Origin of the sequence: Pelagimonas phthalicica (assembly GCF_004364805.1) — a bacterium.
Lineage (GTDB): Bacteria > Pseudomonadota > Alphaproteobacteria > Rhodobacterales > Rhodobacteraceae > Pelagimonas > Pelagimonas phthalicica.
Genome location: NZ_SOAP01000002.1, coordinates 1,023,703 through 1,249,061, shown reverse-complemented (window position 1 = coordinate 1,249,061; position 225,359 = coordinate 1,023,703). Strand labels below are relative to the sequence as shown.

Sequence of the window (225,359 nt, the reverse complement as noted above, 5' to 3'; positions counted from 1 at the left end):
CGCGCGCGCGTTTGGCGACAAGATGGCCCGGAACGTAGAGCGCGCAGGACGCCCCGGAAACCCGGTGGAAATCGCAAACGTTGCTGCTTTTCTACTGTCGCCAGAGGCAAACTGGATCAAGGGCAGCGATATTTCTATCGATGGTGGAATGAGCGCTTTCGCAGCGACCGAAATGCTTGATCTCGAAAGTCTGCAAGTTTGTTCTTAGCCAAGAATAGGTTCGGTTTCGACGCAGATTGCATGTGCAGTTTGCAAGCCACAGCAAGCGTCGCGGATGAGAACCGCTCAAACTGGCCTTGTCTGACCTGGCAATGGGTTAAACGGCTGCTTTGTGGCCTGGACTGCGATGTGAAAAAAGTAACGCAAAGGCAACGTGATGTTGCGTTTGAGAAGGGAATAACAAAAGTCTGTTTTGTCCGCAGACTGAACCGGCTCTTGTTTGCCGGAGATCCAGAAGTAAGGATACTGGGCCATCGGAAAGACGAAGAACGGAACACGTTATCCAGAGAAACCCGCGCCCGCGCGGAGCGGATGGTATTGGATCACAAGAGCGAAGACGCCTGGCAGGTCGCCTTCGGCATCGCAGTGACCAAACATAAAGAAATCTCAATGAAGTTTCAGATTAAGGCCGAGATGCTCTTCGCCCCCAAAAGACCGCTTCCGAGGCCTCCGGAGGCTTTGGCGACATGCGTCATGTGGCGTAAACGATGACCTCCATATCGCGGCCGCTAACACAGTGACACGGAAGCCCTGGTACTCACATAGCCGCCAACGTATGTTCCAACCCGTTGCGAATATGGTCTTCGAGCAATTGTTTGGCTTTGCTTGCGTCCCTGGACAGCGCTGCGTCAAACATGGCTTTGTGTTCGACCACAGCTTCTTCGCCGCGATAGGTCAGGACCAGCATCTGATAGCGCAGGTATTTGTCGTAAAGTGTCGAGTGGAGCGAAAGCAGGTTCTTGGAGTTGCAGGCTTCGATCATGGCCAGATGAAACTCCCAATCATAGCGTTTCCACATCTCTTTCTCAGTGTGATCGCCTGCAAGCATCCGCTGTTCCATCAGGTGCAACTTGTGATGGGCGGCGACCAGATTGCCTTCCCAATCGGTATCTCCGTTCTTGATCGATTGTTCCAGCGCGTGACATTCCAGAAGGACCCGCAATTCGGTGATCTCGATCAGGTCTTCTCGAGACACCGGCGTGACAAAGAAGCCGCGTTGTTCTGGCGCTTCAACGAACCCTTCGCTGGCGAGACGGTTTAGAGTTTCGCGTAACGTCGATGAACTGGCCGAATAGCGCTGCTTCAGCGCCTCGAGCTTCAGTTTCGCGCCCGGGTTCAACTCACCAAAGATGATGTCGTGCTTGATGCGCTGATAGGTGCTCGATCCGACGGTCGCGATCGGTTTGTTCATCTTTTTGTCCGGTTTTTGCTGCTTTTCCATATTTAGTACCATTTTGAGAATATGGTCACAATAACTCAATAAATCAGGTAAAACAAAAAATATCTGATAATATTGCAAATCACGTCGACGCCCCCTAGGGTGATGTAACGGCACCGGCGACTCTGTCCGGTCAATGAAATTCAGGCGCGGCTGCGCCTTTAGGGGGGACTGTCCCGGTGGAGACTGTTCAAATTGCAATCGCTGGAGTGGGCCTTGTCGGGCGACGCCATGCGGATGCCATCAATCAACTGAAGCACGTGAGCCTGTCTGGGATCGTAGATCCCAGTGACGATGGGCGCGCCTTTGCGCATGACAGAGGTGTGCCGTGTTTTGACACGCTGGAAGAACTGTTCGCAGCACAAAGGCCAGATGGGCTGGTTTTGGCAACGCCCACACCGCTGCATGTGTCGCAGGGGATTGAAGCAGTGCGCCAGGGGTGCCCGGTTCTGATAGAGAAACCTTTGGCGACCTCTGCCAACGAAGCACGGACACTTGTTGAGCGGGCAGAAGAAAAGGGCGTGCCCATTCTTGTTGGCCACCATCGCCGCCACAACCCGCTGATCCGCAAGGCACACGAGGTCGTCTCGGCGGGTGGTATCGGCGAAGTGCGGGCAGTGCATGTCAATTGTTGGTTCTACAAGCCGGATCATTACTTTGACGAGGCACCGTGGCGAAAGAAAGCCGGCGCGGGGCCGATCTCGGTCAATCTGGCGCATGATGTGGATCTGATCCGTCACCTGTGCGGGGAAGTCCAAAGCGTTCAAGCGCAGTCTGCACCGTCAATGCGCGGGTTCGAGAATGAAGACGTGGCCGCCGCAGTCCTACGTTTCGAAAATGGCGCGATTGGCACCATAACTGTGTCAGACAGCATTGTCGCACCTTGGAGTTGGGAGCTGACCTCGAACGAATACCCGATTTACCCACCGACACCCGAGAGCTGCTACATGATTGGCGGAGCGCATGGGTCGCTTTCGGTCCCTGACTTGCGTCTCTGGCAACATCAGAATGGCAAGCGTGATTGGTGGACCCCGATGGCGGCGACGACGCTGATCCGCGAAGCTTCGGATCCGCTGGTCAACCAAATGCATCATTTTGCAGATGTCATTGCCGAACAGGCCAAGCCGCTGGTGTCGGGACGCGAAGGTTTGCGCACCCTGAAAGTGCTGGAAGCCATACAAGCGGCCTGTAAAACAGGCAAATCTGTTGAAGTCCACACCGGTCAAGACATTGAAACTAATAAGGAATACTCTGTATTAGCGTAAAATATCAGATATTTTGCAAAAAATATTGCAAAATATCCAAAATCGGGCAAAAATCACGTCGAGATGATCTATGCGATATTCAGGGAGGAAAATCATGATCACCAAGTTTACACGCCGCGCGGCGATTTCAGCTGTCGTAGCGGCTGGCGTCATTGCTGGCTCGTCGACGGCCAGTTTTGCAACTGACAAAATCCAACTGCGTCTGGCAACTTCGGGGTCGGAAACGGACCAGCGTTCGGTCGCGATGGCCGAAGTTTTTGCGCCTATGGTTGACGATTTCGTAGACTATCAACCCAGCTATAACGGTACAATTTTTGCACAGGGCACCGAGCTTGACGCGATTTCGCGTGGGAACCTGGAAATGTCGATCGCCTCGGCACAGGAGTTGGCGCAGTTCTTCCCCGAATTCTCGATCTTTGCGACCGGTTATGTGCATCAGGATGCGGCTCACCAAGTGGCTGTGTTCAATGACCCACTGATGGACCCGTTCAAGGCGACCGTCGAAGACGAGTTGGGGGTCAAGCTGCTGTCGGTCATGTATCTGGGGCTTCGTCAGGTGAACCTGCGCTAGTCGAAAGACGAGCTGAACGTCATGACCCCGGCGGATCTTGCGGGCGTTAATCTGCGTATGCCGGGCACGGATGCATGGCAATTCCTGGGCGCAGCACTGGGGGCCGCGCCGACCCCGATGGCCTTCTCCGAAGTCTATACAGGCCTGTCGACAGGTGCGGTGGATGGCCAAGATAACCCGCTGCCGACCGTGGTGGACAAGAAACTGTACGAAGTGACGAAGCAGATCATTCTGACCTCGCATCTGGTCGATTTGAACTACATCGCGATGTCCAAGGCCGTTTGGGATGGCATGACGCCGGAGCAGCAAGCGACGGTTCAGAAAGCAGCAGACGCAGCCGCCGAAAGTGGTCGCCAGAAGCAGTTGGAGCTTGAAGAAAGCCTTGTTTCATTCCTGCAAGAGCAGGGGCTTGATATTTATGAGCCGGATGTGGACGCTTTCCGCACGCATGTTCAGGCTCAGTATGTCGGTTCGGAATTTGCTCAAGCTTGGCCCGAGGGCGTGTTTGAGAAGATCAACGCGCTGGGCAACTAAGCCAATCTGACAAGAGGGAGAACGACAATGGAGAAAGCCTTCAAGTGGTTCTCCCGTCTCGCAGAAGCGATTGCCGGCGGCTTGCTGGCGGCAATCTTCCTAACCTTTCTTCTACAAATCGTGCTCAGATACCTGTTCACACCCGCTGGCTGGACGTTGGAGCTTATCGGTATTCTGTGGGTCTGGGTGATCTTCTTTAGCTGCGCATTTGTGGTGCGCGAACAAGATCAAGTGAAGTTCGACATCATCTATCTGTCGGTCAGCAGACCGGTTCGTCGGATCTTTGCGCTGATGTCTGCCGTCGCTCTGGTCGTTGGGATGCTCTACACCCTGCTTCCAACGCTGGACTACATTGACTGGATGAAGATCCGCAAAACCGCAACGGTGCGCAACCCGTTTACCGGAAACAAGATTCCGCTGCGCGATGTCTTTTCAATTTATGGCGTCTTTATCGTTGTGATTGCCGCCCGATACGCATGGCAGTTCGTCAATACCCTGCGGAACGGACCGCCCAAAACCGAGCTGGAGCTGGCTGTTGAGGCCCTTCACGAAGCTGAAACCGCTGAGAATTCCAAAGAGGATGCAACTAAATGAGCTTTGAGCTGATTTCTCTTCTTGTCACCCTCTTCTTTCTTGCGGGGATAGGCACGCCGATCGGATATTCGATCTTGCTGGCCTCGGTCGTTTATTTGGGTGTTGCCGGTCTGGATGTTGCCCTAGCTGGCGAGAAAATCCTGCAAGGGTTTTACCGCAGCACCATCCTTTTGGCTGTTCCTCTGTTTATCGTTGCTGCCAACATCATGAATGCCGGGTCGATCACGGACCGCCTGCTGAATTTCTGTGTTGCCGCTGTTGGCCGTTTCAAAGGCGGCCTTGGGCATGTGAACGTCGTTGCGTCGCTGATCTTTTCCGGCATGTCTGGCTCGGCTGTCGCGGATGCTGCCGGCATTGGCAAGATCATCATTGAGATGATGACCAAGGGCGACCGCTATCCGCGCGGATACGCCGCCGGGATCACCGCTGCGACGGCCACAATTGGTCCGATTATTCCGCCGTCGATCCCCATGGTGCTCTACGCACTTGTGTCCAAAGCCTCCATCGGATCGCTGTTCCTGGCAGGCATCTTGCCTGGCCTGATCATGGGCGCGGTGCTGATGGGCATTAATGGGTACTTGGCACGCAAGCGAAATTTCGCACTAGAAGAGCCCATTCCGCTGCGCGAACTGCCAAAGAAAACGGCAAATGCCTTCCCGGCGCTTCTGATGCCTGCAATTCTGCTTTACGGCATCTACGGGGGCGTCACCACGCCAACAGAAGCCGCCGCTGTTGCCGCATTCTATGCGCTGATGCTGGCCTTTATGTTCTATCGCGCCATTTCTCTGGGCAAGCTTTACCAAGTGTTCGTGGATAGCGCCCGCTCCTCGGCTTCGGTCGGGATTGTGATCGGCGGCGCGTTCATTCTGAACTTCATCGTGATCCAGGAACAAATCCCTCAGGCTATCTCTTCCATGCTGGAAGGGTCAGATATTAGCCCGATCATGTTCTTGATCATGGTGAATGTCCTGATCTTGGCCTTGGGCTGTGTTTTGGATGCAACCACGATCATCTTGGTGATTGTCCCGCTGTTCATCCCCACCTGCGAAGCTTTGGGCATCGACCTTGTCCACTTTGGTGTGCTGGTGGTTGTGAACTCGATGATCGGTTTGATCACACCTCCCTATGGAATCCTGCTCTTTGTGATCAACGCGGTCACCGACATCCCGTTGCGCGAAATCATCTCTGAAATCTGGGCCTTCCTGATTGTGTTGGTTCTGGCGCTTGTCGCGATGATGTTGCTGCCTGACATGATCCTGTGGTTGCCGAGGCTCTTTGGATACCAAGGCTAATGTCACTCGCAATTTCGACAACGTCCATCCCCGGTGATCTCGAAGAAAAACTCTCGGTCATCGCCGAAGCGGGCTTTGCCGCTGTGGAACTACACGAGCCGGATTTCACCGGGTTTCACGGCTCTGCCGAGGACGTGGCGCAGATGGCGCAGGGGTTTGGACTTTCGATCAACCTCCTGAAACCTTTCAACGATCTTGAAGGATGGGAGGCCGCGGAACGCACCCGCGCCTTCGATAGGCTTGAGCGCAAGTTTGACCTGATGGGCGCATTGGGCACAGAGATGCTGCTGATTGGTGCGTCCAGTCGCAAGATGTCTATCGAGCAGACCGCCACTGACCTTGCGGATGCAGCTGACCGGGCGAAAGCTCGGGGGATGCGGCTGGCCTATCTTGCGCTGCCCTGGGCGGGATTGGTGCAGACCGACGCGCAGGCGCTGGACCTGATTCAGAAAATCGACAGCCCCAATCTGGGTCTTGCGCTTAACAGCTATTTCTCGCTCGCAGATGGGGGGAAACCAGCCCAGCTGCGCGATATGCCGGGTGCGCGCGTATTTCATGTACAACTGTCCGACGCACCGCGCACACCAGGCACGATCCGCAGTCTGAAGCGGCATTTCGGTATGCTGCCGGGCCTCGGCTCTTTGAACCTTGCCGGCTTTGTGAAAGTTTTGTCACGTGCCGGGTATAAAGGTGCCTGGTCGGTTGCGCGTGTGAACGAACACAGCCCAAGTCCCGGTGGGCGCACCTTGGCGCAAGATGGCTACCGGGCATTGGTGAACTTGCTGGACGAAGTGTCCCGCAGCGATCCAGACCTGCATTTCGACATCCCCGACCTTCCGCCGCGCGTTTACTCGTCGGGAATTGAGTTTATCGAGTTCGCGGCGGATGCCACCAGTGGCAAAGAACTGACCGACATGCTGTCGGCCATGTGTTTTCGGATGGAACGCAAACATGTCTCGAAATCGGTTGAGCTGTGGCGGCAGGGCGCAATCAATATCGTCGTGAACACGGAAGAAGAGGGCTTTGCCCACTCTGCGTTCATCGGTCATGGCCCGTCAGTCTGCGATATGGGGTTGCGAGTAAAGGACGCCGACCAGACCGTTGCGCGCGCAACCGCGCTGGGCACTCCGCAGTTCTCACAACCCGTAGGCGCAGGCGAATTGGACATCCCAGCCATTCGCGGTGTTGGCGGCAATGTGGTGCACTTCATTGACGAGAAATCCGACCTGCACCGTGTCTGGGATATCGAGTTCGAACCTGTCGCCAAGACCGAAGCCACGCAACCGGCCGGCCTGCGCCGCGTTGATCACGTGGCCCAGACCATGCGCTACGAAGAAATGCAGAGCTGGCTTTTGTATTACACCTCAACTTTCGAGATGGCGAAATCGGTGATCGTTGATGTGGCTGACCCGGCGGGAGTGGTGCATAGCCAAGCCATCGAAAGCCCGGAAGGCGAAGTGCGCCTGAATCTGAACGGTGCCGAAGGTCATCGCACATTCGCGGCCTCGTTTCTTGCGGATAGATTTGGGGCAGGGGTCCAGCATATCGCTTTTCTGAGCGACGACATCTTTGAAACTTCCGCGCAACTCGCCGCGCAGGGCTTTGCGCGTTTGGAAATCTCGCCCAACTACTACGATGATCTTCAGGCGCAATTTGGGTTGGATGACGACCTTGTTGCCAGATTGCGCGCAGGCAACATCCTTTTCGATCAGCAAGGCAACACCGCCTATTACCAGATTTATAGCCAGCCGATCTTCCAGGGTTTCTTCTTTGAGATCGTCCAGCGCAGTCGCAGCTACACAGGTTACGGCGCGCGCAATGCGTCCGCCCGTCTGGCTGCGCAAATGAAACACCAACGACCAGCAGGGATACCGCGCACATGAAAGCCGCGCTGATTGGACAGAACATTGCGGGGTCTCTGACCCCGGACATGCATATGGCCGAGGCAGAAATCCAGGGTTTTGCCTATGATTATCAAAGATTTGATACCGCGACGCATCCTTTCAAAGGGATGAGCCTTAAGAGCCTCCTTCAACAGGCTGAGGCCGAAAACATGGTTGGCGTGAACGTGACGCACCCGTTCAAGGGGGAAGCCGCCGGGCTGATGCATGACCTTTCTGAGACCGCACAGGCACTTGGGGCGGTGAACACGGTCCTCTTTCAGAACGAGCGCTGGGTTGGCCACAACACCGACTATGTCGGATTCCGCTCGGCATTGCGCAGCGAGATGCCGATGGCGTCAATCTCAAAGGTGCTGCTGGTTGGGGCAGGGGGAGCGGGAGGGGCTGTTGGCCTTGCCTTGATCGATCAAGGATGTGGTGCGCTGCATGTGACGGACATATCCAATGACCGCGCAGAGGCTCTGGTCGCACGATTGAAAGCCGCGCGCCCTCGGGCACACATTCAGGTCGCGGACAGTTTTGAGGGCGCTGATCCATCCAGCCTGAGCGGCGTGGTTAATGCGACCCCTGTCGGGATGGATGGTCATCCGGGCATGGCGTTTGACCCGGCGCGTCTCTCTCCTGCCTGTTGGGTCGCCGACATCATCTATTTCCCGCGCGAAACCGAGCTGCTTCAGCGGGCCGCGTCGTGTCGCCTGCGTGGGATGGGCGGGTCCGGCATGGCGATTTTTCAGGCTGCCGCCGCTTTTCACCTCATGACCGGCAAGACGGCCTCGCCGCAACGTTTGTCCGAGAAATTCAAGCAACTTGTGTCTCATGAGCGGGAGGTCATGGCATGACAATCCAAATGTCAGATGCAGACGCCATTCGGCATTGGTGGCGTACGTCGATTATCGACATGGAACCGGGCAGGATCGCGTTCCGAGGTCACCCCATTCAGGACCTGATTGGCAATGTTTCCTTTCCGCAGATGATCTGGCTGATGGTGCGGGGCGATATGCCAAGCGCTGACGAAGCTACCTTGTTCGAGGCTGCTTTGGTCGCCGGGGTGGATCACGGGCCGCAAGCGCCCTCGATAGCTGCTGCACGTATGGCGGCGACCTGCGGGGTTGGGCTGAACAATGCGATGGCGACCGCCGTGAACATGCTGGGCGATGTGCATGGTGGCGCGGGGGAACAATGCGCCGAGCTTTACTATGGTATCTCGGACCGGCTGACCCATGACGTTGGGCTGAACGAAGCTGTCACAAGCGGGCTGGATGAGTGGCGCGCACAGTATGGCAAGATCGTCTCGGGCTTTGGACACAGGTTCCACAAACCCGTCGATCCACGTGCGCCACGGTTAATGCAGTTGGTGCGCGAGGCCGCCGCCAAGGGGACCGTGTCGGGGCGCTTTGCCGATATCGGTGAAGAGGTCCAGGCCGAGCTAGGCCGCCAGCGCGGAGGGCGCGCCATCGCGATGAATATCGATGGCGCAACCGCGGTGATCTTCTGCGAACTTGGCTTTCCAGCGCCCCTCTCACGCGGGCTGTTTTGCCTGTCCAGATCCGTCGGCGTGCTGTCGCATGCCTGGGAACAAATGAACCAGGGTGGTCGGAACAAAGGGCCGATGCCACCCAGCTATTTACCACTTTATGAAGCGAAAGAAGATGACCGGTGATTCACCGAAAACCTTCCGGGTCGGCCTTGTTGGATGTGGCCGTATTAGTGACATCTATCTAACAACACTTGCGAAATTCTCGGACCTCGAGGTCGTGGCCTGTGCCAGCCTTGATCTAGAGGAAAGCCGGGCCAAGGCCGCGCAGCACGGGATTGCGCGCGCCTGTTCGGTGGACGAAGTGATCGCTGATCCTCAGATCGACTGCATCCTCAACCTGACCATTCCGGCGGCTCATGCCGACATCACGCGGGCTGAGGCTGGGCAATGCCCCCGACACGTTTCTGGGCGGGCGTTGGCAAACCGTGCGCCGTTTGATCGACGAGGGCGCGATTGGTCGTCCGACCGGAGTCTTTGCTCATGTGGGCACACACGGTACGGAACGCCATCACCCGAACCCGGATTTCTACTATCAGGCCGGAGGCGGGCCGCTTTTGGACTTGGGCCCTTACTACTTAACCGCCATGGTATTCTGCCTTGGCCCCATCGCGCGGGTGGCGGGCATGGCAAACCGGGCCTTTGATCGTCGCCAGATCGAAAACGGGCCCCGCAATGGTGAGTGGATGGATGTGCAGGTTGATACCCATTCGCTCAGCCTGATCGAGTTTGAAACCGGGGCTGTTGGGTCCATGACCATGAGTTTTGACATCTGGGACAGCGAAACCCCACGGTTTGAGATTTATGGCGAAGATGGTGTGATCTCGATCCCGGATCCCGATCCGGTTCATGGCGCGAATGATTTTCACGGCCCGGTCTGGCTGCGCACGCGCGAGACCTCGCGCTGGTCACACCAGCCTCGACCCACCGGGCGTGACGATTGGCAAGTGGTCAAGAACCACCATGGCTTCAACGAAAACAGCCGGGGTTTGGGCTTGCTTGATCTGGCGTTGGCTGTGCGCGAAGACCGCCAGGTGCGGGCAAGCGGTGAACTGTCTTTCCATGTGTTTGAGGTGATGGATGCCATCGCTCGAGCCCCCCACGAAGGGCTTTACCAGAGTATTGCCAGCACGTGCCCTGTGCCCGAACCGCTGCCCGAAAACTTCCCGGCCAGTGAAGCAACCCAGACAAAAGAGCCTGCCAATGCCCATTGAAACCGTCACCATCGCTGAGCCATTTTTCGGCATGCGGCACGTCGTGGATGAGAACAAATATGACGTCACAGACCGTGCGATTGTTCTGAACGTTGCAGAGCGCCCCATTCGTATCGAGGACCAAACCCTCGCGCCTCTGCAATCGGCGATCTTCGCCAATGTCACCTTGCGTGACGTTGATCGCGCCGTGGTGGTGGACCGCTTCGATGATCATGCGGATGACGCATCCCTTTGCGCGGAGGTGCGCATGGCTTGGCCCTCGGCCTATGAATTGCGTGGAGAAGAGCGGCTGCGCGGTGTCGAGCACTACATGTCGCCCAAGGTCTTTGTCGGCAATATCGGCCTGACCATGTATCACTCGGCCTCAGTGCCGCTAAATGTCGGCCTGCATAAGGATCACCCTTTCTGTCCGGTTCCGGGCTTCCGCGAGGTGCACACCCAGATCGTCGGGTTCGGCAAGATGCAGCAATGCCGAGAACGCGATCCGGCCACGCTTTACCTAGAAGAGCCGATGGCTCCAGGCATGACCCATCGCCCGATGTATGACGCCCAGGGCAACTATCCTTGGCACCAATATGAAACGACCACGCCCAGCATTTTTTTGGCGCTGGAAATTCTGCCCGAGGGGGCAGAGATCCCGAATTTGGGAGGATAAGATGACCGAGAGACTTCTGCCAGAAAACTTGGATTTCAATGGGCCGTTTCCGCCTCTTTCACGCCGCTTGCGCCTTGGTGTCGTTGGCGGGGGGCGTATTTCAGACACTCAGGCGACCGCCGCACGCATGACCGACCGGTGGGAGGTTGTTGCGGGTGCTCTGTCCTCTGATCCTACGCGGGCAAAGGCGCGCGGGGCGGAGTGGTTTTTGGATACTGATCGCTGCTATGCCTCGTTCCAAGACATGGCACAGGCCGAGGCCGCGCGCGCGGATGGGGTGGACGCGGTGATGATCACCACGCCCAACCACCTGCATTTCCCCGCCGCCAAAGCGTTTTTGAACGCCGGCATCGATGTCATCTGCGACAAGCCACTGACCAACGAGGTGGACGAGGCCACAGCGTTGATCGACCTGACGGAACAATCCGGGCAGGTGTTCGGCGTGGGCTATGCCATGTCCTGCTTTCCGATGATACGTCAGGCGCGCGAGATCGTGGCCGAAGGGCGCATTGGCAAGATCAACCAGATCCATGTGGAGTTCCTGCAGGACTGGATGACACCCGACGACGTGGCCGACGCGCCGCATGTGAAATGGCGGCTTGATCCGAAGATCTCGGGGCCGACGAGCTGTGTGGGTGACATCGGCACCCATGCCGCGCATCTGGCAAGTTTTGTCTCAGGGCTGGAGATGAGCGATCTGCGTGCCGAATTCCACGTCTGTGGAGCACCTAAATCTCTCGAGGATACAGCGTTTATGTTCACGCGTTTTCAGGGAGACGTGCCCGGGACGCTGATGGCCACCCGCCTTGCGCCGGGTAATCGTGGTGGGTTGCGGCTTCGGATCTATGGGTCCGAGGGCGGTCTCGAATGGGATCTTGAGAACTCCGAGCAACTTCAATTCTATCGCTTTGGCGAGGCAGATCGGGTGATCAGCCGGGGGCAGGGCCATGGGGTCAGTGCGGCCACCGAACGTCTGATCCGCACCGCGCGCGGATTCCCCGAAGGGATTATCGAAGCCTGGTCCAATCTCTACACCGAGTTCGCCATGGCTGTGGCGGCACGACGTGATGGGGTGGTCCTTCCCGATGGTTGGGTGAGCTTTCCCAAAGTGGGCGAAGGTGCTGCCGGGGTGCATTTCATCGCAGCATCAGTGCGGTCAAATGAAAAAGGCGGGGCATGGGTCGCGATTTAACCCATATCGACAGTCAGATCGGATTGAAATCATTAATTGATATTTTGATAAATATCAGATATTTTGAATCACGTAGGGTAAACCTGCGACTCGCTGATTTCGTCCGGAGCCCCTTACATGCCCGACACTGCCCAACTGGCTGATGAGACACCGCTGTATTCGTTGGCCCATTTGACCTTAATTGGGGCATCGCCGCCCGAGCTGGTCTATATCGCCGCCCGCGCGGGCTATGACGCTGTCAGCCCGCGTTTCATCCCGATGAAAGTCCCGGGGGAGTTTACGGAAACCCCCGTGGACAAGGCGCAAGTGCAGGCCACGAAAACGGCGCTGGCCTCAACCGGGTTGAAAGTACTGGATGTCGAACTGGCCCGTATCACCGAAGATGTGGACCCGCGCAGTTTCGAACGCGCCTTGGAGTTGGGCGGAGAGCTGAGTGCCAAGCGGATGATCATGTCGGCATGGACGCCGACCCGTGACGATCGTAACTTTCTGGTCGATGTCTACGCCGAAACCTGCGATTTGGCCGCGCCTTACGGCATCACCGTTGATCTTGAATTTCCGTCTTTTTCGCGGCTGCGCACCTTGGACGAAGCGTTGGATATCGTGCGCGCTGCGGACCGCCCCAATGGTGGCATTCTGGTGGACACGCTCTATCTGCACCTGAGCCGTGTTGATCTGGGCGAGCTTTTGCACGTCCCGTCCGAGCTGTTCCACTTCCTGCACATCTCGGATTGCTTGCCCGGCATCGCCGACACGCGCGAAGGGATGATCCAACTGGCCCGCGACGCGCGGCTTTATCCAGGCGAGGGCTGGATTGATTTTGCGGGCATCATCGAACGAATGCCCCCGGTGGATTATTCGATCGAACTGCCCAACCAAAGCCGTGTCGTCGAACTTGGATATGAAGAACACGCGCGCCGTTGCCTGCAACACGCGAAACGAACTTTCGGCGAGGCGCGCTCTCAGCGCCGGATGCCGGATGCAGTTACTCTCCAACATAAAGAGGATCATCATGAGCAAAGAGCTCACTGACGCGGATCGCCAACTGGCGGCCGACATGCTAGCGCGTGCGCGTGCCGCCATGGCTGAAATCGAAGACTGGTCGCAAGAGCAACTGGACCGCCTGAGCCAAGCCATTGCCTGGTATGCGGGCAATGAAAAAACCTTCACCCGCCTTGCTGAGCAGGGCGTTGATGAAAGCGGTATTGGCGACCGCGCCGGACGTCCCGCCAAACGTTTCAAAATCCAGATGGTGCTGCGCGATGTGCTGCGCACCCCGTCGACCGGTATTGTCGAAGTGGATGAAGAGAAGGGGCTGGTGAAATACGCCAAACCCGCCGGTGTGATCGCCTCGCTTATTCCGATGACCAACCCAGCAATGACGCCACCGGTCACCGGCGTATCGTCAGCCAATGCGCGTAATGCGGTGATCTTCTCACCGCACCCACGCACAGCCCAGACCACATGGGAAATGACCGAAGTGATGCGCGCGGCCTGTCGTGCCGTTGGCGCGCCCGAGGAACTGTTCCAAGCGATCCGCAAACCGTCCATCCCATTGACCCAGCACCTAATGGAGATCTGCGACCTGACGCTGGCCACCGGTGGCAAGCCGATGGTCAAAGCGGCCTATAGCTCGGGCCGTCCGGCCTATGGCGTGGGGGCTGGCAATAGCTCGATTGTCATCGACGAGACTGCTGATCTAGACATCGCTGCGATGAACACCCGCATCTCGAAAACCTCGGATTTCGGCTCGGGCTGTTCGGCTGATGGCAACATTATCATCCAGAAGTCGATCTATGACGACATGGTCAAGGCGCTTGAAGCCGAAGGGGGCTATCTGTGCTCGACCGAGGAAAAAACGATGCTTGAGGCCGCGATGTGGGACGAGAAAGGCAATCGTACTTTCCCGACCATCGCCTGCCGTCCACAGCAAACTGCCGAGGTCGCTGGATTTTCGATCCCTGAGGATCGCAAGTTCCTGATGGTGGAAAATCAGGGCCAAATTGGGCCAGAACACAAGTTCTCGAAGGAGAAGCTGACCACGCTGATGGCGCTCTATCACTTTGAGACCTTTGATGATGCGCTCGACACTGTCAGCCAAATCTATGCCACCGGCGGCAGGGGGCATTCCTGCGGGATCTACTCGCATAATGACGAGAATATTGACCGTCTGGCCCGTCTGGCCCCGGTCAGCCGCATGATGGTGCGCCAGCCGCAATCCAAGGCCAATGCCGGCGCTTGGACCAACGGCATGCCGATGACCAGCTCGCTGGGTTGCGGCATCTGGGGCGGCAATATCACCAACGAGAACGTCACCATGAAACACATGATGAACTACACATGGGTCTCGCGCCCCATCGCCGAAGACCGCCCTTCGGAAGAAGAGCTGTTTGGCGAATTCTTTGGTCAGGAGGTCGCGTGATGGATGGATCGAAAGTAGACGGCAAAACGGTTGCCGAACATATCGTCGACTTTCTGGAACGGCGCGAGGTCGAGCATGTGTTTGGCCTGTGTGGTCACACCAACATTGCGGTTCTGGCGGCGCTGGCCGAAAGCCCCATCGACTTTATCACCGTGCGTCATGAACAGATCGCCAGCCACGCGGCGGATGCTTATGCACGCGTGACGGGTAAGGCCTCTGTGGTTTTGTCACACCTCTCTCCCGGTTTGACGAACTGTGCCACTGGGGTCGCGAATGCGGCACTCGACTGTATCCCGATGGTGGTGATCGCGGGCGACATTCCGACCCACTACTACGGCAAGCACCCGCACCAAGAGGTGAACCTGCATGCGGACGCGGCGCAATGGGAAATCTATCGCCCTTTCGTGAAGCGCGCCTGGCGTGTGGACCGGGCGGACCTGATGGCCGAGATTCTGGAAAAGGCGTTCCATTTGGCAGAAAGCGGTCAGCCCGGTCCGGTTCTGGTCAATGTGCCTATGGACATCTTCTCGGAAGTGATCCCGTCGGAATCGTTTGATCGTATTCTCGACAACACCCGCGCGCTGAAGAAGCCGTCGATCGACGACGAAACGGCACGCGAGATTATTGAGAAACTGGCCCAAGCAGACAACCCGGTGGCCTATGTGGGCGGTGGTATTCTGTTGGCTCAGGCCAGCGAAGAATTGCGCGAATTTGTCGAACATATGGGCCTGCCGGTTGCGCATTCCCTGATGGGGAAGGGCGCATTGCGTGACGATCATCCACTGGTCATGGGCATGACGGGCTTCTGGGGCACTGAGTTGGTGAACCAATCCTGTCTGAATGCGGATTACGTCTTTGCCGTGGGGACGCGCTTTAAAGAGGCTGATTGTTCGAGCTGGTATCCCGGATACACTTTCAACATTGGTGGCAAGGACGACACCACCAAAGTCATCCATATCGATATCGAGCCGCAGGAAATTGGCCGCAACTACCCGACCGAAATCGGTGTGGTGGCGGATGCCAAGGCAGCGTTGCGCGTGCTGACACGTGTGGCGAAAGAGATGTATCCCGACGGTTTCCCGCGCGTTGAAAAGAAGGCCGAGATTGCCGGTTTCCGCACCAAGTTCAAAGCCTCGAACACCGAGATGCAGACCTCGTCAGCCTTCCCGATGATGCCGGAACGCATTTTGGCGGATGCTCGCAAGGCGCTGCCTGAGGACGCAATCATCACCACGGATGTGGGCTGGAACAAAAACGGGGTCGGGCAGCAGTTCGACATTCTGACCCCCGGCTCAATCCTCACCCCTGGTGGTTTTGCCACGATGGGCTTTGGGCCTCCGGCAACGATTGGGGCCAAGCTGGCCGCGCCGGATCGCGTGGTGATCAGCCTTGTGGGTGATGGCGGGTTTGGGCAGAATCCGTCCATGTTGGCAACGGCAGTCGAACTGAATCTGGGTATCATTTGGCTGGTGATGAACAACAACGCGTTTGGTACCATCGCGGGCCTGCAAAAGGCCCATTACGGGCTGACCTATGGCACGACTTTCCCAGGAACCGCCGCGGCACCCACGAACGGGCCGGGCTATGCCGAGATCGCGCAGGCCTATGGGGCAGTCGGGGTCCGGATTACGTCTGCGGAGGAATTGCTTCCGGCGCTAGAGGCGGCGATTGCCAGCGGTAAGCCCACGGTTTTGGACGTGCCGATGATCAACAATCCGACACCGACGACGGGGCATTGGAACATCCTCGATATCTACTCGCCGGACAAGGACGTGTCACACGTCTCAACCTAAGATCAACGGCCGGGGCCCGGTGCTCCGGCCTTCAATTGAGGAACCTCCATGTTCAATACCTTCCTCGTTCCGGTCGCTCTGGATCACACCGAGACGCTCGCGCGAAAGCTGGACGTCGCTCGTCAATTGTGCGGGCCAGAAGGCCGCATCATAGCGGTTTCGGTGTTCGAAGATATTCCGACCTATGTCGCTGAATATGCCCTTGTTCGGCCAGACAGAAAAAGATGGTCGCAGAAATAAAAAAGGCGCTTGATGAAGCGTTGGCTGGCCGCGACGAAATTGAACGCGTCACACTGGCAGGCAAGCCTGGTGTGGTGATCGTTAACTACGCCGATGAGATCGGCGCGGACCTGATCATATCCGGTGCCAGCCGTCCTGGAAGCGACGGTTATGCATTAGGAGCAACTTCGTCACGATTGGCGCGCCGCGCGCCGTGTTCAGTGCTTGTCATTAGATGACATGAAAGTGTGATCGCTGGTCGGTACGATCTGACAGGAGTAGTTTAAAATTTGGATTAGGGAGCAGGCTTCTCAGAGCTTTCATTGGAAGTCTCACCGTTGTTTAAGGTGAAGGTCGCCGACTCATTTTCGCAGCCAGAGCACCAGCGGAGTTTGTAGGCAACCCAGATAGGACCCATTCGCAAAGATCGAATTCCGAAATGCTCGCGCGGCCGAAAACAAACGGAACTTCGTCCCTTTACAAAAGTTTCTGGTGCCCGGGGGCTGATTTGCGAAACACATTCCCACGGCTGCTTTCTATTCGATAGATCGTTGTATTTCAACAAAAACCACTGCGATTCCGGCTTCAAAGGCATCGCGTTTCGACCAGTTTTTGTCCAGAAACAACGGAGATATTGGTCTCTCGTGATCTTCGATGGCAATCGCAAGATATCGCTTCTTAAATGCGGCTCCCAGATGTATGGCAACATTGCGGTTCAAGCCAAACGCCTTGCTCGATGGATTTTTTGACCAGCGGCGCTGATCGAGGCACCGGATGTTGGCCCCATACATTGGTTAGAACTCGCCAACCTCAATGTACTTGGCCCACGCCTCAAAAATGGCCTCCGGGAAAGTGTTCTTTCGAAGATGAGGTTCCGAAATGCCAAACAGTTCTCGAACTCCGATCGGAACCTTTTTGTCAGTTCGTAAGATTGCCTGCAGGTATCCTGAGACATCAACAACGAAGTTGCGTGCGCAGAGACTCAGTACGATGCCGAACGCAGCCGGCGAAAGACGGCAGCCTCCGGCTGCGTGGCCGACAGAGCCCGTCGTCCACGGAAAATCGACAAAAAGTCGATGGGCCCCACCAGGGTCTTCAGCCTCCAATGAAGCATTTTCGTCAAAGACGAAGTGGGCGTCGACTGACGCCGTTCTTGAAGTAATTACACGCTCTTTGTTCGAAGGATCTAGTGTTTGGTTGAAGACGTCTATTCCAATGCCGGAAAATGTCTCTCTGAAAACAACACGAGGTTCCCCGTCACTTCCAGTTGGTATCTCCGTTTCCTGTGTCTCTTTTGTCGGGAAAACTTCGAGACTAACGCTATCTTCTGCTATGCTCGTGCTGAGGAGGGCCGTGATCTGAGCTCTCGAGTAGTCCCAGTAACTCTTTGCCGTTTCCTCGTTAATTCGATTCAGGCCGCTTCCTGAAGCTAGGTAGTTGAACTGCCGCGATATTTCTTGAAAACTCTCGTCGATAAACTCGCGCACCTGTCGGGTGGTAGCTAATATCTGTTTTTGGTTCAGTCCAGAGCTTTCATCTAAGCTGCCTAGCGCTATAGATGCCGTGGTATTCTGGCCGGAGAGTAAGCTGTGTGCTGCAACTCTATTTAAGGGAGGACGCTCCCTCTTGTTTTTGAAGAGCAACGGGATTGCTTTTTCCGAGCATCCAAATCTTGCCCGATGCACAAACCGGACCGCATCGAAGGTTGAGCTAGGTGGTAGAATTAATTCCCCTGAAGTGCGGATAAGTGAAATCAGAAACAGAATCTTCCACGTTAGGTTGTCTGCGAATGCCTCAAAATTGAACACAGATGACTCAGTTTTTGTGGGGGCTGTTCCGTAAAGTCGCTGCACTTCACCAATCACTTCGCCCAAGGAGGCCCCAGATATCCAGTGCAGAAAGGCAAGATAGAGCCTCAAGCAAGCGTCATGCGCAGCCTCCTCATACCTACCTTGTTCACTTACAATTGGTTGGTTCGCAACAGTCCATTCTAGGAAAGCATTGGAGACGTGTACTAGTCGATTAGCATCTTCTTCGCTTATCGCTCCCATGGCACTGAGCGCTTCAGAGGTCCTAATCAATAGATCATTTCGGTTTTCGACCGGGTTCCAGTCCATCGCGTGGCTGAACTCGGGTAGCCGCAACAGATACTGTCGGTGAACTTCGGGTTGAAAGAACACGGGAAAAACCGCCAGTTCGAAAGGCAAAGAACGCTCAAACCTCCCTGCCCAAAAATCTCTAAGCTCAATGACTGCCCGTCTTAGCTGACTAACCGTCGCAATCTCTGTTCCGGTGTCGATCGTTGAACTTCCCAAAGCCGTTATCTGGTAGCCACCTGTTCTTGGTTCGCGCACTAAACCATATCGGTCAGATTTTGCGCTCTGCAGAATTTGACGTGCGGACGTAGCCAGATGCGTTGCACGTTGTATTAGTACCTGCTGCGAACTATCGCTGCTTTCTCCCTCGTGCGGCTCACATTTTTCCCGGTAGTAAAAGGTTTTGCTCAGAAACTCTTGGTTCAGTTCATCATCTGTACAACCCACTTTCTCAAGAAACCCGGTTTCGCTTTCTGAACCTCCTAAAAATCTTAAGCCGTCAAGTACCGTACGCACAAAGGGATAGCTGAACCGTTCCACTGCATTGGAAGAAGACTCCGCTCCAGTCTCGCTTTGTGTTGAACTTGCCGTAGGAACCAAAGACTTTGCCATCTTTTGATAGTCCAGTGCAATCCTCGTGTCAGCGCGGTGAAAAAGTTGGCTACTTATTGATGGCTGTCGTACGTAAAACTGCTCGAGAACAGCCTCAAATGACTTTTCGTCTTCTGGATCAAGATACCAATAGACCCGTGCAGACCCGTCCCGAGTTGCCTGTCCAAGACGTCCCGCCCTACCTGACATATTCACAAAGTCGCATCTCGAGAGCAAAATAGGCTTTGGTCTGCGTGTTTGAATTCTCTCTCCCTCAGGAAACAGAACATTAAACAGTGCAACATCGGATACCCGAAGATTAACACCGTAGCTTAGTGTTTCTGTCGCAACTATGATCTCCGACCGGCTTGTCTCATCTAGCGCTTTTCCAAGGTAGGTTTCAAACGACTCTCTAACAGATTGTGGTACGTCTGCGTCGTGAATAAAGACGCCCTCGATCAAACACCTTCGCAAGTCCTTAACAAATTCCGTCTCCTCAACTTCATCTAGCGAAAGTGCCACCTCGGCGAGGCCGTCTTCGTTGGGCGAAAGCGCCAGAACTCCGCTGTCGAGCGTCTGAAAGGTCTTCTTCGAGATCTTATTCTTCAAGAACTTTGCGACCTCCACGACTTCATACTTTGAGTTCATGAATATAAGCAGCCGCCGACCGGTTGGGTTTTGCGCATACCAATGATCTATGAAGTCATGATATTGATCCCACCTCTGCTGTCGTCTATCGATTTTTGCGGCTTCGCCTATCCTTACAACGCCTTTCTGGAAAATCGCGTGTTGACCGGACAAATCGTCGGCAGCTTCTTGCGTCAACGACAATTGTTCATCCGTTTCAAAAGACTTGACTGCGAACAACGGTAATGACTGTGCGTCGGTTCGTCCCGGAAAGAATGCTGAATGTTCCACGCGCATCGCGCGACTAGTATCAGAAATCACGAGCGGGTAGACTGTATCTAGCGTTTCATAGTCTGTGTACGAAAGGTAATCTCTGAGCTTCGAACTAGCTCCTTCCGTCGTAATAACCACTAAGCGCAGGTGGTTGCCTTCGTCGACGCTTTCTAACCGTCTTTCTTTCTCGCGTTTTATCTTCGCGAGCAGAGCTTCCAGTATCGACCCACGATGTAAATCCTCTATCATATGGAATTCATCGATGATCACCAAATTAATCTTCTCGAACAATTCTTGGCTGGCGCTAAGTATGACATTTGCTTTTTCATAAACAGTGCACGCAATGTTAAATTCTCCACGGATTAACGCTCCGTCGGAGGCGTTGTCATCTCCAGTGGAGACGATCACTGGATCGAAACTATCTCTGCCTAGAGAGGCCGAAGGGTACTTTTTCCGCCAGCTCCTCGCCTTTTCTTGCGCTAGAGCCTTTGTTGGCGCCACGTACAATACGCGGGTGCGTGCAAACTCATTTGGTCTAGCCAGTCCAAATAGCGTTTCTGCCAGGGTTGTCTTTCCGGACGAAGTTCCTCCAGACAGGACAACGTCTTTGAAACCACTTTGCAGCAAGCTCTGGCGCTCGTCCCAGAATTTTTTTTGCAGCGGTGTGAGAAAAAAGCCTGAGTTCTGCCGGAACTGAGGAAGCCCTTTCAAGTTGCTGTAGTGAAGAACATTTTTCGACCAAGTCCAATCCATGAGGTCTTCCAAGGTTTCCCGCCAAGGATAACTGTGCGCGATTTCAATCGTATCATTCTCTTCATGGCTGACACTTCCCGAACTGGAAACGGTGGGTGAACTCTCGACCGCGTCGACGATGGATTTGACTGCGTCGGACCAGTTCGGCCACTTTTCTCGGAGCAAGTCGCTCAGTCTTTGGGCATTTGCAAACGTACGCTCGTAGTTGGCGGAAGCAGCGATTAAAGTCTTTTCCAATTCTGCGATTAGTTCGCTCCTGGATGCTCCATCAGTGTCGACGCTCAAAATGTAGTCCTTGGCCTCTTCTCCAAGCAATTCAATTGCATCAACAAAAAATCCGGAACTCCGCGATACCACGGTAGGCACGCCAAATGTGCAGGTTTCAAGAAATGTAAGGCCAAAGTTTTCATACCACGAGTTCAAAAGAACAAACGCGCACCGATCTAGGGTATCCTTTAGTCGGGATTGGTCAAAGTCGCTAATCTCTTCAAATGGCAGTTCACGCAAGTTCGCCTTCCAAGTGCCTTCCAATTTTGACTTAACATCATCTAGAACTGGCTCTGCTCCACGTGAACCAATAGCAGTGAAAGTTACGTCGTCTGTTGCCAGTTCTGAGATGTGCCCGCTGGAGCGAGCGGAAGCCCAAGCCTCTGCGGAGATGCTGATTTGCTTAATTGTATCACTTTTCCGATCTAGCCTGCCGAAGGATGCTGCGCTGAAGCGCGTCGATTTTGTGGCTCGGCTTTTGATGTTCGGCAGGCCCGGATAAAGAAAGTTGATTTTCTCTGCGGATTTTGGCGAAAGGTATTTGAGGTACTCAACAGAAAAAGAACCGACTGAGAAGATCAAGTCAGATTGTTCGATAAGTTCTCTTTGATAGTTTTCTTTACGCTCAATATCGGTATCAAGAACGCCTTTGCGGGCCTCACTTCGACCATACGCACTGTGAAAGAGTGTCGCGATCTTTGCTTCAGAGAAGTACTCTCGAAGCACCGGAATAAGTTCGCGCCCAAATATATCATTTACGATCACCAAGTCAGGCTTGAACCGCTTGCTCAAGAGCTGAGGTATGGCGGCGCGTGCCTCTATTCTAGTCCAATGTCCCAATTGGCTCGCGTCAACGTCATCAACCACTCTGTCGTCTGGCGTTATAACCGTAAACCCGTACTTCTCGCCGTCACTCACAAGCTGCTGTGTGCGAACTTTGTAGAACGCGCACACTTCGTGATCTCCGGATTGTGCTAAAGAATGCACCAGTTCTTTGGAGCAGACATCGATCCCACCGGTGGATGACCCCCAAAGCGTCGAGAATATCGCAATCTTCAATTTCCCCTCCCTAAAAAGCTACTAACGATTGTTCCATCAATGAACCCCAAGGTCCACAACTCATACTATTGCGGCGGGGCGGATCCTTCTTTCCGGCGACTCGCAGTCGCTTAGTTGGGCACATGGACCTGATTACAAGCGCCATTTTCCTTAGATTTAGGGCGGACTGCGGCTTCTTGGTCAAGGCGGGTTCAGACAATCCATGGCTTCTGATGGCCTCACCCTCTCTCCCAAAAGTAGGGCTGGCCCATGACAAAATGGCCTTATAACAGTGGCTTAAGATTCTTTGTCTCGCTCAGTTGGTGTTCATCGATTATTGAGAAGTGAGCAAAAATAGACATTCGTTGCAAGCTGACGCCGATGCAAACTGGGTCTCAACCGCCAGTCTCTGCGGAGCGCCAGAACGGCTGGTTTTGAGAGACATCGTGAGACGAGATTCGAGTCCCGAAAGCGGAACCAATTTGGCTGGAGTTTCTGGACACAAGGCCAGAGGTCGTCCATCTCTCGGGTGATTGGTACTTTGACGTGTTTCCGTCCGGGGACGGCAATGCGTCGTTTGTGTAGTTAATTGGGCAGGAAAGCAAAGGATACCACCATGCTAGACATCCCCGAAATCGCCCCCCGCATCACGCCCAAGAAAATCCTGGATGACCCGAGTGTTGGCCTCGCCGAACAACTCCGCCAAAAACTCCGGTTCCTGATTGTCATTGGTATCTTCGGTCGGGGCGCGACGCTGCACACGATCTGCCGGCGCATGTATGTCACCAGCACGTTCGATGAACCACAGAGGAACAAGACGACTGGCGAGATGGAACTTGTCGAAGTAATCAACGACGTATCTGCCTATGATCGGATCGACAACATCTGTCGGAGCGCCAACAAGCCGCTGATCCAGGCCGAACTCGATTTCCTGCGACAATGCTTCGAACGGGTATTTGGCAACAACGCGATGGCCGCGATTTCCGATGAAATGCTGCTGAAAGGTTCGATGTTTCAGATCTTGAGTTCGCTGCCTGGGACGTTGACCGAATTCAACTGGAGTGACATCGACCCGATTCTGGCGCTGCGGGGATTGCCGAAACCGACAACAAGGAACCGTGGTTCGAGATTGAACGCTGCGAGGGGCGACGCTGGACCGAACAGGATGGCGGTGTCAAACCTATCCTGCCTGACAGTGGTGCGGAGATCCTTCCGACCGGGTCGGGATACCGTTTGTATCTGGATGCTGAGGTAGCACGGGAACGGCCGTTCGTGTTCGAGTTCTTGGATGCCGGGGAGGGCAATACAGATGATGGTCGGCCAGTTCGGGCGCAGTTGCTGCCTTTGCCCAAACGCGCTGACGATGGCGAAGGCCCTTGGCGCATTGCCAAGCATCTGAATCGTCCGCTGGAAATGGGAAAGACCGAAGGCCGTTTCGGATTCTGTGCAGTTTCAGGGCTTGGGTTGGCTATCGAAGAAATGTTCCCCGAGGGTTTCAATCCGAAGTGCATTTCTGACGCTGATCTGCGTGTACTGGTCGGTTGTATCCTGGACTAGGCAACGAGGGCCAGTTCACCTCTGATCGGTATCTATCGTTATATTCTGGTCACGCCCGATGCAAAACAAACCCGGCCCAGAAATAGGCGTGGCTGAACGGAGGCAGGTCCGGGTTCTGCCAATTGCCATCGAACGATGAAAAACGCATGGCGCCGGTGCTCGCATCCTCCAGCGAGGCGTCATCGGCGTTACGCAGCCATAGCTGGGCTCGTCGCAATGACTCGGCGGTAGAACAACCGGATTTCAGTTCTAGATAGAACCGGGTGATAAGCAAGCGCGTGGCCACATCATCTACAGGCCATTGCGTGCCTATAACGGCGCTCGCTCCAGCCGCGAGGAAAGCCATAGGCAATCCGAAGGTTTCGTGCGGGAGGTTTGCGAAGTCAGACAATCCGGTTTGACATGCCGCCAGACAGACCAGTGGGCCACCTTTCAGTTTGGCGTTTTCAAAAAACCAGCGAGCCGTAAGCAACTCGTCGTCCGCGCACCGAATGCCCACACCCTCAAGGTGGTCAAAATCGTGCTCGCCATGGGTTGTAAAATGGATACAGTCAAAGGCCTGACCTTCTCCGAGCACAGCCTGAACATCACGGCGAACGGTACAGGTCACGACTTCCTTGGCGAAAGATTGGAGCATTTTGGTTTCTGCTTTGGCCTCGGTTAGTCGCGCATCTACAACGTGCAAAACCCTGTCCAGTCGCGGTTCGTGTGCGACGAACTGATCAGGGCCATGCGCAATCGCCGCCTGTTCGATCAAAGCAGACCCTTGCGGACCAGGGAGTTGCAAGGCAGACACTGGAACGGTGCACCAACCGCCAAAAGCAAAGACGACGATTTCTTTGTAGTCTGCATCATGAAGGTCGGTGAGCACAGGCCCAAGCGCACCTGAAGCTGCAAGAACCCATTCTTCCAGCAAATCAGCAAATTGGCCCGTGCCGCCGGGTTGGCGCAGAGCCGACATGCCGGAGAAGAACCCGGGGCGCAATTCGTCGATGGCTTCGTTCCAAAAATCCTTGCCAACGCTCTCAAGTTCATAGAACGTGCAAGACTCGCCGGCCGAAACCAAGACCCCGCACCAGTCCGGGGTCACGGGATTTAGCAGGTATAGTTCTGCCACCCCTTCCGGGGTTTGGAAAACCGCAGTTTCACTGCCAATGAGGCGGGCAAAGACACGTCGGGCAAAACGCAGTCCCGCAGGCGGGCCAGCCTCGCTCAGGTATCCCAGAATCCCCAGGTCCGCAATGAAGCTCAAACGGGACAAATACTCAGCTTTCTCTGCGAAAGATTCAGCCTGTTCCAGAACATTTGTGACATGTTTCAGCGAGGATTCGGCAGTACTGATCATACGCTGAGTATCACCTGTTACCGCCCCGAGCAGGCCGGAAAGCTCCTGCCACCGCAGCCACCAGGTGAGCGTTTCCAAAGGATCAAGGTTGCTTTGACTAGCCTCCAAATCGGCTTCCACATCGACCGAGCGATTGTGGTCTGCGTATTGGCACAGATCCAATACCAGTTGCGCTCTTGCCAATCGCAACGCCTGCTCGACTGGCAAGTTGCCAGCTGTAACTGCCAGTGCAATACTTTTGTCCAGCAGAGCTTCGGCCTTGGTGTAATTTGACACTCATCGTCGACCTCCCCGGTTCTGTAGAGCTTTGGCGTAGGTGACGAGGATCGTGGTCTTCAGCTCCAGATGGATATCGGTATCGACGAAAGCCGTGGCCTTTCTGGCGCAATAGATCGCGTTGCGGCTGGCTTTCGGATCCCCCAAAGTGCGCAAGCGATTGAACGTCACAGCTAAATCGAGATTTCCCTGTGCGCATCCAACCTTACTGCCCATACGTCGGTGCACCTTCAATGCCGCACGAAAGGCGGTTTTTGCCTGCGTGTGGTTTTCCCTTGGATCGCCCTCGGCTCGATCAAGATAAGCATTGCCAAGCAGGGAATGAATGTTGGCAAACAAGACTGGGTTAGCGCGCGGATTCACCAAACCACGCAAGTCCTCCAGTTCAACAATCGCATTCTCGCCGGCGGCAAATCGGGAGATTCCCACCAATTCGGAGTTGGCATAGGCCCGGAAATAGCGAGCTTCCAGTTCCGCCTCGCGGTCGGGGATTGCCGCAAACAGCAGTATCGCCTCCGACAGGCAGGTGATGGCTTCTTCCAGCACCGGGTCGCGGTAGCCGCTGCCCTCCTCAGTCAGGGCGGCACCATAGCCAAGCAAGGCATCAGCACGAAATGGATCGTGCACGCCCGGCGGGAGCAGATCCAGAGCTGTGCGAAAACAAGTCTTGGCCGTCAACCCCGACCACAGATCCAGATCGTTGTCGGCGATAAACTCGCCGACATGAACCCAGGCTGCCGCGGCCTGAGGCCCGAGGTTCGAGCGCGCAATCTGTAACTGCTCATGCGCTTCCTTTTCGTCTCCGGGCTCCAATACCGCGCTCCTCTCGCCACTCAGTTACTGCCGATGTTTAATTCATGATCGGCCAGTCGTAGTTGAATGGGCTCCGCAATGGTCGGCATGTCAACCCAAGCCTCCTTCAACTGATACCATTGTCCTTTCTGCAGGATCAGAGTCGGGTTGCGTCCGACGTGTCGCAGCAACGGTTTGCCTTGCGACGGCAGGATCTCGAGATGCCGACCCGATACGACCGGTGAAAGGCCGGGCATGTTGTTGCGACCAAGGACGATCGGGACACGATCCTTGAGTTCGACACCATAGCGCGGTCCGGCGGGCAGAAACTGGATCTTCAATTGGCTGACCGTCTGGAGAATGAAGATGGCCGCACCGCAACCCGGGCAATTAACGGTGGTCTTGTCCGCTACGAAAGCCTGCCCGCAGTCATGCACCCAGCAGTTGTGTAGAGCCCGGATCAGAGCGCGACGCCACTCGTCCGGCCCCGGTCGGGCCAAGGGATCAAGGCTGAACCCGCGATCGAACAGATCGATCAGCTCCTGCCCCAGTGCCGCTGCTTTCACAACTAGGGAGCTTTCAGGGCGTGCGCTATGTGGTCGAAGGGTTGGATGTGACCGTGCAAAAGGCGACGCCAGGCGGGCGCATTACCCGTCTAGAAGCGACCCTTTCCCTGATTGAAGCCCCGGTTGGCAGTCTCATAGGCCACTTTGAGCGGCTGGCCCAGGCGATTGCGCCTGGCGTGAGCCTTGGCGCGGTGAACAATCCGCTGATCCGTGGGGGCTGATATGGCAGATGGCGGCTATTTGGAACACAAAACCGTTGCCGGTGATCGCTGGGACATGTTGGCTTGGAAATACTATGGTGATGCGTCCAAACAGACGATTTTGCTTGAGGCCAACCGGGAGCTGTATTTGGAGCCGATCCGGGTTCCTGATCTGATCTTAGCGCCGGGCATAACGTTGAAAGTGCCGGTGCTCGAGGCCGAACAGGTGGCGCTGGAAAGCGATTTGCCACCTTGGAAGCGCGGCGGGGGAGGTGAGCCATGAGTGGCGTTCCGGCCCCATTTTTTGAGCTGATCTATGAGGGCACCGACATTTCCGCCGATATCAGCTCTATGGTGACAGAGGTCAGCTACACCGATCATCTACATGGCAAAGAGTCAGAAATGACGGTCACAGTGCATGACAAGGATGGGCGGTGGAAGTCTAGCTGGTATCCAGAGATTGGCAGCAAAATGCAGTTGACGATCTTTGATGCTGAGCAGCGAAAACTGCCCTGTGGCTTGTTTGAGTTGGACCAGCCCAATGCCTCGGGTGGGCGTGACGGCGACTTGATGACAATCAGCGGGTTGGCCGCGCCGGTGACAAAGCCGCTAAGAACGCAAAAGACGAAAGCCTATGAGCGCATCAATCTGGCTGATGTGGTTCATGAAGTGGCGGGCCGGGTTGGTCTTGGCGTCATGGGTGAAATCAACGACTTGTTTTTTGAGCGCATCACTCAGCGCCGCGAGCGCGATCTGGAATTTCTAAAGCTCTTAGCTAATGAGACCGGGCATTATTTCAACCTGCGTGGCGACTTTGTGGTGTTCACCAGTTTCAAATCTGTTGACGGTCGAAAGGCCTCACTTGAGATCGCGAAGGCTGACGTAATCAGCTATGATTTCTTCTTTGAAAGTACCGGCACCTATTCCAAGGGCGAAGCAAAATACCTTGACCAAAACAAGGGCAAGCTGACCCGGTATGAAGAGGTAGACCCGAATATCACCACCGGCGATGTGCTCAAGATTTCCGGCGAGCGGTTGGAGGGCCTGGCTCAAGCCGAAGCGCGGGTGAAATCGGAGCTGCATCGCGCCAATCGTGGCAAGTTTTCCGGCTCTTGTGACCTGGTCGGAAACGCTCTGGCGGTTGCGGGCAATACGGTCAATCTGACTGGCTTTGGGCGCTATGACGGCAAGCGGCTGATTGACAGCTCAACCCACACTCTGTCGCGTGACGGTCATGAAGTTTCTTTGGAGCTGGTCGATGCGCGCGCGTGAATATGAGGCCAATAACACAAATAAGCGCGGCATTGTGGTGCAGCGAGACCCGGTTAAAAAGCGGGTGCGGGTTCAATTCGAAGATGAGGACGAGGTGGTCTCTCATTGGATTGATGTTCTGGCCAGATCGGGCGGAGAAACCGCGACATTCATGATGCCCAATAAGGGTGATGAGGTGTGGTGCGCCCTGGACGCCAGGGGCGAGGCTGGGTGTTTGATCGGGTCTCGATACAATGACCAGAGAAAACCGCCTTTTGGCTCAAATGACGATATTGGGCTGGTTTGGGACGGCGGGGCTGTCCATGTCAATAAGGCCACCGGCGCAGTGACGGTTGAGACCAATGGGCCGGTTTCGGTCAAGACGTCCGGGGCGCTGGTTTTGGACGCTGAGACAATCACGCTGAAAGCGGATGCCGTCAAAATTGATGCGGATGTGCTGACAAACAAAGACGTCAATATCGGTCATGATCACAAGCACGAAGATGTCATGTCAGGAAGCTCATTGACTGGTGAGCCGACATGAGTGAGCAATGTGTGAATTTCTGCATATAGTAGTTGGTCATCATTAGGAACTAGGCTTTCGCGCAGAATCAGTTCAAGTTCGCTTTGACCGGTTTACGCCGCTGTTTCAATTAACTAAAATCTTGAAAAAAAATGAGGTGTGTATTGAGGCGGCCACTTTTTTCGAACCAGAAATTTCCATTTCGTCGGTTCATTCTCACTTTGTCAAAACGTCCGTTTTTGTACTTCTTGTGCGCTGAAGTTCTAATTTTAGGCCACTGGGCAGAATGTGTGTTTGGAAACGACTATTTTAGCCGATCTGGTGCGGTGATTGCATTGCTTGCGTTAGCCCTGTTGTGGTTGTGGCTTCACTATGGGAAAGCTCTCGAAGTCACCGAGGTTTATGTCAAAAACATGCAGAAGCAATCTTCCATAGGCAAAGACGGAGACTGGAGCACCAGACTTAATCGCTTGGCTCGCCAAAATCCTAATATGCCGCAGAGACATTTACTCAGCATTGTAGCGAGTGAGTACATCGCAGTCACTGAAGGTCCTAAATTAACTGCCGATCTCAGAGAAGTCACACACTCGTTGGGGATTTCTCAAATTGAGGTCGCAGCAGTTGGTACAATCATTTGGGCATTTGGCGACCTATTTGTGTAAAAACATGGGGCCACGCCGTCTCGAATACCAATAACTGTAAACAAAGTTTCTTTTGTGGAAACCCTTGGTGACGCTGCAACTAGGATCTTCGCCTGTAACAAACCAACCCTTAGCCGTCGGCTGATTTTTCAGCGATCTAGCGCGGACATGTGTCCGCCTTTTTTGTTGGGCCTGCCTGCCTATCACCTTTGTATGCAGGACAAATACGACATTCCTTTTAAGCACTGGTCGCTCAAAGTTGGGCGCGCTGATCCGCAAACGGGTGAGCGGCCAGTGTTTTGGGGAGAAATTGTCGCTGGGTTGGGTGATCTGACCCAAAGCATCACAAACCTTATTTTGACCCCGCTCGGATCGGTGCCAACCGAGCCGCTCAAAGGGTGCGATTTGCAGCCCTATATTGACCGTCACCCGAATATTGCCATCCCGCAAATTCAGCGGGCGATTTGGGATGCAATTGCCATGTGGGAGCCGCGCGTCACGGTTTCTGTCGTGCGGGTTTATGAGGCCGAATATGCGCGTTTGGTGGCGGAGGTTCATTGGCAACCCGCTGCCGGTGTCCTGGATGATCAGCAAATTTTGACCATGCCATTGGTGGCGGGTGAGGAGCGTTTGGCCTCATGAGCTTCATGCCGACCACTCTCACCTTAGAGCAACTGCGCGCCCTGCCGGTTCCCAATTTTGGCCAGCGTGATTCCATTGCGATCAAGGCGCAGTTGATCGCCAAATTCGAGGCGATTTCCGGGCGCAAAATGTATCCGTCGCAAACGGAAAGCTTTGTCATTGATTTGATGACCTACTCGCTGGCGAATGTTGGTGAGGCGATCCAGACCGGCCTTTTGCAGAACCTAGCTATCTTTGCCCAAGGTGAGCACTTGGACCGCATTTGGGCCAATGTCGACACCTATCGCCTGCTGGCACAATTCGCGCGTTCTGAAGTCATGTTTTCTCTGGCAGAGGCGCATCACCAGGCGGTGATTGTTCCGAAAGGAACGCGGGTTTCGGCAGGCCCTGAGCTGGTGTTTCGCACGGATGCCGAATTGGTCATTCCGGCTGGAGAAGTCGCCGCGCCGGTCGCCGTAACTGCGGTCGGTGCGGGTGTTGCCTTCAATGATTTGCAGATCGGCCAAGTTGACGATTTGCTTGACCCGATTGCCTATGTTGAGAGCGTGTCGAATACGCAGATCACGGCTGGCGGCTCGGAGCGAGAACGGGACGGGGCGTTTCGCGCGCGGGTTCTGAATGCCTTTGAGCTGGTCACGCGAGGCGGCTCACGGCAGGCCTATCGTGTCCTGGTCAAGGCCGTGCATCCCGACATTGTTGACGTTGAAGTGACACGCCCGCAGCCTGGTCATATTCACATTTATCCCCTCATGAATTCAGGGGTAGCTCCACAGGCGATTGCGGATGCGATCCTTGCCTATCTGGACCCGGAAACCATGATCCCGATGGGGGATTACGTGACCATTCATGAAGCGGTTTCGCAGGTCTTTGATGTGAACATGACGATCCGCGTGGCTCCTGGTTATCTCGCCTCTGTTGAGGCTGAAAAAGAGCAGCGTTTGCGGGCGAAGTTTGACGAATGGGGGCAGGTGTTGGGGTCTCAGGTCTCCCCGTCTGCTTTGAATGAAGCAGCGCGCGCCATGGCCGGTGTGGTCGGAGTGGATGGCCCTGACTTCGAATTCACAGATCTGCCATCGACGCATTTCGCGGTGATCGGGAATTTCAACGTGTCAGTGGTTGAGGCTCCCAATGTCTAAGTCGCTGATCCCGCTTTCTCTGGTCCCCCCTGGTATCAATGATGAGCGCCAGCGCGCCCTGGTGCAGACCTTTGGCGAGATGTTGGCCGAGCTGGATTTGACCAAGCTGAGCCTAGTTGCCCCCATGACCGTTGACGCCCGTGCCTTGCCGTACCTGGTCCGCGCGTTTTCGGCGCAGGAATTCGTTGATCCGAATTTCCCGGAACATGTTCAGCGCCGCATTCTGAGTGAGATTTGGCGGCTCAAATCCTTGCAGGGATACACAGCCGGTGTGCGTTTGGGGCTGCGCCTATTGGGCATGCAGATGCGCATCACTCAGTGGCATGACATGCAGCCCATGGGCGTGCCGAATACCCATGAAATCACCTTTTCCGGTGGGCGAGGCACTGTTTGACGAAAACGCGGTGCTTGGCCCACGCACCTTGAGTGCGGCGCGGCGCATGATCGACGTGACCAAGCGTTGGTCGCAGGAAAGTAGCGTCCGCGTTGGCGTGAATATAACCGGCGGCATCGGTGTCACAGCGGCGGCGCAAGCGCTGCAAGTGGCGCGCGGACGTGGTCAGGCCAAGCGGCCATCCGCCTTTGCAACACCTTTGCGCCTGGTCACAGCGGCGACAACGCTGGGCGTCACGCGCGCGAAAGGGGGCGCAAAACGCCCCACCGGGTTCAAATCCGGGCTGGGTGCCACTTCGGCGGTGCAGGTGATCGAAATCCACAGAATTACGGCAAAGGCAGCGTTAGGACACATGTCACATTTTATCCAACCGGTAATCACGGATGCAGGGCTAAACGCCATTCTCTCTGCAAGTTCTCAGGGGCTGGAAGGCAACATCACCCATATGGCCTTTGGCGACGGGGGCGGCGCTGGCTATGAGCCTGGAAAGGGGGCGGATGGGCTGCGCAATGAACGCTTACGGGTTGCCGTTGGCGGCGGCGAACGCACCGGGCCAGCGACGATCACGGTGCAAGGCCACCTGCAAGCGTCGCCGGAGTTTTGGGTGCGCGAAGTCAGCTTTGTTCTGGATGATGGCACACATCTGGCCATCTGGTCGGATGAGACCACGCCGCTCATGTTCAAGACGGCAGCCGGGGAGGTTGTGGTGGCGTTCACGTTGGCCTTGTCAGGCTTGCCCGACAATTCCGTCAATGTGGTTGCGACCGGCCCGGATGTGAAAGTGATCTTTGATCATGAGTTCGCGCTGATCATCGCAAACCAAGCCAAAATCACCCGTCAACAATTCCATCTGGCCGAAGGGTTCCGCAAGGAACATGGCCGCTATCCCGGAGCGTAAACATGTCGAACCAAATCACAGAAATGCTGGCGGCGCTGAGCGCGCTGCATGGCGATATTGCAGGCAAAATCCCCCAGATTGACGCGCGCTTGCAAGCCATCCTTTCCAGCTTGAGCGGGGCCATGGGCCGGAAGGTGTTTGTGGACGCGGCCACTGGTGATGATGTTGACGGTCTTGGGACCGAAGAAAGCCCGGTTCCGTCTCTGGATGGGGCGGCAAAGTTCATGATCCCCGGCGGCTATTACTATGTGTCGCTCATGACTGACCTGGTGGTTGACAGCTATGTCGCAATTCCCGCCGCGTCCTTGACCTTGGCATCCTCTGAAATTGGCGTGAAGCGCCGCTTGTCCTGGGCACCGGAAATCGACGCAATTGACACCCGCGCGCCAACTATCACTTCGACCGGGCGCAATTGCACAATTCTGTGCCGCGACCTGCGCCTGGCCACAACGCAAGTCTCAGCCCATGTCACGCCGCGCGGTATGTTCTATGGCCGCACCAATATGTTCGTTGATCTGTTTGATTGCGAAATGGAAGTGCCAGCGGGCGCAAACCACGCCTTCTTGAGCGGCAACGCGCTTTATGCCTTCTGGCTGAACGCCGTAACCGTCCCGGCTGAAATGGCTGGCCTGTGGGTTGACGGCTACGCGGCAGGCACAGACCCGGCAACCGTTGGTCGTCTTCTGGCCGCAAACACCACCCTCTAGAACCGGAGAAACCAATGTTTGATTTTAAGACGCCCAATGGCGCGATCTTGCGCAACGCCACTGTTGAGGCGGCGCGTACAAATGGCGTTTCAGAAGATGAAATCGCCGTGGTTCTGAAAGCCGAGCGTAAGCGTTTGGTCAGCGAGGAATGTCGCCGCCGGATTTACGCGCATGCGTCGGCTGAGGCTCAAACCAATATGGGGCTGGCCGTGGGCGTAATTGGTGCCAAGACCGCGTCCAATCGTACCGATGCGGAAGTTGCAATCTTGGCCGGAGCCACAGCCGCACTTGGCTGGGTTCAAGCCATGCGCGCGGCCAATGCGGCGTTGATTGAGAATGCGGAGGCTGATTTTCTGGATGATGCCGCCTGGCCTGAAATCCCTGCCGAAGCGGCGCAAGTCGCCGCCAGTTTCTAAGGGGGCAAGAATGCCTGATCTGTCATGGTGCAAAAAGGGCGGCGCGCGTGGTTATGTGACCGCGCAGCCCGTGCCTTGGCAGATCGGAAAGAAGGATAGCGGGTGGGAGCTACTGGTACCCGCTGGCCGCGAATTTGAAAGCTCTGTCCCGCGCCAATTGGGGTGGCTGTTTTCGCCGGATGATCCCTATTTTTTGAAAGCGGCCTGCATCCACGACTATCTTATTGAGTGCGGGTATCGCCGGGCCTTTGCGGACAGTCAGTGGTTTGAAGCGGCGCTGAGTGAGCAAGCCCCGGAGCTGCGCGCACGCCTGGCTTATTTGGCCATGCGCTTGCGTCTTTTCGCCATTTGGGCCGTCGGCCGGAAACGCCGGAAATGACGATGGCCGATTCCGCCAACTTCCCTTTTGACGATGCCAGCTCGGGTGAAATGTCATGACCTATTCGGGGGGCAAAAACGGGGCGGGCATTTTCCAGCGCATCATCAATCAGATGCCGCCTCACAGCACCTATATTGAGGCGTTTTTAGGCTCTGGCGCAGTGTTGCGGCGCAAGGCAATGGCCGAGCGAAACATTGGCATAGACCCCAGCAACAAGGCGCATAGTCTTTGCCTGGCGGAATGGCCCCATGCGCACCTTGATTTGAACCTGTTTGAAGGCTCTGCCCTGGACCTTTTGCCGACACTCGAAACGCTGGTTTCCAAGGCGCGATTGATCGACCAGCCCGATACCCTGATTTATGCCGATCCGCCCTATGTCATGGAGACCCGCAAGGGGGGCGATCTATATGATTTTGAGCTGACAGATGATGACCATATCCGGCTCTTGGAAATCCTCACATCCGCGCGCTGCATGGTGATGATTTCCGGCTATCGCTCGGGTCTTTATGACGAGGCTTTGGCCGGGTGGCGGCGCATTGATTACATGGCCAACACACGCCAAGGGATGGCCGCAGAAAGCCTTTGGCTGAACTTCCCAGAGCCAAGTGCTTTGCACGATTATCGCTATCTCGGGGATGACTATCGCCAGCGTGAACGCATCAAGCGAAAACGCGAGCGATGGGCCGGTAAATTCGCCAAGATGGACCGTCTTGAACGCCTGGCCGTTATGTCCGCATTAACTGAGGTGGCCGGACCCGTGTCCGCCTCCGTTCCCGCCAAAAATGACGATGTTTGAATCACGCATCGCTACGATTGACGGGGAAGGGTTTCAGCATGCCGACACAGGCAATACCGTTAGGTGAAAATTGGCAAGAGGTCGGGCAAGGACCCGCCCTTGTGGAAACGAAACGCGGCAATAATGTACGGGTTCATTTTGGCAACGCCGCGCCCGCCCCAGATACCAAAGCTTATCACGACATGTTTGACGCCGCGTCGATTGGCTATGGCGGCACAGAGCGCATCTACGCCCGGTCGCACAACGGACAGCCATCCATTATTGTCACTCCTGCGGGGGGTGAACATGAGCCGTGATAGAATGGTCCCAGCCCCAATAAGCGAACAAAGCGGGCCTCATACTCATCAGATCGCCGAGGTTGTTGGGCTGTCGGATGCCCTAGCCGCTGCCGGAGCGGGTGTTGAGGCTTATGTTGACCCGGACACGGGCGATGATGCCACAGGCACGCCTTATAAAACGGTTGCCGCCGCACTGGCGTCAGGACCGAAGGTGCTTTGGCTGCGCTGTTCTTCGACCCCTATTTGCCACGCTGGCCTGTCGATTTCCAACATCGAAATTCGCGCCTGGAAAGAACCCGGTGACGCGGGAATTCGCCCCAAGCTTTGGGCGCTGACCAACCATCAATCGGGTGATTTTTCCGCCTCAAGTGCAGGCGCTGGTATCTACTTTCTGAGCCTTGCCGTTGACCCGAACGCGGTTTGGGAGCTGGACGCAAACGGAGGGCTGTTGCGCTTCGGCGAGGCTTGGTCTGCGGAAAACGACCCGCGCAAACCCTTTGCGCGGGCCAGTGTTGATTTGGCCGATGTTCGGGCGGAGGCCGGGCGCTGGTTTTTTGGGAATGGACCAGAGGGGCAAGGTCTCTATTTGCGGCCCGCAAACGACGTTTTCCCAGCCCTTGGATTTGAGTTGCCGAGCGCCAATACAGGGGTTGAGGCAACTGGGCTGGTGAGCCTGTTCGGTTTGGAAATTTGCGGCGGTCGCGACACGGTTTTGCAGGCGTCTTACTGCCTGGGGCTGGATCAGGATTGCTATATCGGTCACTCAGGCAGTGCGGACGCTTTGGACCTTATGGTGCAGGCCCGGTGGCACAGCTTGCGTTCTCAGTTTTCCGACGCAGGCGATGATGCGATCAACACTAACGGCAACGGAGCGGCGTATTCCGCGTTGCATTGTCTTTATACGCTCAACGTCGGAGACGGAGTTGCCCCTCATGGTGTTGGCAATGATGTGCGTTTGACGTCTTGCACCATGTGCGAAAACGGAAAATATGGCTTCGTTTCGATTGGAACGGGTTACTTCTATCTGCAAGGTTGCACGATGGTCCGAAACTTCGTTTCCGGCATGCGGTTTCAGTTGGGCGATCACACGGAACAAACCACCGTCGAAATGCTCAATTGCGAGGCAAACAAAGCCAAAATCCGAGCCAATGACCCGACCACGGTTTCTGTGAAGGCAACGAATTTCCGGGGGGGGATGGAGTTGCAGGCAAACGCCACGGTTTTTGGTTTTTGGTCCTCGGGAAATCAGCGCGGGTTTCGGGTTTATGGTGGCACGGTTGAACTGCGCGATTTCAAAATCACCGATAGCGGATTTGCAGGCGTCGAACAGGCAGGTGGCGATCTGACTTTGATCGGCGGAGCTGTCCTGAGGGGGGCAAATGGGTTCGTAAAATCTGGTGGCACAACCACCATCCATCCCAATTCCGTCAACATCCCAGATGCAGGCATCGGTGCGCCGCAAGGGCGTCATTTGGGTCTTGATGCGACGCCGCTGGCCGCATTGGTCAGCCTGCCACAAATTTGATCCCCGATTGGGGAGGTCACAGGGCGCAGCAACGCCCTGCAACACGGGGCCAAAATCTCACTCTCAACCCCGCCGACCAAAGAAGCCTTATGGCCGCTCCCACCCTGATCAGGGTGCGGTCCAAAGACACGAAAATGACGATGATTGAAAGCGAAAACTTGACGCCGGTGGACCCGGTATTGCCGGTCGCGCCTTACCTTGGTGGGAAACGCAATCTGGCCAAACGCATCACGGCAATTCTGGACGGCATCGAGCACAAGACCTATGCCGAGCCATTTGTGGGCATGGGTGGGATATTCCTGCGCCGCAAAATGCGCCCGCGCGCCGAAGTGATCAACGACTACAGCCAAGAAGTCAGTAACCTGTTTCGGATATTGCAGCGCCTTTATCCGCAATTCCTACAGCTCTTGCGGTTTCAGATCACCACGCGGGCTGAATTCAACCGCTTGGCGGACACAGATCCGGCCACGCTCACCGACATCGAGCGCGCGGCCCGGTTTCTTTACATGCAACGCACTGCCTTTGGCGGGAAGGTTTCTGGGAAAAACTTTGGGGTCAGCAAGGACCGGCCCGGGCGCTTTAATTTGGTGACGCTTGAGCCAATGCTTGAGGACCTGCATGCCCGCCTGTCAGGTGTAGTGATCGAATGTCTCGACTATTGTGAATTCCTTGCCCGCTACGATGGCCCGGACACACTGTTCTATCTGGACCCGCCTTATTGGGGCTGTGAAGATGATTACGGCAAAGACATGTTCGACCGAAATGAGTTCGTCCGCATGGCCCATCAGCTCAAAGGCATCAAGGGGCGTTTCCTCATGTCGATTAATGACGTTCCCGAAATCCGCGAGACCTTTGGTGCGTTTGAGCTGACGCCGGTTTCAACGACCTATTCTATTGCCAAGGCTGGAGAAGCACGGGGCGCGCGGGGGGAGTTGTTGGTGAGCAATTTCATTCTCGAAATGCACATGAAATAGCAATCCTGGAGGACTTCAAAGGGGCCGGTGTCCGCCTATCTCTGGTGCACAAAAATTGGAGAAGAAAAAATGGAACAGTTGATAGCTGAAATTGCGGAGAAACACTTGCGCCTTGAAACTTTGGAAGAACAAAAGTCAGACCGTTTGGACTTCAAGGAACACGCGGTGTGGAACATCAAAGCCGCTTTGGAAGCCGCCTATGCCGCTGGCGCAGCAAGTACCAAGCTTGAGGCTGTGACCCGTCAGGGAAAGTGAATTCAATTTGTCTGTCCGTGCAGGTGCTCGGGCAGGCAAATTCGCCCAAGAAAGTGTCGCGGAGGATTGAAATGAGTGACGCCGCCCCGTTTTCCCAAAAGTACCAGATCATTGTTTGCCCCAGGTGCAATGGTTCCGGTGTCGAGGATCGCCGCAGTGTCTACGATGGTGTGACCACTGTGCGGCGATGCCAAACCTGCGGAGGCGCGCGTGTGGTTGAGGAGCGAACGGTTGTGACGATCAGCAAGGTTGAAAAGGTCAAAGCTGGCGACGATTGGCGCTGAGAAAACGGTCAGAAGCGTTAAAAATCCAGATTTCGTGTCTCAAAGGTAGCGCTGATCTGTCTCAAAGCTGCCGCCGAGCCACAGATGCGTGCCCCACATGAGACGGGAATCCCTTGTCCAGACTGGCCGATTCCAGCTGAACGCGGGATTACACTACATCTAATGAAATCAAGCCTTTAGGGGCGGAAGTCCGTATGTATTTTGGACAAATGGTGCCCGGGGGCGGAATCGAACCACCGACACGAGGATTTTCAATCCACTGCTCTACCCCTGAGCTACCCGGGCACGGGTGAAGGTCTGTCCTTCGGGTGAGGGGCGGTCTAAACGAGCTGTCATGGAGTGTCCAGAGGCTTTTTGAAGAAAATTCCGCCTTCGCCAAACAATTTTTGATTTTCCTTTGCAGTGTAGTGCTTGGCAGCTAAACCGGGACTTATGGGGTTGGAACTAAAGACATTGCAGGCGTTCCTTGATCATTCCTTTGATCAGGTCATTGACGTGCGCAGTCCGGCGGAATTTGCCGAAGATCATGTGCCGGGGGCGATCAATTTGCCGGTTCTGGATGACGCTGAGCGGGCGGAGGTCGGAACCATCTACAAACAGCAAAGCCCCTTCAAGGCGCGCAAACTTGGGGCTGCTTTGGTGTTTCGCAATGCGGCGGCTCATATCGAGGAAACCCTGTCGGTGAACGAGGGCGGATGGCGGCCCTTGGTATATTGTTGGCGGGGTGGGCAGCGTTCTGGCTCTTTTACCTGGATGTTGCGCGAGATTGGCTGGCCGGCGGAGATTGTTCAGGGTGGTTATCGCTCCTACCGCCGTTTGGTCACGCATTACCTCTATGAGGGGGCGTTGCCATTCAAGCTTGTCCAGTTGGGGGGGCACACCGGGACCGCCAAAACCGAGGTCTTGTTGCGGGCGCGAAAATTGGGCGCGCAAGTTCTGGATTTAGAGGATCTCGCACAGCATCGCGGCTCACTATTGGGAGCGAGGGCCGGGGGGCAACCAAGCCAAAAGATGTTTGAGACCAGGTTGGTCCAAGCCCTGGCGCACCTGTCGCCAGACAAACCCGTTCTGGTCGAGGCGGAAAGCAGTAAGATCGGTGTACTGAATTTGCCGCCTGCGTTGTGGGGGGCGATGAAAGCGGCGCCCTGGATCGAGCTTTCGGCCGCAGTTCAGGCGCGATCACGCTATTTGTCTCAGGCCTATTCTGACGTTTTGGCTGACAGCGTCGCCTTGAAGGAACGGTTGCAACCGCTGCGTTTCCATCGCGGACATGACCTTGTTGACCGCTGGGAGGCTCTCATTCAGGCCGGTGAGAAACAGGCGCTGTGTCAGTCTTTGGCGACAGACCATTATGATCCGGCCTATGACAAATGCATGAAAGCCTTTGCCCCACAAGTTCTAAGCAAGATTGAATTGGCTGAGCTCAACGATTCTGAGATGGACATCGCGGCTGAAAGGGTTGCTCAGGTGCTTTCGGAAATAGAAATGTGACCGATCTGATCGGTCATTTCTCCAATAATTGCAGCCTCATAGCCCTCCGCACGCAACCGCTCTAACGTTTCTTCGGCGTTTACAGGGATAGCCGCCAACAAACCGCCCGCTGTTTGCGGATCAAACATCAAATCGGCGCGCGCGCTGTGAGGGGCCTTAGGCAAAATCTCTCTGTTCTGTGGGAAAAGCGTCGATTTGATGCCTTGCTCGGACAGAACCAGCGCACCGTCCAGTAGCGGGACCTTGTCCAACCAAAGCGTCGCGCCGCAATTGGAATTTTGGCAAATATTCATCAAATGTCCCACCAGTCCAAAGCCGGTAACATCTGTCATGGCACTGGCTTGGCACAGGATCTGGCTGGCCTTGGCCTGCGAGATCTGCATGTGAGCCATGGCGTTGCTCACCCATGCACCTTTCGCCAAGCCTTGCATGTCTGCTGCCATAATCACGCCGCTGCCCACTGGCTTGGTCAAGATCAAGTGATGCCCCGGCTGTGCCCCGGACAGAGTTATGGGGGGCGTGTTGCACAGGCCGGTGATGCCGAAACCGATTGTCGTTTCCGCGCCAAAAGAGCTGTGCCCGCCAACGATCGCCGCCCCGGCCTCGGCCATGCAGGCGTGGGCCGTTTGCATGATTTCGCGCAGTGTTCTTTCGGCCAAAAGCTCTGACAGCCTAGGAAGGATGAGAGTGGCGGTGGCAGCCTGTGGCAGGGCCCCCATGGCCCAGATATCCCCCAAAGCGTGATTGGCGGCGATCCGTGTCATGGTCACCGGGTCTTCGACAAGGGCGCGCAGGTGGTCTGTTGTCATAACTTGCTTGACCCCGCCGGTTTGGATCAGGGCCGCGTCATCGCCGGGTAAAGGGGTTACATCCTGACGCGTTGTGGCAGGCAAGGTTTGTAACGAACGGGCCAAGGCGGATTGCCCGATCTTGGACCCACAACCGCCGCACATGGGTTTGTCCCCCAAGACCTCCGCCGCACCAAGAGCTCTGGGAGAGGGCAGTTTCTCGGGCTTTGCAACAGGAAGATCGCGGAATTTTGCCATAAAGGATTGATCGATATGGTTCTTGAGTTTCCAGATCGAGGGCCCTTGAAATACCATGCCGAACCGTTCGCCAAGGGCAGCTTTGCCCCCTAAAGAAATGAGTTTGAGGTAATCCGTTTGCGGGGAATAGAGGACCAGATCACCGCGGCCAGCCAACTGGCGGCGCAGGTTTTCATAAAGCACCGGTGCCTGACGCACGGCGTAGACACCTGCCTTGGGGCGAGGGGTGGCTGTCATATGGGCACAATCGCCGGTGGCAAAGATCTCGGGGTGGGAGCTTTGCAAGGTGGGGGAGATGGCAATGAAACCCTCATGTAAATCCAAGCCGGTTTGGGTCAGCCAATCCTGAGCTCTGGCTCCGGCGGCACCACAGATGAATTCTGCCGGAACAAACTCTTTGTTTTGCAGGGTGATCCCAGATCCAGTGATCTCTTGAACGTGGCTGTGCTCATGCAAATGGACGGAAAAATCACTCAGTCGCGCCAGTAGTTTCGTTTTCGAGGCACTGCGTAGACCTTCGAGTACAGATTTTCTTTCAATGAGATGAATTTTGGCGGCCCGCCCGTGTGATTTGAGAGCATGGGCCAAGGCCAGTGTGATCTCTACGCCTGCAACACCGCCGCCAATTAAAGCTACCGCGGCGGGACCGGATTTGGACAGGTAATTTTGCCAAGCTTGCGCAAATGGCCCCAGCGGTTTTGCAGGAATGGCGAAGTCAGTGAAGCCTTTGAGGTCGGGCAGGTCACTGGTGATGCCGATGTCAACTGAGGCTGTGTCAAAGGCGATATCTGGCCGCCCCGAAACCTTGATGCATTTGCGTTGGATGTCGATGCCAGTAGCCTTGCCCAGAATGAGCCGAGCGCCGGCCAGTCGAGCAAGCCGAACGAGATCTATGTCCAGCTCTTCGCGGCTGTAATGCCCCGCCAGAAAACCGGGTAACATGCCAGAATAAGGCGCGGTCGGGGCCGGATTGATAACGGTCAATCGCGCGCCTGGTAGTGGCTGCATAGCCCATTTACGCAACACCAATGCATGCGTATGTCCGCCCCCAACAAGCACGAGATCTTTGGAATAGGGGAGGGTGGGGGACTTCATGAGATGCTCCTTCTCAGGTTGGCATATCATGCAAAGCGCCGCCATCCCATGAGGCAGATGGGCAGCTTTGATCAAACCCTTAGGGGATGTGATCAGAAAAGCGTGATATCGTCAGCCACGGGGGGAGCAGCGGGAACAGGTTTCGGAGGTTCGACCCGTGCGGCGTCGCTGCTGACCAATAACTGTTTGACCTTTCCGGTAGTTGGCCAAAACCTTATCCGGCGAGCTTGTGTTCCCCCTGTGCTTTCGGCCAGGCATGGAATGCCTTCGTCTGCAAGGAACTGCCGCGCAAATTTTGTGTTGGAGTTACCAATGTCTTGAAGTGAACCAATCATTTTTCCGCCGCCAAAAACTTTGGCCTGCAAACGGCTTCTGTCCGCCCCTTGTTTCAGAAGCCCATTGATCAGCAATTCCATGGCATAGGCACCATAGCGCACATTTTCACCCTCAGCCCCATCTCGATTTGGCAAAAGGAAATGGTTCATACCCCCAATGCCCCTTTGCGGATCCGACAAGCAAACAGCAATACAAGAGCCCAAAACTGTGGTTAAGACGGCTTCTGGGTCTTCAGAAATCGTGTAGTCGCCTTGAATGACGTTCACCAGTTTTTCTCGTTGAAAAGTCATGAAAGCACCTTTCTGGGCTGTAAGCCACTGCTTTGAGGGCCTTTAAGCAAAGCGGGTCCGATTTTATCGATGGGCAGCACTGCCGTTGCTGCTCCGTTTTCAATGGCGGCTCTGGGCATGCCAAAGACAACTGAACTTGCTTCATCTTGTGCAAAAGTCCGGGCACCTGCCTTGCGCAGTTGCAGCAGCCCGTCGGCACCGTCCTTACCCATACCCGTCAGTAATGCGGCAGAAATTCTTTCTGCCCATCGAAGACCGGATTTGAATAGCATATCGACCGAAGGAAGATGGCCGGACACCGGATCGCCGATCATTGAAAACGATCGGGCGGGGGCATCGTTTTGCAGGATTAAATGGGCCTTATTTCCCGCGCCAATCGTTATCTGTCCTCTTTCCAAAGTGGCTTCGCCATTGCTGAGGGCAATTCGGGGTTTGCATTGCCGATCCAGTAACCCGGCAAGGCTTTCTCCGAAACCAGCTCCGGTGTGTTGGACAATCAAAGTTGGAGGACAATCATGTGGGAAACTCCCCAAAACGGTCAGCAACGCATCGACACCGCCGGTACTCGCTCCGATCAAGATTATCGGGGTGTTTTGGGTAGTTATCCGGTCAGGCAGCGCGGTTGAAGGGGCTTGTTTCAGCTTCGGCCCAGGTGCGCTGGATGTCGTGGGATCTGCTACGGGTTTGCGGTTCCTAAGGCTGCGTTCTCGTGAGATGGGTGACAAGCTGTGGCGTCCGTGGCGTGTCAGGCTTCTGAGTTGTCCTTCAATCACTGCCGCGCTTGAATTTCCTGGAATCGAAAACAAGTCGGATCCAGGATTGATAGATGACTTGGAACGATGCGATGCGCCAAGGCTGGTTAATACCAGCCATCTCACGTCAAGCGTCGCAAACAGCGCCCGCATTACTTCAAATTCTGGCAGGCTAGCCAGAGGTTCCGATATCAAGACGACGTTCGGTACTTTTTCCTCGACATGCGTGTAAGTGTTCATCAGATCACCCGTTTTCGCAATGACGACAAAATCCTTCAGCCCATTCACCAAAGTCGCAATTTGATTTCGCTGCGCCAGGCTTGTTGTTGCGACAATAACCGTATTTGTAGACACGCAACGTCCTTTTTTGATTGGTGAAAGCTGGGCACAGCTAAGATGCCTTAGGGTGATTTACCGTTGGTAAAGACGCGTCAGAGAAATAGCTCAGCATGTCCGGAAGGGCCTGCATCTGCAGCCATCCCCTTTAACCTTGCAGCCATTTCTCTAAGAGGCACGACTTTGACGGCTTCAGCAATCGGAACTTCTCCACCTTTGTCGGCCAGTTCAGTCAGCCGCTCCAAGTAATCCGCCAAGGCACCAACAGATTGTTGCAGGACATCCAATTCCTGCAGCATTCCAATGGTTTGTGTGCTTGGAACATTTCCGGCCTCCATGAAAACAGCTTCGAGCCCATGTTCAACGCGTTCCAAGCGTTCTCGCAGACCGTTCAATTCGGTCGCGACTCTGACAGTCGCGATCCGAATAGGGAGAGAGTCATCCGACGCAGATGTCATAGGCGTCCCACCACGCTTTCAATGCATTGCTTCATTGACGCCGCAGTGAACGGTTTCTTGATCATATTATTCAGACCAAGCCTTTTGGCCTCATTAACAATTTCGGGCGTAGGACGACCGGTCACAAGAATAAAACCGATCTTTTGCGTCGGTGGACTGCTTCGGACAGCCTTCAAAAGGCCGAGCCCGTCTAAACCCGGCATATTATAGTCAGACAAAACCAGATGAACTGGATTTGACGACAATCTGTCCAGTGCTTTTTTTCCATCATTTTCGGTGATGTAATTTTTGACACCGATGTCGTCCAATGCTTGCGTAATCAAGCCTCGGCTGGTGGCCATATCATCTACGACCATTACTCTCAGAGATTCTTTCAAGCCCATTTTGCCCTCCTATTCCTGCGTGCCTGCCGCAGGGATGCCGCCCTTGCGGTAACTTGTGATACCAATACCTTCCAACTGGTCCATTGCTGGGCCCGTTATTCGTTCCGAGTGACCAATGAACAATAAACCACCTGGAACCAAGAGATCGCAAAACCTCTTCCATAGTTTCTGTTGCGTCGGTTGGTCGAAGTAGATCGCCACGTTTCGGCAAAAGATCACGTCAAATTTTCCGCTAAACGGCCAATCGGAGATTAAATTTAATTCATTAAACGTAATTAGACGTTTTAGATCGTCCGAAACGTCAAAGGTCTGTCCAGCTGGATCCGTCTTGGTCCACTTGTTTTGGAAGGTTTGTGGAATTCCTTTCAGCTCTTCGACGTTATACGTTCCTTTACGCGCTTTTTCCACAATCTTGGGGTCAATATCGGTGGCCAAAATTTTTAGATCCAGATTATGCGCATTCGGGAGCTTGTCGAGAATTGTCATCGCCAGAGAATAAGGTTCCGGCCCTGCAGAGCACCCTGCAGACCAAATTCTGGCACGGTCTCCCTTTTGGACCTTGGCTATAATGGCCGGCAAATACTCATCTCGCAACGTTTCAAAGTGGTGGTTTTCCCGAAAGAAACTTGTGACATTGGTGGTCAGAGCTGAGATCAGTTCAAACTTTTCAGCGTCTTCACCTGGTTTTCCGAGCAGCGACAAATAATCAGGAAAGCAGGAAACACCGCGTGCTTTCAATCGCTTGGACAAGCGAGAATAGACGAGTGGCTTCTTGCTTTCAGCAAGATCCAGTCCAAACTGGGATTTCGCCAATGTCGCAAGCGACCTGAAATCCTCATTGCTGAACGGGATGTCTTGAACTTTGACTGCTGCGGGTGCTGAATTCATTGGGCGACCCCGGCGGAGTGTTCCAGAACAGCGTCCAGGTTGACAACGCGCACCATTGTTTCATCTACGGAAATCATTCCGCGAATGCTGTGCCGAGTTGCTTCGGACTTAATATCAGGCGTTTCCTGAATGGCGCTCTTTTCGACGGAGAGAATTTCCGAGACGGATTCAACCAATAAACCGATTGTCGTTCCTTCGACCGCGGCGACGATAACAACATTTCGTTCATTTGCCGGGGTTTTCCCTAGGCCAAATCGTGCTGACAGGTCGAAGATTGGAATGACCGCTCCACGCAGATTCATAACCCCCAACACATCTGTTGGTGTATGAGGGAGTGCTGTTACTGGCGTCCAGCGCCTGATTTCACGAATTTGAGTGATCTCGAGACAGTAGTTTTGACCGCCTGCCGAAAAGGTAATGAACTCGAACTGTGTATCAGCCAGTGCTTCTGCTGTTTCAGGCATGACGTAGCTCCATGTTTGTATTTTGCCCAAATGGATCAAGCGGGTTGGAATGGGCAAGTTTGATCAATTCTTCTGGATCAAGGATCAAAGCAATCTTGCCATCGCCAAGGATGGTTGCCGCTGAGACGCCTGGAATAGCTGTATAGTTGCTTTCCAAGCTTTTGATAACGACTTGCCTCTGGTCGTGAATGGCCGAAACGCGCAATGCGGTCAGGTCCTGAGATTCCGTTGCCACCAGCAACAGAATTCCGTTCCTTTCTTTCCGCTCTTCTTCGGTCAGTCCCAGACTATCCGCGACATCGACGATTGGAACATAGGCTCCGCGCACGCTGACGACTTGGCTATCGGTTCCAACCACGTGGATATCTTTGGCGTTTGGTCGAATGGTTTCCAGGATGGAGGAGATTGGGATGACCATGGTTTGGTTGCCCACGGAAATCACGAACCCATCCATCACCGCCAGGGTCAAAGGAAGGACAATAGTAAAGGTTGTGCCTTTTCCTGGTGTTGACGTGATTGATACGCGGCCGCCCAAGGCCTGGACCGCGTTTTTCACAACGTCCATGCCGACACCGCGTCCGGACAAGTTGGAAACTTGGCCAGCGGTTGAAAAACCAGGTAGGAACAATAAGTTATCGATTTCGGGTTCCGACAGTTCCACTTCGGGGCTGACTAGATTTTTCTCGATGGCTTTGGCCAGGATCCGGTCCCGGTTCAACCCGGCACCGTCATCCGAAATTTCGATGAAAACGCTCCCCGAGCGATGCGCGGCGGATAGGCGGATGGTTCCCACAGCATCTTTGCCCGCGGCTTCGCGGATTTCTGCAGTTTCCAACCCATGGTCAACCGCGTTGCGGATCATATGAGTCAGTGGATCTGCCAAGCGTTCAATAACAGTTTTGTCCACTTCGGTGGAATCACCGACGGTTACCAGTTTTGCCTTTTTGTGGGTGGCGTCCGAAGCTTCCCTGACAATGCGCGACATGCGTTGAAACAGTGGTTTCACCGGTTGCGCGCGAATGGCCATGACACCTTCTTGAATGTCGCGCGCCAGCAATTTGTAGGCTTCCAACTCATTCGTCAGATGTGCGACCGTCGGCAGGTCCAACTCTTCGATGCGCTGAGAGATCATCGCTTGGTTGATGATAAGTTCGCCAACCGTGTTAATCAGCCTGTCGACCCGATCCAGATCCACGCGAAGCGTTGGTTTAGGCCCGCGTGCTTCCTTAGGAGCTGCGGCTGCCATATTGGGTGCTGCTGTCGGGGCAGGGGTTTCTTCCTTTGGGCTTGGCACCGGCGCTGCTGGCGCAGGCGCAACTGAGGCGACATCTGCCGATGGCGGAGAAGGAACCTCTTCAGCTTTGGGTGGTTCTTCTGAGGAGGCAGGCTCGGGTTCTGGTTCTTCTGCGACTTCCTCGGCCTTTGGTGCGGGTGAGGTTTCTGAACTCAGCGAAATTGACAGGTCGCAGAGACCATCAACGAATTCGAATACCTCCTGAATGGTGGTTTCGCTCTCCGTGGTCTTTAGAGACATGGACCAGGCAATTACTGCATCATTGGGATCGAAGGAGTCAAAGCTGGGCAGATTGCTCAGATCAGCTTCGACCTTAAGCTCGCCAAGTTCTGCAAGCGCGTCGAACAGCAAAAGGGGCTCATGCCCGTTCTCGTACAATGTGCGCTCAGGCTTAAACTGAATTTCGAAGCAGTATTCTGTTTCTGTGTCAGCAGCTTCGCCCACGTCCGAGATATCGATATCCGGAATTTCAATGGCTGCCGGGCCGTCAAAGTCCAAAGTCACCGCGTCAAAGCTGAACTCTTCTGCAGCGGCATCTGACCCCAGATAGCTTTCAAGTTCCTTGACGATCGCGGTTTCCGCACTTGGATCCAGATCCGTTCCATCGCGGGCAGAGGCCACAAGGTCAGAAAGCTGGTCACCGGACCGGTGAAACAGCGCCATCAGCTTTTCGTCGACGGCCAGTTCGCGGTCGCGCACCTTGTCCATAACCGTTTCAAACGTATGGGCAAAATTGACGAGACGATCCAGGGCGAAGGCTCCTGCGCCGCCCTTGATGGAATGTACCGAACGGAAGACCGCATTGATGACTTCCATGTCATCACTGGCTTCTTCCATTTGCGAAAGCCCCTCGACCAATGCCTCGAGCAGTTCTTCGCATTCTTCAAAGAAAGTATCGCGGATCGAGTTCATGGACATTAGCTTACGTGTCCTGTTAGCCGCCGTAGAACGGATACCAGCGAGGTGTCGTCAAAGGGTTTTACAATCCAGCCAGTTGCCCCGGCCGTACGCGCCCGAGCCTTGAGGTCGTCCGAGCTTTCGGTTGTCAAAACAAGAATGGGGACATTGGTCCGATTGGGACCGCTGCGCAGATTGTCGATGACACCAAAGCCGTCCATTTTCGGCATGTTGATATCCGTAATGACCACGTCAGGGTCAACGTCAGGAAAGACTTCGACGCCTTCTTGACCGTCGCAAGCGGAATGAAATTCAAACCCGGCGCTTTCCAGTGAGACCCGCAGCAAGTTTCGGATGGTGCGCGAATCGTCGATCGCCAACACTTTTGTGGTCATTGCGGTTTCTCCTTGTCGAAATATTCGGCGTCCAGGCCCAGCCGTTCGAGCCCTTCTCGAAATGAGGGTGACATGTCAGTGACGGTGAAATCCGAGCCGTCCGCCATCCATTGTTGTTCGGCGACCAGCAAAAGCTGCAAACGGTGTGAATCCAAGCGTCGCACCTCGCGGGCGGACACGGTCACCGGATGGTTTCGCGCGCTCAATAGAAACGGCACTAACGGGTCTTCACCTGACCTGGCACGGGCGGATCCCAAGGCATGGAAATGGATATCTGGCATCGTGATACTGCTTCCCTTTCGGCACCAATTGCGCCGATCTCACGGCACGTCTGATGCCTCTCAGGAATACGCGCGCTGTCTTAACAAAGCGTTCTGCTTTCTCGGGATCTGTTCAATTCGAACGATCTCCTGCTGAGGGACGAAAAAACCAGTAAAAACAACAAAGGCCGGTCAGATTTGACCGGCCTTACACCCTGGATTAACTCTAGAAAGGTGATTTTTATTAGGCGGCTTCCGCTTTTTTGCCAAAGCGTCCGTAAAAACTTTGGCCTGTTTGCGCCATGTCGCGCAGCAGGTCCGGGCAAGCAAAACGCTCCCCATAGGCTGCAGAGAGTTGGTCACAGCGCTCAGCCGCATATTCAGAGCCGATCATGTCCAGCCAGCTCAGCGGGCCACCGGACCAAGGCGCAAAGCCCCAACCCAGGATCGCGCCCACATCACCTTCGCGAATATCCATCAGAACGTTCTCTTCCAGCGCGCGAACCGCTTCGAGAACCTGAGCGAAGAGCAGGCGGTGCTGAACTTCGATCAGGTCCGGCTGTGTCTCCGCAGGGGCGTATTTGTCTGCCAGCTCGGCCCAAAGACCCTGACGTTTGCCTTTCTCATCATAGGCATAGAACCCTGCATTGGCCTTGCGACCCAATCGGCCTTCATCCGCCATCCAGAACAGGATCTCGTCGCAGGCATCGTCATAGGCATCGCCCATCGCCGCCTTGGTGGCTTTGGCAATCTTGACGCCCAGATCGATCGAAGTCTCATCGGTCAGCTGCAACGGACCCAGCGGCATACCAACCATTTTGGCGGCATTTTCGATTAACGCCGGCTCCACGCCTTCGGTGACCATGCGGATCCCTTCGTTGATATAGGGAATGATGCAGCGGTTCGCGTAAAAGAAACGCGCGTCATTCACAACGATGGGTGTTTTGCGGATCTGACGCACATAATCGAGCGATTTGGCCACTGCGCGATCACCGGTTTCCTTGCCTTTGATGATCTCAACCAGTGCCATTTTCTCAACGGGTGAGAAGAAATGGATGCCGATGAACTGCTCCGGGCGCACTGAGGCCTTGGCCAAGTCCGAGATCGGTAGGGTCGACGTGTTGGTCGCAAAAATGCAATCCTCACCGACAATCGCCTCAACTTTTTTGGTCATCTCGGCCTTGACGCCCACATCCTCAAACACCGCTTCGATGATCAGATCGCAGCCCTTGAGCGCGTCCAGATCAGTGGTGGCTGTGATGCGTGACAGCAGCGCTTCTTTCTTCTCTTCGGTGATCTTTTTGCGTTTGATGCCCTTATCGGCATAACTTGCGGTATAGGCCTTGCCGCGATCTGCGGCCTCTTGGTTCTGGTCGATCAGCACGACTTCGATCCCGGCATGGGCCGAGACCAGCGCGATGCCAGCCCCCATCATACCCGCGCCGAGAACACCAACCTTCTTAACCGATTGATCAGGCACATCCGCGGGGCGCACGGCCCCTTTGTCCAGCGCTTCCTTGTTGATGAACAAAGAGCGGATCATGTTGCCAGAGCTGGGGTTCATCAAGACATTGGTGAACCAGCGCGCTTCGATCTTGAGAGCGGTGTCAAAGGGCACTAACGCGCCTTCATAGACTGCGGACAGCATCGCCTTGGCGGCTGGGTAGACGCCCTTGGTCTTGCCATTGACCATGGCCGAAGCCCCAACAAAGGTCATAAAGCCAGCCGGGTGGTAGGGGGCACCGCCGGGCATTTTGTAGCCCTTGGCATCCCAAGGCTTCAGAATATCGGCGTCCTTGGCGTTCAACACCCAGTCCTTGGCCGCGGCGAGCGGGTCTTCGACCACCTCGTCGATCAGGCCAGCAGCCTTGGCTTTCTTGGGATCAGACAGCTTGCCCTCGAGCAGGAAAGGAGAGGCCGCCATCGCGCCCATTTTGCGCGCCAGACGGGTGGTGCCGCCGGCTCCGGGGAAGATGCCGACCATGACCTCTGGCAGGCCGATTTTGGCCTTGGGGTTATCTGCGCAGAAAATGCGATGCGTGGACAGAGGCAGTTCCAAACCAATGCCAAGCGCGGTGCCGGGCAGGGCAGCCGCAATCGGCTTGCCGCCTTTGTTGGTCTTGGGGTCCATGCCTGCACGCTCGATCTTGCGCAGCACGCCATGCATGGCCATCACGCCGTCAAAGACGCCTTGCGCCGGGTTGTCGCCCGCCATTTCTTTCATCTTGGCGATGATGTTCAGATCCATCCCAGCGGCAAAGCTATCTTTGCCAGAGGTGATCACGATGCCTTTGACGGCCTCATCGGCCAGAGCATCATCAACCTGGTCACTCAGCGCCTGCAGGGCTTCGGTGCTGAGAACGTTCATGGACTTGCCTTTGACGTCCCAAGTGATGACTGCGACGCCGTCCGCGCCTTTTTCCATTGTGAAATCGGTCACTTTTCTTCTTCTCCCGATAGGTAGGGGTGTTTGCCGGTCCATTGATGGTGTCCCAGCGCGTTCAAGATGGATGACATGCGCCAAATGCCATCATCCGGGTGTAAGAGGGCCGAAGCCGTATAAGGGTCGCGGATGCGCAACCCGTGATAGAGAAATTCGTTGTGATAGGTGGCGATCACGGTGCCATCCGGGCAAGTTTCGAAATTCACCGGTTTGCGCACGATCAGATCGTAATGAATGGCTTCCTTGGCCTTGAGATAAAGGGCAAAATTCTCTTTGACCTCATCGTCGGTTGTCAGGGTGACCGGCCCGCTTTGGGTGATCAAGGAAAAGGGCAAACGGATACGCGCACGCCAACGGGAGACATCACCGATCAAAAACGGAACGGTGATATCTTCCAAAAAGGCTTCGAATTGCGCGTCGTCAAAGATCATGGTTATCCCACGTCGCTGCCATCTTTGCGGGTGAAGCGCATCTTCCCACCGGCGACTTCGACCTTCATGTCGATGTCGCTATACCAGCCGGTTTCGGTTTCAGTGCGCGTTCCGACAACCAGGAAAACCCCATCCCGGTCCGAACGATTGACAATATGATGACCGTTGCCGTCATTGGCTGGAAAGGCACAGCAATCGCCGGGAACAAGAGGCGTTTCTCCAGTGTCATCGATCAGGGTCAGCGCACCTTCGGTCACAATCAGGAACTCATCCTGTTTTTCGTGCCAATGCCTGAGCGAGGACAGCGCTCCGGGGGCCAACCTGACCAAGTTCGCGCCAAACTGGGTCAACCCACCAGCATCGCCAACCCCCTGGCCGCTGCGGCCCGCCATCCGGTCGGAATATTTTGCGGGATAACTTGACCCGGTTCTGACCGGGACTTGGGAAAGATCTATCTTAGGCATTGTTGAGTTACCCCCTGATGAAACGTGTTGAGCGTGGGCTTGGAATAATGTGAGCGAATGGTCATGACAGCGGCCTGTTCTTGTGCCAATCGCGATGCCCGATCACATTGTCCATCCGCGACAATTGCCAGAAACCCTTGCGCAAACGCTCAATCGTGATCGTTGACTCATAGGGTTCAACCACAAGGTTGGCTTGGCTCAGGACAAAGGTTCTGCAGCGCCCAACCATGCGATTTTCCCCTTCAAGCGTGACATCCAACGGTTCGCGGATGATCTGGGTGACGTTGTGCGCCTTGAAGGACACCATGTAATAGTCAAACTCGCGACGCAGCGCGTCTTCGGTTTCAAAAACAGTGGTGCCCTGTCCAGATGTGACCGTCAAAGGCAAGGCACAGGCCCGCAACCAGGCGTCAAAGTCATTGCAAAGCGCCGCCTGAGACAGCCAATTCAGGAACAACTGAAAACAGGACAGGTTAAAGCTGTTTTCGTCTTGAGAGGCTGTTTCGGCATTTGCACCGCCCTTATCGAAATCCGGCAAGACATCCCATTGTGCGCGCAAAATGGCCATGTCGGTCTCACTGACACGCCAAGCCCCTTCGCGAAATTCCAGTTTCATGCGGGCCAGAAAGGGCAGAATGGCCGGCTCATTACCGTGATAGGCGCGGACCGAATTAAACCCTTCGATTTCCGTTTCACTCAGGAAAATGGCGCTTTTGCACAGCCTATCGATCCTGGTGATGCCTTTCTCTCGGATCGCATGCAGATATTGCGCCGCCCCAGTTTTGAGCGCGTCCTGGGACTCAATCCGGATATGGCTATCAACCGTTCGCAAAACATGCGGGACACTCATCCCCGCCACAAAGCGCGTCAAATCACCCTCGATGATCGCTTTTGACAGCGGATCAAGGTGACGTTGATAAAGCTCTATGGCGGAGACATGGGTCATGGGTGGCCTCAGACGCGCTCGATTATGGTGGCAGCGCCCATCCCGGCGGCGACGCAGAGCGTGGCCAGACCAACTTCTTTGTCCGAGCGTTCCAGCTCGTCCAGAAGCGTGCCGATGATCATCGCACCAGTCGCCCCAAGCGGGTGACCCAGCGCGATGGCACCGCCATTAACGTTGACCTTGGCATCATCCACCTCAAAAGCTTGCAAGAAGCGTAGAACAACCGCAGCAAAGGCTTCGTTCACCTCAAAGAGATCAATGTCACTGATAGACATGCCGCTATCGGCCAGGATCTTTTCGGTGACGGGAACCGGGCCGGTTAGGTTGATGGTAGGTTCAGAGCCGATCTTGGCGGTGGCTCGGATACGCGCACGCGGCGTCAGCCCGTGTTTCTCACCATATTCCTTGCTGCCGATCAGCAAGGCGGTTGCGCCATCCACGATACCCGAGCTGTTGCCCGCGTGGTGGACGTGATTGATCTTTTCCAGATGCGGGTATTTCATCAAGGCAACCGCGTCAAAGCCCGGCATAACCTCACCCATATCTTTGAACGAGGCCTTGAGCTTGTTCAGATCCTCGGCTGTGGTGCCGGGGCGCATGTACTCGTCACGGTCCAGAATGATCAGGTCATTCTGATCACGCACTGGCACGATGGATTTGGCAAAGCGGTTCTCTTCCCAAGCTTTGGCAGCACGATCCTGCGATTGTGCGGCAAAGCTATCACAATCTTCGCGACTGAACCCGTATTCGGTGGCGATCAGGTCGGCAGAGACACCTTGGGGCATGAAATTCTCACCCATGGCAAGGCGCGGATCCACGGCCATCGCCGCGCCATCCGAGCCCATGGCAACGCGGCTCATCATCTCAACCCCACCGGCGATGTAAGCCTCACCTGCGCCTGCTTTGATCTGGTTGGCTACCAGATTCACAGCTTCCATGCCTGAGGCGCAGAACCGGTTGATCGCCAGACCTGGCACGGATTGGTCAAAATCGGACAACAGAACCGAGGCGCGCGCCAGACAGCCGCCGTTTTCCATGACTTGGGTCACGTTGCCCCAGATCACATCTTCGATCCCGGTTGTGGGCAGGTTGTTGCGTTCCTTGATCGCGTTCAGCATCTGCGCGGACAGTGCCACCGAGGTCACCTCGTGCAGGCTGCCATCCTTGCGCCCCTTGCCCCGAGGGCTGCGGGCCGCGTCATAGATATAAGCTTCGGTCATTCTTGCCTTCCTTGCTCAAACCCGATCCTCTGGGGAACCGGGCATCAAATCATAGGGATGTTTCCAACCGTCCAAACCCTCGATATTCGAAAGCCAACGGTCAATTTCGGGCCAGTCCTTGCGGTCGAAACCGAAAGGTTCTGGATAAAACAGGTAGCCACAGCAGCTGATATCGGCATTGGTGATCCCCGTGCCGACGATCCAGTCGCGGCCGGTCAGATGCGTGTTCAACACTTTGTAGGCCGCAGCGAGCCGCCCTTGCGAAAAAGCGATGACTTCGGCCGGACGCTTGTCCTTGGGCAGGAAGTTCATCAAAAAGCGGGTCATGCCGGCCTGGGACGATAATTTGTGATTGTCCCAAAGCACCCAGCGCATGACTTCGCGGGCGTCTTGCGGGGATTCCCCGTTAAACTGGCCACTTTTTTCTGAGACATACATCTGGATCACACCAGATTGGGACAGGCGGGTATCGCCATCGACAAGAACCGGGGCTTCACCCATTTCATTCACGGTCTCACGATAGGCTTGGCTGCGTGTTTCACCGTTGAAAAAGTCAACCTTGACCGGTTCCCAATCCAGCCCGGAGAGTTCTAGCGCCAGTGCAGCTTTGTACGCATTGCCGCTTTCGCCAAAGCAATAGAGTTTCATTGTCATCGCGCGTGTCCTCCGGTTGCGCTTTTGTCTCGGGGAGGAGCGGGGATTTTGCATCCCCGCACCCCTGCAGGATATTTGGACCAAGAAGAAACAAAGGCCTTTCTTGGTAAACGAGTGTTAACCCTCCAATGTCATCCTAGTTCTGCGGTACAGGTTGGGAAGCCGATGACCGCCCAAGGAGAAGCTCCGGGGTTTGAAGAAAGCGCCGGGCAGGCCAGGAAGGTTGATTGCTGCCACGACATCAAGGCCCGATAGGCAACCTTCCTGTTTCTTCTTGGCAAAAATATCCATTCTCCAACCTCTCCTCAAAGTGCCGATCTACAGGGCTCGGGCGATCAGTTCCTTCATGATCTCATTGGTGCCGCCATAGATGCGCTGCACCCGGGCGTCCGCCCACATTTCCCCCACAGCGTATTCTTGCATGTAACCATAGCCACCATGCAATTGCAGGCAGTCATCCAACACCTCTCCTTGAGCGTCCGTGAGCCAATATTTGGCCATGGCTGCCTTTTCGACGGTCAGTTTGCCCGCAATAAGCTCAGCAAGGCATTCATCCAGAAAGGCGCGGCAGACCTTGGTTTTGGTTAGACATTCGGCCAGTTTGAACCGCGTGTTTTGAAACTGCGTCAGCGGGCCGCCAAAGGCTTCCCGTTCTTTACAATAGGCGATTGTGCGTTCAACCGCGCCTTCCATGGCCCCCATGGACATGCAGGCGATCACCATGCGTTCTTGGGGCAATTGCTGCATCAGCTGATAAAACCCCTGATTTTCTTCGCCTCCCAACAGGTTCTCTGGCGCGATTTCGACATTGTCAAAGAACAGCTCAGAGGTATCCGCAGCATGACAGCCGATCTTTTCCAGATTGCGGCCGCGTTGAAAGCCCTCGGCATCGTCGGTTTCAACCACCATCAGCGACACGCCTTTAGACCCTTGAGCGGGATCGGTTTTGGCGGCAACGATAATTAGGTTGGCATGCTGGCCATTGGTGATAAAGGTCTTTTGCCCCGACAGGCGATAGGCATTGCCATCTTTGACCGCCTTGGTCTTGATCGCTTGCACGTCTGAGCCGGTCGAGGGTTCGGTCATGGCCAGAGCACCGACCATTTCACCCGAGACCAGTTTTGGCAGCCATCGCTGTTTTTGATCTTCGGTACCATAGGCCAGCACGTAATGGGCTACGATGCCGGAATGGATACCATGCCCCCAGCTTGCAAGATTGGCGCGGTTGCTTTCCATCAGGATCACCGCTTCGTGTCCGAAATCGCCGCCAGCCCCACCATATTCCTCGGGGATCGAGGGGCAGAGCAGGCCAAGTTCGCCAGCCTGTTGCCAGATTCCCCGGTCCATCTGGCCTTGCTTGCGCCATTTGTCAAAATGAGGAGCCCATTCGGCGTCGATGAACTTGGCCGTCATCTCTGCCAGCATTTCGTGCTCGTCTGTCATCCAGCCTTGAGGCATGGGGGCTCCTTACTTTTTACGCTCTTCCAGCTCGGAATTGAACTGGCGCAGTTTGATTGCGAGCACCTCGGTATCGGTGACGCTGTCAAAATTTTCGAAGAGGAAAGAGAGCGCTTCGCCCTCATCGAGACCTGCCTCATGGGCAAAACGTTTGAGATTGCGATAGCCGTCTTCGGTCATGGCGGCGTTGAAACGGCGGGTCAGGCGAAAACGTTTGGGCATATCAGCGGCCTTTTCCGAAAAAGCTTGGTAGAAGGCGCAGTGCGATCCCTCCAATGCCAACAAATAGAAAACCCCTCAGGTCGTCGATGTCCAACAACCTGCCATAGCTTTGTGATGACATGGTCTTGGCAATCGACAGCCCCGCACCAGCGAAGCCGATGACGATCAAGCCCAAGCCGATTTTGTCGATGATGTTTCTGACGTTCAGCACCCGGTTCCTCCCCCAATCCGGCGTTGTGCGCGGCGGGGTAGGTGCCCCGCCGTCACTGGTATCAGAACTGCTCTGCGTCCAGTGCCATCACAGTGTCAGCACCGGTTTCGATGCGACGCAAATGGGTGCCGGTCATGGGCAGTTGACGCGCCATGAAGTAACGTGCCGTGGCGAGCTTTGTCTCGTAAAACGCTGCGTCGCCAGTGCCTTCGGCCAGCTTGGCATGGGCGGCTTTGGCCATGCGGCCCCACATCAGGCCAAGGCAAACCAGCCCGAACATATGCATAAAGTCATAAGACCCTGCCAAAGCGTTATTGGGGTTCTTCATACCGTTTTGCATGAAATACATGCCCGCGGCTTGCAGATCCTTTGAGGCGGCTTTGAGCGGCCCCACAAAATCGGCCAAGGCTTCGTCTTCGCCGTTTTCCTTGCAGAAGGTTTTCACCAGCTCAAAGAAGGCCATCACGTGTTTACCGCCATCTGTGGCCAGCTTGCGGCCCACCAGATCCAGCGCCTGAACGCCATTGGCCCCCTCATAGATCATGGTGATCCGGGCATCGCGGGCGAACTGGGACATGCCCCATTCTTCGATATAGCCATGGCCGCCATAGACCTGCTGCGCGGCAACGCAGTAGTCAAAGCCCTTATCGGTCAGGTAGCCCTTGATCACCGGGGTCAACAGCGACACGAGGCCATCGGCATCCTTGTCTTCATTGCCATGTGCCTGATCCAGCATCTGGGCACCCCAATAGATAAAGGCACGCGCCCCTTCGATAAAGCTTTTCTGATCCATCAGGTTGCGGCGGATGTCTGGGTGTACAATCAGCGGATCAGCCGGGCCATCCGGATTCTTCACCCCGGTTACATCGCGCCCTTGCAAGCGGTCCTTGGCGTATTCCACGGCGTTCTGATAGGCAACCTCGGCCTGGGCAAAACCCTGCAGGCCCACACCCAGACGCGCTTCGTTCATCATGGTGAACATGGCGCGCATGCCTTTGTGCATATCCCCCAGCAGGAACCCGGTGGCCTCGTCATAGTTCATGACGCAGGTAGAGTTGCCATGGATGCCCATTTTTTCTTCGATATTGCCAACAGACACACCATTGCGTTCACCAAGCGAGCCATCATCCTTGACGATGAATTTGGGCACAATAAAGAGCGACACGCCTTTGATGCCTTCGGGACCGCCTGGGATCTTGGCCAGAACCAGATGGATCACGTTTTCCGACAGATCATGGTCACCGGCAGAGATAAAGATCTTCTGACCCGAGATTTTATATGTGCCATCGTCCTGCGGCTCTGCCTTGGTGCGCATCAGGCCCAGATCGGTGCCGCAATGCGGTTCGGTCAGGTTCATGGTGCCGGTCCAGTCACAGGTCACCATCTTGGGCAGGTATTTGGCTTTCTGCTCGTCTGATCCGTGGGCGTGGATTGCTGAATAGGCCCCGTGGGTCAGGCCCGCATACATGTTGAAAGCAATATTGGCCGCCGAGAATTGTTCACCCACCGCAGTGGCGACAAGATAGGGCAGGCCCTGACCACCATATTCGGGATCACAGTCAAGAGCCGTCCAACCACCAGCACGCACCTCGTCAAAGGCGGCCTTGAACCCTTCGGGCGTACGGACAACGCCGTTTTCAAGGGTGCAGCCCTGCTTGTCACCCACTGCGTTCAGCGGTGTCATGACTTGCTCAGCAATCTTTGCGGATTCTTCCAGAATGGCGCCGGTCGTGTCGCGATCCAGGTCTTCGTAGCCTGGAATATCGCTGGCAGACACGTTCAGTACGTCATGCAGAACGAATTGCTGATCTTTGGTAGGTGCCGTGTATGAAGGCATCTCTCTCTCCCGTATGTGTGCGGCCCAGCGTTACTCGGCCGCGCTTTTCCTGTTTTTCATCGTGGCGAGCATCTTCTCGCCCCAGACCATTTGTTCTTTCAGCTCCTCAATGGCGACATTCAGGTCGTCACGTTGACGAACCATGTCGGCCAGCCTTTGGCGGGCGACCTCATAAGTCTGTTCCAGCTGCGATTGCTGCTGGTCTCCAACGTCGTACAGATCAAGTAGCTGGCGGATCTCTTCGAGGGAAAAGCCAAAGCGCTTGCCCCGCAGGATCAGTTTCAACCGCGCGCGGTCACGTTTGGTGAAAAGGCGTTTCTGGCCTTCGCGGATCGGGAACAGAAGTTCCTTTTGTTCATAGAACCGCAAAGTCCGTGGAGTTACCTCAAACGCGTCGCACATCTCCCTAATCGTCATTACTCTGTCTTCGCTCATAAGTTCATCCTTCATGGCAGTAGATCGCCGTGAGGTGCGAAATCTCTTCCCTTCTTACAATGGGAAAAACGGTTGACGTAACTCATACGCCGCGTCACTTTTGAGTTGACGTAAGATAAGGCAACGTCAATGGGCTGCATTTGTAAGAATATTCTGAGCCTAGTTGGTTAACGAAAGACTTACAGCCCAGAACAAAAGTTAACGGCCGCAAGCAAAGCTGCGACCGTTCAGACGAATTCGACTGATTTTGAAACGCTACAGGCCCAAATCCGAGGCAACCTCGTTGCGCAATGTGCGCAGCTCATCCATGGCCTCGTCAAGCTGCTTGCGCTGCTCTTCCAACTCGCGCATCTGCCCATCAGCCATATCAATCCAGGCTTTCATTTGCGCTTCGTTGCCTTCTTTTTCGTAGATCAGTAGCCATTGCCGGATGTCTTCCAACTGAAAGCCAAACTTGCGCCCGCGCAGGATCAGGGTCATGCGCGCAACTTCCTTGGCCCCGTAAAAGCGAGACCGGCCTTGCCGTTCGGGTGACAGTAATTCGATATATTCATAATAGCGCAAGGTGCGGGGCGTCACGTCGAAACGCGCGCACATTTCCTTGAAGCTCAGACGAACATCTTCCATGGCATACTCCCTTGCCGCCAAACTAAGCGCGCAGATGGCCGGTGACAACCTTTCCTGACGCAACGCTGCTTTGCGTCATGTTTCCGACGTTCAAATCACTTGCGAAGCGGTCTTTCCCTGCCCATAACTGAGGAGAGGGAGCACGCTATGACCGCAGATAAGGCTTTGATTGCCAAGCAATTCATCGAAATGATTCCGCATGCCAAAGCATTGTCGATGCAGATCACCAATATTGGTGACGGGCTGGCCGAGATCACCATGCCCTATGACGAGGCGTTGATAGGCGATCCCAAGACCGGCGTGATCCATGGCGGTGCCGTCTCGACCTTGATGGACACCTGTTCAGGTGCCGCCGTCATGAGCCACCCGGACAGCCCGGCAGGGACGGCAACGATCAATCTGCGCATCGATTATATGCGCGCCGCCAAACCCGGCGATGCCATCACCGCACAGGCGGAATGCTACCACATCACCCGTAACGTCGCCTTTATCAGGGCCAAGGCCTTTGATGCCGATTTTGACAACCCCGTCGCGACCGCCGCCGGGGCCTTTACGGTGGAGGGTAAATAATGGCGCGTCAAAAGCCCGAACCGGTCCAGATCGTCAAACAACGTCGCGATGCTGCCCTCGGCGCATTGGTTGGCGGTGTGCCCTATATTCGCTACCTTGGCATTCAATTTGAACGCCACGGGGATGAGCTGACAGCGGTGCTGCCCTTTGAGGAAAAACTGATCGGCAACCCGCTTTTGCCAGCGCTTCATGGGGGCGTGACGGCGGCGTTTCTCGAAACAACGGGTATTATCACCCTTAGTTGGTCCTACCTTTGGGAAGACATCGAATCCGGCAAGCTTGACCCGGATACCCTGACCAAGGGAGACCTGCCGCGTCTGCCCAAAACCATTGATTTCACTGTGGACTATCTCAGATCCGGCCTGCCGCGCGATGCCTATGCCCGGGCGCGCGTCACACGATCTGGCCGCCGCTATGCCTCAGTCCAGGTCGAGGCTTGGCAGGACCATCGCGACCGTCCCATGGCCCAGGCCACGGCTCATTTCCTGATGCCGCGCCCCTGATCCTGGAAGTTACCCAGGTCTTCTTTGGGCCCAAAATATCCCGGGGAGTCACAAGCTTGCTTGTGACGGGGCAGCGCCCCGGCCCGGTTCCAAAAAGCGATACGTTCCATGATTGAAGACAGTATTACTCATCGTCGCATTCTGAAAATCGCCATTCCGATCATGCTGGCCAATATTGCCATTCCTCTGATCGGCGTCGTCGATACGGCTGTTGTCGGGCAAATCCCCCATGCCGAACCCATTGCAGCGGTTGGGATCGGCTCTGTCGTTCTGTCAGCTATCTATTGGGTCTTTGGTTTCTTGCGCATGGGCACGGCGGGCTTGACGGCTCAGGCCGAAGGGGCCAAGGACCGAGGCGAGGTGGTCGCGCTTTTGACCCGGTCCTTGATGATCGGAGGGGCAGGGGGGCTGGCAATCATTGCGCTTTTGCAGCCGCTTCTTGCTCTGGCTTTCTCCTTTTCGCCGGTCGATGCCGAAGTCGAAGAGTTGGCGCGCAGCTATATGCAGATCCGCATCTGGTCGGCCCCCGCGGCCATCGCCATGTTTGGAATTCTTGGTTGGTTGATCGCGCGGGAAAGGTCGCGCTCGGTCTTGGTGCTGCAACTCTGCGTTACCAGCGTGAATGTGATCCTCGACCTGGTGTTTGTCACCGGATTTGGATGGGGTGTTCAGGGCGTCGCCGTGGCCAGCTTTATCGCTGAATGGTCTGGGCTGGCGCTGGGTCTTTGGCTGTGTCGCAACGCTCTGCGCCACCCGTCTGCCCGCGATTGGCCGCGTATCTTTGATGCAACGGCGCTGCGTCGTATGGCGGTGGTCAATACAGACATCCTGATACGCTCCCTGATGCTCGAAGCGATCTTTCTATCCTTCGTCTTTTACTACAGCGCCGGGCTGGGCACTGACACGCTGGCGGCAAATCAGGTGCTGATGCAATTTATCCATTTCATAGCCTATGCGCTGGACGGGTTTGCATTCGCCGCAGAAGCCTTGGTCGGGCAGGCCTTTGGGGCCAAATCCCTTTCCGACCTGCGCAAATCCGTCTGGTTGAGCTCGGCTTGGGGCTTGGCCACATCCTTTGCTTATGTGCTGGTCTTTTGGAGTGCGGGGGCGGCGATCATAATCTTGATCACCAAGGACCCGAGTGTTCAACAGATCGCCACCACCTATCTGCCCTGGATCATTCTGGTTCCGATCATCAGCTATCCCAGCTTTATGTTGGATGGTATCTTTATCGGGGCGACCCGGACGCGGGATATGCGCAATATGATGATGATTTCTGCCGCAGTCTTCTTTGCCGCGGTATTCATTCTGATGCCGCAATGGGGCAATCATGGGCTCTGGGCGGCCTTGATGATCTCCTTTGTGGCCCGCGCGGTGACGCTCGGTTTTCGCTATCCCTCTCTGGAACGGGCGGCGATGGCTTGAAATCGGGTGATTTGCCTCTGGCCTTTTGCCCGCTACTTGCCCTATGCAATCCTTCAGACCCAGATGGAGAAACGTAATGGACGATCTCGTCAACAGCTTCATGACCGGACCGGACGAAAACGGCCGCTTTGGTATTCATGGCGGGCGCTTTGTTTCTGAAACATTGATGCCGCTGATCCTGAGCCTCGAAGAAGAATATGAAAAGGCCAAGACCGATCAAAGCTTCTGGGATGAGATGGATTATCTCTGGAAACACTATGTTGGTCGTCCATCCCCGCTTTATTATGCCGAACGCCTGACCGAACGTCTGGGCGGGGCCAAGATCTATCTCAAGCGGGATGAGCTGAACCATACCGGTGCCCATAAGATCAACAATGTGTTGGGCCAGATCATTCTGGCGCGCCGCATGGGCAAAACCCGCATCATCGCCGAAACCGGGGCAGGGCAGCATGGTGTTGCGACCGCCACGGTCTGCGCCAAGTTCGGATTGAAATGTGTGGTCTATATGGGTGCGCATGACGTGGAACGTCAGGCCCCGAACGTATTCCGTATGAAGTTGCTGGGGGCCGAGGTTGTGCCCGTGACCTCAGGTCGTGGCACACTCAAGGACGCAATGAATGACGCTCTGCGCGATTGGGTGACCAATGTGCGCGACACATTCTATTGCATCGGGACGGTTGCGGGCCCGCACCCATACCCGGCCATGGTGCGCGATTTCCAATCCATCATCGGCAAAGAAGCAAAGGAACAGATGATGGAGGCCGAAGGCCGTCTGCCCGACACCATCATCGCCGCCATTGGTGGCGGGTCCAACGCGATGGGCCTGTTCTATCCCTTCCTCGATGACAAAGAGGTCAAGATCATTGGCGTTGAGGCCGGTGGCAAAGGCGTGAATGACAAGATGGAACATTGCGCCTCGCTAACCGGTGGTCGCCCGGGTGTGCTGCATGGCAACCGAACCTATCTGTTGCAGGATGAAGATGGGCAAATTCTCGAAGGGTTCTCGATCTCGGCGGGCCTCGACTATCCCGGTATCGGTCCGGAACATGCCTGGCTGAACGATATTGGTCGCGCCGAATATGTTGCGATCACCGACAAAGAGGCCTTGGCCGCCTTCCAACTGTCCTGTGAAACCGAGGGCATCATTCCGGCATTGGAACCCTGCCATGCGCTGGGGCATGTGGCCAAGATTGCGCCGGAACTGCCTAAAGATCACGTAATCATCATGAATATGTGTGGGCGCGGCGACAAAGACATCTTTACCGTGGCGCGTCACCTGGGCGTGGATATGAGCGGCCCTGAAGGTCGCGATGCCGGCTAACCGGAGCTTACTTGTTAGAAAACTGTGAATAGCCGCCCCGTGATGGGCGGCTTTTCTTTTGGACGGTAAAGTGGTGTTTGTTTGAGAAAGTAGACAAGATGCAGGTGGTGTCTTGATGCCCTTCTCAAACGTCGAAAATCTCTCGTCTAGGTTCGATGTGTTGACTCTAGTGAAAAACAAGCCGTTCATTACACGAAGCTTTTAGGTGTGAATGTATTAAAGGACTAAGTAGATGAATCTGGCTGGTATGGTTGACACCTCATCGAATGCAGCAACACGAAAATCTATTAATGTGTTTGCATTCATTGCTTTCGCGCTTTGGCTTTGGGGGGGCGAGAATTCTCGCATATCAATTGATTTCATCAAACTGACCGAAAGGGATATTGATCCTGACACAACTGCAAGATCGTTGAGCGTGGGAATAGAAGAACTGCAAATACTGATCTTGATAGTCTTAGTGTTCTTAGCCGTGCGGTTAATTCTGGGATGGTTTAGCGGGGATTTGAAAGAGTTCAATGAGGGCTGGCGCAAGCTTCAATATCAGAGCCGCAGCGAGATCAATAAGAAAATGGAATCCGTTAAGAAAATGCAAGTTTCATTTGATGAACTGGTGTCGCTGTCTGATCTATCCTTGCGCGAAACGTGGGACGAGGCAAACCAACGGCTGTTTAAAAACTTAGATCAAAGTGTACAGGAATTACAAACAAGTGTTGATGAGCTTGAAAGAAAAGTTAGCGACCGAATAAATCGGATTGAAAACCCAGGTGCGGCGGTAAGCCTTCAGGAGGACTTTCGGCGCGCGCAACAGAAGCTTGTAACGTTTTCTGTCTTTGTGGACGATCTCTCAGTTGTTCAGAACAAGATTGAAAGCCACTTCCACACCTTAAATGAGATTCACGGCAGGATGCCCGAGGAAGCGGAGATAACGCGCGTTCTGAAGCGGCAGAAAAGTGATTTTAACTTGGCAATTTTGTCCAAGACTATCATCGTTTACTTCTTCGAGCTAATCCTGCCCTTTTCTATTGTTGCCGTTGCAGTTGCCATGACTTTGGCAAGAGTTTGGTAGCTAAAAGCAGTCATAAACCTGAGTTTATGGGCCTAAACCGGTGATATAGGGGCTTCTTTGTAAACCCCTGTTGGATTTTCAAAGGTGGATTTTCGTGGTCGATCACAGGGGCTGCAACATTGCCGGCCTGCTTGGGTTTGGCCCTGCGATGACCCCACATGATCGCGCCTGTCCCCTATCCTTTGGCGTGGGTCATGACTGTCTCATCGAACTGTCACTTGGTTAACCCGAGCGGGCTGGCAATGGCGCAGCGCTTTGCAAAAACGAAAGCCATGTCACTGATGCAGATAAGAATAGAACAAGATCAGACGATTTTGACTTCAACACCTACGCAGGAAGTGACTATGGTGATTACAACCGTGACCAGCCCGCGCCGCCGGTTGAAGATCATGACCAAAAGCACGACTTGGCCCCGCAAGACCGTTTGCAATGGATCGAAAACGCCGCGCGAGACTGTCGCCTAACCGATTGAGCCCGATATGAAACCTGCCATTCTCATTGCGATCCTCGTCCTTGGGTTGTCTGTGTCAGACGCACATGCGGCCCAACAGGAAGAGCAGATTATCAAGTCGCTCAAAGAACAGGGGTTCACCGAGATTGAGATGACGCGCACATGGCTGGGTCGTGTGCGCATCGTGGCGCGCGGGGCTGTTGGTGTGCGCGAAATTGTCTTTAACCCGGCCAATGGTGTGATCTTGCGTGATTATCAGCAAGCTGCGCCAGCACACAGACCTCCCCCGCCTCCTTTCATTGGCGGGAAGCGGACGCATCCGCCACCTCCGCCGCCTAGACCTGGAATGGGGCCTCCTATTGATCGACCAGACCGCGAAAAGCGCCAAAACCGCACCGTAAAAAAGAGTAAAGTGTGAGACGCACCAAGTTGCTGAACATTGCGCAGGAGATTGATTGTAGCCCTGTACTTGCTGGCGGATGCGCTCGTCAGGGGGGCGGCTGACATGCTGCAATTTCGCTCCTTTGCACCTTTGCGTTTTGGGTCAAGGCGTCTGGGGCAGAACCAAGGGATCAATCAATCCAGGAAAGGGCCGAGCATTCGTAGGTCAAGGGAAAGCCTTGGCATTGCTTTCCTTCTGGCGACGCAGTTTTTCTGTGCGCTTTTCTTCCTGTTTGGTATTCTCACCAGCCTTCTGGGCATTCAGGTCGCGCCGATCTCTTGGGCGGCCTATGAGTTGATCGAGATTGGCGTTGCAGTTGCCCTGGTGATTGGGGTTGTTTTGTCTGCAATGCTGTTGCTGCGATCTTTGCGGGCGCGCAAACAGGCCGAGGACAGCCTAAGAGAATTGTCCGGGGCCTTTATGGACCTCTTGAAACAGCGCTTTGAGGATTGGGCGCTAACCCCGGCAGAACGCGACGTGGCGCTGTTTTCGATCAAGGGGGTGTCTATGGCTGACATTGCGGCCCTGCGTGGAACCTCCGAGGGTACGGTCAAAGCACAGTGCAATGCCATCTATCGCAAAGCAGGAGTATCCGGGCGGGCCCAGCTCTTGTCTTTGTTTATCGAGGATCTGCTGTCTGACGATGTACGCCTGTCGGACATAGAGCGCCCTTAACCAAAAGGTTCAGCTGTCTCTGTCCAATTTATGCGCTTCCAGGACTTTCATCGGAACAATGTCCAATGCATCCTGATGTGTGGCCGCCAAATCGACCTTGGGTGCACAGCCTTCGTCATGGGCCTGAAGGAAGCGGGCCGCGCAAAGGCACCAGTGATCCCCTTCTTTCAACCCGGCAAAGTTGAATTCGGGGCGTGGGGTGGACAGATCATTTCCGACATATTTGGAATAGGCCAAAAATTCGGCGGTCATGACGGCGCAGACTGTATGGCTACCGCTATCTTCGGCGCAGGTGTTGCAATGGCCGTCACGGAAAAAACCAGTCAGTGGCGTGCGTGAACATTCCTCAAGAATGCCGCCCAAAACATTGACCGAAGGCCGCTTTTTCATGACTTTCCCTCCCGCACCAATTGCGCCAGCCGCTGAAACATGTCGATACTGTCATCCGACGCGCCTTCTTCGCGAAAGGCGCGATCCGCTGAATTCACCGCGATCACAATCCCTGCAGCTTTGTTGACATACACATATTGGCCATAAACCCCGCGGGCAAGGAATTCGCCCGGTTCGTTTTGCCACGGGCTCCACCATTGATAGCCATAGCGCAGCCTGCCTTGTTTGGTTTTGGCCGAAGGGGCGGTGCTTTCAGCGACCCAAGCGGCGGGAATGATCTGTTGGCCGTTGAACGCACCATCATTGCGAAACATTTCGCCCATGCGCGCATAGTCGCGTGTCGTCAGGTTGAGACCGCCAAGCACAAAGGCAACCCCATTGCCGTCAGTCAGGTAATGCGGCGTGCCATAGGTGCCCATCGGCGCCATGATAAATTCGCCCAGCAGGTCGGGAACGGATCGACCTGTGGCACCGCGCAACACCATACCCAATACATGGGTGTCGATCGACACATATTTCCATTCCTGCCCGGGATCGGCAAATGTCTCGGTCAGCCCGGCGGCAAAGCCGTCCATCGATCCGCCCAGGGCAAGAATGCGCCCCATCTTGTTGATGTCGCTCCAGAAATCCAGATAGTCCTCGTCAAAGGTCACGCCCGAGGACATTTGCAGCACATTTCGGATAGTGGCGCTGTCATAGGCCCCGCCCTTTAGCTCGGGTGCGTATTTGACCACCGGGTCGTCCAGACTGTCGATCTTTCCCTGATCCAGAATGATGCCAAACAATGCCGACAGATAGGATTTCGCAACCGACCAACTGATGCGCGCATCATCCTTGCCCGTGCCTTTGTAATAGCTCTCGTGAACGATCTGGCCCTGGTTCAGAATGACCACCCCAGTGACAGAGCGCCGCTCGATCCAATCCGTCCAATCTGCGGGAAGGGCCATGTCCGGCCCGGAAGGGAGCGGGCTTAAAACAGGTTTGGCTGCGATCTCTTGATAGAGAAAGAGGTCGGCCATATGGCTGAAATTATGAACGATCTTGTCCTCGGAAAAGAGCGTATTGACCGCGTTCAGGCGCATCAATTCCTCTCGTTTCCATACCGCCAAGGCGATGACGACCATCCCCAAAATGCCCAAAACACGCAGAAATTTCTTCATCTCGGTCCTCCCCGAAACCAAGACTGCGCATCAAACGAGAGGAGGGCAAGCCTGAGAATGCGTTTCCTAACGGAACTTGTCTGCCAGTTTCTGCAGGGCTGACCTGGTATCGGGTTCTTCCTGCGGGGCAGGGGGCTTTTCTTCGGTTTTTTCAGCCTTGGGCTTGGAGGTCGACGAACGCGGCGGGTTGGTTTTCAGTGCGACGGCGTTTTGGAACTTTCCAGTGTCGCCGTCCGCCAAATGCGCGGCACCGTCGCTGATCCCCCACAGCAGGTTGTTCAGCCACTCATCATCCGCCTTGGGAAAATCATGTAGCACATAGGCGGACACAAGATCCTTGCGCCCCGGATGTCCAATCCCTAGGCGAATACGCTGATAGGCCTCGCCAATATGCGCGTGGATCGAACGCAAGCCGTTATGCCCCGCATGCCCACCGCCCATCTTGACGCGACATTTACCCGGGGCCAGGTCTAGCTCGTCATGAAAGACGGTCACGTCACCCGGCTCCATCTTGTAGAACCGCATCGCCTCACCAACCGATTGTCCGGACAGGTTCATAAAGGTCTCGGGCTTGAGCAGCAGCACCTTGTCACCACCCAAACGTCCCTCGGCGATCTGGCCCTGAAACTTGGATTTCCAGGGGCCAAAGCCATGATCCGAGGCGATCTGATCCAGCGCCATAAAGCCGATATTATGGCGGTTTCTGGCGTATTTCCCGCCGGGGTTTCCAAGACCGACAAAGAGCTGCATCTGCGCCTCCTGCTGCGTTTCCTTGGCTATAGCGCATCGCCTGAGTTTAGGTAAGCCCCCGGCGGATTAGCCGAAAATGGCTGACATCAGCGGTGTTACATAACCGTCAGAAAAGCGACACAAATCTTAAACAGTCCAAGCGGTAAATCCGCGCGAACAACACCGTTTTCCGGGTGAGTCACCCTCGGGTGTTGGGCAAGCAATTTAGCCAGCAAGGAGCTGTATCATGTCAGATAAAGATCTGGTCGACCTGTCTTGGGATGATTTCGACGAACATCGTGACCCTCGTCCTGAAAACAACGGTTTTGACGCCGTTGTCGAGCGCGCAATTTCGCGCCGTGGCTTCCTGGGTGGTGCATTGGCATTCGGGTCCGGTGCCGCTGTGTTTGGCACTGGCCTTTTCTCCTCCACCACCGCGGCCCGCGCGGATGGTCATGCGCATTTCGCGTTCAAACCAATCGCAACCGCCACTGACGCTGCTGTTCACGTGCCCGAAGGCTATCAGAGCCAGGTTCTGGTCCGTTGGGGCGATGCGCTGTGGTCCGAAGCTGATGACGCTTACAATGGTGAAACCGGTGTTGGCGTGGACATGTCCGATAAGGTGTTTGGCGAAAACACCGACGGCATGGAATTGTTCGACGTTGACGGCAAAGAAGTCATCGCCGTGAACTCTGAATATGTGAACCCCAAGATCAACCTGCCTGCCGCCTCCGAGGGTGTGCCTCAGACCGCTGACGAAGTTCAGTTGCTGAAGAACTTGCAGGGTGTGACCGTTATGGAAATCGCCCGTGGTGACAACGGCTATGCTGTCGTCAAGGACAGCCCGCTGAACCGCCGCATCACCCACGAAACCGAAATGGTTCTCGAAGGGCCGCTGGCCGGTCACGCGCTGGTTCAGACCAATGCCGACCCATCCGGCACCAAGGTCAAAGGTACCATGAACAACTGTGGTTCCGGCCGCACCCTCTGGGACACTTACCTGACCTGCGAAGAAAACTTTAACGGCTATTTCGGCGCGACGGGCGAAATGCCCGAAGGTGAAGGTTACAAGCGTTACGGTATCGGTGGCGAAGGTCGCTATGCTTACGAGAAATTCGATGAGCGTTACGACATCTCCAAAGAGCCAAACGAACCGCACCGTCACGGTTTCATCACCGAGATCGACCCAACAGACCCAACCTCGACCCCGAAAAAGCGCACTGCTCTGGGTCGTTTCAAGCATGAAAACGCCTCTATGGCCCATGCAAGGGACGGTCGTGTTGTTGTCTATATGGGCGACGATGAGCGTGGCGAATATCTCTACAAATTCGTCTCTGCGGGCACCTGGACCGAGGGCACCTATGGCGGTGACCTGCTGAACGAAGGCACGCTTTATGCGGCCAAGTTCAACGATGATCAGTCCGGTGAATGGCTGGCCCTGACACCTGAAACCACCGGCATGGATGCGGCTGATATTCTCTGCTTCACCCGTATGGCGGCTTCGGCTGTTGGCGCGACCACCATGGACCGCCCGGAATGGGTGGCTACCAACCCGGTCAAGGTCGAAAGCTATTGCGCCCTGACCAACAACAAAAACCGCGGTGTTAAGCCAAACGCCGGTGGCGATGACACCGCCGTCAATGGCCCGAACCCGCGTGAGACCAACCATTACGGTCAGATCGTGCGCTGGACCCCAGCGGATGAGAACCACGCGGCCGAGGCCTTTACCTGGGATCTCTATGTCATGGCCGGTAACCCAACCGTTTATGACAATGAATATGCCGGTTCGGATAACGTGAACGAAGGCAACATGTTCAACTCGCCCGACGGAATGGTGTTTGACAGCACAGGCATGCTGTGGATCCAGACCGATGGTAACTACAAGAACGAAGGTGACTTTGCCGGCATGGGCAACAACCAGATGCTGGTTGGCGACCCGGAAACAGGTGAAATCGCGCGCTTTATGACTGTTCCTTACGGTGCCGAAGTAACCGGCCTGTGCTGGAACCTCGACAAGACCGTGGCCTTTGTTGGCGTTCAGCACCCGGGCGGTCAATGGCCGGATGGTGAAGGCAAGCCTCGCTCCTCTGTTGTTGCCGTATGGCGCGAAGACGGTGCGAAAATCGGCTAAGCCCAACGCGACCAAAACAGACAAGACGGCCCTCGATCATTCGGGGGCCGTTTTCCTTTTTCCCGTATCGAAAGGGCCGGGCCATTTCCCTGATCCACGTTTCTACGGAAACAAGAGATGCAGAAATTTCTTGCGCGGATCAGCGGAATCAGACATTGCTCTGCGCATGGTGGTCAGCTTGGGACAATCCGGCCGACCTTAAAAGGGAACACGGTGAGGTGTAGCCATCAGGCGCCAACTCCGTGACTGCCCCCGCAACTGTAAGCGGCGAGCCTCCCCAAAAGCCACTGGGTTTGAAACCCGGGAAGGTTGGGACAGGCGCTAACCCGTGAGTCAGGAGACCTGCCATGTCATCTGAAACGAATCTGGGCGGGGTGCCCCGGAGGTAGCTGATCATGTTTGATACGGAAACGTCCGGTCTTCATTCTGTCTTTGCCCCGACCCCGTTCTTGCGGAGGTCACATCATGGCATCAGCCAGGTCTGGACACCAAACAGAAACATCTAAGGCGCGCTGCCTGACGGAATTCAGCGTGGTGCTGTTGTCGGTCGGGGCCTTGGCTTTTGCCGGTCTCTTATGGCTGGCCATCCTGTGGGTGCTGTAATGTCGTCGGTTCTGCAAATCCGCGATCTCACCCTGGGGTATCGCGATCTGACGCTGTTTCGCGGGCTCGATATGGATATCGAAGCCGGGTCGACCCTGGCTGTTCTTGGGGCCAACGGCGCGGGCAAAAGCACCTTTGTCAAAATGCTGCTGGGGTTGCTGAACCCGCTTTCGGGCAATTTGCACTGGCCACAGGGCAAGCCACGCGAAATTGGCTATCTGGCGCAAATGACTGAGTTTGACCGCCGTTTTCCCATTCGTGTCCGGGATCTGGCCGCGATGGGGGCATGGCGCGGTTTTGGGTTGCGGTCCGGTTTGAACGCCGAGGCGCGCAAATGCGTCGATAAAGCCCTGGAAGAGGTGGGCGTCTTGGACATCGCAGACCGCCCGCTGCACACGCTGTCAGGCGGGCAGCTCCAACGTGCCTTGTTTGCCCGTGTGATCATGCAGGATGCGCCCTTGATCTTGCTGGATGAGCCCTTTGCCGCCGTTGATCAAAGCACCGAGGCGCATTTGCTGACAATCATCCGCCGTTGGCGCGAAGAAGGCCGCGCGGTTGTGTTGGTCGTGCATGATCTGTCCTCTGTGTTGGACCATTGCAGCCACGCGCTACTGCTTGGTGGGCAAGAGGCGACGTATGGCGCGGTGAACGAGGTTTTGACGCCGGATCGGTTGGTGGCGCAGGGCTATCTCTCTGAAAGCCAGGCCTCATGGATGTTCCGGGACAGTGCTGCGCGGTTGGAGGTTGCCGATGTTTGAACTGCTCAGTGAAATGTGGGATTTCGCCTTTATGCGTCGGGCCTTTGTGGCGACGACTGTGCTATCGGCTTCTGTCGCACCGGTGGGCACTTTTTTGGTCCTGCGCCGCCTGTCCCTTGCGGGTGAGGCGATGGCCCATGCGATCACGCCCGGCATCGTGATCGGCTTTGTCATGGCGGGGCTGTCTGTCTTTTCGCTGTTGATCGGTGGTTTGCTGGCCGGGATTGGTGTTGCTGCTTTGACCGCGCTTTTGGCGCGCAAGACAATTCTGCGCAGCGATGCCAGCCTTGCCTCGCTCTATCTGATCGCCTTGGCACTGGGCATTTTTATCCTCTCGGCTGCGGGCTCGGCCGTTCCGCTCAAAAGCTTCCTTTTTGGTTCGATCCTGGGCATTGATGATGCGTCAATGATGCTGGTGGGCGGTGTCGCGACCTTCACTCTGGTTGCCTTTGCCTTTCTGCTGCGTCCGCTGATCGTCAGCACCTGCGACCCGGTGTTTTTCGAAACCCAAACCCGCTGGCCTTGGTTGGTGGATCAGGGCTTTATGCTGCTTCTAGTGCTCAACCTTTTGGCAGCGTTCAAGACTTTGGGCACCTTAATGGCCGTTGGCCTCATGATCCTGCCCGCCACCGCGGCGCGCTATTGGGCCAGCACGATCACCGGACAGCTGGCGCTCAGCTTTGCCTTTGCGCTGGCCAGTTGCTGGATTGGTTTGACTCTGTCCTACCTGTTCCCAAACACCCCGTCGGGACCGGCCATTGTGTTGGTCGCGGGTGGTTTCTTTTTAATCTCGGCCGTCCTTGGGCCGCTCGGATTTGGCGGACGGCTGCGCAAACCGTCTGTGTCCAAAACTCATCCCGTTGCGCAAATTCAATCTGAAGAGAGAGCACAATGAAGCTTATCAATTCTTTCTATGCCGGTATTGCCTCTGCGGCTTTGGCTCTGGTTGCAGGTCCGGCCTTGGCACATGACGTCAAGATCGTCGCCAGCTTTTCGATCCTGGGTGACATGGTCGAAGAGGTTGTCGGCGACATGGCTGAGGTAACAACCATTGTTGGCCCAGATGCAGACGCCCATGTCTATCAGCCCTCCGTTGCGGATGCCCGTGCAGTCGCTGAGGCAGATGTTGTGTTTGTAAATGGTCTGGGCTTTGAGACCTGGTCCGACACCCTGATCGCAGAATCCGGCACCAAGGCCGTCGTCCATGTTGCAACCGAAGGTGTCACCCCGGTGATGGTTGATGGTACGGCTGATCCACATGCTTGGAATTCGCTGTCCAATGGGGTGATCTATGTCACCAATGTCGCGGCAGCGATGAAAGAAGCGATGCCAGATCATGCGGCTGACATTGACGCCAATGCCCAAGCCTATATCGCCAAGCTCAAAGCCCTGGATGCCGAGACCAAAGCGAAACTGGCAGGTTTGCCGGCAGAGCGTCGCACGGTCGTGACCGCACATGACGCCTTTGGCTATCTGGCGGATGCCTATGGTATGAACTTCCTGGCCCCGGTCGGTATCGACACCGAAGCCGAACCATCGGCCAAGGAATTGGCGGAACTGATCGACCAGATTAAATCCGCAGGTGCAGCGGCGCTGTTCGTGGAAAACATCACCAGCCCGGCCCTGGTCAAGCAAGTGGCCGATGAAACCGGTCTTGAGATCGGTGGCCGTCTGTTCTCGGACGCGCTGTCTGAGCGTGGTGGCCCGGCAACCAGCTACCTGACAATGTTCCAGCACAACCTCGGCACGTTGCTTGAGGCGTTGGACAAAGCACCTGCCAGCTAAAGCCTGTTTCGCAGCCCTGATCAGTCAGGGCTGCATCACTCAACGAGGCAGACCAAACAAAAAGCCCCGCTCGAATTGAGCGGGGCTTTGTATTTCTGCGAAGCGAAAGAGCTTACTCTTCGGCTGCAACTGCTTCTTCTGCGTCGTCGCCTTCTTCGTTTTCGGAAGATTTCAGGCCCGATGGCGCGGAAATATTCGCGATAACAAAGTCACGATCGATGGTTGGCTTGGCACCTTCTGGCAGGGTCACGTCAGAGATGTGAACGATGTCGCCAACATTCATGCCTGCCAGATCAACGGTGATGTGATCAGGGATGTCACCGGCGGTCACTTCCAGCTCAACTTCGGGGCGGACAACAGTCAGAACGCCGCCTTTTTTGATGCCAGGCGCGGTTTCCTCGTTGATGAACTCAACAGGAATGAACAGGGCCACTTTGGATGTGCGGCGCAGGCGCATGAAATCAACATGCGTTGGCAGGTCTTTTACAACGTCGCGCTGAACGTCGCGGCAGATTACGCGCACGTCTTCATGGCCTTCAACCTGCAGGTTCCACAGGGTGGACTTAAAGCGGCCAGCTTTCAGGTTCTTGAGCAGAACGTTGAAAGGAACGTTGATCGGCAGGGGATCAGCGTCGCCACCAAACACGATACCAGGAACTTGACCGTCACGACGTGCCTGACGAGCGGCGCCCTTGCCTGTCCCCGTGCGTGCGGTAGCTACGAGATTAGGAATCTCTTTCGCCATTTTGAATTCTCCAAATATAGGGCAGGGTGCCTCCAAGGCTGTCACCCCGCGTTGAAGCTGTGCGCGTAGACCGGATTGCGGGATTTGGCAAGCTGATTCTGTTGATCCCGTGCAGGATTTGCGGGGTAGCCCCTGATTGCCGTCGCCTGTCACGAAGCCTTGAAGTTGAAATGCCTCAGATCGTGCTACCTTCTCCTCTAAAATGGGAGAACGAAAATGGCACGATTGACGGCAAAAGATTTTCACCCGGAACTTTTGGAGCTCTATGATTTCTACGCGCATGGCATGATCACCAAGCGTGAGTTTCTCCAAGGCGCGGCCAAATTCACGGTCGCAGGGATGACGGCGACGACGATTCTTGGATTGATGTCGCCGAACTACGCCTTGGCGCAGCAAGTTTCCTTTAACGATCCAGACATCTTACCGGAATACATTCTCTACCCATCGCCCAACGGGCACGGAGAGGTGCGCGGCTATATGGTGCGCCCTGCCGCCGCCGAGGGCAAATTGCCAGCGGTGGTTGTCGTTCACGAAAATCGTGGTTTGAACCCCTATATCGAAGATGTGGCACGTCGCCTGGCCAAGGCTGGTTTTCTGGCACTGGCCCCGGATGGCTTGACCTCGGTTGGCGGGTATCCGGGCAATGACCCAGAGGGCAAAGCACTGCAAAAAACCGTGGACCGTACCAAGCTGATGAATGATTTTTTCGCTGCGGTTGAATTTCTGATGTCGCACGAGGGATCGACGGGAAATGTCGGGATAACTGGCTTTTGTTACGGCGGCGGCGTTGCAAATGCTGCGGCGGTCGCCTTTCCCGAGCTGAAGGCCGCCGTGCCCTATTATGGACGACAGGCCGCTGCCGAAGATGTCCCCAAAATTCAGGCCCCTTTGCTGCTGCATTACGGTGCTTTGGACAAACGTGTGAATGCGGGCTGGCCTGATTACGAGGCCGCATTGCAGGCCAATGGAAAAGCCTATGAGGCGCATTTCTATGATGGCGCGCATCACGGTTTCCACAATGACAGCACCCCAAGATATGATGAGGAGATGGCCAATCTATCGTGGGAGCGAACGCTGTCTCACTTCAAGACGCACCTGACCTGACAAAGGGGCGTGCAGGCTCGATCTTAGATAATGTCGAGGCAGCCAAAGCGCTTTGAAATATATGGTTGCAAATGGTGTTTGGACGCTAACAAAAATCCATGACACCAGTTTCGCCATGTTGCGTGATATCTATATTTCCCGCGGCCCTTTGGCCGCCTTTGCAGCCGAAGGCCTGTTCTGGGGCAGCTTTGCGGCGCTTGTTCCTGTGATCAAAGCCAATGCTGGGCTAGGTGATGGGGCCTTTGGCACTGTCATGCTTATTGCAGCCTTGGGGGCGGTCAGCGCGATGTGGCTGGCACCGCGTGCTGAGGCCGCTTTGGGACGCTGGTGTTTGCCGGTTCTGGCCACGGCGATGGCTTTGGCTTTCCTGTTACCGGGCCACGCGAGCAATGCGGTCATGCTGTCTGGGGCCATGATGGCGGCTACGATGGCGTCAGGTTCGCTGGACGTCGCAATGAATGCTCGGATTTCGATTCTTGAGGGGCGGCATGGACGGCCCCTGATGAATCTGGCGCATGGGATATTTTCGGTCGCTTACGCCTTATCTGCCCTTCTGGGCGGTTTTGGCCGCGAGATTGGTTGGTCCCCTGCGATGATCCTATCCGCTGAGGCTGGGTTATGTGCTTTGCTGATCTGGCAGATGATCACGGCCCCGGTTCCAGATCCTGAGCCGAGCTCCAATGAAACCGCCTCCCGCCGTCTGCCTCTGGTCTTGCTGATCCCGGCCGGATTGATTGTTCTCTTGGCCTTTATGTCCGAGCAGGCGACCGAGGCCTGGTCAGCGCTGCATTTGGAACGTGGCCTGGGGGCAGGGGCGGCCGAGGGGGCTTTTGGCCCGGCGATACTAGGCCTGACCATGGCCGTCGGGCGTCTGTCTGGGCAAGCAATCATCCATGTCTGGACCGAAGCCAAAGTGATCACCTTTGCCGCAAGCCTGGCGGCGATTGGATCGGTCATTGCTGCCTGGGCGCAGAACCTCCCAGTGGCTTATCTGGGGTTCGGCCTGTTGGGGCTGGGCGTGTCCGTTGTCGCCCCTATGGCGTTTGCCTGGGTCGGGCGCATGGTTCCGGATGAAAAGAAGGCCCTGGCAATCTCGCGCATCGCGGTTCTGGGATATGCGGGCTTTTTCATCGGCCCACCGCTCATGGGCTTTCTGGCCGAAGGGTTTGGGTTGCCCGTCTCCTTTACCGCAATTGCGATATTGCTGATGCTGGCCCCGCTGGTGCTGGTGCCAATGGTGGCGCGATACCGGGGGTGATCGCGCCACTGGCGCGACCAGACCTTATTTCCAGTTGTCGGAAAAATCCTTTGGGATCATCAGGATATCTTTGTCGACGGTGTTGATATCTGTGTGGCCAGTCAGAGCCATCGACAGATCCAGCTCTTTGTGGATGACCTCCAAGGCCTTGGTGACACCGGCCTCTCCCATCGCGCCAAGCCCGTAGACAAAGGCGCGACCGATCCAGCAGCCCTTGGCACCCATGGCCACCGCTTTGAGCACGTCCTGACCGGAGCGCACGCCGCTGTCGAGATGCACCTCGATCTTGTCGCCAACCGCGTCCATGATCGGCTCCAGCGCGCGGATCGAGCTCAGTGCGCCATCCAACTGCCGACCACCATGGTTGGACACAATGATGGCATCCGCGCCGACATTGCAGGCCTCAAGCGCGTCGCGCGGGTCCATGATACCTTTGATGATCAGGGGACCATCCCACATCTTTCGGAATTCGCGGATGCGGTCCCAGTTCAGCGACTGATCAAAGCTTTCTGCCGTCCAGGATGAAAGAGAGGACGCGTCCTCAACCCCATGCGCGTGGCCGACAATATTGCCAAAGAAACGCCGTTTGGTTTGCAACATACCCAGGCCCCACTGGACCTTCGTCATCATATTGGCGACCGATTGTGCAGTCAGTTTTGGCGGGGCAGACAGGCCGTTTTTCAGGTCCTTATGACGTTGGCCCAGTAATTGCAGGTCAACGGTGATCACTGCCGCGGAACACTTGGCCGCCTTGGCGCGATCAAACAGGCGCTGCATGAAATCATCATCTTTGAGCGTATAGACCTGCATCCAGAACGGTGCATTGGTGTTTTCCGCCACATCCTCGATCGAGCAGATCGACATGGTGGACAGGCAAAACGGAACGCCGAATTCCTCGGCAGCTTTGGCGGCTTTGATCTCGCCATCGAAATGCTGCATGCCGGTCAATCCGACCGGGGCGAGCGCTACTGGCATCGACACATCTTGTCCGATCATCTGTGTCTTGGTCGAGCGGCCAGACATATCCACGGCAACCCGTTGACGCAGATGCAGTTTCTCAAAATCTGAGGTGTTTTCGCGAAAGGTTTGCTCGCTCCAGCTGCCGGATTCACAATAGTCGTAAAACATCTTGGGCACACGGCGGCGGTAGATGCGCTTGAGATCGTTGATTTCGGTGATGACTGGCATGGAAACCTCGCAAATTGGTAAAGGCTTGTTACCAATATGGTGCATTTAGCGCAATGGGTGAATTGCCGCAGTTCAAGTTTGGTGGTTTTAAGCAGGTCTTCACTGCTTTGGCCTAGCAATGTTTCAGCAAAGTTGTTTCAGGGCGGATTATGGCAATTCGGATGCAAAGTGACGGGCGATTTCCGGGGCTGCTTCGCCTGGATAGCTGGGGGTGCGTGAAGGCAGGTCAGGATCTGTTTCGACGCGCATTTCTTGCCGGAACGCGGTGTCAGGTCGCGTCTCAAGAGCTGGGGCCCTAGCGATGAACCGGCCAGATTCAATTCGTTTCGGTGCGCGTCGATCAGAGAGGGAAAAGGTCGCCCCAGCAGTCCAAGCGCAGCCTTTGGAACCGACGGAGATCGACAAGGTCACGCAGGTTTTGGGCCAATCACGCTCTGCCAAAAGTAGCTTTCTGACCATGATCAGTCAGGAGATCAGAACGCCGCTGAACCATATTCTCGGTATGGCAACGGCGTTGCAGGAAAGTGATCTTCAACAAGCCGAGGCTGACATGGTGGGCACCATTGCAGACTCTGGCGATGCCTTGCTGAATGTGTTGACCGACCTTCTGGACCTCGCCAAAATCGAAGCTGGTTCAATGACCGTGGATCAGACTGGGTTCAATCTTCCTCGGTTGCTGCGCGAAACCAATAAGGGTTTTGCCAGCACGGCCGGGGATAAAGGGCTCAAGTTCGACTTGGAATTTGGCACTGGTATTCGTGGTTCGGTCAAAGGCGACCCTACCAAGATCAAGAAAATCCTGTCCTGCCTCCTGTCCGGTGCAGTGGCCCGCACTTCGGCAGGTGAAATCAGCGTCCAAGCCATGGTCGAAGAGGGGGTTCTAACGCTAGAAATCAGCGATACTGGGGTAACTCTTTCTGAGGACAGCCAAAAACAGCTTACCCAAGCCCTGGAGGAAGGGACGTCCTTTGTGCCGGACGCTTTTGAGGCTGAGGGGCTGCGCCTGGAAATTTCTCAGAAATTCTGTCGTTTGATGGGCGGTGAGCTGCGTTTTGCCCCGGGCAAATCCCGCGGATCTGTTTTTGCCGCAACAATGCGCGTTACCCCGTGTGCGCGAGATGGCGAAGAACGCACCTTTTATCCCGAGATCAAAGATGTCCTTAAGGCGCGTCAATGGCGCGTCTTGGCGGCTGAGGACAATCAGACCAATCAACGCGTGCTGGAGCTGCTGCTCAAACGCTACGATTTTGATCTCCAGATCGTCGAAGATGGGCTGCAGCTTGTGAATGCGTTTCAGGCCAATCCAGCGCATATCGTTTTGCTGGATGTGAACATGCCGGTCCTGAACGGGATCGAGGCGGCGGCGCGCATTCGGGTCTTTGAGCGGGCCAATCGCATGGTTCCCGTGCCCATCATTGCGCTGACGGCCAACGCAATGAGCGGCCAGATCAAGGATTACCTCAGCCGTGGCATGGACGCGCATGTGCCCAAACCAATCCGTCGCGAGGAACTGGCGGGCTGCATGGCCCGCCTGTTGCGCCCTTATGCCGAATGAGCGCCATCCGACAGGGATTTCACAAAGTCCAAAACTTCGGAAACCGGCTTGCCACTGGCCATTTCGCTGACAATAGCGGAGCCAACCACGCAGCCATCAGCCACCGACGCAATATCGCGAGACGTGTCCGGAGTGCGGATGCCAAACCCGACAATGACAGGCAGGTCGGTTTTGGCTTTGATGCGGGCAACCTCGGGGCCCACATCGGTGGCCTGAGCAGCGGCGGCACCGGTGATTCCGGTGATCGACACGTAATATACAAACCCTGATGTGTTCTGCAGAACCTTGGGCAGACGGTCATCATCGGTTGTTGGCGTGGCAAGGCGAATGAAGTTCAACCCGGCCTTTTGCGCGGGAATGCACAATTCGGCATCTTCTTCCGGTGGCAGATCAACCACGATCAAACCGTCAATCCCGGCCTCTTTGGCATCCACCAGGAATTTGTCGACGCCACGCGAATAGATCGGGTTGTAATAGCCCATCAACACAATCGGTGTCGTATCATCTTCGCTGCGGAATTCGCGCACCATTTGCAGGGTTTTTTCCAGCGTCATGCCAGCATCCAGCGCGCGCTGACCCGCAAGCTGAATGGTCGCCCCATCGGCCATTGGATCGGTGAAAGGCAGACCAAGCTCGATCACATCGACACCGGCACCGGGCAGCCCGCGCATCAACTCCAGCGACCGCTCGGTGTCAGGATCGCCTGCCATGATATAGGCAACAAAGGCTTTGGTGCCCTGTTCAGCGAGTTGAGCGAATTTGGTGTCGATGCGAGTCATGGCTGTCTCCAAAGGGTGGTCATGCCCTGTTGCCGGAAGCGTTGGGGAAAATCAATGCCAAGAGAGGTCTGTCCGGGCAAGAGCCGAAAATAGATGTGCCGTTTGTGACGGTTTTTTGACAGGGGTCAAAGCGGGGCATCTCCGCTAGGGTTAGGATATGCGCGACAACAGTGAAAGGAATATGTATGACCACCGCGCGAACCGCTTCTACCAACTCTAAATCGCCCGCAGCCAAGCCGCAAACTGTGACAAAAGCCGTTGAGGCGGACAAGGGCACAGCTTCGGTTGCTGAGGTCCAAGAGGCCAAGCCGACAGTGGCCGCGCGCCCGTCGCCTGACGATATCCGCCGAGCTTTTGAGACGGGCGAATACCCCTATACGGAAAAGCTGTCGCGCAAGGATTACGAAAAGGAAAAGGCCCAGCTTCAGGCCGAATTGCTGAAGGTTCAGCATTGGGCATTGGAGACCGGGCAGAAATTTGTTCTGCTGTTCGAAGGGCGGGACGCGGCAGGCAAGGGCGGCACAATCAAACGCTTTACCGAGCATTTGAACCCGCGTCATGCCCGCGTGGTCGCACTGAACAAACCAACCGACGAAGAACGCGGTCAGTGGTATTTCCAGCGCTACATCAACCACTTGCCGACCGAGGGCGAGATTGTTCTATATGACCGTTCTTGGTATAACCGGGCGGGCGTTGAGCGTGTCATGGGGTTCTGCGAACCCAATGATTACCTTGAATTCATGCGCCAAACGCCAGATTTGGAACGCATGTTGGTGCGTTCGGGCATCCGGCTGTATAAATACTGGTTCTCGGTCACTCAGGACGAACAGCGCACCCGCTTCAAAAGCCGCGAAACCGACCCCCTGAAACAGTGGAAGCTGAGCCCGATTGACAAAGCATCCCTTGGCAAGTGGGATGATTACACCGAGGCCAAAGAGGCGATGTTCTTTTACACGGACACCGCTGATGCGCCTTGGACTGTGATCAAGTCAAACGACAAAAAGCGCGCCCGTATCAATTGTATGCGGCATTTCCTGTCGACAATCGATTACCCGGGCAAAGACCCGGAATTGGCGAAATTTCCTGATCCGCTGATCGTTGGCGGGGCCAGCCATGTGATCCACAAATCCGATCACATTCTGGGTACGGCGCTGCATCCGGATTCCAGAAAGTCCTGAACAAGGCGCTCTTGGCTTGCGCGGTCAACTTACGACGCGCGCAAGCCAATCCTGAACCGGCTTTAGCTCGGAAAATACGTCCTTCAGGGCCGCTTCTGGATCATTGCTCAATCCCGCCTCCAGATCGTCCCGCCAGGCCACCAATCCCTTGCGCCGCAGCAACGTAGCGCTTGGATGGTCAGACGGGTAGGGGGCGGGGACGCGTTTGAGCTCTGGCTCTTCTACGCGCCACGCGCCATCGGTCAGGATTTTTTGCAAGTCTTCCCCACCCGTCGCCACCGCCGCGCGATAGGCCTCAAGGTGAGGTTTCTCAAAACCCATGATACCCGCCCCAGCGGTCGCATAGCCGGTCGCAATCCCCAGCATCCAACTGCGCCCGTCCGGCAAGGACCACAAGAGATGCAGATGCGTGTGATAGGGTGTCTTGTCTTTGGAAAACCGAACATCACGATGAGGGCGGAACAGTTTCGGTTTCGGGGGCGTCCCGCTGATCGCCTCAAGAAACTCCGCAACATCCGCCAATAACCGTTCTGCCGGGCGTTTGAGTTCGGTGTCATAGCGCGCCTTATTGGCCTGAAACCATTCCTTTGAATTGTTCTTTTCCAACTCTGACAGAAACTGACGCGCGTCCTGAAAAAGGGTTTTCGTCTCAACACTTGTCGACATTTGCAATCCTTTGGTCACGAAAACTAAATCGATTGTAGCACGGATGGTGGCAGAACTGCTGCACATAATTTGGGCGGTTTGCGAATCCTTGCGCCGCCTCGAAATGCGCTCTACCTCGGGTAAATGAGCACAAGTGATATGACATATGTTCAGCACGGCCGCGCCGTGTTGGTTCTTGGCCTGCCTTTGGTGGGCGGGCATTTGGCGCAATTCGCCATTGGTTTGACTGATTCCATCATGATGGGCTGGTATGGCGTAGCCGAATTGGCTGCCATGACGCTTGCTGGCTCTTTGTTCTTTTCCTTGCTGCTGTTCGGCTCGGGTTTTGCCTTTGCCGTCATGCCGATGGTGGCGGATTACGCGACCAAGAATGATGATCAGCAGATCCGCCGCGCCACTCGCATGGCGCTTTGGTGGTCGGGCCTGTTCTTTGCCGCTGTCATGCCGCTTATGTGGTTTTCCGGCACTTTGCTCAGCGCGGTTGGGCAAGAGGTCAGTGTTGCTCAAAATGCCCAAACCTATCTAAGGATCGCCGGTTGGGGCATGTTGCCCGCGCTGGGCGTCATGGTGTTGAAAAGCTATCTGGCGGGGCTCGAACATACGCGGATTGTGCTTTGGATCACGGTGGCTTCTGCCGTGGTGAATGCCTTTGCCAACTACGCCCTGATTTTCGGCAATTGGGGCGCGCCAGAGCTGGGTTTGCAAGGGGCGGCGATTGCCTCGGTTTTGTCGACCACTGCGGGGCTGCTGCTGACCATCCTTTATGCGCTCAGGAAACTGCCGCAACACCAGCTGTTTGTCCGGTTTTGGAAGTCCGATGGCGAAATGTTCGCGCGCATCTTCCGACTTGGCCTGCCGATCGGACTGACCACTCTGGCCGAAGTTGCCCTTTTCGCCATTTCCGCAGTTCTGATGGGCTGGCTGGGCGAGGTGCCCTTGGCGGCGCATGGTGCGGCCCTGCAGATCGCCAGCGCGACCTTTATGATGCATGTCGGCCTGTCCAATGCCGCCACGATCCGCGCAGGTAATGCCAAGGGCCGTCAGGATGCGGATCACCTGATCAAAGGGGCCAAAGTCGTGACCTTCCTGTCCTTGTGCCTCGTGGCGCTGGCGACTTCGGCCTTTTTGCTGTTCCCCGAAACGCTGCTGGGCATCTTCTTTGATCCGAAAGAAGAGCAATTGGATGAGCTGCTGCGCATTGGCACGATCCTCTTGGCTCTGGCGGCGCTGTTCCAACTGGTGGACGCGATGCAGGTGATCCATTTGGGCCTTTTGCGCGGCTTGCTGGATACGCAGGTGCCGATGATCATGGCGGCCATTGCCTATTGGGGGATCGGGCTGCCCTCCGCCTATATCTTTGGCTTTGTCGTCGATTGGGGCGCGGCTGGGATCTGGATTGGGCTGGTGCTTGGGCTGGCCGTGGCTGCCGCGCTTTTGATGTATCGGTTCTGGACCAAAGGGTCCGGGCCGCTTTTTGTAGAAAAATAGCATCGGAAACCGTGAAAAGAGGCGGAATTGCCCCTTGTGCAAGGCTTGCACCCCAAGCCTTGCACGACTAGACAACGCCAGACTGAAATTCACCGATCTTTGTCGAAAAGGGGCGAGCATATGGGCTTTCGGATGGGAATCGTGGGTCTGCCCAATGTGGGCAAGTCGACCCTGTTCAACGCATTGACCAAAACCGCGGCGGCGCAGGCGGCCAATTTTCCATTCTGTACCATCGAACCGAATGTTGGCGATGTGGCTGTGCCGGATGTGCGTTTGGATAAACTGGCGGGTATCGCTGGCTCAGCCCAGATCATTCCGACCCGCATGACCTTTGTCGACATTGCTGGTCTGGTCAAAGGGGCCTCCAAGGGCGAAGGTCTGGGCAACCAGTTCCTGGCCAATATCCGCGAAACCGACGCCATCGCCCATGTGCTGCGCTGTTTCGAGGATGAGGACGTGACCCATGTCGATGGCCGTGTCGATCCGGTGTCGGATGCCGAAACCATCGAGACCGAGCTGATCATCGCCGATATGGAATCGCTGGAAAAGCGGTTGCAGAACATCGTGCGCAAAGTGCGCGGCGGCGACAAAGAGGCGGTGCAGCAGGAACGTCTGATGAAACAGGCGATGGAGATGCTGGAGCAGGGCAAACCCGCGCGTCTGGTCGAGGTCGATGACGAAGATCGCAAGGCCTGGAACATGTTGCAGCTCTTGTCGACCAAGCCGGTTCTTTACGTTTGCAACGTGGATGAGGGCGAGGCAGCCACTGGCAACCACCTGTCCGAAAAGGTTGCCGAAATGGCCGCAGCACAGGGCAACACCCATGTGGTGATCTCCGCCAAGATCGAAGAGGAAATCAGCCAGCTTGAGGATGAAGAGGCTGAAATGTTCCTGGGTGAGTTGGGGCTTGAAGAGGCCGGTCTCGATCGTTTGATCAAAGCCGGTTACGAGTTGTTGCAGCTCGAAACCTATTTCACCGTCGGCCCGAAAGAGGCCCGCGCCTGGACCATCAAGCAAGGCACTTTGGCCCCGCAAGCGGCGGGTGTGATCCACGGTGATTTTGAACGTGGGTTCATTCGCGCGGAAACCATCGCCTATGATGATTACGTCGCCTGCAACGGTGAATCTGGGGCCAAAGAGGCGGGTAAGATGCGCGCGGAGGGCAAGGGCTATCTCGTCAAAGACGGCGACGTCATGCACTTCTTGTTCAACACCTAAGGCTCTGACCTATTTACGCTTTTGAACCCGTGCCTTACCGGCGCGGGTTTTCTTTTGAACACCCTGTGGCCCATTCGAGCCGCTGCTGACGATGTCATGTGCACGCATAAGAGAATTCTTGTGTTTTGATCTTTATCAAAGATATGCGTAGAGAAACATTCGAAGAAACGCATGTAATTGCAACGCGCGAGATACCAGATGCCCGACACTTCCCTTAATCAGGCGCATAGCCGTCTGGAGCATTTTCCAGTGACGATCTTTGCCACCGTTATGGGGCTAACCGGGTTTTCGCTGGCCCTGCATCAATCAGAGCAAATGTTGGCTTTGCCGGGCTATTTGTCAGGCGCTGTGCTGGTTCTCGCCGTCATGGTTTTCCTGGCGGTGGGCGTGCTTTATGCCCTCAAATTCTTGCGCCACCGGTCGGCTGTCCGGGCAGAGTGGAACCATCCGGTGAAAATGGCCTTCTTCCCGGCGATCTCAATCGGGCTTCTGTTGATTTCGGTCGCTTTGCGGGATGTCGCCTTTGCCCAGGCACGGGTTTTATGGATGGTCGCGACGGCGATGCAGGCCGTCCTGACACTGTCTGTCATCTCTGGATGGATTGGCAAACGCCCGTTTCAAACGGTCCAGATGTCGCCCGCTTGGTTCATACCGGCGGTTGGCAATGTCGTGGTCCCCGTCGCCGGGGTCAGCTTTGGCTTTCCTGAAATCAGCTGGCTGTTTTTCTCAGCCGGCATGATGTTCTGGCTCATTTTGCTGACTTTGGTTTTCAACCGATTGGTGTTTCACGATCCTTTGCCGGGGCGTCTATTGCCAACCCTCGCGATCCTGATCGCGCCACCCGCCATAGGTTTTTTGTCCTGGTTGCAATTGAACGATGGTCATCTGGATGCCTTTGCCCGCATCCTTTTCTATACAGCGATCATTTTCGCCACGATCACCTTGGTGCAACTGCCCGGCCTGGTCCAGTTGCCGTTTTCCCTGTCGTTCTGGGCGCTGAGCTTTCCCGTGGCGGCGCTGACTTTGGCGACGCTAAAATACTCTGTGCTGACAGGTTCAAGCGTGATTGAGGTTTTGGGATTTACCTTTCTCGCAATTTTGGCAGTGATCCTTTTGGGCCTCTCTTGGCGCACTATGGTGGCGGCAATGCGCGGGGAAATCTGCCGTCCGGATTAGTTTGGTTAGGCGAATACCCTAAAAATAAGCCGGGTTCTCTTCCTTGACCCGATCAATGGTGCCCAGGACCTGTTCCAAGTGCGTCTTGAGCAAGGGTATCGTGCGATCCAATCGGCCAGAGATAACCGCATCGAGGATATCTTGATGCTGCTGCCAATCCGCATCTCTAAGATTCTGACGCGACAGAGATTGCAACCGTCCGACATGCCCATGTGCGTCGCGAATAATAGTCCAAATCGCTGGTCGGCTCTTTATATTTGTCAAAGTTTGATGGAATTCATTGTCCAGTAAATCAAAATATTCTGTTTCCTGATTTGAAACAGAGTGGCGCATCTTTTCGACAATTTCACTCAGCTCTTTTATCTGATTTTGGGAAAGCGGCTCTCTTTCGGCGAGGCTGGCGCATTCCAATGAAGCGCGCAGAAAAACCGCATCGCGCAGACGCTGATCTGAGATTTTGGCAATGCGCGTTGCCCTTTGTGGCTTGATATCCAGGTACCCCGCCAGCGACAAACGTCCAAAAGCATCCCTAACAGGTTGGCGCGACACGCCAAGTTGTGCCCCGACATCAGTTTCCGACATCCGCGTTCCCGGGGGAAGGTGAAGGTTTTGTATGCCGCGAAGGATACTCTCAAAGACTTGGGAAGATACGGGGAGGTTTTCGATATTCGAGAGGTTTTTCATGGCTTGGCAAATTTAATGAAAGTCCGTTGATTATAGGGTTTCTGCTTATTCATACAAATTTAACCGTTAATAATGGTTAACGGTTATGAATTCATTTCTGAGCGTGAATTGGCGGATAATGCGGTAATTCGGTAATTGATAAGGCGCGACAATTGGCGAAATTTAGCGGAGGCTTTTGCCGCCGGCACCGGGTTTCCTGCCCCTCACAAAAGGACCATCTGCACCGTGGAGACTGCTAGCGCTAAAGCGCGCTCTGCGCTAAGGGGGAGGGGCTCGTAACAACGCGCCTGCAGAGGAGACTTGCCCAAATGACGATAGACGACCCGATCCAGCTTCTGCGTGACTTATTTGACAAGGCGGTAGAGGTCGCTGACCCGATGCAGTCCTTGGCGGCGCATTTGCCCGAAAAGCCAGAGGGGCGGGTTGTTGTTGTTGGCGCGGGCAAGGCCAGTGCGCGTATGGCCGAGGCGGTCGAGGCCGCTTGGGGGCCGTGCGAGGGGCTGGTGATCACACGCTATGGTTACGCGCGTCCCTGTCAGGGGATCGAAATTGTCGAGGCCGCGCATCCTGTGCCGGACGCCGCGGGACAGAAAGCCACTGAGCGATTGCTTGATCTGCTCTCGGGTTTGGGCGAAGGCGACTATGTCTTGGCGCTGATTTCGGGCGGTGCGTCTGCCTTGCTGACCGCACCGGTTTCGGGGGTGAGCCTGGCTGAAAAGCAAGAGGTGAACGCAGCGCTTTTGGCCTCGGGCGCGCCGATTGATCGGATGAACACGGTGCGCAAACATCTCAGCCGCGTGAAAGGTGGGCAATTGGCCGCCGCTGCCCATCCGGCGGAGATGTGCGCCCTGCTGATTTCGGACGTTCCGGGCGATGACCCGGCCTTTATCGGCTCTGGCCCGACGGTTGGTGAGGCTAGCACGCCCGCCGATGCGCGTGCGGTATTGGACAATTGGAAGATTGACGTTCCTGCCAGTGTCACAGCGGCCTTGGCCAAGGGCTCTTCTGTCGTGGCTCCAGACGACAGGCGGCTTGCGACAACCACCAATCACCTCTATGCCGCGCCGTCTCAATCTCTGGCCGCTGCCGCTGAGATGGTGGATTTCGAGGTTCGCCAGCTTGGTGACGCGCTAGAGGGGGAGGCGCGGGATGTGGCCGCGGAACATGCCAAGCTCGCCTTGTCTTTGCGTGGTCAGGGGCCGTTGCTTTTGTTGTCGGGCGGTGAGTTGACCGTCACGCGCCGCGGAAACGGTGTAGGCGGGCCAAACGCTGAATATTGCCTCGCGCTGGCCCTCGCGCTTGAGGGGGGCGAGGGGATCTATGCGCTGTCTTGTGATACGGATGGGGTTGATGGTGCGGCTGAGGTGGCTGGTGCGGTTGTGACGCCAGACACCCTCGCCAAAGCTCAGGCTGCTGGCGTCGATCCAGCCCAAGCATTGGCAGAGAATGATGCCCACAGCTTCTTTGACAAGATTGATGATCAGGTTGTCACTGGGCCGACACTGACCAATGTGAATGATTTCCGCGCCATTCTAGTGCTTTGATCTTATGGGCGGGCCTTGTGGCCTGCCCACCGCCTCAATCGGTATCGTTCTTTAGTGCACATAGCACGGCATCCGCCGAGCTTTTGTTGATCGCCAAGGGCGTGTCATAAAGGATCGCCAGTCTTAGCAGAGATTTGACATCCACGTCATGGGGCAGGGCCGACAAGGGGTCGATGAAAAAGATCAAGGCATCCAGCCGCTCTTCGGCAATCATCGCCCCCAGTTGCGCGTCGCCGCCCAAAGGGCCGCTAAGCAGGCGTTCAACCGCCAAACCAGCGCCCTCCATCAATCGACCGCCGGTCGTGCCGGTGGCATAGATGTGATGGTGGCTCAGCGCGTCGCGATTTGCGCTGGCCCAGTCCACGATCAGGTCCTTTTTGGCATCATGGGCGACCAGCGCGATTTTCTTTTGATGGGGCATGCCTGTCTCTTTCAGGTGGATCACTGTGTTAGCGCCCAACAGACCCGGTTCCGATCATAATGTCGACCGGTTTTGTCACCGCTGCACCGGTTCGTTCGCAAGTGAGTCTTTTGGGTTTGGCGTTTGCGGTTGGGTGCGTGGCCCCGGGTGTTCCCACGCATAGCCCCGCAAACAGCGCTGATTTTTTAAGCGTCGCTCAAGAAAATAGCACTGTTTTTTAACCGCTTGGCAAAAAATGTACCAAATGGTCAAAATTTATCGTTTGATAAAATCTGAAAACGTGCTTGGCTAAGGATAAGCAAAACCGACAACAGGGGTTAGCCATGAGTTCCAAACAATTCGAGGAAGGCATCGTTGCCGGGCGTCTCGACGCGTCTGCGTTGGACGCCAATTTCTCGGATCTGCATCCTGCCTATGACGAGCACGAAGCTCTGGTGGCTGCAGATCGCTGCTATTTCTGCCACGACGCGCCGTGCCAGACAGCCTGCCCAACCAGCATCGATATTCCGCTCTTTATTCGCCAGATCGCCACCGGCACGCCCGAAGCGGCAGCGCGCACCATTCTCGAACAGAATATCCTGGGCGGCATGTGCGCCCGTGTTTGCCCGACCGAGACCTTGTGTGAAGAGGTCTGCGTGCGCGAAGTCGCCGAAGGCAAGCCGGTTGAAATTGGCCGGTTGCAGCGTTTTGCAACCGATACCTTGATGGCCAAAGCGGCTCAGCCGTTTGATCGCGCTGATGCGACCGGCAAAAAGGTCGCCGTGGTCGGGGCGGGACCTGCGGGACTGGCCTGCGCGCATCGTCTCGCCATGCATGGTCATGATGTGGTGATCTTTGAGGCGCGGAGCAAAAGCGGCGGCCTGAACGAATTCGGCATCGCCGCCTATAAATCTACCAATGATTTTGCTCAGGCCGAAGTCGATTGGCTGCTTGGCATTGGCGGGATCGAGATCCGCAACGGCATGGCGCTGGGTGATCAGATCACGCTCGACAGCCTGCAATCGGATTTCGACGCGGTTTTCCTGGGCATGGGGCTGGGGGCGGTGAATGCCCTGCGCCTTGAGGGCGAAGACAAAGAGGGCGTCAGCCCCGCGACCGATTTTATCTCTGATTTGCGTCAGGTTTCGGATCTGGGTTCACAACCCATCGGGCGCGACGTCGTTGTCATCGGCGGCGGTATGACCGCCATTGATGCCGGGGCGCAGGCCCGCCTGCTTGGCGCGCAAAACGTCACCATCGTCTACCGCCGCGGCCAAGAGGCGATGGCCGCCTCAGAATTTGAACAGGATCTTGCTGCCCAAAAGGGCGTGCGGATCATCCACAATGCTGCTCCCATCGGGATCGAAGGCAATGGCAGCCTGACCGGGGTTCGCTTTGCGTATACCGAAACCAAAGACGGCAAGCTGGTTACACGTGATGACGGATTTTCCTTGCCTGCCGACCAGCTCTTTACCGCGATTGGCCAAAGCTTGACCGGTGCGCCTGAGGCCTTGACCATCGAAGGGGGCAAGATCCAGGTGACCGAGGCCGGAGCGACATCGGTTGCGGGCGTTTGGGCCGGAGGCGACTGTGCCTCTGGCGGTGATGACCTCACCGTAACAGCCGTGGCCGAGGGCCGCGACGCTGCTGAAAACATCCACGCAACCCTGATGGGAGACGCATGATGGCTGACCTGACAACAGATTTCCTGGGCATCAAAAGCCCCAACCCGTTCTGGCTGGCCTCGGCTCCGCCAACCGATAAGGAATACAATGTCCGCCGCGCCTTTGAGGCCGGTTGGGGCGGTGTGGTCTGGAAAACGCTGGGGGCCGAAGGCCCGCCGGTCGTCAATGTAAACGGGCCTCGTTATGGCGCAATCCATGGCGCGGATCGCCGTCTGCTGGGGCTGAACAATATCGAGCTGATCACCGACCGCCCGCTTGAGGTGAACCTCGAAGAGATGACGCGCGTGAAAAAGGACTACCCGGATCACGCGCTGATCGCCTCGATCATGGTGCCTTGTGATGAGGCCTCATGGAAAGCCATCCTCCCCCGGGTGGCCGAAACCGGCTGCGATGGGATCGAGCTGAATTTCGGCTGCCCGCATGGGATGGCAGAACGGGGCATGGGCTCTGCCGTGGGGCAGGTTCCCGAATATATTCAGATGGTGACCGAGTGGTGCAAAAAGTACTACGACAAGCCGGTGATCGTGAAGCTGACCCCGAATATCACCGATATCCGTAATCCCGCCCGCGCCGCCAAGGCGGGGGGCGCTGATGCGGTCAGCCTGATCAATACGATCAACTCGATCACCTCGGTGAACCTCGACAGAATGGCCCCGGAGCCGATGATTGACGGCAAGGGCACCCATGGCGGCTATTGCGGTCCGGCGGTGAAACCGATTGCCATGAACATGGTGGCCGAGATCGCCCGTGATCCACAAACCCATGGCCTGCCGATTTCAGGCATTGGCGGCATTACCACTTGGCGCGACGCGGCTGAATTCATGGCGCTTGGCGCAGGCAATGTGCAGGTCTGCACCGCGGCGATGACCTATGGGTTCAAGGTTGTGCAGGAAATGATCTCGGGACTCAGCCAATGGATGGACGAGCAGGGCTATACCAGCACTGCCGATTTCATTGGCATGGCGGTGCCGAATGTCACAGATTGGCAATATCTCAACCTCAACCACGTCACCAAAGCGCGGATCGATCAGGATGCCTGCATCAAATGCGGGCGCTGCTATGCGGCCTGCGAAGACACCTCGCATCAGGCGATTTCCATGTCTGAAGATCGCGTGTTTGACGTCAAGGATGACGAATGCGTCGCCTGTAACCTCTGTGTCAATGTCTGCCCGGTTGAGGGTTGCATCACGATGGAGACCCTGGCCCCCGGCGCGATGGATGAGCGCACAGGTCAGCCGGTTTCCGAGGATTACGGCAACTGGACAACCCATCCAAACAACCCCTCTGCCACAGCAGCAGAGTAAAGCCAAAGACCCGGCCACTGCGCCGGGTCTTTTTACGCCCTTATTGTGGTTAAGATTAATCCATGATAAAAACTATCCACGAATCGGGAGATGATCATGAAACTAGGTGACGGCGTCGAAGCGGCCATCCATTGCGTAACTGCGCTAGCGACCCTTGACGAGGGGAGGGTGCTGCCCGCCGCCGCCATGGCCGAATTTCATGGCCTTTCCACAAGCTATCTGTTGAAACATCTCAAAGCCCTGACCAAGGCCGGGATCCTCGCTTCGGTCCCGGGGCCAACAGGGGGATATAAACTCGCCAAAGCACCAGAGGATTTGACGCTGCTGGATGTCGTCCTCGCGGTCGAAGGGCCCGAACCTGCATTCCGCTGTAAGGAAATTCGCCGCAAAGGGCCCAACCCCTTGCCAGACGACGCTTTTCCCAAACCCTGCGGGATCAACGCGGCCATGCTCAAGGCCGAACAGGCCTATCGCAAGGCTTTGCGTGAAACGTTGATTTCCGACCTGATCCACAATCACAACCAAACGTCAGACCCGCGCGTTCATGCCCGCGGCTGTGCGTTTGTCCAACAGCATATCAGACCGTAACCCTCAAATAAAACAGGAGATCACCATGGAACCTCGGATGAATTACTGGGGGGCCGCGCCCTCGCTCATGCAAGCGCATCTGGCCCTTAATACCGCAATCGAAGAAAGCGGACTGGAAAAGAGCCTGATGCATCTGGTGAAACTGCGCGCCTCTCAGCTGAATGGCTGCGCCTTTTGTATCGACATGCACACCCGTGAAGCCCGCAAAGATGGCGATAGCGAACAGCGGCTTTACCTGACATCAGCCTGGGATGACAGTTTCCTGTTTACCGCCCGCGAACGCGCTGCCCTGGCCTGGACCGAAAGCCTGACCCGGCTGGGGGATAACCGCCCAACCGATGCGCTTTTCGCCGCGACCAAAGAGCATTTTGACGAGGCCGAGATCGTTAAACTCACCGCGCTGATCGGCATGATCAACACCTGGAACCGGCTCTCAATTGCCTTCCGCGCGGTGCACGAAGCCCCTGCCGAAGCCGCTGCCTGATCCAGGTTTCTCTGGGCCAAAAATATCCTGGGGTGAATTGAAGCCTGTGGCTTCAAGAGGGGCGAGCCCCTCCGCCCCGTCACGGAGTCAACATCCGCCGAAACAGGGTCTCGACAAAATCAGGCGCAGTTTCGAACGGGTCATTCCCGTCGAGAACCGCACGCACCTGCACATCGAAATCCGCGTAATGCTGCGTGACGGCCCAGATCGAAAAGATCAGGTGATGCGGATCAGATTTGGCGATCTTCCCCGCCTTCATCCAGCCTTTGATCAAACGGGCCTTCTCATCCACCAGATCGCGCAGTGAGCCGGAAATCACATCGTTGATATGCGGGGCGTTCTGGATCATCTCGGTCGCAAATAACCGGCTTTGGCGCGGCATGTCGCGGCTCATGTCCAATTTGCGCCGCACATAAGTCAGCAGCTCTTCTACCGGATCGTCACTGTCTGACAACTCGATCAGTGGTGCGATCCAGATGTCCAACAGGCTTTCCAACAACTCGGTATAGATGGCCTCTTTGCCCTGAAAATAGTAAATCACATTGGGTTTCGACAGGCCCGCCCGCGCTGCAATCTGGTCCAGCGTCGCCCCGCGCAGGCCATTTTCCGAAAACACATCCAATGCCGCTTCAAAGATCGCTTCGCGCTTTTCGCGCTGAATGCGGGTGGTGCCAGTGGGGCGGGGTTTGTTCATGGTCTGCCTTCGTTGCCCGTGTCTTTCACGCCCAGCCCACGCAGGATAATCTCGCGCACACTTGTCTTGGCGTTTTGCCAGTCTGCGTCATTCAGAGGTTCTCCGCCATTCAAAGTTGCGATCTGGTGTTGAAAATCTGCGTAGTGCTGCGTGGTTGCCCAGATCATGTAAAGCAGATGGCGCGGGTCAACCGGCTCCATCTGGCCCTGATCGATCCAGCGCTGGATCACTTTCATGCGCCCCTCGGTCCAACTGACCAGAACCTCTTCGAGATAGTCCTGAATGACCGGGGCACCATGCATCACCTCAGAGGCCCAAACCTTGGACCCCATCGGGTGCTTGCGCGAGATTTCCATCTTGGCGTCGATATAGCCGCCGATGCCCTCGGCAGGGCCGGACGATTCGTCAAAAGCCTGGGCTGCCTGCAACCAAATGTCGAAAATATTCGACACGACTTGTCGATACAGGTCCTCTTTGGTCTGAAAATAATAATGGATATTTGCCTTGGGCAATCCCGAGACATCGGCGATCAATTGCATGGTCGCGCCACCGAACCCCGCTTCAGCAAAGACTTTTTCCGCTGCCAAAAGGATTTGCTTTTCCTTTTCCTGGCGCCTGTTTTTTGAGCCGCTTGTGGCTGGCATGAGGGCGTTACATCCTTGTTTCAGAAAATTCTTGACCAAATGGTCAAGTGCCGCTGATAGTTGACCATATGGTCAGGGTTCGGCCCATGCAAGCTTTGGAGCAGCTTTCAGGTGCCCACCCAGATAACAAGACCGAGACACAGCAAGGGGACACGCCATGTCAAACATCTCCAATACGCGCATTGATGCAGATCGTCTGTGGGACAGCCTGATGGAGATGGCCAAGATCGGTCCGGGCATTGCCGGCGGCAACAATCGCCAGACGCTGACCGACGAAGATGGCGAAGGGCGCGCCCTGTTCCAAAGCTGGTGTGAAGCGGTGGGTTGTTCCATGGGGCTGGATCAGATGGGCAATATGTTTGCTCGTTACGAGGGCACCGATCCGGATGCGCTGCCGGTCTATGTCGGGTCTCATTTGGACACCCAGCCGACCGGCGGGAAATATGACGGGGTGTTGGGCGTGCTTGGCGGGCTCGAAGTGATCCGCACCATGCATGATCAAGGCATCAAGACAAAGCACCCCATCGTCGTCACCAACTGGACCAACGAAGAGGGCACCCGCTTTGCCCCGGCCATGCTGTCCTCTGGCGTGTTTTCGGGCAAGCACACTCAGGATTGGGCCTATGACCGGGTTGACGCCGAGGGCAAACGTTTTGGCGATGAGCTTGAGCGGATTGGCTGGCGTGGTGATGAGGTTGTTGGCGACCGCAAGATGCATGCCTTTTTCGAGCTGCATATTGAACAGGGCCCGATCCTTGAGGCCGAGAATGTCGATATCGGTGTCGTCACGCACGGGCAGGGGCTGCGGTGGATCGAATGCACTGTGACCGGCAAAGAAAGCCATACGGGTTCAACCCCGATGCATATGCGCAAGAATGCTGGTCGGGGCCTCGCCCTGATCACCGAGCTGGTGCATGAAATCGCCATGAAGAACCAGCCCAATGCGGTTGGTGCGATTGGCCATATCGACGTCTATCCCAATTCGCGCAACATCATTCCGGGCAAAGTGGTCTTTACCATCGATATGCGCACCCATCTGCTGGACAAGCTCGAAGCCATGGTGGCGGAACTGATGGAAAAGGCCCCCAAGCTTTGCGAGGACATTGGCGTGGAATTCAGCGCCGAAATCGTCGGCCAGTTCAACCCGCCCGCCTTTGACGAGGCCTGCGTGGCCGCGATCCGCGAAGGGGCCGAGGCCATGGGCTATTCCCATCGCGACATCATCTCGGGCGCGGGGCATGACGCCTGCTGGATCAATGACGTCGCCCCAACGGCCATGGTCATGTGCCCCTGCGTTGATGGCTTGTCCCATAATGAGGCCGAGGAGATCAGCAAAGATTGGGCGGCTGCGGGCGCGAATGTGCTGATGCATGCTGTGCTTAAATCAGCGGTCGTGGTTGAGTGAGCGAAGGACCGGGGGCTAGCCCCCGGACCCCCAGAATATTTGTACCAAGAAGAAACAGGGTGTTGGCGTATTTGGCCAACGTCGGTTCAGGGAGAAAATGACATGACCACCAAAGTGATCAAAGGCGGCACGGTCTGCACGGCGGATCGGACCTGGAAGGCGGATGTGCTGATCGAAGGCGAGATCATCAAGCAGATCGGCGAAGACCTTGTTGGCGATGAATATATCGATGCGGAAGGGGCCTATGTGATCCCAGGCGGGATTGACCCGCATACCCATCTTGAGATGCCCTTTATGGGCACCACCGCAGCCGAGACCTTTGAATCCGGCACCTGGGCGGCGGCGACCGGTGGCACGACCATGATTGTCGATTTCTGCCTGCCCGGTGCGGATGGCTCGATCAAGAACGCGATCAATGAATGGCACCGCAAATCCGCCCCGCAGATCTGTTCCGATATCGGCTATCACATGGCGGTCACCGGCTGGGATGAGAATGTTTTCAATGAGATGAAAGACGCCGTCGATATGGGCGTGAACAGCTTCAAGCATTTCATGGCCTATAAGGGCGCGTTGATGATTGAAGATGACGAGATGTTCGCCAGCTTCAAACGCTGTGCTGAGCTTGGCGCGCTGCCGATGGTCCACGCGGAAAACGGCGATCTGGTCGCTGAGCTGCAAGAAAAGTACTTTAGCGAAGGCATCACCGGCCCCGAGGGCCACGCCTATTCCCGCCCGCCGGAATTGGAAGGCGAGGCCGCCAACCGCGCCATTACTATTGCCGACGCGGCGGGTGTGCCGCTTTATATCGTGCATGTGTCTTGTGAACAGGCGCATGAGGCGATCCGCCGGGCGCGTCAAAAGGGGATGCGCGTCTATGGCGAACCGCTGATCCAGTTCCTGACTTTGGATGAAACCGAATATTTCAACAAAGACTGGGATCACGCTGCACGCCGTGTGATGTCGCCTCCGTTCCGCTCCAAAGATCATCAGGACAGCCTGTGGGCCGGTTTGCAGGCAGGCAGTTTGCAAGTGGTTGCAACAGACCACGCCGCCTTTACCACTGATCAAAAACGCGCGGGCCGCGATGATTTCCGCATCATTCCCAACGGGTCCAACGGGCTTGAGGAACGTCTCGCAGTGCTTTGGACCGAAGGGGTCGAGACTGGACGTCTGACACCAAATGAATTTGTCGCGGCGACCTCGACCAATGTGGCCAAGATCCTCAACATCTATCCCAAGAAGGGCGCAATTGTTGAAGGCGCGGATGCGGATATCGTGGTTTGGGATCCCAAGATCACCAAGACGATCAGCCCGGCCAACCACCATTCAGTGTTGGATTACAACGTCTTCGAAGGGTTCAACGTCAAAGCGCAGGCGCGCTACACGCTGAGCCGCGGTGACGTGATCTGGGCCTGGGGCCAAAACTCGCAACCGCAACCGGGCCGGGGCCGTTTCGTGCCACGCCCGGCCTTCAGCTCGGCCCAAAAGGCGCTGAGCCAATGGAAAGCCCTGAACACCCCGCGCAAGATTGAACGCGATCCGCAGAATATCCCGGCGGGGATCTGATCCGTGTCTCTGTTCCGACGAATGATACCTGCCTATCTGCTGGCGTCCCTGACAGGGGCGTCGCTGGGATTGCTGGTCATTCTCGGAAATCTGAAAGCGTACGGTTTCAGCTTCAGCAAGATGGAGCCGCCAACAGCTTTCGGTACGTTTCTCGTTTTGGTGAGTTTGACTGTTGTACTGAACCTGCCGGCCTACCTCATAGGTCGTACCGTGCTTTGGCAGCGTAACGAAACGCGTCTTGCCGCTTACATGGGGTTGTGGGCGGTGACTTTCGAACTGGTTTTTGTCATTTTGTTTCTTCCATTTGACCAAGATGGAAGTGCTTTGGGTCTGGTTTTGGTTCCGGCAATCGGGGCCCTGTGCGGGGCTATTTATCACAAGATTGAGCGACCGATGTCCCAGGAGGCTTTGGCGGCGCTCAAACAGGATATGAAAAACAATCTGATTCAGACGCTTGCGTCACGCAAGGCAGTCAGAATGAAAGCAAAAGGGGCGCAAGCCCAGGGGGATAAGACAGGTGAGTGAAACCGTCATACAGGCCAAGAACCTGGACCTGACATACCAAACCAATGATGGCCCGATCCATGCGCTCAAGGGGGTGGATTTGGACATCAATAAGGGGGATTTTGTCAGCTTTATCGGCCCCTCGGGCTGCGGCAAGACCACTTTTTTGCGCGCCATTGCGGATCTGGAACAGCCCACAGGTGGGAAACTGACCGTCAACGGTGTCAGCCCAGAAGAGGCGCGCAAGGCGCGGGCCTATGGCTATGTGTTTCAGGCGGCGGGGTTGTATCCGTGGCGCACGATTGGTGGCAATATTCGCCTTCCGCTTGAGATCATGGGCTATCCGAAATCCGAGATGGCAGAGCGCGTCGCCAAGGTGCTTGAGCTGGTGCATCTCGACGGGTTTGAAAAGAAATTTCCTTGGCAGCTTTCGGGGGGGATGCAGCAGCGGGCCTCGATTGCCCGCGCGCTCGCCTTTGATGCGGATATTCTGCTCATGGACGAACCCTTTGGGGCGCTGGATGAGATCGTGCGCGACCATCTTAACGAGCAACTTCTTGAGCTTTGGGCGCGCACCAATAAGACCATCGGCTTTGTCACCCATTCGATCCCCGAGGCGGTGTATCTGAGCACCAAAATTGTCGTGATGAGCCCACGTCCGGGTCGCATCACCGATGTGATCGAAAGCACGCTGCCGCGTGAACGCCCTCTGGATATTCGCGACACGCCGGAATTCCTCGAAATTGCCCATCGCGTGCGCGAAGGGTTGCGAGAGGGGCATGCCTATGATGATTGAGCTATGCGCCTGCCGTGCGCGGGGATTTGAGTATTTTTACCAAGAAGAAACTGGGGGAGTGGCATGAAGTCTATCTTTCCCATCCTCACCGTCGTCGCGGCGATTTTTGCGCTTTGGTATGTGTTTGCCGTCGTTCTGAACGCCCCTTGGGCCTATTCCAAGGCGGAACGCGCCGAGGTTGAGCTGTCTTTCTCTGAGATGGTTGCCGATACCATGGCGCAGGAAAAACCGCGCCTGCCCGCACCCCATCAGGTGGGGGCCGAGATCTGGAAAACCACCGTTGAGAAAAAGATCACCTCGAAACGCTCGCTGATCTATCACGGTTGGATCACGTTGCAGGCCACGGCTTTGGGCTTTGCCTTTGGCATTGGCTTGGGCATCCTTCTGGCGGTAAGCATTGTGCATTTCCGGGTGATGGACATGTCGGTCATGCCCTGGATCATTGCCAGCCAGACCGTGCCGATCCTGGCGATTGCACCGATGATTGTGGTGGTTCTGGCCGCTTTGCAGGTGGATGACATCGTCGCCAAGGGCGTGATTTCCATGTATCTGTCTTTCTTCCCGGTGGTTGTTGGCATGGTCAAAGGCTTGCGCAGCCCTGACACGATGCTGCTTGACCAGATGAAGACCTATAGCGCCTCATCATCCCAGACCTTCTGGAAACTGCGCCTACCGGCCTCGGCCCCGTATCTCTTTGCCTCACTCAAGGTTGGTGCGGCGGCCAGTTTGATTGGCGCTGTCGTGGCCGAACTGTCGCTGAGCCAAAACGGCGGGCTCGGTGCGCGTCTGTTGGCGGGGAGCTATTACGGTCAGACGATCCAGATCTGGTCGGCGCTTTTGGCGGCTGCAACCTTGGCGGCACTGATGGTCTTTGTGCTGGGCGCAATTGAGAAAGTCACCTTGAAACGGATGGGGATGGCGCAATGATGTGGATACTCATCAGCCTTGCGATCTGGATCGCCGCCATTGCGCTGAACCTGTTTCTGGTGCGCCAGCGCGCACCCGGTTCCGCATTCCTTGTACCGGTCATTTTTGGCTTCACCGTGTTGATCCTCTGGGAGGGCATGGTGCGTGGCTTTAATATCAGCCCAGTCCTGCTGCCACCGCCCTCAAGCATTGGCCTGGCCCTGGCCAGTGAAACAGATATTTTGTGGCAAGACCTTGTGCAGACCTTCTTTAAGGGCGCGCTGACCGGGTATGTCATGGGTTGTGGCGCGGCGGTGCTGATCGCGATTGCCATTGACCGTTCACCATTCTTGCAGCGCGGACTGCTGCCGGTGGGCAATTTCATCGCGGCCCTGCCGATTGTTGGCCTCGCCCCGATCATGGTGATGTGGTTCGGCTTTGATTGGCATTCCAAGGCGGCGGTGGTTGTCGCGATGGTTTTCTTTCCCATGCTGGTCAACACTGTGCAGGGGTTGCAAGCCACCGACCATATGCAGCGCGACCTGATGCGCACCTATGCGGCTGGATACGCGCCGACCCTGTTGAAACTGCGCCTACCTGCGGCGATGCCGTTCATCTTTAACGGGCTCAAGATCTCGACAACCCTGGCACTGATCGGCGCGATCGTGGCCGAGTTTTTTGGCTCTCCGATCAAGGGCATGGGGTTCCGCATTTCGACCGAGGTGGGGCGGCTTTCGCTGGATATGGTCTGGGCCGAGATCACCGTGGCGGCGATCCTTGGGTCCGGGTTTTACGGGTTGGTGGCGCTGATGGAAAAGCGCATGACTTTCTGGCATCCCTCACAACGGAAGAGCCGATGAGCGATCTGATCCAGCATTACCTGCCGGTCTTTCGGCACTATCTGGATCGGATTGACGATCTGGCGGGCAAGGCCGCGCCAGATCATTTAGCGGCGCGGCTGACCCCGGGCAGTTTTAGCGCGCTGGAAAATCTGGTGATTGCTCAGGGTTATGTGCTGCGCGCGCTTTGCCCGCTGGCGGGGCAGGCGGTGCCGGATCTGCCGGAGGCGCAAACCGCTGCTGATCTGATCACACGCAGCGCTCAGCTGCGCGGTCAGCTGGATACACTTTCCCAGCTCCCAACCAGTGGCAGTGATATCACCCACACAGCCGGACATGCCGAGCTGACCCAAAGCCCCTACGACTTCATCGCCCTTTACGCGGCACCGAATTTCTTCTTTCATTTCAATATGGCCTACGCGATCCTGCGGGCGCAGGGCTGCGAAATTGGCAAAGGGGATTTTGACGGATTTCACAGCTACCCCAAAGGGTTCAGCTTTGTCACTGGCACTCAGGACCAATCCCCTGAACCTGCCCAATAAGAACAAGAACCAACAAAACACCAACAAGGAGATCAAAAATGAACAAGATCACAACAACAGCCCTGGCCGGTGCCTTTGCCCTGACCGGCGGTCTGGCACAGGCGGCGGATGACGTGACGCTGCAGCTGAAATGGGTCACCCAGGCGCAGTTTGCGGGCTATTATGTTGCCCTCGACAAAGGCTTCTACGAAGAAGAAGACCTGAACGTCACCATCAAGCCCGGCGGCCCGGACGTGGCTCCGGCGCAGGTCATCGCCGGTGGTGGTGCTGATGTGGTGCTGGACTGGATGCCATCCGCTCTGGCCTCACGCGAAAAGGGGTTGAACCTGGTCAATATCGCCCAGCCGTTCAAATCCTCAGGCATGATGCTGACCTGCCGCAAGGATACCGGCATCACCGGCCCTGAGGATTTCGCCGGCAAGACGCTGGGCGTTTGGTTCTTTGGCAATGAATACCCGTTCCTGAGCTGGATGAGCCAGCTTGGTCTCTCCACCGAGGGTGGCGATGCCGGCGTGACCGTGCTCAAGCAGGGGTTCAACGTTGATCCGCTGCTGCAAGAACAGGCTGCCTGTATCTCGACCATGACCTATAACGAATATTGGCAGGTGATTGATGCCGGTCTCGACGCCGACGATCTGATCACCTTCAAATACGAGGATATGGGCGTCGCCACGCTTGAGGATGGCATGTATGTGCTCGAGGAAAACCTCGCAGATCCGGCCTTTGAGGATAAGATGGTCCGCTTTGTCCGCGCCTCGATGAAAGGCTGGAAATGGGCCGAGGAAAACCCTGCCGAAGCGGCCGAGATCGTGCTCGACAATGATGCCACCGGTGCCCAGACCGAAAAGCACCAGGTCCGCATGATGGGTGAAATCGCCAAGCTGACCGCTGGCTCCAACGGGGCCCTGGATGTTGCTGATTATGAGCGCACTGTTCAGACTCTGCTGAAAGGCGGCTCTGATCCCGTGATCACCGCAGCACCAACCGGTGCCTGGACCCACGCGATCACCGATGCCGCTCTGAAATAAGCGCATCCCCATCACACAAAAGGCCCCGTCCATCACGTCTATGGGCGGGGCTTTATATATTTTTTAGCACTCTGTTTTCAGGTTTCTCTGGGCCAAAAATATCCCTGGGAGTCCCGAGCCTGCTCGGGACGGGGCAGCGCCCCCAACTCCCTTAGCCAGTCATGCGCATCTCAAGATCGGGCAGGCCCTCAATGCTAATCGTGCACTGGTCCCCCGGCACCAAGGCCCCGACACCCGCGGGTGTGCCAGTCATGATCAAATCGCCAGCCGCAAGCTCAACATAGGTCGATAGGATCGAAATCACCTCGGGGATCGACCAGATCATCTGGCTTAAATCACCGCGTTGTTTTTCCGTGCCATTCACCGACAAGGTGATCGCGCCTTGCTCAAGGTGGCCGCCCTTGTCCACGCTGCCAATTGGGCCAATAACAGCCGAGCTATCGAACCCCTTGGCCATGTCCCAGGGGCGGCCCATTTTCTTGGCTTCGGCCTGCAGGTCGCGGCGGGTCAGGTCATTGCCCACGGCATAGCCAAACACGTGATCCAACGCTGCAGCTTGTGCAATATTACGTCCGCCCTGACCCAGACACACCACAAGCTCGGCCTCGTAATGCAAGTCCTGCGTCAAAGGCGGGTAGGGGACAGGGCCGGGCGTAATGATGGCGTCAGCGGGTTTGGTGAAAAAGAACGGCGGTTCGCGATCCGGATCCTTGCCCATTTCCCGCGCATGGGCGGCATAGTTGCGGCCTACGCAAAAGATGCGTCGCACCGGGAAGACAGTCTCGCGTCCCAGGATCGGTAAGGCCGGGCGCGAGGCCGGTTCAAATTCAAAAGCCATTTTGTCTCCTGTTTAGGGTCAGGACCCATTAATTTAACGCCACTGGTTTGGTTGGTCTTGTTCCTGACAAGGCACATTACTGCAGAAATACTGGTTGTATTTCAAGGTGATGTAACGCAGCTCAGGGGCAAGACCAACCAAATCTGTCGCACCAGAGGTGCGCCATTTTAGTTGGCTCCCCTTTGGGGAGACAGACGTCGGGAGCGCTGCAAAGCAGCGGCTTTGACCGCTTGAAATTGACCCCGCCAGTTCCTGCGCGTCCAAAGCCCCTGCTTTATTGCCCTCCCTGCGCCAGTGACGTCAAATTAGTGGGTCCTGACCCTAGGAGGCTTGGCTCAGTTCAGCGCGACTTTTTCATCGGCTCCGATCAAATGCCCAGCCTTGTTCAAGCTGTCACGCTCATATCCTGCCGCTGCTTTGTACCGGGCCAGAAAGGCCTCGCGTTCCGCCTTTGGCAAGACATCTTCGATATCATCAAAGTCGCCGCCACAACGGCTGTCGACCAATTGCAGTAACCCAAAAGGACCCGCGCCGCGATTTCTTAGCGCCAGGTCCGAGAGCGCTTCGCAAAATGTGTCGTCAAAGACGCTCAGCGCTTTTGGGGTCAGCCCGTGATCCAGAAAATTCCGCGTCAGGTGACGTGCATCCATTATGGCCTGGCTCGCGCCGTTTGAGCCGGTGGGATACATCGGATGCGCGGCATCTCCAATCAAACACACAGGCCCCTCCACCCAGGTCGGGATCGGATCGCGATCAATCATGGGGTTTTCAAACGCATCCTTTGCCCCGTTGATCAGGTCCGGTGCGCTGAACCAGTCATAGCGGAAATCCTCAAAGTAATGCACAAAGCTTTCGATAGCGACGGGACGGAACCAACTGTTGCGCTGGCGGTCTGAGGCCGTATCCGCAACGGTTTCCGCGATCCAGTTGATCATGGCCAGCCCGGTTTCCGGGTTCGGTTTGGAAATCGGATACATCACCATGCGCTGGTGTTGATTGCCTAGCCCAATGAACGAGGCCCCACTGCGCAGCGGTTTGGCCCAGGTGGTGCCGCGCCACATCAGCGTGCCGCCCCAGTGAATTTGCGGCTGATCGGGGTGCATTTGGGCACGAATGGCCGAATGGATGCCATCGGCCCCAATCAAGAGTTGCCCGGTTTCCTCCGAAGGAACGCCGTCACGGTTTTGCAAGCTAAGGGTGACGCTGCCGTCCTCGTTGATTTTGTAGCCCGTCGCTGTGCTGTCCAATCTTACAGTGTGACGCCCGGCGCGGCGCACCAATTCGTGATACAGCAGCATCTGGAATTCGCCACGATGGACCGAATATTGCGGCCACTCATAGCCAGCATCGCGCCCGCGTGGCTCAGAATGGATTTCGCGCCCGTTCAGGCCAAGCAAGGCCCATTCCTGAACAGGTAAACCGAATTCTGCCAGGTCTTCTTCGCTGATGCCCATATCCTGCAATTCGCGGATGGCGTCGGGTTGCAAATTGATCCCGACCCCAAGCGGGTCCATATTTTTTGCGCTCTCAAAAACCGTGAAGGGGACACCAACCTGATGCAGTGACAAAGCCAGCGCCAGTCCACCAATACCGCCACCGGCAATCAGAACGCGATTTTTGGACATAAAGACTCTCCTGAAACTGCCCTCATAGTCAAAAACGTCCATCCCGGCGGTGCAACCGGTTTTTCGCAATTGCGTAGAATTGCCGCTTTGGTATACCAAATTCGCAGGGAGCCAAAGTTTGGGAATTGGGGGGCGCATGGCGCAATTGAAGTTTGCCAGCGGGTTGTCACGGCTGGGCACTGAATCCGCATTTATGGTTTTGGCGCGGGCGCAGAAACTGGCGGCTGAGGGCAAGGACATCATTAATCTCGGCATTGGTCAGCCGGATTTTCAGACCCCCGACCATATTGTCGAGGCCGGGATCAAAGCGCTGCGTGACGGGCATCACGGCTATACCCCCGCCAATGGATTGCCAGCCCTACGCGAAGCGGTGGCCGCTGATCTGCATCGCCGCCATGCGGTTGAGGTCAATCCTGATAGCGTGGTCGTCGTGCCCGGCGGCAAACCCACGATGTTCTTTGCGGTGATGATGTTCGGCGAAGCTGGGGCCGAGATCATGTATCCCAATCCCGGTTTCCCCATCTATGAAAGTGTCATCCGCTATAGCGGGGCGGTGCCAGTGCCAATCGCGTTGAAAGAGGAAAACGGCTTTGCCTTCTCCGCTGACGAGGTGCTGGGTCAGATCACTGACAAAACCAGCCTGATCATCATCAACTCGCCGGCAAACCCGACCGGAGGCGTGACACCGCGCGCTGAAATCGACAAGCTTGTGAAGGGGTTGCAGGATCACCCGCATGTGGCGCTGCTCTCGGATGAGATCTATTCCAACATGTTGTATGGCGGGCGCGAACATGTCAGCCTCCTGCAATATCCCGAGATTCGCGACCGTTTGATCATGTTGGATGGCTGGTCCAAGACCTATGCTATGACCGGCTGGCGGCTGGGTTATGCGGTTTGGCCGGATGCCTGTGTGGACCATGTCACGCGGCTTTGCATCAACGATCATTCCTGCGTGAATGCGGCAACCCAATATGCCGGGATCGCGGCGCTGAGCGGCCCGCAGGACGCAGTTCATGACATGGTGGCGCAGTTCGACAAGCGCCGTCAGATCATTGTCGATGGGTTGAACGCATTGCCCGGAATACGCTGCAGCGATGCCGCCGGGGCGTTTTATGCCTTCCCCAATATTGAAGGTACGGGTTTGACAGCCACGCAGGCGCAGGATCTGTTCCTGGACAAGGCCGGTGTCGCAACCGTCGCCGGAACCAGTTTCGGAGCCTGGGGCGAGGGCTATGTGCGGTTCTCCTATGCCAATTCCGCTGAAAACATCCGCGAGGCACTGGATCGCATCGCAAAACTTCTGTGAGGGGGTAAGATGACCAATGTCATGATGATCGGGGCCTCGTTTTCCGAGGTTGAGCGGGACCGTCTAAAGACCGCTTTCAATGCCGGGTTTGTGGCCGATGTTACTGACCTTGACAGTTTGTCAGTGCAAGCGCGGGCTGAGACAGCGGCTGTCGCCTTCAAGGGACATGCCGCCTTCGGGGCCGCTGCGATGGATCTGTTGCCCAAACTGGGGCTGATCGCCAATTTTGGCGTTGGCTATGACGCCATTGACGTCGAAGCTGCCTCAAAGCGGGGTATTCGCGTGACAAATACCCCCGATGTGCTGAACGATGATGTGGCCGATCTCGCCGTTGCGATGCTTTTGGCGCAATGTCGGAACATGATCGCTGGGGATGCTTGTGTGCGCAGCGGCGACTGGGCGGCAAAGGGCAGTCTGCCGCTGAACCGAAAAGCCTCGGGTTCTCGGGTCGGCATTGTTGGGCTGGGACGGATCGGGCGGGAAATTGCGGATCGTCTGGCGGCCTTCAAAATGGATATCCATTACCATTCCCGCAGTGAAAAACAGACACCGGGCTGGACCTACCACAGCGATGTTGTTTCCCTGGCCGAGGCAGTGGATTTTCTGGTGGTTGCCTTGGTCGGCGGCAAGGAAACTTTGGGCTATGTGGGAACCGAGGCTTTGGCCGCTTTGGGGCCGCGCGGTGTGGTGATTAACATCTCACGTGGCACCACGATTGACGAGGCGGCGCTGCTAAAGGCCTTGGAAAGCGGGATCATCGCCGGGGCCGGGCTGGATGTTTTCCTGAACGAACCTGATATTGACCCACGCTTTCGCGCCTTGGACAATGTGGTTTTGCAGCCCCATCAGGGTTCGGCCACCACCGAAACCCGCACCGATATGGCCCTGCTACAGCACGACAATATCGCGGCGTTTCTGGCGGGCCGACTTTTGCTGACACCGGTGAACTAACCGTCCCCTCGCACCACGCGCAACCGCAAAAAATTTGCAAAATTTTTGTCACCGCGCGCGGCTGACGGAGCGGTCAAAACCGATCTCAGACCGAGCCGCCATCGACGAAAAAGTTGCTCGCCGTGCACATGGCCGCATCATCCGAGGCCAGAAACAGCACCATGCGCGCCACATAGACTGGATCCACCGGGTCGGGCAGGCATTGGCCTTTGAGGTGATCGGCCAGTTTTTCCGGTGTGACCCACAACTCCTTTTGGCGCTCGGTCATGATCCAGCCGGGGACCACCGTGTTGACCCGGATACGCGCATCGCCCAGATCGCGCGCCATGGTGCGCGACAACCCGTGCACAGCCGCCTTGGCCGTGGCGTAGGCGGGGAAATTGCCCACCGCTTCCCACCAGGAGTTTGATCCCAGATTGATGATCGAGCCAGACCCGGCCTCGACCATGGCAGGGGCAACTGCCTGCATGGCAAAGAACATATGGCGCAGGTTGGTCTCTATGCGCTCGTCCCAGTAGTCTGGGGTCACCTCGCGCCAATCATGGCGATCATCGCGTGCTGCGTTATTGACCAGCACCTGCGCCGCGCCGTGACGGTCTGCCAGCTTGTCAAAGGCGGTTTTCAAACTGTCGATATCGCGCAAATCGCAGGGTTCAAACGCGACATCGCCGTCAATCTGCGCAACCGAAGCCTTGGCCGTCTCCACATCCTTATCGACGAACCCCACTTTGCAGCCCTGCGCGGCAAAGGCGCTGACCATCTCGGCCCCAATGCCCGAGGCCCCGCCGGTGATGATCACGGTTTTGCCCTTGAGGCTTGGATAGATTGCAAATTCGCTCATGCGTGAAACCCTCAATTCTTGGCTACATCGTCTTGCAGATAGTAGCGGATATTGTCTTGAAAACTGCTATCCGCTTCGAGGCCCAAGGCCAAACCGCGATCTGTGCGAATATCCATGTGCCAGCCTTTCAGGATCGTATCGATCTCGGGCTCTTTGTTCCAGGTGATCCGCGCGGCGGGATCCGGTCCGGCCACCTCCGTCATAGCGTCGATCATCTCAGCAATCGTCCAAACCTGTCCCGGCATGGTCAGGCAGCGGTTTTGCCCTAGCTCTTCGATCTGCAACTCCGCCCCTTTGATCAGGTTTTCCACGCATTTGCGCGGCGACAGGTAGAGCTGTTTGAAATCCGGATCGACCGGGCAATTGGCGGTTTCCCCATTCAAAGGCTCGCGAAAGATCGAGGACATGAAACTTGACGCGGCGCGGTTGGGTTTGCCGGGACGCACCGTGATTGTCGGCAAGCGAAAGCCGCGCCCATCGATCAACCCACGCCGGGAATAATCAGTGATCAGATATTCGCCCATGGCCTTTTGCGCGCCATAGCTGGTTTGCGGATTGGGCAGGCTGACATCGGTAAAGGGCTGTGGCGTGTCCCCGCCAAACACAGCAATCGAAGAGGTAAAGACCACCACAGGACAGGTGCCCAAAGAGCGGCAGCGCTCCAACACGTTCAACACACCCATCAGATTGGTTTGAATCCCGGCTTCCAGCTCTTGTTCTGCATGGGCCGAGACCACTGCCGCCAAGAGATAGATCACATCGACATCCGCATCGATCGAGGTCGCGACCGAGGCGGGATCGGCAATGTCACAAGTCTGGTAACTCACGGGGAAGGGGGCGTTGATCGGCACCGGGTCGATGATGTCGGCCAAAACCAACCTATCGATATCTTGTCCGCGCAACCGTCCTCTTTCCGCCAATTGCAGCGCCAGTTTGCGGCCGATGAAGCCGCCCCCACCCAGGATGAGTACTTTCATGCCAATCGCCCTCTAATGTGTGTTGCCAAATATTTCCGGGGCCAGTGCGCCGCGATGCTGGATCACCTGCGCGGCCAGTTCGGATGCGGCTTTGGTCGCTTCACTGGCTGATGCCCCTTGTACCAGTGCGGATAGAAACCCAGCGGCAAAACTGTCGCCAGCGGCGGTGCTGTCGACCAGATTTGTGACCTTTATGGGCGCGACAGTTTGTTTGCCCTCAGCCTCGGTCCAGACATGGCAGGGCGCGGCTCCGTTCTTGACGGCGATGATGCGCGCGCCGACATCGCGATAGCGGGCAATCGTATCGTCCTGGCTATTGTCGCCAAAACAGTCCTCTTCCTCGTCGAAGCTGGGCAGCACCACATCGGCAACTGACGCGCCCAGCACCAGCCCTTCACGCATCGCCTCAGCGCTTTCCCAGAGACGGGGGCGCAGATTGGTGTCAAAGGCGACCAAGGTGCCAGCCGCACGGGCCTTCGTCAAAGCATTCGCCAGAACCTGCCGTTTCTCAGGCGGTAGGATCGCCAAGGTGATCCCGGAAAACTGGATCACGTCCCGGCCGTGCAGAATGCTGTCCAACCAAGCCTCATCATCAGCCAGCAGTCGCGCTGCCGCCTCGCCGCGCCAATATGAAAAGCTGCGTTCGCCGTCCTGGAGCTGGATTGTATATAGGCCAACCGTCCGATCCGGCACCTGCCTGATGGTTGACACATCCACCCCATGCCCCTGCATATAGGCCAGCATCTGGTCCGAGGCCGCATCCTGCCCGACGACGCTGCCATATTGCACCGCCCATTCCGTACCAAGCAGTTGTCGCGCATACCAAGCACAATTGAAGGTGTCTCCGGCAAATCCCATCCGGTAAAGCTCCTGATCGGTGGGGGCAAATTCGACCATACATTCGCCCAGACACAAAAAGCGCTTCATCTTGCTGTCCCTTTCTCAGTGGTTGAGCGCAGGCAGGATCTTGCCCGGATTCAGAATGCCTTTGGGGTCAAACGCGGCCTTAATCGCCCGCATATAAGTCAGCGCAGGCCCATGTTCCGCATGCATATAACTGGTCTTGCCCAGCCCTATGCCATGTTCGCCACTAACCGTGCCGCCCAACCGCAAGGCGCTGTCATTTAGCAAGCCGACAAATTCCTTGGCGCGTTTCATTTCCTCGGCATCCGAGGTGTCCACATTCAGCCCGCAATGATAGTTGCCATCGCCCACATGGCCGACAATTGCACAGCTCAGCCCCATGTCTCGGGCCTTATCCTGCGCTTCGACAATGGCCTCAGCCAGTTTCGAGATCGGCACGCAGACATCGGTCGAGATGATCCCCTTGCTCGGGGCCAGCGCCTTGTTGGCGGGGTGCGCATTGTGGCGCATCGACCAAAGCTTGTTGCGATCTTCGGTTTTTTCGGCGCGCTGGAACCCAGCGGCCCCAAATTCTTCGGCGATGTCGCCAAACAACGCGGCCTGTTCTGCGACCGCTGCAGGAGAGCCGTGGAATTCCAGAAACAAATGTGGTTTTTCCGGCAGGCCCGCATCGGAATAGATGTTGAAGCCCCGCACCATCGCCTCGTCGATCAATTCGATCCGTGCCATGGGCAGCCCGCTCTGAATGGTCAAGATCACGCAGTTCACCGCATCCTCGACGCTTTCGAACCGGCAAGTCGCGGCTGAGGCCGCTTCGGGGATGCCATGCAGGCGCAGGGTCAATTCGGTGATGATGCCGAGCGTGCCTTCGGAGCCAATCAGCAGATGTGTCAGGTCATATCCGGTTGAGGATTTGCGCGCCTGACTGCCGGTGCGAATGATCGTGCCATCTGCCATCACCGCCTCCAGCGCCAGCACACAATCCGCCATCGTGCCATAGCGCACCGCCGTGGTGCCCGATGCCCGTGTTGCCGCCATCCCGCCAAGCGAGGCATTGGCCCCCGGATCCAGCGGGAAAAACAGACCTGTTGCACGCAATTCCTCGTTCAACTCGACCCGTGTCAGACCCGGCTGCACCACGGCATTGAGATCTTCGTCATTGACCGCCAGCAGCTTGTTCATCCGGCCCATATCCAGACTGATGCCGCCCTGACTGGCCAGATGCTGCCCCTCAAGCGAACTGCCCGCCCCAAAGGGGGTGATTGGGCAACCCTCCGCAGCGCAGATTTTGACGATCTCAGACACCTCTTGCGTGGTTTCCGGATAGGCCACCGCATCCGGCAGCAAGGTCGGGTGATAGCTCTCGTTCTGACCGTGCAAGTCGCGATCCGCTTGTGAAGTCACCAGGCGGTCGCCCAGCAAAGCGGATAGCTGCGTGATAGCCGGTTGATGGGTCATGTCTTGTCCTTGTTCAACGCCAGTTGGGGGAACGGCCCGTGTGCGCCACGATCGCTACGACCTGAGCGATACATGGGTGTCACGTGATCTCCCCCTGCCAGATTCCAGCACTTTTCACGTGCTGAAAAATGGTATACCATTTCCTTCAACCGCGTTTTGACCAGCTTGTCAACGCCGTGCTGTGATTGGTCGCATGAAACGAGGACAAAGACAGGGGAGGAGAAATGAGTTTCATTATTTGAAACTAAATATTGAATAATGGAACAACCTTGTTCCGGTTTGGATTTGGCGATACAGCAAAGGGCAACACCCGACATTCACGGTCGACTCGCTGCTTTTCAAGGGCGGCACCGTGCGGGCATGATCCAGAATAGATGACCAGCGTCCCGGTGTGCCGGGACCGCCAGGGGAGAGAGAACACATGTCAAACACCCGCGCAGGCAAGCGCTATCGCTCGCAGGAATGGTTCGACAATCCGAACAATCCGGGCATGACCGCGCTGTATCTGGAGCGCTACCAGAACGCGACCTTTACCCGCGAAGAGCTGCAAAGCGAACGCCCGATCATTGGTATTGCCCAGACCGGCAGCGACCTTGCGCCGTGCAACAAGATCCATGTGTTCTTGATGGACCGGATCAAGGCCGGCATTCGCGAGGCAGGTGGTATTCCGATGGAATTCCCGGTGCATCCTATCCAGGAAACCGGCAAACGCCCGACAGCGGCGCTGGATCGCAACCTTGCTTACCTGACCTTGGTCGAGGTGTTGCATGGCTATCCCATCGACGGGGTTGTGCTGACCACCGGCTGTGACAAGACCACGCCAGCCATGTTGATGGGCGCGGCCACGGTTGATTTGCCGGCCATTGCCTTGAATGGCGGTCCGATGCTGGATGGCTGGTGGAAGGGCAAACGCGCAGGTTCTGGCACCATCATCTGGGAAAGCCGCCGCCTGCTGGCCGAAGGCAAGATCGATTACGAAGAGTTCATGGAGCGCGCCTGTTCCTCGGCTCCGTCCTTGGGCCATTGCAACACCATGGGCACCGCTAGCACCTTGAACGCCATGGCCGAAGCGCTGGGCATGACCTTGACCGGCAGTTCTGCTATTCCTGCCCCGTTCCGCGAGCGGATGGAGATGGCTTATCGCACTGGCTTGCGCATTGTGGACATGGTCAATGAGGATCTGAAACCCTCGGACATCATGACCCGCGAAGCCTTTGAAAACGCAATCATAACCAATGCCGCAATTGGCGGGTCCACCAACGCTCCACCGCATTTGCAGGCTGTCGCCCGCCATGTGGGTGTCGAGCTGAACGTCAAGGATTGGGAGACCGTCGGCTTTGACGTGCCGCTTTTGGCCAATGTTCAGCCCGCGGGCGAGCATCTGGGCGAAGGTTTCTTCCGCGCCGGTGGAGTGCCCGCTATCATGGGCGAGTTGAAAAAGGCGGGCCGGTTGCATGAGGGCGCGATGACTGCCTCGGGCAAAACCATGGGCGCGGCGCTTGAAGGCATTGAGAGCGACGATTTCGACGTGATCAAATCTTATGACGCACCCATGCGCGAGAATGCCGGGTTCAAGGTGCTGAGCGGCAATCTTTTTGACTCCGCCCTGATGAAAACCTCGGTGATTTCCGAGGATTTCCAGCAGCGTTTTCTCTCCCACCCCGGCAAGGAAGGGGTGCATGAGGCGCGTGCCATCGTCTTTGAGGGCCCCGAGGATTACCACGACCGCCTGAACGATCCCGCCCTTGAGATTGACGAAAACTGCATCCTGTTCATTCGCGGCGTGGGCTGCGTCGGCTATCCAGGCTCAGCCGAAGTGGTCAACATGCAGCCACCGGATGAGTTGATCAAGGCCGGTATCAACCACCTGCCCACAGTTGGGGATGGTCGTCAGTCGGGTACCTCGGAAAGCCCGTCGATCCTCAATGCCTCACCAGAATCGGTGGTCGGCGGTGGGCTGGCCTATTTGCAGACCGGAGACATGGTGCGGTTGGATCTGAACAATTCGACACTGAACGCTCTGGTGGACGAGGCCGACTGGCAGGCGCGGATCGACGCCTGGGAAGCGCCGGAGATTGTGCATCAGACGCCATGGCAAGAGATCTATCGCAAACATGTTGGCCAACTGGCCGAGGGCGGATGTCTGGAGTTGGCGACGGCCTATCAAAAGATTGGTCGAACCTTGCCTCGAGACAATCATTAAGGATAACAACGCCCTGGCCTGTCCAGGGCGTTGTTCGTCAAAGGGGAGGGGGCGCTGCCCCCGTCCGCGATGCGGACTCCCCCGGGATATTAATAGCCCAGAGAAACCAAGGGGAGAGAGAGTTTGAGCAAGACCATTGTGATCACTGGGGCAGGGCGCGGCATTGGGCGCGCCTGTGCTGAGGCATTTCTGAATGCCGGGTGGAAAGTTGGCTTGATCGGACGGTCGCCGGAACCGCTTGAGGCTCTGGCAGATCGGTATCAGGGCGCGGCCTTGGCGCTGCCTTGCGATGTGGTGGATGAGGAGCAGGTTGAGGCTGCGTCTGAGGCAGTTGTTGCGGAATGGGGGCGTTTGGATGCCCTGTTCAACAATGCCGGGGTCGGCGTCAAAGGCGCGCCGATTGACGAGATCAGTGTTGAGGACTGGCGCAACTGCATCGACATCAATGTAACCGGGTCCTTCATTTGTGCGCGCGCGGCCTTTGCCCGCATGCGTCATCAGGACCCGCAAGGGGGGCGTATCATCAATAATGGCTCTGTGTCCGCTTATGTGCCGCGCTGGGGCTCGACGCCTTACACCACCTCAAAACACGCGATCACCGGGTTGACGCGGACCATCTCGCTGGATGGCCGGGCCTTTAACATCGCTTGTGGTCAGATCGATATCGGCAATGCGCTGACAGATATGGCGCAGGCCATGACGCAAGGGGTGCCGCAGGCCGATGGGTCAATCGCGGTTGAGCCGGTCATGGATGTGGATCATGTGGCGCGGTCCGTCTTGCACATGGCCGAGCTGCCGCTTGATGCCAATGTGCAATTCATGACCGTGATGGCAACGGCGATGCCTTATATTGGGCGCGGCTAGAGCAAGGCGCGCATTCGACAACCCCCGTGTCTTGGTATACCAAAGCCCGAAGACGTCAAAGGCAAAGGCAGCGCTTGGATGGCCGAAGAAAACCGGTTCGAGCATATCGCAAACCACCTTCGCCGCGCTATCCTGCGCGGTGATCTCCCGCCGGGCGCGCCGATCAAAGAGCGCGATAATGCGGCCGAAATGGGCGTCAGCCGCACGCCGATGCGTGAAGCGATCCGGCAATTGGCCAATGAAGGCCTTGTGACGCTCCGCCCGGCGCGCAGCCCGATTGTCGCCGATCCCCCTTGGAGTGAAGTGGCTGATTGCGTTGATGTTTTGCGAACGCTCGAACTGTTGTCTGGGGACCAGGCCTGTGCCCGCGCCAGCGCCGAGGAGATCGAAGATATCGCCGCTATTCAGGTCAAAATGGAGGCGCAGGCGGCAGAAATTGATCAGGTGACCCTGTTTGAATTGGATATGGAATTTCACATTGCCATTGTGAATGCCTCTCATAACAGCACATTGATTGACACCCATCGCGCCTTGTTGGCACGGCTTTGGCGGTCGCGATATTTGGGATCGCGTGAAGGGCGCAATCAGGCGCGGGTGTTTCGCCAGCATAACGATATTGTTGCAGCGCTGCGCGATCGTGATGCGGAGCGGTTGCAAGAAGAGATTGGCCAGCATCTGGCCATCCTAAAGCAGCAGATGCACCACTATTTCCACCAGAATTCTACTGAGCTGAACAAAGCCTAGTCGCTCTTACGCAAGGCGCGCGGCGTGGTGCCAAACTCCCGTTTAAAGGATCGCGTCAGCGCGCTTGGGTCCTCATAGCCCGAGCGGGTGGCGATTTCGGTGATTGACAGGTTGGTCTGTTCGATCAGCCGGCGCGCGACACCCAATCGCAGGGAAATATATACGCTGCGCGGGCTGCGCCCGGTGGCGCTGTGAAAATGCTTTTCCAGGGCCCGCAGCCCCATGCCCAACCGCTTGGCAATCGCGTCAAGCGGTAGGGGCGTTTCGATGGTGCGGCGCATGATGGCGACCGCCGCCTCGACCACCTGACTGTCGCCGGTTCGGATCGGCACCAAGGCGCTGGGGTCGCGTTCGCCATGCATGAACAGCGCGGCCACCTCAAGGCGCAGCATCATGCCATGATGTTGTCCGATCAGATCCAGCATCAGCTCCATCGTCGTGCTCGCCCCGCCACATGACAGAATGTCCCCGGTGGCGATATAACGGCGATCCACTGCGTCAACCTCGGGAAATTCCTCGGAAAAATGGGTCATTTCATCCCAGTGAATGGTCGCGGTTTTGCCCTCGAGCAACCCGGCTTTGGCCAATAGCCAGCTGCCCATATCCAAGCCCGCCAATTGCGTGAATCGCTTGCTGGCGGCGCGCAGGCTGCGCAGGGTTTGCGGGTCACATTGCGATTGAAAGGCATAGCTGGGCAAAACCAATAACAGCGCGCCGCCGGGATGTTCGGACAAGGGCATTTCCGGTGTCACAGGCAGCCCGCTGGACGACGAAACCGAGCCTCCGGTAATCCCCAGATAGTGCCATTCATAAAGCGGCTGGCGCGACAACCGATTGGCCGCGCGCAGCGGTTCCACCGCATTGGCCAGCGCGTGGTTTGAGAATTCTTCGAAAAGCAGCACTCCGATTTGCCGCGTTTTTGCCGGTGGATTCGAATTTTGCATGATCCAAGGCTTAACCTGCATGAATGAAACGCGCGAGCCAAAGTTACCTTTTCTCAGCAGCAAAGGAGGCCGCCCATGCATTTTGGTCTGTCAGAAGAGCAAGAGATGATCGTCTCGACCGTGCGCAGTTTCGTTGAAAACGAGATCTATCCGCATGAGGCCGAGGTCGAGCGCACGGGGCAGGTGCCTCATGAACTGGGCATGGAGATCAAGCAGAAATGCCTGGATCTGGGGTTTTACGCCTGCAACTTCCCCGAAGAGGTCGGCGGCGCGGGGCTCAGCCATATGGATTTCACCCTGGTGGAACGTGAACTGGGGCGCGGCTCGATGGCGTTGACGCATTTCTTTGGCCGCCCGCAAAATATCCTAATGGCGTGTGAGGGTGAGCAGCGCGAGAAATACCTGCTGCCTGCGGTGCGTGGTGAGAAAATGGATGCGCTGGCCATGACCGAACCGGATGCCGGATCAGATGTGCGGGGGATGAAATGCCAGGCCGTGCGCGATGGCGGTGATTGGGTGGTCAATGGGTCCAAGCATTTTATCTCTGGTGCCGAACATGCTGATTTCTTTATCGTCTTTGTGGCGACCGGCATCGACGAAACCCCGCGCGGCCCCAAGAAACGTATCACCTGTTTCCTCGTTGATCGCGGCCATCCGGGCTTTGACGTGCGCGAAGGCTATAACTCGGTCAGCCATAAGGGTTACAAGAACTACATTCTCACATTCGACGATTGCCGCCTGCTGGATGCGCAGGTCTTGGGCGAGGTGGATGGCGGTTTCGCGGTCATGAACGAATGGCTGTATGCCACCCGCTTGACGGTTGCAGCCTTTTGCGTCGGGCGGGCGCGGCGTTGCTTTGACCTGGCAGTGCAATACGCGGCGGAGCGCAAACAATTCGGTCAGCCAATTGCGAAGTTCCAGGGCATCAGCTTTCAGGTTGCTGACATGATCACCGAGATTGATGCCGCCGATTGGCTCACACTGTCGGGGGCTTGGCGACTTGACCAGAACCTGCCTGCCAACCGCGAAATTGCCTCGGCTAAGCTTTATGCCTCCGAGATGCTGGCGCGTGTGACCGACACGACGCTGCAAATCTTTGGTGGCATGGGGCTGATGGATGATTTCCCGATTGAACGGTTCTGGCGCGATGCGCGGGTGGAACGTATTTGGGATGGCACTTCGGAAATTCAGCGGCATATCATTTCCCGAGATCTTTTCAGACCTTTGGGAGCCTAAAACGTGACAACCGAACTCCAGACCAAACCGACTGTCTCCATCACCTATTGCACCGGCTGCAATTGGCTGCTGCGCGCCGGGTGGATGGCGCAAGAGCTGCTTCAGACATTTGGAACTGACCTGGGTGGGGTGACGTTGGTGCCCGGCGAGATTGGCGGCATCTACGAAGTGCGGGTTGATGATGTGCTGATCTGGGAGCGCAAGCGCGATGGCGGCTTTCCCGAAGCGCGCGAATTGAAACAGCGGTTGCGCGATCACATCGATCCTGACCGCGACCTTGGCCATAATGACCGGCCAGGCAAGACATCATGAGGACCCATGACCGCCAGCTTTGATCGCTCCAATCTGCAACGCCTGTTGCAACCGCGCTCGATCGCTGTGATCGGTGGCGGGGCCTGGTGTGCCAATGTGATCCGCGAATGTCGTAAGATTGGGTTTGCCGGTGATATTTGGCCTGTGCATCCCAAACGCGATGAGGTCGGCGACCTGCCTGCCTTTAAACATATCAATGACTTACCCGGCGCGCCGGACGCCGCCTTTATCGGGGTCAACCGCGCGCTTACGGTTGAGTCGGTTCGCCTCCTGTCGGCCCGTGGCACGGGTGGGGCGGTCTGTTTCGCCTCCGGTTTCAGCGAGGCGCAGGCCGAGCTGGGCGATGGCGCGGATTTGCAACAGGCCTTGTTAGCCGCCGCCGGAGACATGCGCCTGCTTGGCCCCAATTGTTACGGGTTCGTCAACGCGCTGGATTGCGCCGCACTTTGGCCGGATCAACACGGGATGCAACCGGTAGACCGCGGCGTGGCGATCCTGACGCAAAGCTCCAACATCGCGTTGAACCTCACCATGCAAACCCGCGGGTTGCCCATCGCCTATCTTGGCACGCTGGGCAACCAGGCGCAGACCGATCTGGTCGAGCTTGGCGCGACGATCCTTGAGGATCCGCGTGTCACGGCGCTTGGGCTGCATATCGAGGGGCTGAGCGACCTGCGCGGATTTGAGGTGCTGGCGCGCCGCGCCTTTGAACTGGGCAAGCGCATCGTCGCCGTGAAAATCGGCGCGTCGGAACAAGCCAGCGCCGCTGCCGTCTCGCACACCGCGTCTTTGGCCGGGTCCGATGCCGGGGCGCGCGCGCTGTTGAAACGATTGGGCATCGCGCAGGTTGGCTCTTTGGCAGGGTTGCTTGAGACGCTGAAAATCCTGCATTGTCGTGGCCCGCTTGACCATGGCGGCATTGCTTCGATGTCCTGTTCCGGCGGTGAGGCCAGTCTTGTTGCCGATAGTGTTCTGGGCACAGACCTACATTTTCCGCCCTTATCCGCCGAGCAGCAAGAGGCGCTGCGCGGCGTATTGGGACCCAAAGTCGCGCTGGCCAACCCCTTGGATTACCACACCTATATTTGGGGTGACCAAGAGGCCCTGACCGGATGTTTCAGCGCCATGATGTCGGCAAGCAATCTGGCTTTGGGCATTGTCGTGCTGGACTTCCCGCGCGCGGACCGCTGCGACGCAAGAGAGTGGGACATCGTGGTCAATGCTGTGGCAGACACGGCTGCGGCAACCGGTGCCACCATGGCAATCATGACCAGTCTTCCTGAATGCATGCCCGAAAACATCGCCCAGGATCTCATGACGCGCGGGGTGATCCCGCTTTGTGGGGTTGGAGAAGGGTTGGAAGCTGTTGCGGCAGCGGCCTGGCTCGGAGAAAATGGCCCGGCTTCAGTGTCTCTCCTGTTGCCATCAGGTGGTGAGCCTATGCCTTCAGTGACTGCACTAACTGTGTTGGCTGAGGGGGAGGCCAAGAACATTTTGGCGCAACATGGCTTGGCCGTGCCGCGTTCTGAACGGGTCAGCACCCCGCGTGAGGCTGGTGACGCCGCCGCCGACATTGGTTTTCCAATCGTTCTCAAAGGCGAAGGTTTTGCCCATAAGACAGAGGCTGGCGCTGTGAAACTGGGTTTGACCACCACAGAAGACGTCATTGCAGCCGCAGAGACAATGGAGGCAGAGGGCTATCTGGTGGAGCAGATGGTGCCGGACGCCGTGGCGGAACTTTTGATCGGCGTTATGCGCGATCCGGCGCATGGGTTTGTCCTGACCCTTGGAGCAGGGGGCATATTGACCGAGATCTTACAAGACACGGTCTCGCTCTTGTTGCCTGTGGATGAGACGGCGATCCTGACCGCGTTGCACTCTTTGCGTATCGCGCCAATGCTGGCAGGCTATCGCGGTGCGGCGGCTGCGGAGAAAAAGGCGATCTGTCAGGCGATCCTGGCTGTCCAGGCCTATGTCAAAGCGCAGGCTGGGCGGGTGGCTGAAGTTGAAATTAACCCACTGCTCTGCGGCCCGGATGGGGCAATTGCGGTGGATGCTTTGATCCGGTTGGAGGACTAGATGGACAACCCCATTCATATTGAACGGCGCGGGCATGTGTTCGAGCTGACCCTGAACCGCCCCAAGGCCAATGCGATTGATCTGGCCACCAGCCGGCTCATGGGCGAGGCCTTTACCGAGTTTCGTGATGACCCCGACCTGCGCGTGGCGGTGGTAACCGGGGCAGGGGAAAAGTTTTTCTGCCCGGGCTGGGATCTGAAAGCGGCGGCGGATGGTGACGCGGTGGATGGCGATTACGGGGTGGGCGGCTTTGGCGGCTTGCAAGAGCTGCGCGGGCTGAACAAGCCGGTGATCATGGCCGTGAACGGGATTTGCTGTGGCGGCGGGTTAGAGCTGGCCCTGTCAGGTGACATTATTTTGGCGGCCGAGCATGCGAGCTTTGCCTTGCCGGAAATCCGGTCTGGTACGGTGGCGGATGCGGCCAGTATCAAACTGCCCAAGCGCATCCCCTATCACATCGCCATGGAAATGCTGCTGACCGGGCGTTGGATTGACACGGAAGAAGCCGCGCGATGGGGTTTGATCAACCAGGTTTTGCCCGCCGATCAACTGATGGATAAGGCGCGGGAGATGGCGGATCTTTTGGCCTCCGGCCCGCCGCTGGTCTATGCGGCGATCAAGGAAGTGGTGCGCGAGGCTGAGGATATGAAATTCCAGGATGCGCTGAACAAGATCACCAAGTCTCAGTTCGAGACAGTGGAGCGGCTTTATCGCAGTGAGGATCAGCTTGAGGGGGCCAAGGCCTTTGCGGAAAAGCGTGATCCGGTTTGGAAAGGGCGCTGAGAATTGCGGGAGGGGGTGACGTGCTTGCCCTTGGCAAGACACCCCACCCACCATCCCGCCAGGCGCAGATTTGAGAGGAGGCAGCCATGCCATTGACCATGAACCGTGAGGTTTTCATCACCGCTGCTGTCACCGGATCGGGCAGCACACAAGATCGCAGCCCGCATGTGCCGCGCTCGCCCAAGGAGATCGCCGACAGTGCCATTGCCTGTGCCAAAGCCGGGGCGGCAGTGGTGCATTGCCATGTACGTGACCCCGAGACAGGCACACCATCGCGCGACCTGAAACTATATCGCGAATTGACCGATCGTGTGCGCGAGGCTGAGGTCGATGTGGTGCTGAACCTCACCGCCGGCATGGGCGGCGACATCGTCTTTGGTTCGACAGACGCTCCGTTCCCTGTTGCCGAAGGCACCGACATGGTGGGGGCCGAGGAACGGGTCGCCCATGTCGCCGAATGCCTGCCCGAAATTTGCACGCTGGATTGCGGCACGATGAACTTTGCCGAGGCCGATTACGTCATGACCAACACGCCCGGCATGTTGCGCGCCATGGGGGCGATGATGACCGAGCTGGGGGTAAAGCCCGAGATCGAAGCCTTTGACACCGGGCATCTTTGGTTTGCCAAAGAGTTGGTGAAAGAGGGCGTGTTGGATAGCCCAGCCTTGGTTCAGCTTTGTATGGGGGTGCCCTGGGGGGCTCCCAATGACCTCAATACCTTTATGGCCATGGTCAATAATGTGCCTGATGAGTGGTGTTTCAGCGCCTTTTCACTGGGTCGCGATCAGATGGCCTATGTGGCGGCGGCAGTGCTGGCGGGGGGCAATGTTCGCGTTGGGCTTGAGGATAATTTGTGGCTCGACAAGGGCGTCCTGGCCACCAATGAGCAATTGGTGACCCGTGCCAAAACCGTGATCGAAGGCATGGGCGCTCGGGTGATCGGACCGGATGAGGTTCGCGCCAATCTTGGCCTGACCAAACGGGCTCCGGTCTGAATGCTGCCAAACAAAAACGGCCCCCGCGTCAGGCAGGGGCCGTTTTTTTGTTGCTTTGAAAGGCTTTAAGCCACGTGTTCCAGCTTGACCTTGGGGGTCACGCCCAGGGCAAAGCACACATCGCGGGTCAGTTCCGGGCGATTCAGCGTGTAGAAATGCAGCTTGTCCACGCCCTCATCGATCAGGTCGCTGCACAGCTCGGTGCAGATCGCTGTTGCCAGCAGGTCCTCACGCCCGTCGCGCTCTGCCTTGGCAAAAGCGTCATCCACCCAGCTCGGGATGGTGGTGCCGCAACGCGTGGCAAAGTTGCGCGCGCCTTTCCAGTTTTCGATCGGCAGGATGCCCGGCACGATCTGCTTGTCGATCCCCGCTTTGGCACAGGCATCACGGAACCGAAGAAAGGTCTCGGCCTCAAAGAAGAACTGGGTCAGCGCCTCGGTCGCACCGGCATCCAGCTTGCGCTTGAGCCAGTCGATATCAGCCTGCATATCTGCCGCCTCGGGGTGCTTGTCAGGGTAGGCCCCAACGCGAATGGTGAAATCGCCGGTCTCCGCCAGGGCCTCGATCAGTTCAACCGAATTGGCAAAGCCATCGGGATGAGCGGTAAAGCTGTTTTCGCCCTTTGGTGGATCGCCGCGCAGCGCCACAATGTCCTTTACCCCGGCCTTGGCGAATTCCTGGGCAATCCCCAGAGTTTCATCGCGGGTCGCGTTGACGCAGGTCAGATGCGCGGCGGTGCGCAGGCCTGAATGTTTGTGCAGGGTTGCCACCACATCGCGGGTCAGATCCCGTGTGGTGCCGCCTGCACCGTAAGTCACGGAAACAAAAGACGGATCCAGCGGTGCCAGAACCTGAACCGCGTCCCAAAGGCGAAACGTGCCTTCGACATTGCGCGGCGGGAAAAACTCAAAGGAAATCTGCGGCTGCATCTGTTTGTCCTGTGCTAAGGCGATATCTGCGGCGACTCTGCGTCGCGAAACTTGCACTCTATGTCGCATTTTGGCATTGGTGAGGCAAATTCATAATACTCATCACTAATATGAGGTTCATATGCATATCGAGTTTCGCCACCTTCGCACGGTCAAGGCCATCCATGAATGTGGTGGCCTGGCGAAAGCTGCGGATCAGCTCAACATCACACAATCTGCATTGAGCCATCAAATCAAAGGCTTGGAGGATCAAGCTGGGGTCGAGCTGTTTGTGCGCCGTTCCAAACCATTGCGGTTGTCGGCGGCGGGGATGCGGCTTTTGCGGCTGGCCAACCAGATTTTGCCGCAAGTTGAAGCTTTGCAAGAAGAGTTCATGGGGCTGCGCGCGGGCAGTTCGGGGCGCATGCATATTGCGATTGAATGCCATGCCTGTTTCGAATGGCTCTTCCCCGTGCTCGAAGGGTTTCGCAAAAGCTGGCCGGATGTGGATGTCGATATCCGACCCGGCTTGGCCTTTGATGCCTTGCCTGCCTTGATCAAGGAAGAGGTGGATGTGGTGATTTCCTCGGATCCCGAGGAGATTGCGGGCGTAACCTTTACGCCGCTCTTTGATTACAGCCCGGTTTTTGTGGCCGCGGCCAGCCATCCTTTGGCGCAAAAAGAGTTTATCGAGGCCGAAGATTTTCGCGGTCAAACTTTGATCACCTACCCTGTGGATCGCGCCCGCTTGGATATTTTCAGCCAGCTGCTGACCCCGGCCAAAGTGGAACCGGCCTCTATCCGTCAGGTCGAGTTGACTGCGGTGATCCTGCTTTTGGTCGCCTCCAACCGGGGCATTTCGGTGCTGCCCGATTGGGTGGTGCGCGAGGTTAAATACAGTTCTGACTATGTCACCCGCCCCCTGACCGAAAACGGCCTGACCCGGCGGCTTTACGCGGCAACGCGCAGTGAGGATTTGGACAAACCCTTTGTTCAGGAGCTGATCGAGCGCGCGGGCAAAGAGGCGTTGCGCCTGCAACAAGCCTGATCAGGAACAATTCTGACTGCCTTGAAGAACGGCCAAGTCGATGGGATTGGCATAGTCAAAACCTGTCACCCGCGCATTTGCTTCTGACAGGACCTGCGCGGCTTTCTGGGCAAAGCATTCACAACTGACGCCGCTAAGATTGCTTTGGCAATATTGAATAGGGTCAAAGCTGGCCACTTCGGGCCGTCCGGGCATGAACACCAGTGGTTCATCCGACGCGGTCAATGGGGGCAAAAACTGCACTGATGCGACCAGGCCGCCGCAGACGAATAAGACCATGAAAAGCCTGAAGGAAAGCGAATGCCACATAACCTGTCCTGTTACCTGTACTCTGCCCCCAACACCTAACTAGCATACCATTAGCGATTGAGGGGCGAGATTAAGCTTAGGAATTACCTTGATCTTTAGAGACTAAGGTAACCTTTGGACATTCGCGAAAAAGCTCAGAACATGTAAAAAAGGGCCGCCGACGGCCCTCTTTCCTGTCAAATGTGATCGCAACTCAAACCAGTTGCAGATCCGAGGCCATGACGCGCCCGTCGCGATTCTCACGCAACTCAAAGCTGACTTTCTGTTCATCAGCCAAGCCGGTCAGGCCCGAGCGTTCAACAGCCGAGATATGTACAAAAACGTCTTTTCCGCCATCATCCGGCGCAATAAAGCCGTAGCCTTTCGTGGTATTAAACCATTTCACGGTGCCTGTCGGCATGATCCCCGTGCTCCTTTCAAAGTCTTTTCCTTGATCCGGCCAAGCGCCGAACCCCCCTGTCACATTCGCCTTTCAGATAGGACGGGAAACGCGCCTGTCCAGAAATGATCATCGAAAGTCACGTGGTCAGCTTCGCCGGTTGAGGGAAAAAAGCAAGAAAAACTCCCTCGTATTTCAATCACAAGCGACTTATGTGATGTGCAATGATCAAGGAGGCATCATGATCCTTTATGGGCTGAAAACCTGTGATACATGCAGAAAGGCCCGTAAGGCCTTGGCAGACGTGGATTTTGTCGATGTGCGCGAGGATGGCATTCCCGTAAACGTTTTAGGTGACGCGTTTTCGCGCTTCGGCGAAAAATTGCTCAACAAGCGTTCGACCACCTGGAAAAACCTGTCAGATTCGCAGCGTTCAGAAGAGGTTTTGCCGCTTTTACAGGCACATCCGACATTGATGAAACGTCCCCTAATCGTGTCTGGCGACTCGATGTGGCTGGGATGGGACAAATCGGTTCAGGCGGAACTGTCCGATGCGTAACGCCGCGCTGACCCTTGGCATCATCGCTGGCGTATTCGGTATGATCGTCGGCTTTTTTGGCTTTGGCTACACCGAATTGGCGCGCGAATTTGCCGAAGTCGAAGAGGTTTTCGGCATGTTCGACAACCCGCAGCTTGTGCGTGTCGTCTCAATCCTGTCGCCGATGTTGGCGATTGCCGGTGGTGCCATGGCCAAGGCCCGGGCGCTGTGGGGCGGGATTTTGTTGCTGCTCTCAGCGGCTGGCATGTTTTTCGCTTTTGGCTTTAACGTTTTCACCATGTTCCCGATCGCCTTTGCGGCACTGGGCGGTGTTCTTGCGATTGCCGCCGGTAAGCCGGATGAACCAAAGGCGCATTTCTAGGGTTTTGACCCAGACAGCAAAAGGGCACGGTTTCCGCCGAAACCGTGCCCTTTCGATTTACACTAAATCAGCGTCAGACTTCGGCCACGCGGCCCGGACGCAGTGTTTGCAGCACCCGATCAACGGATAGGGCACCGGCCCCCTTGATTACCAATGTCAGCAAAACCACCATCCAAAAGGCCCGCTGATCCAGGATCGCAGCATCTGGCACCCGATCAAACCAGGCCCCCAGCGTTTCCGCATGGGCAATTCCGCCATGGCCGTAAAGATCGGTCAGGCTTTGCACCACGACAAAACCGATCATGCCAAGCGCGGCCAGACGGGTGAACAGCCCGATCACGATCAGCAGCGGCAAAATGAACTCAGCCCAGGTCCCGGCAACCACCACCAGCCAATGAAACACCCCTAGCTGCGAGGTGTCATAGGTCACCGCCTCCAGCTGTTTGGGAAAGATCTGACTATAGGCCCCGACTGACGGCGACAGAAAGCCAAAGAAACCATCCCCCAGCTTGGTCATGGCCGAATTCCAGAAATAACCCAGCAACACACCGGCAAAAACCAGGCGGGACAAAAGCGGCAACAGCCCGTCACCCAACCGTTCAACCGCGGCGAATACGGCATTATGCAATGAGATGAGGCGTTCCATGATGGCGGCTCCTTAAGGTCTTTTGAGGTCTGTCAAAGCGCCACCCTGCAACAGTAATGCCAGGGTCGCGCCAAGGTCAAAATCATCGCCCGCCGCGCCAAGCGCATCGCCAAAGCTTTGACCTTGTTGCAAGGCTTGGACAAAATCTGCCCCGCCTTTGGGCAATAAATAGGGCGTCGGGTCGTAATCCGGGCGTGCGACCAGCACGTCTTCAGCAGTGGGTTGTGGCTGCGGGCTGCCCTCGATCATGGTGAAATTGTACACTGACAAAACCGGCCAGGGGGAATGGATGATCCGAACCGAGGGCGCAATCCCCAAGCGGGAAGCCATCAAATCCTCTTCCTCCATCCCTTGAAACACAGCCGGGTCCAATACCGGCGCATCCGCGGCGTGATAGCTTTCGCGCAGGGCCATTTCCAGGCGCGCTACATCGCTCAGATAGCCGATGGGTTTCAACGGCTCCAAACTTGCCAGAAATTCGGGAAAGCCCGCCCCGTAAAACATCATCAAGGGCGATCCAGGCTGTTCGCGCCGCAAATACATCCCCGCTGCCTTTGCAAAATTCTCAGGCCCAATCAGCTTGGCCACCGCCGGAAAGGCGGTCTCCAACGCCTCGCTCAGCGAAACGGCGACATTGTTGCGATAGACCGCATAACGCCGCCCGGCTGGCGCGCCTTGCCCATCGACCAACCCTTCAGGAACGGGTCTTTCCGCATCCAGCAGCGCGGCTTCAAACTCGGTCTGCGTTACCATGCCACCCTCTGTTTCTCTGCGCCAAAAATATCCCGGGGAGTCCCGAGCTTGCTCGGGGCGGGGCAGCGCCCCGATGCTGCGCGCGCCTCACGCATCAACCTTGGCCAGGGCTTGCTCTGCGCGTACCGCTTCCTCTGCCAAGACAGGCCAGTCCGGCACATCCGTGTCCCATTCGATCAACAAGGGGCGCGGCCCCGAAGCGGCCAGCGTGATATCGAGCAAGGCCCAAACCGGATCAGCCACCTCGCGCCCATGGCTGTCGATCAGCAGGGGCGCGCCATGATCATCGTGATCCTCGTCATGGCCGCCCAGATGAATCTCTCCAACCAGATCAATCGGGTAATCGGCGATGTATTCCTGCGGCGAATAGCCAAGATTGGTGGCGGAAACAAAAACATTGTTCACATCCAGCAACATGCCACAGCCTGTGCGCTTGGCCACTTCGCGCAGGAAATCTGTCTCGCTCCAGCTGCTTTCCTCAAAAGCCAGATAGCTGGATGGGTTTTCCAGCAGCATCTTGCGCCCGATCACCTCTTGAAGCTCATCAATATGATCGGCGACGCGGGTCAGCGTGTCATTGGTATAGGCCAGGGGCAGCAGATCGTTCAGGAAATGGCTGTCATGGGTCGACCAGGCCAGATGCTCGGAAAAGCTTGCCGGGTTTAGCCAGCTCACCAGATGTTTCAACCGCGCCAGATGGTCTGGATCAAGGCGGTCTTCACCACCAATCGACAGGCCAACCCCGTGCACGGAAATCGGAAATCTCTCCGCCAGGGCGCGCAATTGCGCCAGCGGACGGCCCCCATCGCCCATATAATTCTCTGCATGGATCTCTAGCCAACCCACCGGGGCCGGGTTCTCCATGATCTCGGTGAAATGCTGGGGTTTGTAGCCAACACCGGGGCGCGGCGGCAGGGTATTGGAATGGTCAAACATGGGGCATCTTTCGACAGGAGCAGGTCTATTTGGGGCAAGAAGGGCGGGAAATCCCGCCCCTCATGGTCGCGTAAAACGAGCTTAGGAAGCTGGCAGGTCGCGGTCCAGCTCTTCCAGCGAGCCCATGCGCGCGGTGCCGTCTGCCATGGCAGGCAGTTCGATGCTGGCGCAGGTGCCTGCGTCAACCAGGGTCCAGGCATTGCCCTGGTAGTCAACTTTGGATGTACCGGCGCAGGTTGTGCCAGGGCCTGCGGCGCAGTCGTTTTTGCCGGCCAGCGAAACGCCAAAGCACTTCTCTTTTTCCATTGCGGTTGCGGTGGTCGCGTGTGTCGCGAAAGAAGCTGCAACTGCGCCAACGAGAGCAACGGTTTTCATGGTCTTGGACATGGGTGTCTTCCTCTGGTTTTCAAAAACTGTTCCGGGTGGCAACCGTGCCATCCGGTGAGAACAGATTGACCCAATACACCCCCAACGGGCCAATCACGGGCGCGTGCATCACAGGCGCGTTAGGTCACGTGTGAGTTTTGTGAGCGCAAAAAGTGAGTTTTTCCTGAATCTCAGGGGATTCCGGGGCTGCTTTGGCCAGGGTCGAAACATTGTTTGGTCTCGGAACCGAAAAATTCCGGGCAAATGTTACAGAACATCACGCGCTCTTTTCGCCGCTCGTGGAAAACTCACGGTTTATGTCAGCTCTGTCAGGGTTTGTTTCTGAATTTTTCCGGTCTAGGTTTCGCCCCAGACAGATTTAGAGCAGCACACAGGTATTCACATGAAACTCAGACAAGCCGTTCCCGCAGACGCCCCGGCCATCAGTGCCTTTTTGCAAAAACTGACCAAACTGGGGCAGCGAAACCTGCCTGACACGCCGGATTATGTCGCCACACATTATATCGGCAACGCGAACAGGGTTTCTTGCCTGATTGCAATGGATGCTGCGGATCAACCGGTCGGCATCCAGATTGTCAGCCGTGCCGAAGAGGGCAATGCCTATGATGTCACACCCGGATGGGGCATCATTGGCACCCATATCAGCCCAGAGGCACAGGGGCAGGGGATTGGCAAAGCCCTGTTTGCTGGCACGCTAAGCGTTGCGCGTGAATATGGGCTGCCCTCACTGGATGCCGCGATCGGGGAAGATAACTCAGGCGGACAGGCCTATTATGAAAAGATGGGATTTAAGACTTACCGCACAATGCCTGGACGGGTTTGCAAACGCTTCGACCTGTAATTAGCAGCAGGTTCAACAAGCCTTAAGCACCCAAGAAACTGAAAGGGCGGCCCAATGGCCGCCCTGACTTTATTATGACATGGAGGCGCTTCAACGAAGATCCGGAGGTGTTGCATCCTGCCCAAGCGCGGTAACCACGTCGCTCAAAGCCTCGACCTTGGTCTGCTTTTCGCCAAGGCGACGCACGGTGACGGTGCGCTCTTCGACTTCGCGATGCCCCACGGCCAGGATGACCGGGACTTTGCCGACCGAATGTTCGCGGACTTTGTAGTTGATCTTTTCGTTGCGAATATCGGCCTCTGCCCGCACACCGGCGGCGGTCAACTCAGCGACCACGTCGCGCACATAGTCATCGGCCTCTGAGGTGATCGAGGCCACAACCACCTGACGCGGGGCCAGCCAGAAGGGCAGCTTGCCGGAATGCTCTTCGACCAGAATGCCGATAAAGCGTTCGAAGGACCCAAGGCAGGCACGGTGCAACATGACCGGGCGGTGCTTTTCCCCATCCGGGCCGATGTAATGCGCGTCCAGCCGTTCGGGCAGAACGAAATCAACCTGGAAGGTACCGCATTGCCAAACCCGGCCAATGGCGTCGGTCAGGCTGAATTCCAGTTTCGGCCCGTAAAATGCCCCTTCACCGGGATTCATCTCGGGCTCGACACCAGCGGCGCGCGTCGCTTCCAGCAGTGCGCTTTCGGCTTTGTCCCAAACTTCATCGCTGCCCGCGCGCTTTTCCGGACGGTCCGAGAACAAGACGCGGAACTCTTCAAAGCCGAGGTCCTTATAGACCGCAGACAGGAAACGGATGAATTCGGCGCATTCCTCGCCGATCTGCTCTTCGGTCGAGAAGATGTGCGCGTCATCCTGGGTAAAGCCGCGAACCCGCATGATGCCATGCAAAGCCCCCGAAGGTTCATAGCGCGCGCAAGACCCGAATTCGGCCATACGCAGAGGCAGGTCGCGATAGGATTTGAGACCCTGTTTGAAGATCTCAACATGGCACGGGCAGTTCATCGGTTTCAGCGCATTGATGGCCTTTTCGCGGGCATGCTCTTCGTCAACTTCGACGATGAACATGTTTTCCTGATATTTGTCCCAGTGACCCGAGGCTTCCCAAAGCTTGCGATCTACCACTTGCGGGGTGTTCACCTCGACATAGCCGCCGCGCTTTTGCGCCCGCCGCATATAATCCTGCAGCATGGTGTAGATGGTCCAGCCATTGGGGTGCCAGAAAACCTGGCCCGGTGCTTCGGGTTGCAGGTGGAACAGATCCATATCCTTGCCGAGGCGACGGTGATCGCGTTTGGCCGCCTCTTCGAGGAAGTTCAGATGCGCCTGAAGTTCCTTGCGATTGCGAAAACCGATGCCAGTGATGCGTTGCAGGTTCTTGGAGGTGTCGCCAAACCAATGCGCGCCACTGACCCCCATCAGTTTAAACGCGTCCCCGGGCAGTTGGCCGGTATGTTGCAGGTGCGGGCCGCGGCAGAGGTCCTGCCACTCACCATGCCAATACATGCGCAGCGGCGCGCCTTCGGGAATGCGATCAACCAGATCGACCTTGTAGGGCTCTCCTGCATCCTCATAGAATTTGCGCGCGACATCACGCTCCCAGATCTCGGTGCGAACCGCATCCCGGGCGTTGATGATGTCTTTCATCTTCTTTTCGATCACACCCAAGTCTTCGGGGGTGAAGGGTTCGGCGCGGTCAAAATCATAGAACCAGCCATGATCGGTAACAGGGCCGATGGTAACCTTGGTATCGGGCCAGATTTCCTGAACGGCACGGGCCATGATGTGGGCAAAGTCGTGGCGGATCAGTTCCAGCGCCTGTTCCTCATCCTGCAAGGTGTGCAGGGCGATGGAGGCATTTTCGGTGATCGGCCATTGCAGATCCCAATGCGCATCATTGACGGTGGCTGAGATGGCCTTTTTCGCGAGAGATTTTGAAATGGAGGCAGCGACCTCAGCAGGGGTGACGCCTGCGTCATAGTCACGTGCATTGCCATCGGGAAAGGTCAGAGAGATTTGGGCCATTATCTTGGCTCTCCTCGTCAGTTTGGCGCCCACGGAACGCCCGGTTGCGGGTATATGGTTCGCGGGCTTTTTGCGCTTGCAGCACGGTTCTGTCAAGCGGCGATGTCGCCCCCTCGGCCCAGAGGGCTCCCGCCCACCCACCCCGCCCTCCGGCCCGAGGGGGCTTTGCGACCTTACGGACAAAAACTGACAGCATCATCTCAACTGGTTCTTTTCGTTGCAGCTGCCTTCTGCAATCCTGTCGCAAAGTTTGGAGAGTTCAAAATGCGCAGATTTACAGAAATCCTGGACATCGCGGCTGATCGCAAAGGCGGGCGCGAGGCGGTGCTGGCGGATGCGACGCCCCCGCTTAGCGCCGATGAGCTGGCCGCTATCCCGGATGATCGTTGGCTCTCGGCCATGACGCGCGGCATTTTTCAGGCGGGGATCAGCTGGAAAGTGGTCGAAAACAAATGGCCCGATATCGAAGCGGCCTTTCATCAGTTTGATGTCGCTCGCGTCGCTCATATGTCCGAAGATTGGTTCTATGAGTTGATCGAAGACACCCGCATCGTGCGCAGCCCGCCCAAGGTGCGCGCGATCCAGGAAAACGCGCTTTGGATACTGTCGGTTGCGGGCGAGCACGGCTCTTTTGGCCGCAAGATTGGTGAATGGCCGGCAGATGATTTTCAGGGATTGCTGGATTGGATGCAGAAAGAGGGCGCGCGTCTTGGTGGTGGCACTGGTTCATACCTGCTGCGCTCCATGGGGAAGGAAAGCTATATCCTGTCCAAGGATGTGGTGGCGCGTTTGGTGGCTGAAGGCGTTATCGACAAGGCACCAACCTCCAAAAAGGCCAAAGCCGCGGTTCAGCAGGCCTTTAACACCTGGGCTGAGGAAAGTGGTTACAACCTGACTCAAATCAGCCGCGTATTGGCGCAAAGTATTGGCTGACTCTGCCACAAAAATTTTGTCGCGGTTAAGGTTGTGTTCGGGGCTTATCTCTACTTACAACTGAGAACCGGTTGGGTAGTTGTGTTGTTTTGTGTCTGAACAATATGCTTTCGGTGGAACTGCGAGGAATATGATGGCTGAGGTATCCTATATCGACGGGCCGCGTGGGCGTTTGGCGTATGCCTATACTGAGGGCGAATTGCCCTGTATTGTGTTCCTGTCAGGATATCGATCAGACATGGATGGCACCAAGGCGGTGCATCTCGAACAATGGGCCGAATCCCAGGGCCGCGCCTTTTTGCGGCTGGATTATTCGGGCCATGGCCGCTCTGGCGGTGTGTTTGAGGATGGCTGCATCGGGGATTGGGCGGCGGATGCGGCCCTGGTTATCAAACATGTGGTGAATGGTCCGCTGATCCTTGTTGGCTCTTCGATGGGGGGCTGGATTGCCAGCATTCTGTCCAAGCGTCTGTCGCAAACCGTGGGTTTTGTCGGGATCGCCGCCGCTCCTGATTTCACCGAAGAGGAGTTTTGGGCTGGGTTCAATGAGGTTGAACGCCGTCAAGTCATGGAAGAGGGGCATCTTGAAATGCCCTCTCTTTATGAAGATCCCTATTGGGTGACCAAAAAACTGATCGAGGATGGGCGCGAACATTTGGTTTTGTCGACCCCGCTCAACATGCCATGGCCCGTGCGCCTGCTTCAGGGTACCGAGGATGAGGCCGTCGCTCGTGGCACCGCGCTCAAGCTGCTGGACCATATCAAAAGTGACGATATGCGGCTGGAATTTGTCAAAGGGGCCGATCACCGCTTTTCCTCACCCGATTGCCTGACCCTGATCGAGGACACCGTGACCGAGGTCGCCCAGCGCGCGTGACGTCGCGATTGTCTTGGCCTTGACGTGACAGGCTGACACACTCCCCCAAAGCGACAGGGGAGGTATACGTGAAACTCATTCTTTGGGGGCTGGCCTGTCTGGCTCTGGCGGCGGTGTCGGCAGGGATCGGCATGTGGCTGTTTGGATCGCGCGAGCCGGTTGTGACCGATATTCAATTCGATGACTCTGTCTTGCAGGGCGGCGTTGATGCCTATTTGGCCGCGCAAGAGGCGCGTTTTGACGATATCACGCCGGGCGTGGCGAAACGGGTTGAATGGGCCAATGAGCCGGAGCAGATCACCGATTGGGTCATCGTCTATCTTCACGGGTTTTCTGCCACGTCCGAGGAAATCCGCCCGGTGCCGGATCTTGTCGCGCAGGAATTAGGTGCCAATCTGGTTTATACCCGGTTGCAAGGGCATGGTCGCGACGGCGATACCATGGCCACGGCCAGCGTCGAGGGCTGGATGAGAGATATCGCCGAAGCGCTTGCCATTGCCCGCAAAATTGGCCGCAAGACTCTGGTGATCGGCACCTCGACCGGAGCGAGTTTGGCCACTCTGGCCGCTCAGGAAGAGATGAGCGCAGAGGTCGCCGCCTATGTGCTGATCTCCCCGAATTTCAAACTGAAATCTCCGGCGGCCGCCTTGCTGGTTTGGCCAGGCGCGCGCTGGTGGCTGCCCAAACTCGCAGGCGAGACCCGCAGTTTCACCCCCTCAAACGAGGATCACGCCACCTATTGGACCAACAGCTATCCCACCCGCGCGCTTTTGCCGATGGCAGCGGCGGTTCAGGCCGTCAAACAGTCGCCACCGCGAAATGTTTCTCAGCCGGCGCTCTTTGTCTTTGACGATCTCGATCAGGTGATTGATCATGCGCAAACACGGGTTGTGGCGGCGCAATGGGGTGGGCCGACCAGCTTGCATGTGGTGGAGGTCGGGCCCGAGGATGATCCCAACCGCCACGTCATCGCAGGCCATGTTCTGTCGCCCCATCAAAGCGTGCTCATGGCGCAGCATATTTTAGGATGGATCAAGGATTTAGACGATGGAACAACGGATTAGCCTGGTCACACTGGGCGTAACAGATGTCGAAAAAACAGCCGGTTTCTACCAAGCCATGGGCTGGTCGCCTGTCGACACTCCGGACAATATCGTCGTTTATGACCTGCTGGGCCAATCCATCGGGCTCTACCCTCTGGCGGGGCTGGCCGAGGATATTGGCCTGCCGGTTGAGAGCCTTGGCAAGGGGGGCATGACCCTGGGTCAGAACCTGCGCTCCAAAGAAGAAGTGGATGCGCTGATGGCCAAGGTTGAAGGGGCCGGGGGCAAGGTTCTCAAACAGCCGCAAGAGGTGTTTTGGGGTGGGTATCACGGCTATTTCGCCGACCCCGAGGGGCATATCTGGGAAATCGCCTTCAACCCGTTTTCTCCCCTGCGCGCCGAGGACGGAGCCTTTTGCTGGGGCGGTTATTGATGCCTCCACGGGGGACATAAATGCGCCGCCCTGCCTCCATGTGGAGCCTTGAAACACTGGGGCGCGAACCGCTGTCGCGGCATTTCTGGATGCGGGAATTTCTGTGTTCCGAGATCGGAAATTTTCACGAAATCAGCAACATACCGGATGATCCTGATCTGGCGCTGGAACGCGGCCGGGCCTTTGCCACAACGCTTCTTGACCCGCTCGAAGAAACCTTTGGCCGGATATTCATTCGCTCAGGCTTCCGCTCGCAACGGCTCAACGCGTTTGGCAATGAGCACAAGCTGAATTGCGCCCGCAACGACAATCCGATCGAATGCCATATCTGGGATTTGCCCGACACGCCCGTCGCCGGTGCCTCGGTCGTCATTCCCTGGTTTGCGCGCCAATACGAACAGGGGCGCGATTGGCGCGATCTGGCGTGGTGGATGCATGATCACCTTGCGTATTCCGAGATTTGGTTCTTTCCAAAACTCTGCGCCTTCAACCTGGTCTGGCGTCCCGAACCGCGGCGGCGCATCGACAGCTACATCGCCCCGCGCGGCGCGCTTTTGCGCGCAGGTGAACACCCTGAGGAAGATTTGCACCAGCGCCAGCAAAGATATGCCGATTTCCCACCCTTTCACGGAATTTCTTATCCGGAATAGCCAATCTAAACGTGCCATTAACCTTGATTGTTCAGATGTGAGGAAAGGTTAACTACAAGGCACCCTCCCATGAAGGATTTCGAGCAGAGATTCCGCGATTTCCCCGATTTTATCCTGACCTCCAGCCGCGAAATCTGGGAGGAGCGGGGGCTGATGGCGCGGATTCAGGATTATTATCACCGCGACGTCACCATCCGCACCCCCCGTGGCATCGGCTTTGGCGTGCAGGCGGTGGCGGATCTGGCCATGGACACGCTGGTCGCTTTTCCCGACCGCACCATGATGGGCGAAGACGTGATTTGCTCCGGCAGCCCACCGGTGGGGATGCTGGGCTCGCAACGTATCTTGTCCACCGCGACCCATAAGGGCGGCGGCGGTTACGGCCCGGCCAGCGGCAAACGGGTGATGTTTCGCGAATTGGCGGATCGTTACGCCAAGGCCAACCAGATCAGCGATGAATGGCGGGTGATGGATAGTGGCGCGATCCTGCGCCAGCTTGGGTTTGACGTGCAGGATTGGGCGCGCGATCAGATACTTGGGGTTGACCCAGTGCCAACCCCCTTTCGCCCCGAAATGGATGAGGTTGGCCCCTATACAGGAAGCGGCAATTCCAACCAATGGGGCGAAGCTTTTGCCGCTATACTTGATCAGATCATGCAGGGCGAACTCTCTGTCATTCCTGAACAATATGACCGTGCCTGCCAGATGAGCTATCCCGGTGGGCGGGATCAGCATGGTTGGTCCGAGGTCGATGCCTTTTGGCTGGGGCTGCGGGCGGCTTTTCCGGCGGCGGAATTCCGCATTCACCATTGCATCGGTATGGAAGAGGCCTTGATGCCGCCGCGCGCCGCGATACGGTGGTCCCTGACCGGGCGGCATGATGGTTGGGGGGCCTTTGGCAAACCCACCGGGGCGGATGTGCATATCATGGGCATCAGCCATGCCGAATTTGGCCCCTGGGGGTTGCGCCGGGAATGGACCCTGTATGACGAGGCCGCCATATGGATGCAGATCGTGAGCAAGACCGGCTAGCGCGTTTGGCAACGCAAACGCAGGCGATCTATGATCGTCAGGCAGTGGCCTATGACGCTGGACGGCCCAAAGATCTGTTCGAAATCAATTGGCTACGTCGGGCCATCGCAGATGTGCCGACGGGTGGGGCGGTCTTGGATCTTGGCTGTGGCGCGGGGGAACCGATTGCCGCTTGGCTGGTTGCGCAGGGGTTCGAGGTCACCGGCTGTGACTTTTCGCAATCCATGCTCGATCTCTTTGCCAAGCGCCTGCCGCAAGCCCGCGCCATCCGCGCGGATATGCGCGACCTCGCCCTAAATCAGCAATTCGAAGCGATCATAGATTGGGGCGCGTTTTTTCACCTGACGCGGGCGGAACAACGCCACGCGCTGCCCCTGATTGCCAAACATCTCACCCCCGGCGGGCGGCTGCTTCTGACCGTCGGTCCGGGCGAAGGCGAGGTGACCGGCCATGTTGGCGGCGAAGAGGTCTTTCACGCCTCGCTCTCCTTGCCCGAATATACCAATCTGCTGGCCCAAGCCGGGGCCGAGGTCGAAGAATTCGTGCCAAATGATCCCGATTGCCGCGGCTTCACGGTGCTTTTGGCCCGCCGCCCAAAACTTTGAAACCGACCCACCGATTCTGTGGATAACTTTTCAAACGCGACGATTTCCAGTCTGAAACCGACGGCGGAAGTTGTTGAAACCTCTAGAAGTCTCCACAAATCCTAGTGCCACTGTTGACCGAAGCCACAACATAAGCAACGCTAACCCTGTCGGGATTCAGTGGAGAGGATCCTGTCGAGCAGGGAGAGGATCATGAAAAAGAGCGCAATTGCGCTGGCGGCTTCGCTATGGGCGGCCGGTACGGGGATGGTGCAGGCACAGGAAACCTGTGGCGGTGTCTACAAGGTCAAACCTGGGGACAGCCTGTCGCTTATCGCGGACAAGCTGTACAAGGATGTCAGCCAATGGACGGTGATCTATCGCAACAACATCGAAAAGATTGCCACCCCGGACAGCATTCGCGTTGGTCATGAATATCGCATTCCTTGCCTCGGAGGGTTGCCGCGTGGTTTGGCCGGGGGAAAACCCGTGCAAACCGCAGCTTTGGGCGCGCCAGCGGCGGCCTCTGCCACGACTCCCGACACGATCACCACCCGCAAGAAAGCCGCGCAAAGACGTCAGGAAGGCGTGGCGCTGAAATTGCTGGCTGGTGACGATTTCCGCCCCTTCACCAACCGTTTGCAGCTCAGCTCGGGGTTGATCACCGATCTGGTCAACCGGGTCGTGGTCTCGGCCGGAGACTTTGGTAAACACAAATTCTACTGGGTGAATGACCGCTCGGTGCATCTCGATCCCATGTTGTCCGAAGGCATGGTCGATCTCGCCTTCCCATGGCGCAAGCCCGATTGCCAGGCCACGCCGTCGCTCTCGCTTTGCACCGATTACGTCTATTCGGATCCAATGTTTGAAATGCTGGTGGTCTTGTTCACCCGCAAGGGGAGCGGCGTGACTTACACGACAGAGGCCGACCTGGACGGTATGCGCGTCTGCTCCCCACTTGGTCATGGCACCACGTTGCGCCAGGGGCAGGGGGCTGATTTCCTCACCCGCGCCGGGGCACGATTGCAGACGCCGCAATCCGCCGAAGATTGTTTTGCTCGCCTGATCGATGGCACAACTGACGCGGTCGCGATGAACGAATTCACCGGGCGAATCGTGTCCAAGGATATGGGCGTTGCCGACCAGATCGAACTACAGCTATCCCGCCCGCTCGCCATCGAAGGCCTGCATGCGGTGGCGCATAAATCCAACCCAAGATCGGGCAAGATCATCGCCAAATTCAACGCCAGCCTCGCTGATCTGCGTGAAAGTGGCGAATATCTGAACGTCATCGACAAACACATGTCCAGCATCTGGGCCGGGCTGTAAAACCACCGCTGCGGGGGCCAAAATCAAGCCCCCGCAGCCTGTCATTTCCGTCATGCGATTCTGTGGATAACTGCCGAATTTGCATTCCGTTTTTTCGATATGGCCCCCAAACCCGAGTGGTCAAAGCGCGTGAAACCCTTGATACATATAGGTCTCGCCACAATCCCTAGGCTAGCCGTTGACGGCCCCCACTACATGCGCGACCATTCGTTAACGGGATTTTGGGGAATGTACCTATGTTGAAACATCTGAGTGTGCTGGCCGCGTCAGCGCTGGTTGCTGGCACTCTTTCTGCGTCTGCACAAGAAACCTGCGGCGGCATCTACACGGTGGGGCGCGGTGACAGCCTGTCGCTGATCGCTGACAAGCTTTACAAGAATGTCGGTCAGTGGACCTCGATCCACAGCAATAACAGCGACAAGATCGGCGGCAACCCGAACAATATCCGCGTCGGGATGAAGCTGCGCATGGCCTGTATCAATGGCCTGCCTACCGGGCTTGAGGGCGGCACACCGATTGAGGCGATCAAAGCCGCTGCTGTGGCCCCTGCCGCTCCGCTTGTGGTTGCGCCCGGCAATGCTGAGACGCGCAAGAAAATCAACATCCTGACCGGTGACGATTTCGCGCCCTTCACCGATCGCGGCCTGCCGAAAGGCGGCATTCTGGCCGAGGTTGTCGAAGAAGCAATGAAAGCCGCCAACCCGAAAGAAGGCTATGCCATTCACTGGGTCAATGACTGGTCCGCGCATCACGAACCCTTGCTGTCCAACGCTTTGCTGGATATCGGTTTCCCCTGGTTCAAACCGGATTGTGACGCCGATCCAGAGACCTATCGCTGCGCCAATCTGAACTTCTCGGACTCGATGTTCGAGGTGCTGATGCTGCTCTTCGTCGACAAATCCCGCCCGATTGCCTTTGTCTCGGACGATGACCTGGCAGGCAAAACCCTGTGTCGCCCCAAGGGCTATTCAACCTATATCTTCGATCAACATGGTCGTAACTGGTTGAAAAACAACCATATCAACCTGCATATCGAACCTTCTCCGGCGGATTGTTTCGATGCTTTGGTTGAGGGCACCGTTGACGGGGTTGTCCTGAACGAATTCACCGGGCGCAAAAAGATCAAGGAAATGAACCTGGGTGACAAGGTCGAGGTGGCAAAAGGCCAGCCGATCTCGGTGGATGGCAACCATATGGTTGTGCACAAATCCCACCCCAACGGGCCTGAATTGCTGGCAGAGTTCGAGAAAGGATTGGCCATGATCAAGGAAAACGGCACCTATCAGCGGATCATTGACGAACATATGAGCCGCATCTGGGCAGAGTTCTGATATGCGGTTGCGCGGTTTAAGCACTCTTTTTGCGCTGCTGCTGCCGATTGGGGCCGCCGCGCAGAGCTGTGATGATGAAACCTATACGGTCAAACCCGGTGAAACGGTTTTTTCCATTGCAGAGAAACGCTTTGGCGATCCTGAAAAATGGACGCTGATCTATTACGCCAATCAGGAGATGCTGCAATCCAGCGTCTTCCAGATCAATCCTGGTGATGTGCTGACCATTCCTTGCGTGCCCGGTCAGGAAACCATCAAGGCCGAGGTCACGCCCTATCATGTGGATGTGGACAAGGCCGAGATCAAATTGCTGACCGGCACCGGGCGCCCGCCCTTTGCCGATCTGAACTGGCTGGGGCAGGGCATGACCACCGAGCTGGTTCATGCGGTGATGGAAGAAACGCCCAACCCGGTGAAATATTCGGTCACCTTCGAAGAGGATTGGTCCAAACAGCTCTTCCCTCTGCTCGATGAAAAGAGCTTTGACATGGGCTTTCCCTGGTTCAAACCGGATTGCGACGCGACACCGGACGAACCGCGCTGCGCCAATTTCCATTTCTCTGACCCGGTGGTCGAGATTCTGGTGCTGCTTTGGGTGCGCAAAGGGAACGAGTTCAAATGGGAACAGGACAGCGACATTCACGGCAAAACCATCTGCCGCGCCGCCGGTCAGTTCACCCATGATCTCGACAGCCCGGATCGCCAATGGCTGAGCAAAGGTCTGATCAACCTCGAACGCCGCAACGAGTTCAAAGGCTGCTTTGAGGCGTTGATGGCCGGTGAGGTTGATGCAGTCTCTGCCAATGTCTTTAACGGCGCGCATATGGTCGATAAAATGGGCCTGCGTGGTGAAATCGAGCCGCTGTCGCGCCCGCTATCGGTGCAGACCATGCATATGATCATCTCCAAACGCCACTGGCGCGGCACGACGATGATGTATCGCTTTAACGCCGGTCTGGCCAAGCTGCGCCAGTCGGATCGTTACAATGAGATCGTCAACAAACATCTCAAGCATTTCTGGGACAAGTTGGGCAGCTAAAGTGACCCGTGAAATCTTGGGCAAGCAATTGAAACGAGGCGCGAAAATGCGCCTCGTTTTTGTTTGCGCTCTTTCCATTGCCGCGCGGTTTGATACTGTGAGCGCAAGAGGATCAAAGCGAGCAGTTGCGCCCGCATTCGGGGCAAAGCTGCGCAACAGGGAACTGACCAGCAATGCGTGAACCGGTGGTGTTTTTGCCTGCGATGATGTGCGATGCGCGCCTGTTTGGCCCTCAGATTGCTGACCTGTCCCGTGACCACGCGGTGATGAGCGCGCCGATCACCCAAGGGGAACGGGTTGAGGAAATCGCTTCGAATCTGTTGGATGTTTTGCCGAAACGTTTTGCCCTTGTCGGGTTGGGCATGGGCGGGATCGTTGCGCTTGAACTGATCCGCCGTGCGCCAGACCGTATCACCCGGCTGGCTTTGCTGGACACGACCCCGCTTGCCGACACGCCGCAGCAGGCCGCCGCGCGGGATCCGCAGATCATCCGCGCCCGCGCTGGCAAGCTCAGCGAGGTGATGGAGGAGGAGCTGCGCCATTTCGATCTGGCCCCGACGCCCTATCGCGCCGAGATCATCGCGCTGGTCGAGGATATGTCGCAAACGCTTGGCCCCGAATGCTATATGCGCCAGGCCCGCGCCATGCAGCGGCGGCGCGATCAGCAGACGACGCTGCGCAAAATCGTCGTTCCTACCATGGTGATGTGCGGCGCTCAGGACAAGATTTGGCCGGTCAAACGCCACACCTTCATGGCTGAACTCATTCCCAGCGCGCAGTTGAAAATCATTGAACATGCCGGGCATTTGCCGCCCTTGGAGCAGCCGATTGCTGTCACGGATGCGCTGCGGGAATGGCTGGCGGAACCCTTGGTTTTGCGCTGAGAGTTAACGCGGTTTAACGAAGTTGACAGCTGTCAACTCGGCAATGTTTCGTTAACGGTTCCCGAGCCCGCCCCGATGGCAAAACTTCCGCGTCTTTCTCTTGACGCCCCCAGCGCTGGGGCGTAAGCGGGCACCCGCGTGGAAGACTGGACGGCCGCACCCGAAAGGGTGAGGAAAGTCCGGACTCGCCAAAGCATCGGTGCCGGGTAACGCCCGGGCAGAGCAATCTGACGGAGAGCGCCACAGAAAACAGACCGCCGCATTTCGATGCGGTAAGGGTGAAACGGTGGGGTAAGAGCCCACCGGGGGCATGGCAACATGGCCCGCATGGCAAGCCCCACCGGGAGCAATGCCAAATAGGAACCTCGCGTCCGGCTGATCCGCTTGCGGATATCGGGGCAGGGCGGCTTTGGCCTGAGAGGTTCGGGTTGGCAGCAAGAGTCTCGTGGCAACGCGGGGCCCAGATGAATGGTCGTCGAGCCCGGGGGAGACCCTTGGGGGAACAGAATCCGGCTTATAGGTCTTCCACGCGTTTTGGCATCATAAACAAGATGCCTCCGCAATGTCCCGAGAGCGCTTGGCGCGGCAGGGTGTTGCGGAGACACGATTGCCAAAACGCGCCGCGAGTTTTGGAATCACAATGACGGTGCCTTCTGACCCGCAAACCTACTTCGTCGCGTTTAATCCGCCCGCGCCAGCCACTCGCGATAGCGCAACACCAGATTGGCCCCGATTTCCTGAAACGGTTGCGGGGGCAGGCGGGTGGGCTGGGCCTCGGTGCTGAAAAAGCGCGAGATTTCGCTGTTGGCTCCCATCGCCAATTCCGCCGCCGCGATCCCGGTCAGGGTGCCGCGCGCAGTGCCAAGCCCGTTCTGGGCACAGGCAGAGAACAGGCCGGGCTCAAGCTCGCTTGTGACCGAGACCCCATTGCGGCTGAGGCAGAGATGGCCGGACCATTGGTATTCCATTGCTATCCCGGCAAGCTGCGGGAACCGTTGGTCAAACTTGCGCCGCATGACGCCCGCTGCCCGTTGCATTTGCGTCTGCGAGGCGCGCATGCCCGGTTTCAACACCGCGCAGGTGCGGGTGATGATGCGGTTGCCGCCCTGACGGCTATCGATGCGGCGCATGGTGGTGCCCATCGGGTCGGAGGGGGTGATGCCCCAGCGCGGCTGCCCACCCAGTTTGCGCAGGCTCTCGGCATCCAGATCCGGGGTCATCATCGCAAAGAGAAACAGCTGCATCAGCCGCCCCTTGGCAAAGCCAAAGCTTTGCAGATGGCCGTTCACGGTCAAGATAACCTTGCCCGCGCTGATCTTCCCTTCGGGGGTTGTGATCTGCCATGCACTGCTCTGTTTGGCGAAATGGGTCACTGGCGAGCATTCGTGAATCTGCACGCCTTGTGCGGCCAAGCCCGCGGCCAGCCCACGGATATATCCGGCAGGTTGCAGGGTCACCGTGCCGGGGGTGTAAAGCCCTGAAAGGTAATGGGATGAGCCGGTCATCTCGCGCATTTGCTGCGCATCCAGCATCTCGCTGTCTTCGCCCAGATGGGTCAGATGCGCGCCATAGGTGAGGTTGTGCTGATGCGCGGCCTCGGTGGCGGTGCCGTTCACTTTGCCAGATGGGTCAAAGTAATCGGGCGAAATGCTGAATTCTTCTACCGCAGCCCGGCCAAAATCAATGGCCTGACGGTTGAGGTCAATCAGGGTGCGGTCATTGCCCGGCCCGGCATAATCGGAAGAGGCGAGATCATGGGGCAGGTCGATCATAAAACCGGAATTGCGCCCGGCGGAACCTTGGGCGATGCGCAGCGCGTCCAGTACGGTCACCGAGGCGTCGGGGGCTAACTGTTTCAATCGCCGCGCCGCCGATAGCCCGGCAAACCCGGCCCCGATGATCACCACATCCGCTGTGGCGGGGCCGGGAAGGGCCGGGTAGGTGGCGGGTTGGGGCAGGATCTCGGCCCAGGCTGCCGGCCCGATTAGGGCCGGGAGCTGTGTGACTTTGCGTGTCACGACACGGCCTCATCCGCGTCATCGCTGAGATCAATCCAGAGGGTCTTGATCTGGGTATATTGATCATGGGCGTGGATGCCATTGTCACGCCCGCCAAAGCCCGATTGTTTGTAGCCGCCAAAGGGCGTGGCGCTGTCGCCTTCGCCAAAGCTGTTCACCGTCACGGTTCCAGCACGGATGGCGCGGGCGGCGCGCAGGGCCTGTTTGATATTGCTCGAAAAGACCGAGGCCGCCAGCCCATATTCGGTGTCATTGGCCAGCGCTACGGCCTGGTCCATCGTGTCCACCGTGGTGACGGACAGGACTGGGCCAAAGATCTCTTCGCGCCAGGCTTTGGCATCAGCAGGAACCTCAAGAATGGTGGGTTCCACAAAGCCATTTTCCGCTGTGCCGCCCAAGAGGATCCGCTGAGAGCCGTCGAGATAGGAACAGACCTTGTCAAAATGCGCCTGCGAGACCAGCGCGCCAATACGGTTGGCCGGGTCCAGAGGGTCGCCCATGGGCCATTCGCGGGCATGGGCGATGATCTTGTCAATCAGAGCATCCTTGATCTCGCGCGCTACGATCAGCCGCGAGGAGGCCGAGCAGTTTTCGCCCATATTCCAGAACGCCCCATTGACGATATGCGCCGCCACCCGGTCGAGGTTTTCGGCGTCGGCCATGACAATCGCGGGGTTCTTGCCGCCCATTTCCAGCGTCACCTCTTTGAGGTTGCTTTCGCCGGAATAGGACAGAAAGCGTCGACCGGTTGCGGTGGAGCCGGTGAAAGAGACCATATCGACATCCGGATGCCGCCCCAGCGGTTCACCCACATCGGGGCCGGAGCCGGTGACAACGTTGAACACCCCGGCGGGAATGCCCGCCTCCATCGCCAGTTCGGCGATGCGCAGCGCGGTGAGCGAGGTTTCCTCGGCTGGTTTTACGACCACCGAACAGCCCGCCGCCAGGGCTGGGCCGATCTTCCAGGCCAGCATAAGCAGGGGGAAGTTCCAGGGCAGGACAAGGCCAACGACCCCAACAGGTTCGCGCAAGATCATGGCGAGGTGATCATCGCTGGCCGGGGCGGTCTGATCATAGATCTTGTCGATCAGCTCGGCGTGCCAGATGAGGCAGTGAATGGTTTCGGGCACATCCACGGTTTCGCAGTCAAAGATGGTCTTGCCGCTATCCAGACTTTCCATCACCGCCAATTCGCGGGCATTGCGTTTGATCAGCTTGGCCAGCTTGATCAGCACCTCTTTGCGCGCGGATGGATGCAGGCGCGACCAGCGGCCATCTTCAAAGGCATCGCGGGCCTTTTCAACGGCGACATCCACGTCTGCTGCGTCGCAGGCGGCGATTTGGGTCAGGTCTGCGCCGGTGGCCGGGTTGGTGGTGGCAAAGGTTTTGCCAGAAATCGCGCTGCGAAAGCTGCCATCGATAAAGGCCTGATGGGGCAGGGACAGCCCGGCGGCGATGGATTTGTATTCCTGCGTGGTCAAAAGATCGCTCATGCCGTGGCCTCCGCTTCGATATCTGCAATGGTGCGTTTCAGGACGCGCACGACCTGTTCCAATTGACGTTTGTCATCTTTGTTGAGCGCACGGAGCGGCGGGCGCAGGGCTCCGGCGCGCTGGCCCGAAATCTCGCAGCCATATTTGACGCATTGGATGAATTTGCCGCCCTGTTCCAAGACGCGCATCAGCGGCATCATGGCGGACATGATACGGCGGCCCTTGTCGAAATCACCTTCAACCGCGCAGGCACGCCACAGCGCCACGTGTTCTTTGGGGAGGAAATTTGACCCGGCACAGACCCAGCTGCGCGCGCCCCAGGCAAAGAATTCCAGCGCCTGATCGTCCATGCCGCAGGACATCTGGATATGCGGGTAATCGCGCGCCAGCAGGTGCACGCGGTTGATATCGCCCGAGCTTTCCTTGATGGCGCAGAAATTGCGCGAGCGGCCAACGCGGTCAAGGAACTCCTCTCCCATCTCAACACCCATGCGACCGGGATAGTTATAAAGCATGATCGGCAGATCAGCGGCGCGGTCGATGGCCAGCGCGTTCAGAGCGTTTTCACGCTCGGTCGGCACGGAATAGGGCGGGGTGCCGACCAGCAGGGCATCCGCCCCGATCTGGGCGGCGGTTTCGGCCATGGCGATGGACTCTTCCAGCCGGATGGCCACGGTGCCGACGATCAGCGGCAGGCGATCCCCGATCACCTCTTTGGCGAGGCGCGCCATGTCTTGGCGTTCCTCAAGGCTTTGGGCGTAATATTCACCGGTTGAGCCGCCATTGATCAGCCCCTGAACCCCGGAGGCAATCAGGTGTTCGATCATTGCGACAAAGCCGTCGCGGTCAATGCGGCCATCCTCGAAATACGGGGTGATGACCGGCGTATAGATACCGTCAAATTTCATGACGCTCCTTTCTGCTGGCGGGTGCCGGGGGCGGTTCCAAGCGGGATTTGCAGCCCTTGCGGGGCGGCAAAGGTTTCGATTTCGGCGCGTGACAACTCCCAATGATCAATGGCCAATTGCGCGGCGGCATCGGCATCATGGGCCTCAAAGGCGGCGATAAAGGCGTCGTGCTGGTCGGCGGCAATCTTGCGCTGCTGCGCCAATGACCCGTGATGCGGGTCATAAAAGGTCATCGAGATGCGGGTGTGATCGATCAGCAACCGGCGCAGGCTGGGCATGAGATATTCGTTATCGGCCATATCGCCGATCTGCGCGTGAAAGCGCTGGTTGATCAGAGCGCGCTGGCTGACATCTCCGTCACGAATGGCGGCGCGAAACAAAAGCTGCGTGTCCTTGAGCTGCATGATCTGTGCGGGCGTGGCATGGCAGGCGGCCAGACGCGACACCGCGGCATAGATCATCGGCGCGGCGACAAAGAAATTGCGCAGGGTTTTGTGGGTCATCGGGGCGACTTGAGCGCCGCGATTCTTGTGCAGGACCACAAAACCTTCGCCCGCCAACTGGTTCAGCACTTCGCGCAGGGGCGGGCGCGACATCTCATAGGTCTGCGCCAGCTGCTGTTCATCCAGATAATCCCCCGGCGCATGGGCCTGGGTCAGGATGCGGCGGCGCAGATCATCCAGGCATTGCGCTTTTCTGGGTGCTTTCGCGGGTTTTGAAGCGGCGGGCACGGCGGCTCTCCTGTGTGTCTGAGATGAGTGTGCGGCGGAATTCTATTGCGTGATGACATTTAAAAGACATATTGTCTACAATTACCGACCCCGTATCGACCCCGGCAGGTCGGACCCGTTTCCAAGCCAGTGAGAAAGACCGCCACGAAGATGCAGACCGAGACCCAGCATTTCGTTTTCGCCCTTGTCGAAGAGTTCACCCATCTGGCGTTTTCCTGCGCGGTGGAACCGCTGCGCATTGCCAATCTGGTGGCGGAAAAACCGCTTTATTCCTGGGCGTTTGCCTCGGAAAATGGCGCGCGCGCGATGAGCTCGATGGGGGCGGTGACGCTGGTGGATCACAGCTTTGCAGCGCTGCCCGCCTGTGATCGGCTCTTTGTTCTGTCGGGCATCAATATGCAAAAGCGCGACCATAAGGGGCTGATTGCGGCGCTGCGCCGATTGGATCGCACCAGCCGGACGAGAATCGGGGCGCTATGTTCGGGGGCCTATGTGCTGGCCAAGGCGGGGTTTCTGGAGGATCGGCGCGCAGCGATCCACTGGGAATATCACGATACGATGTTCGAAGAATTCCCCGAGGTGAACACCCTGCGCAGCGTGTTTGTTGATGATGAGAAATATGTAACGGCCTCGGGGGGGACGGCGACGGCGGATCTGATGTTGCATGTGATTGAACAGGATCACGGGGCTGACCTGTCGCTCGCCGTGGCGGATCAGATGGTTTACAACGCCGTGCGTGAGGCGGGGTCGGATCAGAAACTGTCGCTGCAATCGCGCAATGGTATCCGCAACCCGCATCTGGCCCGCGCGATTGAGATCATGCGGGACAATCTGGCCGAGCCGGTTTCGCCCATTATGATTGCCGATGATTTGGGGATTTCGACACGGCAGGTTGAGCGGGTTTTTGGTAAATACCTCAATACCTCGCCCAAGAAATACTATATGGAATTACGATTGGAACGGGCGCGGCATCTGCTGGTGCAGACCGAGCTGTCGGTGATCGAGATCGCCATTGCCTGCGGCTTTTCCAGCCCCGGCCATTTCTCGCGCGTATATCGCACCCATTACGGGGTGAGCCCGGTGACGCAGCGGGGGAAGTTGGGTTAGGGTCAGGACCCATTAATTCACAACGCTCAGTTCGCCAGATTTTGTTCCAGACCAGGCATATGCCCGCCGGAATAGTGGTTCTATTTCAAGGGCATATAACGCAGGTTGGGACAAAATCCGGTGAACCCGAAGGGCATGGAGAAATACACGCTCTCAGTGGTTCGATTTTCTTGCCAAGGCAACCAGCCTTGTCTGCGAAAATCAAACCACTGATAACACGTATTTTTCCATGCTGAGCATTGTGAATTAATGGGTCCTGACCCTAATCGCTTGGTATTGGGCTTGTGCTATTCTGATTTAGAGGTATTCTAAGGTTGGAATGTATCAGGAGGGCTATGTGATGCCAGAACTGGTTCGGCTTTATATTCGTCAGGTGATCGTTGGCTTTGGCCTCTCGGCGCTGTTCGTTGCAGCGTTGCTATGGCTCAACGTTGCCAATCTCGGGGCGCTGATCCTCAACTCTGATATTGGCGTCGTCGCGGTGATCATGCTGTGGGTCTTCAACGGGATCGTGTTTGCCGGGGTGCAATTCGCCGTGGTGATCATGCGCATGGGCGATGACGGGCCAAGCGGTGGCAAACGCCAGCCGCGTATCACGGGGGAACGCGCCCGTGTCAAAGTTGCCGAAGAACGCAAACCTGAGGGGCTGCAGCGCCGCGGTTAACTTTGGCGAGGCGGTCGGTTGGGGCGACTGTTTAAGTCGCCCAGTGGCGTCAAATCAACGCATCCTGACCCTAGGCTTTAAACCCCGACATCCGGGCCGAGGCACAACATCGGCTCGTCATCCTGTTGCGCCTCATAGAGGACGGTGCTGGATGGGTCGTTCTCAAAAACCGCGCGCAAGCCTTTGCCTTCTTTGTAGAAAGACCAGCATTGCGGTTCTGGCGTGTCCTCGTAGACAAAGCAGATCTGGCTGGCTTCTTCGTACCAGAACCCATCCTTGCATTTGCCATCCAGAAAGGACCAGCGCACGCGGCGGTCGTCCAGGTATTCTTCGACACCGTAGGCCTGACCGGCCATGCCAAAGTAAAGCGTCTTGCCTTTGACATAGGCCTCGAATTCCGGGCCCGAGAGGGCTTCGGCGGCCAGGGCGGGTAGGGCGGTGGCGCTGATAAGGGCAGCAGACAGGGCGGAGGCGAGAATCTGTTTCATGAGGCATATGTGCCAGAAGCGGGGCGGCGCGCAAAGTCAGGCATACCGGAATGTGATCTTTGCGCGAGCTGCCGCGCATGGCGCGGTGTGGATTATGTTCAGGTGCGGGAGGACCGTGCCTGCCATTTCGCGGCGCGGTGGTCCATCAGCTTGCGCCAAACGGGGGGCACCAGCGCCAAAACCGCCATCACCGGCAGGGATTGCGGCAGGATCGGCATCTCGTCGCGGTTCAGTTCGAGCCCGGGATAGGGGCGGTTGGGATGGGCGTGGTGGTCGGAATGGCGCGGGGCGTTCAGCATCAGGCTGGATGAAAACCCGTGCGGGCTGTTCCAGCTGTGTTGCGGCCCGACTGGCTCCCATTTGCCCGGCGCAATCTCGGCCCGGCGCAGCCCGTAATGCTGGACGTAATCCGACAGCAAAAGCTGGATCTGCGCATAGCTGGCAAGGCCGAGCAGAGTCAGAACGCCCGCGAGCCCTCCGATAAGCCAAGCCAGCAGCAGCGACAGCGCCGCATAACCTGCGTAAAGGGCATAGGGATGCAGGCCCTTGCCTTTGCGGAACCGGGATTCGGCGCGAAACCCTTGCCGCAAGGCTCCGATCCAGGCGCGCCCGGCAAAGTGATAGAAATTCTGCCCCAGACGGGCGGAATTGGGGTCACGCTCGGTCGCGGCATGGATGTGATGCACGCGCACATGGGCCGAGGCGTGAAAGCCAAACAGGATCGAGCTGTAAACCGCCACGCCAAGACGATGCAGATGGCGCGAGGAGCGGTGGATCAGCTCATGGGCGTTGGAGTTGCTAACCTGACCCAGAAACAAGGAAAGCGCAAAGAAGATCAAAACCTTGTCGAGCGTTGCAAGCCCCGAAACCGCAATGGCCCAGACCCCGCCATAGAGCAGCGGGAAATGCACCAGACCCAAGATCAGCGACAGCCCGTCACCGGCGGGAAATTCCGCGTCGGGATGATCTGGGGTGGCCAGGGCCGTCAGCTTGTCCATGAAAAAGGTGAAGACTGTGATGTAGAGCAGCGCAACCGCGCTGAACACGCCGCCCACCCCCATGGCCAGGACCAGACAGAGCACCATGCCGAGGGTCACAGCGGTAAATCGCACCATCTTGGCCTCCTTTGCGGTCATGGGTTACGTACCTACGGAATACCCCTATCGGAACATCGCGTCACCTATCTGATCAAAACGCGTTTATTTCGCGGCGCAAGCCGGGGTGTTTCTGTCGCTTTTCACCTGCGGGCGCTGTGCAACTGGCGCTAGAGTGTGATCAAGAACAGGAGACACTGATGGCACTCGACGAGCGCAAAGGTATTTGGAAATCCGGTAAGGGCAAAGGGCGGCACACCCCGAAAGGGCGCCAGTTGGATGATTCCGCGCTGGCCGAGGTGCAGGCGCTGATCGGGGATCGCCCCTTGCGCCGTGATTTGCTGATCGAATTTCTGCATTTGATCCAGGATGAATATGGTCACCTGTCGGCGGCGCATCTGCGCGCGGTGGCAGAATTGCTGCGTGTAGGGCAGGCCGAGGTCTATGAGGTCGCGACCTTTTATGCCCATTTTGATGTGGTAAAAGAGGGCGACGTGCCTCCTCCTGCTTTGACCATCCGGGTCTGTGACAGCCTGTCTTGCGAATTGGCCGGGGCGGAACAGCTGCAAAAAGCACTGGAAGACGGGCTGGACCCGGCGGAGGTGCGCGTTGTGCGGGCCCCGTGTATGGGGCGTTGCGACACCGCGCCTGTGTTGGAGCTGGGGCACAATCATATCGACCACGCCACGCCCGAAAAGGTGCAGGCGGCTATAGCTGCGGGCGACACCCATGCGCATCTGCCCGATTACGAGACACTTGCCGCCTATCGCGACGCCGGTGGCTATGAGACGCTCATGAGCTTGCGAGAGAGCGGCGACTGGGAGGCGGTGCAGGAAAAGGTCAAAGAGGCAGGCCTGCGCGGTCTAGGCGGCGCGGGTTTCCCATCGGGCACCAAATGGGGCTTTGTGCGCGCCAATGAGGGCACCCGCTATCTGGCCGTGAATGGCGATGAGGGCGAGCCGGGCACGTTCAAGGACCGCTATTACCTTGAACGCACGCCGCATCTCTTCCTCGAAGGCATGCTGATCGCTGCCTGGGCGGTCGAGGCTGAAACCTGCTTTATCTATATGCGCGACGAATATCCGGCGGTGCTGGAGATTCTGCGCCGTGAGATTGCAGCCTTGGAAGAGGCGGGGATCGTCGCCAAAGGCTATATCGATCTGCGTCGCGGGGCCGGGGCCTATATCTGCGGCGAAGAAAGCGCGATGATCGAATCCATCGAGGGCAAGCGCGGTCTGCCCCGCCACCGCCCGCCATTCGTGGCGCAGGTGGGGGTCTTTGGCCGCCCGACCTTGGTTCACAATGTTGAAACGCTCTATTGGGTGGCCAAGATTTGCCGCGAAGGGCCGGAATGTCTGAATTCGGTGGAAAAGAACGGTCGCAAAGGCTTGCGCAGCTATTCCGTTTCCGGCCGGGTCAAAAATCCGGGTGTGCATCTGCTGCCTGCCGGATCGACGATCACCGATATTATCGAGGCCTGCGGCGGGATGCTTGATGGTCACGCCTTCAAAGCTTATCAGCCCGGTGGCCCATCCTCTGGCCTGCTGCCCGCCAGCCTGAGTGACGTGCCGCTCGACTTTGACACGCTTCAGCCGCATGGCACCTTTATCGGCTCGGCAGCGGTGGTCGTGTTGTCGGATCAGGACAGCGCCAAGGATGCTGCGTTGAACATGCTGCGTTTCTTTGAGGATGAAAGCTGTGGCCAATGCACGCCTTGCCGGGTCGGCTGTGAAAAGGCAGTCAAACTGATGCAGGCCGAAAGCTGGGATCAGGGCTTGCTCGAAGAGCTGTCCACTGCCATGGTAGATGCGTCCATTTGCGGCTTGGGGCAGGCAGCGCCGAACCCGATCCGCTTGACAATGAAGCATTTTCCAGACGAGGTCTGATGGCAGGGGTTGCCGCAAGTCCAGAAGTGATCAAGGCGTTGGCAGCAATTTCGGTTGCCAGCGCCTTTCTCTATCCATTGATCAAAAAGCTGTCCTGGCGTCGCAGTGTGGTGAAAACACTGGCGGTGGGGGCCTTGGCGCTATGGGCGGTTTTGCTGGGGCATTTCTGGTTGGCGGTTGCGCTGGCTTTGTCTGCCCTTGGTGATCTGGCTCTGTCGCGTGAGGGTGAGAAAGCCTTTCTCATCGGTATGATTGCCTTTGCCCTGGCCCATCTTGCTTACGTCTTTCTGTTTGTCTCCCAAGGCCTCGTGCCCTTTGGCGGATGGGAGACATTGGCGGTTCTGGTGATCCTGGGCATTGGGCTGTGGCTGGGGCCGCTTTACGCCGCCAATGCCGGGCTACTGGCGATTCCTGTCCTGGTCTATGTGGCGTTGATTGCGCTCATGGCGGTCACAGCGGTGATGCAGCAGGATTGGCCAGGGCGCTGGATAACCTTGGCCGGGGCGCTGATGTTCATGGCGTCAGATGCCATTCTTGGCCAAGAGCAATTCCTGAAACGCCATTGGCGGGGGCAGGGGATGGCGATTTGGGGGCTGTATTACGCGGCGCAGGTCGCTTTGTTCATTGGATTTACCCAAACGGCCTAACGATTTCTGTAAACCGCGCAGATACAGCCGCGCGCCTTGAGCCTCTTGCACAAATCCCAGGCCCCGTTGCGGCTGTCCCGCCCGAGACGCGCCATGAAATACCCGCCTTTCGGGCTGGCGCGGCTTTTCTGCCAGACCAGATCGGGTTTCTGCCCCTTGATCACCGCGCTACAGCGTTTCACCCGCTGGTTATACTGCGCAAGGGCGCGCTTTTTCGTCACGCCAAAAGCCATCTGGACCCCCCATTTTTTCAACTTGGGTTTTGGCGGCTCAATCGGCGGGTATTTCGACAATTTGCGTTTGCGTGCAAGTTCGTGACAGGCCTGTAGAAAGGGTTTGTCCTTTTGCAAGCGATAGTCATGGGTCTCGGGCGGATTATGCGCCCAGATCTCAGCCGGAAGGCCGGTGATGATCTTGACGTAATTCACGGTCTCTTTGGCCAGGCCACCCGTCCCCGCCATCAACCCATTTGCGCGGCGTTCCCCGCCATTATAGCCAATCGCCGCCAGCCCGTGATTGCCAAAGCGCTTGGTCATGTCTCCCAAATATTCTGCTGAATATTCAAGAGCCTGGGCCGGGTTATACGGGTCGCGCAGCCCGCGAAGCTTGGCCGTTGAGGGGATGAATTGCGCAATGCCGTGCGCATTGGCATGGCTCAGCGCATTGGGGTCAAAACGGCTTTCCTGCCAGATCAGCCGGGCAAAGAAACCGGGATCAAGCGCGCTATCCTTGGCAAAGGCTTCGATGGCCTGGCAGGTGTCATGCACAAAATGGCTGGGACGGATGCAATGCACATGGCCGAATGCCCCATCCGAACACATCGTTCCGGGTTCATCCGTATCGGCGCGTGCCCGGTCAGGCAGCGCGATGGCCAGCAGGAAAACAAGGAAAACAAAACGTAACATCATAAGATCACTAAAGAGAGTTTCGACCCTTGGGGTCAACTGAGACTTTTATTGCCTTTCAAGGCGTATTAGGTGGGGATGACAGATATGGAAAGGCAAGGCGATGTCCTTTTTCGGCAAGCTCAAGAACCGGTTGTTCAAATCTTCGTCCAAGCTGGATGAGGGGCTGGATGCGATTGTGCAGGATGGCGGCGAAGAGGCCGCCGCCGAGGTGGATGTGCAAGAGGCTGTCGCGGCGATTGAGGAAACGCGGGTTGAGGCTGCTGAGGTCGCGTCAGAACCTGCGCCAGAAGTCGCGCCCGAGCCGGAGGCTGTGCCAGAGCCCGCGAAAGAGCCGGTGACAGATCCCGCCCCTGCGCCAGTCGTCGCACCCGAACCTCAAGCTTCTGAGGCCGAAGAACCGGCAGAGGTCGAAGCTGAATTGGTGCGCTCCTCCGATCCTTTGGAGGATGTGGTGGCCGCATCCCCTGAAACTGAGAGCAAACCGGGCCTCTTGGGGCGCATCCTGGGACGCGGGGGCGAAGAAACCGAAACCCGCCGCGTGTTGGACGATGACATGCTCGAAAGCCTGGAAGAGCTGCTAATCCAGTCCGATATGGGTGTTGACACCGCGCTGCGGGTCTCGGCCAATATCGCCGAGGGCCGCATGGGCAAACGCCTGTCAGTCAGTGAAATCAAAGCCCTGCTGGCCGCCGAAGTCGCCCGGATCATGGAGCCTGTGGCCAAACCGCTGCCTTTATACCCAACCAAGCCGCAGGTTGTGCTGGTGGTTGGGGTCAATGGCTCTGGCAAGACCACGACCATCGGCAAACTGGCCTCGCAATTCCGCGCGGCGGGCAAAAAGGTGGTGATCGCGGCGGGCGACACCTTTCGCGCCGCAGCGGTGGAACAGCTTCAGGTCTGGGGGGATCGCGCCGGTGTGCCGGTTCTGACCGCGCCCGAAGGCTCGGACCCCGCCAGCCTGGCTTTTGATGCGCTGAGCAAAGCGCAGGAGGATGGGGCGGACCTGTTGATGATCGACACAGCAGGCCGATTGCAAAACCGTCAGGACCTGATGGAGGAGCTGGCCAAGATCGTCCGCGTGATCCGCAAGAAAGACCCCGAGGCACCGCATAATACCCTGCTCGTGCTGGATGCGACCACCGGGCAGAACGCAGTCACTCAGGTGGATGTGTTCCGCAAGATCTCGGACGTGTCGGGTCTGGTGATGACCAAACTCGACGGCACCGCCCGTGGCGGGGTGCTGGTGTCGCTGGCCGACAAATTTGGCCTACCGATCCACGCCATTGGTGTTGGCGAACAAATCGACGACCTCGCCCCGTTTGATCCCGAAGAATTTGCCGCTGCCCTGACAGGGTTGGAGCAATCCTGATCGTCTTCTCTGGGCCACAAATATCCCGGGGAGAGTCGCGGAACGCGACGGGGGGCTGGCCCCCTATTGAGGCCTTAAAATGAGCGAATGGCTGATTTCTTTGGAAGGCACCGAGGCCGGGCACCAAATGGCTCTGGCGCTGGCCTTGTTGGCGGCCTTTTTGCATGCCTGTTTCGGCGCGCTGCAAAAGGGGCGGTATGACCCGTTTCTGATGCGCGGGGCGATTGACGTCAATTACGGTCTCATCGCCTTGCCCTTTGCGCTATTTGTGGTGCCCTGGCCGGAACCGCATATGTGGCCGATCTTTGCCGGGGCGTTTGTCATTCACACGACTTATAAGCTCTTGCAAAGTCAGGCCTATTCCAAAGGGGCCTTTACGGTAGTCTATCCGGTGGTGCGCGGTATGGGGCCTCTCTTTACCGTGGTGGGGGCCTCGATCGTCTTTGGCGAAGTGTTCGGCATCGTTCAATGGCTGGGCGTTGGTATTCTTCTGGCCGGGATTTTTGGGCTGGCGGTCTATAACTACATGTTCCTTGAGACCGAGCGTGAAACGTTGCTTGCCGCTTTGGGGCTGGCGGTTCTGACCGGGCTGTTAGTGGCGCTTTACACCACCTATGACGCCTATGGCATTCGCGCCACGGCGGACCCGTTCACCTTTCTGGCCTGGTTCTTTTTCATCGACGGGATCGCCATGCCGCCGCTGGCGTTTCGGCGTTGGCTGCGCATGCCCGAGCGTCCGGATCTGCGCCCTTTGCTGATGCGCGGGTTCTGGGGGGCGATGATCGCGTTTTTCAGCTTTGGCTCGATCATGCTGGCGACACGGTTGGACAAGGTGGGCGAGGCAGCGGTCTTGCGCGAGACCTCGACCGTGTTTGCTGCCGTGATCGGCTGGGTCTTTCTGCGTGAAACCGTGGGGCCGCGCCGCATTGCGCTGATGAGTTTGATCGCTTTGGGGGCGGTGGTTGTTGAGCTTGGCGGCTAAAGCCCCTATCTGAGGATCAAAGGAGCGCCCCATATGAGTCAGAAATCCAATGCCACCCTCAAAGCTGTTCTGGAATACGGGCCGCTGGTGGCGTTTTTTGTCGCTTATCTCAAGCTCAAGGATGAGGTGTTTACCTTTGCGGGCACTGAGTATCAGGGCTTTATCGTGGTGACGGCCGGGTTTATCCCCCTGTTTCTGATCGCGACAGGCTTGCTGTGGAAACTGACCGGGCATCTGAGCCGCATGCAGGTGGTGACGGCGGTGCTGATCGTGGTGTTTGGCGGGCTCAGCGTCTGGTTCAATGATGAGCGGTTCTTCAAGATGAAACCGACGCTGATCTATCTGCTCTTTGGTGGCGCGCTGGGGCTCGGGCTGTTGCGCGGCCAATCCTATCTCAAAGTCGTCATGGAGGGGTTGATGCCCTTGCAACATGAGGGCTGGATGATGTTGACGCGCCGCGTCACCGGATTGTTTCTAGGGCTGGCCGTGCTGAACGAAGTGATTTGGCGGCTGATGGAGACCGAGACCTGGGTCTATTTCAAGACCTTTGGCCTGCCGGCGGCGATCTTTATCTTCTTCATGTTCCAGACCGGTATTTTCAAAAAATACGCGCTGGATGAAGAATCTGTTGCCTCAGAGCAAAAGCCGGAGTAATGCGCCGGATGTGACCGTTTTTGACGGGCACGCCCACCCGCCCACCCCGCACCCGCCAAAACCGGACTCATCCGGCGCGGTCGATCTTTGAAGAGATGGATCAGCCCATGGGACTATGTCTGCCTTTGCGCCTGATGACAGGCGTTGAGCCTGTCAGTGAACGCCTTTGGGGCGATTGCCGGGGCCGTGCCGGGATCTGCCAGAGGATCTGTGATCATGGGACAATATGAAACGCTTGCCGCCTCGCCGCAGCTTTGGTTGCAGGGCGAGCGTCCGGATGAACCTTTGTTCTTTTTCAGCCCCGATCAATTGCGGGCCACGGCGCAGGATTACCTGTCGGGCTTTCCGGGTGAGGTGACCTATGCGGTCAAGGCCAATCCCCATCCTGATGTGCTGGCGATTCTGGTCGATCAGGGGGTTGAAGCATTTGATGTGGCTTCGCCCGAGGAAATGATGCGGGTGCGTCAGGTCTTGCCCACGGCGCGGCTGCATTACCACAACCCGATCCGGTCACGCGATGAGATTGATCTGGCGCGGCTTTACGGCATCACCAGCTGGTCTGTGGATCGCATGAGCGAGCTGGACAAGCTGGGCGATATTGCCGGGGCTGAGATTGCCGTGCGGTTCAAGCTGCCAGTGCAGGGGGCGGCCTATGATTTTGGTTCCAAATTCGGTGCTGAACCAGCGGCAGCGATTGAGATGTTGCGCGCGGTCAAGGCGCGCGGCGGCGTCGCCTCAATCACTTTTCACCCGGGGACGCAGTGCCACCAGCCCGAGGCCTGGGTGCAATATATCCAAGTGGCAGCGGATATGGCCAAGGCGGCTGAGGTCGATCTTTATCGCTTGAATGTCGGTGGCGGGTTTCCGGCGCATCGCTGCGGGTTGCTGCCCGATCTGGGGCGGATCTTTGCGGCGATTGACCAGGCGGTGGACCGTGCCTTTGGCGCGGCGCGCCCAAAACTGGTGTGCGAGCCGGGCCGGGGCATGGTTGCCGAAAGCTTTACTCTGGCCCTGCGGGTGAAATCGGTCAGCGATGAGGCGGTTTTCCTGAATGACGGGATTTATGGCGGTCTTAGCGAATGGCGCGATTTGGGCACGGGCGAACGGGTTGAGCTGATGGCGGATCTGCGCCCGCAGCCGCCGCTGGGCTTTCGTGAACGTGTGGTTTTTGGCCCGACCTGCGACAGCGTTGATCGCCTGCCGACGCCGATGAAATTGCCCGATGGAATAGAAGAGGGGGATTACCTGCTGTTTCCCGGCATCGGGGCCTATTCCTATGCACAAACCACGCGCTTTAACGGTTACGGGGCCTGCAAGATCATCACTTTGAGCAGCCGTCCGTAATCGTTCTCTGGACAGTCGCGCCGTTCGCACTAAAGTCGCCATTGAGGGACACGCGAATAACCAGCATTCCATGTGGCGGCCTGAAATCTTGGATTTCGCCGCCCAATCCTATGTCGAATGTCTGGGTAAAACCGCGGTCGCGTTGAGCGAGCAAGAAGCGAGGGGCCATCATGGAACGTTTCGGAAAAAGCCAGCCTGTCAAACGGGTTGAGGATATGCGCCTGTTGAGCGGTCATGGGCGCTATGTGGATGATATTGCGCCTGAGGGTGCGCTGCATGCCTTTGTTTTTCGTGCGCCTGTGGCCCATGCGCAGATCCTGTCGCTGGATGTGGAAGAGGCACGCGCCGCTGAGGGCGTGCATGCGGTGATCACGGCGCAGGACTTGGCTGAGGCCGGGCTGGACACCGAGATGACTTATACCTCTGCGCCCAATCGCGACGGGTCAAAAGCCCCGCGCCCCAAACGCCCGATCTTGGCTGAAGACCGGGTGCGTTTCGTCGGCGAGGCGCTGGCAATGGTGGTGGCGGAGAGCCTGGAACAGGCCAAGGATGCTGCCGAGCTGATCCTGTTTGATTATGATGAATTGCCGGTGCATGTGGAGCCGCTGCCCGGTGGCCCCGCCGTGCATGAGGAATGCCCCGATAACCGTGCCTTTGACTATGGGCTGGGTGACGAAGAGGCGACGGCCAAGGCGCTGGAAAACGCGGCCAAGGTTGTTCGCCTTGAGGTCAGCGACAACCGGATCATCGTGAATTCGCTCGAGCCACGGGGGTGTTTTGCCGAAATCCAGGATGGGCGGTTGCACCTTGCCTTTGGCGGGCAAGGGGTCTGGGGCATGAAGGACGAATTGGCCCGGGTGCTGAAGCGAGACAAGGATAGCATCCGCGTGACCAATCCCGATGTGGGCGGCGGTTTTGGGATGAAGGCCTTTGCCTATCCGGAATATTTTGTCGCTGCCTTTGCCGCTGACAAGCTGCAACGCCCGGTGCGCTGGATGTCGGACCGCACCGAGGCGATGCTGACAGATAATGCAGGCCGCGATCTGGTCAGCATGGCCGAGCTTGGCTTTGATAAGAATAACCGCATCACCGCTTACCGGTTGCACTCGTTCTCTAATCTTGGCGCGTATAATTCGATGTTTGCCCAGATGATCCAGTCGCATCTATTTGCGCGGGTCTTTACCGGGGTTTACGATATTCCCACCGCCTATATGCGCTGCGAAGGGATCTATACCAATACCACGCAGGTGGATGCCTATCGCGGGGCCGGGCGACCCGAGGCGATTTACCTGCTGGAACGCATGATGGATCGCGCGTCGCGGGATTTGGGGGTTGATCCGCTGGAGCTTCGCCGCATCAATTTCATCAAGCCCGAGCAGTTTCCCTATGAAACCAAGGCGCAGGAAACCTATGATGTCGGGGATTTTGGCCGTGTGCTGGATCGCGCCGAGCAAGAGGCGGATCTGGCGGGATATGCCGCGCGGCGAGCCGCGTCTGAAGCGGCGGGCAAGCTGCGCGGGCAGGGCTTGTGTTACTATATCGAAAGCATTCTGGGCGCGCCCAATGAGGATGTGAAGGTCGAGTTCACTGATGAAGGCGGCGCAATCATCTATGTCGGAACTCAATCAAACGGGCAGGGGCATGAGACAGTTTTCATGCAGTTCCTGTCGGATCAGACCGGCATTCCGACCGAACACATCCAGGTTGTTCAGGGCGATTCCGATCGCATCGCTCAGGGGGGCGGGACGGGCGGCTCTCGGTCTGTGACGGTGCAGGCCAATGTGACCCTGAAGGCGGTTGATAACATGATCACCGGGTTCGGGGCGTTTCTGGCGGAACAGGCCGGGGCAGATGCCGCGGATGTGAGCTTTGATGACGAACGGTTCCGGGTTTCGGGCTCAAACGTCTCACCAACCATGCTGGAGGTCGCGCAACTGGCCCGCGAGGCAGGGCGCACCGATCTGTTGGTCTGGGAGGCCTCGGAAACCTTGCCCGGGCGCAGTTTCCCGAATGGGGCGCATATTTGCGAGGTTGAAATCGACCCCGAAACTGGTGAAACTTGTGTGGAAAAATATACGGTTGTTGACGATTTTGGTAACCTCATCAACCCTATGCTGGCCGAAGGGCAAGTGCATGGCGGCGTGGCCCAGGGGCTGGGGCAGGCCCTGAGTGAACGGGTGGTTCATGACGACGAGGGGCAACTGCTCACGGCGACGTTTATGGACTATGCGATGCCACGCGCCGATAATTTGCCCATGATCCGCTTTGCGACCGAGGCGGTGCCATCCACAACCAACCCGATGGGGATGAAAGGCTGTGGAGAGGCAGGCACTGTGGGTGCCATGGCAGCGGTTGCCAATGCGGTTCAGGATGCGCTTTGGGCGCGTGGGATCAAACAGGCGGATATGCCATTCACGCCGATGCGGGTCTGGCAGATGTTGAAGGATGCAGAACGACAAGGTGACGGATAGGTTTTTTGGGTGGATCCGACGGCGCTTTGCCTCGGACCATTCGGCGCTGACCCCAAGGCGGGGTCCGCGCGACCATGTCATCATCTTGGACGGTACCGCCTCGACGTTAAAACGCGGTCAGGAAACCAATGCCGGGCTGACCTTTCGCTTGCTTAAGGCGCATGGCCAGGCCTCGCTCTACTATGAGGCGGGGATACAATGGCGCGATTGGAAGAATACCCATGAGGTGGTGCTGGGGCGCGGCATCAACCGTCAGATCTGTCGCACCTATGGCTATCTCGCCTCGCGCTACAGGCCGGGGGACCGGATCTTTCTGTTGGGGTTTTCGCGCGGGGCCTATGCGGTGCGCTCATTGGCCGGGGTGCTGGATCAGGTCGGGTTGCTCAAGGCTGAACATGCGACCGAACGCAACATCCGCCAGATCTATCGCCTTTATCGCTACGCGCCAGACGGTGACACCGCGCGGGCCTTTGCCGGGCTTTATTGCCATGACAGCGCCCCGATTGAGGTGGTTGGCGTCTGGGATACGGTCAAAGCGCTGGGTTTGCGCCTGCCCTTGATCTGGCGGTTCATGGTGCAGAACCACGAATTCCACAATCACGAGCTGGGTGATTCGATTCGCCATGGCTTTCACGCCTTGGCCTATCACGAGACCCGACAGGCCTTTGCTCCGGTGCTTTGGGCCTGCCGGCCCGGGTTTGCCGGTCAAGTGGAACAGGTGTGGTTTCGGGGCACGCATGGCGATGTCGGCGGGATGATCGGATCGCGGGGAGATAGCCGCCCGCTTGCCAATATCCCCTTGGTTTGGATGATAGAAAAGCTGGAGAGCTGTGGGTTGGACCTGCCAGGTAACTGGCGAGAAGGGTTTCCATGCAATCCCAATGCCCCCTCGGTCGGGACATGGCAGGGCTTTGGCAAATTGTTCCTGCTGCGGCGCAGGCGGCGGGTTGGTCAGGACCCGTCTGAAAGCCTGCATGGCAGTCTGGAAAAGCGGCTTGATAAGGTTGGCGGAGTGGCGCGAAACGCAAAAGCAAGATTTTTTTTCACGAAAGGTTGATAGGGGTTGGAACTGTGACATTATCGCCTATCTCTACTGCAGGACGCAGGGCCGGAACCCCTGCGAACCTTTCACTGTCCCTCGTTCCGTAACTGGCGCCCGGCCGTGACCCGGGCGCCTTTTCTTTTGGGAATTTGCGGATAGGGTGGGCGCATGAGCTATACTGATACTTTTCTCAAAGATGTGCTGGGTCGGACCAAGGTGATCGCCGTTATCGGCGTGTCAATGAACCCGGTGCGTCCAAGCTATTATGTGGCGCGGTATCTAGGGCTGAAAGGGTTCACAGTCATCCCGGTAAATCCGCGACATGCGGGTGAACGCCTGTTCGGACAAGAGGTGCGGGGCAGCTTGGCAGACTGTCCGAGCACTGTGGATATGGTGGATATTTTCCGCCGCAGCGAATATGTGCCACCAATTGTTGAGGAAGCCTTGGAGGTCTTTCCCAAACTCAAAACGATCTGGATGCAAATCGGCGTCGAACACGCGGAGGCCGCGAAACTGGCCGAGGCGCGTGGCGTGGATGTGGTGATGAACCGCTGCCCCAAGATCGAGTATCAGCGCCTGTATGGCGAGCTGCGCATGGGCGGCTTTGCAACCGGTGTGATCTCGTCAAAACTCTAAAGGATGGGGGCGCCGCTCTTTGCAAAGCAAAGTCGCCCCGCCCACCATCCCGTGACGCACGCTTGTGTTTCTCTGGGCCCAAAATTTCCCGGGGTGAATTGGTCGTTTGCGACCAAGAGGGGCAGCGCCCCTCACCCCGCACGCGCAAGGGGCGTTTACGCCCCTTAACGACTGGCTTTTTCGGCAATACCTGACAGGCCCTGACGGCGCGCCAACTCGGTCAGCACATCATCCAGAGCAACATCGCGCGCGGCCAGCATGACCAACATATGATAAAGCACATCTGCCGCTTCATAGGTGAGGTTCTCGCGGTCATTCTTGGCCGCGGCGATGATGGCCTCAATCGCCTCTTCGCCAAATTTCTCGGCGCATTTCTCCGGCCCTTTGGCCAGCAGTTTCGCTGTCCAGCTGCTTTCGGGATCAGCAGATTTGCGGGCGGTGATTGTGGTTTCGAGTTCGTGCAGGACAGACATCAGAGCCTCACCGGAATGCCGGCATCGGCCATATGCTGTTTGGCCTCACCGATTGTATAAGTGCCAAAATGAAAGATCGACGCCGCCAATACGGCGCTGGCCCCACCCTTGGTGACGCCTTCGACCAGGTGATCCAGCGTGCCGACGCCGCCCGAGGCGATGACAGGCACGTCAACCGCGTCCGAGATCGCTTTGGTCAGGGGTAGGTTGAACCCGGCCTTGGTGCCATCGCGATCCATGGAGGTCAGTAGGATCTCTCCGCAGCCCTTGGCGGCTACGGTTTTGGCGAACTCCACCGCGTCAATCCCGGTGGATTTGCGCCCGCCATGGGTAAAGATCTCCCAGCGTCCCGGCTCAACCGTTTTCGCGTCAATCGCCACAACGATGCATTGGCTGCCAAAGCGATCTGCAGCATCGGCCACCACATCCGGGTTGGCCACGGCGGCAGAGTTAAAGCTTACCTTATCCGCGCCGGCCAAGAGCAGCGCGCGCACATCCTCAGAGGTGCGCACACCACCGCCAACGGTCAGCGGGATAAAGCATTGTTCGGCTGTTCGCGTCACCACATCAAACATGGTGCCGCGATTTTCATGGGTGGCGTGAATGTCGAGAAAACAGATCTCATCTGCACCAGCGGCGTCATAGGCGCGGGCGGCGTCGACGGGATCTCCGGCATCGACAAGATCGACAAAATTCACACCTTTGACCACGCGCCCATCGGCCACGTCGAGACAAGGAATGATGCGGGTTTTGAGCATAGGCGCGCTCCTGCAAAGGGCTACAGGCTAGGGTTACTGCGCTTCTAAGCTGTCGCCGCCCGATTGACCAGTGTTGGAATGCCGTGCCACGCGGACAAGGGCATTGCGCGCGATCAGGATGTGAAAGGGCAGGATGGTCGCCAGATAGATGCGCCCACCAATGTTATGGGGGCTGACCCAGGTCGCGAGGTAAACATATCCATCCTGCTGGATGGTCGAGACGCAGAAATTCAGGTGTTTGTCATCGAAGCCGGCGATCAGCTCGTCAGGGGTTTCCGAGATGACCGGGAAGAAACCGACACTGTCCACGCCCTCTGGACCGGATTGTTTCAACCCAAACGGCGTGGTCACCAGCCCGCGCAGCTTGACAAGAAGTTGTGCCCAGATGGGAAAATTGGTGATGATCTCCGCCGCCGCGCGCGGGGCCATGGGCGAGGCGATGCGGTAGCAATCGAGGAAATCTCCCGCGCGGCGCATCTGGTGCAATGCGCTGAGGGCGGGCAGTGGGGCGGAGGAAGTTTGAAGCAACATAGGCTTTCCTTTGTCGAACGCGAACAACGCGCTATCAAGGGAAAGCTATGTCTTTTGGTCACGTTTGAAAGCGCGGCAAACGGTCCCGCCAAAGCCTGTCAGGCTTTCAACAGCTCCAACGCCTCTTTCAGGTCAATCGCCCCATCATAAAGCGCGCGGCCTGAGATCGCGCCGTTCAGCGGTGCTCCGCAGCTGTTGAGGGCTTTGAGATCCTCCAAAGAGGAAACCCCCCCCGAGGCAATCACCGGGATGCTGACCGCATTGGCCAGGGCTGCGGTGCTTTCGACATTGGGTCCTTGCATCGCGCCGTCTCGGTTGATGTCGGTATAGATGATCGCCGCCACACCTGCATCTTCAAAGCTTTTCGCCAGATCAGTGGTTTCGACATCGGTCACTTCGGCCCAGCCTTTGGTGGCGACTTTGCCGTCTTTGGCGTCGATCCCAACCGCGACCTTGCCCGGGAAGGCGCGGGCGGCTTCACGCACCAGATCGGGGTTTTCCACGGCCACGGTGCCCAGGATCACGCGCGCCAGACCTTTTGACAGCCACATCTCGATGGTGGCCATGTCGCGGATGCCGCCGCCCAGTTGCGCGGGGGTTTTGGTCTGGCTCAGGATCGCCTCGACCGCCGCCGCGTTCACGGGTTCACCGGCAAAGGCCCCGTTCAGGTCGACCAGGTGCAGCCATTCGCAGCCCGCTGCCACAAACTCCATCGCCTGCGCGGCGGGATCGTCATTGAACACGGTGGCCTTGTCCATATCTCCGCGCAAAAGGCGCACGGCCTTGCCGTCTTTGAGGTCGATTGCCGGGTAAAGGATCATGGCGCAAGCTCCGTTTATCAGTTGCCCATGCCCTTAGTCTGACGCCACGAAACATGCAAGCGGACCCAAGGGAAGGCTTGATCGAAAGGTGACCTGCACGTCAAGCTGAGGCAGATCTCATAGGGAGGAGAGCGAGACATGAAGAAACTGGCTTTGGCAGCGGCGCTGACCTTGATCGCGGGTACAGCGGCGGCAGACCCGGCTGAGGGTGTTTGGAAGACGCAACCAGATGATGGGGCCTATGCCCATGTGAAACTGTCCAAGTGCGGCAACAATATTTGCGGCACGATTGTGCGGACCTTTAACGGGTCAGGCGAATATGACTCGGATAACAAGGGCAAGCAGCTGGTGCGCAACATGAAACCGATGGGTGGCGGGGCCTATGAGGGTAAGGTTTGGCGCCCATCCAACAACAAGATCTATCTCGGTAAAATGCAGCTGAGCGGCAATAGTCTCAAGCTCAAGGGCTGCGTCGCAGGCGGGCTGCTGTGCTCCAGTCAAACCTGGAAGCGCGTTAAGTAACGCTTAATTTTGTGATGCGAATTAAGGCCGCTCCAAATGGGCGGCCTTATCCGTTAAGGTTTCCAGCGCAAAAAATTGGCAATCATGCGCAACCCGGCATCGGCGCTTTTCTCCGGGTGGAATTGCAACCCGATGCGGTTGTCACGTGCCACAATTGCGGTCACGTCCGCGCCGTAATCCACATGCGCGATACGCTGGCTCGGGTCGTCCATCTGCATTTGGTAGGAATGCACGAAATAGGCGTGATCGCCGGATTTGAGGCCGTCAAGCACCGGGTGCGCCTGTTCGATCACCAGATCGTTCCAGCCCATATGCGGCACCTTGAACGTGGGATCAGCGGGGGTGATGCGGTGGATTTCACCGTCAATCCAGCCCAGACCATCGGTTTCCTGATACTCATGGCCCTTGCGCGCCATCAGCTGCATCCCAACGCAAATCCCCAGGAAAGGGCGGCCTTTGCTCTCGACCGCTTCGACCATGGCGTCAAAACAACCCGAGGCGCGCAGGGCCGAGGCACAGGCCGGAAACGCCCCATCGCCGGGCAGCACCAGATGGTCAGCCTTGGCCACAACCTCGGGGTCGTCGGTGATCACGACATCGGTATTGCCCACCTCTTGCGCCATGCGCTGAAAGGCCTTTTCTGCCGAATGCAGGTTGCCGCTTTCATAATCGATGATCGCTGTCAGCATGGCTGCGCCTTTCCCATTTGTTCGGGTTTCGATTGCCGCGAAGCGGGGGCGGGGTCAAGCCCCTGTTTGACCCGGTTGGTGCACTGTGAGCTGATCCAAAAGCGCCATGACAGGGTCAAAGATCGGGCCGAGGGGCGCGTCAGGATTGCTGCCGCCGAAACGCCCCGCCAGCAAAAGCGTGCCATAGCCGTGGATCAGTGACCACACTTGCGTTTCGACAAGGATCGGGTCGGCATCGGGGGCGACAAACGGGGTGCAGGTGTCGCGTAAAACATCATATCCAAGCGCGGAATCCGGGACCACGGGAGAGGTCACCATGTCATATATCACTTTGATATTAAACATAAGTTCGAACAGCGCGGGAAAATCTGTGGCGAAATAAATATAGCCCCGACAAATGGCTTTGATCCGTTCATGAGGATCGGGGCCAACATTGCCGCGCGCATCCAGCATGTAATTGCGAAAGATGCGAAACCCTTCCTCGGCAATGGCGGCGCGTAGCCCGTCCACGCCGTCGAAATGATGCGCCGGCGCGGCATGGGACACCCCGGCGCGAGCGGCGCAACGGCGCAAGGTCAGCTTGTCCAGCCCATCCTCGATCAGAATCGCCACACCGGCCTCGATCAGGGCAGGGCGGAGGTTCCCGTGGTGGTGGGACGGTTTGGTGAGAGGGGCGCGGCTGAGATCAGACATTTGTGAAGACCGTATCAGTCCCCTTGACAGCGTCAAGTTGCTTTCTATTTTGACAGTGGAAAATTTACACTGTCAAATTCAATGGGAGCCAATGGCATGACCCTGATATCTAGACTACCAACTTACCTTTTATGGGGGCTGTCCCTGCTGGTTGCTTTGGTCTCATGGCGTTTTCTGGCGCTTGGGGTGGCTCAAGCAATGCCGCATATGTTGCATCAGTTGAATGGACCAAAAATGGCCTTCTACGCGCATATCTTCTTTGGCCCGGTTGCGCTGGCGGTGCTGCCCTTTCAATTGTCGGAACGGCTGCGTCAAAAGCGGCTGGGCCTGCATCGCTGGTTGGGGCGCGTTTATGCCGTGTCGATCCTGATTTCGGGGGTAGCGGGTCTGATTATTGCGCCGGGATCAAATACCGGGGCTGTTGCGGCGACCGGCTTCTTTACCCTGTCGATCATTTGGTTGCTGACAACGGGATTGGCGGTTTGGCATGCCATGAACCAACGCGTGGCCGATCATCGCCGTTGGATCATCCGCTCGGCCGCGTTGACCTTTGCAGCCGTCACCCTGCGGCTTCAACTGCCGATTGGTATGGGGCTATGGGGAGTCGAAATAGCTTACCCGGCGATTGCCTGGCTGTGCTGGGTGCCCAACCTTCTGGTGGCCGAATGGTATTTGCGGCGCAAAAACTGGGCCTGACACTAAGCTTGGTCAGGACAAAGAAAAAGGGGGCCGTGGCCCCCTTTGTTACAGCATCCCCTTGGTGGACGGGATCGCATCAGCCTTGCGCGGGTCCGGTTCAACCGCCTCGCGCAACGCCCGCGCCACGGATTTGAACGCGGCCTCGGCGATGTGGTGGCTGTTGATGCCGTGCAGTGCATCCACATGCAGGGTAATGCCGCCATGGGTGCTGAGCGCCTGAAAGAATTCGCGCACCAGTTCGGTGTCAAATGTGCCGATCTTTTGCGTCGGCAAATCCACATTCCACACCAGATAGGGGCGGCCCGACAGGTCAAGCGCGCTGCGCACCAAGGCGTCATCCATGGCCAAAAGGCAATCGCCATAGCGGCGGATTCCGCGTTTATCGCCAAGCGCTTGGACCATGGCCTGGCCAATGGCGATGCCTACATCTTCGACCGTGTGGTGATCATCAATATGCAGGTCGCCTTCGCAACGTACGGTCATGTCGATCAGAGAATGGCGCGACAATTGATCCAGCATATGATCAAAGAAGCCCACGCCGGTCTGGTTGTCATAGCTGCCGCTGCCATCGAGGTTCAGTTCGACGGAAATCGCAGTTTCGGCGGTTTTGCGGCTGATCGTGGCCGTGCGCATGGGCGGTTCCTTTTGCTGGTTGCGCGTCCTTATAGGGGCGCGCGCCATAATGGCAAAGGCCTGTCAGCGCGAAATTCCGGACCCGTGGCGCTTGGGCCAGACCAGAAACGGCAGCGGGCAATGCGATGGCCAGATGCGTTTTTCGTGACTTTGAAAGAGAGACTGATGGAGCGGGCGAGGCGATTCGAACGCCCGACCCTAACCTTGGCAAGGTTATGCTCTACCCCTGAGCTACGCCCGCATACCATCATGTAAATCCAGACCGGTTGGCCTGTCCAGACTGGGTGGTCTGGCCGTTTTGGAGCGGGCGAGGCGATTCGAACGCCCGACCCTAACCTTGGCAAGGTTATGCTCTACCCCTGAGCTACGCCCGCACTCCGTAAACGGTGGACGCGGTTTAGTCTGACCTGAGATAGGGTGCAAGAGGAAAATTGCGCCAAGTCATGAGTTTTTTTCGGCGCGGTCCTGACGCGCATGATGAGGCAATGCGCGTCAGGTGGAACAACAAGCGATCAAAGCTTATTCGGCGGCGATTTCCGCCATATTCAGAAGGGGATCGGGCGTCAGGCCGATGCGCATGGCCATGGCCGCCAGATGGGCACGATTGCGTGCACCGGTCTTGTGCTGAACGGCCGCAAGGCGTTGGCGCACGGCAGAAAAGGAGATTCCCAGCTGGTGGGCAATCTGTTTGTCCAGCAGGCCCTGACCGACCAGAGAGACCAGTTCGGTCTGCTTTTCGGTCAACTGGTTGCGAATGACAAATTCCTGTTTGTAGAGCGCGCGGTAGCGGGCATGGCTGGCCATAGCCGCAAGGTGCAGCCCGCAACCAAACCGCTCCAGTGAGGAACTGAAAGCGAGGGCCGGGGCACGGCTGCCCAGCAGCACAACGGCGCGTTCATTGGCGTCGCCTGAGACAAGAGGAATGGCCAGACAGACAGGCATGCCGATCTTGTCGAGAATGGTCTGGCGCAGGCGTTGTTCTGCCATGTCTCCATTTTGATCAGCACTGTGCAGCAGGCGCGGCTCGAGCGAGGCGCAACCGTTTTGCGGGCAGAGCATGTCGCGGATCACCGGCAGATCGGGCAGATGCTCGGCCATGCCTTCTGAGTCGCAACAATGAATATGCCAGCTACAAGTGCCATCTTGCGCATCGTCAAAAGAACTGCTGGCTTGGATATAGGCCGCCGCTGGAAATCCCAGCGCCGCACCAAGTGATTTGAAGGCTTTCCACACGTCCTCTGAGCTCTCGATCGAGCCCAGTTGCTGCAGAAAGCTGAAAAGCGGGGCCGGAAGGCTGGCCTCGGGGCCGCGAAATTGTATGAGCTTTGAATGTTCCATGACCTCACTATAAAAGCGCGGCTTTGGTACGATCAGTCAGGTATTCCTGTAAGGAACGACAGGTCGGGTCAGGTATACCTTACGTTCCGCTGCGTTTTTAGGCAGTTTTGAGCTGAAGCAGGTCCCAGCGATTGCCAAAATCGTCGGTAAAGACGGCGACCTTGCCATAAGATTCGCTGCGCGGTTCTTCGGCAAATGTAACGCCGGCCGCCTGCATGCGGGCAAAATCAGCGTCGAAACTATCGGTATGCAGAAACAGCCAGACCCGCCCGCCACCTTGCTGGCCGATAACATCGCGCTGCTCACCTTTGGCCTCGGCCAGGAGGAAAGCAGTTTGCGCGCCTTGCGGTGCGACCCTGACCCAGCGTTTGCCGCCGCCTATATCGGTGTCTTCGAGCAGGTCGAAGCCTAGCTTTTGGGTAAAATACGCGATCCCGGTGTCATAATCAGGCACCAGAAGCGCGACCAAGGCGAGATGCTGCGCCATGTCCGTTCCTATTTTTCCGGGTTGAACCGCCATTCTGGCGGCAAAGGGTTGTCGATCAACAGAGCGCGGTATTTCGCGGCACGCTCGGGGTTCATGTCTTTGATCAGAACCCGCGTGGTGTAATAGCCGTAAAACCGCCCATCCACCGCTTGCACCGCCCAATCGGCGATTTGCGCATGGAAGAAATCGACCGTATCCCCCATGCGTCTGCCGGGCATATAGGTGGGGTGGTTGGCCAGGCGGGCCTTAAAGGTCTGGCCGTCGCGGCGGATCTTGTCGACCCAGACCATTTCAACCCCAACCTCATGATCGACGGGCAAGGCGACCTTGAAGGCCAGCGAGGGGCTGAACCAGCCATTGCGCTTTTCCATCGCGCCGATGGCGTATTCCAGCGTTGCGCGGGCCTCAGACCAAGCGCGGGCGATTTGCCAATCCGAAGAGATGACTTTCTTGGGGGCCTCAGCCACGGCAGGGCTGCCACCGAGCATGGCGCAGACGAGCGCGAATTTGATCGGCGAAAGGAAAAGGCGGAGCGGCACTGAAAGAGCTTTCCAAGAAAAGGTGTGTTGGCTTCACGATATGGGCTGATGCGTTCTGGTGCAATGGGGGAAGGGGGCGCTGCCCCGTCTCAAGCAAGCTTGAGACTCCCCGGGATGCTTTTTGGCCCAAAGAAGCGCAGGGTTGTTTGCCTGGGAGCGATGTGATTGATCTTGGGGGCTAGCGTTGCAGGCTGGCCATAAGACCCGCCGCGCCCAGCATCATGCCACCGCTGATCTTGTTGATCCACGCGCCGAGGCCGGATTGGCTGAGCTTGCTGCCGCCTTGGTCGGCGACCCAGCCATAGGCGAGGATGATGGCGAAATCGATCAGGGCGCAGGTGAGGGCCAGCAGTGCGAATTGCGGCGCTAGCGGCAGATCGGGCGACAGGAATTGCGGGAACAACGCCCCGTAGAACAGGATGGCCTTGGGGCTGGTGCCTGCGACGATGAAGCCTTGGCGGTAATGCCAGTGCCAGGGGCGCGGGGCGGCCTGGGCCTGGGCACCAACTCCAAAGGCGGCTTTGGAGCGCAAAAGTTTGATCCCGAGCCAAAGCAGATAGAGCACGCCCGCAGCCTTGATCACGAAAAACGCATAGGCAGAGGTCTGCAGGATCAGGCCAAGCCCCGCGACGGCGGCGATCATCTGCAGAAAATTGGCGGAAATGTCGCCAAGACCCACCCAGATCACCCGCTGCCAGCCATAGCGCATCCCATGCACCACCGCGACCATGACCGAGGGGCCGGGGGTGATCATGACGATGAAAACGGTCAGGATGAAGACGAGGTAGAGGGTAAGTGTCATTGCCAGTCCCATGGGATCGGGGTTTCGGAAACCATCTCCCAGAGCCAATCTTGATCATTCTCTGGGCGACGTGCGATCAAGACCCGTGATCTATAAGCGCCATACCATTTGCCGCCTTTGCCAGAAAAAGTCCAATCGCAAATCCAGTAGATTGGGAAGGTGACCTTATCCTGAATTTTTGTGTCCAAAAGTTCGGGAGCATCGCCAAGGAAGCCTATGAATGTGTCGCCATCACGTGTGACGCGGTCGACGCCAAGCCATTCGCGTGTCAGGTCGTCTTTTGGCACCGGAAACGCGACCGTCAGTGAAAAACCGAATTCTGGCGGTTGCCCGTCTGGGCCAATCACATTGCGCAACGCCAAATCCAAGGTCTCACGCGCGCGGTCGGTCGCGGCGTTTAACTCTGCATCATCTGCAGTATGGCAAGTGTCGCGGTGCTGCGCATCGCTGAGAGAGCCGGCCCAGACAAGGCCGATACTCACAGCTATGCGCAGCACCGGCATGTGTTAACCCAGCTCGATCAGCAGGTCTTTGGCGTCGATTTGGCCGCCGGGCTGGACGTGGACGGCGCTGACAACGGCGTCGCGTTCCGCGTGCAGACCGGTCTCCATCTTCATCGCTTCGATGGTCAGCAGCAGGTCACCTTCGCAGACTTTCTGACCGGCCGTGACCGCGACCGAGGCGACAACGCCGGGCATTGGTGCGCCGATATGACCTTCATTGCCCGGGTCCGCCTTGGGCCGTGCAACGGTTTCTGCGGCCACCTTGCGGTTTGGTACGCGGATGGTACGGGGCTGGCCGTTGAGTTCGAAGAACACTTTGACCTCGCCCTTTTCATCCGTCTCACCAATGGCTTGCAGGCGGATTTCCAGGGTCTTGCCCGGATCAATTTCGGCCTCGATCTCTTCGCCGGGTTTCATCCCATAAAAGAAGGTGCTGGTGGGCAATACGCGGACCGGACCATAGGTGCGGTGGCGGCCCATGTAATCGAGGAAGACCTTGGGATACATGAGGTAACCGTTCAGATCCTCGTCATCGACCGCTTTGCCCTCAAGCTCCTTTTGCAGGGTCAGGCGGGTTTCTTCGATATCGACCGGGGCGGCGTGTAGGCCCGGACGGTCGCTAAAGGCTTTCTCATCCTTGAGGATCTTTTTCTGGATCTTCTTGGGCCAGCCGCCCGGAGGTTGACCCAGATTGCCCTTCATCATGTCGATGACCGAGTCAGGGAAGCTGACATCGGTTTTGGGATCTTCGACCTGATCGCGGTCAAGCCCTTGGGACACCATCATCAGCGCCATGTCACCAACCACCTTCGACGACGGGGTCACTTTGACGATATCGCCGAACATGTGGTTCACATCCGCATAGGTCTGGGCGACCTCGTGCCAGCGTTCCTCAAGCCCCATGGAGCGTGCCTGCGCCTTGAGGTTGGTGAACTGACCGCCGGGCATTTCGTGCAGATAGACCTCGGAGGCGGGGGCCTGCTGACCGGTTTCAAAGGCGGCGTATTGGCCACGTACGGCCTCAAAATAGTTTGAGACCTCGCGGATCGCCCCGATATCCAGGCCGGTGTCGCGTTCGGTATGGCGCAGGGCCTCAACAATCGAACCCAATGTCGGCTGCGATGTGTTGCCCGAGAAGCTGTCCATCGCCGCATCGACCACATCCACACCCGCATCGGCGGCGGCAAGGATGGTGGCAATGGAGGCACCAGAGGTGTCGTGGGTGTGGAAGTGGATCGGCAAGCCGACCTCTTCCTTGAGGGCTTTGACCAGCGGACGCGCAGCCGAAGCTTTGAGCAAGCCTGCCATATCCTTCAGACCCAGAACATGCGCACCAGCGGCCTTCAGCTCTTGGCCCATAGCGACATAGTATTTCAGGTCATATTTGGCGCGATCCGGGTCGAGGATGTCGCCGGTATAGCAGATCGTGCCTTCGAGCACGCGACCGGTATCCAGCACGGCGTCCATGGCGACGCGCATGTTTTCAACCCAGTTCAGGCTGTCAAAGACGCGGAAGACGTCAACGCCAGTTTCCGCCGCCTGTTTGACAAAGAACTGCACCACGTTGTCTGGGTAGTTGGTGTAGCCAACCCCATTGGCCCCGCGCAGCAGCATCTGGGTCATGACATTGGGCATGCGGGCGCGCAGGTCACGCAGGCGCTGCCAGGGGCATTCCTGCAAGAAGCGGTAAGCCACATCAAAGGTCGCACCGCCCCAGCATTCGACGCTAAACAGTTGCGGCAGGTTATGGGCATAGGCCGGGGCCGCGCCGATCATGTCGATCGACCGCATCCGGGTGGCCAGCAGAGACTGGTGACCGTCACGCATGGTGGTGTCGGTGATCAGCAGCTGCTTTTGATTGCTCAGCCAATCGGCAACGGCCTGCGGGCCTTTTTCCTCAAGCAAGGTCTTGGTGCCCGGCGCAGGTGCGTCGGCGCGCAGCTGCGGGCAACGGGCTGGTTTGAGGTCGGCGGCGGGCTTGGCGCGGCCTTCGACCTCGGGGTGACCATTCACAGTGATATCGGCGATATAGGTCAGGACCTTGGTGCCGCGGTCACGACGTTTGGCAAACTGGAACAGCTCGGGCGTCGTGTCGATGAATTTGGTGGTGTATTGGTTGTTGAGGAAGGTCGGGTGCTTGAGCAGGTTCTCAACAAAGGCGATGTTGGTCGAGACACCGCGCACACGGAATTCACGCAGCGCGCGGTCCATGCGTTTGATCGCCTTTTCGGGGGTCGGTGCCCAGGCGGTGACCTTGGTCAGCAGGCTGTCATAGTAACGTGTGATCACCCCGCCCGCATAGGCGGTGCCGCCGTCGAGACGGATGCCCATGCCAGTGGCCGAGCGATAGGCCGTGATGCGGCCGTAATCGGGGATGAAGTTGTTTTGCGGATCCTCGGTGGTCACACGGGTCTGCAAAGCATGGCCGTTCAGGCGGATGTCATACTGGCTGGATTTGCCGGTGGCCTCGGCCAGGGATTTGCCCTCGGCGATCAGGATTTGCGCCTGAACGATGTCGATACCGGTGACTTCTTCGGTAACGGTGTGTTCCACCTGAACACGCGGGTTCACCTCGATGAAGTAGAACTTGCCGGTGTTCATATCCATCAGGAATTCAACGGTCCCGGCGCATTCATAGTTCACATGCGCAGTGATCTTGCGACCCAATTCGCAGATTTCTTCGCGCTGGGCTTCGGAGAGATAGGGGGCCGGGGCGCGTTCAACCACTTTTTGGTTGCGGCGCTGGACCGAGCAGTCGCGCTCATAAAGGTGATAGATATTGCCCATCTTGTCGCCGAGGATCTGGACTTCGACATGGCGGGCGCGGGTGATCATCTTTTCCAGATAACCTTCGCCATTACCGAATGCGGCTTCGGCCTCGCGGCGGCCTTCCATGACCTTTTCGGGCAGCTCGTCGGCGTTTTCAATCGGGCGCATACCGCGACCGCCGCCACCCCAGGAGGCTTTGAGCATCAGAGGGAAGCCGATCTCTTCGGCTTCTTTCTTGATCGCATCCATGTCATCGCCCAGCACTTCGGTGGCCGGGATGACCGGAACGCCTGCCTCAATGGCCACCTTACGGGCGCTGGCCTTGTCGCCCAGGGCGCGCATGGTGGCGGCTTTGGGGCCGATAAAGGTGATGCCATTGGCCTCGCAGGCGTCAACAAAATCCGGGTTCTCAGAGAGCAGGCCGTAACCTGGGTGAATCGCGTCTGCGCCGCTTTCCTTGGCAACGCGGATGATTTCCTCGATGCTCAGGTAAGCTGCGACCGGCCCCATGCCTTCACCGATCTTATAGGCTTCGTCCGCCTTGAAACGGTGCAGGCCAAGCTTGTCCTCCTCGGCATAAACCGCAACCGTTTTCTTCCCCATCTCATTGGCCGCGCGCATCACACGGATCGCAATCTCGCCACGGTTGGCAATAAGGATCTTTTGGAAGGTGGTGGTCATAAGGATGGGTCCTCCAGACTTTAAAGGGTGGGCAGGGGTCGGAACTCGCATCCTTGTGACACGCCCCGCTTGCCGCGATGCGGCGATTTATCAGCATGGAGTTTCGAGATAGCAATCGGGAAGCGACAGTTTAGCGCTAAAAATGCGCATTTTTACGTCAGTATTGCTGTCCCAAATTAATAATTTGCAAAATTTGCTATGCGTTTGGGAAATATTTGCAATCGTTGCAAACTCATTGATCGCAAAGGATTCGTCTATTTTTTGTTGGATTCGCAATGAGTCGGTATTGGTAAGGTCCTGTGACCAATTATCATGTTTACTAAATCAGGCGCTCTGAAAGCTGCTCAAACCGCTCCACACCGATCTGCGCCATATTCAATTTCATATCCTCGCTCAGGATATGTGTCAGATGGGCCGGTCCGGCAGAGCCCAATGCGGCAACCGCATAATGCCAGGCCCGCCCAAGCATGACGAAATCCGCCCCCAGGGCGAGGGCGCGCAGGATGTCCATGCCTGAGGCGATGCCACTGTCAAAGAGCAGCGGGACATCCGGCCCAACCGCAGCGCGGATTTTCGGGAGCATGTGAATTGAGGCCGGACCGGGCTCAAATTGGCGTCCGGTATGGTTGGACACCCAAAGGGCATCAACCCCGGCCTTGACCAACCGTTGCGCGGCATCCGTACAAAGGACCCCTTTGACGATCAAATCACCGGGCCATTCTTCGCGCAGGGCCGACAGGGTGTCCCAATCCGGGGTGCCGCGAATGATATGTCCGGCATGGTGCAAGGACGACCGGGCCTGGGTGGTGTCTACATAGCTTTCGGGCAGGCGCAGACGTGGCGCGCCCGTTTGCAATGTGCCCAAAGACCAAAGCGGATGGGTCAGCACCTCCCAAATGACGCGCGGCGTGATTTTGGGCGGCAAAGTCAGCTTGGCACGGCGCTGGCGTTCGCGCCGGGAATCATCGGGGACATCGACTGTGAAAACCAGCTTGGTAAACCCGGCCTTGCGGGCGCGGCGCAGCATATCGCGGCGGATTTCGGGATCTGCGGGGCAATAGAGCTGAAACCAGCCCATGTCACCGGCCAATGGCCCGATCTCTTCAGGCAGCCGGGTTGCAACGGTTGACAGCCCATAGGGAATGCGCGCCTCTTGCGCATAACGCGCCAGAATGGCCTCCATCCCCGGCCACATCAGGCCGGACATACCGACCGGAGCAATGCCAAAGGGGCGGGTATAGGTCTGCCCCAAAAAGGAGGTCTCAAACACCGGCTGCTGCGGACCCTTTAATATGTCAGGCATGAACAGCACCGCATCCAACGCGTCGCGATTGCGCTGGGCCTGCAACTCGGCCCCGGTCGCGCTGTCGAGATACTCAAAGGCGAAATGCGGAATGCGACGGCGGGCGCGGCGGCGCAGATCGCTAATGGCCGGGTATGAAAGGTCAAGATCCATGACCGCATTTGCGCGCCATTCCCGGCAACTGTCCAGCCTTTCCGAAGCCTTACCCGAGTTCATCCAATTTTAAGTGATTTTGACGCAAAGTGAGTCGTGTCAGAAACGAGGGAGCAAACCATGCATTGTCTGATTGTCGATACTCAGATGGACCGTTTGAACAACACCATGATCGCCTTTCTGGAAGCAGGTTTGCAGGTCACGGGAACGGGCAGCGCGCGTGTGGCTCAGACCTGTCTGCGGCGCTCATTGGTGGATGTGTTCGTAATGGATGCCGGGCCGATGGCGCCAAATGACGGCTCGCCACGGGCGCGTCTGCTCGATCTCGCTGAGGCGCGTAATGAACAGTTGGTGACCCTGTTGCTCACTCAGGATGTGGCAGAAGATACCGAAAGCATGACAAAGGCTTATCAATCGGTGCACTGTGTTTTGGGCCATGATGTCGCCCCGCGTCTGGCGGCGAAACTGGCGCTGGCCTCATTGGCGGAACGCACAGTTGTGTCAGGCTTTGACGTTGAACCGGTGCTGCCACGTGTGATGCCCAGCCGCACCCCCGTATTCCAATCGGCGCGGGCCGCGTAACCCGGATAAGCGCCACAAATCACTTGGCGAACATAGTGCGAACACGGCTTCCCAAGGACGCAGGGTTTCTGTAAACTCGCGCCATGAGCAGTTTCGACGATATGGACGCCTTTGAGGGCGCTTCTCTTTCCGCGCGGGCCATGGCGGCGCGTCCGGCCCCCTATTTGGATGAACTCAACCCGGCGCAGCGCCAGGCGGTTGAGACGATGGATGGTCCGGTCTTGATGTTGGCCGGGGCAGGCACGGGCAAGACCAAGGCCCTGACCGCGCGGATCGTGCATCTGCTCAACACCGGGCGTGCCCGCCCGAATGAGATACTGGCGGTGACCTTCACCAACAAAGCGGCGCGCGAGATGAAGAACCGCGTCGGGCGCATGTTGGGCGAAACGGTCGAGGGGATGCCGTGGCTTGGCACCTTCCACTCGATCTGTGTGAAATTGCTGCGCCGCCATGCGGAGCTGATCTGCGCTGATGATGATGATGAGGATGGGGTGGTCGAAGGGGCCCCGTCGCTGCATCTCAAAAGCAATTTCACCATTCTGGACACGGACGACCAGCTGCGACTGCTCAAGCAGTTGATTCAGGCCGCCGGGATTGACGACAAACGTTGGCCCGCCCGTCAACTTGCCTCGGTCATTGACGCATGGAAAAACCGCGCGCTGACGCCGGACAAAGTCCCGAGTGCGGATGCCAATGCCTATAATAACAAGGGGGTTGAGCTATATGACCAGTATCAGCGCCGCTTGTTAGAGCTGAACGCGGTGGATTTTGGCGATCTGCTGTTGCACATGGTCACGATCTTTCAGCAACATCCTGATATTTTGCGCAAATATCAGAACTGGTTCCGCTACATCATGGTGGATGAATATCAGGATACCAACGTCGCCCAGTATCTCTGGCTGCGGCTTTTGGCGCAGGGGCACCGCAATATCTGTTGTGTGGGCGATGATGACCAGTCGATCTATGGCTGGCGCGGGGCTGAGGTGGGCAATATTCTGCGCTTTGAAAAGGATTTTGAGGGCGCGCATGTGGTGCGGTTGGAGCAGAATTACCGTTCGACGCCGCATATCCTGGCCGCCGCCTCGGGTGTGATCCGGGGCAATTCCAACCGTCTGGGCAAAGAGCTGTGGACCGAGGCCGAGCATGGCGAAAAGGTCCGACTGATCGGCCATTGGGATGGCGAGGAAGAGGCGCGCTGGATCGGTGAAGAAATCGAATCCATGCAACGGGGAACGCGTGGGGCGCGGGCCATGGGGCTGGATGAGATGGCGATCCTGGTGCGGGCCTCGCACCAGATGCGCGCCTTTGAAGACCGGTTCTTGACCATTGGCCTGCCCTATCGGGTTATTGGCGGCCCGCGCTTTTATGAGCGGATGGAGATCCGTGATGCGATGGCCTATTTCCGCATCGTCACCTCGCCCGATGATGACCTGGCGTTCGAGCGCATTGTGAACACGCCCAAGCGTGGTTTGGGCGACAAAGCGCGGCAAACCATTCAGATGATTGCCCGTCAGAACGGCGTGTCGCTGTTGGACGGCGCGACCTTGGCGGTGGAGCAGGGGGCGATCAAGGGGAAAGGCGCGAAAGCGCTGGGCGAATTGGTGGTCAACATTGCGCGCTGGGGGCGCATGACCCGCGCAACGGTGGCGGCGGATGGCGATGCGGTGGTTGAGGATCTGTTGACCCCTCAGCCGACCAAAACCGAAGTCAGCCATGTGGAGCTGGCCCAGATCATTCTGGACGAAAGCGGCTACACTGGCATGTGGCAGAATGATAAAACGCCCGAGGCTCCGGGTCGGTTGGAAAACCTCAAGGAACTGGTCAAGGCCTTGGAAAGCTTTGAAAACCTGCAAGGGTTTTTGGAGCATGTGGCGCTCGTCATGGATAATGACAGCGACGATGGTGGGGCCAAGGTCTCGATCATGACGTTGCACGCCGCCAAGGGATTGGAATTTCCCGCCGTCTTTCTGCCGGGCTGGGAAGATGGGCTGTTCCCGTCGCAGCGCAGCATGGATGAAAGCGGGGTCAAGGGGTTAGAGGAAGAACGCCGACTGGCCTATGTGGGCATCACACGGGCCGAAGAGGTTTGTACGATTTCCTTTGCGGGCAACCGGCGTGTCTTTGGGCAGTGGCAAAGCCAACTTCCCTCGCGTTTTGTCGATGAACTGCCCGAGGACCATGTGGAGGTGCTGACACCTCCGGGGCTTTATGGGGGCGGATACGGCGCGGCGGCCCCAAGTGCCAGCATGTCAGCCGGGGTTGAGGCGCGGGCGGCTGCGGCGGACGGCTATAATTCCCCCGGTTGGAAACGTTTGCAGGCGCGCGCCTCGGAACGCCCGGTCAGCCAGCCGCGCGAAAGCAAGGCCTCGGTCATTGATATGCAGGCGGTGGCGGCCTTTATGATTGGTGAGCGGGTGTTTCACCAGAAATTCGGCTATGGCGCAGTGATTGATGTCGAGGGCGACAAGGTCGAAATTCACTTTGAAAAGGCCGGGATCAAGAAAGTTGTGTCGCGCTTTATCAAGCCTGCGGCTGAGGCGGATGACGTGCCTTTTTGAGGGCTGCATTTGCTGTTGAGCGGGGAAGGGGGCCAGCCCCCTTGCAAGCCAAAGGCTTGCCACCCCCGGGATATTTGGGGCCCAAAGAAGCCTGGGCGCAACGCATGTTGGCGACGGTCCCGTGTCAATAGACCGGGAGCGGGGCGTCCTCTTTGGGTTGGTCCATGACAATTTGGCTGTGTACGCGCCCGACGACCGGATGGGCGAGCAACACGTCATGGATCAGTCGGTTTAGCGCGGAGAGGTCGGGGCACCAGACGCGCAGCAGATAGTCCGCCTCGCCCGTCATAGTCCAAACCGATGTGATCTCGGCCCGGGTGCGCATGAGGCGGAGGAAACTGTTGCCCTGTTCCGGGCCATGGCTGTCGAGCTGGACTTGCACAAAGGCCTGGACAGAAAGGCCAAGTTTGGTTGGGTCAAGTCGCGCGCGGTAGCCTTGGATAAAACCGGCCCCTTCGAGGCGTTGGCGGCGGCGGCTGGCCTGGCTGGCGGAGAGGTGCAGCGCATCGCCAAGCTCTTGCGCGGTGGCCTGGCCGTTCTTTTGCAGGATTGAGAGCAGGGTTATGTCAGAAGGTTCGAGGTTCATGCAATGACTTTGCGTCAAAGTTGGGAAATGCGCAAGGTGTGCGCGAAACTTCCCGAAAGTTAAAGAAATATGCGCGAAGGGCGCAGGCGTGAAAAGATACATTTGGCTCAGGACTTTCAAAGGAGACAGATATGGGCCCGTTCCCGCATAATGCCCCCCAATCCACCATCACCGAGGAAAACCCGGCCGGGACCGACGGTTTCGAGTTTGTGGAATTTGCCCATCCCGAGCCGCAAGAGCTGCGCGATCTCTTTGTCTCGATGGGGTATGAGCATGTGGCCAACCACAAAAGCAAGGCGGTTGAGCTGTGGCAGCAGGGCGATATCACCTATATTATCAATGCCGAGCCGGGCAGTTTCGCCGCGGGCTTTGTCGAGGAACACGGGCCTTGCGCACCGGCAATGGGCTGGCGTGTGGCGGATGCGCAAAAGGCGTTTGAGCATGCCGTGGCCAAGGGCGCGGAGCCCTATGAGGGGGCGGATAAGACGGTGGATTGGCCCGCGATCAAGGGGATTGGCGGCAGCTTGATCTACTTTACCGATCAGTATTACGACACCTCCCCCTATAACGAAGAGTTCGATTGGATCGCGCAATCGAAACCGCGCGGGGTTGGTTTCTATTACCTCGACCACCTCACCCATAATGTCTTTAAGGGCAATATGGATGTGTGGTTCCGCTTCTATGGTGATCTGTTCAACTTCAAGGAAATCCGGTTCTTTGACATTGAGGGCAAGTTCACCGGGCTGTTTAGCCGCGCGCTAACCTCGCCTTGTGGGCGCATCCGCATTCCGATCAACGAAGATCGCGGTGAGACCGGGCAGATCGTTGCCTATCTGAAAAAGTATAAGGGCGAAGGGATCCAGCATATCGCCGTTGGATCCGAGGATATTTACAGCGCGACCGATGCCATCGCGGGTAACGGGATCAAGTTCATGCCGGGGCCGAATGAGGCCTATTATGACCTGTCTTATGATCGGGTGTCCGGCCATGACGAACCCAAGGATCAGATGATGAAGCACGGCATCCTGATCGATGGTGAGGGTGTCGTGGATGGCGGCGAGACCAAGATCCTGCTTCAGATCTTCTCCAAGACCGTGATCGGCCCGATCTTTTTCGAATTCATCCAGCGCAAAGGCGATGATGGCTTTGGTGAAGGGAATTTCAAAGCTTTGTTTGAGAGCATCGAGCAAGAGCAGATCAACAATGGTGAGTTGAGCGCGGCTGAGTAAGCCACGAGCAAGGAGACCAAAAGAAACGCCGCCCGGATGAGGGGCGGCGTTTTTCTTTGTTACTTGCGGCGCTTAGCTGCGCGGCATCTTGAGCGTCACATTACGCCCGCTTTTGGTATAGCGCAGTTCGGAATCGCCAATTGCTGCGACGCGGCCACCATCGAGACGATCGCCGACTTTGACCTTTTTATACTTGCCATTGGGTAGGCGGACCAAGGCGCGGCGATTGGCAGGCGTGCCGTAAACGCCAATCAGGTTGACCTTGTTGAGGTTGATGGCGTTGCGCACGGTGGCCGAGGCGGCAACACCACGACTGGTTGGGGCCGCAGGGGTCACGGTGCGCGGGGCAATGGCTGCAGTTTGGACCGGGGCCACCGGCGCGGCATCCTGGTTGCGTTCGGCGCGGCGCACGATGGCGTTCATGTTGCGCGGTCGACCAACGGGGGCAAGTGAGCGGTTCACAGCCTGGGCGGTTGCGGGCGCTTCTGGTTCTTCGGCAACCGCCTGTTCCTGCGCGGTTTTCGGGCGCATGACCGGGCGGATGGCTGCCAATTCAGCGCGGGAAATCCCGCCCAGTTGTGCCCGTTCACGCGTTTCGATCAAAGTATCGGGGCGCAGGCGGGGACGGATTTTTGACAGGGCTTCATTGATCTGTGGTGCGGCGGTCTCGGGTTCTGCGGGAGTTGCCAGCGCCTGTCGCTGCGGCGGCACGACCGGAGGCAGGCCCGCAAAGACGCGCAACCCATCAGGTGATAAAGCGCCTTCGGGCGTGGCGCGCACAAGCCCACGCTCATCCATGTCAAAGACCTGACCGGCGGGGGGCGGCAAGCGTTGTGGTTCCAGGATCGGTTCTTGTGCCAAATTGAGCGGATCGGGCAGGGCAATCGCGTCGGATTCCTGCACGGCCGGGTCGATCGAGGCGACATAAATATCCTCGACCCCATCCACCGGCGGTTCGAGAGGGGCAACAGGGGCGCGTTGCCAGATGCCGGTGGCAGCATAGGTCGCGGCGGCCTCTTCGGGTGTCAGGCTATGCGGCGCAACCGGTACAGCCCGGGCGCGAGGGGCATCGGTGACGGCCGTGGCATCGCCAGTATCGTCCAGCCCCGTATCCAAAGAGGCAAGCTGCACATCATCCGCTTCTTCTGCGCCATCATCCGATGGCAGCAGGGCGGGATCGGCCACCGCGAGTTCCGGTGTGATTTCGGGTGCGACGGCGACAATATTGGTTTCATCCGGTTCGCTGCGGAACAGACCCGCCAAACCGTCATCAAGAAAAACCGAAGCCCAGGCGGCCACACCAGCCATGAACAACAGCAGACCCGCCGTCAGGAACAGCCCCAGAAAGCGGGGTTTGCCGCCGATATTGTCGCGGTTGCGCGCGCCGAAAACGGTCATCCGTTCGGATTCTTCGGCGGATGTCAGCGATGCGGCTTTGCCGGTGTCGGTTGTTTGGTCTGGTTTTGGCGAGGTGCTGCGCAAAGCGGCAATGCGGCCCAGAGCGGATTTGCCCTGCGCGCCAGCGTCGTTTGGTTGCACAGCCTCGGGCGCGGCTGGTGCCGCGTCGGCAGTTGATTTGCGTCGCGCCGCGATGCCTGCCAGAGCCCCACGTTTGCCTTTGGGGTCCGGAGCCGTCTGATCCGGCGTTTCGACTGCCACAGGGGCGGGAGTCTCGACCGGTTTGTCCGACCTTGCCCGCAAGGCGGCCAAGCGGGCCAGGGCAGGGGCTGCCACCGTTGTTTCTGGGGCGTCGTCTTTGCTCGGATCGGTCTCGGGCGCGACGGCTTTCGGGGCTGCTGGCGGTTTTGGGGCGGAGACCGGTGGCTCTGCGCGCTTGGCAACCGCAGGTTCTGCCTTGGGCTCTTCGTCGCGTGGGACATCCAGGGCAGGGTCTGTGACCGCGTCCGGTGTCGTCTTTGCAGGTTCTTCGCCTTTGGCTGCGACTGGGGTAAAGCGCGATTTTACTTGCGAGACAGGCCCGTCACCAGCGGCCAGTGCCTTGCCCTTTGGGGCCTCCGGCAAATCCGAAGAATCGCGGCTGGCGCGGATGGTTGAAAAGGAGACAGGGGCCGCTTCGGGTTCTGGATCAGGCTCCGCAACCGGATCTTGGGTCGCCTCTGGGCTGGCCACTTCAGTGGCAGGTCTATCCGCAGGCGCGGTGCCAGGGGCGGCCTGAGTTTCGGCAGGCGCAACGGGGGCTTCCGCCTTTGTCTGGGACGGTTCCTCCGTTGCAATGGGTGTTTCCGCGGGCTCTTGAACCGGGGCGGTGGATTTCAGTGTCTCTTGGACAAGATCCTGTACCGGGGGGAGCGAAGCCGCTGGTTCGTCAGCCTCCACAGCTGGTTCAGCCATATCTGCAGGGGCGGTGATCTCAGCCGGTGGGGCGAGATCCAATTCAGTTTGCGCTGGGGCCTCCGCCGGTTCTGCAACGGTTTCTTGCTCAGCTACTTGTTCTGGCGCAGGTTCCTCGACCTCGGTAGTCTCAACCGGAGCGTCCTCAGGCAGTGTTTCAGCCTGCAACGGCAGCAAATCACCCGCCTCGGCGGGATAAACCGTAATTGCATGCGGAAAGCGTTGCGGCGCGGGACCAGTCCAAGCGCTGCTCGCCCCGAAAAACACGCTGCCATGGAACTGACCATCCTCGGCAATCGCAGCATGGCTGACCGGATCAAACCCGTTTTGCGACGCAAACGCCTCGGCCTCTTGCAATGTTTCCTTGGCCACAGCGGCGATCAGCAAGCGGCCATCGTGATCGACATAGTCAAAGACCAGATCATCCACCGCGTAAGGTGTTGCCCCATCCAGTGCCGTGCGGGCGGCAATCTCTTTGGCGGCGTCATCACCGCCCAAATCCGGCACATCCAGATAGCGGATCTGTTCGTTGGGGATGATCAGGGCAACCTTGGCCCCATCCGGGTCCAGCTCTTCGGCGCGATTGCGTAGGGTCAGAACCGCCGCTTCTAAATCGCCACTATCCAGCGAAACCTCTTGGATCTGAGCCCATTGATCGCCGGATTGATCCCCCCTGCGGCGGAGCAGTGCGATGCCTTCGAAGGACAGGGAAAGTGCAAAATTTGGTACCATGGGCGGTCTTTAGCAGCCTTGACAGGGCGAGGGGAGTCTTATTGCCAGTTCTGAATATCATAAAGCAACTGTTTGCCGACGCAAAGAATACAGCAAAAATTCCCCTTGCGACCGGCGAGATGCAGCCCAAAGTTCTAAACAGGTCGTTAATTTAGGAGAAGGCGATGCGAGCCTTACTGATAGTTTTGGCATTTATGGCGGGTCAGCCTGCTTTGGCGGAGAACACGCGCACGATTACAGTGGCGGGCGAGGCCTCGGTCGCGGCGGCACCGGATATGGCGACATTGACGCTGGGAGCAACAGGGCGGGGCAAGGACCCGGTGACAGCTATGAATGCCACATCCGAAGTTCTGGATGCGGTCATTGCGCGGCTGCGGGCGCAAGGTTTGGAAGAGCGCGATATGCAAACATCTTCCTTGCGGTTGAACCGTCAGGCACGCTGGGATTCAAAGGCTGAGAAAGAGGTGTTTCTGGGCTATGAGGCCAGCAATATGCTGACCATCCGCGTGCGTGACCTGTCGCAGCTTAGCGAAGTGCTGGCGGCAGTGTTGCAGGATGGGGCCAACAGCCTGTCAAACCTGTCCTGGGGGGTACGTGATCCGCAGCGACTGGAAGATGAAGCGCGCCGGCGCGCGGTCAAAGACGCAATGGACAAGGCCAAGTTATACGCGGACGCGGCGGGCCTGCCTTTGGGCGATGTTATGTCGATCCGGGACACGGCTGATCCCATCATGCGCTCACCTTTGCATCGTAATGCGCCGGTGATGGAGGCTATGGCGGCCGATGTTCCTGTGGCAGCAGGCGAAATCGAGGCCCGCGCAGAAGTCACCATGATTTTTGCAATTGGCGAATAAGACTTGGTGAACAGGAGAAAGAAAAGGCGGGGATTTTCCCCGCCTTTTTTTGATCTAACAAGGGCCCGTTTTACGCGTTGGCTTTGGTCAAGGCCTGATCCAGATCTGCGATCAGGTCGTCGGCGGTTTCGATCCCGATGGAGATACGCACCACATTCGGCGCGGCCCCGGCGGCGACTTGTTGTTCTTCGGTCAACTGACGGTGGGTGGTTGAAGCCGAGTGGATCACCAGAGACCGGGCGTCGCCCAGATTGGCCGCATGGCTAAAGATCTCGAGCGAATCCACGAACTTGACGCAGGAGTCATAGCCACCCTTGAGCGCGACGGTGAACAGCGCACCAGAGCCGCGCGGACAGATGCGTGTCGCGCGATCTTTATAGGGCGAGGAATCTAGCCCGGCATAGGTCACGGCCTCTACCGCGTCATGATCTTCCAGCCATTTGCCGATTTTCAGTGCATTTTCCACATGGCGTTCCATGCGCAGGGACAGGGTTTCGATCCCCATCAACGTGTAATGCGCCGCCTGTGGGTTCAGCGTCATGCCAAGGTCACGCAAACCAATCGCGATCCCGTGGAAGGTAAAGGCGAGCGGACCAAAGGTCTCGTGGAATTTCAACCCGTGATAGGCCGGTTCCGGCGCGCTGAGCGAGGGGAACTTGTCGCTGGCTGACCAGTCGAATTTGCCACTATCAACCACGATACCACCGGTGACGGTGCCGTTGCCGGTCAGGTATTTGGTCAGCGAGTGCACAACCAGCGTCGCGCCATGTTTGATCGGGTTGCACAGGTAAGGCGTGGCCGAGGTGTTGTCGACGATCAGCGGCAGTCCCGCCTTGTCGGCCACGGCGGAAACCGCATCGAGATCAGTGATATAGCCGCCCGGATTGGCGATGGATTCACAGAATACCGCGCGCGTGTTGTCATCAATCGCCGCCGCAACCGCATCGAGATCGTCAAAGTCGACAAACTTGGCTTCCCAGCCGAAACGCTTGATGGTCTGGCTGAACTGGGTGATTGAGCCACCATAGAGGCGGGTGGAGACCACAACGTTCAGGCCTGGCCCCATGAGCGGGAACAGCGCCATGATCTGCGCTGCGTGACCCGAGGAACAAGCCACCGCACCAACCCCGCCCTCAAGCGTCGCAACACGTTCTTGCAGCACAGCGACCGTAGGGTTGGTTAGGCGCGAATAGATATAGCCAACTTCCTGAAGGTTGAACAATGCCGCGGCGTGTTCAGCATCGCGGAACACATAGGCGGTTGTCTGGTAAATCGGTGTCTGGCGCGCGCCGGTGGCCGGATCTGGCCGGGCACCTGCGTGGATTTGCAACGTGTCAAAACCGAAATTTGGTGCATCTGTCATGAGGACCTCCCTGAAAAACTTGCGACAATGCGTAAGCGATTGAAACGGCTCCGGCAACGGGGCGTTGGGCAAAAGGTCTCATTTCCTGTGAAACTTGTTGGAACCGGAATTTAATCCGCCAGGGTTTCGACGCATAGGATTGTGGGAAGGTGGCGGGCGATTTCGCTCCAACTGTCGCCCTCATCCAAGCTGGCGAAAATTGACCCGGAATTGGTGCCAAAATAGAGTCCGGTCTCTACGCAGCAATCGACGGCCATGGCCTGACGCAGAACGGTGAAATAACAGGCGCTTTGCGGCAATCCGTTGCGACAGTCTTGCCAAGACGTACCGCCATCGCGAGACCGCGAAACCGCCGCGCTGGCATCAGGCGGGAAGCGGCCAATGGCGTCGCCATTCAGCGGAAAGGTCCAGATCGTTTGCGGCTTTTCGGGATGCACGGCGATGGGAAAGCCGAAATTCGACGGCAGGCCCGCGCCAATATCATCCCAACTGCGCCCGCCATCCTGGGATTTGAACGTGCCATGGTGGTTTTGTTGATAGAGCGTACCATCGCTTGCCCGCATCATATTATGCACACAAAGCCCGGTATTGCCGTCATGCGGCGCGGTTGGATGCGGATGCCCCTCGCAGGTGGGCGCGTTGGAAAGCCGATTGCGCCGCTCCCAGCTTTGCCCGCCATCCTCGCTGGCAAAGACACCAGCGGCGGAAATGCCCAGCCACAGGTGATCCAGCGTTTCGGGATGGGCAATAATGGTATGCAGCGTCAGTCCAGCCGCCCCCGGCTGCCAGTCTTGGGCAGAGGGATGGTTGCTCAGGCTCTCAACCTCGGCCCAGTTCTGCCCCTGATCATCGCTGACATACAGAGCGGCGGGTTTTCCCCCGGCAAATATCCGATCACCGCTTTGTTTCAGCGACCACATCGCCTCAAGCTTGCCACTGAATGGGGCAGGGTCTGCCGCCTCTCGGCCCATCATCTTGGCGAAATCGGGATCGTTGCGCAGCCAGTCGTCAACCATGCCGTCAGAGAGTTTGCTTAATCGCCAGTCTTGCCGGTCCGCACTGTGCCAAACCCCGGCACCGCTCCATTCACCGCCCCCGGCGGCCCAAATCTGCCCGGTGATCGGGTCGCCCACCGCGTGGTTGATCGTCCAACCCTCGCAGAACGGCCCCGCGACCTGCCAGTCTTTGCGCGCGACATCTGACGAAACCAGAAACAACCCCTTGGTTGTTCCCACCAATAGCGTGATCGCCCCCATGACATCCTCCCCCAAGTTGTCCCTGCGAGTTCCAGACAGACGTCATAGCACAAAAATGCTGTCAAATGTAGGGGTTGGGGCGGGATCAGCGCATCCAGAACCCTTCGCGTTTGATCTGGTTGCGGATCGCTTGTTCCTTGCGAGGCAGATCCTTGCGATCAAACATGGCGCGCACCTTGTGGCCGCGGCCCTGATAAATCATGCGCTTGAACGGATCATAAAGCTTGAGCACTTTCTTGATCTTGTTCGGGGCGCTGATTTCTTCGAGCAGATCGACAACCTTGTTGGGCTCGCGCGCATAGAGCAGCGGAAGAACTCTGTAATGACAGGTGGTTATGCCGTCGAGGTAACCTTCGGGCAGGGCGTCGCGACCGCCACCCAATGCGTGAATGACCAAGGGCAGGGCGACCTGATCCAGCCAAGGGTCCAGCGACTGGCACACCAATTCCGGCGGGGCGTTGTCGCGGATTTCCAGCGCGTATTTCAGGAACAGATCACCAAACTGCTTGGGACATTTGTAGAAAAAGAAACCGGCGTTGAAATAGAGATATCGCTGCCAGTATTCGTCTGGCCAGTTGGTGTCGAGAGAGCTTTCGAAATCCAGTCCGAACTTGTCATAAAGTGACTTCCAGGTCTGAGTGTAGCCCGGCCCGTAAAGCTCGAGCTTGGGCCAGGTATCTTCGCGTCGCATCGATGCTGTTGGGCGGTCAAAATCAAAGGGCACGCGATTAAGATCGCCGGTGATCAGCGTATCGGTGTCAAAGAAGATAAATGGCTCCCCCTCGGGCAGGGCGGCCAGCGCTTCGATCTTGTTGCCATAGGGGTAGGCCGCGCCAAAATGCTTGCTCTCGAAAGGGACGAATTCGGCATCAAAGCTTTCCAGCAGCGCGCGTGTGCCTGCGTCCTTGATACGCGGATCAGTAGGCCAAAGTCGACCGGGCTGAGGTTCGGCGATCAGTAGACGAAACCGTTTGGCACGGGTTTTGCGACGCAGGGAAGCCGCGAAAAGCACGGCCTCGTATTGCAAACGCCCGGATTGCCCAACGATACAAATATTTACAGTTTGTGATGCGCGCGGATTGCGTGCCATTGTGTGCCTGTCTGTCGCCTCTTTTGCGGCAGTATAGGCCGGTTTGGCGCGGCTCAAAAGCGTCTATCTGCTTTAATGAACAGGAATTCTTGGGGAGCGCTGCATGCTCGATATTTTGTTGATGGTCATTGCGATGGCGGGCGGGGCAGGGGATGCCCCGGCAGAAGCCAGCGCCAAGGATGGCACCGTGACGGAAACTCTGGCCTTGGATCTGGGCAAAGATGCTGCGCCTGCCAGCGGTGAGGAATTGCCCCCCGGAGCCGTTCCCGCCGCCGAGCCTGAGCCCGAAGTGCTGCCCTATGAGGCGGAACAGCAGGTGGCAACGGGGCGGTTCACCACCGCGCTTGAGGTCAAACCGATCTTTAACGCCACGCGCAACAGCTGGATCGCCATTCGCGAATATAACGGTCAGGATCTGGTCTATGTCACCCAAATCTGGTCTTGGCGCTGCGGGCTGGTGGCCTTGCATTACGGTGTGAATGATGAGCCGCTGGAACCCTGGCCGCTGCCCAAATGCCACGAGGACACCAACAGCCCCAATGTCATGAAACCCGAAGATGGTTTGCCCTATCGCGAATACCCGCTTGGGTCGGTTGAGACTGTGACGGTTGAGCTGATCTTTGACGATCTCACCAAAGATCGCGTGACCTATAATCGCAAAGGCGCGTTGATGCCCTGAGTTGACAGCAAGGGGCGCTGCGCGCGCCCCTTCTTCTCAGATTTCAATCGCTTGCATGACTTGGGGTTCAATCACATCAACCCCCGGCAGCCCCGCCGCAAGCGCCGCTGCGGATTGCTCCAAGGCCGGGAACGTACGGTAATGGCCGGGGATCACGGTTTTGAAGTTGAAATACTTTTCCGCGGCATAAGCGGCCAATTCCATATCCATGGTGTAATAGCCCCCGGCGGAAAGAATGCCGATATCTGGCTGATAATACTCACCAATCCATTCCATATCAGCCATCACAGTGGTGTCGCCTGACATATAAAGGCAATGCCCCTCGCCACGGAGAATGTATCCGATCTCGGCCCCCATATAGGCCCCGCGACCCTCCACCGCCATGGATGAGGAATGCGAGGCCGGAACCATATTGACCTGCACGTCACCAAAGCTCAGCGTGCCGCCTTTGTTAAAGGCATGGCCCTCTTTCGCGCCAAGCCCGAACAGGTGCTGTGCGAGCTCATATATCGCAGTGACCGGAGCCCCGGTGCGCTCTGACACCTCTACGATATCCTGCGTGTGGTCAAAATGGCCATGGGTGACCAGAATCTGCGTTGTGCCTGCCAAAGCTGCCTCGATATCCTGCCCCTCCATCATCGGATTGCCGTTGATCCAGGGATCAATCAGCAGAACCTGATCTTCGATCTCAATGCGAAAGCTGCCATGGCCGAGCCAGATGATTTTCATGGTCTTCTCCCCAATCGTTTCTTGCGAACTTCTTACTCGAAACTCTAGCGGGCGACCCCTAGATTACAAGCAGCGGGAGAGCAGGAGGCCGGGATGGACTGGCACGCGCATGTGGACATCTATTGTGAACGCATCGATGCCAGCTTTTGGGCTGAGCCACTGAACGCGATCTCCAACGGGGCCTTTCTGATCGCGGCTTTGGTGATGGTATTGCGCCTGCGCGGCAGTGGGCTGGCGTTGGGTTGGATCCTGACGGGTATCCTTGCGGCCATTGGCGTGGGGTCTTTCCTGTTTCACACTTATGCGACGCGCTGGGCCAGTGCAGCGGATGTCATCCCGATCCTGTTCTTCATCCTGACCTATATCTTTCTCGCCAATTGGCGGTATCTAAGATGGCCCTGGTGGCTCTCAACGCTGGGGGCCTTGGCGTTTGTGCCCTTTTCACTGGCACTGGCCCCGATATTCGCGCTTTTCCCATGGCTTGGCAGCTCATCTGGATATGTGCCGGTGGTCATTATCTTGGTGATTTACGGGCTGGGCCTGTTGCGATCCAACCCGCCCGTGGCCAAAGGCATTCTGATCGGAGCGGCGATCCTGAGCCTGTCGCTGACCATGCGCGCCATTGACGAACCGCTTTGCCACCTTCTGCCCATCGGCACGCATTATTTCTGGCACATCCTGAATGCGATCATGCTGGGCTGGATGATCGAGGTTTACCGCCGACACAATTTGAGGGAACTTGATGACCAGACCTAAGCCCCAAATCGATCGAATTGCCATTCTGGATGATCTGTCTTGCCAGCACACCCAAGCTATCGAGGTCGACGTTTACCTAAACAATGGCGAGAGGCGCTGGTGCTGGTTTACCATTCCACAGGCGCTGAACACCTATGGTGATTGGATTGCGGGAACAAAGATTCCTTTTCACCATTCGTCGCCGCATATGATCGTTATCGCGTCAGAACTGACTGAAGAGCTCATTCACGCCACCCTAAATGACATTGCAGAAAATAAAGACATCCATTTTGCCACCTTACCTTGCGATTAGACACCCTTGAGCCGCATGTTTTGGTCGCGAGGCGCGCCATAAGGCGCGATGAGCCGGCCCCAATGCCGACAGCCGCTTGCAACCCCGCAAACCCCGCGCTAAAGCCAATCGCAACCCAAATCTCAATGAGGTCCGCCCCATGTCGATTGACATCGAGACCGCCGCCAAGGTGGCGAAACTCGCCCGTATCAAGGTCGAAGATGATGCTCTGCCCGCGCTGGCTCAGGAATTCAACGATATCCTCGGCTTTATCGAACAGTTAAACGAGGTCGATGTCGAGGGCGTCGAGCCGATGGTTTCTGTCACCCCGATGCGTCTCAAGCGTCGCCAGGATGGCGTCACCGATGGCGATATTCAGGAACAGGTTCTGAAAAACGCGCCCGATGCGCGTGAGGGCTTTTTCGCGGTTCCGAAGGTGGTTGAATAATGACTGATCTCAATACGTTGAAAATCGCCGAAGCCCGCGACGCGCTGCGCAAGGGCGACGTGACCAGCCTGGAACTGACCGAAAGCTGCCTTGGCGCGATCGAAGCCGCTGGTGAACTGAATGCCTTTGTTCACAACACGCCTGATCTGGCGCGCGAGCAGGCCAAGGCCGCGGATGCACGTATCAAGGCGGGCGATGCGCCGGATATGTGCGGCATTCCGCTGGGCATCAAAGACCTGTTCTGCACCAAGGGGGTGCCCTCGCAGGCGGCGTCCAACATTCTGGGCGGGTTCAAGCCGGAATATGAAAGCACCATCACCCGCCAGCTTTTTGACGCGGGCTCGGTCATGTTGGGCAAGCTCAACATGGACGAATTCGCCATGGGCTCGTCGAACGAAACGTCGTGCTATGGCAATGTGGTTAACCCTTGGCGTCGCGGCAATGATGATGCGCAGCTGACCCCGGGCGGTAGCTCGGGCGGCTCGGCCTCGGCTGTCTCTGCAGACCTGTGTCTGGCGGCGACCGGCACCGATACCGGCGGTTCGATCCGCCAACCTGCCGCCTTTACCGGCATCACAGGGATCAAGCCGACCTATGGGCGTTGCTCGCGCTGGGGTGTGGTGGCCTTTGCCTCCTCGCTCGATCAGGCCGGACCAATGACCAAAGACGTGCGCGACGCCGCGATTATGTTGGAGGCCATGTGTGGCCATGATCCGATGGACAGCACCAGCGCCGACCTAACTGTGCCAAACTTCGAGGCCGCTCTGACCGGCGATATCAAAGGCAAAACCATTGGTATTCCAAAGGAATATCACATGGACGGCATGCCCGATGAGATTGAAAAGCTCTGGGCAGATGGTCGTGCCATGTTGCAAGACGCGGGTGCCAAGATCGTCGATATCTCACTGCCCCACACCAAATACGCGCTGCCAGCCTATTACGTGATCGCCCCTGCCGAGGCGTCATCCAACCTGGCGCGCTATGACGGTGTCCGCTACGGCCATCGCGCGACGCTTGAGGCGGGTGATGGCATCACCGAGATGTATGAAAAGACCCGCGCTGAGGGCTTTGGCGATGAGGTCAAGCGCCGTGTCATGGTGGGCACCTATGTGCTGTCGGCTGGCTTCTATGACGCCTATTACAATCGAGCCCGCAAGGTCCGCACGCTGATCAAGAAAGACTTTGAAGACGTGTTTGCCGCCGGTGTCGATGCCATTCTGACGCCGGCCACGCCAAGCGCGGCCTTTGGTCTGGGCGAGATGAAGGATGCCGATCCGGTTCAGATGTATCTCAACGACGTCTTCACCGTGACGGTCAATCTGGCCGGTCTGCCTGGCATCGCTGTTCCGGCGGGCTTGGACAAGCAGGGCTTGCCCTTGGGGCTGCAACTGATTGGCCGCCCGTGGGAAGAGGGCGATCTGCTGAATACCGCCTATGCGCTTGAGCAATCTTTGGGATTTGTGGCCAAACCGTCGAAATGGTGGTAAGGCCGCTCAAAGGTTAACGCCGAAAAAGGCGTTCAGATCGGTACAAGAGTAGGGCCGAACGGTCAGGCAGGAGCGACAATGCGGTTTTTGATGTTGAGTGTAGCGGCGGTTGGCTTGTTGGCTTGCGCGCCTCAGGTCCCTGATAGCGCGGCTGGGGTGGCTGACCCGGGCCGGGGCGTGGGCTTTGGCGACTATGACAATTATCAAGCCCAACGCGAAGCGCAATTGAACGGCGATGCGCCGCTCTCTGTTCCGGGCCCGGTTGATGTTCAGGCCACGCCGTTGGACGCGGATGACAAGCAGGCGGCTGACCTGGCCGCCAGCAACAATTCCGGTGTCGCGCCTCTGGACGCTTCGCCTGGCAACCCAGCACCGGCCCTGGTCAGCAATTCCGACGGAATTTCCGGCGAGAATGACTTTGACGCAGTATCGGCGCAGCGCGACATTAAGGCGGATGCAGCCCTGATCGCGCAGAACCGAGCGCAATATACGGTGATCGAACCGACAGAATTGCCCAAACGTCCGGGCGGCGGGGGACCGAATATCGTTGAATATGCGCTACGGACCGACAACCCGGTTGGCACGTCGCTATACAAGCGATCTTCGTTCCGGGCCGAGGCCAAATATGCCCGCGCCTGCGCAGCCTTTGCCTCGGCTGATCTGGCACAAGAGGAATTCTTGACCTTGGGTGGTCCGCAAAAAGACCGCAAGGGCATGGACCCCGATGGTGACGGCTTTGCCTGCGATTGGAACCCGGCCCCGTTCCGTGCGGCGCGCGGTGGGTGACGTGATCTCGTGATTGGTTCACCAGAGGCCATTTCCTTTCCGTCTGACAATTTCGGGCCGCGTCGCAATTGCGCGCGGCCCGATTTGATTGTGCTGCACTACACTGCAATGGACAGCGCCGAGGGCGCGCGAGATTGGCTTTGCAACCCCGAGGCGGAAGTTTCCGCGCATTATGTCATCTCCGAAACCGGCACATTGTGGCAACTGGTCAGCGAAGACATGCGCGCTTGGCATGCCGGGGCAGGGGCCTGGGGTGGTGTTGAGGATGTGAACTCGCACTCTATTGGCATTGAAATCGCCAATACCGGCAGTGCCCCGTTTCCTGAGCCACAAATGGCTGTCTTGGAACAGCTTTTGTCGGGCATCCTGGCGCGGTGGGAGATCCCGGCGCATCGGGTGATCGGCCATTCAGATAGCGCCATTGGTCGCAAGATTGATCCGGGCGCGCGGTTTGATTGGCAAAGATTGGCGCGGCGCGGTTTGTCGATTTGGCCAGAGCGTAGCGTGGATGAGTTGGATGCGGAAGCGTTTCGAAGAAACTGTGCCCGCTTCGGCTATGTGGCTGGTGAGGGGCAGGACAGCGCCCTGCTAAACGCGTTCCGGCTGCGTTTCCGGCCTTGGGCCAGCGGCGTTTTGGATGAGCGTGACTGTGGTTTGGCGGCTGAACTCGCCAGGCGCTGGCCCTTTGCCCCAAACCCGGAGCTCTTGGCCTAACCGCTGTTACATTATGCGCTTCCGCGCGCTTTCTCTGATGCGAGGGGCGAGGTGATGGGGATGTCTGGTGTTGGTGGGGAGTAGAGCTGTCAAAGCTTCAAGATTCACCAAAGCAAAGCCCTTTGCTCCGCATCCCTCGCTCACCTCGATTGCGCCCTGACAGAGGATGAGAGCCCGATCAAGTAAAATAGCCGCATCCCCAAAGGGGCCCCTCGGCGATTTGTCTTGATCGGGCTCTCATCCTCTGTCCTGTCGGGCGCGAGGCGAGAGAGGGCTCCGAAGCAAAGGCCGTGGCTTAGTCAAGGCGGTAGGGCAGCACGCTGCGCAGCGATGGATCGATCGAGAGGCGTTTTTCCAGCGGTGGCACCGAGCGCTGGTGGCAATGGGTACGCTCGCATATGCGGCAGGAGATGCCGATCGGCTCAAAAGCCGAGGCGCGGGTGAAATCCATGTCATCGGCATAGACCAGCGCCGCTGCGTGGCGGACATCACAGCCAAGCGCGATGGCGTAGCGGCGCATCGGGGCCCCAAAATGCCCGCCAGTTTTGGAGACATCGCAAGCGAGCGAGATATAGCGAACTCCATCCGGGGTTTCGGCCAATTGGCGCAGGAATTGCCCCGGATTTTCAAAGGCGCGGTGTACGTTCCACAGCGGGCAAGCCCCGCCGAAACGAGCAAATTGCAGCCGTGTTGCCGAGTGGCGCTTGGTGATCGTGCCCGCCTGATCAACGCGGACAAAGAAAAACGGCACGCCTTTGGCCCCGGGACGTTGCAGGGTCGAAAGGCGGTGCGCCACCTGTTCCACAGAAGAGCCAAAACGCGCCGAAAGCAGTTCCAGATCGTGGCGGGTTTCCTGCGCGGCATCGAGGAAATCCTTATAGGGCATCATCGCGGCCCCGGCGAAGTAATTGGCGAGGCCAAGTTTTGCGATGGAGCGCGCCTCGTCCGATTGAAAACGTGCCAAATCCAGAGTGGCATCCAGCAGTTGATTTTGCCCCAACAGGGCGACCTGAACCAGCAGTTGGAAAGTTTGCGTTTCTACTGGGGCATAGGCGCTTAGGATCAGCTCTTTGCGGTCGTGATCATAGCTGCGCATGGGCGTGGTCTGGTTGAACTTGACCGAAACCCCCTGGCGCGAAAGGCGCGCAATGGCGGCGGTGCGGATGTCTGGCTCGGTCGCGCTGAGCTGGGCATAGCGTTCGGCAGCGCGGTCCACCGCGTCGATATAGTTGTCGCAATAGTGAAAGAAATCGCGCACCTCTTCCCAGGGGCTCGGACGCAGCTGGGCGTCTTCGCGCCCCAGGGCTTCGTCGAGGGAGGCCAGCCGTTCATGGGTTTGCTTATAAGCACGGTGCAGCGCCAGAAAGGCGCGGGCAAAGGCCGGGGCATTGGAGGCGGTCAGGCGCAGATCGGCCAGCTGCGGGGCGGCTTCGCCAAAGACCGGGTCGGCCAAGGCCTCGCGCATATCTGACACAAGGCGTTCTGCATCGCCTTGGCCGAGCTCGGTGACGTCAAAGCCGAATTCCTGGGCAAGGGCCAGAACAACCGTGGTTGATACCGGCCGGTTGTTGTTTTCCATCTGGTTCAGATAGGGCAGGGACACGCTGAGCTTGGCGGCGAAATCCTTTTGCGTCAGGCCAAGCCGGGTTCTGACATCACGGAGTTTCGCCCCGGCATAGAGCTTTTGTGTCGCCATATTTGCACCTTTGCGATTTTCGTCTCGCAACTTTGCAATTCAAGTCAGGCCGTGTCCAGCCCCCGCAGCTGCTTTTCCCGCCAGATGACCAGGAGGATTGCGGTCAAGGAAGCCAGGGCAGTGCCTGCCATTAGATACAGCAGCGGCCAGGCCCCGGTTTCAACGCTCAGCAGCAGGCCTGCCAGAGCCGACATCGCCGCGCCACCGCCCAGCATGATAGCTCCCCCAAGGCCCGATGCAGTGCCCGCCAATTGCGGACGCACGGAGAGCATGCCAGCCGTGGCATTGGGGATGGTCATGCCGTTGCCAATACCGACAAAGGTCATGAAGCCAAAGAACACCCATTTGCTGTCCAGCCCGGCAGCAAAGAACCCCATCAGCGTCACCATAGGGATGGCGACAATCAGGCTGCCCCAAAGAACCATGCGGTTGACGCCAATGCGCGCGGCAAAGCGGCCGGTGATATAGTTGCCAAAGAAATAGCCGACGGCGGGGGCACCAAAGAAAAAGCCGAGCTCGGATGCAGACATGCCATAGAGTTCGGTTCCAATGAACGGGGCACCGCCCACATAGGAAAAGAACGCGCCTGAAGACAGGGCCGAGGCCATGGCGTAGCCCCAGAACCGAGGCGAGCCAAGCAGTTCGGGATATTCGCGCACCTGTTGGCCGATGGTTTGGCCGCTGCGCTGCTTGGTTTCGCCCACATCGTCATAGCTGATCCACAGGATCAACAGCCCAACGATCAGGAGAACCCAGAAATTGGCCTGCCAGCCAAATTGCTCACCCAGATAGCCGCCAATCACTGGGCCGATCATCGGGACAACCGACATGCCCATTGTGACATAGCCAATCATCGAGGCAGCCTGATCTTGCGGATACATGTCGCGCACCACGGCGCGGCTCAGCACCATGGCGGTGGCGACCACCGCTTGCAGCATGCGAAACAGCAAGAAGGTAAAGGAATCCGGCGCGAGCAGGCAGCCCACAGTTGCCAGACAAAACAGGCCGATCCCGGCCAGGATGACCGGACGACGCCCATAATGGTCGGAAATCGGGCCGATAAAGATCTGCAGCACCGCATTTGCCGCCAGATACCCAGCCACAGCCAGCTGCATCACCTGATAATCCGTATCGAAATAGGCGCTCATCATTGGCAGCGACGGCACAAAGATGTTCATGGCGAGCGCAGAAATGCCGGCGAGAAGAACCAGTGTGACAATATGTGGCGGGGTGGTGCGGTCGCGGAAACGGACCTCAATTTTCCTATCCATGTGGATAGGGGTAGGCCCGGGTGATGGCTTTGTCCATGAGGGGTTGAGAGAAAAGGACTCTTTGCAGTTTTGCAAATTTGCGGGGCGGTAATTTTCTTACTTTGCAAATTTGCCAAGAATCCCTTGAGACAAAGGGTTTGAGCTGTATTTTCACGGCCAAGCGCTTTTGCGCGGAGTTTGCAAATCGGTGCGGTGCACAGAGACTGTGCGTAAAACCGTGGATCAACCGGGCTTGGGCAGGCTGCTGCGCGCCAGATAGGAAAGGGATGGGCAATGAAAGACATTCTTCAGGAATTGCAAGAGCGTCGCGAAAATGCGCGGCTGGGCGGTGGGCAACGTCGGATCGACAGCCAGCACGCCAAAGGCAAACTGACCGCGCGTGAGCGTATCGATCTGCTCTTGGACGAGGACAGTTTCGAAGAATACGACACGTTCAAGGCCCATCGCTGCACCGAGTTCGGCATGGAAGACAACCGCCCATACGGCGATGGTGTTGTGACCGGCTGGGGCACGATCAATGGCCGCATGGTCTATGTCTTTAGCCAGGACTTTACCGTATTGGGCGGCTCGGTTTCCGAGACCCATGCGCAAAAGATCTGCAAGATCATGGATATGGCGATGCAAAACGGCGCGCCTGTGATTGGCCTGAACGACTCTGGCGGGGCGCGTATTCAGGAAGGTGTGGACGCATTGGCCGGATATGCTGAAATCTTCCAGCGCAATATCATGGCTTCGGGCGTAATCCCGCAGATCTCGGTGATTATGGGCCCATGTGCCGGCGGCGCGGTTTATTCACCCGCCATGACCGACTTTATCTTTATGGTCAAAGACAGCTCTTACATGTTTGTCACCGGCCCTGACGTTGTGAAGACTGTGACCAACGAGGTCGTCACCGCCGAAGAATTGGGTGGGGCAAGCACCCATACCAAGAAATCCAGCGTCGCTGATGGTGCGTTTGAAAACGATGTTGAGGCTCTGGCCGAAGTGCGCCGTCTGGTCGACTTCCTCCCGCTCAACAACCGTGAAAAGCCACCCGTTCGCCCGTTCTTTGACGATGTGGACCGGATCGAAGGCAGCCTTGATACGCTGATCCCGGAAAACCCCAACATGCCCTATGACATGAAGGAGTTGATCGTCAAAGTTGCCGATGAAGGCGATTTCTACGAGATCCAAGAGGATTATGCCGGCAATATCATCACCGGCTTCATGCGCCTCGAAGGCCAGACCGTGGGTGTTGTCGCGAACCAACCTATGGTTCTGGCGGGCTGCCTGGATATTGACAGCTCGCGCAAGGCCGCGCGTTTTGTCCGTTTCTGCGATTGCTTTGAAATTCCGATCCTGACCCTGGTTGATGTGCCTGGCTTCCTGCCCGGGACCTCGCAGGAATATGGTGGCGTGATCAAGCATGGCGCAAAACTGCTCTTTGCCTATGGCGAAGCAACCGTGCCAAAGGTCACCGTGATCACTCGCAAAGCCTATGGTGGCGCCTATGACGTGATGGCATCCAAGCATTTGCGCGGCGATGTGAACTATGCCTGGCCTACGGCTGAGATCGCCGTGATGGGGGCGAAAGGCGCGACCGAGATTATTCACCGTGCCGATTTGGGCGATGCTGAAAAGATTGCCGCTCATACAGCGGAATACGAAGACCGCTTTGCCAACCCGTTTGTCGCGGCTGAGCGCGGCTTTATCGATGAGGTGATCCAACCGAAATCCACCCGCCGTCGTGTCTCTCGGGCCTTTGCGATGCTGCGCAACAAGCAGCTCAGCAACCCGTGGAAAAAACACGACAATATCCCGTTGTAAGACAAGTGATGCCGGGGGGAACACATAAGGCTCGCGGTGGCTGGCATGAATTGCGCGATGGTGCGCGGTTCACGCTGGCGCGCCATCTGCCAGCGCGTTTCGACGTGTCGGCAGAGGCGTGTTTGCCGCTGGCGCGGGCCTCTCGATTGGCGCGTCAGATCCGTCAGGATCTGTGGCGTGAATTTAGGGGCTTGCGTGGTTTTTCTCCCGTGATACTCATTGACGTCAGGGAAGAGGGTGTGTGTGTCAAAGCCGGTGGCCAGTTTTTGGTCTCGGCGCCGGTTCCTGCAAATCTCTCTGACCGAATCCAAGCGCTGCTGGACAGCCCTGCGCATCGCGCACGTTGGCTGACCTGGGCGCGGGAGCGGGCGTTATGATCGCTCGGTTACGGAATATATCCCTGGGTGCGCCCGGGATTTTTGCAGCCCCGGCGGGAGGACCCTTCGGGGGCCGGGGCTGCGCCTTACTCTTTTCCATTCTCTTTGCTGGCACGGCCCAGGCTGATAAGGCTCTGGCCGACCCGATCGCGGTGCCCTCAGGGCTTGAGGTCAGCTTTCACGACTGGTTGGATGATGGCCCGGCGCAACGCTTTCGCTTTGTCGCGCCCGGGATCGCCGAGGGCGGCAAAAGCTTTGAACAGGTCCTGGATGACATGGCCTATCTCTGCACGGAATTTGCCCTGCCTCAGCTGCAAATTCAGGGGGGCAGCGCGCAACAGATCGTTGTCACCCTCATGGAAAAACCAGTGGAATTCGGGGTGATGACCCCGGATGTGACCCAGTTTTTCGAAAGCTACAGCGTCGAAAACGACCTCTGCATCTGGGAGGTTTTTTGATGGTTGCACAATATCTTGCGGGTCGACTCTCATGTGGACAACTTTTTGAGGCTTTGCAGTCACAGGATTTTCTCTCGGATTTGGGAACGTATCTTTTCCCCACCCTGTCGGTTAATTTACGTCCAGATTGCTCCCAAGCAGTCTTTACCTCGAAAATGGGGTGGGTAGGGTCGTTTGGCCTTGCGGACCTCGTGGAACCTGACAGGAGTCTTAGATGTCCAAGAGCATCAAACTGCTTGCCATGTTCGCCATCGTTGCAGGCGTTTCCGCCTGTGGTGGCCAGCAGGAAGAAGAAGAGTTCATCGTTGTCGACCCAGAGCCGATCAGCGTTGAGCCTGTCTACACAGGCAAGTACAAGTAAACACTGTTTGGAGCGGGCTTTCGGGCCCGCTCCAACCCCCGCTTCCTCCGAAGGAAGTGCAAAAAAGCCATGCATGGCTTTTGCAAAACTCTTGCAAGAGTTTTGGTTGCGAGGCACCCAGCGTTGGACACAACAACAAAGGGGTGCATCATGCTAAAGCATCGCGGTTTTCCCGGGCGACTGCCGGGTACAGATTTCCAATTCGTTATTCGCAGACCGAACCCGAAAGGGGTGACGGCGATCACCCGGCGTGAACGCTATCGCGACCGCCGCACGCCGGATCGTAAGGCCGATGCCGGTTTCATGGCCGCACTATGGGCGCATTTTGGCGACCAGCCATTTGAACGCGGCAATCTCGATGCCGGTCGTCTAAGCTGGCTCTTTGGGCGCGAAGTGCTGCCCTATGATCCCGAAGATTTTGACCCCGAAAGCTATGACGCTTTGCTGGTCATTGATGAAACCGCGGCCCGCGCCGCTTTCCCCGAAGCTTTTGACGGAACGGAGGATTGGGCGTGATCCTGCCACTGACCCGAGTATTTGCGCAAAACGCTGCCGAAAAATCGGCAAGCGTGGCTTTGCGCTTTGCGTCGGGTCATGGCTTTGGCAGCCTGATTGCGAAGGGCGAAACATGGACCCAAGACATGATCGCCATTCAACGTGACCCTTCCCTTAGGGGGCGGTTCGGCCATTCCCCTGTCCGTCCGCCCCGCCTTTTCCAACCGGTTGCGAAAAGGTCAAAAGACAATCGGCACATGCTTGCCGAAATCACCTCTCCTTCCCATATGCATTGGACAAAGAGGGCCACAACATGGTCCCTGAACCTGTCCGGCATAAGGACCAAAGAGGAGAGCAGAACATGCAAAAACACACATGGATGGCGGCTGCCTTGGCGCTTACAGCGCTTGCAGCCTGCGGTGACTCCGTCGGTGACCAGGCGCTTATTGGCGCAGGCGCTGGCACAGCTGCCGCGCTTGTCCTGGAACAGGACGTTCTTACCGGTGCCGCCATCGGCGTCGTGGGCAATGTTGCCTATTGCCAAAAATTCCCGGAACGCTGCTAGCACGCGTCAGCAGTCCTTTCGGATTCAGTTTGACCGCCTCTCGCGTGTGACCCACGCGGGGGCGGTCTTTTTGCATGCATCAGGGGGTTGTGCCGCCCTGAGCCAAAGACAAGAGGAAAGGGACTGACATGTTCGACAAGATCCTGATCGCCAACCGTGGCGAGATTGCCTGCCGTGTCATCAAGACCGCACGCAAAATGGGTATCAAAACCGTGGCGATCTATTCGGATGCCGATAAGCAGGCGCTGCATGTGCAAATGGCCGATGAGGCCGTGCATATCGGCCCGCCGCCGGCGAACCAGTCCTATATCGTCATTGACAAGGTGATGGATGCCATCCGCCAGACCGGCGCGCAGGCGGTTCACCCCGGCTATGGGTTCCTGTCCGAGAACAGCAAATTCGCCGAAGCGCTTGAGGCCGAGGGCGTTGCCTTTGTCGGCCCGCCTAAAGGCGCGATTGAGGCGATGGGGGACAAGATCACCTCGAAAAAGATCGCTCAGGAGGCCGAGGTTTCAACGGTTCCCGGCTATATGGGCCTGATCGAAGACGCGGATGAGGCAGTCAAGATTTCCAACGAGATCGGCTATCCGGTGATGATCAAAGCCTCTGCCGGGGGCGGTGGTAAAGGCATGCGGATTGCCTGGAACGATCAGGAAGCACGCGAAGGTTTCCAAAGCTCGAAAAACGAAGCGGCGAACAGCTTTGGCGATGACCGGATCTTTATCGAGAAATTTGTGACGCAGCCGCGCCATATCGAAATTCAGGTGCTTTGCGACGCACATGGCAATGGCATCTATCTGAACGAACGCGAATGTTCGATCCAGCGCCGTAACCAGAAAGTGGTCGAAGAGGCCCCGTCGCCTTTCCTCGATCCCGAAACCCGCAAAGCCATGGGCGAACAGTCGGTCGCGCTGGCCAAGGCCGTGGGTTACACCAGCGCCGGGACCGTGGAATTCATCGTCGATGGTGACAAGAACTTCTATTTCCTCGAGATGAACACCCGCTTGCAGGTGGAACACCCGGTGACCGAATTGATCACCGGCGTTGACCTGGTCGAACAGATGATCCGCGTTGCCAATGGTGAGCCGCTGACCATCACGCAGGATGATGTGCAGATCAACGGTTGGGCCATTGAAAACCGCCTCTATGCCGAAGACCCGTATCGCGGTTTCCTGCCCTCGATTGGCCGTTTGACCCGCTATCGTCCACCGGCTGAACTGTCGGGTGGTCTGCTGCTTGAGAATGACAAATGGCAGGGCGATGCACCGGCCGGTGACGGTTTTGCAGTGCGCAATGATACCGGCGTCTATGAGGGCGGCGAGATCTCGATGTATTATGACCCGATGATCGCCAAGCTTTGCACCTGGGCCCCGTCCCGTGACGAGGCGATTGAGGCCATGCGTAATGCGCTGGATGGGTTTGAGGTCGAAGGGATCGGGCACAACCTGCCATTCCTCAGCGCTGTGATGGACCATGAGAAATTCATTTCTGGCGAGATGACCACTGCCTTTATCGAAGAGGAATACCCAGAGGGGTTCGCAGGTGTGACACTTGGTGAGGATGGGCTCAAGCGTATCGCCGCTGCCGCCGCCGCCATGAACCGCGTTGCCGAAATCCGCCGCACCCGTGTGTCGGGGCGTTTGGACAATCACGAACGCCGTGTTGGCACTGAATGGGTTGTGACCCTGCAAGGCGAAGCCTTTGAGGCCAGCATTGATGCGGATCATGACGGCTCGACCGTCACCTTTGCCGATGGCACCTCGCTGCGCGTCGAAGGGGCGTGGACACCGGGTGACAGCCTGGCCCGCATGACCGTGGACGGCGCGCCTTTGGTGCTGAAGGTCGACAAAATCACCCATGGGTTCCGCATCCGGTCGCGCGGCGCCGACCTCAAGGTGCTCGTGCGCAGCCCGCGTCAGGCGGAACTGGCCAAGCTGATGCCCGAGAAGCTGCCGCCTGACACCTCGAAAATGTTGCTCTGCCCAATGCCGGGTCTGGTCGTCAAGATCGACGTGGAAGAGGGGCAAGAGGTTCAAGAGGGCCAGGCGCTGTGCACCATTGAGGCGATGAAGATGGAAAACATCCTGCGCGCTGAGAAGAAAGGTGTCGTCTCCAAGATCAACGCTGCAGCGGGCGACAGCCTTGCGGTGGACGAAGTGATCATGGAGTTCGAATAACGCAAATGATCTGGGCCGCCCCATATCAAGGTTTGGCAACCAAGCGTCAATCATTCCCGGCTAAGACTGCCGGGGATGACGTGTGCCTGGATGCAACCTGTGGCGGCCCGATTGGGCTTGGCCTTCATGGTCCTTGTGACCGGCTTGTCGGGCTGCGCGCTCGACAAGGAGGCGGAGCTGCGCCAACAGCTTGGCGGCTGGGTGTATCTGGCGCAAACCCGCTATTTTTCCTCGCGGATGAATTGCACGGCAGCGGTCTTCGATCTCGCCCTTCCGGTTATTCGCGCCACAATACCACGCGCCCGATCCATCGATTCAGCGGTGGAACGGTTGCGGCAGGGGCAGGTCGTCGTCTTCGACATGCCGGAAACCAGCCCGCATGCGGTTTCCGAACAGTTGATGTCACGCGATCTGGTAACGGGGCTGGGCTTGCTGTCGACCGGCGTCGGCCCGGTCAAGGATTGCATGGAAGAGCACATCGCCAATGGCTATTTCGCGGTGCTGATGTCGTCGGAAACGCTGACGCTCTACGATCCGGCTGGCGATGCCTTGCTGATGGTCTATCCGCCAGAAAACCTGGCAGTTTTCCTGCGCGGCAACGTTTAACCCCGGCTGAAGGTCAACGTTCGCGGATCTCCTGCTGGCGCAGCGGCAGCTTGTCGATGGAACGCGAAATTTCACGCATGTCCCAGGGGGCGGGTTTGCGGATCACCACACTGCCATCCTTGGCCAGCACCACCAGCATAAAGCCGCGCGCGCGCAACGCTTTGCGCACCTCGCTGCGCGCCTTTGGGTCCGTGTCGGTGATCACCACCACATCGCGCTCCAGCAACGCCTCTGGTCGCTCCTCGATCAGCCGCATTTGTTCGGCAAAGCGCGGATCATTGGGGCTGTCGGCAAAGACCACCACCACCCGTTTGATCCAGGCCCACTCCTCAAGAGAGGTGTCCGAGGCATCCCGGATCAAGGTAAACGGCTCTTCGGCCTCGGTCGCGCTGAGCACAGGTGAGGCCAGCAGAGCAGGGATGAGGGCCAAGGCGGCCAGACGGGAAAATGCGTTCATACACATAGATATAGGGTGCGAAACGAAAGCTGCACAGTCCACAGGGCGCGGGAACCGGAAAAATTTTAGCATTAACGAGTTTCTCATAAGCGGCAGGCCATCCTTGTTGGCATCTGCAACTGCCCGTGTCGCTGCTGACGCGGGTCTGGCTAAGGGCCGCTGCCTCATGGATGTCATCCTGCATATCGGTGCGCATCGCACCGGATCGACAAGTTTTCAGCAATATCTACGCGCCAATCGCAGCGCTTTGATGACGCAAGGGGTTGGGTTTTGGGGGCCATGGCGGACCCGCAAGGGACTGCTTGACGGTGTTGCGGATCGCCCGGTTTCGCCCAAGCAAACCAAACGCGCCATTGGCCGTGTGCAGATGAACCTTGCTGGTGCCGCGCGGCAGGGGATGACGCATCTTGTTGTGTCAGACGAAAACCTGATTGGAACGGCGCGGCGCAGCCTGCGCGCGCGGGTGATGTATCCTGACATTGGCGAACGCATGGCGCGGGTCAACGCAGCCTTTGACCCGATCACCCGGGTGGTCTTGCAGATCCGCTCGCCTGATCGCTGGTGGGGGTCGGTCATGGCCTATCTCGTGCCGCGCGGCGAATCCGTGCCCAGCGATGCGGTGCGTGACAGCATCGCCCATTCCGACCGCAGCTGGCGTCACGTCATCACCGATATTGCCTGCGCCTGCCCCGAAGCCGAGATTTTGGTGACGCCCTTTGAACACTTTGCCTCCCATCCGGATGAGCTTTTGGCGATGGCGACCCAGAAACCAGGCCAACCCGGTACCGGGATTGGGGAATTCTGGGCCAATCGCAGCCCCAACCTTCAGGAATTGCGCGAGGTCCTGCTGGATCGCGGCGATTTCCCCGACTTGCTGCCGGATGAAACCGGACGCTGGCAGCCCTTTACACCGTTTCAGGCCTCCGCCCTGCGCGAGGCCTATGCCGATGACCTCTACTGGCTGCGTGCCGGAGCCGAGGGATTGGCGCATTTGAGAGAAGATCCCATGCCCGCAAGATCGGAAAAACCGACGGCGGTGCTGACTGAGAGAGGACAAGCCTATGACCGATCTGCCCGACGATTGGAAGAAACTCGCTGAAAAAGAACTGCGGGGCCGCCCGCTGGATGATCTGACCTGGAACACCTTGGAAGGGATTGAGGTCAAACCGCTTTATACGGCGGAGGATACAGCGGATCTCGACCATATGAACACGCTGCCTGGCGTAGGGCCGTTCACCCGTGGGGTGAAGGCGACCATGTATGCGGGCCGACCTTGGACCATCCGCCAATATGCAGGTTTCTCCACGGCTGAGGAATCCAACGCCTTTTACCGCAAAAACCTGGCGGCCGGTCAGCAAGGTGTTTCGGTTGCTTTCGATCTGGCCACGCACCGCGGCTATGACTCCGATCACCCGCGCGTTGTTGGCGATGTGGGCAAGGCTGGGGTTGCCATCGACAGCGTCGAGGATATGAAAATCCTCTTTGACGGTATCCCGCTCGACAAGGTCTCGGTTTCGATGACCATGAACGGCGCGGTGATCCCGATCCTGGCGAACTTCATTGTGGCGGGCGAAGAGCAGGGCCATGACAAAAGCCTGCTGGCGGGCACCATTCAGAATGACATTCTGAAAGAGTTCATGGTGCGCAACACCTATATCTATCCGCCCGAACCCTCGATGCGGATCATTTCGGACATCATCGAATATACCTCGAATGAGATGCCGAAATTCAACTCGATCTCGATTTCCGGCTACCACATGCAAGAGGCCGGGGCGAACCTGGTGCAGGAACTGGCCTATACGCTGGCGGATGGGCGCGAATATGTGCGTGCGGCGATCAATGCAGGCATGGATGTGGACAAATTCGCGGGTCGCCTGAGCTTCTTCTTTGCCATTGGCATGAACTTCTTCATGGAGGCGGCCAAGTTGCGCGCCGCGCGCACCCTTTGGCATCGTGTGATGACCGAATTCGGGGCCAAGTCTGAACGCTCCAAGATGCTGCGCACCCACTGCCAGACCTCGGGCGTGTCCCTGCAGGAACAGGACCCCTATAACAACGTGATCCGCACCGCTTACGAGGCGATGAGCGCGGTTCTGGGCGGCACACAATCCCTGCATACCAATGCCTTGGACGAGGCGATTGCATTGCCGACTGAATTCAGCGCCCGCATCGCCCGCAACACCCAGATCATCCTGCAAGAGGAAACCGGCGTCACCAATGTGGTCGATCCGCTGGCGGGCTCTTACTATGTCGAAAGCCTGACGGATCAGCTGATCAACGACGCCTGGGCCTTGATGCAAGAGGTCGAGGAAATGGGCGGCATGACCAAGGCTGTGGCCAGCGGCATGCCCAAGCTGCGGATCGAGGAATCGGCGGCCAAGCGTCAGGCGATGATCGACCGGGGCGACGAAGTCATCGTTGGGGTGAACAAGTACAAGCTCGACAAGGAAGACGAGCTTGAGATCCTCGATGTGGACAATATGGCTGTGCGTGACAGCCAGATCGCGCGTCTGACCCAAATGCGTTCGGATCGGGACGAAACGGCCTGTCAGGCTGCTTTGGCCGAGCTGACCCGTCGCGCCAAGGAAGGTGGAAACCTGCTGGAGGCCGCGGTTGAGGCGGCCCGTGCACGTGCCTCTGTGGGGGAAATCAGCATGGCAATGGAAGAAGAATTTGGACGTCACCGCGCCGAAGTCAAAACCCTGGCCGGTGTTTATGGGGCTGCCTATGAGGGGGATGAGGGCTTTGCCGCCATCCAGAAAGATATCGAAGCCTTTGCCGAAGCAGAGGGGCGCCGCCCCCGGATGCTGGTGGTCAAGATGGGCCAGGACGGCCATGACCGTGGGGCCAAGGTGATCGCCACGGCCTTTGCCGATATCGGCTTTGACGTTGATGTGGGCCCGCTCTTCCAGACCCCGGATGAGGCCGCGCAGGATGCGATCGACAATGACGTGCATGTGGTCGGTATCAGCTCGCAGGCGGCGGGTCACAAGACACTGGCACCACAGCTGATCGAAGAGCTGAAAAAGCAAGGGGCCGAGGATATTCTGGTGATCTGCGGCGGGGTGATCCCGCAGCAGGATTACGACTTCCTCAAATCCGCTGGTGTGAAGGCGATCTTTGGTCCGGGCACCAATATCCCCGAGGCTGCTCAAGACATTCTACGCCTGATCCGTGATGCTCGCGCCTAAGCAGCTATAAACGCAAAAAAGCGCGCCCTTGTATAGAACAAGGGCGCGCTTTCATTTTTGAATCAGCGTCTTATTCCGCAGCGACCTTAGCGCCTTCAGGCTCGGCAGCGGTCGACAGGCGCAGGGCGGCATAGCCAATGACACCGGAGACCAAAGAGCCCAGCAATACGCCCAGACGGACATGGTTCATCAGCTCTGGATCGGCAAAGCTGAGCGAGCCGATGAAGAGCGACATGGTAAACCCGATCCCGGCGAGACAGGCCACACCATAGATCTGCGCCCAATTCGCGCCCGCAGGCGGTTGTGCGAGGCGCAGCTTGACCATCAGCCAGGTCACGCCAAAGACGCCAATCTGCTTGCCGAGGATCAGGCCAAGCGCGATGCCCAAAGGCAGCGGTGCGGCCAGGTCAGACAGGCTCAGCCCCGTCAGAACCACACCGGCATTGGCAAAGGCAAAGACCGGGATGATCAGGTAAAGCACATAAGGCGTCAGCCCATGTTCCATCGAATGCAGCGGGGACTTGCCCCATTTATCCGTCAGCGGGATGAAAAAGGCGGTCACAACCCCGGCCAGCGTCGCATGAACGCCGGATTTCAGCACCAGCACCCACATGATCACCCCAAGGAAGAGGATCGGCGCGACGCGGTGAACCTTTTTGAGGTTCAGCCAAAGCATCGCGAGGGCAGGCACCAGCGCCATCAGCAGGTAATCGACCTTGAGCTCAGCGGTGTAGAAAATCGCGATGATTAGGATCGCACCAATATCGTCAAGAATGGCCAGCGTTAGCAGAAATACCTTGAGCGAGGACGGCACACGATCTCCGACCAGCGCCAACACCCCGAGGGCAAAGGCAATATCGGTCGCAGCAGGGATGGCCCAGCCATTGATCGTGGCCGTATTGCCCCAGTTGAACATGACAAAGATCAGCGCAGGCACAACCATGCCCCCCACTGCCGCCATGCCCGGCAGAACCACATCCGAGGGTTTCTTGAGCTTGCCCTCAAGCAACTCGCGTTTCAGTTCCAACCCGATCAAAAAGAAGAAAATCGCCATCAACCCGTCATTGATCCACAGGATCGCCGGTTTCTCCAGACCGGTCCCGTTGATCGTCACGGACAGGACGCTGCCCAGCACGGCGTCATAGGCACCCGACAGGCCGGAATTGGCGACAACCAGCGCAGCCAGGGCTGCCGCCATCAGCAGCAATCCCCCCGACGCCTCGTGCCGGAAAAAGCGGTCTATCATTCTAAGCAGCATCTATCCCTCGCGATTTGGTGAAGTCCTAAGAAAGGTGGGCCGAACTTGCATCTTTTCAAGACAAAATCGGTCAGGTTTTGTAGGATATAGAGGCGTTTTCAACGGTTTTGGAGGGATGCGGATGCTGGCTTTGGATCATATCGCAGTTTTGGGTGAAAGCCTGGAAGAGGCAGCGGCCCATTTGGAGGCGGCGGTTGGTATCCCGCTCTTGCCCGGTGGGCGGCATAATCGCTTTGGAACCCATAACCGTTTGCTTGGCATGGCACCGGATCTCTATATCGAAGCGATTGCGGTTGATCCGGCGGCAGAGCCTCCGACGGATGCGCGCTGGTTCGGGTTGGATCATTTCTCGGGGCCTGCGCGGTTGGACAAATGGATTTGCCGGGTTGAGGATATGGTATCTGCTCTGCAAGCGCTGCCCATAGCAGGTGAACCGATTGAGGTTTCGCGCGGCGGGCTCAGTTGGACCATGGCGGTGCCCAAAGACGGGTTTTTACCCTTTGATGGCCTGTTCCCGGCCCTGATCCAATGGCATGGCACGCAGATCCCGGGCCGAACATTGCCCAAAGGCGGCGTTCGTCTGCAACAGCTCACCGTGTCGCATCCCGAAGCGGATGCGCTGCAAGCCCTGCTGGCCCCCCACCTGTCCGAGCCGTTGATCCGCTTTGAAACCGCAGCCCCCGGATTGGCAGCAGAGCTTGAAACACCGCTTGGCGAGGTCCAATTGACATAAATCCGCCGGGCCGTGTTGCAGGCGCAGAAATTTCTGCAATGACCGCCTGACACTGCTTCTTTGCTCGCGTAAGGTGCGCCTATGTCGATTTGGTCTCGTATATCCAACGCTGTTGCGGCGCTCGCCTCTGGCGAGGGCCTGTCGGCGGTGTTTGAGAAACTGCGCAGCCCGCCGGAAAAATCGATTGCCTTTACCATTGCGGTGATCGCCCTGTCGGCCAAAATGGCCAAGGCGGATGGCTTGGTCACCCGGGATGAGGTCACCGCCTTTCGCGAAGTGTTTCAGATCGCCAGCGAGGATGAGGCAGGTGCCGCCAAGGTGTTCAACCTCGCCCGTCAGGACGTTGCGGGCTTTCAGGATTATGCCAAACGCATCCGCGCGATGTTTGGCGATGAGCCGGGCACGCTGTGTGACTTGATGGAGGGGCTGTTCCATATCGCCATGGCCGACGGCACCTATCACCCGGCCGAGGACCAGTTTCTGCATGATGTGGCCGAGATTTTTGGCATTGATGACAATCGTTTCCGCGCCATGCGCGCCCGCTTTGTCCCCGATGCCACACCTGATCCCTACACCGTTCTAGGTGTGACACCAGATATGCCGATGGATGAGATCCGCAAACATTGGCGGCAATTGGTGCGCGAAAGCCATCCCGATGTGATGATCGCCCGCGGTGTTCCTGCCGAGGCGGTCAAACTGTCGGAACGGCGCATGCAAGACATCAATGACGCCTGGGCCGAGATCAACGGAAAACCGGCCTGATGCGTCTGGCCACCTACAATGTCGAATGGTTCGATGCGCTGTTTGATCGACGCGGGCAGCTTTTGGCAGATGGGGAATGGTCAGCGCGACACAATGTGACCCGCGCCCAGCAGGCCGAGGCACTGGGCATTGTATTCACCGCGTTGAACGCCGACGGCATCATGATCATCGAGGCCCCCGATACCAGTTCGAAACGCTCGACCACCAAGGCGCTGACCAGTTTTGCCCAGGCCTATGACTTGCGCTGCCGCGAGGTGGTCACCGGGTTCACCAATGACACCCAGCAGGAAATTGCCTTTCTGTATGATCCCGACGTGCTGAGCGTGCGCCATGACCCCAAAGGGGCAGGGGATATGGATGCGCCGGTCTTTGATCAGGTTTTTGGCATTGATCTGGATATTGACGCCAGTCGCGACGAGGTGACCTTTTCCAAACCGCCTTTGGAATTGGAGGTCACCACCAAAGCTGGCAAAAGCTTGCGCCTGATTGGCGCACATCTGAAATCCAAGGCACCCCATGGCGCGCGGTCCCGGGATGAGGTTATGCGCATCTCGATCGCCAACCGTCGCAAGCAATTGGCGCAGGCGATTTGGCTGCGCCGCCGGGTGGAAAGCCATCTGAGCGCCGACGATCCTGTCATCGTGATGGGGGACCTGAATGATGGTCCGGGTCTGGACGAATACGAGAACCTGTTTGGGCGCAGTTCGGTCGAGATCGTGCTGGGCGAAGGGGAGGCCGCCTTGTTTGATCCCCATGCGGATGAGGCTCTGGCCAGCAAGCTGGGTGCACATCCCACGACCTCGCGCTTTTACCTCAAGGACAAAAAGCGCTATTTGCAGGCCTTGCTGGATTACATCATGGTTTCGCCTGACTTGCAGGCCTTGAATGCACACTGGTGCATCTGGCATCCCTTTGATGATCAAAATTGCTGGTCCGTGCCCGAGCTGCGCGAGGCTTTGCTAACTGCCTCGGATCACTTCCCGGTCACGTTGGACATTGACCTTTAAGCAAGGTTTGGCTGGTCCGGCGGACTCGCCAAGTTTCCCCTTACGTCACAAAACCGTGCCCCTATATTCAAGACATGACTCGTTTTGCTACCCCCGTGATCGTCGCCCTTACCATGGCTTCCCCCGTCTTTGCTGATGACAAAGAAGGGCCTTCGCTGATGGAGCAGGGGGCCAAGATGTTTTTCCAAGGGTTGATGGAAGAAATGGAACCGGCCTTGAAAGAGCTGGAAGGCATGGCCGAAGAAATGGAACCCATGCTCAAGGATTTTGCCGCCGAAATGGGGCCAGCCCTGAAAGAGATGTTCGGCAAGGTCGAGGATTGGAGCCTTTACCACTCGCCAGAAATGCTGCCCAATGGTGACATTATCATACGCCGCCGCACCGAAGAAGAGGTCGCCGAAGAGCAGCCGGAAACGGGCGGTGAGATCGACCTGTAAGCGGTCAATCCACAACCATCTCTGCACTCTCCGCCTGCAAAGCTGCGGCCAAAGAGCGAAAGCGCGCCTCGGTGACTTCGCCATATAGCGGCGCAGATTTTTCCGACAGGCGCAGGGACAGATCGCGCGTTTTTGGATCCCATAACAGTTGCGCCTCTTCGCGGGTCAGCTTGTCCATCCACAGCATCGCCCCCAAACGCATGGCCTTGCCGAGGATTTCCGCCTCAAGCTGGTCGTCCTGATCGAGCAGATCAAACAATGGCTCAAAATGCGTGCCCTCGGGTTTGTTGCGATAGCGATAAAGCAGCGAAATCCCCAGATAGACCCGTTCGGAATGTTTGAGCCCGCCCAGATTGGCGCGGGTGGCATTGTCAAAACAGATTTCCGCCCGGTAGTCGGGATGCGCGCGCCAGCTAACATCATGCATGAGGCAAGCGGCCTTGATCAGGCGCAGGCGGGTTTCGTCGGCATCGGGAAAGAGCGGTTTCACAAAGGAATACAAACGCTTGCCAAAGCCAGGCAGGCGGGCATCCTTGGCCTCTGAGAACCGGCTAGCTTCGATCAACGGATCGCGGCGGCGCAGCTCTTCGGGCATTTGTTCATACAACATGCCTTCGCGAATACCGTAGCTGGAAATGGCGATATCGGCGGGTTTGAACTGTTTCAACAACTCTTCCAGAACCTCCGCCGCATAAGGAAGCAGCGACATGCGGGTCGAGGATATCCCGCAAAGCTTGCGCAACTCTTCGGGTGTGTGTTGTTCGATAAAGGTGATGGTTTGGGCGACGGCATCCGCATCCATGCGGTATTCGTGCAGCACATGCAGCGGGTAATCGCGGCGCAGCATGTCGACTTTGGCCAAGGCGCGCCAACTGCCACCAACCAGGAACAAACGGTCGCGCTGCTTGCCCATATGATCGCGCAACTCAGCCATAACGGTTTTAATCCGGGCCTTGCGGGCCTCGGCCCCGCCTTCCAGGTCCCGCAGTTTCAGCGGCCCAAGTGGCGAGGTTACGCGCCGCCCGACCTGTCCGTCGTGGATCTCGGCCAGCTCCATGGAGGACCCGCCAATGTCGCAGATCAACCCATAAGACCCTGGCCAGCCGAGCAAGACGCCCTGGGCTGACAGCCGGGCTTCTTCTTCGCCATCAATGACATAGACGGTCAGGCCGGTCTCTTTCTCGATGATCTCTTTGAATTCCGGCCCGTCTTCAGCCTCGCGCATGGCGGCGGTGGCGACAACGGTGAGCGGGGCAAGGTCCATGCCTTCGGCCAGACATTGAAACCGGCGCAGCGCCACCAAAGCACGTTCGCGCCCTTCGGGGTTCAAACGCCCGGTTTCATTCATGCCAGCGCCAAGGCCGCAGAGGATCTTTTCGTTAAAGAAATAGGCCGGGCTGCGCGCCGCGCCGTCAAATACAACCATCCGAACCGAGTTTGATCCGATATCGACCACACCAACGCGGCTAAGCCCACGGGATTTCGCATCTTCAAACAAAGGACGCCCGAACGGGCCCCAATCATCCTGCGGCAGGCTGTTTTGCATATGGTATGACCCCCGGACTTTTACCCATATGGCCTGAGTATCGTCCGGGGGTCAATCGCTTGAAAGCGTTGCGATTTGTCACTGGGTTTTCAGCGCAATCACAGGTTTAGCGGAACAATGCCAGCAAGGTGGATGGCGATTGGTTCGCAATCGACAGGGCCTGAACCGCCAGCTGTTGCTGCACCTGCAGGGCCTGCAACTTGGCCGAGGATTCTTCCATATTGGCATCTGTCAGCGCACCGATTCCGGATTTCAGTGAGTCGGTGAGTTTGCCGATAAAGTTGGATTGAGTTTCAATCCGTCCCTGATCCGAGCCAAAAGCCGCCGAGGCTTCGACCGCAACTTGGATCAACCCTTCGATCTGACCCAAGGCGTCATCCGCGCCGGAGGCGGTTGAGACATCCAAGCTGCTCAGCGCCTCGAGCCCGCCGCCAATCGTGTTGCCTGCATCGGCATCCAAACGGTTGATGGCCACCTGGATTGTGTCAGAGCCGGTCGTGACATTCGAACTGAGCGAGATGGTCGAGCCTGAGAAGGTCAGCGCCAGCTCATCACTGGTGTGATCGTTGGAATGCGCAAAGGCCTGCCATTTTTTCCCTAGTGCGTTGACCACATCGGCCATGGTGTCCCCTTCGGCCGCCACATAGGTCAGGTCACCAGCCGCCATTTCGGCCTGGGTTTCCGTGGCCGCAGCGGTGGAGCGGTAATTGGCTTGGGTAAAGCTGGAATCGTTGGCGTCGGTGCCAAAGACCGAGATGGAAAAGGCCGCACCGGCCTCGGCCACCAGGCTGCTGGCGTCGATGGTCGCGGTTTGCGTGGCGTTCAGCGTGGCAGTGGCCGCATCGGCGGCATATGTCCCACCCGAGGCCGCCACGGTTGACGCGTTGGTCGACAAATCCTGCTTTTTCACATTCATCGTGGTGGTCGTGACACCGGTCGAAGAGCGATCCAGCGACGCCATGATATTGATACTACCCGATCCCGCATCGGTGGATTGGTTTTGCAGCAGGTTTTCACCGTTGAACTGCGCCGCCTTGGCGATATCGTTGATCTGCGTGGTCAGTGCCTCGATATCCGCCTGGATCTTGGAGCGGTCGACATTGTCCTCTTGGGCCGCGACGATCTTGCCTTTCATATCGGTCAAAAGGTCGGTGATCGTTTCCGCACCCTGGCGCGCCACAGCGACAGTGGAATTGCCCAGGTTCAGGTTGTCAGAAATGGTTTTGAAGCCCGCTACATCAGCTTCCATGGTTTTGGCAATCGCCCAGACGGCAGAGTTGTCCCCGGGCCGGGCCACCTTTTTACCGGTGGAGATTTCGGCCTGAACAGTGCTCATTTCGCTGTTGATGGCCTTGAGCGTTTGCAGTGCGATGCTCGCACTATTGTTGGTCAGAATACTCGACATCAGTCTCGCCTCTTTTTCAGGTCAAGGCGTTTACACGCCAGCGCCGCGGGTTTTGCGGCAAGTCCAGCGTCTTCTGACGGATGCAGACCCGAAATTACGGGCAGCGCCACTTGTTACCAAAGTGCGAATTCACATTCTCAAAGGAGGCTTAACGCGTCTTTAACGATTTGAGGCCCTTGCAGGGTCTTTTTGCGGCGAAAATGGGGCGAAACCCTGTGGATAAAACCTTGCAACGAAAAAGCCCGGCGAGCGGGCCGGGCTTTGTTTATTACTCTTCCAATGATATTAATCTGTATGGGTCAGTTTGGGAACGTCCTTGGCCCCGGCGGAACCGCGCCCGGACAGCGATGGGTTTTCCATAAAGAACTTGTGGCAGTTAAAGGGTTTTTCACCTTCGGCCACCGCATGGCGGGTGAATTTCCCGCTGGGTTCCATGATCCAGCTTTGGGCGGTATCCGCCAGATTGGCCGCCATGATCTGGCTCACGATCTGCGCCTTTACGGTGGGGTTCTCGATCTCGACCCCGGTTTCAATCCGTCGGTTCAGGTTGCGCCCCATCCAGTCCGCAGAGGAAATAAACACCCGCGCTTTCTTGTGTGGCAGCCCGTGACCATTGCCAAAGCAGACGATCCGCGAATGTTCAAGGAAGCGTCCGACAACCGATTTCACGCGGATATTCTCGCTCAAACCTTTGATGCCCGGACGCAACCCGCAAATCCCGCGCACAACGCAGTCGATCTTCACCCCGTCTTGCGAGGCTTTGTAAAGCGCGTCGATGATTTCAGGTTCGATCAAGGAATTCAGCTTGATCCAGATCTGTGCAGGACGTCCGGCGCGGGCATGGGCGGCCTCGGCCTCAATCATCTCGATCATGCCCGATTTCAGCGTATGCGGCGAGATCAGCAGGTTGTCCAATGTCTCGGGGCGGGCATAGCCGCTGAGATAGTTGAACAGTTTGGCCGCATCACGCCCCAGCGCTTTGTCTGAGGTGAAAAAGCTGAGATCGGTGTAAATCTTGGCGGTGATCGGGTGGTAATTGCCGGTGCCCCAATGGGTATATGTGACCAGCTTGTCCCCTTCACGGCGCACCACAGACGAAATCTTGGCGTGGGTTTTCCAATCAAGGAATCCATAGACCACCTGCGCGCCCGCCCGTTCCAACCGACGAGACTGCCGAATATTGGCGGCCTCGTCAAAACGCGCCTTCAGCTCGACCAAGGCAGTGACCGATTTGCCATCCTCGGCCGCCTCACACAGGGCTTCGACAATGGGCGAGTTATGCGAGGTGCGATAAAGCGTTTGCTTGATCGCCACCACATCCGGGTCCATCGCCGCCTGCCGCAAAAAACGCACGACCATATCAAAGGTCTCGTAAGGGTGATGCAGCAGCATGTCCTTTTGCGTGATCGCCTCGAACATGTCGCCGTCAAAGTCCTGCACGCGTTCAGGCACACGTGGAGTAAAGCTGCGCCAGAGCAGATCAGGACGGGCATCGATCACCAGTTCTTTGGTGTCTCCAATGCCAATCAGCCCTTCTTGTTCGATGACTTCTTTGTCGCTGACATGCAGCTCGTCCATGACGATCTTGCGCAGCTTGGCCGAAGCCCCGGCGGTGATGGTCAGACGCACCACTTCGCCCCGGCGGCGGCGTTTCAGGGCGACTTCAAATTCGCGCACCAGATCTTCGGCTTCTTCCTCGACCTCGATATCGCTGTCGCGCAGCACACGGAACCCGAAATGGTCCCGGCAACGATAGCCCGGGAACAGCCCGTCCACATGCAGGATCAGCACGTCTTCGAGCAGGATAAACCGGTGTTTGCCCGCCTCAGCAGGCAGTTTCATAAAGCGATCAATCTGGGCCGGGATCGGCACAAGGGCTTGTAGGCCCTTCTTGTCCTTGATCCGCTCCAGCTGCATGGCGATGCAAAACCCCATATTCGGGATAAACGGGAAAGGGTGGGCCGGATCGATGGCCAGCGGGGACAGGACTGGAAACACGTGGTCCAGGAAAGCATCGGCCAGATGTTTCTTATCCGCCTCGGTCACATCTTCAAGCGAGACCATTTCGATCCCCGCAGCCTCAAGCTCTTGGCGCAGGGCAACATAGACCTGTTGCTGCTTGGCCATGAGGTTGCGCGCGTCTTCGTCGATCAGGTCAAGCTGCTCTGCCGGGGTGAGTCCGTCAGCGGCTGGCATATTGTTGCCCGCATGTGCCAGTTCGCGCAGACCAGCCACGCGCACCGTATAGAATTCGTCCAGATTGGTGGCGGAAATCGACAAAAAGCGCATGCGTTCCAGCAAAGGCACCCGCGGATTTTCAGCCTCTTCCAGAACCCGCCAGTTAAACCCCAGCCAGCTCAGCTCGCGATTGTGAAATCGACCGGGGCCAGTGATGTCAACATCGGGCAGATCGATCGGGGCGGGAAGCGGGGATTTGAGAAAGTCAGCTTGGGTCATGGGGCCTTATGCCGTCTGCATTGCAACTTTATTATGACATGGATCAGTCTTGCCCGTCAGTCGCGTTTTCCACTGTGTCGTTGGGTGTTTCATCAGCCCCGGTCATCTCGGACAGGATTTGAATGGCCAAGGGGCGGTTCACTCCGGATGGGCGGGTCAATGAGGCCCGGTCAAGCCGATCAACCAGCGTGCGCGCCGCCTCGTAACTGCGGGGCATCTGGCGCAGCAGATAGGGGATCACATCGCTGGCAGGCACGATCTGACGGTCCGAGAAAAGCTTGACCAACAGCGCCGATAGCAGCATGTCATCCGGCCCGCTCAGGGTTGCAGATTGCGCGCCTTGGATGCGACTGTGCAGGTCTGGCAATTGCAGCGGCCAAAGCTTGGGCGCGGCGCAACCGGTCAGCATCAGGGAATGGCCCTGCGCCAACACCAGATTGTGCAAATGAAACATCGCCTCTTCGGCACGCAGATTGCCCGCGATCTGGTCAACGTTTTCGACGCAGATATTCTGATCGGCAAGGCTTGGGATATCGGCATATTCCAGCCCCTGCGCCGCAACGATCCGCGCGCCCGACATCTTGGCCCAGACATGGGCCAGATGGGTCTTGCCCGATCCTGCCTTGCCATTCAGGACCATCTTATGGCCAGCCCAGTTTTCCCAGCTTTCCACCAGTGCCACGGCCAGCGCATTAGATTCACTGACGAAAAAGTCCTCTCTCCCCAGCGCCGTCAACACGGGCAGGGGGATCTGCAGTTGCTCGATCAACATTATAGTTCCTTGCGTTCCGTCAATCCGCGATACAAGCGGCTGCCGGTGTATTGTGCGGTGGCAAAGCGGGCCAAAACCCCGATTGCCGCGGCCAGGGGCACAGCGACCAGCATGCCCACAAAGCCGAAAAGAGATCCGAAGACGGAAAGGGCCAGCAAGAGCCAGACCGGGTGCAACCCGACCGAAGAGCCAACCCAGCGCGGCGTCAGGATATTGCCCTCGATGAATTGGCCAGATTGGAAGATCGCCCAGACCGCCACAATCCAATGCCATTCGCCCCAGAACTGGAACAGGGCCAGCCCGATGGCCAGCAATCCTCCGACCAGCGCGCCGACATAGGGGATAAAGGTCAACATGCCCGCGACGACGCCGACAATCAGGCCGAATTGCAAACCGACCATCCACAGCGCCAGCGCGTAATAGACGCCCAGCACCATGCAGACCGAGCCCATGCCGCGAACAAAGCCCGACAGCACTTTGTCGATCTCTCCGGCCAGTTGGCGCACGACTTCGCTATGATCTCGCGGGACCAGGGCATCGATCCGCGCAATCATCCGATCCCAGTCAAGCAACAGATAAACGGCCACCACTGGAACGATCAGAAACAGGATGGCAATGTCCAGAACTGTCTTGGCCGAGTTGAACAGGGTGTTGATCACCCGCCCGCCTTGGTCCTGAATGGTTTGGCCAATCTTGATCAGGGTTTCGCGAACGACGCTGTTTTCATCCAAAAGGTTGGGGAAACGCTCGGTCAGAAAGCTTTGCAAATCGTTGAACAATTGCGGCGCGAATTGCACCAGCGCCAACGCCTGCGAGATCAAGGTCGGAATGATCGCCAGAGCCAGTACGACAAAGGCCAAAACCCCGATAACGGTGATGGTTCCGGTTGCGGCCCCGCGCGAAAATCCCATGCGTTCCAGCCGATCCGCGACCGGATCGAGGAAATAGGCAATCGCCCCGCCCAAGACAAAGGGCAGCAAAACGTCGCCAAGAAACCAAAGCACCAGCGAAAACACCGCTGCTGTCAGTCCCCAGTATTTCAATTGATCCCGTACTGGCAGGGCCATGTGACTTCCTTTTCCTGCCTCTACATCGCCCGCCTTGCAGGGTGTTTCAAGCCTTCAAACAGCTTATTGTTTCTGCATGAGCGATAAAAGCAATAACCGCTCAACCTCACCGCGTTGTCCTGTAGTGCGTGCCAGTTGCTCCAGCCCCAGATGGGCGGCATAGAACAGGCGGGCATGGGCCATTTCGATCTCACCCAGATGTTTGAGTTCCTGTTGCAGATAGGCGATGCGTTTGACGTCGATTTCCAGCAACGCGGCAGCAACCTCGGCATCAATCCGAGCCCAATCACGAATCGCGGGTTCAACCCCATTGCCGCCATAATGGTCTGGGGTAGAGCTGGCCTTTTCAATCAAGGCCACCAGGCGATTGCGCCCTTTGGGCAGCTCTTCCAACTCGTCAATGATGCCATGTGTGGCTTGCTCTTTCCAAAAGGCAATCATGGCTGATTTAAAGGCCTTCAAGTCTTTGAAATGCCAATAAAACGACCCTTTTGTTGTCTTAAGGTCCCGCGCAATTGCTTCGACGCGCAACGCCGCGGATCCGCCCTTGGCCAAGGCGCGAAAACCTGCTGCGATCCAATCCTCTTGTGACAGTCTGCTTTGCAACATGGGGGCCTGAAACTGATCTCCATACGGTGGCGTATTGACTCTGGATAGCTGGCGGATCTAACCATACGCAACCGTATGTTTTGCGATCCGGAGGTCTCAATTGTCCAAATCCTATCTTGTTCTGTCTGCTCTCATGGCCGCCATCACATGCGTGCATGTCTTCTTGGGCGGCCCGCAATATGCCGACGCCTTTACCGTAACACTTGAGAATGCCGATCTGAGGGCCATGTCCCTGGTCTTGTGGCATGCGGTCACCGTCGCCTTGATCCTATTTGCCCTGGCCTACCTGTGGCTGGCGTTTCGGCGTAGCCCGGAGCTTGTGGCCATCACCTCGCTTTTGCAGCTCGGTTGGGCCGGGTTGTTTCTGTTTTACGGGGTCACTCAACTTGGGGAATTGGTGACACAACCACAGTGGGTTCTGTTTATAGGTTTCCCCTGTGCGGCCTTGTTCTCGGAATGGTTGCGAGACCGGCGAAATCCGGCAAAACCGTAAGAAAACAAGAGCTTTTGAGAGAAAAAGTGTTATAAATGGAGAATGACGGCCCACGAACATAGTGCATTCCCCATCGTTAAAACGATTTTGGATGGAACTGGTCGGGCGTTGCTTCGCAAGTGTTTCCTGTCCTTTGCGCAGTACTTTACCGTTCCACATGTGATCGAAACATTTGAGGGCAGCAGGACAGTTGCCTCCTTTGCCGAGTTTCGGGGGCTGTTTGACGGTCTGGTCACCCAATATGAGCGTCGCGGTGTGACCGATTTGGTGCGCAATTGCCTTGAGGTGAAGTTTCGGGACGAAAACACAATTCTGTGTGCGCATGAGGTTCGGATCATGTCAGGATCGCAACTGTTATGGCGCCCCTATCCGGTTTTCTCTGAGGTGAAACGGATCGGACAACATTGGAAGGTTGTCAGAACCTCCTATGCGATTGAGGGCAATCCGGCCTTGGCGGATGTCCTGTCTGGCAAGGCTGAGCAGGATTAAGACTTCACCACACCCTTGCCATTCAGCCCTTGCCAATAGGGGCGGCTTGGCTCAAAACCGCCGGGACATGTTTTGCAAGGGACACGAATATGCGCCTTTCCCGATATTTTCTGCCGGTTCTCAAGGAAACACCCTCTGAGGCTCAGATCGTCAGCCACCGTTACATGCTGCGCGCCGGCATGATCAAACAGGCCAGCGCCGGGATTTATTCCTGGTTGCCGATGGGCTTTAAGGTGCTGCGCAAGCTCGAAAATATCGTGCATGAAGAGCAGGCCAAAGCCGGTCACATCGCCATGTTGATGCCAACCCTGCAATCGGCTGACCTGTGGCGCGAATCCGGGCGTTATGACGGTTATGGCGAGGAAATGCTGCGCATGCAGGACCGCCACGGTCGCGACATGTTGTTTTCGCCCACCGCCGAAGAGATGTTCACCGATGTGTTCCGCAGCAATGTGACCTCTTACAAGGACCTGCCGCTGACCCTGTACCAGATCCAGTGGAAATTCCGCGATGAGATCCGTCCTCGTTTCGGTGTGATGCGCGGGCGCGAATTCTTTATGAAGGACGGGTATAACTTTGACCTGACCAAAGAAGACGCCTTGCACGCCTATAACCGTCATCTGGTCAGCTATCTGCGCACCTATGAGCGGATGGGTTTGCAGGCGATCCCGATGCGCGCCGATAGTGGTCCGATTGGCGGCGATTACACCCATGAATTCCTCGTGCTGGCCGACACCGGTGAATCCGAGGTGTTCTACGATTCCGAAATCACCGATCTGACCTTTGGTGATCGTGAGATCGATTTTGACGACAAGGCCCAGTGCCAGGCGGTACTGGAAGAGTTCACATCGCGCTATGCCCGCACCGATGAAACCCATGACGAAGCCGAATTCGCCAAAGTCCCGCAAGATCGCCAGCGCACCGCGCGCGGCATCGAAGTGGGGCAGATCTTCTATTTCGGCACTCAGTATTCTGACGCCATGGGCGCGGTTGTGCAGGATGGTGAAGGCAACAAAGTTCCAGTGCATATGGGTAGCCACGGCATTGGTGTGTCGCGTCTGTTGGGGGCAATCATTGAAGCCAGCCATGACGATAAGGGCATCATCTGGCCAGAAGGTGTGACCCCGTTCCATTGTGGCATCGTCAACCTGAAATCTGGCGACGCCGAGGCGGATGCCGCCTGTGAAGCGATCTATAAATCGCTGACCGCGCTGGGGCTTGAGCCGCTTTATGATGACCGTTCGGAACGGGCAGGGGCCAAGTTTGCCACCATGGACCTGATCGGCCTGCCTTGGCGGATCACCGTTGGCCCGCGCGGGCTGAAAAACGGTGTGGTTGAGCTGACCTCGCGCCGCACTGGCGAAAGCGAAGAACTGCCGCCAGAGACCGCTATTGAGCGCATCGCCCAGATCTACGGTAAGGTATCCGGCTAAGCGGAATTTCCCACTGACTTGTGGTCTGGCTTGGCTTAAGCTGGACCAAAACAAGGTGGGGCTGCATGATCGTCAGAGCGTTGACATTGGCAGGTGGGCTGACCGGCGCGGTTGGCCTGTCGCAATTCCCTGAATTTTCACAACAATATTTGCAGCGCCTTGGTGGCGCTGTGGACGAGTTGGGCATCATCACCCAGCAATATGAGGCCGACGCCGCGGCGGCCAGCATGGCTCTGCCCGACTATATTTCGGCCCTGTCGCAAGAGGGCGCGCTGAGCAAGACCCAGGCCGGAAATATGCAGGCCCATTTGGATCGGTACTCTTCCTTGTCTGCAGCGCTGACACAGCTCCAGGGGGCCGGGCCCTTCATGCGGGCAAGGCTGGCCGCGAATATGAGCGATCACGGCGTTGCCAAGCGCACCTTGGATGAGTTCAAACCCGCCATTCCCGCCACCTTTGAAGGGGCGGTTTTTGCCGGGTCTGGCTTCCTTGGGGGATGGTTGGGGATAAAGCTGGTCTTTGCGTTTCTGGCTGGTCTATGGGGCAGCGCGACATCTCTGTTTCGCCGCCCGGCCTAATATGGAGCGCACCAAAATCCATTGATGGATTTTGCAAATTCCGTCGACGGAATTTGGGCGCGCTTGCCTTACGCGACCGCCTGAACCTCGGCGACGATCCCATCGACGACCTGTTCCAACAGCCCTGGATCCTCGCATTCTGCCATGACGCGGATCAGCGGTTCGGTACCCGACTTGCGGATCAAAAGACGTCCTTTGCCTTCCAGCAACCCCTCGGCATCCGAGATCGCTGTTTTGACCGAGGCGATTTCAAGCGGAGCCTGACCTTCACCAAAGCGGACATTCTTAAGCAGCTGAGGCACGGGTTCGAAACTGCGGGTCAATTCCGAGGCGCGTTTGCCACTGCGCACCATTTCCGCCAGGAATTGCATCCCCGCCATCAACCCGTCACCGGTTGTGGCATAGTCGGTCATCACGATGTGACCGGATTGTTCACCACCCAGGTTCCAGCCGTTTTTGCGCATGGCTTCAACCACATAGCGGTCACCGACTTGTGTGCGTTCGAGCCGCAAACCTTTGCCCTCAAGAAAGCGTTCCAGGCCGAGATTCGACATCACCGTAGCAACCAAAGCCCCCCCGGCCAGACGATCTTCGGCGGCCCAGCGGGCTGCCATCAGCGCCATGATCTGGTCGCCATCCGCGATCTGGCCTTTTTCGTCGATTAGAATGATCCGATCAGCGTCGCCATCCAGGCAGATCCCAACATCAGCCCCGTTTTCGATCACCGCAGCAGCGGCCTTTTGCGGTTTGGTCGAGCCGCAGCCTTCGTTGATATTCAACCCGTTTGGTTCAACCCCAATCGGGATCACGGTAGCACCCAACTCCCACAGGATCTCTGGCGCACTGCGATAGGCGGCACCATTGGCGCAATCCACCACAACCTTGATCCCATCCAGGCGCAGGCCCGAGGGCAGGGTGCTTTTGACCCGTTCCTGATAGCGCGAGCGACCATCATCAATGCGGCGCGCGCGCCCAATGTTTTCGGGCAGGGCGGGGCGCACACCCTCATCGACCAGAGTTTCGATCTCGGCCTCGACCGCGTCGGATAGCTTGAAGCCATCAGGGCCAAAGAACTTGATGCCGTTATCAGCGGCGTGATTGTGGCTGGCTGAAATCATGATCCCGAGATCAGCGCGCATCGATGGGGTCAGCAAACCCACCGCAGGCGTCGGAACCGGCCCAAGAAGCAGCACATTCATCCCGGTCGAGGTCAAACCAGCAGTCAGCGCGTTTTCAAACATATAGCCGGACAGGCGCGTATCCTTGCCAATGACAACCCGGTGCACACCACCATGTTCGTTGCGGAAATAACGGCCCACCGCTGCGCCCAGCATCAACGCCATTTCGGCGGTCATCGGATAGCTGTTGGCCGTGCCCCGCACGCCATCTGTTCCAAAAAGCTTACGTTTCAAAATGCTCTCCTTTGCAAATGGCCTGCCAGACCTGCAGCGCTTGCGAGGTGTCAGCGACGTCATGCACGCGCACGATCTGCACCCCTTGGTGCACCGCTGCCATGGCGGCGGCAATCGAACCGGGCATACGGGCCGAAGCAGGCACCGCGCCGGTAATTTTGCGGATAAATCCCTTGCGCGAGGCTCCCAAAAGAATGGGGCATCCCAGGGCATGGAACAATGAAATCCCGTTCAAAAGTGCCAGGTTGTGCTGCAAGCTTTTGCCAAATCCTATTCCCGGATCGACAATGATCTGGTCGCGGTTGATCCCCAGGTCACCCAACATCGCAATCTGTGCGTTGAGAAAGTCGAACACGTCCAGCAAGACATCCTCATAATGCGGATCATCCTGCATGGTTTCGGGGGTGCCCTGCGAATGCATGACGCAAACCGGCAGGTTATGTGAGGCGCAGAAATGCGACAACATACGGTCATAGGTAAAGCCCGAGACATCATTGATGATGCTTGCGCCCACCTCATATGCGGCCTCGGCGACGCGGGATTTGCGGGTGTCGATGGAAATCGGAACCGGAAGCTTGTGGCGAATGGCGTGGATCACAGGTTCGATCCGCGCAATCTCGGCCTCAGCCGGGACGGTTTCTGCGCCGGGTCGCGTGCTTTCACCGCCGATATCCAGAATATCCGCCCCCTCTGCGACCATGGCTTCGGCATGGCTCAGGGCTCGGGCAGGCGAGGCGTGACTGCCACCGTCGGAAAAGCTGTCAGGTGTGACGTTCAGGATGCCCATGATCCGCGGCTGATCCAAGGTGACCCCGGCAATCGGCTGCCGTGGCGACGAAATCAACATGCGCCAGTCATCGGGAACCTGGTCCAATTCCACGATGGTCTGAGATCTATCGTTGCGACGATGCAGAACCGCTTGGGTAAACCAGCCAGCGCCACCCGCAACACAAAGCGCATGGTCCGGGCGCGGCAAGTCAAAGCGGACAAGGGGCCGATAATAGTCGTTCATTCTTTTCCCGTGGCGCATCCGCGCATATGTAACAGGCCTTGTTTAGCGCTAAAACAAGGCCTGTCCAAGGGCAAGACCACGCTTTGGCGTCGCACCGGTTTCCGGCAGGGCTTCGCCGATCACGACCAACTCGCAAGCGTCAAGCTCTTCTGCGAACCAAGCCGAGAGGGCGACGCTGTCCTTGGGGGCCACTTCGGGGCCTTGAACGGCATCCAAAACAATTTTCGACGGGGCCCAGACGCAGATCTGTTCGTTCTTCATCGCCCAGTCGAGTTCGGTACGTGTGGCCACAACCTTGCATCGCAAATCACGCGCCGCCAAGCACCAGCCATTTTGTTCAATGGCCAGCAGATCGATCCGGCGTTGCGTCATTTTGTGCTGAGTTTTGGGGCGCTCCAAATCTGGCAAGCCAACGCACAGGATCAACGGGGCCTTGCGCGCCGCCAATTCGTCAATCCATGTGGACAGTTCAGGATGTGCAATGGCGTCGTTTGACAGGTAAACAAGGCGCGGACGCGGTTGTTCCTGCGCCACCTCATCCGCCAGCACTTCTAAATGCTCGCCAAAATCCCGTTTCGAACGCACGATCTCAACGCCCAATTCCCCGGGGCCGCGATCCATTTTTTCAATCCGCACAAAGGTGCGCATGGCTTGCGGCTCCAGCAGGATGCGCTCAGCGATGCGTTCCGCCAGCGTTTCCAAAAGGTTCAGCCGTTCAGCTTCAAGCTCATGGGCGATGGCCTCGGTGACACGATCATAGGACAGGATGCGGTCGACATCGTCATCAATTGGCCCTTTGAAAGGGACAACCTCGACCACAACATTAAAGCGAACCCGTTGCTGAGTACCGCGTTCCGCCTGAAAGGCCCCGATTTCGACTTCGACGATATGGTCGCGCAGGCTGATACGGTCGCGTGGCTCGTCTCCGGCTGTGGCAATGGCACGCTCGGAAGGGTGCGAAAAGGCAAGACGGGTTTCACTGGCCATCGGGCAGCTCCAAAGGAATGGGGTCTGCGTTCTATAGGCGCATCACATGGCAAAGAAAACCGGCACAGGCGTCATCAAGGCCGGGTTTCGCGACATCGTCACGGTTTATAGAAAAGATGCACGCCGATTTTTGCGGTTCTGGAGAATTTGCGCGCCCATTTCGGGTTCACGGCGGTGGTGTGATAATAGGTTGCGCCCTTGGTCAGACCGCGCGGCGCACCGGCGAGCATCAGTTTCGCAACCTTGCCTACACGGTCCCAAGAGGTTGGCTCATGGATGTTTTCCGGGCGACCATCACAGGTATAGGTGAACTGACAGGCAAATTTGCGCCCGGTGCCCTGATTGATCACACCACAAACCGAGCCGGGGAATTTCTTGCTGTCGACGCGGTTCATGATCACTTC

232 protein-coding genes, 3 tRNA genes, 1 other RNA gene, 2 pseudogenes and 1 riboswitch (2 of these 239 only partly in view) are annotated in these 225,359 nt (G+C 57.4%); of the genes and pseudogenes, 140 read left to right on the top strand and 98 right to left on the bottom strand.

The window, feature by feature from the left end:
* Both CLV87_RS16245 and CLV87_RS16240 read left to right on the top strand, forming a co-directional pair.
* Positions 1-208: the 3' portion of an SDR family oxidoreductase gene (locus CLV87_RS16245; RefSeq protein WP_099247051.1), read on the top strand. Its footprint begins 590 nt before the window's first position; 208 of the gene's 798 nt are visible here — the last part of the coding sequence; its start codon lies beyond the left edge, outside the window; it ends in the stop codon at positions 206-208.
* A 140-nt stretch (positions 209-348) separates the two neighbouring features.
* Complete coding sequence (locus CLV87_RS16240) at positions 349-711, top strand: hypothetical protein (protein ID WP_133840812.1); 363 nt, start codon at positions 349-351, stop codon at positions 709-711.
* Positions 712-757: 46 nt separating this feature from the next.
* On the opposite strand, the gene CLV87_RS16235 is transcribed toward CLV87_RS16240, so the two are convergent.
* Positions 758-1,411 carry a GntR family transcriptional regulator gene (locus tag CLV87_RS16235; protein WP_099247878.1) on the bottom strand — a complete coding sequence of 218 codons (654 nt, stop codon included), beginning with the start codon at positions 1,409-1,411 and terminating at the stop codon, positions 758-760.
* A gap of 206 nt (positions 1,412-1,617) precedes the next feature.
* Here CLV87_RS16235 and CLV87_RS16230 point away from each other — a divergent pair, with 206 nt between their 5' ends.
* The 16 genes and pseudogenes from CLV87_RS16230 (at position 1,618) to CLV87_RS16160 (ending at position 16,863) form a co-directional block, all read left to right on the top strand.
* Entirely contained in the window at positions 1,618-2,703 is a 1,086-nt protein-coding gene (locus tag CLV87_RS16230) for a Gfo/Idh/MocA family protein (protein ID WP_235871951.1), read from the top strand.
* A gap of 94 nt (positions 2,704-2,797) precedes the next feature.
* Positions 2,798-3,808: pseudogene (gene dctP, locus CLV87_RS16225) on the top strand (TRAP transporter substrate-binding protein DctP).
* A gap of 27 nt (positions 3,809-3,835) precedes the next feature.
* Entirely contained in the window at positions 3,836-4,402 is a 567-nt protein-coding gene (locus CLV87_RS16220) for a TRAP transporter small permease (protein ID WP_099247047.1), read from the top strand.
* Positions 4,399-5,694, top strand: coding sequence for a TRAP transporter large permease (locus tag CLV87_RS16215; RefSeq protein ID WP_099247045.1), 1,296 nt, complete (start codon positions 4,399-4,401; stop codon positions 5,692-5,694). Before CLV87_RS16220 ends, CLV87_RS16215 begins: the two co-directional genes overlap by 4 nt.
* Positions 5,694-7,577, top strand: coding sequence for a bifunctional sugar phosphate isomerase/epimerase/4-hydroxyphenylpyruvate dioxygenase family protein (locus tag CLV87_RS16210; protein WP_099247043.1), 1,884 nt, complete (start codon positions 5,694-5,696; stop codon positions 7,575-7,577). Before CLV87_RS16215 ends, CLV87_RS16210 begins: the two co-directional genes overlap by 1 nt.
* Complete coding sequence (locus CLV87_RS16205; RefSeq protein WP_099247041.1) at positions 7,574-8,434, top strand: shikimate dehydrogenase; 861 nt, start codon at positions 7,574-7,576, stop codon at positions 8,432-8,434. The genes CLV87_RS16210 and CLV87_RS16205 overlap by 4 nt, the downstream gene beginning before the upstream one ends.
* Positions 8,431-9,255: a citryl-CoA lyase gene (locus tag CLV87_RS16200; protein ID WP_370739645.1), complete on the top strand. Its 825-nt coding sequence runs from the start codon at positions 8,431-8,433 to the stop codon at positions 9,253-9,255. Before CLV87_RS16205 ends, CLV87_RS16200 begins: the two co-directional genes overlap by 4 nt.
* Positions 9,230-9,448: pseudogene (locus tag CLV87_RS24155) on the top strand (Gfo/Idh/MocA family oxidoreductase); the annotation flags it as partial. The gene CLV87_RS16200 and the pseudogene CLV87_RS24155, both read left to right, overlap by 26 nt.
* Positions 9,449-9,488: 40 nt before the next feature.
* Positions 9,489-10,343 (top strand): Gfo/Idh/MocA family protein, encoded by an 855-nt coding sequence (locus tag CLV87_RS16195; protein WP_235871950.1) that lies wholly within the window; start codon positions 9,489-9,491, stop codon positions 10,341-10,343.
* Positions 10,333-10,998, top strand: coding sequence for a hypothetical protein (locus CLV87_RS16190; RefSeq protein WP_099247039.1), 666 nt, complete (start codon positions 10,333-10,335; stop codon positions 10,996-10,998). Before CLV87_RS16195 ends, CLV87_RS16190 begins: the two co-directional genes overlap by 11 nt.
* A 1-nt stretch (position 10,999) precedes the next feature.
* A complete protein-coding gene (locus CLV87_RS16185) occupies positions 11,000-12,190 on the top strand; it encodes a Gfo/Idh/MocA family protein (RefSeq protein ID WP_099247037.1) in 1,191 nt (396 codons plus the stop codon).
* Positions 12,191-12,307: 117 nt separating this feature from the next.
* Entirely contained in the window at positions 12,308-13,222 is a 915-nt protein-coding gene (locus CLV87_RS16180) for a sugar phosphate isomerase/epimerase family protein (protein ID WP_099247035.1), read from the top strand.
* A complete protein-coding gene (locus tag CLV87_RS16175; RefSeq protein ID WP_099247033.1) occupies positions 13,203-14,612 on the top strand; it encodes an aldehyde dehydrogenase family protein in 1,410 nt (469 codons plus the stop codon). The genes CLV87_RS16180 and CLV87_RS16175 overlap by 20 nt, the downstream gene beginning before the upstream one ends.
* Positions 14,612-16,405 carry a thiamine pyrophosphate-binding protein gene (locus CLV87_RS16170; protein WP_099247031.1) on the top strand — a complete coding sequence of 598 codons (1,794 nt, stop codon included), beginning with the start codon at positions 14,612-14,614 and terminating at the stop codon, positions 16,403-16,405. Before CLV87_RS16175 ends, CLV87_RS16170 begins: the two co-directional genes overlap by 1 nt.
* A gap of 48 nt (positions 16,406-16,453) precedes the next feature.
* Positions 16,454-16,645, top strand: a complete 192-nt coding sequence (locus CLV87_RS16165) for a hypothetical protein (RefSeq protein ID WP_133840811.1) — start codon at positions 16,454-16,456, stop codon at positions 16,643-16,645.
* Positions 16,630-16,863 (top strand): universal stress protein, encoded by a 234-nt coding sequence (locus CLV87_RS16160; RefSeq protein ID WP_099247029.1) that lies wholly within the window; start codon positions 16,630-16,632, stop codon positions 16,861-16,863. The genes CLV87_RS16165 and CLV87_RS16160 overlap by 16 nt, the downstream gene beginning before the upstream one ends.
* Positions 16,864-17,418: 555 nt before the next feature.
* On the opposite strand, the gene CLV87_RS16155 is transcribed toward CLV87_RS16160, so the two are convergent.
* Positions 17,419-22,290: a DEAD/DEAH box helicase gene (locus tag CLV87_RS16155; RefSeq protein WP_099247025.1), complete on the bottom strand. Its 4,872-nt coding sequence runs from the start codon at positions 22,288-22,290 to the stop codon at positions 17,419-17,421.
* A gap of 595 nt (positions 22,291-22,885) precedes the next feature.
* Between CLV87_RS16155 and CLV87_RS16150 the strand changes: the two genes are divergently transcribed.
* Both CLV87_RS16150 and CLV87_RS16145 read left to right on the top strand, forming a co-directional pair.
* Positions 22,886-23,524: a hypothetical protein gene (locus CLV87_RS16150; RefSeq protein WP_099247023.1), complete on the top strand. Its 639-nt coding sequence runs from the start codon at positions 22,886-22,888 to the stop codon at positions 23,522-23,524.
* Positions 23,525-23,541: 17 nt separating this feature from the next.
* On the top strand, positions 23,542-23,826 hold the full coding sequence (locus CLV87_RS16145; RefSeq protein ID WP_099247021.1) for a hypothetical protein: 285 nt from the start codon (positions 23,542-23,544) through the stop codon (positions 23,824-23,826).
* 49 nt (positions 23,827-23,875) lie between these two features.
* Here CLV87_RS16145 and CLV87_RS16140 read toward each other — a convergent pair whose 3' ends face one another.
* The 3 genes from CLV87_RS16140 to CLV87_RS16130 are packed head-to-tail and all read right to left on the bottom strand — an operon-like array spanning position 23,876 to position 26,805.
* Positions 23,876-25,447, bottom strand: coding sequence for a CHAT domain-containing protein (locus tag CLV87_RS16140; protein WP_133840810.1), 1,572 nt, complete (start codon positions 25,445-25,447; stop codon positions 23,876-23,878).
* On the bottom strand, positions 25,448-26,260 hold the full coding sequence (locus tag CLV87_RS16135) for a hypothetical protein (RefSeq protein ID WP_099247017.1): 813 nt from the start codon (positions 26,258-26,260) through the stop codon (positions 25,448-25,450).
* 20 nt (positions 26,261-26,280) lie between these two features.
* On the bottom strand, positions 26,281-26,805 hold the full coding sequence (locus CLV87_RS16130; RefSeq protein WP_099247015.1) for an FHA domain-containing protein: 525 nt from the start codon (positions 26,803-26,805) through the stop codon (positions 26,281-26,283).
* Positions 26,806-26,825: 20 nt separating this feature from the next.
* Here CLV87_RS16130 and CLV87_RS16125 point away from each other — a divergent pair, with 20 nt between their 5' ends.
* The 18 genes from CLV87_RS16125 (at position 26,826) to CLV87_RS16040 (ending at position 38,104) form a co-directional block, all read left to right on the top strand.
* Positions 26,826-27,026 (top strand): hypothetical protein, encoded by a 201-nt coding sequence (locus CLV87_RS16125; protein WP_099247013.1) that lies wholly within the window; start codon positions 26,826-26,828, stop codon positions 27,024-27,026.
* A gap of 1 nt (position 27,027) precedes the next feature.
* Positions 27,028-27,288, top strand: a complete 261-nt coding sequence (locus tag CLV87_RS16120; RefSeq protein ID WP_099247011.1) for a tail protein X — start codon at positions 27,028-27,030, stop codon at positions 27,286-27,288.
* The gene (locus CLV87_RS16115; RefSeq protein WP_099247009.1) at positions 27,285-28,277 is read left to right on the top strand and encodes a phage late control D family protein; all 993 of its coding nucleotides are present in this window, start codon (positions 27,285-27,287) and stop codon (positions 28,275-28,277) included. Before CLV87_RS16120 ends, CLV87_RS16115 begins: the two co-directional genes overlap by 4 nt.
* The gene (locus CLV87_RS16110; protein WP_099247007.1) at positions 28,264-28,800 is read left to right on the top strand and encodes a phage baseplate assembly protein V; all 537 of its coding nucleotides are present in this window, start codon (positions 28,264-28,266) and stop codon (positions 28,798-28,800) included. The genes CLV87_RS16115 and CLV87_RS16110 overlap by 14 nt, the downstream gene beginning before the upstream one ends.
* A gap of 269 nt (positions 28,801-29,069) precedes the next feature.
* On the top strand, positions 29,070-29,441 hold the full coding sequence (locus tag CLV87_RS16105; protein WP_133840808.1) for a hypothetical protein: 372 nt from the start codon (positions 29,070-29,072) through the stop codon (positions 29,439-29,441).
* 147 nt (positions 29,442-29,588) lie between these two features.
* On the top strand, positions 29,589-30,062 hold the full coding sequence (locus CLV87_RS16100; protein WP_208293345.1) for a GPW/gp25 family protein: 474 nt from the start codon (positions 29,589-29,591) through the stop codon (positions 30,060-30,062).
* Positions 30,059-31,198, top strand: coding sequence for a baseplate J/gp47 family protein (locus CLV87_RS16095; RefSeq protein WP_099247003.1), 1,140 nt, complete (start codon positions 30,059-30,061; stop codon positions 31,196-31,198). The genes CLV87_RS16100 and CLV87_RS16095 overlap by 4 nt, the downstream gene beginning before the upstream one ends.
* The gene (locus tag CLV87_RS16090) at positions 31,191-31,592 is read left to right on the top strand and encodes a phage tail protein I (RefSeq protein ID WP_099247001.1); all 402 of its coding nucleotides are present in this window, start codon (positions 31,191-31,193) and stop codon (positions 31,590-31,592) included. Before CLV87_RS16095 ends, CLV87_RS16090 begins: the two co-directional genes overlap by 8 nt.
* A complete protein-coding gene (locus tag CLV87_RS16085) occupies positions 31,555-32,490 on the top strand; it encodes a phage tail-collar fiber domain-containing protein (RefSeq protein ID WP_166652769.1) in 936 nt (311 codons plus the stop codon). Before CLV87_RS16090 ends, CLV87_RS16085 begins: the two co-directional genes overlap by 38 nt.
* Before the next feature lie 2 nt (positions 32,491-32,492).
* Positions 32,493-33,197 carry a hypothetical protein gene (locus CLV87_RS16080; protein WP_099246997.1) on the top strand — a complete coding sequence of 235 codons (705 nt, stop codon included), beginning with the start codon at positions 32,493-32,495 and terminating at the stop codon, positions 33,195-33,197.
* A gap of 14 nt (positions 33,198-33,211) precedes the next feature.
* Entirely contained in the window at positions 33,212-33,613 is a 402-nt protein-coding gene (locus CLV87_RS16075; protein ID WP_099246995.1) for a hypothetical protein, read from the top strand.
* Positions 33,614-33,623: 10 nt separating this feature from the next.
* Positions 33,624-33,992 (top strand): DUF1353 domain-containing protein, encoded by a 369-nt coding sequence (locus tag CLV87_RS16070; RefSeq protein ID WP_099246993.1) that lies wholly within the window; start codon positions 33,624-33,626, stop codon positions 33,990-33,992.
* A gap of 55 nt (positions 33,993-34,047) precedes the next feature.
* Positions 34,048-34,788: a DNA adenine methylase gene (locus CLV87_RS16065; protein WP_099246991.1), complete on the top strand. Its 741-nt coding sequence runs from the start codon at positions 34,048-34,050 to the stop codon at positions 34,786-34,788.
* Between the two features lie 101 nt (positions 34,789-34,889).
* Complete coding sequence (locus CLV87_RS16060) at positions 34,890-35,084, top strand: hypothetical protein (protein ID WP_133840807.1); 195 nt, start codon at positions 34,890-34,892, stop codon at positions 35,082-35,084.
* A complete protein-coding gene (locus tag CLV87_RS16055; protein WP_133840806.1) occupies positions 35,074-36,591 on the top strand; it encodes a hypothetical protein in 1,518 nt (505 codons plus the stop codon). Before CLV87_RS16060 ends, CLV87_RS16055 begins: the two co-directional genes overlap by 11 nt.
* Positions 36,592-36,725: 134 nt before the next feature.
* The gene (locus CLV87_RS16050) at positions 36,726-37,565 is read left to right on the top strand and encodes a DNA adenine methylase (RefSeq protein WP_235871949.1); all 840 of its coding nucleotides are present in this window, start codon (positions 36,726-36,728) and stop codon (positions 37,563-37,565) included.
* 69 nt (positions 37,566-37,634) lie between these two features.
* On the top strand, positions 37,635-37,820 hold the full coding sequence (locus CLV87_RS16045) for a DUF6900 domain-containing protein (protein ID WP_099246985.1): 186 nt from the start codon (positions 37,635-37,637) through the stop codon (positions 37,818-37,820).
* A gap of 71 nt (positions 37,821-37,891) precedes the next feature.
* The gene (locus CLV87_RS16040) at positions 37,892-38,104 is read left to right on the top strand and encodes a hypothetical protein (protein WP_099246983.1); all 213 of its coding nucleotides are present in this window, start codon (positions 37,892-37,894) and stop codon (positions 38,102-38,104) included.
* A gap of 210 nt (positions 38,105-38,314) precedes the next feature.
* Here the strand turns inward: CLV87_RS16040 and CLV87_RS16035 are convergent.
* Positions 38,315-38,389, bottom strand: a tRNA-Phe gene (locus tag CLV87_RS16035).
* Between the two features lie 147 nt (positions 38,390-38,536).
* On the opposite strand from CLV87_RS16035, the gene mnmH reads away from it, so the two are divergent.
* Positions 38,537-39,595, top strand: coding sequence for a tRNA 2-selenouridine(34) synthase MnmH (gene mnmH / locus CLV87_RS16030; protein ID WP_099246981.1), 1,059 nt, complete (start codon positions 38,537-38,539; stop codon positions 39,593-39,595).
* On the opposite strand, the gene selD is transcribed toward mnmH, so the two are convergent.
* From selD to CLV87_RS15920, 23 genes are all read right to left on the bottom strand, one after another.
* Complete coding sequence (selD, locus tag CLV87_RS16025) at positions 39,568-41,736, bottom strand: selenide, water dikinase SelD (RefSeq protein ID WP_099246979.1); 2,169 nt, start codon at positions 41,734-41,736, stop codon at positions 39,568-39,570. The two genes, mnmH and selD, sit on opposite strands and share 28 nt — an antisense overlap.
* Before the next feature lie 92 nt (positions 41,737-41,828).
* Entirely contained in the window at positions 41,829-42,362 is a 534-nt protein-coding gene (locus tag CLV87_RS16020) for a chemotaxis protein CheD (RefSeq protein WP_099246977.1), read from the bottom strand.
* Positions 42,359-43,468 carry a CheB methylesterase domain-containing protein gene (locus CLV87_RS16015; protein WP_099246975.1) on the bottom strand — a complete coding sequence of 370 codons (1,110 nt, stop codon included), beginning with the start codon at positions 43,466-43,468 and terminating at the stop codon, positions 42,359-42,361. Before CLV87_RS16015 ends, CLV87_RS16020 begins: the two co-directional genes overlap by 4 nt.
* Before the next feature lie 77 nt (positions 43,469-43,545).
* Positions 43,546-43,824 (bottom strand): retrotransposon gag family protein, encoded by a 279-nt coding sequence (locus tag CLV87_RS16010; protein WP_133840805.1) that lies wholly within the window; start codon positions 43,822-43,824, stop codon positions 43,546-43,548.
* Positions 43,825-43,904: 80 nt separating this feature from the next.
* Positions 43,905-44,291, bottom strand: a complete 387-nt coding sequence (locus CLV87_RS16005; protein ID WP_099246971.1) for a response regulator — start codon at positions 44,289-44,291, stop codon at positions 43,905-43,907.
* A 9-nt stretch (positions 44,292-44,300) separates the two neighbouring features.
* Positions 44,301-45,179: a CheR family methyltransferase gene (locus CLV87_RS16000; protein ID WP_099246969.1), complete on the bottom strand. Its 879-nt coding sequence runs from the start codon at positions 45,177-45,179 to the stop codon at positions 44,301-44,303.
* Positions 45,176-45,643 (bottom strand): chemotaxis protein CheW, encoded by a 468-nt coding sequence (locus tag CLV87_RS15995; protein ID WP_099246967.1) that lies wholly within the window; start codon positions 45,641-45,643, stop codon positions 45,176-45,178. The genes CLV87_RS16000 and CLV87_RS15995 overlap by 4 nt, the downstream gene beginning before the upstream one ends.
* The gene (locus CLV87_RS15990; RefSeq protein ID WP_099246965.1) at positions 45,636-47,855 is read right to left on the bottom strand and encodes a chemotaxis protein CheA; all 2,220 of its coding nucleotides are present in this window, start codon (positions 47,853-47,855) and stop codon (positions 45,636-45,638) included. The genes CLV87_RS15995 and CLV87_RS15990 overlap by 8 nt, the downstream gene beginning before the upstream one ends.
* Complete coding sequence (locus CLV87_RS15985; protein WP_099246963.1) at positions 47,855-48,229, bottom strand: response regulator; 375 nt, start codon at positions 48,227-48,229, stop codon at positions 47,855-47,857. Before CLV87_RS15985 ends, CLV87_RS15990 begins: the two co-directional genes overlap by 1 nt.
* On the bottom strand, positions 48,226-48,510 hold the full coding sequence (locus CLV87_RS15980) for an STAS domain-containing protein (protein ID WP_099246961.1): 285 nt from the start codon (positions 48,508-48,510) through the stop codon (positions 48,226-48,228). The genes CLV87_RS15985 and CLV87_RS15980 overlap by 4 nt, the downstream gene beginning before the upstream one ends.
* A gap of 223 nt (positions 48,511-48,733) precedes the next feature.
* Positions 48,734-50,929 (bottom strand): 3-hydroxyacyl-CoA dehydrogenase NAD-binding domain-containing protein, encoded by a 2,196-nt coding sequence (locus CLV87_RS15975; protein ID WP_099246959.1) that lies wholly within the window; start codon positions 50,927-50,929, stop codon positions 48,734-48,736.
* Positions 50,926-51,363 carry a hypothetical protein gene (locus CLV87_RS15970; protein ID WP_099246957.1) on the bottom strand — a complete coding sequence of 146 codons (438 nt, stop codon included), beginning with the start codon at positions 51,361-51,363 and terminating at the stop codon, positions 50,926-50,928. Before CLV87_RS15970 ends, CLV87_RS15975 begins: the two co-directional genes overlap by 4 nt.
* Positions 51,364-51,365: 2 nt before the next feature.
* A complete protein-coding gene (locus tag CLV87_RS15965) occupies positions 51,366-51,827 on the bottom strand; it encodes a cupin domain-containing protein (RefSeq protein WP_099246955.1) in 462 nt (153 codons plus the stop codon).
* Between the two features lie 61 nt (positions 51,828-51,888).
* Positions 51,889-52,773, bottom strand: a complete 885-nt coding sequence (locus CLV87_RS15960) for a hypothetical protein (RefSeq protein WP_099246953.1) — start codon at positions 52,771-52,773, stop codon at positions 51,889-51,891.
* Positions 52,774-52,781: 8 nt separating this feature from the next.
* Positions 52,782-53,993, bottom strand: a complete 1,212-nt coding sequence (locus CLV87_RS15955; RefSeq protein WP_099246951.1) for an acetyl-CoA C-acetyltransferase — start codon at positions 53,991-53,993, stop codon at positions 52,782-52,784.
* Positions 53,994-54,008: 15 nt separating this feature from the next.
* Positions 54,009-54,647, bottom strand: coding sequence for a glutathione S-transferase family protein (locus tag CLV87_RS15950; protein WP_099246949.1), 639 nt, complete (start codon positions 54,645-54,647; stop codon positions 54,009-54,011).
* A gap of 117 nt (positions 54,648-54,764) precedes the next feature.
* Positions 54,765-54,938, bottom strand: coding sequence for a hypothetical protein (locus CLV87_RS23930; protein ID WP_166652768.1), 174 nt, complete (start codon positions 54,936-54,938; stop codon positions 54,765-54,767).
* Positions 54,939-54,965: 27 nt separating this feature from the next.
* The gene (locus CLV87_RS15945) at positions 54,966-56,105 is read right to left on the bottom strand and encodes an acyl-CoA dehydrogenase family protein (RefSeq protein ID WP_099246947.1); all 1,140 of its coding nucleotides are present in this window, start codon (positions 56,103-56,105) and stop codon (positions 54,966-54,968) included.
* Between the two features lie 9 nt (positions 56,106-56,114).
* Positions 56,115-56,327 carry a hypothetical protein gene (locus tag CLV87_RS15940; RefSeq protein ID WP_099246945.1) on the bottom strand — a complete coding sequence of 71 codons (213 nt, stop codon included), beginning with the start codon at positions 56,325-56,327 and terminating at the stop codon, positions 56,115-56,117.
* 1 nt (position 56,328) lies between these two features.
* Complete coding sequence (locus CLV87_RS15935) at positions 56,329-56,538, bottom strand: hypothetical protein (RefSeq protein ID WP_099246943.1); 210 nt, start codon at positions 56,536-56,538, stop codon at positions 56,329-56,331.
* A 61-nt stretch (positions 56,539-56,599) separates the two neighbouring features.
* Positions 56,600-58,375, bottom strand: coding sequence for an acyl-CoA dehydrogenase C-terminal domain-containing protein (locus CLV87_RS15930; RefSeq protein ID WP_099246941.1), 1,776 nt, complete (start codon positions 58,373-58,375; stop codon positions 56,600-56,602).
* 30 nt (positions 58,376-58,405) lie between these two features.
* Positions 58,406-58,810: a MerR family transcriptional regulator gene (locus tag CLV87_RS15925; protein WP_099247872.1), complete on the bottom strand. Its 405-nt coding sequence runs from the start codon at positions 58,808-58,810 to the stop codon at positions 58,406-58,408.
* Positions 58,811-59,065: 255 nt separating this feature from the next.
* Positions 59,066-59,437: a MerR family transcriptional regulator gene (locus tag CLV87_RS15920; RefSeq protein WP_099246939.1), complete on the bottom strand. Its 372-nt coding sequence runs from the start codon at positions 59,435-59,437 to the stop codon at positions 59,066-59,068.
* A 147-nt stretch (positions 59,438-59,584) separates the two neighbouring features.
* On the opposite strand from CLV87_RS15920, the gene CLV87_RS15915 reads away from it, so the two are divergent.
* The 8 genes from CLV87_RS15915 to CLV87_RS15880 all read left to right on the top strand — a co-directional run bounded on the left by CLV87_RS15915 (position 59,585) and on the right by CLV87_RS15880 (position 65,890).
* Complete coding sequence (locus CLV87_RS15915) at positions 59,585-60,007, top strand: PaaI family thioesterase (RefSeq protein ID WP_099246937.1); 423 nt, start codon at positions 59,585-59,587, stop codon at positions 60,005-60,007.
* On the top strand, positions 60,007-60,510 hold the full coding sequence (locus CLV87_RS15910) for a PaaI family thioesterase (RefSeq protein ID WP_099246936.1): 504 nt from the start codon (positions 60,007-60,009) through the stop codon (positions 60,508-60,510). The genes CLV87_RS15915 and CLV87_RS15910 overlap by 1 nt, the downstream gene beginning before the upstream one ends.
* Before the next feature lie 108 nt (positions 60,511-60,618).
* A complete protein-coding gene (locus CLV87_RS15905; protein WP_099246934.1) occupies positions 60,619-61,935 on the top strand; it encodes an MATE family efflux transporter in 1,317 nt (438 codons plus the stop codon).
* A gap of 76 nt (positions 61,936-62,011) precedes the next feature.
* Positions 62,012-63,256, top strand: coding sequence for a tryptophan synthase subunit beta (gene trpB / locus CLV87_RS15900; RefSeq protein WP_099246932.1), 1,245 nt, complete (start codon positions 62,012-62,014; stop codon positions 63,254-63,256).
* Positions 63,257-63,488: 232 nt separating this feature from the next.
* Positions 63,489-64,322, top strand: coding sequence for a hypothetical protein (locus CLV87_RS15895; RefSeq protein WP_099246930.1), 834 nt, complete (start codon positions 63,489-63,491; stop codon positions 64,320-64,322).
* 158 nt (positions 64,323-64,480) lie between these two features.
* The gene (locus tag CLV87_RS15890; protein ID WP_133840804.1) at positions 64,481-64,786 is read left to right on the top strand and encodes a hypothetical protein; all 306 of its coding nucleotides are present in this window, start codon (positions 64,481-64,483) and stop codon (positions 64,784-64,786) included.
* A gap of 15 nt (positions 64,787-64,801) precedes the next feature.
* Positions 64,802-65,191 carry a hypothetical protein gene (locus CLV87_RS15885; RefSeq protein ID WP_099246928.1) on the top strand — a complete coding sequence of 130 codons (390 nt, stop codon included), beginning with the start codon at positions 64,802-64,804 and terminating at the stop codon, positions 65,189-65,191.
* A gap of 33 nt (positions 65,192-65,224) precedes the next feature.
* Entirely contained in the window at positions 65,225-65,890 is a 666-nt protein-coding gene (locus tag CLV87_RS15880; RefSeq protein ID WP_235871948.1) for a helix-turn-helix transcriptional regulator, read from the top strand.
* A gap of 9 nt (positions 65,891-65,899) precedes the next feature.
* On the opposite strand, the gene CLV87_RS15875 is transcribed toward CLV87_RS15880, so the two are convergent.
* From CLV87_RS15875 to pth, 3 genes are all read right to left on the bottom strand, one after another.
* The gene (locus CLV87_RS15875) at positions 65,900-66,280 is read right to left on the bottom strand and encodes a DUF2237 family protein (RefSeq protein WP_099246924.1); all 381 of its coding nucleotides are present in this window, start codon (positions 66,278-66,280) and stop codon (positions 65,900-65,902) included.
* Positions 66,277-67,440: a serine hydrolase domain-containing protein gene (locus CLV87_RS15870; protein WP_099246922.1), complete on the bottom strand. Its 1,164-nt coding sequence runs from the start codon at positions 67,438-67,440 to the stop codon at positions 66,277-66,279. The genes CLV87_RS15875 and CLV87_RS15870 overlap by 4 nt, the downstream gene beginning before the upstream one ends.
* Positions 67,441-67,506: 66 nt before the next feature.
* Complete coding sequence (gene pth, locus CLV87_RS15865; RefSeq protein ID WP_099246920.1) at positions 67,507-68,190, bottom strand: aminoacyl-tRNA hydrolase; 684 nt, start codon at positions 68,188-68,190, stop codon at positions 67,507-67,509.
* Between the two features lie 226 nt (positions 68,191-68,416).
* On the opposite strand from pth, the gene CLV87_RS15860 reads away from it, so the two are divergent.
* From CLV87_RS15860 to CLV87_RS15845, 5 genes are all read left to right on the top strand, one after another.
* The gene (locus CLV87_RS15860) at positions 68,417-70,300 is read left to right on the top strand and encodes a PhoX family protein (protein WP_099246918.1); all 1,884 of its coding nucleotides are present in this window, start codon (positions 68,417-68,419) and stop codon (positions 70,298-70,300) included.
* A 150-nt stretch (positions 70,301-70,450) separates the two neighbouring features.
* Positions 70,451-70,664, top strand: a riboswitch (cobalamin riboswitch).
* Positions 70,665-70,765: 101 nt separating this feature from the next.
* A complete protein-coding gene (locus CLV87_RS23925) occupies positions 70,766-70,903 on the top strand; it encodes a hypothetical protein (RefSeq protein ID WP_166652767.1) in 138 nt (45 codons plus the stop codon).
* Positions 70,903-71,661, top strand: coding sequence for a metal ABC transporter ATP-binding protein (locus CLV87_RS15855; RefSeq protein WP_166652766.1), 759 nt, complete (start codon positions 70,903-70,905; stop codon positions 71,659-71,661). The genes CLV87_RS23925 and CLV87_RS15855 overlap by 1 nt, the downstream gene beginning before the upstream one ends.
* Positions 71,654-72,556, top strand: coding sequence for a metal ABC transporter permease (locus CLV87_RS15850; RefSeq protein WP_218012920.1), 903 nt, complete (start codon positions 71,654-71,656; stop codon positions 72,554-72,556). The genes CLV87_RS15855 and CLV87_RS15850 overlap by 8 nt, the downstream gene beginning before the upstream one ends.
* A complete protein-coding gene (locus CLV87_RS15845) occupies positions 72,553-73,446 on the top strand; it encodes a metal ABC transporter solute-binding protein, Zn/Mn family (protein WP_099246914.1) in 894 nt (297 codons plus the stop codon). The genes CLV87_RS15850 and CLV87_RS15845 overlap by 4 nt, the downstream gene beginning before the upstream one ends.
* Positions 73,447-73,558: 112 nt before the next feature.
* On the opposite strand, the gene CLV87_RS15840 is transcribed toward CLV87_RS15845, so the two are convergent.
* Entirely contained in the window at positions 73,559-74,191 is a 633-nt protein-coding gene (locus CLV87_RS15840; RefSeq protein WP_099246912.1) for a 50S ribosomal protein L25/general stress protein Ctc, read from the bottom strand.
* A 216-nt stretch (positions 74,192-74,407) separates the two neighbouring features.
* Between CLV87_RS15840 and yghX the strand changes: the two genes are divergently transcribed.
* Entirely contained in the window at positions 74,408-75,295 is an 888-nt protein-coding gene (gene yghX, locus CLV87_RS15835; RefSeq protein WP_099246910.1) for a YghX family hydrolase, read from the top strand.
* A gap of 115 nt (positions 75,296-75,410) precedes the next feature.
* Positions 75,411-76,553, top strand: coding sequence for an MFS transporter (locus CLV87_RS15830; protein ID WP_099247868.1), 1,143 nt, complete (start codon positions 75,411-75,413; stop codon positions 76,551-76,553).
* Positions 76,554-76,577: 24 nt separating this feature from the next.
* Here the strand turns inward: CLV87_RS15830 and CLV87_RS15825 are convergent, their stop codons facing one another.
* Positions 76,578-77,741 carry an alpha-hydroxy acid oxidase gene (locus CLV87_RS15825; protein ID WP_099246908.1) on the bottom strand — a complete coding sequence of 388 codons (1,164 nt, stop codon included), beginning with the start codon at positions 77,739-77,741 and terminating at the stop codon, positions 76,578-76,580.
* Between the two features lie 382 nt (positions 77,742-78,123).
* On the opposite strand from CLV87_RS15825, the gene CLV87_RS15820 reads away from it, so the two are divergent.
* Positions 78,124-79,296: a hybrid sensor histidine kinase/response regulator gene (locus tag CLV87_RS15820; RefSeq protein ID WP_166652765.1), complete on the top strand. Its 1,173-nt coding sequence runs from the start codon at positions 78,124-78,126 to the stop codon at positions 79,294-79,296.
* Here the strand turns inward: CLV87_RS15820 and trpA are convergent.
* Positions 79,284-80,075: a tryptophan synthase subunit alpha gene (trpA, locus tag CLV87_RS15815; RefSeq protein ID WP_099246904.1), complete on the bottom strand. Its 792-nt coding sequence runs from the start codon at positions 80,073-80,075 to the stop codon at positions 79,284-79,286. The genes CLV87_RS15820 and trpA overlap by 13 nt on opposite strands.
* Positions 80,076-80,260: 185 nt before the next feature.
* Here trpA and ppk2 point away from each other — a divergent pair, with 185 nt between their 5' ends.
* The gene (gene ppk2 / locus CLV87_RS15810) at positions 80,261-81,253 is read left to right on the top strand and encodes a polyphosphate kinase 2 (RefSeq protein ID WP_099246902.1); all 993 of its coding nucleotides are present in this window, start codon (positions 80,261-80,263) and stop codon (positions 81,251-81,253) included.
* A gap of 24 nt (positions 81,254-81,277) precedes the next feature.
* Here the strand turns inward: ppk2 and CLV87_RS15805 are convergent, their stop codons facing one another.
* A complete protein-coding gene (locus CLV87_RS15805) occupies positions 81,278-81,919 on the bottom strand; it encodes a TIGR02453 family protein (protein WP_099246900.1) in 642 nt (213 codons plus the stop codon).
* A gap of 138 nt (positions 81,920-82,057) precedes the next feature.
* Here CLV87_RS15805 and CLV87_RS15800 point away from each other — a divergent pair, with 138 nt between their 5' ends.
* From CLV87_RS15800 to CLV87_RS15790, 3 genes are all read left to right on the top strand, one after another.
* On the top strand, positions 82,058-83,407 hold the full coding sequence (locus CLV87_RS15800) for an MATE family efflux transporter (protein WP_235871947.1): 1,350 nt from the start codon (positions 82,058-82,060) through the stop codon (positions 83,405-83,407).
* Between the two features lie 120 nt (positions 83,408-83,527).
* Positions 83,528-84,625 carry a redox-regulated ATPase YchF gene (gene ychF, locus CLV87_RS15795; protein ID WP_099246896.1) on the top strand — a complete coding sequence of 366 codons (1,098 nt, stop codon included), beginning with the start codon at positions 83,528-83,530 and terminating at the stop codon, positions 84,623-84,625.
* A 198-nt stretch (positions 84,626-84,823) separates the two neighbouring features.
* Positions 84,824-85,801, top strand: coding sequence for an SLAC1 anion channel family protein (locus tag CLV87_RS15790; protein WP_099246894.1), 978 nt, complete (start codon positions 84,824-84,826; stop codon positions 85,799-85,801).
* 18 nt (positions 85,802-85,819) lie between these two features.
* On the opposite strand, the gene CLV87_RS15785 is transcribed toward CLV87_RS15790, so the two are convergent.
* Positions 85,820-86,485, bottom strand: coding sequence for a GntR family transcriptional regulator (locus CLV87_RS15785; protein ID WP_099246892.1), 666 nt, complete (start codon positions 86,483-86,485; stop codon positions 85,820-85,822).
* A 308-nt stretch (positions 86,486-86,793) separates the two neighbouring features.
* Here CLV87_RS15785 and CLV87_RS15780 point away from each other — a divergent pair, with 308 nt between their 5' ends.
* Complete coding sequence (locus CLV87_RS15780; RefSeq protein WP_099246890.1) at positions 86,794-88,029, top strand: glycerate kinase type-2 family protein; 1,236 nt, start codon at positions 86,794-86,796, stop codon at positions 88,027-88,029.
* A 34-nt stretch (positions 88,030-88,063) separates the two neighbouring features.
* Here the strand turns inward: CLV87_RS15780 and CLV87_RS15775 are convergent, their stop codons facing one another.
* Positions 88,064-88,450 carry a methylglyoxal synthase gene (locus CLV87_RS15775; protein WP_099247866.1) on the bottom strand — a complete coding sequence of 129 codons (387 nt, stop codon included), beginning with the start codon at positions 88,448-88,450 and terminating at the stop codon, positions 88,064-88,066.
* Between the two features lie 323 nt (positions 88,451-88,773).
* On the opposite strand from CLV87_RS15775, the gene CLV87_RS15770 reads away from it, so the two are divergent.
* The 4 genes from CLV87_RS15770 to CLV87_RS15755 all read left to right on the top strand — a co-directional run bounded on the left by CLV87_RS15770 (position 88,774) and on the right by CLV87_RS15755 (position 92,490).
* The gene (locus tag CLV87_RS15770; protein ID WP_099246888.1) at positions 88,774-90,114 is read left to right on the top strand and encodes an NAD(P)-dependent oxidoreductase; all 1,341 of its coding nucleotides are present in this window, start codon (positions 88,774-88,776) and stop codon (positions 90,112-90,114) included.
* Positions 90,114-91,418 (top strand): NAD-dependent dihydropyrimidine dehydrogenase subunit PreA, encoded by a 1,305-nt coding sequence (preA, locus tag CLV87_RS15765; protein WP_099247864.1) that lies wholly within the window; start codon positions 90,114-90,116, stop codon positions 91,416-91,418. Before CLV87_RS15770 ends, preA begins: the two co-directional genes overlap by 1 nt.
* 96 nt (positions 91,419-91,514) lie before the next feature.
* Positions 91,515-92,006, top strand: a complete 492-nt coding sequence (locus CLV87_RS15760; protein WP_099247862.1) for an RrF2 family transcriptional regulator — start codon at positions 91,515-91,517, stop codon at positions 92,004-92,006.
* Positions 92,007-92,031: 25 nt separating this feature from the next.
* Positions 92,032-92,490 (top strand): carboxymuconolactone decarboxylase family protein, encoded by a 459-nt coding sequence (locus CLV87_RS15755; RefSeq protein WP_099246886.1) that lies wholly within the window; start codon positions 92,032-92,034, stop codon positions 92,488-92,490.
* 79 nt (positions 92,491-92,569) lie between these two features.
* On the opposite strand, the gene CLV87_RS15750 is transcribed toward CLV87_RS15755, so the two are convergent.
* Both CLV87_RS15750 and CLV87_RS15745 read right to left on the bottom strand, forming a co-directional pair.
* Complete coding sequence (locus tag CLV87_RS15750; protein ID WP_099246884.1) at positions 92,570-93,184, bottom strand: TetR family transcriptional regulator C-terminal domain-containing protein; 615 nt, start codon at positions 93,182-93,184, stop codon at positions 92,570-92,572.
* Positions 93,181-93,828, bottom strand: a complete 648-nt coding sequence (locus tag CLV87_RS15745) for a TetR/AcrR family transcriptional regulator (RefSeq protein WP_099246882.1) — start codon at positions 93,826-93,828, stop codon at positions 93,181-93,183. The genes CLV87_RS15750 and CLV87_RS15745 overlap by 4 nt, the downstream gene beginning before the upstream one ends.
* A 157-nt stretch (positions 93,829-93,985) precedes the next feature.
* Here CLV87_RS15745 and CLV87_RS15740 point away from each other — a divergent pair, with 157 nt between their 5' ends.
* From CLV87_RS15740 to CLV87_RS15705, 8 genes are all read left to right on the top strand, one after another.
* Positions 93,986-95,233 (top strand): Zn-dependent hydrolase, encoded by a 1,248-nt coding sequence (locus CLV87_RS15740; RefSeq protein WP_099246880.1) that lies wholly within the window; start codon positions 93,986-93,988, stop codon positions 95,231-95,233.
* 102 nt (positions 95,234-95,335) lie between these two features.
* A complete protein-coding gene (gene hydA / locus CLV87_RS15735; protein WP_099246878.1) occupies positions 95,336-96,799 on the top strand; it encodes a dihydropyrimidinase in 1,464 nt (487 codons plus the stop codon).
* 3 nt (positions 96,800-96,802) lie between these two features.
* Positions 96,803-97,324 (top strand): hypothetical protein, encoded by a 522-nt coding sequence (locus CLV87_RS15730; protein WP_133840803.1) that lies wholly within the window; start codon positions 96,803-96,805, stop codon positions 97,322-97,324.
* On the top strand, positions 97,317-98,099 hold the full coding sequence (locus CLV87_RS15725) for an ABC transporter ATP-binding protein (protein ID WP_099246874.1): 783 nt from the start codon (positions 97,317-97,319) through the stop codon (positions 98,097-98,099). The genes CLV87_RS15730 and CLV87_RS15725 overlap by 8 nt, the downstream gene beginning before the upstream one ends.
* Positions 98,100-98,162: 63 nt before the next feature.
* Positions 98,163-99,026: an ABC transporter permease gene (locus CLV87_RS15720; RefSeq protein ID WP_099246872.1), complete on the top strand. Its 864-nt coding sequence runs from the start codon at positions 98,163-98,165 to the stop codon at positions 99,024-99,026.
* Positions 99,023-99,865 (top strand): ABC transporter permease, encoded by an 843-nt coding sequence (locus CLV87_RS15715; protein WP_099246871.1) that lies wholly within the window; start codon positions 99,023-99,025, stop codon positions 99,863-99,865. The genes CLV87_RS15720 and CLV87_RS15715 overlap by 4 nt, the downstream gene beginning before the upstream one ends.
* The gene (locus CLV87_RS15710) at positions 99,862-100,386 is read left to right on the top strand and encodes a DUF1993 family protein (protein ID WP_099246870.1); all 525 of its coding nucleotides are present in this window, start codon (positions 99,862-99,864) and stop codon (positions 100,384-100,386) included. The genes CLV87_RS15715 and CLV87_RS15710 overlap by 4 nt, the downstream gene beginning before the upstream one ends.
* 38 nt (positions 100,387-100,424) lie before the next feature.
* Complete coding sequence (locus CLV87_RS15705; protein ID WP_099246869.1) at positions 100,425-101,414, top strand: ABC transporter substrate-binding protein; 990 nt, start codon at positions 100,425-100,427, stop codon at positions 101,412-101,414.
* A 151-nt stretch (positions 101,415-101,565) separates the two neighbouring features.
* Here CLV87_RS15705 and CLV87_RS15700 read toward each other — a convergent pair whose 3' ends face one another.
* Together CLV87_RS15700 and CLV87_RS15690 are read right to left on the bottom strand one after the other, a co-directional pair.
* On the bottom strand, positions 101,566-102,252 hold the full coding sequence (locus tag CLV87_RS15700; RefSeq protein WP_099246868.1) for a fumarylacetoacetate hydrolase family protein: 687 nt from the start codon (positions 102,250-102,252) through the stop codon (positions 101,566-101,568).
* Positions 102,253-102,587: 335 nt separating this feature from the next.
* Complete coding sequence (locus tag CLV87_RS15690) at positions 102,588-103,877, bottom strand: flavin-dependent oxidoreductase (protein ID WP_099246866.1); 1,290 nt, start codon at positions 103,875-103,877, stop codon at positions 102,588-102,590.
* A gap of 136 nt (positions 103,878-104,013) precedes the next feature.
* Here CLV87_RS15690 and CLV87_RS15685 point away from each other — a divergent pair, with 136 nt between their 5' ends.
* Together CLV87_RS15685 and CLV87_RS15680 are read left to right on the top strand one after the other, a co-directional pair.
* On the top strand, positions 104,014-105,183 hold the full coding sequence (locus tag CLV87_RS15685; RefSeq protein ID WP_099246865.1) for a pyridoxal phosphate-dependent aminotransferase: 1,170 nt from the start codon (positions 104,014-104,016) through the stop codon (positions 105,181-105,183).
* A gap of 9 nt (positions 105,184-105,192) precedes the next feature.
* Positions 105,193-106,134 carry a 2-hydroxyacid dehydrogenase gene (locus CLV87_RS15680; protein ID WP_099246864.1) on the top strand — a complete coding sequence of 314 codons (942 nt, stop codon included), beginning with the start codon at positions 105,193-105,195 and terminating at the stop codon, positions 106,132-106,134.
* An 85-nt stretch (positions 106,135-106,219) separates the two neighbouring features.
* Here CLV87_RS15680 and CLV87_RS15675 read toward each other — a convergent pair whose 3' ends face one another.
* From CLV87_RS15675 to CLV87_RS15660, 4 genes are read right to left on the bottom strand one after another with little or no spacing between them, the layout of a single operon-like run.
* Positions 106,220-106,975, bottom strand: coding sequence for an SDR family NAD(P)-dependent oxidoreductase (locus CLV87_RS15675; protein WP_099246863.1), 756 nt, complete (start codon positions 106,973-106,975; stop codon positions 106,220-106,222).
* Positions 106,976-106,986: 11 nt separating this feature from the next.
* The gene (gene denD / locus CLV87_RS15670; RefSeq protein WP_099246862.1) at positions 106,987-107,952 is read right to left on the bottom strand and encodes a D-erythronate dehydrogenase; all 966 of its coding nucleotides are present in this window, start codon (positions 107,950-107,952) and stop codon (positions 106,987-106,989) included.
* A 12-nt stretch (positions 107,953-107,964) separates the two neighbouring features.
* Positions 107,965-108,879 carry a sugar kinase gene (locus CLV87_RS15665; RefSeq protein ID WP_099246861.1) on the bottom strand — a complete coding sequence of 305 codons (915 nt, stop codon included), beginning with the start codon at positions 108,877-108,879 and terminating at the stop codon, positions 107,965-107,967.
* 15 nt (positions 108,880-108,894) lie between these two features.
* Entirely contained in the window at positions 108,895-110,274 is a 1,380-nt protein-coding gene (locus tag CLV87_RS15660) for an FAD-binding oxidoreductase (protein ID WP_099246860.1), read from the bottom strand.
* A gap of 421 nt (positions 110,275-110,695) precedes the next feature.
* Here CLV87_RS15660 and CLV87_RS15655 point away from each other — a divergent pair, with 421 nt between their 5' ends.
* From CLV87_RS15655 to CLV87_RS15645, 3 genes are all read left to right on the top strand, one after another.
* Positions 110,696-112,477, top strand: coding sequence for an IlvD/Edd family dehydratase (locus tag CLV87_RS15655; protein ID WP_099246859.1), 1,782 nt, complete (start codon positions 110,696-110,698; stop codon positions 112,475-112,477).
* 123 nt (positions 112,478-112,600) lie between these two features.
* Positions 112,601-113,341, top strand: a complete 741-nt coding sequence (locus CLV87_RS15650; protein ID WP_099246857.1) for an SDR family oxidoreductase — start codon at positions 112,601-112,603, stop codon at positions 113,339-113,341.
* A gap of 78 nt (positions 113,342-113,419) precedes the next feature.
* Complete coding sequence (locus CLV87_RS15645; protein ID WP_099246855.1) at positions 113,420-114,085, top strand: GntR family transcriptional regulator; 666 nt, start codon at positions 113,420-113,422, stop codon at positions 114,083-114,085.
* On the opposite strand, the gene CLV87_RS15640 is transcribed toward CLV87_RS15645, so the two are convergent.
* Positions 114,082-115,029 carry a GlxA family transcriptional regulator gene (locus CLV87_RS15640; protein ID WP_099247860.1) on the bottom strand — a complete coding sequence of 316 codons (948 nt, stop codon included), beginning with the start codon at positions 115,027-115,029 and terminating at the stop codon, positions 114,082-114,084. The genes CLV87_RS15645 and CLV87_RS15640 overlap by 4 nt on opposite strands.
* Positions 115,030-115,104: 75 nt before the next feature.
* Between CLV87_RS15640 and CLV87_RS15635 the strand changes: the two genes are divergently transcribed.
* The 5 genes from CLV87_RS15635 (at position 115,105) to CLV87_RS15615 (ending at position 120,434) form a co-directional block, all read left to right on the top strand.
* Positions 115,105-116,265, top strand: a complete 1,161-nt coding sequence (locus CLV87_RS15635; RefSeq protein WP_099246853.1) for an acyl-CoA dehydrogenase family protein — start codon at positions 115,105-115,107, stop codon at positions 116,263-116,265.
* 3 nt (positions 116,266-116,268) lie between these two features.
* Entirely contained in the window at positions 116,269-116,577 is a 309-nt protein-coding gene (locus CLV87_RS15630; RefSeq protein ID WP_099246851.1) for a SelT/SelW/SelH family protein, read from the top strand.
* A gap of 6 nt (positions 116,578-116,583) precedes the next feature.
* Positions 116,584-118,656 carry an acetate--CoA ligase family protein gene (locus CLV87_RS15625; protein ID WP_099246849.1) on the top strand — a complete coding sequence of 691 codons (2,073 nt, stop codon included), beginning with the start codon at positions 116,584-116,586 and terminating at the stop codon, positions 118,654-118,656.
* The gene (locus tag CLV87_RS15620; RefSeq protein ID WP_099246847.1) at positions 118,657-119,439 is read left to right on the top strand and encodes a carnitinyl-CoA dehydratase; all 783 of its coding nucleotides are present in this window, start codon (positions 118,657-118,659) and stop codon (positions 119,437-119,439) included.
* A gap of 86 nt (positions 119,440-119,525) precedes the next feature.
* A complete protein-coding gene (locus CLV87_RS15615; protein WP_099246845.1) occupies positions 119,526-120,434 on the top strand; it encodes a BKACE family enzyme in 909 nt (302 codons plus the stop codon).
* A gap of 65 nt (positions 120,435-120,499) precedes the next feature.
* On the opposite strand, the gene metF is transcribed toward CLV87_RS15615, so the two are convergent.
* On the bottom strand, positions 120,500-121,363 hold the full coding sequence (metF, locus tag CLV87_RS15610; protein ID WP_099246843.1) for a methylenetetrahydrofolate reductase [NAD(P)H]: 864 nt from the start codon (positions 121,361-121,363) through the stop codon (positions 120,500-120,502).
* Positions 121,364-121,484: 121 nt separating this feature from the next.
* Between metF and CLV87_RS15605 the strand changes: the two genes are divergently transcribed.
* On the top strand, positions 121,485-122,390 hold the full coding sequence (locus tag CLV87_RS15605) for a LysR family transcriptional regulator (protein ID WP_099246841.1): 906 nt from the start codon (positions 121,485-121,487) through the stop codon (positions 122,388-122,390).
* On the opposite strand, the gene CLV87_RS15600 is transcribed toward CLV87_RS15605, so the two are convergent.
* Both CLV87_RS15600 and CLV87_RS15595 read right to left on the bottom strand, forming a co-directional pair.
* On the bottom strand, positions 122,391-122,699 hold the full coding sequence (locus CLV87_RS15600) for a hypothetical protein (protein ID WP_141561257.1): 309 nt from the start codon (positions 122,697-122,699) through the stop codon (positions 122,391-122,393).
* A gap of 193 nt (positions 122,700-122,892) precedes the next feature.
* Positions 122,893-123,099, bottom strand: coding sequence for a cold-shock protein (locus CLV87_RS15595; protein ID WP_099246837.1), 207 nt, complete (start codon positions 123,097-123,099; stop codon positions 122,893-122,895).
* 220 nt (positions 123,100-123,319) lie between these two features.
* On the opposite strand from CLV87_RS15595, the gene CLV87_RS15590 reads away from it, so the two are divergent.
* A complete protein-coding gene (locus tag CLV87_RS15590) occupies positions 123,320-123,637 on the top strand; it encodes an ArsC/Spx/MgsR family protein (protein WP_099247858.1) in 318 nt (105 codons plus the stop codon).
* The gene (locus CLV87_RS15585; protein WP_099246835.1) at positions 123,630-123,998 is read left to right on the top strand and encodes a hypothetical protein; all 369 of its coding nucleotides are present in this window, start codon (positions 123,630-123,632) and stop codon (positions 123,996-123,998) included. The genes CLV87_RS15590 and CLV87_RS15585 overlap by 8 nt, the downstream gene beginning before the upstream one ends.
* 73 nt (positions 123,999-124,071) lie before the next feature.
* Here the strand turns inward: CLV87_RS15585 and CLV87_RS15580 are convergent, their stop codons facing one another.
* The 4 genes from CLV87_RS15580 to CLV87_RS15565 all read right to left on the bottom strand — a co-directional run bounded on the left by CLV87_RS15580 (position 124,072) and on the right by CLV87_RS15565 (position 126,720).
* Positions 124,072-124,644 (bottom strand): DoxX family protein, encoded by a 573-nt coding sequence (locus CLV87_RS15580; protein WP_099246833.1) that lies wholly within the window; start codon positions 124,642-124,644, stop codon positions 124,072-124,074.
* A gap of 12 nt (positions 124,645-124,656) precedes the next feature.
* Positions 124,657-125,397 carry an HvfC/BufC N-terminal domain-containing protein gene (locus tag CLV87_RS15575; protein ID WP_099246831.1) on the bottom strand — a complete coding sequence of 247 codons (741 nt, stop codon included), beginning with the start codon at positions 125,395-125,397 and terminating at the stop codon, positions 124,657-124,659.
* Between the two features lie 87 nt (positions 125,398-125,484).
* Positions 125,485-126,333, bottom strand: a complete 849-nt coding sequence (bufB, locus tag CLV87_RS15570) for an MNIO family bufferin maturase (RefSeq protein ID WP_099246829.1) — start codon at positions 126,331-126,333, stop codon at positions 125,485-125,487.
* Positions 126,334-126,414: 81 nt separating this feature from the next.
* Complete coding sequence (locus CLV87_RS15565) at positions 126,415-126,720, bottom strand: BufA1 family periplasmic bufferin-type metallophore (protein ID WP_099246827.1); 306 nt, start codon at positions 126,718-126,720, stop codon at positions 126,415-126,417.
* Between the two features lie 382 nt (positions 126,721-127,102).
* On the opposite strand from CLV87_RS15565, the gene CLV87_RS15560 reads away from it, so the two are divergent.
* Positions 127,103-127,561: a GNAT family N-acetyltransferase gene (locus tag CLV87_RS15560; RefSeq protein WP_099246825.1), complete on the top strand. Its 459-nt coding sequence runs from the start codon at positions 127,103-127,105 to the stop codon at positions 127,559-127,561.
* 90 nt (positions 127,562-127,651) lie between these two features.
* On the opposite strand, the gene thrS is transcribed toward CLV87_RS15560, so the two are convergent.
* Positions 127,652-129,595, bottom strand: a complete 1,944-nt coding sequence (gene thrS / locus CLV87_RS15555) for a threonine--tRNA ligase (RefSeq protein WP_099246823.1) — start codon at positions 129,593-129,595, stop codon at positions 127,652-127,654.
* Between the two features lie 264 nt (positions 129,596-129,859).
* Here thrS and CLV87_RS15550 point away from each other — a divergent pair, with 264 nt between their 5' ends.
* The 12 genes from CLV87_RS15550 (at position 129,860) to rnpB (ending at position 140,263) form a co-directional block, all read left to right on the top strand.
* On the top strand, positions 129,860-130,528 hold the full coding sequence (locus CLV87_RS15550) for a DNA-3-methyladenine glycosylase I (RefSeq protein WP_099246821.1): 669 nt from the start codon (positions 129,860-129,862) through the stop codon (positions 130,526-130,528).
* Positions 130,529-130,661: 133 nt separating this feature from the next.
* Positions 130,662-131,405: an alpha/beta hydrolase gene (locus CLV87_RS15545; protein ID WP_099247856.1), complete on the top strand. Its 744-nt coding sequence runs from the start codon at positions 130,662-130,664 to the stop codon at positions 131,403-131,405.
* Positions 131,406-131,473: 68 nt separating this feature from the next.
* Positions 131,474-132,469 carry an alpha/beta hydrolase gene (locus tag CLV87_RS15540; RefSeq protein ID WP_099246819.1) on the top strand — a complete coding sequence of 332 codons (996 nt, stop codon included), beginning with the start codon at positions 131,474-131,476 and terminating at the stop codon, positions 132,467-132,469.
* Complete coding sequence (locus CLV87_RS15535) at positions 132,453-132,881, top strand: VOC family protein (RefSeq protein WP_099246817.1); 429 nt, start codon at positions 132,453-132,455, stop codon at positions 132,879-132,881. The genes CLV87_RS15540 and CLV87_RS15535 overlap by 17 nt, the downstream gene beginning before the upstream one ends.
* A gap of 38 nt (positions 132,882-132,919) precedes the next feature.
* On the top strand, positions 132,920-133,531 hold the full coding sequence (locus tag CLV87_RS15530) for a hypothetical protein (RefSeq protein WP_099247854.1): 612 nt from the start codon (positions 132,920-132,922) through the stop codon (positions 133,529-133,531).
* 69 nt (positions 133,532-133,600) lie between these two features.
* Positions 133,601-134,563, top strand: coding sequence for a nuclear transport factor 2 family protein (locus tag CLV87_RS15525; RefSeq protein WP_099246815.1), 963 nt, complete (start codon positions 133,601-133,603; stop codon positions 134,561-134,563).
* The gene (locus CLV87_RS15520) at positions 134,533-135,168 is read left to right on the top strand and encodes a class I SAM-dependent methyltransferase (protein WP_099246813.1); all 636 of its coding nucleotides are present in this window, start codon (positions 134,533-134,535) and stop codon (positions 135,166-135,168) included. Before CLV87_RS15525 ends, CLV87_RS15520 begins: the two co-directional genes overlap by 31 nt.
* Positions 135,169-135,360: 192 nt before the next feature.
* Positions 135,361-136,476, top strand: a complete 1,116-nt coding sequence (locus tag CLV87_RS15515; RefSeq protein WP_099246811.1) for a LysM peptidoglycan-binding domain-containing protein — start codon at positions 135,361-135,363, stop codon at positions 136,474-136,476.
* A gap of 236 nt (positions 136,477-136,712) precedes the next feature.
* Positions 136,713-137,807: a transporter substrate-binding domain-containing protein gene (locus tag CLV87_RS15510; RefSeq protein WP_099246809.1), complete on the top strand. Its 1,095-nt coding sequence runs from the start codon at positions 136,713-136,715 to the stop codon at positions 137,805-137,807.
* A 1-nt stretch (position 137,808) separates the two neighbouring features.
* Positions 137,809-138,846, top strand: a complete 1,038-nt coding sequence (locus CLV87_RS15505) for a LysM peptidoglycan-binding domain-containing protein (RefSeq protein ID WP_099246808.1) — start codon at positions 137,809-137,811, stop codon at positions 138,844-138,846.
* A 173-nt stretch (positions 138,847-139,019) separates the two neighbouring features.
* A complete protein-coding gene (locus CLV87_RS15500) occupies positions 139,020-139,730 on the top strand; it encodes an alpha/beta fold hydrolase (protein WP_099246806.1) in 711 nt (236 codons plus the stop codon).
* A gap of 138 nt (positions 139,731-139,868) precedes the next feature.
* Positions 139,869-140,263, top strand: an RNA gene (gene rnpB / locus CLV87_RS15495) — RNase P RNA component class A.
* A 147-nt stretch (positions 140,264-140,410) separates the two neighbouring features.
* On the opposite strand, the gene CLV87_RS15490 is transcribed toward rnpB, so the two are convergent.
* From CLV87_RS15490 to CLV87_RS15475, 4 genes are read right to left on the bottom strand one after another with little or no spacing between them, the layout of a single operon-like run.
* Entirely contained in the window at positions 140,411-141,748 is a 1,338-nt protein-coding gene (locus tag CLV87_RS15490; RefSeq protein ID WP_099246804.1) for an NAD(P)/FAD-dependent oxidoreductase, read from the bottom strand.
* Positions 141,745-143,241 (bottom strand): aldehyde dehydrogenase, encoded by a 1,497-nt coding sequence (locus tag CLV87_RS15485; protein WP_099246802.1) that lies wholly within the window; start codon positions 143,239-143,241, stop codon positions 141,745-141,747. Before CLV87_RS15485 ends, CLV87_RS15490 begins: the two co-directional genes overlap by 4 nt.
* The gene (locus tag CLV87_RS15480; RefSeq protein WP_099246800.1) at positions 143,238-144,149 is read right to left on the bottom strand and encodes a dihydrodipicolinate synthase family protein; all 912 of its coding nucleotides are present in this window, start codon (positions 144,147-144,149) and stop codon (positions 143,238-143,240) included. Before CLV87_RS15480 ends, CLV87_RS15485 begins: the two co-directional genes overlap by 4 nt.
* Positions 144,146-144,880, bottom strand: a complete 735-nt coding sequence (locus CLV87_RS15475) for a GntR family transcriptional regulator (RefSeq protein ID WP_099246798.1) — start codon at positions 144,878-144,880, stop codon at positions 144,146-144,148. The genes CLV87_RS15480 and CLV87_RS15475 overlap by 4 nt, the downstream gene beginning before the upstream one ends.
* A gap of 150 nt (positions 144,881-145,030) precedes the next feature.
* On the opposite strand from CLV87_RS15475, the gene CLV87_RS15470 reads away from it, so the two are divergent.
* Positions 145,031-145,987 carry a GlxA family transcriptional regulator gene (locus CLV87_RS15470; RefSeq protein WP_099246796.1) on the top strand — a complete coding sequence of 319 codons (957 nt, stop codon included), beginning with the start codon at positions 145,031-145,033 and terminating at the stop codon, positions 145,985-145,987.
* A 340-nt stretch (positions 145,988-146,327) separates the two neighbouring features.
* On the top strand, positions 146,328-146,651 hold the full coding sequence (locus tag CLV87_RS15465; RefSeq protein ID WP_099247852.1) for a hypothetical protein: 324 nt from the start codon (positions 146,328-146,330) through the stop codon (positions 146,649-146,651).
* A 77-nt stretch (positions 146,652-146,728) separates the two neighbouring features.
* On the opposite strand, the gene CLV87_RS15460 is transcribed toward CLV87_RS15465, so the two are convergent.
* Both CLV87_RS15460 and CLV87_RS15455 read right to left on the bottom strand, forming a co-directional pair.
* The gene (locus CLV87_RS15460) at positions 146,729-147,139 is read right to left on the bottom strand and encodes a hypothetical protein (RefSeq protein WP_099246794.1); all 411 of its coding nucleotides are present in this window, start codon (positions 147,137-147,139) and stop codon (positions 146,729-146,731) included.
* A gap of 98 nt (positions 147,140-147,237) precedes the next feature.
* A complete protein-coding gene (locus CLV87_RS15455) occupies positions 147,238-148,254 on the bottom strand; it encodes an alkane 1-monooxygenase (protein ID WP_099247850.1) in 1,017 nt (338 codons plus the stop codon).
* 179 nt (positions 148,255-148,433) lie between these two features.
* Between CLV87_RS15455 and CLV87_RS15450 the strand changes: the two genes are divergently transcribed.
* On the top strand, positions 148,434-150,119 hold the full coding sequence (locus CLV87_RS15450) for an NAD(P)H-dependent oxidoreductase subunit E (protein WP_099247848.1): 1,686 nt from the start codon (positions 148,434-148,436) through the stop codon (positions 150,117-150,119).
* Positions 150,119-150,766: a lysoplasmalogenase gene (locus CLV87_RS15445; protein WP_099246792.1), complete on the top strand. Its 648-nt coding sequence runs from the start codon at positions 150,119-150,121 to the stop codon at positions 150,764-150,766. The genes CLV87_RS15450 and CLV87_RS15445 overlap by 1 nt, the downstream gene beginning before the upstream one ends.
* Here the strand turns inward: CLV87_RS15445 and CLV87_RS15440 are convergent.
* Entirely contained in the window at positions 150,763-151,671 is a 909-nt protein-coding gene (locus tag CLV87_RS15440; RefSeq protein ID WP_099247846.1) for a lytic transglycosylase domain-containing protein, read from the bottom strand. The genes CLV87_RS15445 and CLV87_RS15440 overlap by 4 nt on opposite strands.
* 103 nt (positions 151,672-151,774) lie before the next feature.
* Here CLV87_RS15440 and ftsY point away from each other — a divergent pair, with 103 nt between their 5' ends.
* The 7 genes from ftsY to CLV87_RS15405 all read left to right on the top strand — a co-directional run bounded on the left by ftsY (position 151,775) and on the right by CLV87_RS15405 (position 160,172).
* Positions 151,775-153,043, top strand: a complete 1,269-nt coding sequence (gene ftsY / locus CLV87_RS15435) for a signal recognition particle-docking protein FtsY (RefSeq protein WP_099246790.1) — start codon at positions 151,775-151,777, stop codon at positions 153,041-153,043.
* Positions 153,044-153,122: 79 nt separating this feature from the next.
* The gene (locus tag CLV87_RS15430; RefSeq protein ID WP_099246788.1) at positions 153,123-154,025 is read left to right on the top strand and encodes an EamA family transporter; all 903 of its coding nucleotides are present in this window, start codon (positions 153,123-153,125) and stop codon (positions 154,023-154,025) included.
* Positions 154,026-154,058: 33 nt separating this feature from the next.
* Complete coding sequence (locus tag CLV87_RS15425) at positions 154,059-154,679, top strand: inner membrane-spanning protein YciB (protein WP_099246786.1); 621 nt, start codon at positions 154,059-154,061, stop codon at positions 154,677-154,679.
* Between the two features lie 216 nt (positions 154,680-154,895).
* On the top strand, positions 154,896-156,023 hold the full coding sequence (locus tag CLV87_RS15420; protein WP_099247844.1) for a type III PLP-dependent enzyme: 1,128 nt from the start codon (positions 154,896-154,898) through the stop codon (positions 156,021-156,023).
* Positions 156,024-156,193: 170 nt separating this feature from the next.
* The gene (locus tag CLV87_RS15415; protein WP_099246782.1) at positions 156,194-158,494 is read left to right on the top strand and encodes a xanthine dehydrogenase family protein molybdopterin-binding subunit; all 2,301 of its coding nucleotides are present in this window, start codon (positions 156,194-156,196) and stop codon (positions 158,492-158,494) included.
* Positions 158,469-159,551 carry a DUF2235 domain-containing protein gene (locus CLV87_RS15410; protein ID WP_099246780.1) on the top strand — a complete coding sequence of 361 codons (1,083 nt, stop codon included), beginning with the start codon at positions 158,469-158,471 and terminating at the stop codon, positions 159,549-159,551. The genes CLV87_RS15415 and CLV87_RS15410 overlap by 26 nt, the downstream gene beginning before the upstream one ends.
* 153 nt (positions 159,552-159,704) lie before the next feature.
* Positions 159,705-160,172, top strand: a complete 468-nt coding sequence (locus tag CLV87_RS15405) for a CoA-binding protein (RefSeq protein ID WP_099246778.1) — start codon at positions 159,705-159,707, stop codon at positions 160,170-160,172.
* Between the two features lie 164 nt (positions 160,173-160,336).
* On the opposite strand, the gene CLV87_RS15400 is transcribed toward CLV87_RS15405, so the two are convergent.
* From CLV87_RS15400 to hisA, 4 genes are all read right to left on the bottom strand, one after another.
* Entirely contained in the window at positions 160,337-160,645 is a 309-nt protein-coding gene (locus tag CLV87_RS15400; RefSeq protein ID WP_099246776.1) for a phosphoribosyl-ATP diphosphatase, read from the bottom strand.
* The gene (gene hisF / locus CLV87_RS15395; protein WP_099246774.1) at positions 160,645-161,403 is read right to left on the bottom strand and encodes an imidazole glycerol phosphate synthase subunit HisF; all 759 of its coding nucleotides are present in this window, start codon (positions 161,401-161,403) and stop codon (positions 160,645-160,647) included. The genes CLV87_RS15400 and hisF overlap by 1 nt, the downstream gene beginning before the upstream one ends.
* Before the next feature lie 33 nt (positions 161,404-161,436).
* Positions 161,437-161,934 (bottom strand): DUF2867 domain-containing protein, encoded by a 498-nt coding sequence (locus CLV87_RS15390; protein ID WP_099246772.1) that lies wholly within the window; start codon positions 161,932-161,934, stop codon positions 161,437-161,439.
* A gap of 98 nt (positions 161,935-162,032) precedes the next feature.
* The gene (gene hisA / locus CLV87_RS15385) at positions 162,033-162,755 is read right to left on the bottom strand and encodes a 1-(5-phosphoribosyl)-5-[(5-phosphoribosylamino)methylideneamino]imidazole-4-carboxamide isomerase (RefSeq protein WP_099246770.1); all 723 of its coding nucleotides are present in this window, start codon (positions 162,753-162,755) and stop codon (positions 162,033-162,035) included.
* A 138-nt stretch (positions 162,756-162,893) separates the two neighbouring features.
* On the opposite strand from hisA, the gene CLV87_RS15380 reads away from it, so the two are divergent.
* Positions 162,894-163,277: a DUF2147 domain-containing protein gene (locus tag CLV87_RS15380; RefSeq protein ID WP_099246769.1), complete on the top strand. Its 384-nt coding sequence runs from the start codon at positions 162,894-162,896 to the stop codon at positions 163,275-163,277.
* Between the two features lie 53 nt (positions 163,278-163,330).
* On the opposite strand, the gene hisH is transcribed toward CLV87_RS15380, so the two are convergent.
* Both hisH and CLV87_RS15370 read right to left on the bottom strand, forming a co-directional pair.
* Entirely contained in the window at positions 163,331-163,966 is a 636-nt protein-coding gene (gene hisH, locus CLV87_RS15375; protein ID WP_099246767.1) for an imidazole glycerol phosphate synthase subunit HisH, read from the bottom strand.
* 54 nt (positions 163,967-164,020) lie between these two features.
* Positions 164,021-164,659: a TetR/AcrR family transcriptional regulator gene (locus CLV87_RS15370; RefSeq protein WP_099246765.1), complete on the bottom strand. Its 639-nt coding sequence runs from the start codon at positions 164,657-164,659 to the stop codon at positions 164,021-164,023.
* Between the two features lie 96 nt (positions 164,660-164,755).
* Here CLV87_RS15370 and CLV87_RS15365 point away from each other — a divergent pair, with 96 nt between their 5' ends.
* The gene (locus tag CLV87_RS15365; protein WP_099247842.1) at positions 164,756-165,355 is read left to right on the top strand and encodes a DUF2306 domain-containing protein; all 600 of its coding nucleotides are present in this window, start codon (positions 164,756-164,758) and stop codon (positions 165,353-165,355) included.
* A gap of 48 nt (positions 165,356-165,403) precedes the next feature.
* On the opposite strand, the gene hisB is transcribed toward CLV87_RS15365, so the two are convergent.
* From hisB to CLV87_RS15315, 10 genes are all read right to left on the bottom strand, one after another.
* Positions 165,404-165,991, bottom strand: coding sequence for an imidazoleglycerol-phosphate dehydratase HisB (gene hisB / locus CLV87_RS15360; RefSeq protein ID WP_099247840.1), 588 nt, complete (start codon positions 165,989-165,991; stop codon positions 165,404-165,406).
* A 166-nt stretch (positions 165,992-166,157) separates the two neighbouring features.
* Positions 166,158-166,232, bottom strand: a tRNA-Gly gene (locus CLV87_RS15355).
* Positions 166,233-166,290: 58 nt separating this feature from the next.
* Positions 166,291-166,365 (bottom strand) — tRNA-Gly (locus CLV87_RS15350).
* 145 nt (positions 166,366-166,510) lie between these two features.
* Positions 166,511-167,329 carry a helix-turn-helix transcriptional regulator gene (locus tag CLV87_RS15345; protein WP_099246763.1) on the bottom strand — a complete coding sequence of 273 codons (819 nt, stop codon included), beginning with the start codon at positions 167,327-167,329 and terminating at the stop codon, positions 166,511-166,513.
* 97 nt (positions 167,330-167,426) lie between these two features.
* Positions 167,427-167,816, bottom strand: coding sequence for a VOC family protein (locus CLV87_RS15340; RefSeq protein WP_099246761.1), 390 nt, complete (start codon positions 167,814-167,816; stop codon positions 167,427-167,429).
* Between the two features lie 8 nt (positions 167,817-167,824).
* A complete protein-coding gene (locus CLV87_RS15335) occupies positions 167,825-168,355 on the bottom strand; it encodes a DUF2314 domain-containing protein (protein WP_099246759.1) in 531 nt (176 codons plus the stop codon).
* A 178-nt stretch (positions 168,356-168,533) separates the two neighbouring features.
* Positions 168,534-169,157: a LysE family translocator gene (locus CLV87_RS15330; RefSeq protein WP_166652763.1), complete on the bottom strand. Its 624-nt coding sequence runs from the start codon at positions 169,155-169,157 to the stop codon at positions 168,534-168,536.
* On the bottom strand, positions 169,154-169,660 hold the full coding sequence (locus tag CLV87_RS15325) for a DUF2314 domain-containing protein (protein ID WP_099246755.1): 507 nt from the start codon (positions 169,658-169,660) through the stop codon (positions 169,154-169,156). Before CLV87_RS15325 ends, CLV87_RS15330 begins: the two co-directional genes overlap by 4 nt.
* 3 nt (positions 169,661-169,663) lie before the next feature.
* Positions 169,664-173,110, bottom strand: a complete 3,447-nt coding sequence (locus tag CLV87_RS15320; RefSeq protein WP_099246753.1) for a pyruvate carboxylase — start codon at positions 173,108-173,110, stop codon at positions 169,664-169,666.
* Positions 173,111-173,429: 319 nt separating this feature from the next.
* Positions 173,430-174,566 (bottom strand): alpha-hydroxy acid oxidase, encoded by a 1,137-nt coding sequence (locus tag CLV87_RS15315; RefSeq protein ID WP_099247838.1) that lies wholly within the window; start codon positions 174,564-174,566, stop codon positions 173,430-173,432.
* Positions 174,567-174,686: 120 nt separating this feature from the next.
* Between CLV87_RS15315 and CLV87_RS15310 the strand changes: the two genes are divergently transcribed.
* The gene (locus tag CLV87_RS15310) at positions 174,687-175,148 is read left to right on the top strand and encodes a hypothetical protein (protein ID WP_133840801.1); all 462 of its coding nucleotides are present in this window, start codon (positions 174,687-174,689) and stop codon (positions 175,146-175,148) included.
* A gap of 83 nt (positions 175,149-175,231) precedes the next feature.
* Positions 175,232-177,706 carry an ATP-dependent helicase gene (locus CLV87_RS15305; protein ID WP_099246749.1) on the top strand — a complete coding sequence of 825 codons (2,475 nt, stop codon included), beginning with the start codon at positions 175,232-175,234 and terminating at the stop codon, positions 177,704-177,706.
* A 124-nt stretch (positions 177,707-177,830) separates the two neighbouring features.
* On the opposite strand, the gene CLV87_RS15300 is transcribed toward CLV87_RS15305, so the two are convergent.
* Positions 177,831-178,292 (bottom strand): Lrp/AsnC family transcriptional regulator, encoded by a 462-nt coding sequence (locus CLV87_RS15300; RefSeq protein WP_099246747.1) that lies wholly within the window; start codon positions 178,290-178,292, stop codon positions 177,831-177,833.
* Positions 178,293-178,423: 131 nt separating this feature from the next.
* On the opposite strand from CLV87_RS15300, the gene hppD reads away from it, so the two are divergent.
* Positions 178,424-179,521, top strand: a complete 1,098-nt coding sequence (gene hppD / locus CLV87_RS15295; RefSeq protein WP_099246745.1) for a 4-hydroxyphenylpyruvate dioxygenase — start codon at positions 178,424-178,426, stop codon at positions 179,519-179,521.
* 72 nt (positions 179,522-179,593) lie between these two features.
* Here hppD and CLV87_RS15290 read toward each other — a convergent pair whose 3' ends face one another.
* Entirely contained in the window at positions 179,594-182,605 is a 3,012-nt protein-coding gene (locus tag CLV87_RS15290) for a hypothetical protein (protein WP_099246743.1), read from the bottom strand.
* Positions 182,606-182,769: 164 nt separating this feature from the next.
* Between CLV87_RS15290 and CLV87_RS15285 the strand changes: the two genes are divergently transcribed.
* A complete protein-coding gene (locus CLV87_RS15285; RefSeq protein ID WP_099246741.1) occupies positions 182,770-183,459 on the top strand; it encodes an SIMPL domain-containing protein in 690 nt (229 codons plus the stop codon).
* A gap of 70 nt (positions 183,460-183,529) precedes the next feature.
* Here the strand turns inward: CLV87_RS15285 and CLV87_RS15280 are convergent, their stop codons facing one another.
* The 3 genes from CLV87_RS15280 to CLV87_RS15270 form a co-directional block, all read right to left on the bottom strand.
* A complete protein-coding gene (locus tag CLV87_RS15280; protein WP_099246739.1) occupies positions 183,530-184,822 on the bottom strand; it encodes an O-acetylhomoserine aminocarboxypropyltransferase/cysteine synthase family protein in 1,293 nt (430 codons plus the stop codon).
* 110 nt (positions 184,823-184,932) lie between these two features.
* Entirely contained in the window at positions 184,933-186,078 is a 1,146-nt protein-coding gene (locus tag CLV87_RS15275) for a WD40/YVTN/BNR-like repeat-containing protein (protein ID WP_099246737.1), read from the bottom strand.
* 85 nt (positions 186,079-186,163) lie between these two features.
* On the bottom strand, positions 186,164-187,168 hold the full coding sequence (locus tag CLV87_RS15270) for a hypothetical protein (protein ID WP_099247836.1): 1,005 nt from the start codon (positions 187,166-187,168) through the stop codon (positions 186,164-186,166).
* A gap of 103 nt (positions 187,169-187,271) precedes the next feature.
* On the opposite strand from CLV87_RS15270, the gene CLV87_RS15265 reads away from it, so the two are divergent.
* Positions 187,272-187,847, top strand: coding sequence for a hypothetical protein (locus CLV87_RS15265; RefSeq protein WP_099246735.1), 576 nt, complete (start codon positions 187,272-187,274; stop codon positions 187,845-187,847).
* A gap of 36 nt (positions 187,848-187,883) precedes the next feature.
* Here CLV87_RS15265 and CLV87_RS15260 read toward each other — a convergent pair whose 3' ends face one another.
* Positions 187,884-188,576 carry a metal-dependent hydrolase gene (locus CLV87_RS15260; RefSeq protein WP_099246733.1) on the bottom strand — a complete coding sequence of 231 codons (693 nt, stop codon included), beginning with the start codon at positions 188,574-188,576 and terminating at the stop codon, positions 187,884-187,886.
* Between the two features lie 93 nt (positions 188,577-188,669).
* On the opposite strand from CLV87_RS15260, the gene CLV87_RS15255 reads away from it, so the two are divergent.
* The 6 genes from CLV87_RS15255 to CLV87_RS15230 all read left to right on the top strand — a co-directional run bounded on the left by CLV87_RS15255 (position 188,670) and on the right by CLV87_RS15230 (position 193,038).
* On the top strand, positions 188,670-189,332 hold the full coding sequence (locus CLV87_RS15255; protein WP_099246731.1) for a ceramidase domain-containing protein: 663 nt from the start codon (positions 188,670-188,672) through the stop codon (positions 189,330-189,332).
* Complete coding sequence (locus CLV87_RS15250) at positions 189,319-189,624, top strand: hypothetical protein (RefSeq protein WP_099246729.1); 306 nt, start codon at positions 189,319-189,321, stop codon at positions 189,622-189,624. Before CLV87_RS15255 ends, CLV87_RS15250 begins: the two co-directional genes overlap by 14 nt.
* A 139-nt stretch (positions 189,625-189,763) precedes the next feature.
* On the top strand, positions 189,764-190,051 hold the full coding sequence (gene gatC / locus CLV87_RS15245) for an Asp-tRNA(Asn)/Glu-tRNA(Gln) amidotransferase subunit GatC (RefSeq protein ID WP_099247834.1): 288 nt from the start codon (positions 189,764-189,766) through the stop codon (positions 190,049-190,051).
* Complete coding sequence (gatA, locus tag CLV87_RS15240; protein WP_099246727.1) at positions 190,051-191,538, top strand: Asp-tRNA(Asn)/Glu-tRNA(Gln) amidotransferase subunit GatA; 1,488 nt, start codon at positions 190,051-190,053, stop codon at positions 191,536-191,538. The genes gatC and gatA overlap by 1 nt, the downstream gene beginning before the upstream one ends.
* A 78-nt stretch (positions 191,539-191,616) precedes the next feature.
* Positions 191,617-192,324 carry a hypothetical protein gene (locus CLV87_RS15235; protein WP_099246725.1) on the top strand — a complete coding sequence of 236 codons (708 nt, stop codon included), beginning with the start codon at positions 191,617-191,619 and terminating at the stop codon, positions 192,322-192,324.
* Positions 192,325-192,333: 9 nt separating this feature from the next.
* The gene (locus CLV87_RS15230; RefSeq protein WP_099246723.1) at positions 192,334-193,038 is read left to right on the top strand and encodes an N-acetylmuramoyl-L-alanine amidase; all 705 of its coding nucleotides are present in this window, start codon (positions 192,334-192,336) and stop codon (positions 193,036-193,038) included.
* A 295-nt stretch (positions 193,039-193,333) separates the two neighbouring features.
* On the opposite strand, the gene CLV87_RS15225 is transcribed toward CLV87_RS15230, so the two are convergent.
* Both CLV87_RS15225 and CLV87_RS15220 read right to left on the bottom strand, forming a co-directional pair.
* Positions 193,334-194,734: a helix-turn-helix domain-containing protein gene (locus CLV87_RS15225; protein ID WP_099246721.1), complete on the bottom strand. Its 1,401-nt coding sequence runs from the start codon at positions 194,732-194,734 to the stop codon at positions 193,334-193,336.
* Positions 194,735-194,778: 44 nt separating this feature from the next.
* Positions 194,779-196,005, bottom strand: a complete 1,227-nt coding sequence (locus CLV87_RS15220) for a multidrug effflux MFS transporter (protein WP_099246719.1) — start codon at positions 196,003-196,005, stop codon at positions 194,779-194,781.
* A 273-nt stretch (positions 196,006-196,278) separates the two neighbouring features.
* Between CLV87_RS15220 and CLV87_RS15215 the strand changes: the two genes are divergently transcribed.
* The 8 genes from CLV87_RS15215 (at position 196,279) to CLV87_RS15185 (ending at position 202,850) form a co-directional block, all read left to right on the top strand.
* A complete protein-coding gene (locus tag CLV87_RS15215; RefSeq protein WP_099246717.1) occupies positions 196,279-197,811 on the top strand; it encodes an acyl-CoA carboxylase subunit beta in 1,533 nt (510 codons plus the stop codon).
* A gap of 8 nt (positions 197,812-197,819) precedes the next feature.
* Positions 197,820-198,188, top strand: a complete 369-nt coding sequence (locus CLV87_RS15210; protein WP_235871946.1) for a hypothetical protein — start codon at positions 197,820-197,822, stop codon at positions 198,186-198,188.
* Entirely contained in the window at positions 198,185-198,646 is a 462-nt protein-coding gene (locus tag CLV87_RS15205) for a DUF6497 family protein (protein WP_099246715.1), read from the top strand. The genes CLV87_RS15210 and CLV87_RS15205 overlap by 4 nt, the downstream gene beginning before the upstream one ends.
* Before the next feature lie 214 nt (positions 198,647-198,860).
* A complete protein-coding gene (locus CLV87_RS23915) occupies positions 198,861-199,007 on the top strand; it encodes a hypothetical protein (RefSeq protein ID WP_166652762.1) in 147 nt (48 codons plus the stop codon).
* A 150-nt stretch (positions 199,008-199,157) separates the two neighbouring features.
* Complete coding sequence (locus tag CLV87_RS15200) at positions 199,158-199,523, top strand: hypothetical protein (protein ID WP_099247830.1); 366 nt, start codon at positions 199,158-199,160, stop codon at positions 199,521-199,523.
* A gap of 340 nt (positions 199,524-199,863) precedes the next feature.
* The gene (locus CLV87_RS15195) at positions 199,864-200,067 is read left to right on the top strand and encodes a hypothetical protein (protein ID WP_099246713.1); all 204 of its coding nucleotides are present in this window, start codon (positions 199,864-199,866) and stop codon (positions 200,065-200,067) included.
* Between the two features lie 128 nt (positions 200,068-200,195).
* On the top strand, positions 200,196-202,244 hold the full coding sequence (locus tag CLV87_RS15190) for an acetyl-CoA carboxylase biotin carboxylase subunit (RefSeq protein WP_099246711.1): 2,049 nt from the start codon (positions 200,196-200,198) through the stop codon (positions 202,242-202,244).
* A 75-nt stretch (positions 202,245-202,319) separates the two neighbouring features.
* Positions 202,320-202,850 (top strand): hypothetical protein, encoded by a 531-nt coding sequence (locus CLV87_RS15185; protein WP_133840800.1) that lies wholly within the window; start codon positions 202,320-202,322, stop codon positions 202,848-202,850.
* Between the two features lie 13 nt (positions 202,851-202,863).
* Here the strand turns inward: CLV87_RS15185 and CLV87_RS15180 are convergent, their stop codons facing one another.
* Complete coding sequence (locus tag CLV87_RS15180) at positions 202,864-203,307, bottom strand: DUF4174 domain-containing protein (protein WP_099246707.1); 444 nt, start codon at positions 203,305-203,307, stop codon at positions 202,864-202,866.
* A 106-nt stretch (positions 203,308-203,413) separates the two neighbouring features.
* Between CLV87_RS15180 and CLV87_RS15175 the strand changes: the two genes are divergently transcribed.
* Both CLV87_RS15175 and scpA read left to right on the top strand, forming a co-directional pair.
* Complete coding sequence (locus CLV87_RS15175) at positions 203,414-204,406, top strand: hypothetical protein (RefSeq protein ID WP_235871945.1); 993 nt, start codon at positions 203,414-203,416, stop codon at positions 204,404-204,406.
* Positions 204,369-206,498, top strand: a complete 2,130-nt coding sequence (gene scpA, locus CLV87_RS15170) for a methylmalonyl-CoA mutase (RefSeq protein WP_099246703.1) — start codon at positions 204,369-204,371, stop codon at positions 206,496-206,498. The genes CLV87_RS15175 and scpA overlap by 38 nt, the downstream gene beginning before the upstream one ends.
* Before the next feature lie 70 nt (positions 206,499-206,568).
* Here the strand turns inward: scpA and nhaA are convergent, their stop codons facing one another.
* Positions 206,569-207,756, bottom strand: coding sequence for a Na+/H+ antiporter NhaA (nhaA, locus tag CLV87_RS15165; protein WP_099246701.1), 1,188 nt, complete (start codon positions 207,754-207,756; stop codon positions 206,569-206,571).
* Between the two features lie 121 nt (positions 207,757-207,877).
* On the opposite strand from nhaA, the gene CLV87_RS15160 reads away from it, so the two are divergent.
* From CLV87_RS15160 to CLV87_RS15145, 4 genes are all read left to right on the top strand, one after another.
* Positions 207,878-208,489, top strand: coding sequence for a VOC family protein (locus CLV87_RS15160; protein ID WP_099247828.1), 612 nt, complete (start codon positions 207,878-207,880; stop codon positions 208,487-208,489).
* Positions 208,490-208,570: 81 nt separating this feature from the next.
* Positions 208,571-209,251 carry a molecular chaperone DjiA gene (locus CLV87_RS15155; protein ID WP_099246699.1) on the top strand — a complete coding sequence of 227 codons (681 nt, stop codon included), beginning with the start codon at positions 208,571-208,573 and terminating at the stop codon, positions 209,249-209,251.
* Entirely contained in the window at positions 209,251-210,258 is a 1,008-nt protein-coding gene (locus tag CLV87_RS15150; protein WP_099246697.1) for an endonuclease/exonuclease/phosphatase family protein, read from the top strand. The genes CLV87_RS15155 and CLV87_RS15150 overlap by 1 nt, the downstream gene beginning before the upstream one ends.
* 74 nt (positions 210,259-210,332) lie before the next feature.
* Positions 210,333-210,695 (top strand): hypothetical protein, encoded by a 363-nt coding sequence (locus tag CLV87_RS15145; protein WP_099246696.1) that lies wholly within the window; start codon positions 210,333-210,335, stop codon positions 210,693-210,695.
* Between the two features lie 4 nt (positions 210,696-210,699).
* On the opposite strand, the gene CLV87_RS15140 is transcribed toward CLV87_RS15145, so the two are convergent.
* From CLV87_RS15140 to CLV87_RS15115, 6 genes are all read right to left on the bottom strand, one after another.
* Positions 210,700-212,241, bottom strand: a complete 1,542-nt coding sequence (locus CLV87_RS15140; RefSeq protein ID WP_099246694.1) for a Ppx/GppA family phosphatase — start codon at positions 212,239-212,241, stop codon at positions 210,700-210,702.
* 106 nt (positions 212,242-212,347) lie between these two features.
* Entirely contained in the window at positions 212,348-213,646 is a 1,299-nt protein-coding gene (locus CLV87_RS15135; RefSeq protein WP_099246692.1) for a flagellin N-terminal helical domain-containing protein, read from the bottom strand.
* Positions 213,647-213,931: 285 nt separating this feature from the next.
* On the bottom strand, positions 213,932-216,103 hold the full coding sequence (locus tag CLV87_RS15130; protein ID WP_099246690.1) for an RNA degradosome polyphosphate kinase: 2,172 nt from the start codon (positions 216,101-216,103) through the stop codon (positions 213,932-213,934).
* Between the two features lie 43 nt (positions 216,104-216,146).
* Positions 216,147-216,875 carry a P-loop NTPase family protein gene (locus CLV87_RS15125; protein WP_370739644.1) on the bottom strand — a complete coding sequence of 243 codons (729 nt, stop codon included), beginning with the start codon at positions 216,873-216,875 and terminating at the stop codon, positions 216,147-216,149.
* Positions 216,875-217,942 carry an AI-2E family transporter gene (locus CLV87_RS15120; protein ID WP_099246688.1) on the bottom strand — a complete coding sequence of 356 codons (1,068 nt, stop codon included), beginning with the start codon at positions 217,940-217,942 and terminating at the stop codon, positions 216,875-216,877. Before CLV87_RS15120 ends, CLV87_RS15125 begins: the two co-directional genes overlap by 1 nt.
* A 63-nt stretch (positions 217,943-218,005) precedes the next feature.
* Positions 218,006-218,551 (bottom strand): TetR/AcrR family transcriptional regulator, encoded by a 546-nt coding sequence (locus tag CLV87_RS15115; protein ID WP_099246686.1) that lies wholly within the window; start codon positions 218,549-218,551, stop codon positions 218,006-218,008.
* Between the two features lie 100 nt (positions 218,552-218,651).
* Here CLV87_RS15115 and CLV87_RS15110 point away from each other — a divergent pair, with 100 nt between their 5' ends.
* The 4 genes from CLV87_RS15110 (at position 218,652) to CLV87_RS15095 (ending at position 221,544) form a co-directional block, all read left to right on the top strand.
* Positions 218,652-219,044, top strand: coding sequence for a hypothetical protein (locus tag CLV87_RS15110; RefSeq protein ID WP_099246684.1), 393 nt, complete (start codon positions 218,652-218,654; stop codon positions 219,042-219,044).
* Positions 219,045-219,086: 42 nt separating this feature from the next.
* A complete protein-coding gene (locus CLV87_RS15105) occupies positions 219,087-219,533 on the top strand; it encodes a hypothetical protein (protein ID WP_133840799.1) in 447 nt (148 codons plus the stop codon).
* An 89-nt stretch (positions 219,534-219,622) separates the two neighbouring features.
* Positions 219,623-220,966: a proline--tRNA ligase gene (proS, locus tag CLV87_RS15100; RefSeq protein ID WP_099246680.1), complete on the top strand. Its 1,344-nt coding sequence runs from the start codon at positions 219,623-219,625 to the stop codon at positions 220,964-220,966.
* Between the two features lie 65 nt (positions 220,967-221,031).
* A complete protein-coding gene (locus CLV87_RS15095; protein ID WP_099246679.1) occupies positions 221,032-221,544 on the top strand; it encodes a DUF2937 family protein in 513 nt (170 codons plus the stop codon).
* A gap of 68 nt (positions 221,545-221,612) precedes the next feature.
* Here the strand turns inward: CLV87_RS15095 and glmM are convergent, their stop codons facing one another.
* The 4 genes from glmM to CLV87_RS15075 all read right to left on the bottom strand — a co-directional run.
* A complete protein-coding gene (gene glmM / locus CLV87_RS15090) occupies positions 221,613-222,956 on the bottom strand; it encodes a phosphoglucosamine mutase (RefSeq protein WP_099246677.1) in 1,344 nt (447 codons plus the stop codon).
* On the bottom strand, positions 222,946-223,968 hold the full coding sequence (folP, locus tag CLV87_RS15085; protein ID WP_099246675.1) for a dihydropteroate synthase: 1,023 nt from the start codon (positions 223,966-223,968) through the stop codon (positions 222,946-222,948). The genes glmM and folP overlap by 11 nt, the downstream gene beginning before the upstream one ends.
* 48 nt (positions 223,969-224,016) lie before the next feature.
* Positions 224,017-224,955, bottom strand: a complete 939-nt coding sequence (locus CLV87_RS15080) for a dihydroneopterin aldolase (protein ID WP_099246673.1) — start codon at positions 224,953-224,955, stop codon at positions 224,017-224,019.
* Positions 224,956-225,053: 98 nt separating this feature from the next.
* Positions 225,054-225,359, bottom strand: the 3' end of a protein-coding gene (locus tag CLV87_RS15075; protein ID WP_099246671.1) for a cell wall hydrolase. Its footprint extends 342 nt past the window's final position; only the last 306 of its 648 coding nucleotides appear in the window; its start codon lies beyond the right edge, outside the window; it ends in the stop codon at positions 225,054-225,056.

Coding starts and splice junctions, on each gene's coding strand:
- CLV87_RS16235 (WP_099247878.1), bottom strand. CDS start 1,411: ATGAACAAACCGATCGCGACCGTCGGATCGAGCACCTATCAGCGCATC.
- CLV87_RS16220 (WP_099247047.1), top strand. CDS start 3,836: ATGGAGAAAGCCTTCAAGTGGTTCTCCCGTCTCGCAGAAGCGATTGCC.
- CLV87_RS16215 (WP_099247045.1), top strand. CDS start 4,399: ATGAGCTTTGAGCTGATTTCTCTTCTTGTCACCCTCTTCTTTCTTGCG.
- CLV87_RS16210 (WP_099247043.1), top strand. CDS start 5,694: ATGTCACTCGCAATTTCGACAACGTCCATCCCCGGTGATCTCGAAGAA.
- CLV87_RS16205 (WP_099247041.1), top strand. CDS start 7,574: ATGAAAGCCGCGCTGATTGGACAGAACATTGCGGGGTCTCTGACCCCG.
- CLV87_RS16200 (WP_370739645.1), top strand. CDS start 8,431: ATGACAATCCAAATGTCAGATGCAGACGCCATTCGGCATTGGTGGCGT.
- CLV87_RS16195 (WP_235871950.1), top strand. CDS start 9,489: ATGCCGACATCACGCGGGCTGAGGCTGGGCAATGCCCCCGACACGTTT.
- CLV87_RS16190 (WP_099247039.1), top strand. CDS start 10,333: ATGCCCATTGAAACCGTCACCATCGCTGAGCCATTTTTCGGCATGCGG.
- CLV87_RS16185 (WP_099247037.1), top strand. CDS start 11,000: ATGACCGAGAGACTTCTGCCAGAAAACTTGGATTTCAATGGGCCGTTT.
- CLV87_RS16180 (WP_099247035.1), top strand. CDS start 12,308: ATGCCCGACACTGCCCAACTGGCTGATGAGACACCGCTGTATTCGTTG.
- CLV87_RS16175 (WP_099247033.1), top strand. CDS start 13,203: ATGAGCAAAGAGCTCACTGACGCGGATCGCCAACTGGCGGCCGACATG.
- CLV87_RS16170 (WP_099247031.1), top strand. CDS start 14,612: ATGGATGGATCGAAAGTAGACGGCAAAACGGTTGCCGAACATATCGTC.
- CLV87_RS16165 (WP_133840811.1), top strand. CDS start 16,454: ATGTTCAATACCTTCCTCGTTCCGGTCGCTCTGGATCACACCGAGACG.
- CLV87_RS16160 (WP_099247029.1), top strand. CDS start 16,630: ATGGTCGCAGAAATAAAAAAGGCGCTTGATGAAGCGTTGGCTGGCCGC.
- CLV87_RS16150 (WP_099247023.1), top strand. CDS start 22,886: ATGCTAGACATCCCCGAAATCGCCCCCCGCATCACGCCCAAGAAAATC.
- CLV87_RS16120 (WP_099247011.1), top strand. CDS start 27,028: ATGGCAGATGGCGGCTATTTGGAACACAAAACCGTTGCCGGTGATCGC.
- CLV87_RS16115 (WP_099247009.1), top strand. CDS start 27,285: ATGAGTGGCGTTCCGGCCCCATTTTTTGAGCTGATCTATGAGGGCACC.
- CLV87_RS16110 (WP_099247007.1), top strand. CDS start 28,264: ATGCGCGCGCGTGAATATGAGGCCAATAACACAAATAAGCGCGGCATT.
- CLV87_RS16100 (WP_208293345.1), top strand. CDS start 29,589: ATGTGTCCGCCTTTTTTGTTGGGCCTGCCTGCCTATCACCTTTGTATG.
- CLV87_RS16095 (WP_099247003.1), top strand. CDS start 30,059: ATGAGCTTCATGCCGACCACTCTCACCTTAGAGCAACTGCGCGCCCTG.
- CLV87_RS16090 (WP_099247001.1), top strand. CDS start 31,191: ATGTCTAAGTCGCTGATCCCGCTTTCTCTGGTCCCCCCTGGTATCAAT.
- CLV87_RS16085 (WP_166652769.1), top strand. CDS start 31,555: ATGAAATCACCTTTTCCGGTGGGCGAGGCACTGTTTGACGAAAACGCG.
- CLV87_RS16080 (WP_099246997.1), top strand. CDS start 32,493: ATGTCGAACCAAATCACAGAAATGCTGGCGGCGCTGAGCGCGCTGCAT.
- CLV87_RS16075 (WP_099246995.1), top strand. CDS start 33,212: ATGTTTGATTTTAAGACGCCCAATGGCGCGATCTTGCGCAACGCCACT.
- CLV87_RS16070 (WP_099246993.1), top strand. CDS start 33,624: ATGCCTGATCTGTCATGGTGCAAAAAGGGCGGCGCGCGTGGTTATGTG.
- CLV87_RS16065 (WP_099246991.1), top strand. CDS start 34,048: ATGACCTATTCGGGGGGCAAAAACGGGGCGGGCATTTTCCAGCGCATC.
- CLV87_RS16055 (WP_133840806.1), top strand. CDS start 35,074: ATGAGCCGTGATAGAATGGTCCCAGCCCCAATAAGCGAACAAAGCGGG.
- CLV87_RS16050 (WP_235871949.1), top strand. CDS start 36,726: ATGACGATGATTGAAAGCGAAAACTTGACGCCGGTGGACCCGGTATTG.
- CLV87_RS16045 (WP_099246985.1), top strand. CDS start 37,635: ATGGAACAGTTGATAGCTGAAATTGCGGAGAAACACTTGCGCCTTGAA.
- CLV87_RS16040 (WP_099246983.1), top strand. CDS start 37,892: ATGAGTGACGCCGCCCCGTTTTCCCAAAAGTACCAGATCATTGTTTGC.
- mnmH (WP_099246981.1), top strand. CDS start 38,537: ATGGGGTTGGAACTAAAGACATTGCAGGCGTTCCTTGATCATTCCTTT.
- selD (WP_099246979.1), bottom strand. CDS start 41,736: ATGAAGTCCCCCACCCTCCCCTATTCCAAAGATCTCGTGCTTGTTGGG.
- CLV87_RS16020 (WP_099246977.1), bottom strand. CDS start 42,362: ATGACTTTTCAACGAGAAAAACTGGTGAACGTCATTCAAGGCGACTAC.
- CLV87_RS16005 (WP_099246971.1), bottom strand. CDS start 44,291: ATGGGCTTGAAAGAATCTCTGAGAGTAATGGTCGTAGATGATATGGCC.
- CLV87_RS16000 (WP_099246969.1), bottom strand. CDS start 45,179: ATGAATTCAGCACCCGCAGCAGTCAAAGTTCAAGACATCCCGTTCAGC.
- CLV87_RS15995 (WP_099246967.1), bottom strand. CDS start 45,643: ATGCCTGAAACAGCAGAAGCACTGGCTGATACACAGTTCGAGTTCATT.
- CLV87_RS15990 (WP_099246965.1), bottom strand. CDS start 47,855: ATGTCCATGAACTCGATCCGCGATACTTTCTTTGAAGAATGCGAAGAA.
- CLV87_RS15985 (WP_099246963.1), bottom strand. CDS start 48,229: ATGACCACAAAAGTGTTGGCGATCGACGATTCGCGCACCATCCGAAAC.
- CLV87_RS15980 (WP_099246961.1), bottom strand. CDS start 48,510: ATGCCAGATATCCATTTCCATGCCTTGGGATCCGCCCGTGCCAGGTCA.
- CLV87_RS15970 (WP_099246957.1), bottom strand. CDS start 51,363: ATGATCTTTGACGACGCGCAATTCGAAGCCTTTTTGGAAGATATCACC.
- CLV87_RS15965 (WP_099246955.1), bottom strand. CDS start 51,827: ATGCCTAAGATAGATCTTTCCCAAGTCCCGGTCAGAACCGGGTCAAGT.
- CLV87_RS15960 (WP_099246953.1), bottom strand. CDS start 52,773: ATGACCCATGTCTCCGCCATAGAGCTTTATCAACGTCACCTTGATCCG.
- CLV87_RS15955 (WP_099246951.1), bottom strand. CDS start 53,993: ATGACCGAAGCTTATATCTATGACGCGGCCCGCAGCCCTCGGGGCAAG.
- CLV87_RS15950 (WP_099246949.1), bottom strand. CDS start 54,647: ATGACAATGAAACTCTATTGCTTTGGCGAAAGCGGCAATGCGTACAAA.
- CLV87_RS23930 (WP_166652768.1), bottom strand. CDS start 54,938: ATGGATATTTTTGCCAAGAAGAAACAGGAAGGTTGCCTATCGGGCCTT.
- CLV87_RS15945 (WP_099246947.1), bottom strand. CDS start 56,105: ATGCCTCAAGGCTGGATGACAGACGAGCACGAAATGCTGGCAGAGATG.
- CLV87_RS15940 (WP_099246945.1), bottom strand. CDS start 56,327: ATGCCCAAACGTTTTCGCCTGACCCGCCGTTTCAACGCCGCCATGACC.
- CLV87_RS15930 (WP_099246941.1), bottom strand. CDS start 58,375: ATGCCTTCATACACGGCACCTACCAAAGATCAGCAATTCGTTCTGCAT.
- CLV87_RS15925 (WP_099247872.1), bottom strand. CDS start 58,810: ATGAGCGAAGACAGAGTAATGACGATTAGGGAGATGTGCGACGCGTTT.
- CLV87_RS15920 (WP_099246939.1), bottom strand. CDS start 59,437: ATGGAAGATGTTCGTCTGAGCTTCAAGGAAATGTGCGCGCGTTTCGAC.
- CLV87_RS15915 (WP_099246937.1), top strand. CDS start 59,585: ATGACCGCAGATAAGGCTTTGATTGCCAAGCAATTCATCGAAATGATT.
- CLV87_RS15910 (WP_099246936.1), top strand. CDS start 60,007: ATGGCGCGTCAAAAGCCCGAACCGGTCCAGATCGTCAAACAACGTCGC.
- CLV87_RS15905 (WP_099246934.1), top strand. CDS start 60,619: ATGATTGAAGACAGTATTACTCATCGTCGCATTCTGAAAATCGCCATT.
- trpB (WP_099246932.1), top strand. CDS start 62,012: ATGGACGATCTCGTCAACAGCTTCATGACCGGACCGGACGAAAACGGC.
- CLV87_RS15895 (WP_099246930.1), top strand. CDS start 63,489: ATGAATCTGGCTGGTATGGTTGACACCTCATCGAATGCAGCAACACGA.
- CLV87_RS15890 (WP_133840804.1), top strand. CDS start 64,481: ATGATCGCGCCTGTCCCCTATCCTTTGGCGTGGGTCATGACTGTCTCA.
- CLV87_RS15885 (WP_099246928.1), top strand. CDS start 64,802: ATGAAACCTGCCATTCTCATTGCGATCCTCGTCCTTGGGTTGTCTGTG.
- CLV87_RS15875 (WP_099246924.1), bottom strand. CDS start 66,280: ATGAAAAAGCGGCCTTCGGTCAATGTTTTGGGCGGCATTCTTGAGGAA.
- CLV87_RS15870 (WP_099246922.1), bottom strand. CDS start 67,440: ATGAAGAAATTTCTGCGTGTTTTGGGCATTTTGGGGATGGTCGTCATC.
- pth (WP_099246920.1), bottom strand. CDS start 68,190: ATGCAGCTCTTTGTCGGTCTTGGAAACCCCGGCGGGAAATACGCCAGA.
- CLV87_RS15860 (WP_099246918.1), top strand. CDS start 68,417: ATGTCAGATAAAGATCTGGTCGACCTGTCTTGGGATGATTTCGACGAA.
- CLV87_RS23925 (WP_166652767.1), top strand. CDS start 70,766: ATGGCATCAGCCAGGTCTGGACACCAAACAGAAACATCTAAGGCGCGC.
- CLV87_RS15855 (WP_166652766.1), top strand. CDS start 70,903: ATGTCGTCGGTTCTGCAAATCCGCGATCTCACCCTGGGGTATCGCGAT.
- CLV87_RS15850 (WP_218012920.1), top strand. CDS start 71,654: ATGTTTGAACTGCTCAGTGAAATGTGGGATTTCGCCTTTATGCGTCGG.
- CLV87_RS15845 (WP_099246914.1), top strand. CDS start 72,553: ATGAAGCTTATCAATTCTTTCTATGCCGGTATTGCCTCTGCGGCTTTG.
- CLV87_RS15840 (WP_099246912.1), bottom strand. CDS start 74,191: ATGGCGAAAGAGATTCCTAATCTCGTAGCTACCGCACGCACGGGGACA.
- yghX (WP_099246910.1), top strand. CDS start 74,408: ATGGCACGATTGACGGCAAAAGATTTTCACCCGGAACTTTTGGAGCTC.
- CLV87_RS15830 (WP_099247868.1), top strand. CDS start 75,411: ATGTTGCGTGATATCTATATTTCCCGCGGCCCTTTGGCCGCCTTTGCA.
- CLV87_RS15825 (WP_099246908.1), bottom strand. CDS start 77,741: ATGCCAGTCATCACCGAAATCAACGATCTCAAGCGCATCTACCGCCGC.
- trpA (WP_099246904.1), bottom strand. CDS start 80,075: ATGACTCGCATCGACACCAAATTCGCTCAACTCGCTGAACAGGGCACC.
- ppk2 (WP_099246902.1), top strand. CDS start 80,261: ATGACCACCGCGCGAACCGCTTCTACCAACTCTAAATCGCCCGCAGCC.
- CLV87_RS15805 (WP_099246900.1), bottom strand. CDS start 81,919: ATGTCGACAAGTGTTGAGACGAAAACCCTTTTTCAGGACGCGCGTCAG.
- CLV87_RS15800 (WP_235871947.1), top strand. CDS start 82,058: ATGACATATGTTCAGCACGGCCGCGCCGTGTTGGTTCTTGGCCTGCCT.
- ychF (WP_099246896.1), top strand. CDS start 83,528: ATGGGCTTTCGGATGGGAATCGTGGGTCTGCCCAATGTGGGCAAGTCG.
- CLV87_RS15790 (WP_099246894.1), top strand. CDS start 84,824: ATGCCCGACACTTCCCTTAATCAGGCGCATAGCCGTCTGGAGCATTTT.
- CLV87_RS15785 (WP_099246892.1), bottom strand. CDS start 86,485: ATGAAAAACCTCTCGAATATCGAAAACCTCCCCGTATCTTCCCAAGTC.
- CLV87_RS15780 (WP_099246890.1), top strand. CDS start 86,794: ATGACGATAGACGACCCGATCCAGCTTCTGCGTGACTTATTTGACAAG.
- CLV87_RS15775 (WP_099247866.1), bottom strand. CDS start 88,450: ATGCCCCATCAAAAGAAAATCGCGCTGGTCGCCCATGATGCCAAAAAG.
- CLV87_RS15770 (WP_099246888.1), top strand. CDS start 88,774: ATGAGTTCCAAACAATTCGAGGAAGGCATCGTTGCCGGGCGTCTCGAC.
- preA (WP_099247864.1), top strand. CDS start 90,114: ATGGCTGACCTGACAACAGATTTCCTGGGCATCAAAAGCCCCAACCCG.
- CLV87_RS15760 (WP_099247862.1), top strand. CDS start 91,515: ATGAAACTAGGTGACGGCGTCGAAGCGGCCATCCATTGCGTAACTGCG.
- CLV87_RS15755 (WP_099246886.1), top strand. CDS start 92,032: ATGGAACCTCGGATGAATTACTGGGGGGCCGCGCCCTCGCTCATGCAA.
- CLV87_RS15750 (WP_099246884.1), bottom strand. CDS start 93,184: ATGAACAAACCCCGCCCCACTGGCACCACCCGCATTCAGCGCGAAAAG.
- CLV87_RS15745 (WP_099246882.1), bottom strand. CDS start 93,828: ATGCCAGCCACAAGCGGCTCAAAAAACAGGCGCCAGGAAAAGGAAAAG.
- CLV87_RS15740 (WP_099246880.1), top strand. CDS start 93,986: ATGTCAAACATCTCCAATACGCGCATTGATGCAGATCGTCTGTGGGAC.
- hydA (WP_099246878.1), top strand. CDS start 95,336: ATGACCACCAAAGTGATCAAAGGCGGCACGGTCTGCACGGCGGATCGG.
- CLV87_RS15720 (WP_099246872.1), top strand. CDS start 98,163: ATGAAGTCTATCTTTCCCATCCTCACCGTCGTCGCGGCGATTTTTGCG.
- CLV87_RS15715 (WP_099246871.1), top strand. CDS start 99,023: ATGATGTGGATACTCATCAGCCTTGCGATCTGGATCGCCGCCATTGCG.
- CLV87_RS15710 (WP_099246870.1), top strand. CDS start 99,862: ATGAGCGATCTGATCCAGCATTACCTGCCGGTCTTTCGGCACTATCTG.
- CLV87_RS15705 (WP_099246869.1), top strand. CDS start 100,425: ATGAACAAGATCACAACAACAGCCCTGGCCGGTGCCTTTGCCCTGACC.
- CLV87_RS15700 (WP_099246868.1), bottom strand. CDS start 102,252: ATGGCTTTTGAATTTGAACCGGCCTCGCGCCCGGCCTTACCGATCCTG.
- CLV87_RS15690 (WP_099246866.1), bottom strand. CDS start 103,877: ATGTCCAAAAATCGCGTTCTGATTGCCGGTGGCGGTATTGGTGGACTG.
- CLV87_RS15685 (WP_099246865.1), top strand. CDS start 104,014: ATGGCGCAATTGAAGTTTGCCAGCGGGTTGTCACGGCTGGGCACTGAA.
- CLV87_RS15680 (WP_099246864.1), top strand. CDS start 105,193: ATGACCAATGTCATGATGATCGGGGCCTCGTTTTCCGAGGTTGAGCGG.
- CLV87_RS15675 (WP_099246863.1), bottom strand. CDS start 106,975: ATGAGCGAATTTGCAATCTATCCAAGCCTCAAGGGCAAAACCGTGATC.
- denD (WP_099246862.1), bottom strand. CDS start 107,952: ATGAAAGTACTCATCCTGGGTGGGGGCGGCTTCATCGGCCGCAAACTG.
- CLV87_RS15665 (WP_099246861.1), bottom strand. CDS start 108,879: ATGAAGCGCTTTTTGTGTCTGGGCGAATGTATGGTCGAATTTGCCCCC.
- CLV87_RS15660 (WP_099246860.1), bottom strand. CDS start 110,274: ATGACCCATCAACCGGCTATCACGCAGCTATCCGCTTTGCTGGGCGAC.
- CLV87_RS15655 (WP_099246859.1), top strand. CDS start 110,696: ATGTCAAACACCCGCGCAGGCAAGCGCTATCGCTCGCAGGAATGGTTC.
- CLV87_RS15645 (WP_099246855.1), top strand. CDS start 113,420: ATGGCCGAAGAAAACCGGTTCGAGCATATCGCAAACCACCTTCGCCGC.
- CLV87_RS15640 (WP_099247860.1), bottom strand. CDS start 115,029: ATGCAAAATTCGAATCCACCGGCAAAAACGCGGCAAATCGGAGTGCTG.
- CLV87_RS15635 (WP_099246853.1), top strand. CDS start 115,105: ATGCATTTTGGTCTGTCAGAAGAGCAAGAGATGATCGTCTCGACCGTG.
- CLV87_RS15625 (WP_099246849.1), top strand. CDS start 116,584: ATGACCGCCAGCTTTGATCGCTCCAATCTGCAACGCCTGTTGCAACCG.
- CLV87_RS15620 (WP_099246847.1), top strand. CDS start 118,657: ATGGACAACCCCATTCATATTGAACGGCGCGGGCATGTGTTCGAGCTG.
- CLV87_RS15615 (WP_099246845.1), top strand. CDS start 119,526: ATGCCATTGACCATGAACCGTGAGGTTTTCATCACCGCTGCTGTCACC.
- metF (WP_099246843.1), bottom strand. CDS start 121,363: ATGCAGCCGCAGATTTCCTTTGAGTTTTTCCCGCCGCGCAATGTCGAA.
- CLV87_RS15605 (WP_099246841.1), top strand. CDS start 121,485: ATGCATATCGAGTTTCGCCACCTTCGCACGGTCAAGGCCATCCATGAA.
- CLV87_RS15600 (WP_141561257.1), bottom strand. CDS start 122,699: ATGTGGCATTCGCTTTCCTTCAGGCTTTTCATGGTCTTATTCGTCTGC.
- CLV87_RS15595 (WP_099246837.1), bottom strand. CDS start 123,099: ATGCCGACAGGCACCGTGAAATGGTTTAATACCACGAAAGGCTACGGC.
- CLV87_RS15590 (WP_099247858.1), top strand. CDS start 123,320: ATGATCCTTTATGGGCTGAAAACCTGTGATACATGCAGAAAGGCCCGT.
- CLV87_RS15585 (WP_099246835.1), top strand. CDS start 123,630: ATGCGTAACGCCGCGCTGACCCTTGGCATCATCGCTGGCGTATTCGGT.
- CLV87_RS15580 (WP_099246833.1), bottom strand. CDS start 124,644: ATGGAACGCCTCATCTCATTGCATAATGCCGTATTCGCCGCGGTTGAA.
- CLV87_RS15575 (WP_099246831.1), bottom strand. CDS start 125,397: ATGGTAACGCAGACCGAGTTTGAAGCCGCGCTGCTGGATGCGGAAAGA.
- bufB (WP_099246829.1), bottom strand. CDS start 126,333: ATGTTTGACCATTCCAATACCCTGCCGCCGCGCCCCGGTGTTGGCTAC.
- CLV87_RS15565 (WP_099246827.1), bottom strand. CDS start 126,720: ATGTCCAAGACCATGAAAACCGTTGCTCTCGTTGGCGCAGTTGCAGCT.
- CLV87_RS15560 (WP_099246825.1), top strand. CDS start 127,103: ATGAAACTCAGACAAGCCGTTCCCGCAGACGCCCCGGCCATCAGTGCC.
- thrS (WP_099246823.1), bottom strand. CDS start 129,595: ATGGCCCAAATCTCTCTGACCTTTCCCGATGGCAATGCACGTGACTAT.
- CLV87_RS15550 (WP_099246821.1), top strand. CDS start 129,860: ATGCGCAGATTTACAGAAATCCTGGACATCGCGGCTGATCGCAAAGGC.
- CLV87_RS15545 (WP_099247856.1), top strand. CDS start 130,662: ATGGCTGAGGTATCCTATATCGACGGGCCGCGTGGGCGTTTGGCGTAT.
- CLV87_RS15535 (WP_099246817.1), top strand. CDS start 132,453: ATGGAACAACGGATTAGCCTGGTCACACTGGGCGTAACAGATGTCGAA.
- CLV87_RS15530 (WP_099247854.1), top strand. CDS start 132,920: ATGTGGAGCCTTGAAACACTGGGGCGCGAACCGCTGTCGCGGCATTTC.
- CLV87_RS15525 (WP_099246815.1), top strand. CDS start 133,601: ATGAAGGATTTCGAGCAGAGATTCCGCGATTTCCCCGATTTTATCCTG.
- CLV87_RS15520 (WP_099246813.1), top strand. CDS start 134,533: ATGGATGCAGATCGTGAGCAAGACCGGCTAGCGCGTTTGGCAACGCAA.
- CLV87_RS15515 (WP_099246811.1), top strand. CDS start 135,361: ATGAAAAAGAGCGCAATTGCGCTGGCGGCTTCGCTATGGGCGGCCGGT.
- CLV87_RS15510 (WP_099246809.1), top strand. CDS start 136,713: ATGTTGAAACATCTGAGTGTGCTGGCCGCGTCAGCGCTGGTTGCTGGC.
- CLV87_RS15505 (WP_099246808.1), top strand. CDS start 137,809: ATGCGGTTGCGCGGTTTAAGCACTCTTTTTGCGCTGCTGCTGCCGATT.
- CLV87_RS15500 (WP_099246806.1), top strand. CDS start 139,020: ATGCGTGAACCGGTGGTGTTTTTGCCTGCGATGATGTGCGATGCGCGC.
- CLV87_RS15485 (WP_099246802.1), bottom strand. CDS start 143,241: ATGAGCGATCTTTTGACCACGCAGGAATACAAATCCATCGCCGCCGGG.
- CLV87_RS15480 (WP_099246800.1), bottom strand. CDS start 144,149: ATGAAATTTGACGGTATCTATACGCCGGTCATCACCCCGTATTTCGAG.
- CLV87_RS15470 (WP_099246796.1), top strand. CDS start 145,031: ATGCAGACCGAGACCCAGCATTTCGTTTTCGCCCTTGTCGAAGAGTTC.
- CLV87_RS15465 (WP_099247852.1), top strand. CDS start 146,328: ATGCCAGAACTGGTTCGGCTTTATATTCGTCAGGTGATCGTTGGCTTT.
- CLV87_RS15460 (WP_099246794.1), bottom strand. CDS start 147,139: ATGAAACAGATTCTCGCCTCCGCCCTGTCTGCTGCCCTTATCAGCGCC.
- CLV87_RS15455 (WP_099247850.1), bottom strand. CDS start 148,254: ATGGTGCGATTTACCGCTGTGACCCTCGGCATGGTGCTCTGTCTGGTC.
- CLV87_RS15450 (WP_099247848.1), top strand. CDS start 148,434: ATGGCACTCGACGAGCGCAAAGGTATTTGGAAATCCGGTAAGGGCAAA.
- CLV87_RS15445 (WP_099246792.1), top strand. CDS start 150,119: ATGGCAGGGGTTGCCGCAAGTCCAGAAGTGATCAAGGCGTTGGCAGCA.
- CLV87_RS15440 (WP_099247846.1), bottom strand. CDS start 151,671: ATGTTACGTTTTGTTTTCCTTGTTTTCCTGCTGGCCATCGCGCTGCCT.
- ftsY (WP_099246790.1), top strand. CDS start 151,775: ATGTCCTTTTTCGGCAAGCTCAAGAACCGGTTGTTCAAATCTTCGTCC.
- CLV87_RS15430 (WP_099246788.1), top strand. CDS start 153,123: ATGAGCGAATGGCTGATTTCTTTGGAAGGCACCGAGGCCGGGCACCAA.
- CLV87_RS15425 (WP_099246786.1), top strand. CDS start 154,059: ATGAGTCAGAAATCCAATGCCACCCTCAAAGCTGTTCTGGAATACGGG.
- CLV87_RS15420 (WP_099247844.1), top strand. CDS start 154,896: ATGGGACAATATGAAACGCTTGCCGCCTCGCCGCAGCTTTGGTTGCAG.
- CLV87_RS15415 (WP_099246782.1), top strand. CDS start 156,194: ATGGAACGTTTCGGAAAAAGCCAGCCTGTCAAACGGGTTGAGGATATG.
- CLV87_RS15410 (WP_099246780.1), top strand. CDS start 158,469: ATGCAGAACGACAAGGTGACGGATAGGTTTTTTGGGTGGATCCGACGG.
- CLV87_RS15405 (WP_099246778.1), top strand. CDS start 159,705: ATGAGCTATACTGATACTTTTCTCAAAGATGTGCTGGGTCGGACCAAG.
- CLV87_RS15400 (WP_099246776.1), bottom strand. CDS start 160,645: ATGTCTGTCCTGCACGAACTCGAAACCACAATCACCGCCCGCAAATCT.
- hisF (WP_099246774.1), bottom strand. CDS start 161,403: ATGCTCAAAACCCGCATCATTCCTTGTCTCGACGTGGCCGATGGGCGC.
- CLV87_RS15390 (WP_099246772.1), bottom strand. CDS start 161,934: ATGTTGCTTCAAACTTCCTCCGCCCCACTGCCCGCCCTCAGCGCATTG.
- hisA (WP_099246770.1), bottom strand. CDS start 162,755: ATGATCCTTTACCCGGCAATCGACCTCAAAGACGGCAAGGCCGTGCGC.
- CLV87_RS15380 (WP_099246769.1), top strand. CDS start 162,894: ATGAAGAAACTGGCTTTGGCAGCGGCGCTGACCTTGATCGCGGGTACA.
- hisH (WP_099246767.1), bottom strand. CDS start 163,966: ATGCTGACAGCGATCATCGATTATGAAAGCGGCAACCTGCATTCGGCA.
- CLV87_RS15370 (WP_099246765.1), bottom strand. CDS start 164,659: ATGTCTGATCTCAGCCGCGCCCCTCTCACCAAACCGTCCCACCACCAC.
- CLV87_RS15365 (WP_099247842.1), top strand. CDS start 164,756: ATGACCCTGATATCTAGACTACCAACTTACCTTTTATGGGGGCTGTCC.
- hisB (WP_099247840.1), bottom strand. CDS start 165,991: ATGCGCACGGCCACGATCAGCCGCAAAACCGCCGAAACTGCGATTTCC.
- CLV87_RS15345 (WP_099246763.1), bottom strand. CDS start 167,329: ATGGAACATTCAAAGCTCATACAATTTCGCGGCCCCGAGGCCAGCCTT.
- CLV87_RS15340 (WP_099246761.1), bottom strand. CDS start 167,816: ATGGCGCAGCATCTCGCCTTGGTCGCGCTTCTGGTGCCTGATTATGAC.
- CLV87_RS15330 (WP_166652763.1), bottom strand. CDS start 169,157: ATGACACTTACCCTCTACCTCGTCTTCATCCTGACCGTTTTCATCGTC.
- CLV87_RS15325 (WP_099246755.1), bottom strand. CDS start 169,660: ATGCCGGTGCTGCGCATAGCTGTGAGTATCGGCCTTGTCTGGGCCGGC.
- CLV87_RS15320 (WP_099246753.1), bottom strand. CDS start 173,110: ATGACCACCACCTTCCAAAAGATCCTTATTGCCAACCGTGGCGAGATT.
- CLV87_RS15315 (WP_099247838.1), bottom strand. CDS start 174,566: ATGGATCTTGACCTTTCATACCCGGCCATTAGCGATCTGCGCCGCCGC.
- CLV87_RS15310 (WP_133840801.1), top strand. CDS start 174,687: ATGCATTGTCTGATTGTCGATACTCAGATGGACCGTTTGAACAACACC.
- CLV87_RS15305 (WP_099246749.1), top strand. CDS start 175,232: ATGAGCAGTTTCGACGATATGGACGCCTTTGAGGGCGCTTCTCTTTCC.
- CLV87_RS15300 (WP_099246747.1), bottom strand. CDS start 178,292: ATGAACCTCGAACCTTCTGACATAACCCTGCTCTCAATCCTGCAAAAG.
- hppD (WP_099246745.1), top strand. CDS start 178,424: ATGGGCCCGTTCCCGCATAATGCCCCCCAATCCACCATCACCGAGGAA.
- CLV87_RS15290 (WP_099246743.1), bottom strand. CDS start 182,605: ATGGTACCAAATTTTGCACTTTCCCTGTCCTTCGAAGGCATCGCACTG.
- CLV87_RS15285 (WP_099246741.1), top strand. CDS start 182,770: ATGCGAGCCTTACTGATAGTTTTGGCATTTATGGCGGGTCAGCCTGCT.
- CLV87_RS15280 (WP_099246739.1), bottom strand. CDS start 184,822: ATGACAGATGCACCAAATTTCGGTTTTGACACGTTGCAAATCCACGCA.
- CLV87_RS15275 (WP_099246737.1), bottom strand. CDS start 186,078: ATGGGGGCGATCACGCTATTGGTGGGAACAACCAAGGGGTTGTTTCTG.
- CLV87_RS15270 (WP_099247836.1), bottom strand. CDS start 187,168: ATGGCACGCAATCCGCGCGCATCACAAACTGTAAATATTTGTATCGTT.
- CLV87_RS15265 (WP_099246735.1), top strand. CDS start 187,272: ATGCTCGATATTTTGTTGATGGTCATTGCGATGGCGGGCGGGGCAGGG.
- CLV87_RS15260 (WP_099246733.1), bottom strand. CDS start 188,576: ATGAAAATCATCTGGCTCGGCCATGGCAGCTTTCGCATTGAGATCGAA.
- CLV87_RS15255 (WP_099246731.1), top strand. CDS start 188,670: ATGGACTGGCACGCGCATGTGGACATCTATTGTGAACGCATCGATGCC.
- CLV87_RS15250 (WP_099246729.1), top strand. CDS start 189,319: ATGACCAGACCTAAGCCCCAAATCGATCGAATTGCCATTCTGGATGAT.
- gatC (WP_099247834.1), top strand. CDS start 189,764: ATGTCGATTGACATCGAGACCGCCGCCAAGGTGGCGAAACTCGCCCGT.
- gatA (WP_099246727.1), top strand. CDS start 190,051: ATGACTGATCTCAATACGTTGAAAATCGCCGAAGCCCGCGACGCGCTG.
- CLV87_RS15235 (WP_099246725.1), top strand. CDS start 191,617: ATGCGGTTTTTGATGTTGAGTGTAGCGGCGGTTGGCTTGTTGGCTTGC.
- CLV87_RS15225 (WP_099246721.1), bottom strand. CDS start 194,734: ATGGCGACACAAAAGCTCTATGCCGGGGCGAAACTCCGTGATGTCAGA.
- CLV87_RS15220 (WP_099246719.1), bottom strand. CDS start 196,005: ATGGATAGGAAAATTGAGGTCCGTTTCCGCGACCGCACCACCCCGCCA.
- CLV87_RS15215 (WP_099246717.1), top strand. CDS start 196,279: ATGAAAGACATTCTTCAGGAATTGCAAGAGCGTCGCGAAAATGCGCGG.
- CLV87_RS15210 (WP_235871946.1), top strand. CDS start 197,820: ATGCCGGGGGGAACACATAAGGCTCGCGGTGGCTGGCATGAATTGCGC.
- CLV87_RS15205 (WP_099246715.1), top strand. CDS start 198,185: ATGATCGCTCGGTTACGGAATATATCCCTGGGTGCGCCCGGGATTTTT.
- CLV87_RS23915 (WP_166652762.1), top strand. CDS start 198,861: ATGTCCAAGAGCATCAAACTGCTTGCCATGTTCGCCATCGTTGCAGGC.
- CLV87_RS15200 (WP_099247830.1), top strand. CDS start 199,158: ATGCTAAAGCATCGCGGTTTTCCCGGGCGACTGCCGGGTACAGATTTC.
- CLV87_RS15195 (WP_099246713.1), top strand. CDS start 199,864: ATGCAAAAACACACATGGATGGCGGCTGCCTTGGCGCTTACAGCGCTT.
- CLV87_RS15190 (WP_099246711.1), top strand. CDS start 200,196: ATGTTCGACAAGATCCTGATCGCCAACCGTGGCGAGATTGCCTGCCGT.
- CLV87_RS15185 (WP_133840800.1), top strand. CDS start 202,320: ATGACGTGTGCCTGGATGCAACCTGTGGCGGCCCGATTGGGCTTGGCC.
- CLV87_RS15180 (WP_099246707.1), bottom strand. CDS start 203,307: ATGAACGCATTTTCCCGTCTGGCCGCCTTGGCCCTCATCCCTGCTCTG.
- scpA (WP_099246703.1), top strand. CDS start 204,369: ATGACCGATCTGCCCGACGATTGGAAGAAACTCGCTGAAAAAGAACTG.
- nhaA (WP_099246701.1), bottom strand. CDS start 207,756: ATGCTGCTTAGAATGATAGACCGCTTTTTCCGGCACGAGGCGTCGGGG.
- CLV87_RS15160 (WP_099247828.1), top strand. CDS start 207,878: ATGCTGGCTTTGGATCATATCGCAGTTTTGGGTGAAAGCCTGGAAGAG.
- CLV87_RS15155 (WP_099246699.1), top strand. CDS start 208,571: ATGTCGATTTGGTCTCGTATATCCAACGCTGTTGCGGCGCTCGCCTCT.
- CLV87_RS15150 (WP_099246697.1), top strand. CDS start 209,251: ATGCGTCTGGCCACCTACAATGTCGAATGGTTCGATGCGCTGTTTGAT.
- CLV87_RS15145 (WP_099246696.1), top strand. CDS start 210,333: ATGACTCGTTTTGCTACCCCCGTGATCGTCGCCCTTACCATGGCTTCC.
- CLV87_RS15140 (WP_099246694.1), bottom strand. CDS start 212,241: ATGCAAAACAGCCTGCCGCAGGATGATTGGGGCCCGTTCGGGCGTCCT.
- CLV87_RS15135 (WP_099246692.1), bottom strand. CDS start 213,646: ATGTCGAGTATTCTGACCAACAATAGTGCGAGCATCGCACTGCAAACG.
- CLV87_RS15130 (WP_099246690.1), bottom strand. CDS start 216,103: ATGACCCAAGCTGACTTTCTCAAATCCCCGCTTCCCGCCCCGATCGAT.
- CLV87_RS15125 (WP_370739644.1), bottom strand. CDS start 216,875: ATGTTGATCGAGCAACTGCAGATCCCCCTGCCCGTGTTGACGGCGCTG.
- CLV87_RS15120 (WP_099246688.1), bottom strand. CDS start 217,942: ATGGCCCTGCCAGTACGGGATCAATTGAAATACTGGGGACTGACAGCA.
- CLV87_RS15115 (WP_099246686.1), bottom strand. CDS start 218,551: ATGTTGCAAAGCAGACTGTCACAAGAGGATTGGATCGCAGCAGGTTTT.
- CLV87_RS15105 (WP_133840799.1), top strand. CDS start 219,087: ATGACGGCCCACGAACATAGTGCATTCCCCATCGTTAAAACGATTTTG.
- proS (WP_099246680.1), top strand. CDS start 219,623: ATGCGCCTTTCCCGATATTTTCTGCCGGTTCTCAAGGAAACACCCTCT.
- CLV87_RS15095 (WP_099246679.1), top strand. CDS start 221,032: ATGATCGTCAGAGCGTTGACATTGGCAGGTGGGCTGACCGGCGCGGTT.
- folP (WP_099246675.1), bottom strand. CDS start 223,968: ATGAACGACTATTATCGGCCCCTTGTCCGCTTTGACTTGCCGCGCCCG.
- CLV87_RS15080 (WP_099246673.1), bottom strand. CDS start 224,955: ATGGCCAGTGAAACCCGTCTTGCCTTTTCGCACCCTTCCGAGCGTGCC.